The following is a 230,686-nucleotide window of genomic DNA, read 5'->3' as shown; positions in this document are numbered from 1 at the left end:
AAATTTTATTTTACAGTCTGGTTTTCCAGCTGGGGAATGGTACGCTGTTTTACTTCACACCAAAGCTCGTCCAGCTCTTCTGGCGATAAAGTGTTCAGTCGCTGTCCTCTTTCCTGTGCCAATTCTTCTGCTGCAGTAAAGCGAGCAATGAACTTGTTACAAGAAATTGTAAGCGCCTGCTCCGGTTCCATATTTAGGTGCCGGGCCGCATTCACTACTGAAAACAAAAGATCACCGACCTCCTGCTCGCAGTCTTGCACATTACCCTTCCGGATCGCCTCCTTCAGTTCCGCGGTTTCTTCCTCGACCTTTTGCAGCGTCTGCCAAACATCAGCAAAGTCATACCCCGATTTTGCCGCTTTTTGCTGCACCTTGGCACTGCGCATCAGTGCCGGCAATGCAGGAGAAACGCTCTCTAGCACCTGCGCCTGTGTGGTTTGGTGCTTCGTGCGCTTTTTGATGGCATCCCAGTTCGTGAGAACCTCTGCGGTATCCTGGACATGGACATCCCCAAACACATGGGGATGGCGAATAATTAGCTTTTTACAAATGCCGTCGGCAACCTGATCAAAACGAAACCTGCCTGCTTCTTCTTCCAAATCTGCATGGAAGACAACCTGAAGCAGCACATCTCCCAGTTCTTCCTGTAAAAGCTCCGCATTCTCAGTGTCGATCGCCTCAACCACCTCGTACGTTTCTTCTATCAAGCAAGCCCTGATGCTGTGATGTGTCTGCTCCCGGTCCCAGGGGCATCCCCCGGGCGAACGGAGAATTCTGACAATTTGCAGCAAGTCTTCAATCGTATAAGTTTCTTTTCTTTGAAAATCCAACCTCACAGGTCCTTTCCTGGAATATAGCCGGCGAAAACTAGTACTATATTACCCTATCCATCCATGTTTTTCAAGTATTTTTGCAATTTTTTGCCCGTTTGGCAGCATCAAAATATCATCTCTGCAAATTGCTCGCAAACACAGCAGGGAAAGTGAATAAACCAGCACTGCCACGCCTACTCCTCCGAGCGTGGAAACATTCTCAGAAAGCACGTGCGAAAGTAGCCCTCGAGTTGACCATGCAGCGCCACAACACAAGACAGATGCAACCAAAGGCTTACCAAAAATAGAAAAGAAATTTGGCAAGATTCGGGTCTCTCGGCACAGGCAAATCAGTGCGGCAACCGTAAGGAAGAAATAGCAGGCCAGCGTGCCGGCACCGGCACCCAGCACATTAATTTGGGGAATTCCCACCAAATAATAATTGAGCGCTACCTTGATGGTAAGTCCAACGGCAAGCAGCTTAACGGGTAAATCAACACGACCCACGGCTTGCAGCATGCTGTTTACTGGTGTACTAAAGGACGCAAAAATTGCACCTACTCCCATTATGACTAATACATGAGACGTAATAGGCAGTGACGGCCGTGCACCAAACACCAAGCGTGCCACAGGCCCCGCCATAACAGCAAGCCCCATGCCCGCAGGAATGCTGAATAAAGCCGTGACTCGCAGAACCGCTTCCATACTTTTCTTTAGGTGCTTTTTTTCGCCGCGCGTATAAGCTGCGGTTACATTTGGCAGTGCGCTGATTCCAAACGCCTGCGTAATGGCGGGAACAAGCATAAACAGTGTGAGTGCCATCGAGAAGCAGCCGAACAAAAAGTTAGGGACGGTGTCTGTTTCAATGTTGATTTGTGGTATCATTCCCTGATACATGGAAAGTAATACCTGTGGATTTTCCTCCATTACGTTATGAATTCTTGTCTGCAAAAACGTGGTGTCTACCATGGCGGCTACATTAACTGCCATTGCGCCAACTCCGATTGGAATGGCGGTTCGCACTAAGCGGGAAACGGTTTTACGCATACTGCGCGGAGGTGGCGAGTTCATTAGATTTTCTTCGGTGATGCCGTCACCTAACAGCTTATGGCGGCAAAACAAAAAGATAAAGCTTAAAAGAGAACCAACCGTAACACCAAGAATTGCTCCGGCAGCCGCATAAGGGAGCACTGCACTGCGGGCATAATCACGAGAGGCCGCAGTTACACCAAATACGGTACCTAACGCTTCATACTCCTTCATACCCCGGTGCAATACCCAGCAGGCGGCAGAAAGCCCAACTGTGAGCTTGCTCAACGCCTCAATAATTTCTGAAATTGCAGTGGGGTACATATTCCGTAGACCTTCATAGTATCCCCGATAAATCGCTGTTAAACAACTAAATAAAATTGCCGGAGCCAGCGTGTACAGTGCCGGCAAAGCATTTTCGTTGCCGATAATACTCGCGTAAGACGCCGCACCAAAAACCATAAGTAAAAAGCCAACCGTACCGGTTCCAATAAAAATGGGCGCCGAGGCGCGGTGAATGCGCCGTATATCGCGGTAAGCACCGCGGGTGCTACTTTCTGATACCAAGCGAGAAATGGCGATTGGGAAGCCTGCCGTAGCCAAGCTGTAAATTGGGCCATAAAAATTATAAGCGGTATTAAAATACCCCAGACCATCCTCTGTAATAATCCATGTGAGCGGTACCTTAAATAAGGCGCCGATTAGCTTTACAATTAAAATGCTCGCGGTTAAAATCAAAGCGCCGTGTAAAAAGCTTTGACTCTTCCTGCGGGAAGCTTTCCCCATATCAGCACATCCATTCCCTAAAATCTGTCCTTTCGAAAAATATATTAAGGCGTGGGAACAGTTATGCCGCTGAAAATGTACTGGGATGGAAAGCAGTCGGTCAATTCATGAGAACACCCAGCGATTCCATTCATTTTTAAAGATTATGTCCGATATAGTATAAAAAGAAATATTTATTATAAGGAAGGTAATGGAATCATGGGTATGACTGTTTGCTACACACAAGTAAACCCTTCCCTGCTGAATACACTTCGGGAGATTAAAGAACCCGAAGAAATGCTGGAAGCATTGGAGTCTTTGGAAGAAGAAGTGGAATGCTGCTATCTAGACAAAATGTGGGATGGCCTCCACTGCTTTTTAACCGGCACTTCCGCCAGTACCCCGAAGGAAAACGACCCTCTCAGTGAAGCGGTGCTGGGCAAAGAGATTTTCTTTGAGGACGAGGAAGCAGACTACATGGCATACATGATGCCGGAGGACGTAAAAAAGGCAGCGAAGGCACTTGATGCGGTTGATCTTGAGCAGAGAAAAGCTACTTTTTCCCCTAAGGAATATCACGAAAAAGAAATATACCCTGATATTTGGCTGAAAGAAGACCACGACAGTCTGCTGGAAGAATTAGTTGAAAACTTCAAAGGGCTAACGGAATTTTACCGTGCGACTGCCAAAAACGGCAAAGGGATTATTGTCAGCATCTATTAGTCAAAAACCTGCCCTATTGCTATTTTTTGATAGGTATAGGTTACTGGCAGCTTAATCATTTCTTAAGAGCAAACTTTAAATTCGCATCTTTTACACATCATCACTATTGTAGATGCTTAGTGATACAAAAAAAGCAGACTTAACTTCCCTCGAAAGGGAGTAAGTCTGCTTTTATTACATTCATTATGCAGCGGAATTACAGTTGTGCGGAGGCCTCCTGAATTTGCTCTTCGAGCGCTTTCATTTGGTCTTTAAGCTCATCAATCGCTACCATTGCTTCTGCTACCAAATCCGCAGGATCGCTGTCTGCTTTTTTGGCATCGTATACGGCCTTACCCAAAGCCTCATACTTTTTGTTGATTTCGTTATTCAGCTCGGCCGCACTGATTTTCAGTTTGGATACATCCACAAGCTGCCCAGCTTTTTTCCCGACCGCATTCGCAGCCGTTTTTGCATTAATGACAACATCTTCAAAAAGGCCCATCGTAGACACGCTCCTTCGATTTTTTGTTTGATTCGATTATACCATCTATTTGGCTAACAATGCAAGAATCTGTCCGTAAACAAATTATAAATAATTCGAGTACAAACTGTGATGAAAACACCGTATATTTCCATTATTCCACGGTACTTTGATAAATACTCCCGCCAATAAATTCACGTAAAATAGAATTTTCAGGCACTAAGCTTTCATCCATTGGCACAAACCGCTCCAATTGAGTAAGCAGGTAGCTAATGTAATGGTAATTGGGGTGTTCGGGCGAGATTTCACGCAATAGCGGAATTGCCTTGCGGCGCAGAATGCACGGCTCGTACATGTGAATGGAGTTAATCGTAATATTGCTAACGCTCTTAAACGGTCGAATGTAATTATTTTCACCATCCAGCACATTCTGCCACATAGAAAGCGTGCGCTCCGGTCCAGCACCGCGAAAGCTATAGTCGCGCACCACACGGCGTATAAAGCGTAGATCGTTATGGGTAAGCACAGCTCCCGCGCTGTCTTTAATATCCTGCTTTACACTGATATACAGCTTGAGTAAACTATCTTTGGGCAAATGAGCACTGATGCGTGGGTTTAGAGCATGAATTCCCTCAAAGATGGCAACACCATTCTCCGGCAAATCGACCGGCTTTGTTTGCCCGGTTGGCTGGTGAACGGAAAAATCGAATACCGGCACATCACATTTGCCAGATTCAATCAGGTTCATCATACAGCTTTCCAGAACCGGTACATCGAGTGCATCTACCGACTCATAGTCATGGTCCCCATTTTCCAAAAGAGGTGCCTGGCTTTCTCCACGGTAAAAATCATCCAGTGATATAGTCGCACAGCGAATCCCACGGCTCTGAAGCATCTCTTTTATTACTTCCATTGTGGTAGTCTTACCGCTGCTGGACGGCCCTGCCAGCAAAATAATCTTATTGCGCTCCGGGTTTTCCGTAATGGTATTTACAATGGAGCCCAGATAACGGCGGTAGGCCGATTCTATTTGTTCAATCATGCCGACCGGGTCAGTTTTGGCCGCCTCGTTAATCTGTTCAAGGTGATCGACATATTTTACGTAGCTATTTGCGAAATAGTTCATACAGCTCTTTCACCTGCTCCTTTCTTGCAATCATTTCCTCATGTCTGCTTACATATTCATACGGGAATTTAAAATTAAAAATACGCTTTAGTGTATCGGAGTACGGGTCCTTTACTTTGCTAACCGCACCGGCTCCACAAGCGAGAATGGTATGGGTTTCATCCATAATATACACGTTATAATCGCTGTAACAACCGGGCTTTGCCCAGCCTGTATTCTCTAAATTACCTACCATGCGGCTTTGCCGATACAGGTAATATGGTTCATATCCGGTTGCAAACAGGTTTTGCGCGGTATCGTCAAGCATTTGAGCGGCGGCCGCGGCATCGGGGTCAAACCCTTCCCGCTCCGACTGATTCAGCCGCGAGGAACGCTTCAACGCAAGCGTATGCACAGTAACACTCTCTGGGTTCAGGCGCATCACCTGCTCCAGCGTGCTTCGGTAGCCCTCCACCGTATCACCCGGCAGGCCAACAATTAAATCCATATTAATATTGTCAAAGCCCATTTTACGAGACAGCTCAAACGCAGAGAGCGTCTCCGCGGTATTATGTCGGCGGCCGATTCTCTCTAATATCTCGTCGTTCATCGTCTGGGGGTTAATACTGATGCGAGTAACACCAAATTCTTTGAGCACCTGCATTCTCTCTGGTGTAACCGTATCCGGCCGACCGGCCTCTACCGTAAATTCACGGCAGGATGAAACCGGGAAATGTGTGCAGAGAGTAGACAATAGTACCCGGAGCTGCTCCGGTGACAGGGTGGTTGGCGTGCCACCGCCAATGTAAACGGACTCCAGCTTCAGGCCAAGCTCACTTGCCACTTTAGCCGTATGTTCCAGCTCCTTACACAACAGCGAAACGTATTCGGGCATTAGGCGAATTGCTTTATCTACCGATTGAGACACAAACGAGCAGTATGCGCACCGTGTAGGGCAAAACGGAATGGAAATGTAAAGACTGTAAGATTCGGGCGTCGAACGGGAAAGAATTTTTTGCTCATTGTCCATTGTTACTACACTGAGCCTTGTTTTGTCCGGCGTTACCAAAAAGCCAGATTTAAAATGCTGTATTGCATCTTCTCTTCCCATTTGCTCGCATAAACGGCGAAGAAGCTTAATTGGCCTTACCCCGGTTAGAATGCCCCACTGCGGGCGGTAGCCGCAGCGCTCGGCAAACAGCTCAAACAGCATGACTGCCATTAGGCGTTCCGCTTCTTTGTCCATTTGTAAAATGGATTCTGGGAATGACTTGCTGTCTTGCAGCAAACGACCGCCCATGTGCAGGCGAACGGTAATTACAATTTGTCCGTTTTGCTGCTGTATGCCCGTGTATACAGCCGTCTCAGACTCCGGCAGGGACTCACTGGCCTCATATACCGTTTTAATTTCATCATAAGGCAGAAACACCCGACACAGGTTTTCCATTTCGTAATGGTATGGGTGTCCGTCAACCAATAGAACCATTAATAAAATTCCTCTTCATTCATAAATGGATTGTAACGTCTTTCTCTCTCTAAAGTAGTGGCAGGGCCATGGCCAGGGAACACATAGAAATCCCCTTCTAAGTTCGAGAGCTTTTTTAAAGACTCCATCATATCGCGGCTATTGCCGGTGGGAAGATCGGTTCTACCCATGGAGCCGCTAAACAGTGTATCGCCGCTGAAAATCGCATCATTCACAATAAAGCAGCAGCTACCTACGGTATGCCCCGGTGTATATAACACACGAATTTTTAGGCTACCCAGCTCGATGATATCTTGGTTTTCCAACAGTTGGTCTGGCTCAAAATTCTCGTGCTGTATGGAGGGTAGCATGTTGCCCTGGCTAATTGCAGGGTTGCTGGTACAGGGAGCGTCTGGGCGGGAAATACACACCTTACACCCAGTTAACTCCTTTACGCGCGGTACACCATCAATATGGTCGAAGTGACCGTGTGTTAATAAGCAAAGCGCGACCTTATCAGCGGGAAGTGCACGAATAACTTCGTCAAGCTTCGCCGATGTAAAGCCAGGGTCAATCACCGCGGAAAGCCCGGTTTCTTCATCGGTGAGTATATAGCAGTTTTCTTCCAGTAAACCGCCGGTTATTGTTTTAATATTCATTCACTGATTCTCCTTCGTTAGTCGAAAAGCTTCATAAGATAAATTACAACATATATGCCAATTTCTTCCCCTGCAACAAGCAAGGGAAGAAACCATAATAAAACTATAAAAAGTGATTTGCTGTTACGAACGGCGAACAGACAAAATGCCTTCAATACTGCTGATTTTAGAAATTACACCTGCAAGGTGGTCGATTCCATTTACGGTAATGGTCGCAGAAATAATGGTCTTACCATCCTTTGTTTCACGTGAGTTCAAAGAGTGAATGAACAAGCGCAGGGTAAACATTTGCTGGGTAAGGTCTGCAAGCAAACCGGGGCGAACCTCTGCAACAATTTCGAGAGTCGATTTAAATTCTTCCTTAACCTCGCCGCCCTCCCAATGGGCAGCGACCCAACGCTCCGGCTCCGGCGATTCTGCAATATTCCTTGGTACGTTGGGGCAGGAACGCTTGTGAACCGACACGCCAAAACCGCGAGTGATAAAGCCAATAATTTCATCGCCTGGCAACGGGTTACAACAGCGCGAGAACTTAATGAGGCAGTTTTCCATGCCGTCAATCAGTACGCCGCCTGCCGCCCGTTTTACCGGACTCTGGGGCTGCTTGCGTTCTAAAGACTGAACCGGTTTTTTGGTTTTCAGGTACTCCTCACGCAGGCGGGGCATGCTCTTCCATAGCTGAATTCCGCCGTAGCCAATCGCCGCATACACATCATCCATGGTATTGCAGCTTACCTTGCGACCGATACCAAGCAGGTAGTTCTTCAGCTCGTCATCCGTAAATGCAATGCCATTGCGTTTAAACTCGCGTTCAACCTCTGCTTTGCCTTCTTGAATGTTTTCGTCTCGGCGCTCTCGTTTGAACCACTGGCGAATCTTATTGCGCGCCTCACTCGTTTTTACAATCTTTAGCCAGTCACGGCTTGGGCCGTGATTAACCTCTTTTGTTGTGAGAATTTCAATAATCTCACCATTTTTTACTTTATAATCAATGGGAACAATGCGTTTGTCTACCTTTGCGCCTATCATACGGTTACCAACCGCACTGTGAATCGCATAGGCAAAATCAATTACCGTTGCACCCAACGGCAGGTTGATTACCTCACCCTTTGGTGTAAATACAAACACTTCTTCTGGCACAAGGTCAGACTTAATATTTCGAACAATATCGGTCGCATCGCTGTCTTTCTGGTTTTCCAGCATCTGGCGTATCCACGCCAAACGATTTTCAAGGGAATCGCCCTTGCCCGCAAGGCCAAGCTTATATTTCCAGTGCGCTGCGATACCGTATTCCGCCGTGTGGTGCATCTCCCAGGTACGAATCTGCACTTCAAACGGGATTCCCTCCGTGCCAATTACGGTAGTATGAAGAGACTGATACATATTGGGCTTTGGTGTGGAAATATAATCTTTAAAACGGTTTGGAAGCGGACGGAACATATCGTGAATAATACCAAGCACGTTATAACAGTCGTTCACGGTATCAACAATCACGCGCACGGCATAAATATCATAAATTTCATCCATGTTGCGTCCCTGCATAAATACCTTGCGGTAAATGCCGTGAATGCTCTTCACACGCCCTTGCAGGTACACATTGGGAATCATACGCGAGATGCGGTCATACACCAAGGTTTTTGTATTCTCAATAAAATGGTCGCGGTCTTTCTTACGCAGCTCCAGTGCATTCTCAATCTCTTGGCATGCAATGGGGTCAAGGTAGCGCAGCGAAAGGTCTTCAAGCTCTTCCTTAATGGCACGAATACCAAGGCGGTGCGCGATGGGGGCATAAACCTCCATGTTCTCGAGTGCCTTGTCTCGCTGCTTTTGCGGGGTCATGTACTCCAGTGTACGCATATTATGCAGGCGGTCCGCCAGCTTTATGATAATGACGCGAATATCTTCCGACATGGCAATGAGCATTTTGCGAATGTTCTCTGCCTGCTGTTCCTCTCGTGAGGAATACGGAATGCGCCCCAGCTTGGTAACACCGTCGATTAAATTTGCAATATTGACTCCAAACTGCTTTTTAATTTGATCAAGCTCTATGGAGGTATCTTCTACAACGTCATGCAAAAGCCCTGCTGCTATGGATTCCGAATCCATACCCAGCTCAACCAGTATACACGCGACCGATACAGGATGAATGATGTAAGGCTGGCCGGAAAGGCGCTTCTGCCCCGTATGGGAGCTCTCCGCAAGCCGGTATGCCCGTCCAATCAGATCCAGATCAAAATCGTGACCGCTCGTTTCCATCAATTGCAATAGATCATCATAGGTTTTTGAAGTTGTATCAGTCATGTGTAACACCATCTTCTTTGATTTGGTTAATATCACATAATATTGGAGACTCGAGCAAATTGACTTTATTCTCCGCTTCGCACAGCTCAATTTTTAGGTGCTCACCGCTTTGCTCCAGCATTAGAAGGCCACGCTCCGCGAAAACCTCCAGCGCAGTGAGCAGGCGTGCATAGCCCATTTTGCCGCCGTCGAGCCTATAAAGCAACATCGCCGCTCCACCAGACCAACCGCCACGCTCACGCAGAAAACGGTACAGCAGTGCAAAATCTGTGTAATTTGGCAAAAGCTCTTGTGCGTCTTCGAGCGTAAGGTCGTCTCCTCTTTTATATTTTTCAAATGTTAGCTTGCCCCGAATCAGGGCATCTGTATCCAATGCGGTTAGCTTCATGTCTCGAATAAACACAGAAAGCTGCATTTCACCGCGGTATTCCTTAGCATCCAGGGTAACGGCTAAATCCAATTCATCACCCGGCTCATAGGGAAACAGCTTTGCAGGAGTATGGAACAGCATACAGTTTTGTACTGTGCCATCCCTCGAAAATGTAAGGCGCAGGTGTTTTCCTTCCCCAACCGCAGTAATTTTTTCAAGCTTCATCGAATAAAGCCCAAATAACGGCGGAGGATTATCGGTTCCAAATGGTTCAAGCGCCTGTAAAAGCCCCGGCAATTCCGGGGTAAGGGTAGCAGGCCGCAGCTTGCAATCAATGCGCAAGGTTGGGATTGCCGCCGGAACCGTTGCCGCATAGCGATTCACGGCAACACGGAACGCCTCAATATTTTCAGCAGGCAGGCTGATACCTGCCGCCATGGGATGCCCGCCGAACTTTGTAAACAGCTCAGAACAGGAGCAGAGCGCCTCAAACAGCGAGAAGCCGTCTACGCTGCGGCCTGAGCCTTTCGCCTGCTCTCCAGAATACGAAATCACCATACAGGGCTTACCAAAATGGTCGACCAAACGCGCCGCCACAATGCCGATTACACCGTGGTGCCATTCCCGCCCGGCAACCACCAAAACATGGTCATATAAGCGTTCTGGGTGCTCTCTTAAATCTTCAAGAGCACTTTGGAACAATTCTGATTCTATTTGCCGACGACAGTCGTTATCATCGCAAATTTCTTCCGCCAATTCGCGTGCTTCATCGGGGTCTTCGCTGACCAAAAGGCGAACTGCTCTACCAGGTGAACCAATACGGCCAGTTGCATTAATGCGCGGCACAATGGAAAAGGCAACGTTACCCGCAGACAATTCCCGCCCAAGCATACCCGCATGTTCCAGCAGCTCACGAACGCCAAGACGATCGGAGCGCGACAGCAACTGCAAGCCCTTTCGCACCAAGACTCGATTTTCACCTGTAAGCGGCACCACATCTCCAATGGTGCCAACCGCAACTAAATCCGCATAGTTTTCGAGCAGACCTTCTAAGTCGCAATCGTCACCCTCCAGTGCCATAATCAACTTAAAAGCCACACCAACGCCTGCAAAATGCTTGTAGGGAGAGGTGTCGTCCGGCCGGTGAGGGTCTACCACTGCAACCGCATCTGGCAGTGCCTCCTGCACACGGTGGTGGTCGGTCACAATCAGCTCCATGCCAAGCTCTTTTACATATTGGGCCTCTTTTAAAGAAGCAATGCCGTTATCTACGGTAATGATTAAATTTACCTGTCGGTTGTGCAAAAATTCCACGGCGGTTTTGTTCAGGCCATAGCCCTCTCCCTCCCGCTCGGGAATATAATAAATCACATTGCCTCCACAGGATTCCAAATACGAGTATAAAATGGCTGTGGCAGTCACTCCATCCGCATCGTAATCCCCATAGATTGCAATTTTCTCAAAGTCATCCAGCGCACGGCGAATCCGTTCTGCTGCAACATACATATCTGCTGTTAAAAACGGGTCGGAAAGCTCCGACCTTTCACCCAATAATTCTTCTATCTGATCCCGCTGGTGCGCGCCCCGTATCTCTAGCAGCATTGCCAAAAAAAACGGGAGACCGTATTCCTCTGCAATTTGCGCCGCACGCTCTTTGTTCAGAGGAGACACCAGCCATTTTTTTAACCTCAATGTGTTCACCTGCCTCATGAAAATCAATTGTACCATTTTGCGCCAGAATATTCAATCATTTGACAAAAATACCACGAGCAGTTTGCAAAGAGCTCCCCCTGTAAAAAACGTACCGACTGCACACCAGAAACAACGCACCTGTAAAATCAGTTTTTGATTCGAAATACCCGATAGACACAAGAAAGGAAACACCGAATCAATTGGCTCGGTGTTTCCTTTCTTCGTGCTATTTATTAGCGTTATTACTTATGTTTCAATGCTGCGAAATCTTCTTCGTAATTCTTCGCTATCTCCATTCTGGATAAAAGGCAATACCTGCTTTATGGTCTCAAAGGGTAAATCCCACCAACTTGTTTCTATCAGTTTGTTTATAGTGGCTTCATCAAACCGCTTTCTGATTTCCTTTGCGGGAACACCCCCAACAATGGAATAAGGAGGAACATCCTTGGTTACCACAGCCCGCGTTCCTATGATTGCGCCATCCCCAATATGAACACCGGATAAAACAACGGCTTCATATCCAATCCAAACATCATTACCAACCACAATATCGCCTTTGTTGTCCCATGCGGAAGCAATGTCCTTTTGTTGTAAGCCCCATTCTTCAAAGAACAGAGGGAATGGATAAGTTGAAAGTGATTTTAACGTATGGTTAGCACTGGTAAAAATGAATTTTGCTCCACAAGCAATGGAACAAAACTTACCAATTAGTAAGCGGTCACGATTGATTGGGTAATGGTACAACACATTATTGGTTTCAAAATCCCTTGGATCGAATGCAAAGTCATGATAGATGGTATAGTCACCAACCGAGATATTTGGATTTGTAATCACGCTTTTTAAATAAACTGTATTCGTATCATTGGTACGCGGATACACTTTTCCATCTGGAATAGTCATAAAAAATCTCCTAACAATTTTGAATTAATAAACTATTCCAGCCACTACAATGCACCTTTTCACACAATCACCTGCTTTTGGATTGTTAAAGTTATAATTCATTATTTTTTACTTCTTTGATTAACTCTCGTACATCACCGTCAAGCACTGGGAATTCCAGATTTAGCTCTTTTAAAGTCTTTACAATGGTACTTAAAACAAAATAATCACGAAACCAGCGGCGATTGGCGGGCACTACATACCAAGGGGCTTCTTTGGTGCTGCAATGGGAGAGCACATCGGAATAGCAGTGCTGGTATTCGTCCCAAAATTTTCTCTCTTTTAAATCGGCGGCAGAAAACTTCCAGTTCTTTTCTGGATTTTCGAGTCTCTCTTCCAGCTTTTTCTGCTGAAAATCCTTTGAGATATGCAGAAAGAACTTGAGTAAAATCGTATCGTTATTCACGAGGTAGCGTTCAAAATCACGAATTTCATCAAACCGACGCTCCACGGTTTCATCGTTTATGCTTCTGTGCACGCGAGTGACCAGTACATCCTCATAATACGAGCGGTTAAAGACCACTATATCTCCCCGCTTTGGCGTTTTCTGGTGGACTCGCCATAAATAGTCGTGGTTCAGCTCCAGTGGAGTGGGCTGTTTAAAGTTTTCTACGTAAAAGCCATTGGGGTTAATGCCGGAGAGTGCTCTGCGCACCGTGCCGTCTTTCCCGCTGCAATCCATCCCCTGAAGCACAATTAACAGCGCATGCTTTTTCGAAGCATAGAATTTTTCTTGCAGCTCCTGAAATTCCTCATGAAGTTCTTTGCTTTTTTCCTCAATATCTTCCTTAGAAAGCCCTGCCGTATCGTCCGGGCTAAAGTCCTTCACACTGACCGACCCCTTGCTAGAGCTTATTGTAAATTTACCAAACAACCATACCCCTCCTCCATAACAACGTAAAAAGCCGCCTGAAATTAATTCCATTATATTCTTCTGCTCCCGGTATCTCAATATGCAGAGAAATAATGTAAGAAACAAAAGACAAATATGGTATTATGTAAAAATGATACTTTATGATAATACAGGAGGGCTAACTCGTGGAAACTATTCTATTTTCAGAATCACCAATTGCTAACTTTGCCGCCGAAGTGGCATTTGAAAATGATTGCAGTTACTTTTATTTATACGAAATGCAGGCGGAGGAAGAAAAGCTGAAAACCATTGCTGCCTGCTGGATTAAGAACCACGTAGTGGTAGAAGATGGTTACTCGCCCAAAGAGGACATGGTGAATGGCATACAGCCGAAAATGGCCACCTCGCTATGCCGTTACCCGCAGGATTTGTCTCTTTTTCAGGAGGACGAGCTGGAGATTGTGTGGGGCGAGGAGGGCTGCCTTGCAGGCCTGTATCAAGGCGATGAGCTCATTTGTGTAATACCCTATTGGGCGGAAGCGAATTTTGCAGGCTACTCAAAATACTCCAACAACGAAAAAATGGGGTTGTATCCCTTGCCCTTGGGGGATGGCAACGCCATGTTTCTCCGGCTTGAAAACGCCGCCCGATTCTGGAATCAGGATTTTTCCTCTGTATGGGAAAGTTACCAACAAGAATATTTGGATGAGCTTACGCAGAAATACGGTAAGTGTGTAAAATATTACGCGATTGATGGCGGAGAATTTCCACCACGCGGCTTAGCTGTATTTGAAAAAGGCGATCACCTGCTTGCCTTTACCATCGGAATGGGGTTATTCACCCAACCAGCCGTCGAGCTATTCCAGAAGGATTTTCACTTGCATGATCATATTGAGCTAGCCTTTGGCTGGAGAGCAGACCTGCCACTGGAGCCAACTCAAATCTATTCGCAAATTTCCTCCATTGCGACAATTCCATGGGCATATAAAACCTTTTTGGATCATCACCATACCATAAACCTGTGCATAGCAGATTCGTACCAGAACGCTGTTTTTATTTCTGACCGACAGGCAAAAGTACAAAACAGCAGCTTTTTGCAGCAAAAGCAGATTAATTTACTGTGGTTGATGCCGATTTCAGATACCCTGTGCCAAAAGCTGACGGCAGAGGAACCAGACTATTCCGGTGTAGAGCAGCAGCTTGAAAACAATGGGGTCCTGTTGGAACACATGTAAAACCATAAAACACTAAACTGTTTTCCACCTTTCCCATCGGAGGAAAAAATAGCGATAAAATAAGCATGAGTTTTTTCAAATTTTCATTCCGGATAATAAATAACCATTTGAAGAGTACATAGGGTATTCCCTGCATTTTGGTAGCTATGCGGCTGGTCTGCGTGAAAGCGAATGGAATTGCCCTCCGTCACTAAGAATGTTTTTCCCTGTAATTCAACCGTTAGTTGACCATGGGATACGGTTAAAAATTCTTGTGTTCCTTGTAAATGAGGTTCCGTTGATAAATACCCGTTTGCATCTAACTCAACAGAATAGATTTCAAAGCGCCGTGCGCTATGAAATGGAAAGATAGCGTAAATTCTCACCTTTCCATCATCTTCGATTAGTGGGGTTAACTGATTGCGATCAATCAGCTCCACATTCGCTTCCTGATAATGAATGAACTGGGAAAACGAAATTTTGAGTCCGTTCGATATTTTCCACAAGGTAGAAACAGTGGGGTTCACCTCACCGCGCTCGATTTGCCCCAGCATACTTTTGCTCACACCAGACAACTTCGCCAGTTGATCTAGGCTCAATTTTTTTTGCTCACGAACTCTTTTTAAGTTTTCAGAGATAAGAGCGTTTAAATGTTCCAAAGAGCTTTCCTCCTTTTTGTTGACACTATACTGCACATAATGTATTATTATATTGTACAATTCAACATCTTATACGTTATGTGCAGTATACCACATTTATTTGGAGGGAGAAAGCAGCTAAGATGAGCAATATTACCGCGTTTTTATCGTATATCCTTATTTTAAATCTATCGCCAGGTGCGAATACAATCCTCTCTATGACAAATGCAAGTCAATACAAATTTAAGAGAAGCGTTACCTTTAATTTGGGGATAGGTGTAGGCGTATTCTTCGTTATGCTTCTGTGCAGCATCTTTAGCCTAACACTCTTAGAGATTGCTCCCTCCATTGTACCAGTAATGAAATGGCTGGGAGCAGGGTACATTTTATGGCTATCATGGAAAACACTGAAAAATGAACCCATGCAAGAAGCGACTGAAAAAAAGGAAGAAAATCTATTCATGAATGGAATGCTGCTGCAATTTATAAATCCCAATACCTTTTTATATGGACTCTCTACTTTTTCCATGTTCATAACACCGTATTACCAATCAAAGCTCATCCTGCTTTTTTTCTGCCTCCTCCTTTCATTATTCGCTACTATTGCAACCGGATGCTGGACCGTGTTCGGCTTTACTTTTCAAAAAGTGATTCTCTCTCACGGAAAAATTATGCGTATCATAATGGCGGCTCTTCTCGTTTATTGTGCATATGCCGTTCTATTTAGCTAACGAATACGTAGACTAATGTCATAAACAAACTCAAGATTGCGAAAAGTGCTTGCTCATGCTACTATGAGAAAAATCACTACATATTGGGAGGTTTTAGAATGGAGCAATTTCAGAATGTTACGATTATAAAAAAGGCTAATATTTATTTTGATGGTAAGGTCACCAGCCGTACCGTGCTGTTTGAAGACGGTACACGAAAAACGCTTGGCATTATGCTGCCCGGGCAATATGAGTTTGGCACAGGCGCCAGTGAGCTGATGGAAATACTCGCAGGCACGGTAAAGGTACTGCTGCCGGGTAAAACAGAGTGGCAAAGCATCGGGGCGGGAGAAAGCTTTGCTGTTCCTGCCAACAGCAAATTCCAAATTGAGATGCAGGAGCCAGTGGATTACTGCTGCTCTTATGGAGCAGAATAATCTAGGTTGATTAAAAATACTGGAGGATTATCTCATGGGTCTTTTTTCTTCCCGTTGGCAGGAGGTCTTTTTTAGCACCAGTACAGAATCCTTTTTCCGGGGACAAAACATACTAAGAGAACACGGCATCCCGTTTCGTACCAAAACGGAAAACCGCGCTTTTCGAGATTCCAGAAATAATCTAAGCGGAAGCAGCTTTATGCTAACAAGAGTACAGTTCCGGCCAGAAAGCAGCGACGAACACCGAATCTTTGTTGCAGAGGAGAACACTGCCGCCGCTCGATTCCTCCTGCAAAACGATGAGTCAAACTCTACTAACATATAAAAAGCACCGGCTTAGCCGGTGCTTTTTATATGCAGGTGTAGCCAACAAATGATTTTACCAGCAACACTTTTTATTATAACAAGTAACAAGGGAGCGGAATCGCGATGGATTCCGCTCCCACTTTATAAAACAACTATTTCGATTGCAGCTATAAATTACGAAACTTTTACAACACCAAACGTAGTGTTTTCGCCGTTAACATCCCATTCCGCAGTGTAGCCGTCCATTTCGCCCAGGCGAATTTCATCAGCAAGCACTTCACGGCTGATTTGCTCACGGTTCTTCCACAGAAGGTCTGCAAGCATATCGTTACCATTCTGGAATACCATAATTCGGTCTGTTACCTCAAAGCCGGCATCCTTACGCATGGACTGCAGCTTGCTAATCATTTCGCGCACAAAGCCCTCTTCCACCAGTTCAGGAGTTAGGGTTGTATCGAGAACAATCGTAACACCCTTATCAGACATCGACTCAAAGCCCTCTTTCTGCACGGTTTCAATCAGCACTTCTTCCGCAGTGAGAGAAGTTTCTCCCGTTGAAATGGTAAGTGAAATAGAACCGTTTTGATCGAGCTCTTTCTTTGCCGCAGAACCATTGAGTGCTGCAAGTGCCTCGCGAACTTCATTAATTTGCTTACCGAACTTTTTGCCGAGCAGCTTGAGCTGGGGCTTAAAGCGGTAATCGGAGAAGTCAGACGCATCCGACACAAAATGAACCGATTTGATGTTCAGCTCTTCACGAATAATCTCGCGGAAGTCTTCCCCCAAATCACGCTCCGCATGAATAAAGAGAGTGGCCAGAGGTTGGCGGATTTTCATACCGGCTTCATTTCTGGCGGCACGACCTAACGTAACAATCTGCATTGCCTGCTTCATGTCCTCTTCCATCTTTGTGTCTACCATGGCTTTATTGCACTCTGGGAAGTTGCACAGGTGTACACTTTCGGGTGCTTTGGGGTCAATGCTGCACACAAGGTTGCGGTAGATCTGCTCTGTCATAAACGGAATCATGGGAGCAGCTGCCTTTGCCACGGTTACCAAAGCGGTATACAGCGTCATATAAGCACTGATTTTATCCTGAGTCATTTCTTCGACCCAGAAGCGCTCACGGCTGCAGCGCACATACCAGTTGCTCATGTCGTCTACAAATTCCTGAAGCGCACGGGCAGCCTCGGGAATGCGGTAGTTCTCTAAATGATTGTCAACATCGCCCACCATGGTATTCAGGCGAGAGAACAGCCATTTATCCAGTAATGTGAGCTTCTCTGTTTCGAGCTTATACTGAGTAGCGTCGAACTCATCAATATTAGCGTATAGCACGAAGAACGCATACGTGTTCCACAGGGTAGAGAGGAACTTGCGCTGACCCTCCACCACGGCCTTGCTATAAAAACGGTTCGGCAGCCACGGCGCAGAATTGCTGTAAAAATACCAGCGGATGGCATCGGCTCCGTACGTTTCGAGCGCTTCGAACGGGTCAACCGCATTGCCCTTAGATTTCGACATCTTTTGTCCGTTTTCATCCTGCACATGCCCCAACACAATGACATTGCGGAACGGAGCTTTATCAAACAGCAACGTAGAAATTGCCATCAGCGAGTAGAACCAACCACGGGTTTGGTCAACTGCCTCAGAAATAAAGTCCGCAGGGAACTGCTCGTGGAACAGCTCTTTATTCTCAAAGGGATAATGGTGCTGTGCAAACGGCATAGAACCGGAATCGAACCAGCAGTCAATTACCTCTGGCACACGGTTCATCTGCTTGCCGCAGTCCGGGCAGGTGATGGTAACCGCATCAATATAGGGGCGGTGCAGTTCAATATCCTCCGGGCAATTGGGAGACATTTTTTTGAGCTCTTCAATGCTGCCAATCGCATGGCGGCAGCCACATTCGCATTCCCAAATATTGAGCGGAGTTCCCCAATAGCGGTTACGGCTGATGCCCCAATCCTGCACATTCTCAAGCCAGTCGCCAAAGCGACCTTTGCCAATTGACGGGGGAATCCAGTTCACGGTGTTATTGTTGCGGATGAGACCTTCGCGAACCGCGGTCATTTTAATAAACCAAGACTCTCTTGCGTAATAAATCAGCGGGGTATCGCAGCGCCAGCAGAACGGGTAGCTATGCTCAAACTTGGGTGCGGAAAGCAGCAAGCCCCTTGCCTTAAGGTCATCCAAAATCATGGGGTCGGCTTCTTTGCAGAATACGCCGGGCCATGCGGTTTCTTTTGTCATTTCGCCTTTGCCGTCCACAAGCTGAACGAAAGGCAAGCCGTATACGCGGCCAACACGGGCATCGTCTTCACCAAATGCGGGAGCAATATGAACCACACCGGTACCGTCAGACAAGGTAACATAACGTTCGCAGGTAACGAACCAGCACTTCTCTTTGGGCTGTACAAACGGGAATAACGGCTCGTATTCCTTATATTCCAAATCGGTGCCGACAAAGCTTTCCAGTACCTCAGCTTCTTCACCCAAAACGGTGTTTACCAGTTCTGCCGCCATATAATAAACGGTGTCGTCTTTCTTTACTTTTACATATTTTTCGTCTGGATTCACGCAAAGTGCAACGTTAGAAGGTAAGGTCCAAGGTGTCGTTGTCCATGCCAGAATATAGGCGTCTTCGTTCTTCACCTTAAACTTTACAACGGCGGAGCGTTCCTTTACGTCCTTATAGCCCTGTGCAACTTCATGGCTCGAAAGAGGTGTTCCGCAGCGCGGGCAGTAGGGAACAATTTTAAAGCCCTTATACAAAAGGTCTTTCTCCCAAATCTGCTTTAACGCCCACCACTCTGACTCAATAAAGTTGTTGTCGTAGGTAACATAGGGATTTTCCATATCTACCCAAAAACCGACGGTACGAGAGAAATCTTCCCACATGCCTTTGTACTTCCAAACGCTTTCTTTGCATTTGTCAATAAAAGGCTCGAGGCCGTAGGCTTCAATTTGGTCTTTTCCGTTGATATGAAGCAGCTTTTCCACTTCCAGCTCAACTGGCAGGCCGTGAGTATCCCAACCAGCTTTACGCGGCACCTGCTTCCCCTTCATGGTTTGGTAGCGGGGCAGCAAATCTTTGATTACGCGGGTAAGCACGTGGCCAATGTGCGGTTTGCCATTTGCGGTAGGCGGGCCATCATAAAACACATAAGGCTCCGCTTTGCGGCGGACTTCCACACTCTTTTCAAACACTTGGTTTTCTTGCCAATACTTCTCTACTTCTTTTTCGCGGTCCACAAAATGCAGGTCTGTGGATACTTTTTGATACATGGTTGTACCTCCTACAATATTACAGTCACATAAACATTACACAATTTAGACTCAAACTAATAAAAGCCTTCGTCCAAAATCAGGACGAAGGCTCACTTCGCTATACCACCCTTTTACATACTGCCCATATGCTATCCCTATAACGGGGGAATCCCGGCACAGCCTACTATAAATTTCAGCCTGCGGCTCCAAAGTGATTTTCGTCTTTTACTACTCTGGCCGGGCTCACACCCTCCCCGGCTCGCTTTGCATTTGGTAAAAAGCTTACTGTCTTCGTCACAGCCTTTTGGTTATTCATATGCTGCTCTAAGGCTACCACCAAACAGGTAATTTGTCAAGAATTCTACGGCAGGCTTTTCGCCTGCTCTAATTGCAGTATTGGCTGAAAAGGCTAAGAATTATTCTGCAGAATCAACCAATTCTTTTGCTTGTCTATTGACAAAAACCGCTCTAGAAACCATACTGTTTATAAAAACACGTTCTCCCCAAACTCTACAATGCGTAGGTTGCTTATCAATGCCGACACCAGTATTCTAAATAGTAGAGACAAAACAGCAAAAGCTATTGATAATACACCGTTCTCTATCAACAAGTAAGGGAGAATAACGATATGACACAGTATGTAACCGGAACCACCATAAAATACTTGCGAGAGAAAAAAGGCTACACCCAGCGACAATTAGCGGAGCTGCTCACGGTAAGCGACAAGGCGGTATCAAAATGGGAGAACCGGCGTGGCCTGCCAGATATTTCTCTTCTGGAACCGTTGGCGAAAGCGCTTAACGTGTCCGTTGCCGAACTTCTTTCCGGTGAACAGATTACAAACAGCAACCGTGCCGGCAATATGCTGCGCACCTGTTTTTATGTTTGCCCAGTATGCGGCAACGTGATTCATTCACTCGGTGAAGGTTCTTTTACCTGCTGTGGAATCACCCTGCCAGTTCAAGAAGCCGAAGAAAGTGACGAACCGCATTTAATACAAATACAGAAAATTGAAAACGAATACTATATCACGCTCAACCACCCAATGGAGAAAGACCATTATATCTCTTTTTTAGCACTCATTTCCCCCGACCAAATTCAAATGAAGAAGCTGTACCCCGAGCAAAGCCCAGATGCCCGCTTTGCAATTACGGGCTCAGCGGTACTCTATGTGTACTGCAATCAGCATGGTCTGTACCGAACTGAGATTTCATACCAAAAGAGAGCCAAATAATAACAGCTTTCGCATTTATAAAATCCAGCATGGCGCGATTGAGCTAGAGAGCCGTAATCCAATGATTATATCAAAACACAAGGAGGAGTTCTTATGGAAAACACTGTTATTCTTTCAATTTGCCTGTTTGATGCCATTCAGAGGATTGACGATATTATTGTACGTGGAAGCATTACCGGTGAACAGATTGACAGCTATACCTTAAATGCGGGAGGCGCTGGCCAATGTGTGGTACTGATTTATGAAAAACACTACTGGCGCGCGAGTAACCGCCTGACCCTCACGGTAACGCTGGATAGTTTTGCAGGCAGAACCCGCATGCACTACGTTGGTGGCGGCGGCGGAGAAGGACTGTTCCGTTTTGACTGGGGCGCGGCAAACAGCTTTGAGGCATCCCTACTGGAAGGGTTGCAAGACGTAATTATATCTTAATTCTCCGGTTGATTACTTTATGTAAACATATTTTGTTTTGCAAAGCCCGATTGAACCCCAATTGTTTTATCGGGCCTTGCAGTATTTCAGTAAAAAAAATCCAGATTTACTCTTGTCATTCAAATTTGAATCTGCTATAATCCACTTGTTAGTTCTTTCTAACTTGTAGAATCTTAAAACTATCGCTTTCTTCCATACGATGATATTGTAAGAGGAAAATTATACCGGGCCCTCCTTTGCAGAGGGATACAAATTGCGCAATCCATAAACTATCGAAATAGATTACTTGCGGTAAGCGATGCCAGTCTTAAGTTAGTTAACACTAACCCAAAACACTGCCTTACCGCAAAGAAGAAAAGAAAAAGGAGACATACAGGAATGGCAACAAGAAGAGGCCCTCGTTTTAAAGAATGCCGCCGATTGGGAGTGAATGTTTGCGGACACCCAAAGGCAATGAACCGTGCAGGCGCACCGGCATTTAACAAAAGAAAGAAAGTTTCAGAATACAGCATTCAGCTTACTGAAAAACAAAAGGTGAAAGCATATTACGGAATTTTGGAAAAGCAAATGCTCCGTTATTACCGCGCTGCGGAAAAATCCGCCGGTAAAACAGGTGATGCTTTGCTGCAAACCCTTGAGCGCCGGCTCGACAACATGGTGTACCGAATTGGTTTTGCCAACTCCATTCGTTTGGCTCGCCAGCAGGTAACGCATGGTCACATTCTGGTAAACGGCAAAAAAATCTCTATCCCCTCTTATTCCATTCAGGTGGGCGATGTGATTACACTGCGTGAAAAATCCAGAAGCAATGAGCTGTTCCGCACCAATTTCCTCGAAGGCAAAGGCTTTGCCGTGCCGTATATCGAGCGTGATTTCAACGTATTTGGGGGCAAGCTAACCCGCATGCCTAACCGCGAAGAAATCCCTGTGGAAGTCGACGATCAATTGGTCGTTGAGTATTATTCGAGGTAACCGCCATGCGCAGCCCGGCCTGTAAATACCAGCAACCCGATTTCTGGGAGTGGACACTTGGAAAGCAGGATGTGTGGAACGACTTATTTGTTCCTCCGGAGCAGCTTCGGCAGCCTGTTTTTGTCAACGCCTGCATTGCGGATGAGCAGCGTGTCCTGCTCGACAGCAATTGGGCTTGCTACCCAGACACAGAGTCTGTTTTGGGTTTTGTGCAGTATATCTTTCTGCCCACCGTGTTTTACTATGTGCTTCACCCGGAAAATGACCGGCTGATGGTTCCGATTCAGTCTACGGCAGAGCTTTTGGAGATGGTCTATTCTGCCGATTCTCCTCACCGCCTCGCCATGAGCGGCTTTGTATTTGAGCTAAGTTCCATATGGCAGCGCACCGGTGAACAGCAGAAAACGGCACTGTTCCATTTTTGCAGCCGTTTTAATCGCTATTGGCAGCGAAAAGGCTTGCAATTAAGCCTAAACATCTTCTGTTGTGCAGAAGATGTTGCTGCCCACTTAAAAGAACTGGTTTGGTGCGAAGAGCTATTCGAGGAGGAATACGGGTATTCCTATACCCAGCTGGATGAACTTTGCTCCCGATTTGAAACAGAGCCGTTTGCAAAGCATTTGCTGCTGAACTGGCTGAACACCCGGGTCGGCAGCCTAACCTAACTTATCTCTTTCTATTGATAAAAAGCTGAAAAACAACGCCCGGCAGAAAAACTGCTGGGCGTTGTTTTATTGCAAATAGTAGCTATTCATTGGATTTACAAAAAAGTTTTTTCTGGAATCTGCTTAACCAATTGAAAACATCCATTGTCAAATATCCAATCAGTTCAAAACGAGATTCTCTCTTTTGTCGCAGCTTACACAAATGTTGATTATCTTTTCCCCACTTACGCAGCAACCAGTGCCAAGCGAGCTTCATGAATTGAAGAAAAAGCAGAAAGATAACCACTAGAATAAGGGTTTTATATTCGAGCCAATGATTTCGAATAAAAAAGAACAAAACCACTGCTGACAGAATAAAACTGGTCACCCTGCCAATCTGATTTACTCTCATGCTAACTCGTCCTCTCTATAATATAGAAAACGTAGTATGCTTCTACTTTGTAGTATAGCACTCGTAGCAGCTCTATTATTCGATTAAAGAAACTGAAATACATATTGTTTATTAAGTAGGTGATAACAGTTTTAGCCCAACTACTCCGCTAATGATCATCAAAACACACAGCACCTGTGGCAAAGTAATGGCCTCGCGAAACCAAACAATACTAAAAATGAGTGTTCCGGCTGTCCCGATTCCCGTCCAAATTGCGTAAGCGGTTCCAATTGGCAATTCTTTCAGCGAGAGCGAAAGAAAATACATACTTGCAATTAAGCCCACAATTGTTACCGCACTCGGAACCATTTTGCTGAAATTTTCAGACATTTTAAGCCCAACAGCCCAAACGATCTCAAAAAAACCTGCCACCAACAAAAATACCCATTGCATTGTTTTACAACATCTCCTCTCAATTTGCAAAGAAAAAGCCTGGGAAAATCAAATAAGATCTCCCAGGCTTTTATCCTTCCGTGAACACAGTATCTTCTGTGCGTTTTATCTTGGTCCAGCCCGGTAACACCGCGGAACCCTATAAAACTTTGTTTTAGTATAGCAAAAAGAATAGAGTATGTCAATTACTCATTGGGCTGATTTTTTTCATATAAAAGCCGCAGGCCCTCCAACAGCAAGTTGCAGCAGTACACAATATCGCGGTGGCAATACGATATAATATCGCGCGACAGCCCTCCGGTAGCAATCACTCGGCATTTTACGCCTAGCTCTTCTTCGATTCTGTCACATAGACCGTCAATCATTGAGGCTTGTCCGTAAATTATGCCGGAGCGCATACAATCTATTGTGTTATTCCCTATAACATTGCTAGGCGCCTCCATACTAATGGCAGGAAGCTGTGCCGTTCGCGTGGTGAGCGCCTCCATGCTAATACCAACTCCGGGTATCACACAGCCGCCCAGCATACTGCCGTTGGAGTCTATGACGGAAACCGTGGTTGCCGTGCCCATATCCCAAATAATGCAAGGGCCTCCGTATAAAGCAATCGCGGCAACACAGCCAGCCACAAGGTCTGCCCCCATGCTTGGAGGGTTCAGGCGAACATCTAATCCCGTAATGGTATTATCATCTACAACAACAGGTTTGATTTTTGTTAGCTTTTGAATGGCCCTCGTAATATAAACGGTAACTGGCGGAACAACCGAACCGATAATCGCACCGGTAATATCCGTCACCTTTACATCGTATATGTCAAGAATATCGCGCAATTCAATCGCATATTGGTCTTCCATTCGGCTGCGGTCGGTCGCCATTCGCGATACAAATCGAAGCTTCTTGCCTTCGTAACCACCGATCGTAATATTAGTATTGCCGATATCCAGCGTTAAGAGCATGAGTTTAATCCTCCCCCGGTTTTTCACGAAGGTTATTATACCCAAATACGACTAAATACGCAATACCTAAAACGGTTCTCCTTCCGCATTCCCACTGTTTTTCTTGTCGAAAAAGCATACTTTGCATTTTAATTGCTAAATTAGAATCAATATGCAAGAAAAGGTGCATAATTTGCACCTTTTCTCAAACATCTTTTATTTGTAAAATGTATTATTATAAAAATAATATACGAACTGCCCAAACAGACGCTATGTACCCAACTAAATCTGCTGTAAGAGCCGCAGGAATGGTATGGCGGGTCTTTTTAATACCCACCGCGCCAAAATAAACGGCAATGGCATAAAAAGTGGTTTCGGTAGAACCATTCATCACGGAGGCCACTCGCCCAACAAAGCTGTCGGGCCCATAATCCCGGAACAGTTGTAACAAAAGTGCATTTGAACCGCTGCCGGAAACTGGGCGCATGAGTGCCAGCGGCATAACCTCCGGAGGTAACCCGAGCGCCAGAGCAGCAGGGCGCAAGGCAGACGAAACCAAGTCCAATGCACCGGAAGCACTGAGCATATTCACCGCCAAAATAAGCCCTACAAGAGAAGGAAGTATATCAAAGCATGACATGGCGCCTTCCTTGGCTCCGCTTACAAATACATCAAACACCGGAACCTTTCGGACAAAGCCGAAAATAAGAATAAAGAAAATAGTGGCCGGCACCACCATGCTTCCAATATCAGCCAAGCCTGTCTTCCCGCCTTTCCAGCAGTTTCGCGGTCAAAATCCCGAGCCCCAAGGCAATAATGGAGGCCAGCCAAACCGCCGGTACAATGTCGAAGGGTTGTGCAGAGCCATACTGCTGCCGCAGGGTCCCCATAAAGGTGGGTACCAGCTGAATAGACGCAGTATTAATCACCACAAACATGACCATATTGTTGTCTGCTTCCGTTTTTCTGCCGTTTACCCGGTTCATCTCTTTCATAGCGGCAATCCCCAGCGGGGTTGCCGCGTTGCCCAAGCCAAGCAGATTTGCGGTTATATTCATACAAATCGCCTTCATTGCAGCGCTATCTTTCGGGTATTTGGGGAACAGCGGCCGCAATATAGGGTAGAACATTCGGCTGAGAACTTTCGTGAGTCCCCCCTCATCTGCAATCTTCATCAGTCCCGTCCAAACACACATCATCCCCAGTAAAACAATTACAAGCTGAACCGCGCTTGCCGCACCCGAAAGCACTGCGTCTGAAAGCTCTGGAAGCCGGCCGGTCAGCAGAGCACACACACAGCTAAACAGAATCATTCCTGCCCATATGTAATTCATCATAATTCTTCACCCGTACATACATATGTAGCGTATTCGCATTCCATACCCCAAATACATTTTCCTTGTTTATGAGAGAAAAAAGGTAAAATATTAAGTGTAAATACACAAATTACTGTAATAAAATTAAAGAATAATTCACTGTTTATTGATTGACTTAAATGCCAAAAAAAGGTATTATTAACACGCAATATTACATTATATTGGGACTGTGAATGTTTTGGTGTTAGTGTAAGAGTTTGTGTGAGAAGTTGAAGTGATGTATTTGTGGAGTGAAAAAAGTTAGGATTAGGAGGAATCAACATGAAATCTACGGGGATTGTTCGGCCAGTAGATATGTTCGGGCGTATCGTTCTGCCAAAAGAACTAAGATCTACTCTAAACATTACGGAAAAGGATTCTTTAGAAATCTTTGTGGAGGATTCTGCAATTATTTTAAAGAAGTATCAGCCTTCCTGTATTTTCTGTGGGAGTATGGATCGTATTTCAAATTTCAAGGACCATAATGTATGTCTTAAGTGTGTGGAGCGTTTGTCAAAAAGACTGGACGAAGAGACTGAATAAGTACATTTAAAGCAAGCCCTAAGCGATGAATCAAAATTTGGACAAATCTTTACAGAAGTACATGAAAACTGACTGTTCATGTTTTTCTTGACTTTCCAAATTTCGCACAGTATAATAGGGCTACAATTGAAAACCCATGAGGGAGTAGTTTGCATACGGTTTGTATGCGGTAAGTCAACATAATGGCTATTTAGTCTGGCTTACCTTAATTAACGAGACTCATGTATAACTTTATTGCTATACATGCTATCTCTCAATTTGTATTAAACCCAAGTATAGCGGTACAGCTATACTTGGGTTTTTTGTTTGTAATCATATTTTTAAACGGAGGAAGTAGAATGGGTATTACAGCCTTAGTTTTTTCACTGGGCGCAGTTGTCTTAGCGGAAATGGGAGACAAAACACAGCTATTGGCAATGGCTTTTGCAGCAAAGTACAAAGCCTCGAAAGTTATGATTGGTGTGTTTCTCGCAACTATTCTAAACCATGCGCTTGCCGTGGCCGTAGGCCATATGTTAACACAATTTGACACGATTCAGGTTTGGATTCAGGGAATCGCCGCTTTATCGTTTATCTTCTTTGGTCTTTGGACCATTCGTGGGGACAAGCTCGAGGGTGAAGAAAACAGAACTAGTAAGTACGGGGCAATTGCCACCGTTGCCATTGCATTCTTTATTGCTGAAATGGGTGATAAAACACAGCTCACTACTGTGGCACTTGCCGCGAAATTCCCCACAAATCCGCTTTGGATTTTGGCCGGAACCACCATTGGAATGCTCATTGCAGACGGCATTGGAATTGTAATTGGCGTTGTATTGTGTAAGAGAATTCCCGAGCGTACCGTTAAGCTGATTTCGGCTGCTGTATTTATCTTCTTTGGTTTCCTTGGTAGCTACCAGGTAATGAGAAGCGATTTGGCTTTGAGCACCGATGTAATCATGCTGGTTATGACACTGCTCTACGCACTTACAGCTGCTTGCACTCTTTACCTTATCAGAAAAGAAAAAAGCGAAGAAGTAGCCGATTCTCTCCCGGCAGCGTGCTGTCAGGTAAACGAGAAAATCTAACCCTTTATCTCTTTTTGTTAAAACCGAAGTATTACTTTATATTTTAAAAATACAGGGCCCGGTAGTTATTATACCGGGCTCTTTTTCATTGCTATTCAGCAATTTATGACGGTATTTCTTGAAAATCGCACATCCGCATAAAAATATCGAATATCCTTAAAAAATGGTATCAATGAATTTTTTAAGGTCAAAAAGAAAGACACAGAGCCAGTTTTAAAAAAGATTTATTAAAAATTGCTTTTAGAGTTATTGATTTTTACTTCTTAAGCTGTTATTCTGAAAGCAGTATTCGAAACAAAGAAGCGCGAATTTTCCACCGGACCGGCAGCATTTGTTTTATTGCAATTTGCAAAAGGAGTGGCTCAATTGAGGGAAATTGCAAAACCAATATGGGATTGGCAAACGCCTCACCGCCAACAGCTTGAGAAACTTGCAGAGGATTCTTACCGAGAATTTAGCCAAAAGCTCCTTCCCGGAACGTCAAACATATTAGGAGTGCGTCTCCCTATTCTGCAATCTCTGGCAAAGCAGATTGCCAAAGGAGATTGGCGTGAATACCTTTCGCGCGCTACGGACGAAACTTTTGAAGAAATTATGCTACAAGGTCTTGTTCTGGGCAATGCCAACGCGGACACCAAAGAGCTGTTTAATCGTACGGTAAATTTTGTGCCCAAAATAGACAATTGGTCGGTTTGCGACAGCTTTTGTGCTAGTTACAAGTTGGCAAAAAAGCAACCAGACGCCATTTGGGAGTTTCTCTCCCCGTACATTCAGTCCGAGCTTGAATTTGAGTGCCGCTTTGGAGTGGTAATGCTGCTTAATTACTACGCCAGCGAAAAAAACACACCTCGCACACTTATTCAATTAAGCCGAACCAAAGCAACCGGTTATTATGCCAAAATGGCGGTTGCGTGGGCAGTCTCAGTTTGCTTTGTGAAAAACCCTGAGGCTACGCTCCCATATTTAAAGCAGCCGGTATGGGATGATTTTACTCATAACAAAGCAATACAAAAGATACTCGAATCCAACCGCGTACCCTCGGAAAGCAAAAGCCTGTTACGTAGTTTGAAGCACTCTGTATAAGTACGCAGTTTTATAACACAGATACAATGATGAGGACAAAGGAGGCCTATTATGGAACCGCAGTTAGATCTGGCAATTGACTGTACCTACGCCGATTCCGACATGCCGATTCAACAGTTATACTTTAATGTATATCGTCAGATTTACATTAAGCACGGAAAAATTAAGCTAACAGTTAACGGAGCAAATTATATTATTTCTGCGGGACATATGTTCTTTTTCAGCAATTTAGATGAATGTTCATTAGAGGTTCTGGAAGCACCGTACCAGCGTTACCTTGTAACAATTCAGCCACTGAAGATTCATCACATTCTGTACGACAGCCCCCTTATGTCTGTTTTTCAGCACCATTCCGACGAGAGCTTCCCTACTTTTGATTTAACCGATTGCCAAGAAGAAGCTGAGAATTTATTCGAAAATATGGCTCGTGAAAGCGCACGTTTCCGCCCTTACCGGGGCGATTACATGGTGTCGTTTTTACAGCAGTCCCTTATTATGGCCTATCGCCGTGCGGAAGGGCAATTTTCTTCGTATGATGGCCGGCATTCTTCCCATATTTATGAGGTTAAAAAGTACTTGGAAGAACATTGCCTGGAAGACATTCAAATTAAGGATTTGGCGGAGCAATTTTATATCAGTGTATACTATTTGTCGCACAGCTTTAAAAACATGACTGGGTACAGCCCTAAACAGTTTTTGCTGATGAATCGGCTCTCTTATGCCAAAGACCTGCTTTGGAACACCAAAAAGCCGATCGCGCAAATTGCGGTGGAATGTGGTTTTGGGAATGCCAATAATTTTATTCGTGCATTTAAAAAGCATACAGGGGCAGCTCCCGGTAAATTCCGTTCCTCTACGACCTCTGGTAATCAATTGTAATACATAGCGTATTATCTAAAGATAAAAAATCCCCGCCGTATGGCGGGGATTTTTCTATGCTTCCATTTATATTATTTACGGTAATAGCCTACCAAGAGAGCACCGGGGCCCGCATGGGTACCTACCACGCTTCCCATAATCAGGGTTTGCCCTTCTCCAAGCTCTTGCTTGAGCAGCTCCAAATCGGACGAATTAAAGCTGTGAGAATATGCAATCGGTTTCGAGGAGTCAAAATCCGGCAGCTCACGTAAATGGCGCACAACAAAATCAAGTGCTTTTTTCATGCCACGCTCTTTTCCAATTACCTCAAGAACGCCGTCCTTTACCATGATAATCGGTTTAATGCCAAGCAGATTACCCAGCGTACCTTTGGTGCTGGAAAGCCGCCCTCCCTTTACCAAATACTTCATTGTATTGAAAACTGCCAGCATTTCCACCTGCTTTGTTAACTCTGTGATATGCTCGGCAATTTCTTTTCCGCTCTTACCTTCATCGCGCAGACGAACCGCTTCATTAACCAGCAGAGCCGCACCGGCTGAAACGGTTAACGAGTCGATTGGGTAAATATCCTCTCGCCCGCTTTCTTCCTTTGCAATAACAGCAGACTGGTATGTTCCGCTGAGCTTTTGCGCAATGTAAATCCCTACAATTTCATCGTTGGGGTATTCTGCGTATACATCCAAAAAGCTTTGGGGGCTTACCTGTGTTGTAGTTGGCATTTCTGCCTCGGTATTCAACATTTCGTAAAACTGTTCTTCTGTGATGTTAAATTTATCAATATACTGACGATCACCAAAATGCACCGTCAATGGAACAATTCGAACTCCGAGGCGCTCGGCCTCCTCCCGCGATAGATCTGCCGTACTATCGATTAATATCTGAACGCTCATGCTGTATTCCGCCTTCCTTTTTTTGTTCAAAAAAACGACTTAAGGTTTTTAGTGATGCCAGAAGAGAATTTAAGCTTTCTTCGGTTAAAGAATTACCAATCATTTGAACCATCTCTTTGTGAAACAAGCGGTGCTGGAGTTCAGCTCGCTCCCCCTTGGGGGTTAAAATAATCCAAACGAGGCGGCGGTCTTGCTCGCTGCTCTGGCGTTCTAAGCACCCTTTTGTAACCAAAACACCAATCGCCGTAGTAAGTGCACCCGTGCTGATTCCAAGCTTTGCTGCAATTTTAGACATCGTGTTTTGCTGCAAAAGCTGCATTTGAGCTACAGCCTCCAATATGTGCAGTTCTTTCATGCTCAGACCGATAGTATCGCCGGCAGAAAGCGCCGCTTCCTCATATTGCAGTATTCGGTTAAAGGTCTCTACAAAGAAGTAATTTAACTCCTCCTGCTGCTCAAAATTCACGAAATAGTGCTCCTTATAAAACTTTTAATATAAAAGTATTTTACCGGAAAATAGAAGCTCCTGTCAAGTAATCAAAAATATTACTTTACTTGTCGTAGTAGTTATGCTATACTCAAATTACTTCAACAGACGTAGTAATAAAAGGAGGAAAAATTTTGATTAGCAGCGACATTATGCGCGGCTACAACGATATAATGATTTTGTTTCTTTTGCTTGAACACGACTCCTATGGGTACGAAATATCAAAAGAGATTCAAACCCGTACTAACGAGGTTTACAGCATGAAAGAAACAACCTTGTATTCGGCGATTAACCGGCTTGAGAAAAACGGTTATATTGCCAGCTACCACGGCTCCGAATCCTTTGGAAAGCCGCGCACCTATTTTACCATTACGAATGCCGGGCGAGCATATTACCGTGAAAAATGCAGCGAGTGGAAGCTCACCAGACAAATTGTGGACTATTTTACCAGTGAGAAAGAGGAGATTAGCAATGAGCATGAATAAGATTCGCAATTATGTAGAGAATTCCTTTGCTTCCCTGCCCCGCACCAAAGAGGTTGCCGAAGTAAAAATGAACATTATTGAAAGCATGGAGGAACGGTACCAAACTTTAATTGCAGAAGGTAAAAACGAGAATGAAGCACTGGGCGCCGTGATTGCAGAATTTGGCAGCATGGATGAAATTCGCCAGGAGCTGGGCATTACGGAAGAACAAAACAGCATTCCTCTTACAGAAGAAAACTACCCTCGCTCAATTCCAGAAGACTTGCTACGAGCCTACACAGCGTTTCGCAGCCAATTTGCCATTGCGGTAACAGCCGGTGTTATTCTCTGTATTCTTGCGGTAGTGATGCAACAAGTATTTGAATCTATTTTTGGGAACGGAGCATTATCAGCGATAGTCTTTTTGCTATTGATTGCTGCCGCGGTAGGGCTTTTTGTTTATTTTGGGATGCAAAAAGCGTACTGGGAAGAACAAATTGCCTATTATCAATCAATCGGTACACCTCCCTCTACGAACACACACATTGCTAAAGCTAAAAAAAACGATACTCTTTCTGAGCGGCTCTGCGGTGCAATTATGCTTCTTGCCACTGCTTTTTTCCTGCTAATTGGTTTCTTGTTTGACATGTGGCACCCGGGCTGGGTGGTGTTCCCCATTGCTGGAATCCTGTGTGGTGTTGTAACGGTTTTAATTGGAGATAAATCTTAATCTCTAAAAAATAAATGTGATTACCCTCTTGACAATCTGGAGTCTATCGAATAATATGATAGCAACAGAAAAAATGCTTTGATAGGGACACGAATGCGGAATACCGCCCTTACAGAGAGCTGCCGGATGGTGCGAGGCAGCGGGCGCCCCACAGGACATCACCCTTGAGCAGACGGCCGAACCCATAAAGGGTAGTAAGCTGAGTCCGGGTTTCCTCCGTTAACGGGAAGCATATTGTTAGATATGCAGTGAGACGCTGCCAGAACGGCAGCAATACAGAGTGGTACCGCGGGAGCTTAACGCCCTCGCCTCTGGGAAACCGGAGGCGGGGGCTTTTTTATTTGCCTTTCCGCCGAAATGAAATGAAATGCAGGAGGAAAAGAACATGCTGTTAACTGGCGCGCAGATTATTATGGAGTGTTTACTCGAACAAGATGCCACCACCATTTTTGGGTACCCGGGTGGGGCGGTACTAAACATTTACGATGCCCTGTACGAGTACCGGGAAAAAATTAACCACATTGAAACCTCTCATGAGCAGGGTGCTGCCCATGCTGCGGATGGATTTGCCCGCGCCAGCGGAAAAACAGGTGTTTGCCTTGCTACCTCTGGCCCCGGCGCAACCAATCTTGTAACCGGCATAGCTACCGCCTATATGGATTCCGTTCCCATGGTTGCCATTACTGGTAATGTAACCATTGACCTTTTGGGGTTAGATAGCTTTCAGGAGGTTGACATTACCGGTATTACCATGCCGATTACAAAACACAACTTCATTGTAAAAGATGTAAGCGATTTGGCCTCTACCCTACGTGAAGCATTCCGAATAGCAGAAAGCGGACGCAAAGGCCCTGTGCTAGTTGATATTCCCAAAGATGTAACAGCGCACAAATACGAATTTACACCTCTGCAGCTCAACCAGACCCATCAAGCCACCACACTGGATGAAAGCCGATTTGAGCAAGTATTGGAGCTGCTTTCCCAATGCGAGCGCCCCTATGTTTATGCCGGCGGCGGCATTATTTCAGCCGAGGCGTCGAACGCTCTGCATGAGTTTGTTGAACTACTGGATGCTCCTGTCTCCTGCTCTTTAATGTGCCAAGGCGGGTTCGACCAAACCAACGAGCGTTACCTTGGAATGCTCGGCATGCACGGAACAGTTCCCTCTGCAATGGCCCTGAAGGAATGTGATGTACTCTTTGCTGTGGGCACCCGTTTTTCAGACCGTGTGATTTGCAATGCGGACTTATTCGCGCGCGGCTGCCGCGTGGTTCACATTGATATTGACTCCGCAGAGTTCAATAAAAACATTAACGCAGACTTTCGCCTGAAAGGCGATGCCCGCAGTATCTTAGAAAAGCTTGTTTGCGAGCTTAAACCCGCTAGCCACCCCGAATGGATGGAGCAGGTAAAGGCGTGGAAACAGGAGTACCCACTGGTTCAAAAATCCAACTGCGAGGGCGGAGTAACGCCACAATACCTGCTTGAAACCCTGGCAGAACTGGGCGGCGAAGACCTTATTCTTTCTACCGAAGTTGGACAGCACCAAATGTGGACAGCACAATACTTTCCTTTCCAGAAGCCTCGCCGTATGATTACCTCTGGAGGGCTTGGAACCATGGGCTTCGGCCTGGGAGCAGCACTTGGTGCGCAAGTGGCAAAGCCTGAGCTGCGAGTGGTAAACGTAGCGGGTGACGGCAGCTTCCACATGAACTGTGCCGAGCTATCAACTGCCGCAAAGTACAACATTCCCATCATTGAGCTCATCATGAACAATAATGTTTTAGGTATGGTTCGCCAATGGCAAAAATTATTTTACGATGGCCGCTTTTCACAAACAACACTGAATAAACCAACCAATTATGAACTGTTGGCAGAAGCCTTTGGTGTAAAAGCTTTTACCATTCGCACTTGCTACGATGTTGAATCAGTTCTAATGCAAGCTCTGGAACACAAAGGGCCGTGCCTCATCAATTGCCTTATCAACAGTGACTTTAATGTTCTTCCCATGGTTCCCGCAGGCTCTGGAGCGGAAGAACTCATTTTGGAAATCGACGAAAAGGAGCAGCAGCAATGAGCGAATCAAATACAACCGAATACATCTTGTCGGTACGTGCAAAAAACACCCCTGGCGTTCTATTGCGTATCTCCGGCCTATTTAGCCGCCGGTGCTATAACATCATTAGCATTGTGGCCGCACAAACAGAGGATGAGCAGTATTCTGAAATGATTATTGTTGTGAAAGGCGACGATCGTATTGTGCGTCAGGTAGACAAACAGCTGAGTAAGCTCGAAGAAATTGAACAGGTCACTGTTTTAAAGCGAGATAGTGCCGTTGTGCGCGAGCACCTGTTGTTGCGCATTCGCCGCACACCGGAAAACAGCGAATTCCTCGTTACGCTAGCAAACGCATTCCACGCATCCATTCTACAGGTATCCCCCACCACAATGATTTTAGAGCTGGTAGGTGACGCCACAGCACTAAACAGCTTGATAGAGCTGTGCAAGCCGTACCAAATTGAGCAAATTCTGCGCACAGGAGCAATGGCCATGAGCACACAAGGGGGAGAAACATGCTAACCTTAGATAAAATATACCATGCCGCATTTGTACTAAAAGATGTAATCCGACAAACCGATCTAATCTATGCACCGAAAATCGGCGACGATTGTGAAGTATACCTGAAAACAGAGAATCTTCAGGTAACCGGCTCTTTTAAGGTTCGCGGCGCTTACTATAAGATGTCTCGACTCAGTGATGAAGAAAAGGCGCAGGGAGTAATTGCCTGCTCGGCGGGAAACCATGCGCAGGGAGTTGCTCTAGCTGCATCCCGAATCGGTATTCCCTCCTGCATTTGCATCCCCAATTCCGCCCCCATTTCCAAAGTAGAGGCAACCCGTTCGTACGGTGCCAAGGTGGAATTGGTAGACGGCGTATACGATGACGCTTACCGCCGTGCGCTCCAGCTTCAGGAGGAAAGCGGAAGTACCTTTATTCACCCGTTTGACGATGAAGATGTGATGGCAGGTCAGGGAACCATTGGGCTTGAGATTTTAAGCCAATTACCGGATGTTGACGCAGTAATTGTACCGGTTGGTGGCGGCGGGCTTATCTCTGGCGTTGCGTATGCCATTAAGTCGCTCAACCCAAACTGCAAGGTATATGGCGTACAATCCAGCGGTGCTCCCTCAATGGTGCAGGCGCTGGCACACCACCAGGTGGAATGCCTGAACGGTGTATGCACCATTGCAGACGGCATTGCCGTAAAGCAACCGGGAGACTTAACGTATTCCATCTGCAACCAGTATGTGGATGAAGTTGTAACCGTAACAGATGACGAAATTTCAACTGCTATTTTAACCCTCATTGAACAGCAAAAGCTGATTGCGGAGGGAGCAGGTGCCGTCGCAGTAGCAGCCGCCCTGTTTCATAAGCTGGATTTAAAAGGGAAAAAAGTGGTGTGTCTTGTTTCAGGCGGCAATATTGATGTTACAATTCTTTCTCGCATTATCAACCGCGGTTTATTAAACGCCGGCCGCTCCTGCGACATGACTCTTGAGTTAATCGACAAACCCGGCCAGCTCAAAGAGGTTTCCGCCATTATTGCTGATCTGGGCGGCAATGTAGTTGCAGTTCGCCACGACCACTCAGGTGAGGGAAGCGACATTAACGGCTGTACTCTGCGCATCGTAATGGAAACACGCAATCACCAGCACATTGCCGAAATTCGCGAGGCTTTAGAAGCTGCTGGTTATAAAATGGTGGAACATTAATCATTGAAATGAATAGACAAAAAATGGCGGCTCCCCACTCCTTACGGTGCGGGAACCGCCTTTTTTCTTGCAGCCAAATAAAAAAGGCTGCCTAAAGTAACAACAGAACACATCAGTCTTTTTTGTATTTCATTCTGGTAGCCATTCCGCCACGAATATGGCGCTGGGCTTTGTTGATCTCCAGTACATTCTTTACTTCTTTGTACAGCTGCGGATCAACATATTTCAGACGTTCCGCTACATCTTTATGTACAGTGGATTTGCTGACACCGAATTTTTTCGCGGCTTTGCGAACGGTCGCGTTGTTTTCTATGATGTATTCTCCCAGCTCTACGGCTCGCTCTTCTACTATGCCTTTCACAGCTCTGCCTCCCAAACTAATCTGATTGGTTATAGATATGCGGCCGTGAAACAGAATATGAAAACAACCTGCGAAGAAAGCAGTTTCTTTCGCTCATACTCTCATTAAATCTTCTGAACAATTGTATTTTGCTCGCATGTATGTTATAACTAACAAAGAAGATCCCACCGCAATCTATAAAACGAAAAAATGCACCTGCATTCTTCAGTATGCATATATGGAGGTTTCATTATATGAAAGTAAGTCATATCATTATGAAGGTTGGCAACTTACAAAAAGCGGTGGAAAAATACCGTGAAATGGGATTCACTGTGGAATATGGCTCGGCAAAAAATCCTTACAATGCGATTATTTATTTTTCTGACGGCCCTTATCTCGAGCTTTTAGCCTCTACCGGTATGCCATCTTTTGTAAAACGCATGATGCGTTTGTTTGGCAAATCCGAGCTGGCAGAGCGCATGGACACATGGGATTCTCATACAGAGGGGCCTTGCGGACTTGCATTGGAAACTTACGAAAAAAATTTTAACCGGGAGAAGAAATTATTAAATCAGGCAAACGAACCATACGTGGAAATGCCCTCCCGCAGAAACGATACCAAAGGGCGAAAGCTTCGTTTCACCTGCCTGTTCCCAAACAATTTGCAAATACCATTTTTAATGACGTATTTTAACATTGACCCCAAGCCCCAAAATTTTGTTCACCCGAATGGAGCAAAAAGAATTCGCAGCGTTGCATTTGGCACAAGTAAAGAATACATGCCGCTTATTTGCGCGTTGTGTGAAGACCCGACCTTAGTTTTGTTTGAGGGAAATCAAATTCATAGCATTGTACTCGAATACAATACGGGAGAAACACACATACTGCCCCAAAACTAAAAGCACCGGAGTAGACTTGTATCGTCCACTCCGGTGCTTTTTTCTGTTATGTGTTCATTTTATCTAATCTATTTTGATTTCCAAATAGTGTCCTGATAAGTTACAACCTTAACCGTTTTTAATTTCTAAATATGCTTTCACCAGTCTGACGCACTGATCCCAAGAAAGCTGGCTGCTATTAAAGCTTAAATCGTAATTGTCCGCGTCTTTCCAATGCTTGCGGGTAAAATATTCATAGTACTCTGCACGGCGCTTATCAATTTTCTGAATAAGGCGGCGAAGCTCCGCATCCGAAAGATTGGGGTGGAATGCTCTTGCCCGCTCCACACAGGACTCCATCGGTGCATGAACATATAACTTTAATACATGGTCCATATCTCGCAGAATATAATCCGCGCAGCGACCAATTATCACACAAGACTGCTCAGCCGCAAGCTCACGAATCACCTTAGACTGTAATTGGAACAGATTATTGTTCGATACAAAATCTTCGCTGTCTGGCGGAATCAGCTCACCGGAATACGATTTGCGAAAAGCCTTCCACAGCATGGTGCCTTTTATAGTTTCATCCGCTTCTGCAAACAGCGTTTCATTAATTCCGCTTTCGTCTGAAGCCAATCGAAGTAGCTCTCTGTCGTAAAACGGAACGCCCAGCTCTTCCGCCAGTAATTTACCGATGGTTCTGCCACCGCTGCCATACTCACGTGCAATTGTAATGACAAACTTATTCATCGTATCACTCTCCTGCCTGATTCCAAGGTATATTATCTATTTCCAGTATAAGGGATTCTAAGGCCTTGGTCAACACTAAAGCAAATGATAATTCTGTTTACAGTCTTTTCATTATTGTTACTTTTCTTGCAAAAATTTTCCTCCCATGGTAAATTATACTTATATTTATGTCAAATAAAATGTAAATTATATATTTTTAAAGGGAGCGTGTTTTTATGAAGAAATACAAACTGCTGACCTTGGTCATCGGTTTCGTATTGGCTGCAACGTTTTTTTCCGCACCTCGTGTATTTGCTGCATCCAGTGATTTTAAAATTTCTAACGGGGTGCTTACAAAGTACAGCGGAAACGATACAACCGTAAAGATTCCCAACACAGTGAAAGAAATTGGGGATAACGCGTTTTCGGGGAATAATCGTATTACTTATGTTACCATTCCAGATTCCGTACATACGATTGGCGATAAAGCTTTTTACGACTGCGGCCGTCTTGCCACAGTCAATATCCCCAGCAGTGTTGAATCCATTGGCACACGTGCTTTTGCGGAAAGCCCAAAGCTTCGCTATGTTTCACTGCCCAAAAAGCTGACGGAAATTAGCAGTGGGCTCTTTAGCGGTTGTACCTCACTCAACGATATTTCTATTCCTTCAAATGTAACCTCGATTAGTGATGCCGCATTCTATAATTCCGGTATTACAAGTATATCCATTCCACCGGATGTAAAGACTATTGAAGAGAACGCATTCAGCTATTGCTCCAAGCTAACCAGTGTAAGCTTTCGCAATGGTCTGACTAGCATTGGTAAAGAAGCGTTCAGCTATTGCAAATCTTTAACCTCTGTTTCTCTTCCCCGTTCCATCTCTGAAATGGACGATTCTGTATTCACCTACTGCACCGCGTTAACTAGCGTTAGTTTGCCGGATGGCATGGAGAACCTGCCCGAGAAAACTTTCTTTAACTGCACTGCATTAACCAATGTAAGCATGCCGCGCTCCTTGTATTCGATTGGAGAGCGTGCGTTTTACAACTGCCGTGCTTTAACGAACATTTCTCTTCCCTCTTTGCTGGAAGAAATTAAATCTGAGGCTTTCTCGTATTGTGTCAATTTGCAAACCGTAAAGCTGCCCCAGTACCTTTCTACCTTAGAGGATGGTGCATTCTCGTACTGCTCGCGTTTGCAGACTGTCAATATTCCCAAGGAGCTTGTTACGATAGAGGACGATGTATTTGCGTATGACCAAATGCTTAGCTCTGTTACCATTGAAGATGGATTAAAGGGAATTGGTGACGGTGTGTTCTATGACTGCAACAGACTATATACTCTAGTTGTTCCAGACAGTGTACTGGAAATCGGCCGTAACGCTTTCTCGGATAATACCACACTGCGTGGTTCCTCCGATTCTTACGTGCGTGCTTTTGCCAACAGCAAGGGCTACAAATTTAAGCTTACTTCCGACTATTCCTCCGATATTCCTGCTGGAGCAAGCACAAACCCAACTCCCACACCAAACCCGGATTCGGGCACAAATACCGACTTATCTTACAATGGTGTGCAATACGCTGGTTCTGTTATGATTGACACCAACGCTTACACAATGGCACCAGGCAATATTTACGATATTGGCGTGTCTTTGGCCGGTAACGCGTATACCAAAACAATTAATGTTTATTCCAGCCGCACCGGTATTGCCACTGTGCAAAGGCTGGCGAACGGCAATTACCGCGTAACGGGAAAAACCCCCGGCACCTGCTACGTTGTTGTAGATGTTATGAGTGGAACAACTGTACTAAACCATGTTTCTATCCGTTTTGATGTAGTAAACAATGTGGTACAGCATGGGCAAGCCGCCCGTAACCGCAGCTACTTTAACTAGTAATTTTCTGTATTACAGCAAATGGGGCGCAGCACCTGCGGAGTTTCCGTATAGGGCTGTGCCTCATTTGCTATTATGTTCTGAAAGCTTCCGGCAAATCCGGAAGCTTTTTGCATACTTTGCATAGACTTTTTAAAATCACTTTACTTTTTGGATGGAACCGAGTAGAATAAAAAACATTATTTCAACCGCTTTCTAATACTACCATACTAAAGCGAGAGGTTTATCAAAGGAAGGACTGTTTATTATGAAAAAACTACTGGCTCTTTTCCTCGCCCTTACGGTATCTGTCGGCATAACCGCCTGCGGCCAAGGAAATCAGTCCGCTTCTTCTGCGGAAAACAAAGACGAATCCTGGAGTAAAATCCAAAAAGCCGGGACACTGGTACTTGGTTTGGATGATGCTTTCCCGCCTATGGGCTATAAAGATACAAAAACAGGTGAGATAATTGGCTTTGATATTGACCTTGCAAAAGAAGTTAGCAAGCGTCTTGGCGTAACACTCAAGCTTCAGCCAATTGATTGGAACAACAAGCAGGCAGAGCTAGACAACGGAAATGTAGACTGCCTGTGGAACGGCTTTAGCAAAACCCCGGAGCGTGCAAAAGCTATGGCGCTTAGTATTCCTTATATGAGCAATAACCAGATTATTCTAGTTAAAACGAATTCCACTTATCACTCTCTAAAAGATTTAAGCAACAAAGTGGTTGGGGTACAGAGTGACTCTTCAGCAGAAACAGCACTAAATGCCGTTGAGAATAAAGAATTCAAGGGGTCTCTAAAGGACATTGTTAAAATTGATGATTATGCCAAAGCCATTCTAGAAATTCAGAACGGAACCATCGACGCAATCTCGATTGATGAAATTGTTGCTCGTTTCTACCTGAACAATCAGCCGGACGCATTCCGTATTCTGGACAATGGCGGAACACCAATCTCGCTCGCTGCCGAAGATTATGTAATTGGTATGCGTAAAAATGACATGGCTTTGAAAGAAAAAGTAGATGAATCACTCAAAGAAATGGCCAAGGATGGAACGATGAAAAAAATCTCTGAAAAATGGTTCGGAGAAGATGTTACTACAGTAGATATAAAATAAACCAAGTGTATGTAAACTGGTCCCGGAGGTCTTCGTTATGAATTATCAGGTGCTGTTAACAGAAATGTTTCAGGCAACTCTGATGTCGTTGCAAATTTTCGCTTTCACCTTAATCGTCTCGCTTCCTTTGGGACTTTTGGTGGCACTGGGCAGAATGTCGAAACTTAAAATCGTCAATCTGCCTGTGCGCTTCTACATATTGATTATGCGTGGAACCCCCCTCATGCTTCAATTACTGTTCATGTTCTACGCATTAAAACCCCTGCTCGGTATTCAACTCGATCGTGTTTTGGCGGCGGAGGTAGCTTTTGCACTAAATTATGCTGCTTACTTCGCTGAGATTTACCGTGGCGGGCTGGAGGCCATCCCCAAAGGGCAAAGTGAGGCCGCAAAGGTTTTGGGTTACACCAAGCCGCAGGCTTTTATGCACATCATCTTGCCGCAGGTAATCAAACGAATCACCCCACCAATGGGCAACGAGTTTATTACCCTCGTAAAAGATACATCCTTGGCGCAGGTAATTGGTGTTGTGGAGCTGTTAAAAGTCACTTCGCAGTGGGTATCCAGCGCTGTGGATATGACTCCTCTGGTCATTGCCGGCGTGTTCTATTTGGTTATGAACGGTGTTGTTACCCGTGCATTTACCATGCTAGAAAACCGGCTAAGCTATTACCAGTAAAGGAGGAATTTCCATGAGTCAAACCATTTTATCCGCAGAAAACATTCGTAAGAGCTTTAATGGCGAGGAAATTCTCAAAGGGATTTCACTGGAAGTTAAAGAAGGTGAAGTACTCGCTATCATCGGCCCCTCCGGCTCGGGGAAAAGCACCCTGCTGCGCTGCATTTCACAGCTTGAAACAATCGATTCCGGAAAAATTTCCGTCAGTGGAGATATGTTGGTGCAAAATGGAGCGGATGGAAAAGCGGTTTACGCAACTCCTGAACAGTGCCGTAACATTGGTTTAAAGCTAGGTCTTGTGTTCCAGAATTTTAATTTATTCCCGCATTACAGTGTACTGCGTAACATAACAGACGCCCCGGTTCGCGTACTAAAAAAAAGCCGGGAAGATGCAAAAGCAACCGCAATGGAGCTTCTTAAAAAAATGGGGCTTTCCGAAAAAGCGGACGCCTACCCACACCAGCTTTCCGGAGGGCAGCAACAGCGCGTTTCTATTGCCCGGGCAATGGCGATGAATCCGGAAATCTTGTTTTTTGATGAACCTACCTCTGCTCTTGACCCCGAGCTGACGGGCGAGATTCTTCGTGTCATGCGCCAGCTTGCCGCAGAACACATGACAATGGTTGTAGTTACGCACGAAATGCAGTTCGCACACGACGTAGCTGACCACGTTATTTTTATGGATGGCGGCATCGTGCTGGAAAATGGCACGCCAGATGAGATTTTTACTCATACGCAAAATGAACGTACCCGCGCTTTTTTGTCTCGTTTTACAGAGTAATATTTCTCAACCTTTAAATGCTTACAAGTGCAACTCACAAATGATACAATCTTCTAACCCAAAGAGAACACCCCCGCCATTAGGCGGGGGTGTTCTCTTTATAAAAAGCTAAGATTTCTTATTTGCTGAGCAGACCTCGACTTACAATTCCATAGATGTTTTAAAAAAGCACAGCATACTCCACGAAAAGATAGGGTCATTCGCTTTATTGTTGCTTTCATGCCTATCAATGACCCGCCCAGCTTAAGCTATTAATCTTACGGTTATCTCCGCTGGGTCTTCGAATTTTATAATACGGTTCTCTGCAAGTACGTTTGAACTGGCACATCACTTTGTCTTGAATGACTTCATATGCTGCTTTATTTTCTTAATTGCCCAATCGTAGTGGCTGGAAGTTGTAGAAACGCAGTAAGACCCCAATGCAGATGTCCCCGTCCATGCAAATTGATTCTTTTCAAATAATTCTTCATTTGAAAATGTTTCAATCAACTCCAGTACTTTTCTATGGCTTTGCAGTAGCATGCTTTTGGAATCCTCATAAGAAGTCGATTGGTGCTTCTCCCAAAACGCAACATTCATTTGCCCGTAGGTCTTCCAGTTATATGGTGAGGGTAAAAATGGCTTTGTTTCTCCATTTTGATTCGCTTCAACCCAATTGAGCAAAAGTTGGTGCCACTCGTACAAGTGAATAAGCACATCACGCAGGTTTTTATCTCGAGCCCAATGTGCTTCTTTCTTATTAAAAGAGTCATCGTACTGAAATGTTGCGATCTGTTCCTCCATTGTCATAGAATCTATTAAATTCCACATCTTCTCGAATTGAGCTGTAGCATCTGCAATTAAATCTGATTTCGTGGTAGCTCTTGCCATAAGATATTCTCCTTTCCTTTTAGCTATGTATCAATTGTAACACAGTAAACATGACAACAGATTGTCATGTTTACTTATATATTAAATCATATCATAATGTACCCAATCAAAAAACCCTGAGTATTTTTTTGTAAACAAATACAGCTTAACCGTATTATTCGTAAACATATCAAACACAAAAATTGCTTGTATGTAACAATACAGTTAAGCTGTTTCTCACAATTACTATTGTAAAATCATTCCGCGTCGTCTGCGTTTTCCCAGTTGTGCCATACGTTTTGCACATTTGAACCCAGATAGTCGAAAGAAATAAAATATGATGATATAACATGAACTTATTAAAAATTTCTAAAAATGTATTTCACAATTAAATAATTTTATTTTCCATTGTTGAAAATAGTATATCATAATTAAGATTGGAAAATCAAGATTTGAGCAATGACATACGTTTTAAATTATAATAAATTTATTGCAATAAAAATTGCAGAAAAAATTGTGGCTTAAGCATATGCCTAAACCACCATTTCATTTATTCATCTTCGTTTCACTCCAGAGATATAAGCATTCATAATACTGTTTTGGGGTAATGTAACAAACACAACATCAGCTACATTGATATGTACATCCACAGCACAATTTAAAACTCGTCTATTTCCCTGTAAGTTAACTTCATATTTATTCTCACTAACAATATCAGTAACCGTTCCAGTTAAAGTACAGTCATATCCCGCTTTTGATATTCCATCTTTTACTAAATATTGAATCGTTTTCAGGAGCGTGTTTTGAATTAGATTCATAGAGTACAACTCCTTTGAATAGCCAAAATATTAAGCCCTGAAAGTGATTGATTGAATTGATTCATTGCATCAGTTACCGCTTGTTTCTGCGCTCTCTGGATTTGAGCTAATATTTTTTCATCTGCACTGCCTTGAACGACGATATTTCCCATCTGGATGTTGACAGGGACATTACTGCTATAGCTACTGGAGTTATAAGCAGCGTTTTCTTTCGCTGTTAGAACACGCTCACCCCTATGTAAAAGTGCCTTGTATCCATCGAAAGGAACATAAGATAAACCATTAGCATGAGAACCGTCTACATCATCATTTTTAGAATTACCGCTCTTCATTTTGCTTTGGCTTTTCTTCCAAAAAGATAATTTATCTGTCAACCATTTCACTTTTTCAGTCACCCATGACGATATATTTTCCCAAACCGATTTCAACCCATCCCAAACCCAATTGATAAGACTAGAACCGATATTTGTAAACGTATCCCCCAAACCATTGAACCACTCTGCCAGTGAATTAATGCTGTCATCGAACCATTGTACAATACTACTCCAAATGTTTTTAATTCCATTCCAGATATTGGTTGCAATATCTGCGCCCACATTCAGCATTTTCCCCATCAGCCCATTAAAGGTTTCAACAACAGCAGAAATGATTAATGGAATTGAACCGATGACTATTGATATAATCTGTGGCAAGTTTCCGATAATTGCAGTAAATAATTGTATTCCTGCCTCTATAAGGAGTGGTATATTATTGATTAGCGCATCGGTAATGTTTGAAACAATCAATGGTATTGCTGCAACGATTGCAACAATAATTTCTGGCAATGCTTCAATTAGAGCCACAAACAAACTAATTCCAGTTTGGATAATAAGAGGGATATTTTCAAGAATTGTATTCATCAAATTGTTTATAATATCTGGCACGGCATCTATTAATACTGGAATTGCGGCAATAACTCCATTAGTTAATCCCTGAACCAATTGCATAGCGGCATTAATTAACGCTGGTATGTTATCTATAAGTCCTTGCGCCAATGTTGTGACTGCTTCTACAGCAGAGGCAATTAATAATGGTAATGCTTGTGATATACTATCCACAATTTTAGTAATAAGCTGTGGCAAAGTATTTGCCAGCCCAGTAAACAAATTTTGAATCATGGAAATAGCTATTCCTGCAATTTGCGGCAATATATCAGATGCAATACCGGGTAACATTCCTGCAATTTTAGGCCCCAATGCACCGACCAATTTTGCAATACCGCTAAAAGCAACTTCTATTCGGGGTAAAAGATTTTCAGCAAAAGTGCCGATACTGTCAATCAAATTTGTTAGTAAAGAATCAAAATTTTGATTTTCATCCGCTAGTCCAACAAGTAAGTTTGACCAAGCAGCTTTCATGCCTGAAGCACTGCCTTGAAGAGTAGTGCTTGCTTCTTTTGCAGTTGTTCCTGTTACACCAAGTTCTGTTTGTACAACATGAATCGCCTCATATACATCATTTAAATTGCTGATATCATATTTCTGACCAGATAATTTTTCCGCATCAGAGAGTAACCGCTGCATTTCTTCTTTTGTGCCGCCATAGCCAAGTTTAAGATTATCAAGCATGGTATAGTTCTGCTTTGCAAAACCTTGATAAGCATTTTGGATCGATTCCATGCTAGAACCCATCTTATTAGCATTGTCAGACATATCTGTAATAGCCATATCGGCTACTTGAGCCGCCTTAGCTGTGTCCCCGTTGAGGCTTTGCAATAAACTTGCAGAAAAACTTGTAACAGTTTCCATATATGTATTTGCAGACATTCCCGCCGTTTTATAAGCATTCGCTGCATATTCGTTAACTATATTTGAGCTATTTTTAAATAGAGTTTCTACACCACCTATAAGCTGCTCGTAATCTCCATATGCAGTTATAGCTTGTTTGCCCAAAGCGACCACACCAGCACCAGCGGCAGCCATACCAGCGACAAGGGAAGTTTTGAGAAAATTACCTACACTAGATAACCTTGATTTCATTCCTTCTGCTTGTACATCAGCATTTTTCATACTGTTGTTATATTCCGAAGAATCTAAAGTCAGTTTATAGGAATACTCTGCTAAATTAACAACTGACATATTTCACCCCCTTTTTATTCCGATTCTTGCAAAGCAAGCAAGCCCTGTAAATCTGGCTTTGTTTGCTTCACTATATTTCCATTTGTATAATCTTCTTGATATTGCCATTTCAAATAGGCTTCTCGCCATTCTGGATTTTGCATGAGCTGACGGAGCCGAATTTGTTTGATATATCCCAAAAAGGCACTATAAGGCATACGCATAATGTCATGGTAACTATTGTGTGTTTCCATAGATACAAGCACAATATTTTCCATGATTTCAACATCTTCACTGGCTCTTACAACCTGTGAAATTGAGGAATCCCCAACACTTTTTAATTTGATGTCGGGGATTCTGAAGAAGGGTTATTCGCCCTCTCATTCGCTTGCTGCATAGTGGAAGTTAGAATAGCTTGTAACATTACAAAGTTATCAATTTTCTGTTCCCTGAGCGTTTCTCTGGTAACATTTTTATCCGGGTCAAGGCTTAGAATTTTTACAACAATGTCTTTCATTAACTCGGTTGCTGCTCTAACATCTGATTTAACGGTATTCTGTACTGTTTGATAAGCATCATATAGTGTCAGGAAAAATTCTGTACTAAAGTTACCATCAATATGATATTCTTCCCCGGTAACAGTCTTAATTGTAAAATCTTCTTCTTTGAGAAGCGATAAGTCAATAATTCTCATTTATTTATCAGTCCTCCAGATCTTCTACTGATACTTCGTAGTAAACGTGCTTTCCTGTGCTGGGTTTTAATTGAGCTATAATAGTAAAGGCATAATCAAAAGTTACAGGCTTTTCTAAGTTAAAGTCAAAGTTCAACTCTCCATTAAAAGCGCAGGTAAACATATTCACAACAATTTTCTTCTTTGCTGCTTCATCGGTACTTACAAAGCGCAAATAAACATTAGGTGATTTGTCTTCATGCGCATAAGAAAAAATAGTTTTGCCTGTAGTTTCATCTACAGTATAGGTTGATCCGGTTAGGAAGTTTGAGATGTTCTCGAGATTCCAGCTAAAAATACCTGTCTGAAAAGTATTTGTCTTTTCTTTAATAAATTCACCCACTAAACCCGCATTTGCAGATTTAAGCGGCTCCTTTTCGATTTCAGATTTCAAAACAGAATTGGCTTCAATGTATCCTAAATAGGTCAGTTTTGCTTCTTCCGCTTCTGTAAGGTTAAAAACATCCGCAATCTCTTTTACTGGAATTGCGTACAGATCACCAGAACCCATTACAACTTCTTGATTGCCATTTTTAATATAATTCATAGAGTGAAATTCCCCCTAATTTAAATTTTGACAAGAAAATAGACGAGTAGATGATACTCGCCTGATTCTTCATTTTTAATAATTCCCCCACCATTAACAAGGTGGGTATGTCTGATAATTGTTTCAGAATCTTTAATTTTGGTTGGTTTATTAAAGTTATCCAATATTTCTATTAGCCTATCTTTAATAGGGAATAGCTTTAATTTATCTTTACTTACAATCCGAATATCAAGCTGATAATCTCGAATAGATGAACCGCCGTTCAACTCTTTAAAATTATAAATAATATAGGTTTCAGCTTTTGATTTCGGTGGTTTTTCAAAGAGAAAGATATTTTCGCCAACTAAGCTATTTATTTCGGTATCGAGAACAAGATGCTCCCGAATTACATTCATATCCATACTCATAATGAATCACGCTGCCTTAGTGCATTCGCTATTTTTTGCTTTACTGATTCCATATTTTGATCTACTGCGGCTGTAAGATGAGGCTTTTTCCAGTCCACAAAAGGAGCATACTCCACATTCGTTCCAACTGTACCAATAATATTATCACCGTCAATAACAGCATCAGAAGTATAGGAGCGTTTCAATGTTCCTGTATCAACTGGGCATAGCTGCTTTGTATCAGCCTCAATCATAAACATAGATTCCTGCATGCCTTGCAATCCTGCTTTCATGACACGGTTAATTTCATCTTCAAATGGAGAACTCATATATTTTCCCCCTGCGTTACATTACGCTCTTTGACAAAACAATCTAAATAATCATCCCATTCAATTACTTTGGCAATGTCAAAATCTTTGTCTTTGTATCGAACCAAACCGCCAATTCCAATATCACTATCCAAATCACAGAAAACCCGATATGTGCAATCAATATAATAACCATAGTCTTTAAATATCTGCTCTCGGCTCGCTGGTTGTACATCACAAGGAATAGACTTCACTTCGACTATTTCACCTTCCACCCATGAGCCATGATACATATAACCATCAGTTTCTTTTAAAAGCGTGATCTGCTTATCATAAAACCAGTTCATATTAAAACACCTTCAGCCGTGGTAGAGGAAGCATAGCTTTTACATCATCGGTCAATCCGTCTGCATTCATATTGGTAATAGATGTATTAATGTACGTTTCAGAGCGTGAACCCTGTGTTTGAGATGCTTTCATTTGCTTGCCATTTGAAATATCATTTTTATATTTATCATTGTTAAAATAGGAAATAGCCAAGCTGATCCAAGCAGAAACATAATGCTCATCCAACGTTTCCCAACCTGTATAAGTCATAATTGCAATCTCTGCCCGGTCAATGGCATAGTTTAAGAGTGTATCTAAGTTACTGTCTGCAAGCCCTAGAATGGCTTTTACAGATGATAGAATATTTTCTTTTATTGGTACTCACCCCACTTAAATAAAGCAAAAGAGGACGGTTTTACTCGCCCTCACAACGCTTGTATTATTTAATTATGCTTTTGTTTTGACTACAACAGCAGCAGCTTTGCTTACTTTATGGGAAAACACCTTTCTTCCCTGAACGGCTGAAGCACCTACATACTTGCCAGAACCGGCAAGGGACTGAACGGTTACAGGCACGTTCCATTCATCAATGCGGTGACAATACTGAGGATGACCGGCAATGAATTCTGTTTCATCAGAAAGATTATTACTCTCATAGACGGCAAAACCTGCAATTTTACCAATCGCACCAGTAGCGACTAGTTCTTGGCTCAAATCAGATTGCTTAATAAAATCAGAGGATTTAAGCAGCAGAGCATAAACGCTGGGTGTAACAATCAACCATCTACCATCAGTAGGGACACCTGCATCAGATAGCGCAGTACGAGCATCCACAATGGTTTCATATGCAGTAGTCTTAGTAAGTGCCGTAGTACTTGCCATAGCTGTACCACCCTCTTCCAGTTCTGCAATAGCATCCTTATCAAGAGAATTAGCCAGACTATAACCGGCACTGTCAAGACGCTCTGCAATGACACCATCGGGAACAGAAGCAGCATCAGAGCCATCAACAATTTCATTAACCGCTACATCGTTATTAATGGAAACAGTAAGATATGTAGTGCTACCAGTTTCGGCACTAATGCCATTTGCTTTGTCATACTCTCGTGCAGTGACTTCCGTATCACGAACAGGAATCTTAACTGCACCTGCCTTGGGATCACCTTCATAATTGAGATTAAAAATCACGTTATCCTTGGTTACAAGGGTCTTTCTTAGTTTTGCGTCCACCAGTGCGGAATAACGTTCTTGTAGTGTATGTGCCATAAATATCAAACTCCTTTAAATTTTAGTTTTTAGTCCCGGATTTTTGCTATAAAATGCTCTCTCTACCCCACTAAGCTGTTCCGGGTCATCAGCCGGGGGAATGTGTGTATTGCTCTTTAGCTTGGCTTCAATTCCAGCAGAAAGTTTGTCATTAAAAACCTTCTCGAATGCAGCCAGATTGTTTGTAGTCGTTTCCTCATCTGTACCAACAAGGAAATCAATCATCTCAACAGGCAACCCTTTTTCAGTAGCCAGTTTTAATGCCTTATTGGTCAAATCCTTTCGAGTGGCTTCGGCTTTCATCTGCTCAAACTGAGCCTGAAGCTCTGCTAATTTTGCATCTTTTGGATCTGCATCTGGATAACGCTTTTTGATTTCCTCGTCCATCAATTTAGAAAGATTATTGGCTTTCCATGTATCCAACCCCTTAGAATGATACTTATCAAGTACAGGCTGAATAAACTTTTTGCCATCATCAGTATCCAGATATAAACCAACTCTATCAGCTGTCATTAAACCGCCAATATAGTTTTTATACTCATCGGTATCCTTAAACTTTTCTAGTTCTGCAATAATTTCTTTAAAATCCATTTCAAACTCCTATTCTTTTGCCCTTGGTATACTCAAAAAGTCTATCAAGTGCAGATAAATTCTTATATAAAAACAGCCCTTACTAATGTCTGTATTTCGGACACTTAATAAGGACTGATTTATAGCTTTGCTTACATTCATTCGCACATCGTTTGCAGATATCGTTATATTGAATTCTGTTAAACTCATTGCGGAAGAATTCTGTTTCTATCAAATTTTTCTGTGTCAGTCTTGCCATTTTACAATCACTCTCTGAAACTATCCATTTAAGTATTATTCTAGTGTCATTTTCAATGATTTTTTTCAATTTAAGGCAATAAAAAAACAAGGTAATATAAACACTTACCTTGAAAATCAAAATGCCTTACAGCTTAAATTTCACTTATAATTGATACTGTCTTTGTACTACTTTATTTCATGTGTGGATTTCCACTTATCATAAGTAGAATAGTTAATCACTTTCTTTTGTCCTGTAACAGGGTCAATAATGTTCTCACGTTTCTTGGTAGGTTTCCAGCCATCAACAACAGGAATTAGACAACAACGGCAATTCGGATGAAGTGGAGGGATAGGATGATCTTCATCAATTTCCCATGTTTTACCATCTAATTTTCTATCTTCATTGGCGGTATCATTATCTAATGTAGCATCCCACATAACCCGCTTAACAACACCGCTGGAACGATATACTTCAGCCTGTGCAGAAGATACGGCTTTAGCTGTTTCCGTATTGATAACCCGCTTTGCCTGATATGCAGTTGAACCAAAATCAGATTTAATTTTACGAGCAAGCTTCTCAACTGATTGCCCTTGTATTAAAGCCCGCTCTACATCTCTTTTTACTCGAACTGCTAAATCATCAACATTATCCCAAATACGAGAACTAAATGTTTTACCCTCTATGGGAGCCATTACAGCGGCTTTTACAAATTCAGGTTTAAGTAAAGAAAATGATTTGAATGCTTGAGTACCTTTGTCCAATACAAAGGCTGTCTTAACGTATGTATCGTTAAATATATTGGTCAAAATATTAGTCGTTTTATCAACTGTCTTTTCACCCAAACCTTGCATTTGTTCCGTTAATTGCCGCTCCAATTGGAGAAGAACATTATACCGAACTTGAGAAGATATATTGAGTTTACCATCAACAGTATACCGGGCATATATCTTTGCAATCTGCTCTTGTACTTCATCTAAATTGTGTCTGTATGCTCTTAAAAGCTCAATTGTTTGCTTAACTGCGTATTGCTCGGAATCTTGTTTAATACCTAGAATCTCATTCTGAAGCTGCTTATTCATTATGTGCAGCCTCCCTAAACAGCATGGATTTTATTAAGGTCGATTTTTTCTAGTTCGGCACGTTCCTTTTTAATTTTGGCTATTTCATTCGCTGGATTTTCAGCAATACCTAACAAGGAAATTGCTGTCTCCTGACTGATTTTATCACCGACATTAGTAATCACTCTGGACATCATTTCAATGTCTTGAGGAATATTTGGATTGAAATTAATTACAATGTCTCGCCATTCATACACCTTGTTTTTTAGTACCAGATATTCAAACAAGAATTGTAGGCGATCATAAACTGTATCGCATACTGCATCAAAAACAGTTTTGCAACGCTGCTCCAAAAATACCAGTCTTGATCTTAAAGCTGTGCCACTAATATTTGATTGTAATCGCTCTTGGCTGTCCACATGATTGCAAACAGAATACATACTATTCTTAATCTCTTTGAGCATCGAATCTATGTAGGATGAATCAATATTTTTAATTAGCCAACTTACTTTTGCATCTCCACCGGGAATATTGAGGATACCTTTAATTTTGAGCATATCGGCTGTTTCCTCATCTACCGTTGCGCCTGTTACAGTAAGATACGCATTACGGTAGTCAGAAATGATATTGATTTGATCTGAAGCAATCAGGTTATACGCATCATTCAAACCTTTGATCTTATTATAGATAGTCTGTTCCGCTCCAATACTACAAATTGAAACAGGAACCCCGCTAAAGATATGCTTCTTTGTAGATTGCAATGTATTGTCTTTATAAATCTCTATTTTGTCACGATAATAAACATCGTAATATTCAGAATCGTCATACTTTAGTTTGTAAAAATGAATGAATATCTGAGGAATATTATCAGTATCCGTATAGCAAATGCTATTGGTTGGGTTTAGTATCCTGCTACAAAACTCACCGCTATGATTAATATAATACAGCTCATAAGCTATACCAAATATCTCCAGCTGACGGCATAGTTCCTGATTATGAGTGGTCTGCCAATGGTACAAGCTATAATCAATATCATTCACAATATTCTCATTACCAGACTTAGAAATATAAGAAATCGGATTGCCCAAAGTATAAGATAATTCTTCTTCAACAAACTTTTGAATATAGTTGATTACCGTTTTATTGTTCGCTCGATTTTCCTCATAGCGATAGGTATTAAGGATATCGTGCTTTCCATTATAGTAGTCCAGCATTTTCTGATACATATATGCTGTTGCATGATAATCTGCAACTAACCTTTTAATTTTATCTGTCAAATTCTATTTTCACCTTCTTTATAGTCCTAAAAATGAAAAAGGCAGCACAGTTAATTTACTGGCTGTCTCTATTTGCGCTATTTGCTCTATGGCATCGGCTAAACAGTCGGGATAGTCATCATGCAGAGTAAATTTTGTTCCGCAAAAGTCTTGTAACTGCTGAATAGCTTCAGTATCTTCTTCATTAAAGATAACTCTACCCATATTCACATCACCCACAATAGCACTAATGCGATTATCTTTGTTTTTGGTTCTGCTCTTATTAATAATGGTAATCTGTCTATGTTTTAAATCATCATCTTTGTTGATAAGCTCCCTTATTCGGATAGCATCGGCTCCAGAATACACATTCTTTTCAATGCTCAAAGCTGCTATATCAGGATACTCTTTTAAAAGTCGAATGGTCAAATCTATGTAATCATCCATTTCAAAATCATGAATAAGTGATTTTCTTGCATACTTAATTCCGCTATCAACTTCAGATAGAATGCAGAAAGCATAATAATCTCTCTTACTTCCAATTCGAGCTGTTCCTGCTGGGTCAATAGAAAGAATGGTCTTCTTAAAATCTTGAGATTCTATTTCATGCGCTGGTTTCGTGAGAATTGTTTTAAACAACCGTACACCAACATTATCAATATTACCCTGCATCTCCTGTTCAAAGGAAACTGGATTTTCGTAATAAAGAAGTGCCATATCTAAGTATGACCAGTAATCTTGCCATAGTAAAGGAAACTGCATTTCTGATTGATTTTGAAAATAGAATTCCTTTGCATCATCAAGACGGAATTCATTTGACTTATCCAAAAGCAATGATTTGAATTCGCTCCATAATCCAGTACTAAAATACTCTTCCAGATTATCAAGCAACACCGCTTTCGCTTGTCTGGTCTTCCATGTGGGGGAATTACGAAGACGGTCATAGAAATCCCCCTTGCATTGGAGTGTGCCAAGTGCAATGATTGTACTGTTATCTTTTTGCATGGCATAGTTGATATCATCAGAGAAGCGTTTCCATTTGCGTTCACGCTGTTCATCAGATACAATTTCATCCGCTTTTTGATAGTCATCCAGTAAAGCAAGCTCAATTCTCTTATTGTTATATGCTTTACCTCTTAGACTGGAGGAAGCACTTACACTTTGAATCATGGTTTTATTGGTAAGCTCAATTTTCTCAGAGTTACAAACACACTTCCTTGGGTCAAACAGCTTTCCAAATGCAGATTCTATGTAAGCATTACCTTCTATAGCCATACGAATATTGCGAATGAAGGCTTCAGCTGTATCGCCTATAGCACTAGCAATAACGGTAAATGTCTTAAATTTATATACGGCACACCAGATTGCAACAGCCAAGGTAATGACAGTACTTTTGCCTAACCCCCTTGGCAGAATATATGCTTGTTTATCATGGGATTTATTGAGAATCATCTCCTGAACCTCATCCCACATGGTATAGTGGATATCTGCTAATGCTGCTTTATCCTCTCCGGTATAGATATCTTGAAGAAAGTACATGCAAAAGAATTCAAGGCTACGTTTTCCCAGCGCATAAGCCAATCCATGATAGCCAAACAGATTATTTTTGTTTTCAAGTAAAAGCTGCTTTGCTTGATCTTCATCATAATAACAAATGAGATATTTTGAGAGCAATTGAGCATTTTCAATTGTGTTTATAATATTTATATTTTGGTTGGATTTAATTTGTTATCGCCTTCTTTATTCATTAAGCTATAAAAAAACAAAGTACTCGAAAAGCACCTTGTAATTTTACTTGTTATTTACTTTAAAGATATAATTTCTAAAATCTGTTCTTTAGTTAAGTGAGAAGAGTAGCGTTCAAATTGTCTCCACACACCTAACATTTCTCTATACTGGTCAAGTTTATTCGAATGACTATTCATTTCACAATCATTCAGTTCTTCATATCTTTTTTTATCTTTGATAAAAAATTTAGCATACGAATAATGCTTTCCTTCCTCATTCCCATCAAAGCCTTGAAACTTAACGTCATATTCATTTATCCCTGATTTATCTTTAAGATTTTCATAAGAAAAGAATAGACTCCTAAACATTTGAAGAACATCAATAACCTCGTTACATACTTCTTTTGGAACAATACGCATCATTTCAATTAACTCATCGTATTCCAATTCGTATCCATTTAAAAGGACTTCCTGCGCCAGTTGGCATTCTTTTTCTTCATCTGGGTATAGTTTTTCCAAAATACGATACTGATTATAAAGAATTAGTCTATCCTTCTCCGATAAATCCATAATATACCCCTCCCAAATTATTTTAATAATCATAATTATACAATTAATTTCAACAATTCACAACAGATATATATGGGTTTTAATTTTATGAGAAATTTCTGTAGCTTATCAAACCACATATTTTCCCCACACAAAAATAGAATGCCACCCCTAAAATAAGAATAGGAAGTGGCAAATTAATTTTATTATTTATCGTTTGGTTTTTGATTCAAATATATTGATGTATCTATATAATGTTGTTCTGCCAACATCAAGGAGCTTTGCAAACTCTACAGCAGTAATGCCTCCTGCCTTCCACTGGTCATAGTACTTAGTAAAGTTCTTGGGTAATGTTGCTTCAGGTCTACCAATATCTTTACCGCTTTTAGTTCCATACTTCTTAGCCTTTTGCATTCCTTCTCGGATTCTATCATTAATAGTTTCTCGTTCCATCTCTGCGACTGCTCCTAAGATTGTAACAAGGAACTTATAGCCACTACCATCAGTAGAGATACCCTCTTTAACAAAATGGATAGTAGCCCCTTTATCCTTAATAGAATCAGTAAGCTGCCTTAAATCATCCACATTGCGACCAAGGCGGGATATGCTTTCACAGTAAATAATATCCCCATCAACAAGCAGGGAAAGAAGTTCTTTGAGAGCTGGCCTATCTACATCCTTGCCAGATTTTTTATCAATAAATCTCTTATCAATATTGTATTTATCTAAGGCAATTTCTTGCCTTCTTTCATCTTGCTTTTGTGTAGAAACACGCTCATAAGAATATATCATGTGTTCCACTTCCTTTCTACACCTTTATGATATTCTGTTTCAAAAAGGTTGTCAAGCAAGTGGAACACATTTACATTATGCTAACCCGCACAAAATATGACTTTCTACTTCTTACAAATAGAAAATTTTATGTATCGGATAGCTATAGTTTGTTGGAACACTCATTCCTTCTCCCCATCCTCACTATTAGCCACTGCATCGAAAGCAGCTAATACATCAACATCATTGTTATCTTCTCTCTTATCGTCAATATCCAGAATGGCTTTAGGAGTACCCAATACTCTATTGATTAAATAAATACAAGCATCCTTACGTTCTCTCGTACCACCAGTAAGAGCAATCCGATATAACTCTTCAATTACTGGCTCGATTTGAGCAACAATTTTTTGTTCAGACTGGGTTCGGATGTCGTTCAAGCATCTGGCTATCTCTGCCTGTACTTCTTTTTTATCCAAATAATTATAGACCATCGTTCGAGAAACACCCAAAAGCTTTGCAATATCGCTTTTACTTGTCTTTCCCTCTACCATTAATTCAACTACTTTTCGTTCTTTGTCACTTAACAATATCATCACTTCCTTAATTTACAAGTTTACATAACTTTTTGTTATGATGAAAAAAAGACACTCTCATTAAAAGAGTGTCAATAAATAATATTGACCAAAGCACTAAATGTATTAAAATCTAAGCTCTATTAACAACACTTTAATCTGGCCATCTTCATATTTTTAGCAGTAAACCACTCCTCGCTGCCCCAAATGTGGTTCTCAATCCTTAACAGCTAATAAGAAGGGCTTTGGTGTTGGTAAAGCTCTCGCAGGAGCTGTCGTAACAGGTCGGTAGGTCTGTTAGCGGGTTTTATTGGAAGTGGTAATATAGAGGTTTCTTGTATTAATTGTGGGCATACGTGGAAACCGGGGAAGAATTAGATATGTATTGCATCTGGATATTTAGTTAGGTTCAATTTTTTTGCAAGTTTATGGGAAAGAATTTGACAACATATCCTAATACGGTGTAGAATTATATCATAGACTTGGAATCGGGCTTTTTGGCTTAATTATTTCCCAAAATAGATGGCGGTTACTTCCTTTCAATCTAGAAGCAGAAGGGAAGTTAAAATCTTTTTTTATTTCCCTTCGTCGAAGTGTGATTTACACACAGACAGGAGGGGGTGCTATGTACATTACGTTTTCTGACCTATGTCAGTTTATGGGTGTAATTACTGGTGCTATTGTTGCTACAATTGCAGCGACTACACTAATGATAAACATAAACAAAAAGAAATAACCGCCTCCTAATCCCCATTAGTACGGTTATTTCTTTAATAATAATGTGGGAGCAACCGTCTTTCCGATTCCTCGTCTGTACTTATATATTACTACGGTATCGTATTATTGTAAATAGTTTTTTCGAATTATTGGTCATTTGCAATAAATACAAACTAATATCTATGTATTTACATGACACTTTTCCCATGCATCAACCTTGGATTATCCAATAAAATTCTTTGTAACATTAAATATTGGATAATATCCAAAGGACAAAACATATCAGTATGAATCTAACAATATTGTTTCGCCCATAATTTTTCTCATTTATATATTTTAATGGTCTAACTAATACCTTATAAAGAATCTGCCCTGTCACTTCGTGTGGCGAGGCAGACATTTTTTTATGTCCATCTTATCATTTATTCATCCAAGGATAGTTCATTCCGAGAGCAGGATGACTAAGTTTACTCATATTTTCTATTGCGATTCGCTGGGCAACATCGGTCTTGTTAACATAGCCCAATAGCTTTTGGGTATCAATTTTTTTTATCTTTTCTGCCAATTCAGAGGAAATTCGTAGGGCACTATCTGTACTTTTATTCTTTTCATCCTCAGCTTGATTCTTTTTTTTAAGCTTACAAATAATAGTATCAATCGTATCTACATTAACACCCATAGACTGATACTCTTGCTTCCGATTCTGCAAAAACTTAATTAAATATTGTCTTTCAATCCAGGTCAAACTGCAATCCGAATCACTATCGTTTTTCTTGGATTTTTCCACATTTCCTAAAAGCTCATCAAACTTTTTAGCAAACTCTTTTGTATCTTCAAAAATAAAACAAGGCTTTCCATCATCATAACTTTTTGTAATATTGAGCAATTCAAAACCAGCATTCACCAACTTGACAGCCACATTCCTATTTTTAACAGCTCTAGTTTTAACTTTATCCATTTTTAATTTCCTCACATTTTTCTTTATTATCAAAATAAAATCTTAAATTATCGCCATACCAATTAGCATTAATAACACCAGTTTCACCATGCCTATTTTTAGCAATATGTAATTCATCCTTTCTATTTCTGTGAATCAGAATCACAGCGTCAGCAGCTTGTTCTATGGCTCCGCTATCTCTCAAATCAGATAGCGAAGGACATTTGCTATCATCTGATCCAATAGTTCCTCTACGAAGCTGGGATAAGCATACAACCGGAATATTAAAGTATTTTGCAATACTCTTTAAAGCGTAAGAAATCTTATCGACTTCAATTCGCCTATCCTCATTCCTCGCTGGTTGGATCAATCCAAGATAATCTATAAACAAGATATCTGGCTTGTTATATTCAACTGCGATAGTAATATCATTAATTGTTAATGCCGTCTGATCCACTAAATACAATGGTAAATCCTTTAGCTTATCAACTGCTAAATTAATCACTCCCAATTCCATCTCACTAATACTACAATCCCTCAAAGCAGTATGCTTGATACCAGTTTGAGAAGATAGCAGCCTAGTTACAAGTTGCTTATTTGTCATCTCAAGCGATACAAATAAAACTCTATTATCATCTTTAGCGGCATTACAAGCCAACTGCAAAGCCAAACTTGATTTACCCATACCCGGCCGAGCACCAATTATATATAGATTACCGCCTTGCAGCCCACCAAGCATAGTATCAATCTGATGAATACCAGTAGAGATTCCTTTGGGGCTTCCGGTGGATTTATCTTCCATCATACTCTGCACAGTATCTGATAATACATGAGCAATCGGATTTATGTTAACCTCATTTTCCAATAGTACCATTCTCCTGATTCTTCATTTTCCCCTCATAATGAGCTTTGCTTTCTGCATCGCCCTTCGCTTTAATTGCTCGAATCTCGTCATTAGCAATGAATACAAATCCACGCTTTTTATCCTTACCATAAAAACTTCCACATAGATTTCCAGCATATCCAGCTTCAAAAATATCGTTTACAATGCGATAGTTACGAGTGATAACAGTATTTTCCTTCTCTGCACCATAAAAGGAATTCGCATCAAAGTTATCCCATCTATCGCCATCCATACTTCGATCATCAAAGTTAAAACAAGTAGTACTTGAATCAGATACACATCTAACTACCGATGTAGTAAACACCTCATTTTGATTTGTATTAACACCAAATTTTCCAATAACCTCATTCAAATTATTTGCATATTTAAAAACATAAATCGGTCTATGTAGATTGTCAGTCTCATCTTTAATGATCTTGTTAAGCAGTCCCATACACTTGTTCTTACTGATTTCCTCCAACACGGTAAGGCTCTTAACTTCCATTGTTTTACTAGTTTTTTGGTTTGTCATTAATTTATTACTCCTTTTTATTCCTTCTATTTAATTAAAATACATTGTTTTGCCTTCGCCACTTAAATACCAAACTTCTCGCTGCTGCGGTGAAAGATTATCCCATTCGCACATTCCTTTTGCACAATAGACTGCGTTTTTAAAATTAACGGCAAACGGTTTGCCTGAAAACTTTTTGAACTCTTTTAGATACCAAATAAACCACTTTACAAACTTCATTTTTTATTGCTCCATTCCATTTTTAAAAATCTTTATCCTCAATCACAAGAACATTCCCGTGTTGTTTTACAAAAATATATCTATTTGATATTTCTCCTGTTAACACAGATTCACTTATCAAATAGGTTTTGTTCCCATTATAAAAAAAGACTGGGACACACATTGTATCACCAGTTTTTGTATCTTCTAATTCAAACCACCGTTTCTTGTTCCATTGGTGCTTCACATCAGGATATCATTCTAAACATTTTGTTTTGCTGCTGGGTACATATCCATAAATATTCTATTTTTATCTCATTATCACTCCTTGTAAGTATTTAAAAATTGCATAAAAAAGACACACACCAAGGGGATGGCAATATACCGTATCCCCCTACTGTGCATCCTTTTAAAAAGAAAAAAGGAAATCAAATCATGGCGAAACATGATTGATAATAAAGAATATAATTAACAGGCTGGCTAAAACCTGCAATTATCCAACTAAGGGAGCGTTTTTGACTGGAACGCTCATAAACCAGCATGAAAAGTTTTCTTGATCGACAACCAATCATTACAAACAAAAAGGAGAATTTATATATTAACAAGAGCTGCTTAGGACTCTCGGTAATATCAGAATTGGTTTAGTAGTTTTCTTGCTTCAAAAAATCATCAAGTGCTGATAAATGATCTGTGTACAAGTTTTTCTTACCCTTTCGGAACTGTGACATCACACTTGCAGGTAATGCTATTTTTTTACATATAAAAGCTTGTCTTACCCCTTTTTCAAGTAAAAAGCGATCCAGTCTAAGCCTTACATTTTCTTGGGACACTATACATTTTCCTTTCTAAATTGATTTATATTGTAATTTTTATTTGACTTTTACATTTAAATTTGATATAATAATTTATTTAACTATATCCATATAGGGCGTTGAGTGAGTGTTTATCAAGCTTAAAAGATGGCTTTATTAAAGGACTTTTTAGCTTTAAAGTTATTAAATTTGGAAAACAGCGTGGAAAAAGGCAACATCTAATGAAAGATATTGCCTTGATAAAATATATTAACTTGCTTGATCTTTCGCTTGATAATTACAGTTTGGAAGTTTGAAAACCATTATTTCTTCATATCGTTTTCCAAAAAACTCAATATCTCCATCAGTACTTTTAATCAAATAATACTGGTTTTCATCTCGATTGTATTCAAAGCATTCTTTAATTAAAGCAGGTTTTGCTTTATACAACAAAGACAAAAGCGTCATTCTATTTGTTATAGACTTTCTTTTACTTGAAGTTGGAAGGTAGCAGCGATTAAAAATATTGATAATTGTATCTTGGTTAATTCTAAGTTTTCTTATTTCAGTAACAGATTTCTCAAATTCATCTTGATAATCCTTCTCTTTATCTTTCCGCTGCTTTTTACTCAAACCTTTTGCATAGATGGATTTTTTTAAAATATTTACTTCCTCACACAATAATAAAAGTTTATCTATTTGTTTACGATCCACTTTTTTGTGATCTTCCTGACGTAGTAAACTAGAAAGAGGAATTGATTTTTGTTGTGGTTTTGCTTTGGGTATTTCATCTACAATCTGACAAACAAAATCCATTGGAGTATTAAAAGGTCTGAACTGACATTTTCCATCTTGAGAATTGTATTTGAAGAAAACTGGCTTGACAAGTTTTTCAATTTCCGTTGTTACAATCTTTTGGATTTCATCAGCAATTACTTTTTTCTTCTCGTTATCCTTGCATTCTTTTTTTTCGGAAATCAATTTTTCAAGCTTAGTAATTCCTACTTGCGGAGTATGTGTTATACTCACTTTTTCTACGTTTAAAATATCTGCACCGTAATCAAAGCTAACAATTTCTCTAATTTTATCCCCCATAGTGCTATCCCCAAATTCAAAAAACTTCTTGGCCTTATCAAGTTCCAACTGGCTTAAGCTGGAGAGCAAGCTAATCTTGTTATAAATGTTTTGAAGCAGTTTAGCTTTACTTTCGAAATCATACCATTCTTGTTCTGCATCATTACAATAAGCTATATTCCAATAGCAACTATTTAGTAATTGACTTAGATTAATAATTCTTCCAATGAAATTATCAGCTATAGCATTATCAATATCAGCGTGACTTTGTGGGCAATTTGTGTAATGTACCTTAGATGTTTTGATTTTATTGATAGGGGTCTTGAATCGCTGGCATTGTTCTCCTGCTTTTAGAAGAGTAGAATTATTCGTTAAAAGAATTGTGTCACTATCCAAATCTGCGCCCTGAAGCCTATCAAAAATATCATTATCATAGCTATTGATCACAACAATATTATTTGTAAGATTAAACCACTTCAAATTATTGTGGAATTTATTCTGTGCAACCAGCACATTTCCGCTACATAGATGGGGATTCCGAAAGCCGACTAATTTTTCACCATCTGCATACCCACTGCAATAAATTTCTTTATCATGATGAACTGTATCTGCTATAAGCTCCCCCACCGCAGATAAAAGCATCTCATACGGATTCCCAAATAAAACACAATAATCAGCATTTGGAATTAATATCTTGCCTGTTTTCAACTGCTCTTTATAGTGATCAACCGTATGTCTGCGAAAATCACGATACAATGAAGTGTCTTTTGTATCAGAGCAGACACACATTAAATTATATACAAATTCTCTTGATGCTGAAGGATCGCCCAACTGTATATGATGCTTAAATACTCTATAATCGTTATTGAGCTTGTCTATGTAATCAATTTCCCATTGCAAAAGCTCTCTGACATCAGATCTTGTGAGAGGCATGGAGTTTATCATTTGGTAACTTAATTGACAAGCTCCATCATAAAAACTTGCCTTTTCACTCTTACAAACACCGAATGTAGAGCCAGCATTTAACACCCAAAAATCTAAGCATTCCTTTTTATCCTTGAATAACGCAGAAACAAACTTAAATAATTTTAAGCTGCTTGGAGTAGCAACCATTTTAATATCAGATAATTTTCTAATCTCACCAGACAAATCAATGGTATCTGTTTTCCCTGTTCGTCTTGTATAGTCCTTAAAATAGTCTTGCAGCCTTGTATTAAAAGCACAAGACTTAAAATAACGATTTCTTAAAAGCATCATGCCTTTTCCTTTGGTGGATTTATAAGCATTAAAGATGCTCTCATCAAGTAAAGCCTGTCCATCAAAAATACTATTAGCACGTTCAAAATTCTCAATCTCGTCTACGACCAGTTCTCCATCTTTTAGGCTCGCTATACTAGCAGAAGTCAAAAATGAATGTTCAATATCATCTATAAATAATATCTCTTTGGGGCTAATAGTGATGGTATCTTCTAGTCCACTTAATGTAAGTGATTCATATGCTTTAAGACTTGGCAAGTCATCAAGCTGTTGCCCCTGCTCTATTTTTAAGCCCATTCTGCTCCAACTCAACATATGCTCCAGCATAGTAACATCAATGAATAACATTTGCCCATTCCGACTTTTGCTGCTTGAACGCTTATAGAAGACATATTTTGTATCCCCTATGGAAAATCCTGAATGATATAGGATTTCTCTCAATTGCTTTTCATTGAAAATCGTTTTGCCAAAAGAAATCTTATATGTAATTAGCTTTTCAGATTTTCTGCCTTGTTTTGGCTGATATTTATAATTAGGCTTTTTAATCACTGCTTTTAGTGGGAAATCAAATTTAACATCAATAATAGCATCGGTAAATTGAATTTCCTTAGTTTTATCTTTATTTTTGAAGCATTGAATAGCCTTAGGATACTTACTATCAAGTTCCATCATATCTAAACTAAATGGTAAGCTACCACGATATTTTTTAGTATTAGAGATATCTTTATCAAACTCAAAAGTGAATCTGTAATCGTATGGTTTTTTGATTTTATCTGCATCATTAAGAATGCATTTTGCGATATTCGAAGCCTGTAAACTCATAATATGTACGTTATTTTTTGTTAATGCCAATATATAATTCCTCCATTTTATTATTCATTTTTTTGCTTTTGAAAAATATTACTTATATAACCCCTTATCTATAAGGGAATCCCCCATAAACCCAGTAATAGAGCCCTTTGTTTTGAAAAATATTACTTTTGTATTCAAATGATCATTCTTCACTGCGGCTGCAAGCCGTAGGGAAAAGCGCCCTCCTCAGAGGGTGCAACCCCTTCACACTGTGCTAACTTATATGCTCAAGGTCAAGGACACAGAGTAGGCTTGCCAGCCCGCTGCTGCGGCAGCTCCTTGTCTCGAATCCCCGCAAGGACAGCGGGTATCCGACAATGAAATTTTAACTCTCCTGCCATTTTTACGGATATTCTCCTATATTAGAGAAACTCCATGTTTATGGCAGGTGTTTAACAACATAATTAGTTTTTAACCCCAATTCTCTTATAAGATACTTATTAAGGAATAGGGAACAAAATCATATTTGGAATCTGATAAAATCCTTATCTAGTGATTTGGTTTTACTGAATACAGATTTTAGGTACAATTCTCTTATAAGCTTTCTATAAGACATTTGTACCCAAACTTATGAAATTTTGTAATAGCCTTGTTTTTCTGTGCTACTTTGTTGGAACAGATTGCGTACAGTTGAATTAGTTTTTCGAATCCTCTTTAAAATATTGTTATCTATCCCAATTTCTCTTAGCATCTCGGCAACTTTAAATTCTCTGCCTTGTGACTGCTTCCCAAACCATTCAATAATTTTTTGTGGATTCGTTTTCTTATTTCCTTTGGCTGGCTTTCGATGAACAGTTTTCATTTTCTGCACAGCCAGTGGAACACCTAAAAACTCAATTTCAACTCCATGTTTTGAATACCGTTCTGCAATCAATTCATTTAGCCCAGCATATGTATTGCAATTCCAATAAGCCCAAATTTTAACGGGTTTGTCATTATTGTATTGCCGAATTGCTGTTCGGAATATGTTTTGTTCAAAGTCGGCAAGAATTGAATTTATCATAATTTGGTTCATATCAGGATTTTCAAAAATTCCGCTTTCTATTTTTGTAATGTCCCTTATATATGCTCTTGACTGGTATTCATCCATAGATTTTAGATTCTCTAAAATATCGGGATTAAGATACATATATGTTGTAAAATAAGCAAAATCAGAATAGCGATTCAACCCAACTTGAGCCATCTTAGGAATCTCCATATATGTATTGCTCCCTTTTAAACCCCCGAAATGACCGACCTGAACACCGTTGCTTTTAAAACTATCCTCAATATTCTGGTATGTGGCTACAAGTAGTCCACCTAGTCCATCTCTATTTTGTTGTTTTAGTGTTTCACATATAGCAGAAATCAAGGGACTAGAATTATTATTGTAGACCAGGCTGGAACGTGAGGTATTGACATTAACATGATAGATACTCATATCTAATGGAATGTTATAACTGGTGCAATCGACCATATTTACATAGTCACATTGATAGTCTAAATCTATGTCGGAGGTTGCATCAAGCACAAATAATTTAGCTTTGTCCTGACCAAGATAAAAATACCCTCTATTCTCTTGGTACAACTGGAAATAGGTTTCATACTCTTCACAGCTTGGCAGCTTCCGGGTGATAAAAAATCCACCATCAACCATTAACTTTTTAAAATCCTTTAAATCCGTGAGTGCGTTGGGATAATCCTTGGATGCGATATAGTTTTTATTTTGCTCGATTAACTCAAAAAATCTATCATCATTTGATGTTAAATTATCTGTATTATGGTCTTGCCAATAAAATTTATCGTCATTGTCTTGTATCTTCTCTTTTTGCCGAAGTATATTAACTGTCTTATCTCGAAATTTTCCGTATTCTTCAAGAATCCAATCCTTTTCCGCTAGTTCTCGGGGAATACCTTGGCGCAATGCAGTATCAACATCATTTAGCTTTTTAATTGTAATTTTTTGCAAGCTATAAAAATATGGTTTTTCGTCAAATATAACGATTTCCCTTTTTAGTTCCTTCTTGTTGCTTTCTCTTCCAACTTCAAAGGTAAATAAAAGTTCACGCTGCTCGTCACTCATTGAAAAATATCTCTGTGTACTCAATAAAACGATTGGCTTATATCGAGATGCTATGAGTTGTTTCATTACCGGTGTTTCAGTTTCTGCGCTAGAAATATAACTACAATACTTTTCATGTTTTTCGTTATTGGCTGCACTACCCCATAAAGAATTAAGATGTTTAGGTGAATCTTGAAACCCCTTGAGCCTTTCCAGCTGGTCAGTGATAACGACGGCTCCAACACTGTCTTGGCAACGGTAATCATATGTATCAAACGATACAAAATAACTGATCAAGGCTTGCACCACAGTACTTTTGCCTAGTCCACATCTGGCAGGAATTACTGTTATTTTGGATGTATCTACATCATTAACCACAAGGTTGAACATATCTTTTGCAAAGTCAAGCTGCTGTTCGCTGGGATTTTCAATAAAGTCTTGGTAGCGTTCTAAAAAACCTTCTTCTGGTGTCGTATAAAAGCTGTGCAGTTGTTCTAGTTTTGGTTCTATAATTTTTCAAATCCTTTCTTTCGTTCATTCTGTGAACATTAGAGCTTTGTTTTAACTTTTTGCTGCCAATCAGAGTGTCAGCTCTGTCAAAATTCCAATCATTACGATTTTTGTATGCGTTTTCAATTGCAATGAAGTATTTACGAGCGATACGACCCATAGCATTATTCTGAACCATAGCTAATTCTTTCGCTGTGGAGAGGGTGAGCAGATAGTCTTTTGAACGCTTATCCCCACCACATTTACTTTAATTACCCGATTATGGGTAATCAAACTTATAGTCAATATTTTCTTCAAAACTGGAGCTATCAATTTTTTCTCTAATCCATGTAGCAAAATGTTTTCTTACACCCAACTGCCTATGCAAATCTCTGGCATTAACAGAATTATTACCGTTATCTTCTAAAATAGGAAGTAACTCTTGATACTTCAAAATAATTTCTGCATTGGTCATGTGGGTTTCGTAAATGTTTAGCTCGTCTGAATTGAAAAGGGGACAAACATTCTTTGTTACCTTGTTAAGGGGTAACTGAAACAGATACCCCTTATATGTATAATCAGGAAATTACTTATTCGACATCATGTCGAACGGTTTCGGTTCGGTGCTGAAAATTCAGCGCATGAGTGAGAATGTAGTAGTATGTATCTCAACAGCGGATTTTCGCTTGTGAGATTATGTAAGTATAGAGATGGTGGGTAGTGAAACATGACCTACCACTTAACTGACTACTTGATATACAGCTTCCTTATAGGTTGCATCAACCGATATTTCAGCACCCATAAGCTTTTTCTTTACTTTTTCGTTGTCACTCTCCATAACATCTACTATTTTGGAATATGTACGCTCTCCTACTTTAGCTAGAGTAGAGAGTTCTTTACGGGTGTCGATTTTATCCAAACGAGATTTCTTGACAGATAGTCCTTGTTTTGCTGCTTGATTTCTTAGTTTAGATTCTAAAGATTTAGTTTGCATGATTGCTTTTCCTCTTTCCTTTTGAGATTTTTCGATGTTTTTGTTGGTAAGAGCAAGCAGGGGCTTACCCTGCTGCCCTTCATCATTTTACTTCTGAATGTTACCAAGTTATACCCAACTTCTTAAGCTGTCTCTCAAAGCCTTTAGCAAATTCTGTAGTATCATAAGTAATCAATTTACCACAATCTGGGCAAACCGCTTCATGTGTATTCTTGTCAAAAAACTTTACGCTTTTAAATGTATGGGACTTCTTGCAATTCGGACATGGGATTTCTACAGTTGGATTTTGCTTACATAATATTTGAATGGATTTTCTCATATCTTTCTTTTCCTCATTTCATTAACAGGGAATTGGAGACGGTAGTTTGCCGGGCTACCGTCCTAACCCAATTTGCAAACTTACTCTTGCTTTTCCTTATAATAGGAAGGATGGACTTTGGTAATCAGTCCGCACTCACGACAACAATACTCTATACCTCTATACCCTCACTGGGGAATTGTGGGTAAGACAAGGATTGGTAGGAGCCTGTATTCATTGTTTCCATGAAACCTTTGATTTCAACATGTTCTTGTGTAATTCACTTTTACAAAATGGGCATATATTTCATGTGTTAGTTTAATCCTTTCGACATATCTTCAAGATTATTAATTGTATTTTTAAGCGAAGTAATCTCTTTGTTAATGGCATCCAAATCTTCAAACCGCATTACTACATGCAAAGTTTCATCTGGAATAGAAAACCCTTTGCCTTGCAGTTCAATTAGAACGCTGTGGAATCGCCCGCCGCTACCACTGTCCGAATAAAATTCGTCCCGCACTTTTTCTAAACTTTGCATTCTAGATATGATTTGCTGTTGCAATTTACCAAGCCCATATTTAGAAGTTACCATTATAAATTTCCTCTTTCTTATTACATCACAGCCATAACCATTGACATGAGCAATAAGTCATGTTAAAATAATAATATCTTGTCACTATCATGGGTAATAGTTACAACTATTTAGTTATGGCTTGGGTTTATATTCGTCCAAGTTTTGAATTTTCAAGGTGCTTTTTTCATAAATTGAATAGCAATGCTGAACTGTCTGAATCTGTACATTCAGGCGGTCTTTTTGCGTTTAGGTGCATTTTATTAAAGGGTACCAAGGTGCTTACCCGATATTATGTAACCATATTCAATTTGTGGGGTAATTGGGCAATATGCACTTCTCTTTTCAGTGGTACGATATTGGATTGCTTGTGTGGATTTTCTGATCGCACTCCAATTATAACCTGTTTTCTAGAAAAGTCAAGAGAAATTCAATAAATTGATATTTTTTTCTTTTAAAATTGAATTTATTTAGTCCGTTTTCTTTTTTTCTTTATTATTGACTTTTGTCTGTGCTTGATATATTGTATTCAATAAGGATGTGATTTTTTTGCCAAATGTTTCAATTACTCAAGAGTTGGGGTTAGCTTTAAAAGAATTAAGAAAAAACAATAATATAAAATCGAAAGATATTGCTCAATATATAGGTAAAAGCAGTACTTATATATCCAAATTAGAAAGTGGTAATATTAAAACTGTCAATTTAGATACGATAAAGAAAATTTTTCAGGCTATTTTTAAAAATGAAATAGACTTTTCAAGTGGCTTTGAAGAGTTTATTGGGAAATGTACAATTGAGCTTACACCGGAAGAACTTCAGCGACAAGAATGGTTAACTAATTTTGATACTGTAATCCGAGAAATTCCGATTCCAGATGATTTAGTGGATTTATGCAACAAATATCTAACAGAGAGCAATGTCTCTATTACAGAAGTAGTTGCTCGAATTAACTTAAATGAAGATTTGTCAAATTATGATTTTGATGTATCTCTATATGAAAAGAATGTTTGGCATTTTGATCATGGGGAAGAATTTATTGTGCTAGAACTTGCAATAGATACTATTGAGCACATTTTAAATAAGTCTAAAGAAACTTGTAATTATGTAACTTTAGAATCATTTCTATATAACCTTTTAAAATACCAATATGATGACACAATTACAGCACGAGAAGCTACACGTGCGATTCTGTATAAAAATCAGTTTTTAACGATAAGGGAAAAAAATAGATTACTAGCCAATAACGATGTTTCTAGAGAAGAGATTGAAGAACACTTATCTGATTTTGATAAAGCCAATCAAAAATACGTTAAGCAGCTTGAATACTACATTAGACGATTTTCTGATTTTAATATCAAATATGCTAATGAAATTTTGAGGGCATTAATAAAAAATTTCGACTCTGATCCGTCATTTGCTTTTGGCTATTTAGGGATTAATCTATCAGAATTAAAGGATTTAAAAATTGAAAACAAGCGAGAGCTGCTAAAGGAAATTAAGAGCACTATAGAAAAATATAAAGACAAGACCCCTAACCAAGATACTTTGACTTTATTTTAAACTATTACTAAAGGCTGACGAGCAATAGGCTTGCCAGCCTTTTTGATTTCTTTCTTATCTTACCATTCCAATTACTCGACCTCTGCTATGCCTTACACAATTGGAAATTTCATCAACATACCGATTAATAAGCCTCTGTTCCCCAGGTGTAAAGCTAAGAATTTCAAAGCTGGCTGATTCTGTTTTCCCGTCAACGACTCCAATAATTGTCAAGCTATAGCACCATTTGTTATTCGTGCAGTTAGCTTGAATGCTCATTCCAAAAATTGCATCACTGTCAATAAGGATAGCCTTACCTGTTGTAGTAAATGGGATTTTAAAGATATCGCTTGTCCACCACCGCAACATCTTAAACAAGCTAGAGCCAGTTTTAAACAGTTGGAGAACATCTAACCCGATTACATAAGTTTCACTATCATCAGTTGGACGCAAGTAATAGCAGCCATTTTGCATGATAGCAGATTCAGATATTCGAATGCTGATTACCACGTTTTTAAAGTTAATTTGCATTGGCTAAAGCTCCTTATAATTTATTTTATCTTTTACGCCCCTACATACATAGAGCACAACACTTTTTTACTTTCCAAACCAAATAAACCAATTGATTGAATGCCCTCTAAACTTTCATCATCTGTAAGGTAGCACAAGGTTCTGGCTTCTTGTTTGAACATGTCCTGTCCATTTAGGTACTTGTTCATATATTCATAGATAAGAGTCTTGTCCGACTCGTCACTGAGCTTATGTACGTTCAATACACAGACATAACCTATCGTTTCCTTATGGCTTAAACTCCGGTCAACATAATACTCATCTGTAAATGTCGTATGAGTCATTTTCCTAATCTTGTGCTTTAAATGAAAAGGAACTCGTTCTTCTTGACATCTAATTTCCAAACGAAAACTTTTCACCAGTTCAGCATCTAAGCACTCCACAATAAACGATGCTGATTGCGAATCAGACTCAATCAATTTGAAGCTTGTCTGGTTCACAGGGATACCCAAGCTCCTGTCGCTCATCGTAACATTGAAATAAAGGTAGCCATTAGTATAGTAACCGTAATCTACATTCTCACAAATCAGACCATCCTTGATGTCTGCCCAGTTTTGAGGGGTGTCTGTGTCACCGAAGAATGACGCTTTTTTGATGATATGTACGTTGATGTAAGTGTACTTATTTGCCAGAGATGCGAATTGTTCTGCGTTTATAATACCTGTTGTCATTTTATAACACTTCCTTAAAGTTTAAGTTATAATAGTTATATTTGGCTTAGTTTTCCATGTGAAAATTGTATATCACAATATACATAAAGTCAATTGTATGTATACACCAATATACATTGTATTCTTTATCAGTTTTGTATATTGTAATATACAAAATAATTTGATATAATAATTATATTAAATTAAAGAAAAGAGGGTTTTAATGCCTATAACTTTTAATAAACTGTTTGAATTTCTTGATCTTAAAGGAAAAAATAAAAACTGGTTACGACAAAATGGTATTTTACCGAATACTGTCGATAGATTGATAAAAAACAAACCTGTTTCTACCGAAATAATCGAACGAGTTTGTAAATTATTGGATTGTCAACCGGGTGACTTAATGGAATTTATAGATGATGAAGACCACACAAAAAATTAAATACTAGAAAAAACAACTTCCAAGTATAGCTTTCAGGAGTTCTTTATGAACTTTTTGATATTCTAACGGAACAAAACGTTCCTTTAGAAACATAAAGATTTTTCAAAGGTTGAATTTCAACTTTTAGAAATTACTACTTCGTATTATTTTACGCATACAAATATCTACTGGATAATTCTATTGAAGTGTTGTATATTATAGACATAGGCAGTAGAGGTGATATTTACAAATGAGGGAGGTTTTATATATGTCGGAAATTTCCCAGAGAGTGGCAGAAATGCTTGATATGTTACCAGAACAAGACCAAAACTTGGCTTTTCAATTAGTCCGTAGAATGGTTCTCGCATGGGATAATGATTTTACGAAACTTACGCCAGCAGAACGGCAGCGCTTAGAAATTGCTGAACAAGATAATGCGAATCAAGATACCGTCAAGCATAGCAATATTGACTGGGATAATGACAGTGATATTTAACTGAATTCAAAACCAGAACCTTTTCTGATACTTTTAGAGAAAACATACAATTGGACAGAGTCTTCAAATAAAATAAGCGAAGAAGCAATTAGTTAACTTTGCAAGGAGAATGTAATTGATAGAAAAAAGAGAATTAGAACGCAAGAAGTTAAAATACTTTTTTGTGTGTCCTGAAACTCCAGAATATGCAGATGCTATGCAAAAAGTATTAGCTGGAATTTATGTTGATCATTTAATTGAAAAACTTAAGAGTAGTCCAGAATATACATAAGCAATAATAGATATGTTTAGCAGGAAACCAACACAAATAAAAACGACTACCAATCCTTTAAAAAGAGGAATAGGCAGTCGTTTTTATTTGTGTTACAGATTCATCAAAGGGCTTGTCTTAATAGATTCTGTTACAATTTCAGCATCTTGCAATCCCTCAAGATAACGCTGAGTTATTCGAATATTTTCATGCCCCATAAGTCGGCTGAGTTGATAAACGTCAATACCATTTCTCAATTGCATCTGTGCAAATGTATGTCTACATGTATGAGGACTCGCCCTAACATTATCTGATACCTCTGCAATTTTAGCAGCAATAGAAACTACTCGTTCTACTGCCTCAGTCGTTAATGGTCTTCCTGTCCTTGAAAGAAAGTAATTATCATATTTGATATTTTTGTATTCAAAGTAGCCCTTCTTAGTGCGCTCATACTTTAACAATATTTTTGATAAATAAGGACTCTTACCTACTTGCCTCTCTTTCTTTCCTTTACCATAGATAACAATATAATTATCTTTAATATTAGATTCTGGGAGCGTACACAGCTCATAATTTCTAATACCAGTATCAAAGAGCATTGCAATAATAGCTCTATTTCTAACGCTTAAATAGTCCCTCTCACAATAGACACTCAACATTCTTTTAACTTCATCATCCGAAAATGATTTTATAATCGTTTTCGGCTCTTTCATCCAACTTACCTTCAAGATTGGATTAACTTGTATATATTCTTCTTCAATCAGATATTTGAAAAAGGCTCTGTATATTTTGATTAATCCATTTAAATAAGTTTCCTTACATCCTTTCTTCTGCTGATACCGAAAAAAAGCCTTTAAATGTTTCGAATCTATATTTTCGGCACATTCAACGTTTTGCTCTTGCTTTAAATAATTGATGAGATATTCCAATCCATTACGATAGCTTTTTACCGTTTTCCAAGTAAATTTTCTTAGTTCACATTCATACAAAAATTCCTTTAAAGCATCTTCTAAAGACATACAAAGCCCTCCTAGCATGCGTGAAATACACACTAGAAGGGCTTAATAACGCCATACCTTTTGTTTCATATCATTCAAATAACGATATTGAATGATATGTCATCGTACGGTTTTATATATCATCACTCATTACAGATTCCATCATTCTCGCTGTTGTAAAACCACCTGCAAACCCGCATGAACGCTGGACTTTCAGACTAAAATCATTCCGCGTCGTCTGCGTTTTCCCAGTTGTGCCATACGTTTTGCACGTCGTCGTTATCCTCTAGGTTATCGAGCAAACGCTGCATTTTTGTAATGGAATCGGGGTCAGTAAGAGCCGTGTAAGTAGTAGGAACCATTTCCACCTCGGCGGAAACAAATTCATAGCCTTTCCCCTCTAAATCAGAGAGTACGGCACTAAAATCAGCCGGCTCGGTGTAGATTTCAAATACATCGTCATCTGCCTGAAAATCAGATGCACCAGCCTCTAAGCAATCGGTCATTACGGTATCTTCGTTCAAACCCTCGCGCTCAATAATCAGCACGCCTTTTTGTGAAAACATAAAAGAAACACAACCGCTGGTACCAAGGTTGCCGCCGAATTTATCAAAATAATGGCGTACATCTGCCGCGGTACGGTTACGGTTATCCGTTAAGGCCTCTACAATTACCGCCACACCGTTGGGGCCGTAGCCCTCGTATACAATGCTCTCGTATTTATCACCGTCACCATCGCCCGCCGCTTTTTTAATAATGCGCTCAATGTTATCGTTCGGCACATTTGCAGCTTTCGCTTTTGCAATGCAATCCTTTAGCTTCGCATTGGCTTTGGGGTCCGGCCCTCCGCCCTCTTTTACCGCTACCGCGAGCTCACGCCCGATTTTAGTAAAGATTTTGGCTTTGGCACCATCTATTTTTTCTTTCTTTCTTTTAATGGTACTCCATTTTGAATGGCCTGACATACTAATAAGCCTCCTGTTAATAATCGCTTTGATCTATTTATCATATCAAACAAGCTTAACATTCCACTTTATTACTCGGAATCAATAAGCTGAATGATTCCATATTCCATCAGGCGTTAGAAGCTTTTCTTCCGCTTACGCCGTGGATATTATATCACGTTTTATTGGTCATAGCAAGCGCTGCCGCCCGCGCTTTGTCCGCAATTTCAGCGGGTATTTCATCGATTCCGGTTAAATCGGTATGGGGCCATTCTACAACATGCTCCAGCTTTGTATTCATAACGGTAAAAGCAAGTTCTAACTGGCGAGCCATCATCTGAGCACCCTCCGCATTTTGTGAACCATACGCAGTAAGAAGTGCTGCTGTTTTGGGTTTGTGAATGGATGGGCGAATGCCCATTGCAAAACGCGCCTCAAAATACCGCTGCCAGCGGTCCATAACCGCCTTGCATGGTGCCGGGAAGCTCAAATGATATACCGGAGCTGCAACTATAAAATAATCTGCTTCACGAAGCTCACGGTCAAACTCGTCCAAATCAGAAAAGATGCACGCTTCCCGCGTCTGACAGTAGCCACAGGCAGTACAGGGGTGATAATTCCCCTTGTAGGCGTCAAAAGTAGTAATGCGAACGGAATTGGTATCTACCTTTTGCAAAAAAGCTTCCAACAGCTTTGCTGTTGCACCATTAGGACGCGGAGAACCAAATAACACGAGCATATTTTTCTTTTCCATAAAGCGGACAACGCCTTTCTTCACATAATAAATCGATTGTAGCATGCCCACTTTTCTTACGCAAGGCAAAAGTTTGTTAGGAATATGGATTCGCTGTATAACCACCGGTATGGTGCAAAAGCTAGAACAAGCTTTAAGACTTGTACGGAACTATGAAATGTGTTATACTAGACTAACAAAATAAGAAAAAGGAAGTGTTTTTATGTTTGAGCAAGTAAAACTTTCTTATGATTTTAGTGCGTTGCAGCCTACCATAGACGAGTTGACAATGGTAACCCACTATACAAAGCACCACGCAACGTATACGAAGAACCTGAACACTGCTATGGAGCGGTTACCAGAGCTTTCTGGAGAATCCATTGAACAGCTTTTATCTCATTTAGAAAATATTAAGGACCCTGCTTTACGCACAGCCATTCGCAACAATGGTGGCGGTTATTATAATCACAACCTGTATTTTGACACCCTTTCCCCGAATGGACCTCGTACTCCCACAGGTAAGCTGGCTGCGGCCATTGACCGCACATTTGGTAGCTTTGAGGTAATGAAAGAAAAGCTGGCAGCAGCAGCCGTGGGGCAATTTGGCTCCGGCTGGGCATGGCTTTCTGCGAATTCAGAAGGCGATGTTATGATTTCTTCCAGCCCGAACCAAGACAACCCAATGATGGAGACCCGCGGTGAATGGAGGCCAATTCTTGGTATTGACGTATGGGAGCACGCTTACTATTTAACGTATAAAAACCTGCGTGCCGATTATGTAGACGCGCTCTTCCGAGTGGTAGACTGGGGTAAAGTGGAAGAGTATTACCACAAAATGATTGATTAATTACTATTAAAACAATACCTATAATAATAAAAGAAAGGCAGAGGATAAACCCTCTGCCTTTCTTTTTGTTACAAAAAACCGGAAACCCCTAAAACTTTTAGGATTTCCGGATAAACTGCGCCTTACATACAGGGCAGGTTACTTCAATTTTACCGCGTCCTTTCGGAACACGAAGCCTAGTTGTGCATTTTGGGCATTTAAAGTAGCGGTAAACTTTATGGTCCTGCACATACTTTTGCTTAGAATGGAACCATGCAGTTACCTTATTCCAATATTTTAAAAATAACTGGTTTTCGGCATAGCGGCGAGGAAGATTGCGAGAAAGTATGCGGAACATACTCCACCCAAAAATCAAATAGGCCACCAGCGTCAGCGGATAGAAATTAATTAACCGAGAAAGCATAATGAGCAGCATATACAAAATGAGGCTTCCAACCATCAATTGGTCGCCGCCGTAGCGCCCATACATCGCTCTCCGAAATCTCTCCAACACGCTCGATCACCCCTTTTCTATAGTACAATATATTCTGCTCTGATACAATAATATCGACCGGCTATTTCTTTGTCAAGAAGTATCCATCAGTATTTACATTCTGTACTTATTTTACCTCTATTGTTTCCACTTTTGTCATATTTTTAGGGCAATTCAAAGCGACGCTCTCCACACTCTCTGTTCTTATTCTAAAAACACAATATGTATAAAAGCTATTTTATGAGCGCAAGATGACAATTAAGTGGAAAATCGTTACAGAAAATTCACGGTATGTTTACGAAATTTGCAGAAAACTGTTTTGACGTTGCTTCTATTTTAGAGTATAATTGTCTCACTTTCCAGCATACGATTATGCAGTTAAATATTGCAAATCGGTATGCCTAATTGTAGAGTAAGCCGGCAGTCTCTACATAATGTGTGCTTTTTCTTGCCGGTTATCATAAAGGAGGGAACGATTCTGTTTGACAAGCTTCAACTTACCCGGTTAAAGCCATTATTTATGTTTTTTATTGGGTATACCGTTTGTTTTTATCTATTCGCTCTAACGCTAGGTTATACTTTTCCCTTTGTGGCAGGTTTTTTATTAGCGCTTTTGGTGCAGCCGCTGGTGCGCTTTCTAAAAGAGAAGCTACACTTAAAACCTGGGGCCGCATCAATTCTCGTCACTTTGCTGTCTTTTTTTGTCCTGTTTGGTTTAATGGCTCTCTTGGGCTACTGGCTTGTAACAGAAATCACCACGCTTGTAGTAAAGCTTTCATCCATTGATACGACCAAAATTATTAAGCCGCTCAATGATTTAACGGGGGTTCTAGGTTTTTATGTAGATAAAATCGATACCGATTTCATCCGCCAAAACCAAGAGCAGCTTATTAAGTTTTTACAGACGGGCGCAGGAATCCTCACTTCTGTATTGAATACAGTTCTAATGATTTTAACCTCGTTGCCCGGCATACTAACCATGTTTATCGTCATGATTTTCTCCACCTATTTTTTTGCTAAGGATATGCCTGTCATTAAGCGACAAGTGGCATCCTTTTTGTCGCAAAGTACTGTAATCAACATTCGTTCGGCATCGCGCCATAGTCTCACTATGAGCGGTAAGCTGATCGCATCTTTTACTCTAATCTATTTCATTACATTTGTGCAGACACTTTTGGTCTTCTATTTGCTTGGCGTTCCCTACCCACTTGTTCTTAGCTTAATTGCCGGCATTGCAGACGTTCTGCCTATACTCGGCCCCGGAACGGTATATATCCCTCTAGCCGTAATCAGCTTAGTACAAGGTGATTACTTTACCTCAATTGCCTTGATTGTTGCTTGGCTCCTTATTTCTACCATTCGTCAGGTCATTCAGCCCAAAATTGTCTCCGCCTCTATCGATGTGCACCCCCTCGCCATGCTGGCGGCACTTTACTTTGCTTTGATAGCAGGCCGAATAAGCATCTTAATTTATATCACTCTGTTCTTTGTACTGTACCAGGTTCTGTGCAAAACAGGCGTGTTGCCTCGTTTTTTTATGTCGGAATCGGAACTGGACAAGCAAGAAAAAACGCCTATCCCTCCTGTTCAGAAAGATAACACCAGCAGCACACCCCCGGCAGATTTCTAATTGCTTACAGAATTGTAATACAAATTATGCCACGCACTTCTTGACAGTTCAGAAGTGCGTGTGTTATAGTCTAGCTGTACTAATCGAATTAATACACATTAATACACTGAGAGGTGAATCGGATGTTTCCGCTGGATTATAAAAGCAGGCTGCCAATTTACGAGCAGCTAAACAAATCCATCTCAAAAATGGCCGCTTTGGGTGCCTTGGAGCCGAACGAACAGCTACCGTCCGTTCGCACGTTGGCCCAAGACCTTGGGATTAATCCAAACACCGTGCAAAAAGCGTATCAAATGCTCGAGCAAAATGGCATTATTTACTCTGTTCCGGGGAAAGGTTCCTATATCTCACCAGATCTTTCTATCTTGTCGCGGCAAAAGGCAAGATCTTTGGAAAAGCTAGCAGAAGTGATTCACGAAGCTGCTGAGAATGGAGTAACAAAACCAGAAATGATAGAACAGGTTGAAAACTACTTTAATGGGAGGGGTTCTGAACAATGATAGAAGTAAAATCGCTAGTCAAAAAATTTGGCAGTAAAGCTGCCTTAGATGGAATTTCTTTTACCATAGACGCCGGCTCCGTGTTTGGATTGGTTGGCAGCAACGGTGCAGGCAAATCTACCTTACTTCGCAGCCTTGCAGGTATTTACCAGCCAGAAAGCGGCGAAATTCTGGTAGACGGCTTGCAGCCGTTTGAAAACAGTACGGTGAAAAGCAAATTATTCTTTATTTCTGATTACCCATACTTTTTCCCGCAGGCAAATATGAAAGAAATGGCAGACTTCTATTCCAAAACGTACGCCTCTTGGGATTCAAAACGATATGAAGAGCTGTGTGCGCTTTTTCCGCTTGACCAAAACGCACGCATTATTAATATGAGTAAAGGCATGCAGCGGCAGGTAGCATTGATTAATGCACTATCGGTACGGCCGGATTACCTCCTACTCGATGAAATATTTGACGGTTTAGACCCGGTCATGCGTCAGCTGCTCAAAAAGCTTGTTTCAAGCGAGGTTTCTGAGCGTGGCATGAGCGTGGTAATCGCCAGCCATAACCTTCGTGAGCTAGAAGATTTGTGTGACCACGTTGGTCTGATGCACAAAGGCGGAGTTGTGTTCGAGCAAGAGCTTGACGCTCTTAAACTGGGCATTCACCGTGTGCAGGCAATCTTTAAGCCAATGCCTTTACAAGAAGCATTACAAGATTTTGATATTATTAAGCAAGACATACGCGGCTCACTTGTAAACTTTGTGATTCGCGGAAAAAGAGAAGAAATTCTTGAAAAGTTAAATGCTTTGAACCCTGTGTTTATTGAAATGCTTCCCCTTACACTTGAGGAAGTATTTATTAGTGAAATGGAGGTGGCCGGTTATGACATTGAAAACATCCTCAAATAATCTGCGCAGCGAATTAACTCACACCTTTTTTTGGGAGCTGCGCCATCGCTTTGGGCTGATTGCCTTACTTTGCGGTCTTCACTTTGTAACAATGCCGCTGGTTGAAATTCTTGCCATGAATAACGCCCAGCGTACAAATATGGATAGCGGATACATCATAGATATGGGCAGTCGCTTTTTGAATGTGCTTCGAGTGGTACTGCCGCTTTGCACCGTATCTCTTTCTTTATTGGCGGCTCTGCTAATTAGCGTGCTTTCTTATCAATACATGCACCAAAAACGCAGTGTCGATTTATACCATTCGCTGCCTGTATCACGCACAGCAATGTTGGGAGCGCGTATTTTATGCGGTATAGTAGTAATACTCCTCCCTTTGCTGCTTAATTTTGCACTCACCGTTTTGGTTGGTGCTGTATACAAGATTGCAATTGCTGAATATATTGGGTTCCTCGCCAGCTCTCTGGGCTGGGTATTCTTAATGTCTTGTGCTTCATTTTTCTTCTGCACCTTTATGGCGGTTTGCAGTGGAACTACCTTCGACATGGTAATCTCCATTGTTGTTGTAAATGTTACCTATCCTTTAATGATTATTCTTGGCCGCCTTACTGCCTCTATGATTATTCCCGGCCTGAATAACGATATTGATTTTCAATCGGTCACTTATTCTGCGCTTTCTCCCTTTGTGGCCGCTTACCTGCCGCTGGTTTACGGCAGCATCAGCGAAGTGGGCTTCTCATCTCTTGCATTTCTGGCTTGGTGGAGCATAATCACCGTAGTTATGATTATTGCTTCACTGTTCCTGTACCGCAATCGTAAAAGTGAATGTGCAGAAAGCAATTACGCATTCCCCATTCCCAAAACTCTTATTCGCTTTGTAGCAACTACTGCTGCAGGTTTGGCAGGCGCATTGATATTCCACGCAACCTTTAACTCCTTCCCCAGCTTCTTTATTGGGTTGCTTGTTGCTTCTATTATTGCCCATATTATTGCTGAGGCAGTGTATGGTCGAGGCTTTAAAGGACTTAAAAAGAGCTTTGCTTATTACGCAGTTTTCTTAGTCGGTTTTGCAGCCTTCTACGGGATTTGCGCCACCGGTGCATTTGGGTTCGATACCAAGCTCCCCAAAGCAGAAAATATTGACCATGTACAGGTGGAACTGAATTACAGTAACGGCCGCTACAATTCAGATGGCTTCAGCGTTATGGATGAAAAGGGCCACAAGCAAATTGCCTGGATACCCCAGATGATAAAGGAGCCTAATAATGTAACCAAGATATTGGCTCTTCACAGCCTGATCATTGAGCAAACTCGTGATAATGGTTACCCCTATCGCCTAATGGATTCCACGTCTTCGGATGTACGGATTACCTACCACATGAAAGATGGTACAGAGCTCAAACGCAGTTTCTCAACCGATATGATTTCAAATCATAATAACCGATACGATGAAACTATGAAGCAGGTAACGAGTCTAAAAGAATATAAGCTAAGCGGTAATGCATTCTTTTACTTGACACCTGAGATGGTGGAATCCATTCAAATTATGGATAAAGAAAACGGAGAACACGTGTTGGTGCCTGACAAGGTTAAGCTGCAGGAACTGATTGATGCAATTCAGCTCGATATTGAACAAAATGTGGAATTCGATTACAAAGATAGTGAAGAACAGCTATGGCTGGAGTTCCGTTCTCGAGCGTTTATACCGCAGCCTGGCAGCGAACTGCAAAAGAAGATTAGTGGATATACGGGAAAGATACAGCTTTCATTACCCGGATTTAGCATTAATAAAAATACTCCACATGTAAAAGCAGTTGTAGATAAATACGGTTGGGCAAAAGGACCTGTTTCTAATTCTACTTCTCCCAACACATCGAATGTAACACAACAATACAGAGGAAATCGTGATGTAGTCGATTCAAACATCACTCTTGCTGTCGCAAATTAATCATTCTTTCTAGAAGAAAAGCGTTGGCCGTACAAAGAAATTTGCACACTAACGCCCTCTTCCTCCATCATAAATAGAGGCCTGCCGAAATTCGGCAGGCCTCTTATGTTTTAATTCAGTTTTTATGTGCAAACCGCAGGAACCACCTGACTTTTTGAGCTTTTATAATCGACAGGAAACATGTTATAAACGACTTCCTCTTTTGAAACCATGGAAATCGGAATCCTGGGCACTAAACTATGCAATACTTCAATAAACCCGGTAGATGCAAACCCTGCCATGCCGGTTACCACATGAACGGCACCAATTTGGCGAATAAAACCTGCTGCAACCAGGGGACTGTCATCTTGAAATATAATCGTCATTTCGGCGCCCGCTTCCCGCGCCGTTTGATACAGGTATTCCAGTTCCTCGCTGCACGCACCATAACCAGCGGACTGCGGTTGAACACATAAAACCTGCATAGGAAGCGCCTGTTCTTCGGCAAGTTTTTTTCCCACTCGTATTAACCGATCACAATCGCGTTGGCCGGTAACACACACAAGAACAGCCGCCTTCGTTTTTTTCACCGCTTCCCCTCCCTTCTTATAATTAGATTTGGAATGCATCTTAAGTATACGATATTTTTAAAGAATATCAATAGATAAACTGTGAACGAAATGTAAAAATCGTTGTATAATGTCCACTAAACTAGCTGTTTTTTAATTGTATCATTCGTTGGATAAGCACAAACAAGCCTATAAAACGGGCGCGTAGTGGAGGACAACTGTCCTTCACTACGCGCCACTTAACTGATTGTGACTTTGTGTTGAATACACTTTCACTCTATGGTTAAAAAGCACCATTAAAAGCACGAATAGTGCACATTCTCAGTACCCAAAATCATTATTTACAATAATAACTTTTATGCGCCCTGCTACCCGCTGCCTTGTTATTAAAACGAAATCGTTACAGATTCTTTCTTGATGCTTGCAATCCACGCAACGATTCAGCTTTGTACAGGGTGTGTGTTTCTTCAGCCGCAAAGCATCTAGAGGTGCCGCAATCTGCCGTGTTCTTTCAATAGCATCTTCCACTGTTTTCGTTAGTTTGTTTCTCCCCACTACAACAATCACCTGAGCCGGCCCATACAGCATAGGAGCAACACGACTGCCGTTGCCATCAATATTAAATAGCTTACCATCTTCAGAAACGGCATTGGTTCCGGTAATAAATGTATCTGCGGCAAAGTTTTGCAGGTAGATGCTTCGTTTCTCTTCGGGTGTTAGCCCTGATTTGTGTTTATCGTAAAAAACATAATTTCCCGAACGTAGAAAATCGAATACACCGGTTTGTTCTAACGTAAGCGAATCACCGCAGCCCACACTGCTCCCCTGCGGAATTAACTTTTGAAGCAGCAAGACTAAATCATCTATATTCTCTATATAAAAGCCCACCATATTATTCTTTTCTAGATTTTGAATCGTTCTTTGAATCTGCAAATCCATATCGTTGTCCCCTCCCAAAGCATTCGATTCTTTTTTATATCATAGCATGTTAGTACAAAAGAGAAAAGACTGACCATAAAAGGCCAGCCTTCCGATTTCAACGTAAGATTCTTTATTTGCGTGATGCTATCAGCTGTTGTTCAAGCTCTGAAAGCGTTTGTACCGGAGCGGAACATGTTCCATTTTCGCAAAGATAATATTGTACTCCCTGCTGTGGTAGCGGGTACTCCTCTGTAAATGGAGCGACGGAAGCGAGTAGCTCTCTATTTTTGTTATGCTTAAAAAGAACAGTCAGATTCGGCAGAAAGTGCTGGTTTAGATAATTACATATCTCATTAAAATCCAATTCCGACTCCGCCGTACAAATCAACTCTTGGGAGGGGTAAAGCACTCGGCTAAGCGCAATTAGGGACATCCCGTACCCCGCAGGGTATTCCTTTACCCAGCCAGAAAGAAACTGTAGCTGGCGTTCACTCGCCTGCCGCCAGTACTCCTCACCGGTAAGCGCAGCAAGGCGCACAAATACTTCAGCTGCCACGGAATTTCCGGATGGAATTGCACCATCATACACTTCTTTCGGTCTGCTGATGAGCTGCTCGCTGTCTTTGGCATATAAGAACAGTCCGCCTTGCTTTTCATCAGCAAATAGCTCCAAAATCTTCCCCGCTATTTGTTTGGCACGATCAAGGTAATTTAATTCATAAGTCGCCTGGTACAGCTCAAGCAGAGAGAAGGCATAGAAAGCGTAGTCATCGAGCTGACCATCATGTGCCGCATCTCCATCCCGCCAACGAACGAGGAGTCTGCCGCGCTCATCTACCAGATTTTCTTCCAGAAAGCGCTGTGCTTTTTGTGCCGCAGTGAGGTACTCCGATTCATTAAGCAGTGAGCCTGCTTTGGCAAGTGCGGCAATCATAAGAGCATTCCAAGAGGTTAGCACCTTATCATCACGATGCAGCTGTGTGCGCTTTAATCGGTAATCGTATAGCTTAGAGCACATCTGTGCGATTTTTACATTCTCTTGCTCGTAGTTGGATTCCTCGAGTAAATTAAGGATGTTATTCCCCTCAAAATTACCAGTAGCAGTTACTCCGAAGCAGTCACAAAATTCTTCTGCGTCCTTTTCGCCGAGAACCTCCCGTATTTCATGTGGAGTGAACACATAATATTTCCCCTCCACCTTATCACTGTCGGCATCCTGCCCGCAGTAAAAACCGTCCTGTTCATCTCGCAGCTCACGAAGAACATAATCAAGTGTGCGCATTGCAACTTTGCAGTAAAGGGGTCTTTTCGTCACAGCAAACGCCTCTAAATAAGTGTACGACAAAAGGGCATTATCGTAGAGCATCTTTTCGAAATGAGGTACCAGCCATCGTACATCAGTGGAATAGCGCGAAAAACCTCCGCCTACATGGTCGAACAGTCCACCGCGATACATTTGGGTGAGTGTATGCTCCGCCATATGAAGAGCATCCTGATTCTCTTCCAGAACCGAATAGCGAATTAAAAAAAGCAGATTATGCGGAGTAGGAAATTTAGGTGCACCGCCAAAACCGCCCCAACGCGAATCGTAGGAGTTTTTAAATTGGTCAATTGCATCATGCAAAAGATTCTGTTCCGGCATTATAGCATCCGGTAGAGTCGCTGCCTGCTCATTTAAATATTTTGTAATTTCTTCCCCGGTGTGCAGCAACTGCTCCCGGTTCTTATCCCATTGTTCGCCGATAAACGTAAGCAATTCTAAAAGCCCGGTAGCGCGCATGGTAGAGTGCTTCGGCAGATACGTTCCCGCCCAGAACGGCTTTTGCTCCGGTGTCATTAAAATCGTCATAGGCCAACCGCCAGAACCCGTGATTGCTTGGCAAACTGCCATATATACGGCGTCAATATCCGGCCGCTCCTCACGGTCTACCTTTATACAAACAAAGCTCTGGTTTAGCACCTCGGCAATCTCGTCATCTTCAAAGGATTCGTGCGCCATCACATGGCACCAATGGCAGGTAGAGTAGCCAATGCTTAAAAAAATGGGCTTGTCCTCATGCTTTGCCTTTTCAAACGCTTCTTTACTCCACGCATACCAATCGACTGGATTGTTTGCATGCTGCAACAGATAAGGGCTTTTTTCATGAATTAAATGGTTGCTTTTATTTTTAGTTTCCAACGTTTTTTACCTCATTTGTTCTATATCATTCTCTTTATTATACCTAAAAAAGGAAAAGATACCACCCTTTGCGGGTAGTATCTTTATGATTCTTATCACAAATCATCAACACCATATACTTGAAGAATTAGATAAGAATATAAAGTTTAATTGGGTTGATTAGAGCCAGAAATAACAAAGCCAAGCCCAATAACACCAATACCAACCACAAAAGTCTCTAATCCTGCTGAAGATAATCTAAGCAGAATTGCAAAAAGAAGTATTCCAATTCCTAATCCGATCTTTTTCATATTTATCCCCTTTCAAACAAAATTAAAACTAGTTAATAAGTTTATTATAAAACTTAAATGAAAATTTAAAAGACTTAATGTTTTATCTCTACAGCAACGAAGGTATCAATCCTAACATTTGATTTCTTTAATAGGGTATTTATCAAAATAGCACATCATATTCATACCTCTTTTTGCATTTATTTCGTTAACCGTATATAATCATGTTGGAAAAATCAAAGGATAAAACAGATTATGTTACAATACATTCCGGCTCCAAAAGGAGTAATAGAATAATTCGGAAAGACGGATACAACAGCGATGTTAAGCATATCGTATCCCTGTTGTAACAAGATTAAACCATATGTGGTTGATAAGGACGGTTCAAAAGAATGAAACGAATTTTCTTTGTTGAAGATGATTTGAGCTTAATAAACGGTCTATCTTTTGCTATGAAAAAACAGGGCTATGAAATAGAGCTTGCTCGCACAATTATTGAAGCGCATAGTCTTTGGATAAAAGGAACCTATGATTTGGTGATTCTTGATGTGTCTCTACCTGACGGTTCCGGATATGATATTTGCAGAAAAATCCGTGAAACCTCAAAGGTACCAATTATATTTCTTACTGCAGCCGATGAAGAAACTGATATTACCATGGGGCTAGACATTGGCGGTGATGATTATATTACAAAACCATTCAAATTGGCCGTGTTTTTATCAAGGATAAACGCTCTGCTCCGCAGAAGTGAAAATTTCAATCAAGCAAATACCCAATTAACTTCGAATGGTATAAAAGTGCTGTTATTAAAAGGGGAAGTTTATAAAAGCGAAGAATTGCTCGACCTGACAGCAAGTGAATATAAACTGTTGTGTTTGTTCATGGAAAATCCAGGTATTGTGCTTTCTCCAGAACGGATTTTAAGCAAGCTGTGGGACTGTGATGAAAACTATATAGACACTAATACGCTAACCGTTTATATTCGTAGACTTCGCACAAAGATTGAGGACAACCCAGGAGATCCCCAAAAGATATTGACAGTTCGGCGCATGGGGTATAAATGGAATACGATTGATTGAGGATGGCTATGAAAATACTGGTAAACAGGAAAATCAAATCTCTTTTTGGGTGGGTGTTACTGCTGATAGTAGGATTCACCCTACTTTCAATGGCTTTTATAATATTTGAGATTAAAAATGCAGCACTCTGTATTTTGGCTTGCTCTTTACTCATGAGTATTATGATATTAATCGTTATTTACAGATATTTTATAGAACAAAACGAAATTATGGAAACTGCCGTTTCACAAATTAAAGAATATATTCTGGGAAATAAAAATGCACGCCTTGCGTGTAATGATGAGGGGGAGCTATACAGACTCTTCCATGAAGTAAATGCACTGGTTGCCATTTTAAATGCGCACGCCGATAATGAGGGAAAATCGAAAAAATTTTTAAAAGATATCATATCCGATATTTCTCACCAATTAAAAACGCCATTGGCGGCTCTCAATGTCTATGTTGGCATTATTCAGGAAGAATCAAAGGACTTGCCTACAATTCAAGAATTTACTTCCTTATCTGAACAGGAGCTTGACCGAATTGAAATATTGGTACAAAACCTTTTGAAAATTACAAAACTAGACGCCGGAACGATCACATTAGAAAAAGCCAACGAAAATGTGCCGGATATGATGAGCAGTATTGAAAAGCATTTTTCCTACCGCGCAAAAAAGGAAGAAAAAGAATTGCTGCTGTTTGGTAATGACACGGTTACTCTACTTTGTGATCGCAACTGGTTTATGGAAGCAATCAGCAATATTGTAAAAAATGCTTTTGACCACACAAAAAAGGGAAACACCATTCGTATTGAGTGGAAGCAGTTTGCATCTGTTGTTCAAATCATTATAACGGATAACGGCAGTGGAATTCACACGGAAGACCTATATCATATATTCAAAAGGTTTTATCGAAGCCATTTTTCAAAAGACACACAAGGAGTTGGACTGGGTTTATCACTTGCAAAAACGATAATTGAAGCACACAACGGCACGATAGAAGTCAGTAGCGATCTAGGTTTCGGCTCTACCTTTACCATAAACTTTCTAATTCCTACAAAATAGTAGGCTTCGTGTCATCCGTTCGTAGGATTGGTGTGATATGCTATCACCATCAAACAGAAGAGGTGTTTCTTTTATGGACTTATTAGAAGTGAATGGTATTTCAAAAACGTATGGCAGTGGTGAAACAGCCGTACATGCCTTAAAGAACGTGAATTACTCTGTTCCGAAAGGAGAATTTGTCGCAATTGTTGGTGAATCCGGTTCTGGTAAAAGCACGCTTCTGAATATGTTGGGCGCGTTGGACACGCCTACTTCCGGCAAAGTATTTATTGACGGCAAGGATACTTTTTCTATGAAAGAAAGAGAGCTCACCATTTTTCGCAGACGGAACATCGGTTTTATTTTTCAGGCATTTAATTTGATTCCAGAGCTGACGGTTGAGCAGAATATCATTTTCCCAGTTCTGTTGGATTATCAGAAGCCGAATCAAAAGTATTTGGAGGAGCTTCTCTCCGTACTCAATTTAAAAGAACGCCGCAACCATCTTCCGAGTCAGCTATCCGGTGGTCAGCAGCAAAGAGTTGCCATTGGACGTGCACTGATCACACGTCCGTCCCTAATACTTGCAGATGAGCCAACGGGAAATCTAGATACGCAAAATAGCAGTGAGGTTATTGCACTGTTGCGGGAGGCGTCAAAAAAATACGAACAGACAATCATCATGATTACACATAACCGAAGTATCGCGCAGACAGCCGACCGTGTATTACAGGTATCGGACGGTGTTGTCTCCGATTTAGGGAGGTGTAGTGAATGAAAAGCTATCTTAGCCTGATTCCTATTTCTACAAAAATACATAGAAAGCAAAATCGAATGACGCTTTTATGTATTATTATTTCTGTTCTGCTTGTGACTGCAATTTTCAGTGTATCCGACATGCTACTCCGCACAGAGAACTCGTTTGTGCTGGAGAGGCACGGAAGCTGGCATATTAAACTAGATAATATCTCCCAGGAGAATGCAAAAGAAATTAGCCAGCATTCGGATGTTAAGGCAATAGGCACCACAGCGGTATTTAATTCGGACGCAGACAAACCATATTATATTGGTAAGCGGAAAGCCACCTTGTATGGAACCGATAAAACCTATATAACCCAGCTTTCAAACGCTCTTGAAGAGGGAACTTTTCCGCAAGCAGATAATGAAATTATGCTCAGTGAAAATGCGAAGCTCGCCTTAAATGTGCAGCTTGGCGACCGTGTGACTTTACACACTCCCGCCGGAGATACTGATTTTAAAATTTCCGGCTTTGGGTCTGATGATAAAAAATATTATCAGGGACAAACCTTTTTGGTTGCCGTGTATATGACTCAAAATTCCTTTAATTCGCTTATGACGAAAAACGATATATCAGCCCCCCTCTCTTACTATGTTCAATTTCAGAACGCTGCGAAAGCTGCACAGGCGATACCTGAACTTAAAAAGACGTACGACTTACCGAAGGACTGCATTTCTGAAAACACTGCACTTATGGGGATTTCAGGCCAAAGCAATAACCAAGCAATGGGAAATATTTATGCAACTGCGGGATTTTTATTTGTGCTGGTATTGTTGGCCGGAGTATTGATGATTTCCGGAAGCCTGAACAGCAATGTAACACAACGGACTAAGTTTTTTGGTATGCTGCGTTGTATCGGCGCAAGCCGCCGGCAAATAATTCGTTTTGTTCGTTTGGAAGCACTTAACTGGTGTAAAATTGCCATACCTATTGGCATCATTGCAGGCACAGCAGTTAGTTGGGGAATTTGTGCTTGGCTGCATTATGGCATTGGTGGTGAGTTCATTACCACCCCGGTATTTGCTTTTAGCCCGATTGGCCTAGTTAGCGGTGTTCTCGTTGGGCTTATCACTGTACTACTGGCAGCACAGTCTCCTGCAAAACGCGCTGCGAAAGTTTCTCCCGTAGCGGCAGTTTCGGGCAATGTTGAAACGACGCTCTCTGTACAGAACAAAATGAAACAACGTGTTGGTAAAATTGAGTGGATGCTTGGTGTCCATCATGCAACCGCATCCAAAAAAAACTGGGCATTAATGACTGCTTCATTTGCACTTAGTATTATTTTGTTCCTTTGCTTTTCAATCGGGCTGGATTTAGCCCGTGGGTTGTTGCCTACCTTGCGGTCATGGCAGCCAGATATTACTCTTAACGGTTATTCTAATGCATTGGTAATTGAAAAAAATCTGACCGATGAAATTAGCAATATTTCAGGTGTGAAACAAGTTTTTAGCAGTTCTTACAAGAATAGAATTCCTGCTTCTTCTTCACGACAGGGAATCGACCATATCAATCTTCTCTCCTACGACGACTATCTGCTCAATAGCGCAAAAGACAGTGTGGTGCAAGGAGATTTGTCTGCAATTCAAGGTGACAGCAACAAGGTTATAACCGTCTATGATAAAGATAACCCTTTGAAAATGGGAGATAGCATCCAAATTGCTGGTCAAGAGGTTAAAATAACAAGTACCATAACGGATAGTATGTATCCCAGTGAGCTGCTTGTAATATGTTCACAGGAAACCTTTGAACGGCTGACAGGAGAGCACAAGTATACGACACTTGGCATACACCTTAACGAGAATGCCAACGATAAAACGTTACAGCAGATTAGCAACCTCACTGCAAGTGATGTGATTTATACGGATTTACGGGAAAGCAACAAGGAAAGTAATACAACCTATTTAGCGTTTCAGTGCGTCGTATACGGATTTTTAGTAATCATTAGCATGATTACAATGTTCTATATTATTAACAGTATTTCAATGAGTGTTTCAGCAAGATCAAAACAATATGGAGCAATGCGTGCTGTTGGAATGGATGGCAGGCAGCTTACCAGAATGATTGCCGCAGAAGCCTTTACCTATGCCATTTCTGGCCTTGCAGTTGGTTGTGGGATTGGACTCCCATTCAGTCGTTTCCTTTATATTAGCCTGATAACACGATATTTTGGAACTGTATGGCATTTGCCGGTAACAATGCTCTGCCTTATCATATTGTTTGTTTTTGTATCTGCTGTTGCTGCGATTTATGCCCCGGCAAAACGAATTCGTGATATGGCAGTAATTGAAACAATCAATGAATTATAATGGCTAATAATTTAAATCACGCAAATCTCCTGCACAACGGTATAAAAAATTCTGTGTAAAACTGACACACTCCCAAAGAAGCAGGGGCTTTGAAATTCAAAGCCCCCGCTTCTTTATTTTGTAGCTGAATGGAATTTAAACCGAACACGGCGGTATTAGCATTGGTATTATATTTTATAACTTCAAAGCTACCTGATTTCGTCTGCTTTATTTAAATATAAGCGATGTTATGGTCAAAATTTATACAGCGTTTTTAACAATCTTCTGGCAAAAGCGGTAGAAGATTAGGTAGGCCACCGCCATTGGCAAGCTCGTTGCAAGTAGATACTGCATATACGTCATTGGGATAACAAACGTAAGAAGTGACGGAATCAAAACTACCGCGAGCAAAAAGAACTGCCATACCATCGTTGCCTTTTGCCGCCCAAGTGCAATAGCAGAGTTTGTAAGAGGCGTCACCACAAAGCGCACCATAAACAACGGAATCAAATATCTGAGATATTCCGCCATGGGTGTCCATTCCTCTCCTAAAAATCGGGAAATGATGGGTTCCCCCCAAAGCAGCAAAATCCCGAACGGGATGATAGAAACGATAATCAGCCATTTCGTCACAGTAGAAAATGTTTTACTAAGCTTTTGGCCGTCGTGCTTGTCTACGGAAGCTCCCCGCAAGAACACCTGTGAAACTGCACTGGAAACCAGCGTTAACGGTTGCGCTAGAAGTCGGTTGATTAGGCTGTAATACCCGTTCATCACTACGCCGTAATTCATCTGGGTAAACACACCCATCATATTTATGGCAAGGTTGTTAGCGATGGCGCTCGGGAGCATGTATTTGGGGTACACCACATTTTTACGCGCTACTTTCTTTAAAAAGGAGATACGGAACATCGAGCGGTGAACGCGGCCTTTTAATGTCATCAGCATGCGTAAGTTACCGAAGAAAAACGACAAGAACTGCCCGACAATTAACCCCCAATAGCCAGCACCTAACAGGGCTAGTCCAATTTGAGCGACAACCATCACCGAAACGCGGATGATGTTGGAGATCGAAATCACCTTGTATTTTTCAAACCGAACATTGTAATAGTTGAGTGCGGTGGTAAGGCCGCAGATGAAAGTCGTAAGAGGAACCATCCATAATGTATTTTCCGCGCCGCCCGTGAGCCGCAGTGCAGCGCCGAGAGAGGGAATAAAGGGCCATATTGCAAGACCTATCAGCGCCGAAAACAAAACCGCCAGCGCCGCGCTGAGCACAAAAGCGCCGCCCGCCTCCTCGTCGCTGTCTACCACCACAACGGCGTAATCGTAGCGGAAACAGGCGATTTGCTGCGTGATGCTTGTAATCGAAACATAGATGCCGTAAACTCCTTGCAGTTCTGGCCCGTAGAGCCGGCCCAAAAGCGGCAGGAACAGAAATGGAATCAATTGAGCCGCAGCCGTACCACTGCTTAGCACCGCCACATCTTTTAAAAAATGATTATTCCGTAGCAAATTTATCTTAGCTTCTATAAATGACAAACTATAACCTCCAAATATTGATTTGAAGAATTTCATTTAAAAGGAATTTGGTGATACTAATTGATTAAATTTAGATAAAAATAAAAATAGAATCAATATTAATGTACCAGGGGAACGAAAAAATTCCGCATATGGCTTTATATTATTTTTAAAATGAGCTTTTACAATTTCCCATTTGATTCTTTTAAAAACACTTCTTATATTTTTGCTTATGAGGCATATGGATAATAATAATACAAAAACAATGCCATATAAAATAAGTAGAGTTAGGCGCAGTCTATCTTCAGGCATTAACGGAGAGATATAATCAAAAACATAAAACTTAAATATATTATTGAAGACATGCATTAAAATTGGATATATTATGGAGCCCGTTAGAATATAAACGCCTCCTAAAGCCATACCGGCAGCAAACACGGCAAGTATTTGAGTGCTATGGCACAATGCAAACAAAATGCTGCTTGAAACAAGTGCAAATCCAAGGCCATTATGAGTTTGCGTTTGCAGCAGAATTCGACGGAACATAATTTCTTCACACATTGCATAAAAAGCTATAAAAAAGCTGGCTTTAATAAATCCGATACTGCCTTCTGCCACAGTGACTTTATCTGCATGGCAGATATTCCAAGGAGTGATGCTAAATATAGAAAGTATTTCCATAATAAAAAGCATTAAAAAGAATACTAAAAGCATAATCAATATCTTTTCGTATATAGAGAATAGTGGGTGCCATTGAATGGTTTGTGTTTGCTTATTCCTCTCTAATTGCTTGCGAAAACATAAATAGAATATTATTACACTGGCTATATAGCCTCCCGCTCTCGTTAAATTGCCGGCTGTTGTGTCCTCAAATGGAGAAATTGCGTGAGCACCACTACTAAAATAAGTAAGTATCGTAATTCCAAGAAAAGTAATACCGGTATATTGCAAAAACTGGTCTTCCTGTTTTGATTCCATTATGTTTCCTCCTATTTACTTTAGATTAAAAACATTAAAAAATTCATAAAAGCAACAAAATATACCACTAGGGCTCCTGTAGAAATAAAATAGGCCTTATATTTACTTTTATCGGATTTCATTTGCACCCAAAGCTTTTTCACATTTGCTTTTATGAAAAGGGCTCGCAGGCTAATTTTCTGTCGAGCAGCATAAAGAAGAAAGCACATAATACTTAACACAGCAAATAAAGCCCAAAGAAGATAAAAACGGGGGGATGGGATTCCTTCGTAAAAGGGAAACAGGTAGGTCATCACCACCATAAAGCCGTTATGCGCCATATGCAGAAGAATTGACCACAAAATGCGGCCGGTTTTGGCGCAGAGAATTCCGACGCAAAATCCTAGTAAGAGAGCATAAAGCACTTGGAGACTGACACCATGCGCGAGTGCAAACATAACTGAAGAAGTAACTACAGCAAACATCGTCCCATATTTTTGCGCATACTGAAAACCGATTCTACGGCATAGAATTTCTTCATTCACAGGGCCCAGAATGCAGGGACCAATGATTGATATAATTAAATTAAACATAGGTTCCGGGTTAAATTCATCGGGTGAAAAACTCTTCAAATAAGGAAGACTCAATAAAACAATCCCGTATTCAAAGAAGAAAAGAGATAACATTAAAAGGATGCTATCAATTATTGGCAGCTTAGAAGTTGTTCGCTCTCCAAGAATAATCTGTTTCGGGGTCGTCCGGAAAAGACGGCTGCCTATTGTAAGAACAAATAGCAGTGAGAAAAATGGTAATAAAATGTGCGTCATGTTATCAAAAATCGAGATTTTAAGAATCTTTTGTAAAATACCAATAATTATTTTAGCGATAAAATAAGATGTGAGAAAAAGGATAATAAAGCGATTTGCAAAGGTAACAATTCCATCCAAGTTTTCTTTGTTCTCTCGGGATTCCATATTGATTTGATTTTGAATCATAGCAAACCTTCCCTCCCTTTCTATAACTATATTTATTATAGCACTATTATTATAACAAACTATATCATAATCTGCTTTTCCCTGTTCTTTTGATAAACTATAATCAACAATTCATTTAGATGATTTGAAAAAAGTCTACTTTTAAGTCTCAAAAATTTCATCTTGATTTTCTCAATTATATTTTACTTGATTATACATAAAAAAAGATACCGCCTTTACAGGCAGTATCTTTATCTTTTTATTGTGTATTTAAATCTTTTAGAAATTATTAGTCATCTAAATTTTCATTATTTGCGGTCTCTAAACTTTTCTTATTTTTAAATAAATAAGGATGTAAAAAGCATAGAAGACCACTAATGGATGCCGCAGGAAAAATGACCTTGGTAATTAACTCGAAGGATAAAACCAAATCGGGATTTCCGGTAATAAGTCCAATAATAATACCGATTGCCTGACCAAAGACACACAATAGTCCACCGATAAAAAATATTAAAAAACCAATAAAAATGACTGTTTCATATATTTTCTTCATTCAAAACACCTTCCATCACAATATGATAATCGGAACAGCTTGTTTTCACTGATCAATTTAATATGGTATGGGCAGTATGCCAAGAGCAACAAAGCAGGCGAGCAGAGTAATAGGTACAACGAACCAAACAATCAGTGGTACAAATATTTTTGGCGGGTTTGCCCCTGTAAGACTGCAAGCAACAAACAATGCTCCTGAAGCTGGTGGAGAAGCACCTTCGGTGGATGCGACAATCAGCAGGCCAATTGCGGCAGCCAGCGGATCAATTCCCGCGTACACCAAAATAGCATGAGAAATCACTCCAACAGAAGTCAGGGTAGCAGTCGAAGAAAGAGGGCCTGCAACAACGGCTACCAAAACAAATATGACAAGAACCGTTAGCACCTTTGAAAGATTAAGAACATCGAGAATTTGAGCGATATCATCGGACAATCCCAAATTGGAAATGATATTGCTGGCGGCAAATACAAATAGAAGTAGTCCGCCAATGCTGGTGAATTCCGGAATCAATTCCTGAATGAAATTTTGTCTTGATTTTAAATTAATTCTGATGTTTTTCCAATCTAATAAGAGAATGGTAAGAGTCATTAAGATGGGAATCCAAACAAGAATGCTGATGCTACCTATTGCATTATCCCAATTTTTTGACTTTGCTGAAACCCAATTGGCAAACGGCCCCATTGTAAGCAATACAGGAATAATGGCACCTAAGAAAATGAAAGCGTTTTTCCCGTATTCATGAAACACCGCAGAGATAGGCTTAAGCTCTTCTTTAAGTACAGGTGGCTGAAGATTTTGTTTGTGAATTTGATAATAAATATATATAATTCTCCATATAACCTGATAAATGCCTGTAACAAATAATGCAACGTAGATTTGCCCTTCCGATACCAATTGCGCCACGGTAGGAAAAGCAAGCACTATAAACATGGAAGAGCTGGGAGGGAAACCTGCCCCTAACCCGCCGTTTGCAGCGATAAGGGTTGCCGCACTTTCCTTTGACCAACCGGTTTTTATCAACCATTGCGCAGTAAAAGCTCCGGATGTGGCGGCGTTGGGCGTATTGCCGCCAGACAAACACCCTAACACCGTAGACAGCGCAGTGTTAACATAGGCTGGGCCGCCTTTTAGTCTGCCAAACATGCGATTTAAAATATGTAGCATTCCTTCTAGAACAGTAGATTTACGCAGTAAAAAGGACATAAACACGAATGCCAAAGAAGCAAAAAGGACTTCATAGTTTAATGCGTATTTTAATCCTTTATATAATAGAATAGGAGCTTTTGCTCCCCCGAACAAAGCGACTGCTATCATGCCTACAAACATAGCCTCGCCGATATTTCGCTTTAAATTAACGCTCCATATGATAATGATTGCTATGAATACAATCATAGCCGCAAGACCAGGACCCATATGAATTCTCCTTTTCTGTGTAGATTGATATCTATCAGCATTTGAAAATTAATACGTCGCTTTTATAAGTAGTAATATTAAAAGCAAATATTGAAGTGGATGAACCGGCTGTACCAAGCATTTAAAAATACGCTTGATAACACCGATTTTTCAATTCACTTTGCTATCTAATGCAATGGCAGCCTCCAATAGCTATTATTTTACTCGGGTATTTCGCTTAATAAAATAACAATTGGTTTTATTATCGGTACTCAGGCTCGTAAATATAGTCCGGAGCACAGTAAACAATATCTCCGTCTTTGATTGTCAGCTCCGGCTTAAGCATACGGTTTGCTTCAAACTTGCTTCCTTTCCAATCGCGATAGATCTGATGAAATTCCTTCCAGTCAAAGACGGCCACATCTGCTCGTGCGCCTTCGGACAAGCAACCGATTTCACCGGTCATATTCATCAACCGGGCTGGTGTACTTGTTGCCATTTTCACCACCTGCTGCATTGGAATCCCCATGCAAATATAGCGAGACATCAGGTTTGGCAAGGAAAAAATAGTACGCCGATACATACTGCCAAGCACCAAATCTGTACTGCAAATATCTGCGATAAAGCCCTGCGCCATCGCGGCTTTCATCACATCATAATCACCATGTTTGCGGCCTTCGGCAGTGTCGAACCAGATGCCGCGTTCTCGCGCTTTTCGAACGCATTCATACAGTTTTCCATTTTCATCGATGATGGTATTTTTAGCACCCTGATACACATGCTCAAAAATATCGCCGGGGCGCAGGGTTTCCAGCACTTCGCAGGTAGGAACCGGAAGATCGGTGCAGTGTACTTCCACCGGGCAGTTTATTTTTTCTGCGATGGCAACCGTGGCCCTAAGCGGTGCAATGCCCAACCCCATAGCCAGTTCTTCGCTCTGCCTGATTTTAAGACCAAGAATATTGTCTTTGTTTTCTTCGTAGATTCGGGCAATCTTTTCCGCGTTAAAATATTTGGGGTCGATGCACTCATGGTAACTGGTGGTTACAAGCCCGGCTGAGCACATTTGCAGAAAGCATTTGATGGTCACTTTACTTCTCTCAATCACGGAAGAGCGGAACATCCGGTAGTTGGAGACTCCTGCCGTCGCATCCACAGCGCTTGTTACACCAGTTGGCAAATAAGCAATGTCCGGGTAGATTCCGATATCAGTACCCTCTGCAAACATATGTGCATGCGCATCGATTAACCCGGGGAAAACATAGCGACCGTCGGCGTCAATCGTATGTTTTGCCGGTTCTCCTTCTTCGTATTTTGTTATTTTCCCGTTATAGATGGCTACCGGCTGAATGTTATCTACCTGATTAAGGGGGTCGATTACATGGCCATTTATGATAAGTAAATCTAGCATTTTCTCTCCTTCTCGCTGCATGTTCTCGTTGTACAGGAATACGGAGTTAATCAGCATTCCTGCACAACAGCCTTTTTAAATACTTAGTCTGCTTTCATCTGGCCTCTCATGTATGCTAATAGAATAGCAATTATGGAAGCCACCGCAGAAACCATACTTGCCGGCTCTGCAATGCTTTTCGACAGCGCGGTAGACAGCGCCCCATTTAACGTAATGACAGCAAAACCCTGAGCAAAAACCATAAGTGTGATTGCCAGAAAGAAAATAATAGTAGATATAACACAAAGGGTATCTAAAATCTTCTCTGCTTTTTTCATAATCATTCTCCTTTCACAGACTATTGAATAACAGGCAGCACTCCAACTGCTACCAGAGTAGCCACCCCAATCAACGGAATAACATAGTCTGTAATCAGAGGAATAAAAATAACCTTTGGATCATCTACCTCAGCCAATCCGCACGATATAAAAATCGGAGACGAGCTTGGAGGAGAGGCGCCTTCCGTGGAAATGCAGATCATAAACGCAACAACTGCGGCAATCGGGCTCACCCCAGCACCTACCAGAACAGAAAACGCGACCGAACCAACGGCAGCTGTTGTTGCAACTGCACTCAGAGGGCCCGCCACAAGTACAATCATGATGCAGGTTAGAATAATCATGACCAGATTTGGCAGGGTTAGTGCTTCCAGAAGAACCTTGAGGTCTTGATCAAAGCCAACCATAGTAAGCACCTTGCTGGCCGCAAGGGCAAACAGAAGAACGCCGCCCACAGTTGCAAAGGTTGGCTGGCAACCCTTGAGCAGCCCAACCCACTCCGAGCCAGTTTGGGGCAGATTTTTTCTACCTACGATTAAACAAATTACACTTACAACTACGGGAACCCAGAGAACGATATTAATGGAAGCTACGCCCGCTTTGGCAAAGGATTCTGCAGCAGTAAGAAATTTTGCGATAGGACCCATGGTCAAAAACAGAGGAATTGCGATACCCACCAACATTAACAAAGAGGTCCAGTTATCACTGAGCGACTGTCCGAATGGTTTAATCTGATCCTCTGGAACTGCCTGTACGTTGTATTTTCTGGCATACAGCCACACCCGAATAAGACGATACACAAATGTCCATGCACCGCCGCACAATACGGCAATATAAGCCTGCCCGACCGTCATTGCTGCTGCAACAGGAGCTAGACCCAGCAGCAAAAACATTGCGGTACAAGATGGCATGGACTGCCCAACACCGGCATTACCCGCATTCATTGTAGCCGACACTTCTTTGGGCCAGCCGCTTTCCTTCATCCAAGGGACTGTAATTGCGCCAACCGTTGCACAGTTCGCAATCGCATTACCGGATACAAGGCCGAATAAAAAGCTGGCGCATACGGAGACATATGCTGCTCCACCTTTTATACGGCCAATCATAGAATTCAAAAGCTCAACCAGTCGTGCGATCATTCCTGTTTTTGTCATAATGACTGACATTAGTAAAAACAGCATTGTTGCGAGAAATGAGCTCTCTTTCGAGGCTGAAAGCAAAGCCGTACCCAAAGTGCCCGGTAAGGCAGTAATTCCATTAAACAACGCAACAATGAGAAACCCAATCCCCATACATTCCGCTATATTTCTTTTCAGTAAAAGCATCCAAAGAACGATTGCCGCAATATAAATAACAAATGACCAGATTCCAATTCCAATTCCCAAAAACATAGATTTCCCCACCCTCACAAAAACTTAACCGAAGAATTTCCCTTGGATAATCTCCACATTCTTTTTCACCAGAGTGTCTTCTACCCACTGGCGCTTTGCCGTTCCGTTTTTTGCAGCGGCTACCTTACTGGCATCCATTTCTGCGTATTTTTTGGCTTCTTCCAGAATCTGAGCCGCATCAGTTCTAGGAATGATGATGACACCGTCACGGTCACCCAAAACAATATCACCGGGATTGACGGAAATGTTTCCAATGGAAATCGGCACGTTTACCTCGCCGGGACCTTCCTTGTACGGGCCGCCCGGTGTGGAACCGGTAGCATATAAAAACATCTCCATTTGAGACAGCTCTTCGATGTCGCGAATCGGGCTGTCCAGCACAATTCCCTGCACCTTGCGGGTGCACTGGGCATAGACCGCCATGATCTCCCCCATCAGGGAGTGGGTACGATCTCCCTCGTTCGATACGATAATTACATCGTTGGGGCCAGCCATATCAAGAGCTTTATGCAGCATCAGATTATCGCCGGGACGAGCCTTTACTGTTAAAGCTGCGCCAACCATAATTGGTTTGCTTGGGCTACTAATCAGACGAATCTGAGAATTGAGTGCACAGGAACGCCCCATTGTGTCTGCTACATTGGCCGCAGGCAGAGTACGAAAGCCCTCCATCACTTCGGCATCCGGTAAATCACGTTCTAAAAAAATTCTGTTACCTACACTCATGTTCTTTTCTCCTTTCACATTATCAAACTTTATTCTTCAGCCGGAATCAATTCTCTCAGTTCAGGAACAACTGCTTTTAAAGGTCGTTTGCAGAAGAAATCATCAATGTTCTGCGCACAAACCAGAGAAGCACGGCTGGAGGCTTCTTTTGTGGCTGCGCCGATATGCGGAGCCGTCAGTACATTGTCCATTTGCAGTAACCGATTGCCCTTTTGGAAGGGTTCCTCCCAAAGAACGTCTAGCGCGGCTCCTGCAATTTGTTTTTCTTCCATCGCCTGAATTAAGGCAGGTTCGTCTACAATCGAGCCGCGGGCGGTATTGATCAGGAAAGCTGTCTCCTTCATCATGGCAAACTCCCGCTGCCCAATGCTGTGAATGGTTTCTTTTGTTGCAGGCACATGAACAGATACGTAGTCGCTCGCACGAAAAATCTCGTCTCGGTCCTGTGTCATCTCAATGTAATCCGGCAGTTCGCCACGGTGGAACGGATCAAAGGCAATCACCCTCATATCGAATCCCATGGCGGCTTTTTGTGCTACCAGCTTGCCGATGTTTCCCAAACCAACCAAACCCAGCGTTTTTCCGTTTAGTTCCGTTTTGGGAAGCTTGAACTTTGCGAAGCTGTAATCGTCCTGATACAGCTTCTGAACCAACTTAAAATTGCGAGAACAGTGAAGCATATAGAAGATTGTCAGCTCGGCCACCGAAATGCTGTTTACACCAGGTGCGTTCATCACCAGAATGTTATTCCGGCGCGCCGCCTCCAGATCAACTCCGTCGTACCCTGCCCCGTGCCGGGCGATAACACGCAGGTTGGGTGCCGCATCTAAAATTCTGGCGCTTATTTTTGCGGTTCGAACGATCATGGCGTCACAGTTTCCTATGTCGGAGAGAATATCTTCTTCGCTGGGACCTTTCCCATCAATAATCTCGTAACCATGCTCGAGTAAGTAATCGTATCCCTCTTTTAAAATAGGCTGTGGCAATAATACCTTATAGGCCATAATGTAAGCCTCCTTTCTTTTTCACTAAATATTAACGCAATTCCCATGCCAAATTATTTGTTTTGTATGTAAAAAATAGAAAAAACGCGTTAAAAGGCGGATGATATCTAGTTTTTTTAATTTATTATACAAAAGCGACGCCTGTACGTTTAATTGATTATTATAATAAAGCATGATATAGTTTCAGTATGAATTTCAAAATTGAAATTCATACTGAAACGGAGGACTCGCTTATGAAAGAAATTCGGGATGTTATGATTTTTTCCGCATCAGATGTTTTTACCTCTGTCGCACGGCAAATTATTCAGAAGCGCCGCCTGACCGGTAGGGTGGGAATCATTGAAGGGACGGGAAAGAATACGATACGCAATGCCAAAGAGGCCGTTTCCTCCGGCGCAAGGGTACTAATAGCCAGAGGGCGCAATGTTCGTCTTCTAGAAGAAAACGTGCCCTGCCCTGTGGTGGATGTTCCTTACCTTTATGAAGAAATCTACGACTCGGTACATATGGGCAGCTTCGCACCGGAAGAAATTGCTCTGATTGGTTTTGATAACGCTTATGATACGATGCTGCGCTTCCAACGGATTTCTGGCATGAATGTACAGGTAATCAACCCAGAATCTACAGACACCATTGAACAAGATGTGATTGGAGCGCTTAGCCCCTGCATCCGGCTTTTGATTGGTGGATTTTCCGTAAAGCTGGTAGCGGATGCCCATCAACTACAACATGTGATGCTGCGGGTTCATTCCAGCAATGTGGAGATTGCCATCGACCGCGCGCTGAATATTTTAACTTCGATGGAAGCAAAGGACGAGTATCTCCAAACAATTTTGGCCACTGTAAACGGAACGCCAGACGCAGTGCTGAACTATTCCCGCTCGGGGGAGCTCCTCTTTTTAAACGATAATGCCAAAGCGCTGTTTCACAATCGGCCTCCAAAAGAAATCCTTCCTCTTCTCTTCCCTGAGCAGGAAATTGAGCAGGTTTTAAGCCAGAAAGAACCCACGCAAAAATCAATTGTAAATTTATTTGACCGAGTGTTTCTGGTAAACTGTAAGCCAGTTATTGTAAATGCACAACTAAAGAGCATGGTTATCATTGTCGGCAGCGGAAACAGAATTCAGTCCGCAGAAAAACAAATCCGTATGAAGTTAAATGAAAAGCATCCCACCGCCAAATATACGTTTAACGATATCATTGGCAAGAGTGTCACCATTCAAGAAACGATTCGGCTTGGGAAGAAATATGCTCGAAGTAACAGCGCAATCCTAATTTCTGGTGAAACGGGAACCGGTAAGGAGGTTTTTGCGCAAAGTATCCATACCTACAGCGACCGTGCCACTGAGCCCTTTGTTGCCATAAACTGCGCCGCACTGCCGGAATCTATTTTGGAAAGTGAATTGTTCGGTTATGTAAAAGGTGCTTTTACGGGAGCCAACAAAGAAGGTAAAATGGGATTGTTTGAGTTGGCCCATGGAGGTACTGTTTTTTTGGACGAAATAGGTGAAATGAACATTGATGTTCAGGCAAAGCTTCTCCGTGTGCTGCAGGAAAAAGAGATAAGCCGGTTGGGAGACCATAAGATTATTCCGATTGATGTGCGGGTCATCAGCGCAACCAATAAAAATTTGGAGGAGTTGGTACGGAAACAAAAATTCCGTGAGGATTTGCTTTACCGACTGAATGTTCTTGAGTTATACTTACCCCCGCTAAGAAGCCGAAAAGAAGATATTTCCAGCCTGATTGAGCATTATACGAGTAAAAACTGCCCTGAGATATCTTTCAGCGCAGATGCGATTTGTCTGCTTCAGCAGGGAGATTATCCGGGGAATATCCGGCAGTTCTTCAATCTCCTTGAGCGCGCAATTACTCTCTCTGAAAGCACCTGTATTTTACCGGAGCACTTGGAAGGGATTATACCCCGGCAAACAGCAAGCCCCCTTCCTTTGGTTGCTTCCACCCCCGCCTCAACCCAGATAGATCTAGATCTGTATGAACGAGAAAAAATTAAAGAGATATTGCAAAGAAGCAGCGGAAACCGTGCACAAGCGGCGGCAGAATTAAAAATAAGCACTACAACTTTGTGGAGAAAGCTAAAAAAGCACCATCTCATACCTTAAATTCGCTGCGTACAACGGAAATTTATCATATACTAAGCGGGGTAATCAGCATCATGTAACTCGCATGATGCTGATTACCCCGCTTATCTTTTTGCGCAGAAACTGCCACCATTTAAAAATATACTGCGACATGCTTTGCACCTGTGGTATAATACATTTACCATCATTAAGCAGGAAGAGGTATATATATGGATATGATTGCAGAGCTAGCAAGGGAATTTCACCTTACGCAAGCGCATGTTGACAATATTGTAGCACTCATTGATGACGGCAATACCATACCGTTTATTGCACGGTACCGAAAAGAGATGACCGGCTCCTGTGATGACCAGGTTTTGCGTGAGCTGTCTGACCGTCTGCTATACCTAAGAAATTTGGAAAAACGCAAAGAAGAAATTTTAGAGAGTATTACCTCGCAAGGCAAACTGACGGACGAGCTCTTCCTCGCTGTTCAAAATTCCAAAACCCTTTCTGAGGCAGAGGATTTATACCGCCCTTTCCGCCCCAAGCGCCGCACCCGCGCCACCATTGCGCAGGAAAAAGGCTTGCGCCCATTAGCCGACCTCCTTATAGAGCAAGCTCTGCGCGGTAAAACGCCGGAAGAATTGGCTGTTCCTTTCATACATGAAGAGAAAGGTGTAACAAGTTGGGAAGATGCCGTACAGGGTGCACAGGATATTCTGGCGGAAGATTTCTCAGATGATGCTGAAATGCGAAAAAAGCTGCGACAAATCATCCGTAGAGAGGGTATTTTGGCTTCGCGCACTGCTCAAGAAAACCCAGTATACGAAATGTACGCCGAATATTCCGAGCCGGTGAGCAAAATACCAAGCCATCGTATTTTGGCGATAGACCGCGGTGAAAAAGAAGAGTGCCTGAAGGTAAAGCTTGAGCTGAACGACGCAAACGCTTTAGCCGCTTTATTCGAACGCTTTGTAAAGCCCGGCGGCTCTACCTCCGCTTGTGTAAAGGAAGCCGTTGAGGACTCTTGGAAGCGCCTGATTTTTCCTTCCTTGGAACGTGAAATCCGCAATGAGCTTACACAAAGAGCTGCCAAGCAGGCGATTTCTATGTTTGCACTCAATTTAAAGCCCCTGCTCCTGCAGCCACCTGTAAAGGACAAAGTAATTCTAGGGTTTGACCCGGCTTATCGCACCGGCTGTAAAATTGCGGTGGTAGATGCAACGGGCAAGGTGCTCGACACAACCGTGGTCTACCCCACCGCTCCCCACAAAAAAACAGAAGAAGCCAAACGGGAGTTAAAACGCTTGATTCAAAAGCATGGGGTTACCGTTATCTCGATTGGGAACGGAACTGCCTCAAAGGAATCGGAAATATTTGTCGCTGAGCTGCTGCGTGAAATAGATGAGCCGGTCAGCTATATGGTTGTTAGTGAAGCGGGAGCCTCGGTATATTCGGCGTCGAAGCTGGCTGCGGCAGAATTCCCGGAGTACGATGTTTCTCTGCGAAGTGCAGTTTCGATTGCCCGCAGATTGCAAGACCCTCTAGCAGAGCTGGTAAAGATTGACCCAAAAGCCATTGGAATTGGGCAATACCAGCATGATATGCCACCCGCTGAGCTAGACAGTGCCCTAGAGGGTGTGGTAGAAAACTGTGTAAACAGCGTAGGTGTGGATTTGAACACAGCGTCCGTTTCTCTTTTGACTCATATCTCTGGTCTGAATGAAACCGTAGCGAAAAATGTAGTTGCTTTTCGAGACGAAAACGGTCCTTTTCAAAACCGTACCCAACTTAAAAAAGTGGCACGTCTTGGGCCGAAAGCCTACGAGCAGTGCGCTGGATTTTTAAGAATCCCGCGTGGAAAGAATATTTTAGACAATACCTCCGTTCACCCAGAATCCTATGATGCAGTATCGAAGCTGCTTGCACTGCTAGGATTAAAGCCCTCCGACCTAACAATGGAGGGAGTAGAAAGTATTGTACAGCAGGTTGAAACAATAGGTTGGAGGCAAGCCGCCGAAGCCTGCGAAGTCGGTATTCCTACCCTTACCGATATTCTTTCGGAGCTGCAAAAACCGGGACGAGATATTCGCGACGAGCTACCCCCGCCACTGCTACGCACTGACATTTTAAGCCTTTCTGACCTAAAAGCAGGAATGGAGCTCACCGGAACCGTGCGCAACGTCATCGATTTTGGTGCTTTTGTGGATATTGGTGTTCACCAAGATGGATTGGTACACATTTCTCAGATGTCGGATCATTTCATCAAGCATCCCTCAGACGTAGTGAAGGTTGGCGATATTGTTACTGTAACTGTTCTCAGTGTAGAAGAAGCGAAAAAGCGTATCTCTCTTACGATGAAAAAACAAGCTGTAAAATAAAGAAGAGAAGCACCGGAATTGCGGTGCTTCTTTTCTTTTATTGATTTAAAACTTGCTTTTTAATCCGTTTTCTCCCAATTGCTTTCAAAGCTAGCATACTCACTGATAAAATCCAGATACACTTTAGAGCCAATAGAGCAGGTATACCGAACCTTGCAGGAAGCACTTTCGTGAATCATGCGGCTCATACTGCCATCCTGCGGAGCACGCAGTGCATGAGAGCTGCTCTTTAAAAGCTGTATTTTCAGAGTTAACTTCCCTTGCCGCAGCAAAATATCATTTTCGCCTACATACAGCAGTCTTGCACCGCAGTACGTAGAAATTCGGTACTCTTTTCCCTCGTAATACAAAAATCCAATACAGCCGGTAAAGCTTAGCGGACCCCATGGAATGTCTGCAACAGAAAACATAATGCTGTTTGTTTCAAAGGCACAATGCGTCCACAAGTAACGGCTGGGAAAGGAGTGCCCACGGTCCCCCTCCAAATAGCCAGAACCATTCTTAAAAATATATTCTTTCTTGTTTATGGTAAGCGAACCATTTACATGGTGGAACAAGCTAAAAACGCTGTGGCGGCATTCCATGCCCGGCAAGCAGCAAAACGGCCCCATAATGTCGTAGGCAGGCGGGGTTATCGGGCTAAACCACAGCACCCCAAACATTGAGCATTCCGGTGTTTGAATATCTATCCCAATCCCCTGCTCTGAAAACAAACTCTTCCCCAATCGAGCAGGTAGCTGCATTCTTTTCCCCTCGCAGGTCTGGTCAGGAAAATCAATATTAAACGTATCTTCATTTGTAATTACTTGTAGAGAAGCAGAGCGATTGCCATCCCGGTCTGTGTGAAAGGCTGGGATAAGTGCAACCGTCTCTTTCTCATTTTGCTGTTTGAAATACCATCCCTCAAAATAGCCATTGGAGTGACTCTTTTGCAAGTTCAGCATGTGGGTATCTCCTCTAAATCGGTCTGTGCCGGGCCATCGAGCAATCCGCCCTTTGCGTCGAAGCGCGAGCCGTGGCATGGGCAATCCCAGCTTTTTTCATCGGGATTCCATTCCAACTGGCAGCCAAGGTGCGGGCATTTTACTGAAACGGCGGTCATTTCTTCGCCATCTGTTTTATATACTCCTGCCTTTTTACCATCTGCAATTACCACTCCGCCATGACCATTTGGGAGCATATGCGCTTCTGCTGTGTCTGGGTTCGGCAGAGAAAACGTCTGCTTGGTAATTCCCTTTACCGCCTGTCCCATTCCGGTTAAAAAGTTTTTAGCGGATGCAGTAAGCGTAAAACGAAGTGGTGAAAAAACCGGAGCAAAGGGATTCTCTACCCCTGCGATTTGGTCTGCCAATAGAATGGCAGATACCATACTGCTTGTCATTCCCCATTTACCAAAACCGGTTGCCACATACCAGTTTGGAGTATTAGACGAAAATTGACCAATATACGGTACACTGTCGAGCGTCATGCAGTCCTGTGCAGACCACTGGGTAAGCTCTTTGCTTTGCGGGTAAAACCTTGCGGCAGCATCCCGAAGAATCGCATATTGCCCACCTACTGAATTCTCACCGGTTCGGTGGTCACCGCCGCCAAGTAAAAGGGCTTCCCCGCTATTCCGAAAGGATAGCCCCCGCTCGCTAATGCCAAGATACATTCCGTCAAGCTTTGCTGCATTTTGCAACGCTAACACATAGCTGCGCTCCTGATACATACGCATGAAGTAATAGCCGGGCACGTTAACAAACGGGAAGTGTGACGCAAACACAATCTTCTCTGCCGTTACCGTTCCCCTACAGGTTTCCACTCTATTTTCTTCTACGGTTAATACCTTGGTGTTTTCATACACTGTTACAGACTCCGCCATTGCCCTTAAAAACTTGAGCGGATGAAATTGAGCCTGCCCTTCGAACTTCATGGCTGCTGTCACCTCAAACGGCAAGGTGGTTTGCTGCGTGATTTGGGCATGAATGCCTGCCTTGCAGGCACATTCTGCTTCCAGCTCTAGCACGGAGCGATCTTCCTTTTCCACGGTATACAGGTATGCGGGGCGCTCCTCGAACTCACAGTCAATTTGGCGCTCTGTAATTAACTTTTTATACCGCGCGATTGCCTGCTGATTTGCCGAGGCATATTGCTTCGCCTGTTCTTCATTAAAATTTTGAATCAGCTTTGTGTAAACGAGATGATGCTGTGACGTGATTTTTGCAGTGGTGTTTTGCGTTTGCCCGCTCCCGATTCGGTTTGCTTCCAGCACAACGGATTCTATCCCTTTTTCTTTGAGTAAGCTAGCGATTAATATGCCAGCTAAACCGCCGCCAATAATGGCAACCGGTACAGTTAGGTCACCCGTAAGAGCGGGGCGCTCTTGAAAATGCGTCGTTTCTCTCCATAACGATTCCATAATTTCACCTCATTTCATAGATTGCGCAAAATTATGGAAATTAATCATCTTTACTAGCCATTCAGGGAAAGGAGATAAGTTCCGTTTATGAGCAAGTTATATTCCAAGAAAAATCACCTGCCGCTAAGGGCAGGTGATCTTATTTACTAAGCCTTTTTTACAGGGCGAACATACTTAAAGAAATGCTCCGGATCATAATACAGGTAAATCATTCGACCGGGAGACATATCCATACTATAACCGGTTCCCTCATAATCGAAATTTGCCATTGTCTTTTCCATCAATTCTTCAACACTACGGTTTTCCTGCTCATAATCGAATGGCCCATGCTCAAAAACAACATATTCCGCTTCGGGGATATCCACCATCAGCATTTGCGCAGGCACTTCGCCATCATAATCGATGGGAAGACGTACCCCATAGCACTCGGTGCGAGGAATGCCCCAATCACACAGCCTGCCTTTGGGGTCAATCATATACGCCATGATTTGACCACTGCTCCCGTTCGATTTGTTCCCAACGTCTTCATCCAGTTTTTCTTTAATGCTATCGAGCAAGCCGCAAATGGTGTCGCAATCCTGCCCTGGAACCTGGCTTTGCTTTTGCCAAAAATCCCAATACCCATTGCTTTCGTAGTTTTTTACGTGCAAAAATTTATGAGCCGGAATGGTAATAAAGTAAATTTTAATCTCTTCGGAAGATTTCATCATACCGATTTCTCCTAGTCCAAAAAAGTAGCGGTCAAATGGTTGTATTTTTGTACGGAGAGTGACGGGCATCGGTTTTTTACGGTATTCACTGGGTGATATGCCATACGTTCGCTTAAAAGCTCTGGTAAACGCTTCATGAGATGAAAATCCATAATCAAATGCAATATCCAAAATGCTTTTATCGCTATCTCGAATCTCTTTGAGTGCGAAAGCTAATTTTCGGTTCCGCAGGTAATCCCGAAACTGCATACCCGATATTTCCTTAAATTTTCTCGTTGTATGGAATTCGGAATACCCTAGCTTGCGAGAAAGATATTGCAGTGTTATTTCTTCACTGTTGCGATTTTGAATGCACTGGTCGATTTCATCTACAATCTCTTGAATTTGCTTGTGCCACTCATACATTCCGTATTAACACCTCACCATTTCTGCCGCTCTACCGTTATTATAAAGCAGCCAAACTTGTACCGCTTGATTTTACTTGCGCAAATACGATATTCAAACAATTTGTTCTTAAAAAGGGATAAAAGAATCGAGAGGACAAAAAGTCAGGGTTATCCCATTCCCATTTGCCCCAATCACTGCCTTTGTTATACCCTAGAGGTAACAAAGAAGTCAAGATAAAAAATTCTTTTGAAAAAGGCTTGACTTCGAGTACACTCAAAGAGGTATAGTAGAAGTACGAAAAAGAAAACGGAGGTTGTAAACATGCAATTTGATTATTACGTTCCCACCAAGATTTTATTTGGTAAGGGCCAGCTTGCAAACCTGCACTCCCAAAAATTACCGGGACAAAAAGCACTCATTGTAATTTCCTCCGGTAAATCTACCCGAGAGAACGGCTACCTTGCAAGAGTAGAAGAAGAACTGAACCTTGCCGGAATCTCACATTTTGTATTCGATAAGATTCTACCCAATCCCATTAAAACCCATGTAATGGAGGGTGCAGCACTGGCACGCAAAGAAGGCTGCGATTTTGTAATTGGCCTTGGCGGCGGCAGCAGTATCGATGCCGCAAAAGCAATTGCGGTTATGGCAACAAACGAGGGGGACTACTGGGACTATGTGACCGGCGGCTCCGGCCAGAGAAAACCCGTACCGAACGACCCTCTTCCGATTGTTGCAATTACCACCACCGCTGGAACCGGAACAGAGGCAGACCCGTGGACGGTTACCACCAAGGAAGAAACCAATGAAAAAATCGGATTTGGTTACGAAAAAACGTTCCCGGTTCTTTCTATTGTAGACCCAGACCTCATGCTGACCGTTCCCCCTCACCTTACCGCTTACCAAGGGTTTGATGCACTATTTCACAGCACCGAGGGCTACATAGCCAAAACAGCAGACCCCATTAGTGACCTATACGCACTCAAAGCCATTGAGCTGATTGGAAAAAGCCTCGCAAAAGCGGTTTCTAACGGAAAAGACGAGGACGCTCGTGCTGATGTTGCTCTGGCTAATACGCTTTCTGGTATGGTGGAATCGCTTTCCTCCTGTACGTCCGAGCATAGCTTAGAGCACGCTCTCAGCGCCTTCCACCATGAGCTTCCTCACGGGGCAGGCTTGATTATGATTAGCAAGGCGTATTACACGCATTTTGCCAATATTCATGCCTGCGACGATCGCATGATTGCCATGGCGAAAGCTCTTGGCAAAACCGACGCCACTTGCGCCATGGATTTTGTGGAGACTCTTTGCGCCCTGCAATCTGCCTGCGGCGTTGCAGAGCTGAAAATGAGCGACTACGGAATCGACGGGAATGATTTGGAGAAATACGCCGATAACGCCAGACAAACCATGGGCGGCTTATTCCTGGTAGACCCGGCTCGCATAAGCAAAGAAGACTGCATTCGCATTTATCACGAATCCTTTCGATAGTTCACTCTAAAACAAAGAAAGGGAGTTTCGATTGAATCGAGACTCCCTTTTGGTATGCAAAAATTAAAAGTAAGAAATAGATTCAACATTTTGTCTTAATAAATCGTTTTCTACCGGGACACTTCTCTGCATCTACCCGCCACATACAGATTTTACAGTACAAACAGGCACCAACTGGTCTGCCATTTGCGGCATCATTGGCCCAATTGGGATTAACCAAAGACCCTCTTCCAATATCCACCATATCTACACCGGTTGTTTGCAAAATTTTCTCCGCTTGTTCTGGTGTTGCAATCTCTCCCACAACAAAAACAGGAATAGAAATATTTTTGCGTATCTCCTGTGCGGCATAGATACGGTCTGAAAAGGGAAAATCATCTGGTCGAAATGGCTCGGAACGCTGCTCAAATCCATAAGAAACATCCAGAAAATCCACACCATTCTCAGCTAACTCTTGCGCATGAGCAATGCTTTGAGCAAGAGTTGGCTCAAAAGCGCCAAGTCGTACCCCAATAATAAACGAATCTGGTACACGTCGGCGAATCTCCCGAATTATCTCCAGCGCAAACAAAGACGGCTGCTGCCCATAAGAATCGGTTCGTTGGTTAACAAGCTTATTATAAAACTGAGAAATCAAATAATTGTGGCACGCATGGATTTCCACTCCGTCGTACCCGGCTTTTACTGCTCGCTCGGCCGCTAAAATGAAGGAATGTTGAATGCGGTGCAATTCTTCTAAACTTAAAGCACGAGCGTGCTTCTCCTGCCCTCTAACCGAACAGGTAATTTCACTTGGACAAACCGTATCCTCCATAAATCCAAATACACCGGCATGATGAAGCTGTACAACAATCGGAACGGAATTCTCGTGAACAGCTTGAGTAATTCGGCGAAGGCCTTCCACCTGTTCATCGTTCCAAATTCCAAGTTGAGTATCTGCAAGGCGGCCGTCCGATTCTACACAAGTTCCCTCTTGAATAATTAGGCCTGTACCACCCTGAGCGAATTCCCGATAATGCTCTACCTGTCTGTCAGTTACCATTCCGCTTTCATTTGACCAGTGCTGTACTACCATGGCCGGTATAGCAATTCGGTTTTGAATCGTAAGATTCCGAATTACATGAGACTCAAAAAGCCGTTCTAGTTTCATACTTTGAACTCCTTATGTTAGCTAAAAAACACAACGATTATAATAAAAACATGCAAATTACAGCCGTTCTTTACTATATAAGTCCTTTGGTTTACACTGCTTCTCAATCGTAATCGCCTGCTCCGGGCAAGCCTTGATGCAGTCCCCACAGCGAATACACTCCAGTGCATTCGGCGTTTGAAATGCGGCAATATCCATTTTGCACGCTTTTGCGCATTTTCCGCACCGAGTGCACTTGTCTTCATTCACAGAATAGCGATAAAAACTGATGGGATTAAATAAAGAGTAAAACGCACCCAATGGGCACAAATAGCGGCAGAACGGCCGAAAAATCAGAATTGAGGCTATCACCACAGCAATTAGAATCAGCATCTTCCAGCCAAACAAATAACCAATGGCACTTCGCAATGAAGCATTGGTTATAAGCAGAGGAATGCCGCCCTCCAGTGTTCCTGCCGGGCAAATATATTTGCAAAAATAGGGAGTGGAAATGCCAAACGCATTGACAGTAAGAATGGGAAGAAGTATCACAAACAAAAGTAAAATGCCATATTTGAGCCATTTTAGTACTGCATTTACCTTTTGCGGTACTTTTTTCTTTGGGGTGGGAATCCGGTGCAGCAATTCTTGGAACCAACCAAACGGGCACAACCAACCGCACACAAAACGCCCCAAAAGAATGCCCACAAAGACCAAAAAGCCCAAAATATACATAGAAATGCCGTAGCGTGTGCTCCCCTCCACCGACTGCATGGCACCAATGGGGCAGGAGCCAAGTGCACCCGGACAAGAATAACAATTCAGCCCGGGCACACACGCATTCTTCAGCTTTCCTTTATAGATTTTCCCTTGTAAAAACCCCTGTATATTTGAGTTGGTTGTAAAGGTAAAAAGCGCCTGTACCCACGTTCTCTTATCCAATTCCAATGCACTCCAAACATATTTGAACCGCTTTGGCAAGAACAGTTCGATTTTCTCCGTTCCATAGGCCAACTGCCATCATCACAACCGCTCCGGCGGCAATTCCCCAACGTAAAAAACGAGGATTCTTCCCTACACGCTCCAATGTCTTCCACCTCTTTCATTATTAAACCGCTCACACTTAAATTTAAGGTGCTGTAAGCTCACTACTTTCTAAATTCTCGGGCTCTGAAGCCGAGAGTGCACTCTCGGGCGCCAGCAGGGTACTCAGGCGAGCCTCCAGTTCTTCCTGGTATTTTTCTACACTGCGCTTACCAACAACCGCTTCTCCAACAATTTGGCCGTTGCTATCAATAAACAGCGTTGTGGGGACTCCAGACACATGGCTATCTATATATTCCAATAAAGCCTGCTCCGGCAGCCAATTTTCGTAGGTAGCCCCTGCTTTGGTAACAATCTGCTTTGCCGTTTCTTTGTTTTCGTCACCTGAAATATCGGTAACCACACCCACCACCCGGGTTCCCTCCGGCATGCTTTTATTTAACTTTTCTAAATCCGGCATTTCCTCTATGCAAGGGCCACAGAAGGTTCCCCAAAAATTCACCATGGTCAGTCGGTATTTCGTAAACGATTCACTGCTCACTGCATTGCCATTTAAATCGGTTGTTGAAAAGCTCGGGAAAGTACCGGTGTCTGCTGCTTCTCGGTACATGAGTGCAACGCTCTGGCGTATGGTAGGTAGCATTTTCAGCACACGCTCGTATTCTTTTTTTGTATTCTCATCCATACCGCTTTCATTCGGCTGGGATGCTGCGTAAACATAGATTACACCGCCCTTACGCCCAACCTCTTCCGTATTGGCAAATCCGGTTATTTTATCTGCACTAAAACCCTTTTTCACCCAAGCATCCCATGAATTCTCATTGTAGTACTGAAGTACAAACAGCGGTATTGCAGCTTTATCTGGCTGAAAAACTAAGGATGTACCCTCTTTAGGAAGAAACTCCCCCATTTTTTTGCTAAGGTCTAACTGGGTGTACGAAATGGTGCGACTGGTAAGCTCTTGCTGTGGCAAATTAATACTAATGCCCATAGTTGAATCCGTATACGTTGTGTAAGAATCTGCTTTTTGAGGAGGCTTAGCAGAATCACAGGCAGCGAGCACAAAAAGGAAAGCCGCGGCTGCCACAATGAAAAACATCCCTCTTTTTACCATTTTTATTTCCCCTTCTCTAAGCTAAATGAATATTACAGTTACTCCATTTGCGCTAAACAGCGATCCACACGCACTTTTTAATCTAAACACCAAGTAAATGATTCCTCAATTGAAAGGTGATAGCCCTATATTACCATGATTTTTCCGGTAAGAAAATACCTGTGAGTAAGGCTCACGATATTTTTATTTTAAAATAAAAATATTAAAATGAAAAACACCGCCTGAAAGCAGACGGTGTTTTTCCTTATATTTTATGAATCGGAAAGCACATTTCCGTTACCCATTCATCCGGGTTTTGGGATTCAGAGGGACTTACATGATAAATGCTAAACATGGGGCCTGCAAAATCATATCCATTATCCCTTATCCAATTGGCTACCTCTTGGTTCACCTCACGAATTTCTTCGTACCCTCCCTGAAATGTTGCGGAAGCAATTTGCATTGCAGGTACGGTTTTAAATACAACCTGTTCTGTGTCCTGGTAGCTTCCCTTTACCGTAATTTGAATTTCCACATCCGGGTCGGCATCCATATGCTCTTTGTCATGGAATATGGCAAGAGCGTTTCTTTCGTTGGTATACTGCACCTTTTTCGTTGCCAATTCTCCCATTAGCAGCTCCCATAGGATACCCTCTTTGTCATAAGCGGGGATCACCTTGCGCACGCTCGCTACATATCGTTCGGGTAATTGTTTGCATACTACCGTGTATTCCATTAAATTTACATCCTTTCCAAGTCGTTTGATTGCTGAATCCAGCAGCAGTAACTGCCTGCTAACCTTCTTCTCCTCTTCCAGAATTTCGGCCTTTTTTATGAGAAGATACTGCACAAACGCTGCTGAATCTTGATTTGTTTTCAATATTTCAGCAATAACCGAAAGCCCGAAGCCCATCTCTTTTAAAGCTTGAATTCGGTTGGCTATTAAAAGCTGTGCTTCATTATAATACCGGTAGCCTGTGGAGGAGTCGATGCTTTGCGGCATGAGCAAACCAATCTCATCGTAATGCCGCAGCATGCGGATACTGATTCTGGACAGCCTTGAAAAATCGCCTATTTTCAGCATGTTTGTTTCCTCACATATATGTGTTTTTTTGAGCTCATGTTTAGTATAAAGCATCTCATAGTGTGAGAGTCAACAGTTATTTTAAATATTTTATTTAATCATTCGGATTTTAACTCTTGTACCGTAATGGTATAATAAGCAAAAGAAATACCAGCCGTTTCACACAAAAGAATTTGATGGGGTGATACTATGCAAAAGAAAACACAGGGCAACATGAACTTTGAAAAGGCATCTGACATTCAGGGCTTTGATATTAAACTAAATAAAGAAAAGGTTTCTCGCATTGACCGTTTGGTAGACAACTACGAACAGAAGATTGCATCTCGTCTGGATGAGGAATACGAAACAAACACAAAACGTTCTGACCGCATTGCCGACAAAGTAGCTGCTTTTGGTGGAAGCTGGACGTTTATTATTCTGTTCGGCCTTTTTCTGGTATTATGGATGCTTATTAACATCTTACCATTTTTGCCGTATCACTTTGACCCCAAGCCATTTATTTTATTAAACCTTATTTTATCATTCGTCGCTGCATTTCAAGCTCCCCTTATTATGATGAGCCAGAATCGCCAAGCCGCACGCGATAAGCATGAGTCCATTATAGATTTTGCAATTAACTATAAAGCGGAAAAAGAAATTGACGATATGCAGCGGCATTTGCACCATATGGAAGGGGAACTAAAAGAAATCAAAGAACTACTGCTCCATATGCAACAGCAAAATGAGCCAGAGTCAAAAGAATAACAGGTTACTTATTTTTGATTTGTATTGGAATATAAGCAAAAAGAGGCTCGGATGCAAGTACATCCGAGCCTCTTTTACGTTCTATTATACCAAACCCAAAATTCGAACCGTACCCGCTACAAACATACATAAAATAATTCCGGTAACGGTTGGGATTGCAAAGGACGCAAGTGTCCATTTCAAACTCTGTGTTTCATTACGAACTGTTAGGCACGTTGTGCCGCAAGGCCAGTGCATTAAGCAGAATAGCATGGAGCAAACTGCAGTCAGCCAAGTCCAGCCGTTGGCCACCAACAAATTACGCAATTCAGAAAGATTCTCAAGCTCGGTTAGTGTACCGGTTGCCATATAGCTCATGATAAGAATTGGCACTACAATCTCATTTGCCGGGAAGCCCAATATAAACGCCATTAGAATATATCCGTCTAGGCCCATCAGTCTGGCAAATGGGTCGAGAAACGCGGCACAATGAGCCAGAATACTCATGTCACCAACGGTAATATTCGCTAAAATCCATATTACCAGCCCTGCTGGTGCTGCTACCATAATGGCACGCCCAAGAACAAAGAGTGTACGGTCAAAGATAGAACGCACAATTACCTTACCGATTTGCGGGCGGCGGTAAGGAGGCAGTTCCAAATTAAAGGAGGACGGCAAGCCCTTTAATATGGTTTTAGAAAGAAGGCGTGAAATCATGAGTGTCATAAATACGCCCAGAACAATCACAGCCGTGAGAATTAAGGTAGATACAACAGACTCAAATGCCCCGCCGATTGCACCGGCAAAGAACATGGTGATAATTGCAATAAGTGTTGGGAACCGTCCGTTGCAAGGAACAAAATTATTGGTAAGAATTGCAATAAGGCGTTCCCGTGGAGAATCGATAATACGGCAGCCAATCACACCACAAGCATTACAGCCGAACCCCATGCACATGGTAAGCGCCTGTTTGCCGTGTGCACAAGCCTTACAGAAAAAATGGTCTAAATTAAACGCAATGCGTGGTAAATAGCCCGAATCTTCTAACAAGGTAAACAGTGGGAAAAAGATTGCCATAGGCGGCAGCATAACGGAAATTACCCAAGCCAACGTTCGAAAAACACCATCAACGACTATTCCACGCAGCCAATCGGGAGCAGACAACCATACGAAAAAGTCTACCAGTGGCTGTTCAAAAGAAAATAGTGCTCGGGAAAGAAGAGCCGACGGAACGTTAGCCCCGCTGATCGTAATCCAAAAGATACCGAACAGCATTGCCAGCATAATAGGAATTCCGGTCAGTTTTGAGGTTAAAATACGGTCTATTTTCCGGTCTCGCTCCGCATATTTTTCTTCCTCGAACCGCACGGTGTCACGGCTGATTTCCTCACAGGTTCGAACAATGCGAATGACTACTTCATCCCGGAATTCTTCCTGCGGTATTCCGGCGTTCGCCAGCTCCTCTTTCGCCTGTGTTACTTTCTCTAAAATTTCTTCCCTCTCCAGTAGATTAAAGCCTAGGTAATTTTTCATAGAAGAGAGCAGGCTATCATCGTTATCCAAAAGCTGCAAAGCCACCCACCGGCTGTTAACTGCACCTTGTAAAGCATTTTCCACCACAGGCTCAAGAAGAGAAATGGCCTGTTCCATCTCATCGCTATAACGGATTCGTAACGGTGTTTGAATTTCTTTTGATTGCGTGAGTGTCTCAATTGTATCCATCAATTCATTAAAGCCTTTGCCGGACCTTGCACTCATACCCACCACTGGAATTCCCAGACGGTCGGAAAGTCCCATTAAATCTATCTTTATTTTTTTCTTTTTTGCCTCATCCAATAAATTGACACAAAGTACAACATGGTTGGTAATCTCCATTGTTTGCAGCACCAGATTCAGGTTGCGCTCCAAACAAGTGGCATCCGCCACAACAACTACTGCATCCGCACCACCAAAGCAGATAAAATCTCTCGCTACTTCTTCCTCCGCGGAGTTGGCAATCAGCGAGTACGTTCCGGGAATATCTACCATAATGTAATTGGATCCATGGTGGCGATATTTCCCCTGCGCATTGGCAACTGTTTTTCCCGGCCAGTTGCCGGTATGCTGATTCATACCGGTTAAACCGTTGAAAACGGTGCTTTTCCCCACATTTGGATTTCCTGCGAGCGCAATCACCTTATCCTGTTCGGTCTCTTTTTCAATATGTAGACCGCAGTGGCTTAGTACGCCCGCCCCCGTAGATGCGTTCGTTAATCCCATTCGTAATCCTCCCAACAAAAAATTTGGCGGAACGGGAAGCGGCATCACCGCTTTTCATAGGTTGTGCAAAGGCACAGCGCCTCCCGTATTCCGCTTTGCTTAAGATACTGATACGACAATTTTCTCCGATACATCAGAGCGCAGTGCAATAACAGCACCACGGATAAGATAGGCTACTGGATTGCCGGAAGGACTTTTGTACAGAGGCTCAATTTCAGTTCCGTTGATTACGCCAAGGTCTAGCATCCGCCGTCTTGTGATTCCGTCAGAGGTAAGCAATGCAACATTGGCCTTGCTGCCTACCGGCAGTCGGTCAAGTGTAATCTGATTGCAATTCATGAATCCATTTCCTCCTAAAATAGGCTAAAAGAATACTTATGCAGCTCTATTCAATTGCTTTTAGAGCATATCTTCTGCAGCAGCCTGTCGGAAATCCGTTAGCATACTGCGTACTTTGGCCGAGTCAGTGTAGGGCAAAATAGTTTCCCTGCGCTAATATATGATGCCTAAATCAATTGTGTTACGAATATAATGTACTATTGCAAAGAAAAAAGCAGTGCTGTACTCCCCTGCCCCCGGTAGGGGAGTACCCCTATATTTTTGAAAAGAACCATCTCATTCTTAATAATAAGAAAATACGATTAAGGGTTTGATTCTATGAACAATAGCAGCAATTCTGATTTTCGAACCGTAAGAGGATACCAGCTTGCCAGCCAGCAAGATGGCCAATTACTGACCCCTGCGCTGGAAGATTACCTTGAAATGGCATACCGCCTTTATTTAGAACACCATTATTTGCGTGTAGGGCAGCTTTCTGAATTGTTGAATGTAAAACCATCCTCTGCTTCGAAAATGATTTCAAAGCTAGCCGCGCTTGGTTACCTGAAATACGACCGTTATGAGGTCATATTGCTCACGGAGCAAGGGCAAACAATGGGAGAATACCTTTTGGAGAGGCACCGTACCATTGAAACTTTTTTAACCGTACTTGGCAGTTCAAATGCTTTGGAAGAAACCGAACTTATTGAGCATACTTTAAGCCCCTCAACCGTTTTAGATATTGACCTTCTCAATCGTTTTTTTCAGGAAAACCCTAAAGTACAAAAGCAATTTACAGATTATCAAAAGGCCTATCGTACAGATCCTAACGAACACCAATAAAAGTAACCGCAAGAAAAATCCACCGTGTACGGTGGATTTTTTTAAGAGTGCTATCAAGCCAAAGAGCCTTAATGTATGGATCAATCTTGCACTCGTCAATTCATCATTTTATTACATTATGAGAAGCAGGCATGTAGACCAGTGACTCCTGAATTTACTCTAGCATAATATATTATAATGTTCGTTAGAAAGGAGAAGATCGGTTGGCAAATTCAGAACTGCATCTTGAACTAACTTCATCTGCTCCCATAGATGTAGGAGCAAATGTGATTTTTGATAGATTTCTTTACTCTTTCGGAGATATTGTTTATAATAGCGCAACTGGTGAAATCACCTTTTTAGAAACAGGAAGATACCTTGTAAACTGGTGGATATCAACACAATCCACTGCCTCAGTAGAAGGTACTTCTTTTGCTATAGTCTCTTCAAGGGGAGGCTTGCCATTAAAAGGAAATTCTCCATTAAAAACAGGAGAAGTTTATGGAGTTGGTATTGTTTATGTTCCCATTGCACCAACCACCATATCTTTAATTAATTCCAGTACTGAAAGGATATATTTGTCAACACAGACTTCATTGCAAGGTACATTGGTAATTACATCTGATAATCCAAGCGGAATTGGACCCACAGGTCGAACTGGAGATACTGGACCAACCGGACCGACTGGCGCAGATGGTGCTACCGGACTAACCGGACCGACTGGCGCAGACGGTGCTACCGGACCAACTGGACCGACTGGCGCACGGGCCGACTGGCGCAGATGGCGCTACCGGACCTACCGGACCGACTGGTGCGGACGGCGCTACCGGACCTACCGGGCTGACTGGCGCAGATGGTGCTACTGGGCCAGCCGGGCCGACTGGCGCAGATGGTGCTACCGGACCTACCGGACCGACTGGTGCGGACGGCGCTACCGGACCTACCGGGCCGTCTGGCGCAGATGGCGCTACTGGACCAACCGGACCGACTGGCGCGGACGGTGCTACTGGACCAACCGGACCGACTGGTGCTGACGGTGCTACCGGACCTACCGGACCGACTGGCGCAGATGGAACTACCGGACCAACCGGGCCGTCTGGCGCAGATGGCGCTACCGGACCTACCGGGCCGTCTGGCGCAGATGGCGCTACTGGACCAACTGGACCAACCGGGCCGACTGGTGCAGATGGCGCTACTGGGCCAACTGGGCCGACTGGCGCAGATGGTGCTACCGGACTAACCGGGCCGACTGGTGCAGATGGCGCTACTGGGCCAACTGGGCCGACTGGCGCGGATGGACTTACCGGACCAACCGGGCCGACTGGTGCTGACGGCGCTACCGGACCAACCGGGCCTACTGGACCAACTGGTGCAGACGGTGCAACCGGATTAACCGGACCAACTGGTGCAGACGGTGCTACTGGACTAACCGGGCCAACTGGCGCAGATGGTGCTACCGGACCTACCGGACCGACTGGCGCAGACGGTGCTACCGGACCAACTGGGCCGACTGGTGCAGATGGTGCTACCGGACTAACCGGGCCGACTGGCGCAGATGGTGCTACCGGACTAACCGGGCCGACTGGTGCAGATGGTGCTACCGGACTAACCGGGCCGACTGGCGCGGATGGACTTATCGGACCAACCGGGCCGACTGGCGCAGATGGTGCTACCGGACCTACCGGGCCGACTGGACCTATTGCCCTCGGTAATACTATTCTGCCTTTTACAAGTAGAAGTGTAGTAGAAGCAAAATCAAATCAAAATGGTGGACCAGGGATTGCCGCTATCATTGGAACCGCAGATCTATCTTATACGAATACAGATTTCGTTCCCCCTACACTGGTACTAACCCCAAATGAAGCCGTAGTGCTAAGCATGGCAGTACCAATACCACGTGATGGCTATATTAGTGCACTGTCTGCATTCTATACTTGTTATATAAATAGTACGGTTGGAGATGGAGCAGAATTAACTGTAGAGGCGTTAATATCAGACCCTCCCAGCAATACTTTCACATCCACTGGGATTCGTGTAACATTTCCACTTACAAGCACATTGGTTATTGGCGACAATATGACAATGACCACGGTTGCGAACCCTCCATTATTTGTAAATGAATCCACTCTTCTTTTCTTAGTAATATATTTGACGACAAGTGCTGCTACAGGTGAAGCTTCTATGAGCTCTTATATTAATGCAACAGTCGCAATCACTTGATTTATTGGTAGAATGTATAAAAATGAAAAACCTTCTGCAAATTAGCAGAAGGTTTTTTACTAGCCTATTTTCATAAAGTAAAAATTCATAATGCCATGATAACCCATGCCATAAGCCGGGTAATTATGGCGCTGCAAGAGACAAATCGGCCCCAAGAACCTCGTCTCGCCATGGGATGGAAGGTATGGCACCTTTGCGGGAAACTGCCAGAGAGGACGCAATCGATGCGACTCGCAGGCATTCCTGAGGCGAATCTCCCCTTGCAATTCCGGCAAAGAAATAACCGGTGAAGGTATCCCCGGCGGCGGTAGTATCCACTACGGGTACGTTGTAAATACCGTGGGTAAACTGCTGCTGACCAGCCTGATAAACCACACCGTCTTTTCCAAGAGTCAAAACAGTATGAACCTGCGGATACCGCTTTTGAACCTTCCGCAAGATAGCATCGGGGTCCTGCTCCCCAGTAATCTGGGCGCCCTCTACCTCATTCATCAGCAACCAATGAATCTTAGAAAGGTCACATCGTTTCACTGCATCGTCATAAGGAGAGGGATTCAAAGCGATTTTCATCTTCCACTGTGCCGCGCGTTCTATCAGGTAATCAAGCAGATTAATTTCATTTTGCAGTATAAGTAGGTCGCCCTCCCCGAAATGAGAGAGTACTTCATTGATATATGCTTTGTCGTTCTTTCGGTTGGCCCCGCCGAACAGAACAATGCTGTTCTGCCCTTTGGCGCTCACCTGAATAATCGCGTTCCCGCTGCGCTCCTCCACGGTGCGGAGCAGCGAGATGTCCACATGGTTCTCTTCGCAGGTTTTCCGAAGCATTCCGCCGTCTTCCCCCAGCATACCCGCGTGAAAAACGGGAGCACCGCCGCGAGCCAGAGCAACCGACTGGTTTAGGCCCTTTCCGCCGGGGTAAACGTTCAGCTGTGCAGAAGAGATCGTTTCACCGGGGGCCACAATGTGATCCACAGAATAGACAAAATCAATATTGAGCGAACCGAAGTTCAGTATTTTCATTCGGTTTCCTCCTTATTTGTGTCGCACGCAACTTACATATGCTCATGTTTAAAATGGATGAATGACTTCCTTTCGCATGATCAAAAACAGTGGCTCATACATCCACAAGCAATTCCATGAGCGGTGCATGCTGCTGCGCGCCATAAACATCTCTGTCGAAGCAGGTGCCAGACGAAATCCGGCGGGCAAATGTAATTTTAAACCCAAGCGCTGGGTCAAAAAACACAATATTAGATATCAAATTTTCAGGAATGTGATAGAGCTGCGCCACCAGCGCGCTGGTGATGATGCCGCTTTCTTTGATCTTCCGGTAGATTTCCGCATCTTCAAACAGACAATCCAACGTAATCTCGAAAGGCCCGCTGTTTTTGGAGCGCAGCACCTTCGCGCATTCATACAATCGTTTCTTCATCGTGCGCCGCCTCCTGTCCATTCTTCTACTGGGAACAATTCTTCCCCGTCCCGCACATCCATCAGGTGGTACAGAGAAAACTCATACACCCGGCCAAAGGGAATGTCGCTGGGGGCAAACGGAAATGCCAGATTTCCCGCCGTTGATTTGCGCCCCTCGTACCCGTAATGCAGAAAAGTAGAGCGCACCGAGGAGCATACGGTATCGGCCAGCTCCTGCGTTTTGGCTATCACCTCAAATACGACACCCACCTCGTGGGGAAGATCTTGGCAGGGCTCCATTTCGCCCATCACGCCATTGATGCCATAGTTGATAAAGTTGATTTGATATTCCGCTTCGTCCAAATCCCCGTAATAGTCGCGTACCTGTGCTTTTACTTTATCTTCCACTTCTCCCAACTGGCCGATTAGGAGCGGGTCGCGGATACCGGCCACAACGAAGGTACGGAACGCCACCGGTATGGCTCCCTCCAGCTTAATGCGATAAGGCGAAGTGCTTTCAATCTGGCTGCCGGTAACAAAAACGCTTCGTCCATCCTCCAGCTCAGTAAAGGTGCAATGCTCCAGATTCAGCACGATTCCGGGGCCGTGCAAAAGGAAAGGATGATCTTTTTCATAAAAGGTATGCGCCGCAACGGACGTCTTGGTGCAGACCCGGTCTTTGGAAAGCGGAGTGACAATAAAGCCGTCCTCACGAATAATGCCGAGCATGCAGTCCTTGGTAGTGCCGGGCTGCGCGCACAGAGCCGCGCATTCCAGAATTTTGCCCGCGTGGTAGCCATAGGCCAAATCGAACCCATGGAATACAGCCACGGCGGCAAACGGTGAGGGATCATAGGCACGGCCACAGACGATGATGTCCGCACCCTGTTCCAACGCCCGCACGATAGGCTCATGGCCCATCTGAGCCACAATCCCCGTTGTTTGCTCGATACGCTCCTGGGTGAGATCACCCACGGTAAGGCCGAGCGGGTCAACTTTCCCCTCGCTCAGGCGCTGCGAGACGATCTCTTTGTCAATATCGGCCCAAATAACAGCGAGCTTCCGGTGCAGAAGATGATGCTCTTTGAGAATTTCCTCTATGATTGACAGCGTCCATTCCACATGGACGCGTCCGCCCGCTCCCCCGGCCGAACCAATTACCACCGGGATGTTCGCCTTTGCACCGTTTGTAATCATAATTTCCAAATCTTTTTTACAGGCGCGGCGGCTTACGATTGCCACTCCCGCCCCGAGCTTGTGGGGGCCAGCGTCTGTACTGCCCGCATCTACCACAATCGCATCTGGATTCATTGCCATTCCATTTAGAAACGAGCTTTCTGGGAATCCATAGCCGAGAATTCCGCAAGGGGAAAGTAGTTTTAGCTCTCTCATGTTTATTCCTCCTTCACGGTGAAATCTCCAAAGGCGGTGCGGCCAATGCTCAGCGAACCGCAGCCAAACATGCCGTATTGGTAAGCTTCATCTTTGGCGGAAAGCATTTCTTTCCCGTTAACCAAGAGGGTAACCGTATCCCCTACGGCTTTCAGAGAAAGCACATAGGTTTGATTCTGCTCCCACTTGAACGTGGCGCTACTGAGCTCGCGGTAGCCGAAATCGTTTTTATAGAGCTTTACTGTTCCATCCGGTGCAAGTCCGCCGGCGTAACCGCGCATTGCGCCCTGCGCACGGATAGTAAGCAGGTGCGTGTCACCGTTGAGCGGCGTAACCGGAGCCGCAACCGTATAATCCTTTGCGTAATAATTGCCCGCATAGGCAAAGGCAGGCTCGCAGCGCATCAAAAGCAGCTGGCCGCCATCAAGATCCCACGCGCCGTGGTCGAACGAGAATGGCGTTACACAGCCAAACTCTGTTTTCTGCTTCGCAAGGGCAATGCAATACTCGCTCTTTCCGGTAATCGAGAAATCATCCAGATACAGCATACCGAGTGTTTTGGATTTTGCTGGAGAGTACCCCTCAATCACAATTCCCACTTCGTCCACCATATCGCCGTCGGTATCCGGAATCCGGAAAGAAATATCCAGCCATTTGCCCTGCTCTAACTTAATATAGCCCTGCAGGTGGTCTTTTTTGTTGCTGGTAGTGCGCACATAGGGTGCGATTCCGATGGTCTCCCAACCGTTCCACTGGTCGAGATACAGCTTCATGGAAACGGTCTGGCCGGGGTAGGCGGTCGGCGTGAAAACGGGGCTGTACCGTTCGTCTGAAAAATCATCGCGGCGGTAGAACGGCTTATAAAACAGCTTGCACTGGTGCCCCCGCTCCATGCGGTCTACCAGAACCTTTAAAGAGCCGGTGCCGCTCGCCGCCTGTTCGGTAGAATGCCAGGTACGGCAGAAGAATGGATCCGATACACGCATGTTATGCGTGGAGCCGGGCAGTTCAAAATCAAAATGCACCTCGCCCTGGTGATAAGAGTCACAGATTTCAGCAGGAACCTGTTCCCCTGCAATACGGTAGCCCAATGCGACAATCTCTTTGCAATAGGTGGGAACATCTAAAATGTTGAGGTAACCAGAAATACCGGAAAGCACAAGGCCGTCGTTCATCGGGCCACGGTAACGCTCCGGCAGACCCTCAATACCGCAGGCCACACCAAGAACGGTGCCGACGTTTCCTGCGTTGCAGTCGGTATCCCACCCGCACATGGTGGCGATTTCAACCGTACGCGCAAAGTCGCCCTCCCCATATGCCATTGCGAGGATGCACACGCCGGCGTTTGGAATAATATGGCACACTCCGCCGTACTTGTCGTAGCCCCAGTCATCCACCAGCATTTGGTGGCAGGCTCTCCAATCTTTCGGATGCTCTTCGTGGAAGCGCAGCACCGCATCGGATACCTTTCGGTACAAGGAGTCTTCCGGAATTTCAGCCAATCCCGCGTTCATAATCTCGTGGATGTCGCCGGTTTCAAAAGCCTTTGCAATTGCGGCGCAGAAGAAACGCGCGCCGTACACTCCCTCACCGTCGTGAGAAACACTGGCGGCAGCAGCGCCATATTCTGCCGCGCGGTGCGGCTCGCAGGGATTCACCAGCCCCCATGTATCAATGAATATCTGCCCGCCAATCTGTTCGGCAATCGTTTTGCCGTTCTGCTGAATCGAGCCGGAGCGCGGAGCGGGAATACCCGCCTTCAGGTTCAGGTACGCGGTGTGCTCGGTGCTGCGGCCATAACCGCCCCACCAGAACATTCCAACGCCCTCACGCGCATAATTGAGCCAAGCCCTTGCCACATCCTGCGGCTCTAAAGGTCTCTCAATCGCATCATCGTTCAGCGCTCTTAAAAAATAGACCGGGCCGTTCACATCATCATCGGCCGCAAAATTTTTAAAGTCTTTTACATAGTCTGTAATGTCTCCGTATGTATTTCGGATGCGATCGTAGGTCCAAATAGTCGGTTCCACAGGGGCACCGAGCCGAATACCGATGTTCATCCCTAAAAATCCGGAATAAACCTTTTGAAGATAATCCTTGATCATTTTTGTAGCCTCCCAATCGTTTTACCTTAGGATAGTAATGCCACTTTAAAAAGCTGCTAATTTCTTTTTGCGCCTTTCGGCGGGGAAGAAATCGCCGTTTTCACGTAGAGTCCCTATGAAAGAGATCTCGCTTTTAAGCAACCGGTTACTCTGTATTATACCCATTCTTTTCTGGGTTTTCAAGGGGCGTTATCCCTAAAAATACAATTATTCTATGGTTAATGTTCTTAAAAATCACATTACTAAAGGCGATAAGAAAGAAACCGCTTGCTTTTTGTTTCTCAATTTGTTTATAATAGGACAAAAGAACATCAGGCGGCAACTGTTTTGTCTGCCTGATTTGCCGTTTGGAGGGAAAAGTATGCAAAAGTACAGTATTGCAGATATTGCGGCGATTTGCGGAGTTTCGAAAGCGACCGTTTCCCGTGTAATCAATAATAAAGCCACCGGCGTGGGTGAAGAAACCAAAAAGCGGGTGCTTACCACCATAAAGGAACTGAATTACCGCCCCAACACCCTGGCTCGCAGCGTGGCTACATCCTGCTCCGGCGTAATTGGAGTCGTGGTTCCGGATATTTTGAATCATTTCTTCCCAGCCCAGGTGCGAGGAATTAGTGATGTACTGGATAAGAACGGGTATTCAATGTATCTTGGCAATTCGGATTTTGACCCAGAAAAGGAAAAGCACCACCTGTTATCGATGGTGGATCGACGGGTGGATGGCATTATCCTCTGCTCTGGTGTGTCGAACGACACATTTTTGGCGCAGTTTTCAAAATATAATATCCCCCTTGTACTAATGGGGCGCAATTTCGATCACCACGTATGTGATGCCAGCATCGCCAGCGACAGTGAATACGGTGCCACGCAGGCCATGCGCCAGCTGCTATCCACAGGGAATCGTCGCATTTTATATATGGACGGAAATGCAGGCGTATCCGGTGCTGTTCAACGGCATCGCGCCTATGAGCAAGCGCTGAAAGAAGCGGGAATACCGATTGATAACCGGCTGGTACAATTCGGTGAATTCTCCGCACAGTACGGCAGAGATACCGTAACACGGCTTATACAGGAAGGGCTTGATTTTACCGCCATTTTCTCGGGTAGTGATATGATCGCCATTGGTGCGCTGAAAGCGCTGAAGGAAGCCGGCCGACATGTGCCCAGCGAAGTGGAAGTCATTGGTTTTGACGGGATTGAAATCTCTGAAACCTACGACCCCGCCCTTTCTACCGTAATAAAACCGCGGCGGGAAGCGGCAGAGCAGGCGGCCACAATGCTGGTTTCGATTATTAACGGAACCATTGGAAGCATGCGTCACATGACCATTCAGCCCACTTTAGTTCTTCGAGAAACCACCAAGAAGTAACCGGTTCCTAATAAATCCAATTGATGCAGCGAATGCAATATCAATTTATAGCTACACTTTTGTGTTATGATGTAAATTGTATATTATATTCGCTGCATTTTTGTATGATAAAACGATTGCTTGTGTGAAATAAACCTTGTATAATGAAATTCATTAGATTAACCGGTTTCCTAAACTGCTCTTACATATCATTATTCACTTTTGCGCCAACACATAAATACTAGTCTTCGATAAAAAAGTAAAGCACAATCATCTCTCCCTTACCGGAACCACGGAAAGATTGCAATGATAGTTTACTGTTTTGTATGAAGAATAGCATTACAGCTGCGATTTATGGTTAAAGGAGGCTCCCTTATGAACGACCGACAGCTGGCTCGCCGTGACCAATGGAAAGCAAACTGGAAACAAATGCGTGCCGACAAGATTCTGTATGTGCTGATCGCGCCCACCATCCTGTATTTTATAATTTTTCGGGTGTGGCCGATCTGGAACATGCGTATGGCTTTCTTCAATTACAGAGCCCGAGGCCCGTGGGAATGGGCAGGACTCAAATACTTTCATATGGTGTTCAGTACGTCTGCGTTTACTGATATTCTAAAAAACACACTGATCATCAGCTTTATGAAATACATACTGCTTTTCCCTTTCTTTGTTTTGTTTGCCATCCTACTTAATGAAATTCGAAGTCGCCGAGCACGCAATATGATTCAGGCTGTGTCTTATCTGCCACACCTTTTGTCGTGGGTTGTCATCGCAGGCATCTGGATTTCGTTCCTCAATCCTTCCACCGGCGCAGTCAATCAGGTGTTTGGGTGGTTTGGTGCAGGCCCCTACGATTTCATGACCAGCAAAGGTGCGATTCGATGGGTGCTCTTCTTCTCGGAAGCATGGCGCAGTCTCGGCTGGGATTCAATCATCTTCTTTACCGCGATTATCAATATCAGCCCCGACTTGTTTGAGGCCGCGGATATTGACGGAGCTAACCGCTCACAGACCATTCGAGCAATCATCCTGCCAGCTTTAATCATCCCCATGACCACTGTGTTTATTTTAAACCTAGGCTTCTTTATGACGGCAGGCTTTGACCAAGTGTTTAACTTTACGAATCCGGCAGTCAACAGTGTAGTTGATATTCTGGATACCTATATTTATCGACTTGGTCTCGATAACGGACAATACTCACTGGCCTGTGCAGTCAGTCTAATTAAAGGCGGTGTAGGTATTATTCTGGTACTGCTCACCCATGTCACATCGAAACGCTTGACCGGGCAGGGCGTATGGTAACACCGGAGCGTGCATTCTGTTGGAGGTGTTTGTATTGAAACAAGCAAAGCTGCGTAAAAAATTTCACATTGGTCAGCTGATTTTAATCCTCATTATGGGTTTGTTTATCCTGACCATTTTAATTCCGTTGCTGCATATCGTTGCTAAATCCTTGTCCTCTCCCTCCCTTTCCCCCACGATGAAGGGGCTTGACATTATTCCGCAAGGGTTCAGCCTGATTAACTACCAGATTATTTTAAGCAACCCGGTATTGGTACCCTCTCTCATGACTTCCGTATTCATCACCGTGGTGGGTACTGTGCTGAATATGATTCTTACCATATCGGCGGCCTACGTGCTAACCCGGCCGAACCTCGTGGGCAAACGAATTTTCATGATTTTCTTTATTATTATGATGTTGTTTGACCCCGGTTTGGTGCCAGAATATTTCGTAGTAAAGGATCTAGGGCTGATCGGCAGCCGCTGGTCTGTCATTCTGGCTCTGGCCGTCAACGTTTATTATCTAATCATCATGATGCGTTACTTCGAAGAAATCCCCATTTCTATTTACGAAGCCGCTAAGATTGACGGTGCGGGCCATATTCGAATCTTATTTTCCATTGCAACTCCCTTGTGTCGGTCCGGTATTGCAACGCTGACCATGTTCTATGCCGTGCTTCGCTGGAACGAGTACCTTCGCTCCGGCGTCTATATCAGCAAGCTCAAAGACAGTGTACTGCAGGTGGTTCTGCGAAAGTTCCTGGTGGAGGGCGACACCACCACGCTGATTGGCGCGCAGAATCTCCTCAACTACAATGAGCTGGCCAAGATTGATTATATGGCATTGTCTTATGCGGTCATTGTGATCGCAATCATTCCAATCCTCGTGCTATTCCCACTGGTTCTAAAGTACTATACGAAAGATGTGATGGCAGGGGGGGTGAAAGGCTAATCATTTCGATTATCCCTATGACTACTGCCGGGAATCAGAAACAATCATTAGGAGGAGAATCATGAAAAAGAGAATTGCGCTTTTATTGGCCATGACGTTGGCAGCTACAGCCTTTACGGGCTGCGGCAATTCCACAAATACACAATCAGGCACCGCCTCCGAACCGCAGTCAACCCCTGTAAGCAACGACGTTTGGCCCGCCATCGGCAGCAAAGACGCTCCTGTTACGGTAAAGGTCTTGGTTAAGGATGTATTGCCAACGGAAGAAGACGTCATTGCTATGTGCGATGTGGTCGAGAAAACAATGGCTGACCACGGTCAATACATTGATCTTCAGTTCGTTGAGCCTCCAGCTGGCTCTTACGCCACCGCTTTGCCGCTTGCCATGCGCACCGGCGATGTTGACGCAGACATTGTATATTTTCAGGGCGGCGGCGATCTTCCTATTGCACAGGAGGGGCTGCTAGAGGATTTAACACCGTATATTAAAAGCTCTACTTATGTAAAAGACCTCATGCTGCCCGTCAACGAAGCACGCTTAAAAAACTATCCGTATCTTCTTTGGCTGGCACCGGCGCGTACCTATGTACCGGTAATGAAAAAAGAATTGACTACAAAGCTTAGCAGCTATGATGCGCTCGTTAAAGACCCAACAATCGAAAATTATCATGCTCTGTTTACAGAGATGAAGGCAAAAGGCCTTGTGAAATACGCGATTACCGCCGATGACTCCAACAACGCAGGTGAAGGCAATATGCGTCGCCTCAACGCCTTCTTTAACCAGGCGTTTGGCGTGAAATCCACGCTTGTAAAAGAGAATGGCCGCTGGGCTTTCTCCAGAGCAACCGAAGCCGAAAAGAAAAAACTAGAATTCTATGCCTCCCTGTACAAGGAAGGTCTGCTGGATTCGGAATACCTGACGAACACCTGGGATGTGCTTGAGCAAAAATTCTATGAAGGCAAGGCCGGCATTATCTCTGGTACAGTTGGCGATGTCATTCAGATTTATAACAATAAGATGTCTTCGACCACCGGCAGCGACCTTGTGGTTCTCCCCCCTGCAAAGGGTGTTGCACAGGGCTTCCAAGCGGTTGATGTTACAAAGGAAGAACGCGGCTTTGCTATGAATGCAGAAAGCAAGAACAAGAATGCCGCCTGGGCCTTTTTGGAGTTCATGGCTAGCCCCGAGGGCCGTATCATTGACAAGTGCGGCATCGAAGGCAAGCACTATAAAGTTGAAAATGAGAAGATTGTCTTTACCGACAAATACCCCGAGTGGTGGTCCCGCATTTGGGTCACAACAAACAAGTTCGAGCCCAACCCGCCCCTGGCGCGGCCGGTTTATACCGATGCGGCACAAAGCTCTCTAGACCTGGCAAACCAGTATTATGTAGAGGATGTTAACGTACTGATTCCAGAAGAGCTGGCACCGCAGTGGGATGCTATGAAATCTTTGTATGATGAGTATTCTGCCGATATTATTCGCGGAACGAAGCCAATTTCTGCTTTTGATGAATTTGTGACGAAATGGAATAAGGCCGGAGGCGACAAATTTGCGGAGTACCTGAAAACAAAGCTAGGATAAATGAATACTGAAAGTGATGGAGGATTTATGATAACAAGATCTGAACTGGCCGGCAACCCGGCTAAAGCGTTTGACAAAGCATATGGGGCTCTTTCGGGCCTTGCAATTGGCGATTCGTTGGGAGATGCCGCGCGCAAACCAGAAAACCGTGCAAATTATGGCATCACCACCGACTTTAACAAGGGTGCTTCCTGGAGCACAGACGATACGGAGTTTGCACTTCTTACCGCAAAAACCCTCATCGGCTGCGGCGGAAATTTAACCAGTGAAATCGTAGTTGATGCCTGGCTTGAGGACGTGGCTGTACAGGATGAATTTAAGCGTGGCGGCGCCAGTGAGATTGAGGCAGCCAATAATTTGCGCAAAGGAATTCGCCCACCGCTTTCCGGTAAATACAACGCATTTCACATGAGTGACGGATCTGCCATGCGGATTGGCCCGGTAGGCATCATTTGCGCCGGCGACCCGGAACGGGCTTGCGCCATGGCGGAAATCGACGCTTCGGTCAGCCATTACCGCGACGGAATCTGGGGCGCACAGGCTGTGGCAGTAGCGGTTTCTCTTGCTATGGTAGACGCAACCATGGACGAAATTTTCAGCGCAGTGATGAAAGTCATTCCCGAGGAATCTTGGTTCTTCCGCGCCATGAACCGCGCTTTCGAGATTGTTGACGGTGCCAACGGCTCTATTATGGATGCATGGATGCCGCTGCACGACGAGCTTTACACCAGCAGCTGGGCCACAACGGCAGAAGCGCTTCCCTCCGCCTTTGCGTGCCTGCGGATGCGCAACGAAACCTTTCGCGAAGGTGTAGTGCTGGCGGCCAACTTTGCCCGCGATGCGGACACGATTGGCGCCGTTGCTGGAGCGATTCTCGGCGCAAAATACGGCGCTTCTTCCATCCCGGCTCATTGGGTGGAGAAAACGCGGTACCCTACTGGAACCTGCCTGCAATTTACCAATGGCCTGGATATTAAAGAAATGGCCGGCGAGCTCACCAAGCTCATTCGTTAAGGTACATTCCTCTCGGGTTCCCTGAACATATGAACCGCACTCTCACCCTCAAACCATTAGGCTTTTCAATGCAAAAAGGCAGCAAAGAGAGTGTTTTACACCCTTTCGAAGGGTCTAAGAAGAAAGCGGTGTCATTTTAAAGTGAATTTAAAAAGTTAGACAAATATTTGAGGCAGCCGAAAGGGCTTGCTGTCTGCGAATCGCAGGCAGCAAGCCCTTTCTTTTTTAATAATCCAGAGAATCGAGATTTCCGCTTTGAATTGCTCCATTATAAAACATAGCTATTTTTTAAGGCAGAGTGCTCACGGTCGCTCTAAAAATACTTTAATTATTTAAAATAGATACACTCATGCACTATGCTTTCGTTTGCAGCTTTACCATGTGGCTGTAAATACCTTTTTGACTTAGAAGCTGCTGTGGATTGCCCTGTTCAGCAACCGTACCATCCGAGAGAACCACGATTTTATCTGCACCGGCAACAGTACGCATTCGGTGTGCGATTACCAGCACGGTCTTTTTCTTTACAAGCTCTGAAATAGCCGACTGAATCAGCGTTTCGTTCTCTACATCCAAAGAAGCAGTTGCTTCATCGAGAAGAACAATGGGCGCATTCTTTAGCAATGCGCGCGCAATAGAGATTCTTTGTCGCTCACCACCGGAGAGAGTTGCTCCGTTTTCCCCAATCATTGTATGGTAACCATTTGGCATTTGAGAAACGAAAACATCGCAGCAGGCAGCCTTGGCGGCTGCGATTACTTCTTCGTCAGTCGCATTATGCCTGCCAATTCGAATATTCTCCATCACCGTATTGTTAAAGAGAGTTACATCCTGAAAAACAATGGAAAACATAGATAGGAGCGTTTCGGGGTCTACCTTTGAAATATCTTCGCCACCAAGAGTTATGCTACCTTCAGATACATCCCAAAAACGGGCAGCAAGGCGTGAAACTGTTGTTTTGCCGCCACCGGATGGCCCAACCAATGCGGTAACCTCTCCCTGCTTCGCAGTAAAGGACACACCCTTGAGCACATCCTCTTCCTCGTTGTAAGCAAAGGCAACCTTATCAAAGGTAATATCGCACCCATTGGGATGGAAATCCGTTGAACCTGTTTGCACCGGGTGATCCAGTATCTCGTTCATGCGAGCGACATGAGTACGGGTAGATAGAACAGCCGCGAAATTCTGCAATGCTGCCTGAAATGGATCATACAAGCGCGATGCTACTAACAGGAATAAAAAGAAAGTAAGAACATCGAGCGAGCCATCAACCAACAGGATGGAACCTGTAAGAGCGACAGTTGCAATCCCTATTTTTAAGATAAGCTGAGCACTTACTACAAATAGAGCTGTTCCCAGTTCCGAGATGATTGCTCTCTTTTCCACCGCTTTCATTTTCTTCTCTAGCCCTTTTAAATAATCTTGTTCCGCATTATTGGATTTCAGGTCACGAACAGTTTCCAAGCATTCCTGAATGCCGTCTGCACATGCCATTTTGGCATCCATCTGCTTTTGATTAAGTGCATCCTGCACACGAATGGAAAACGCGACTATCAAAAATGAAACCGGTAGAACCCAAAGTGATGCTAAAGCCATCCGCCAGTCAAATGCAAACAAACTGAGGGCGATAACAACGGTAGACGCAATGGAGCCGAAAAGTACCGGAATATAATGGGAGAATGACGTCTCTAAAAATGTGCAGTCTGCCATAATGGTACTGGTTAAATCGGCTAAATCCTTTTTCCCGAAGAAAGAGAGTGGTATTTTCCGCAGTTTTTCTGCGAGGGAAATACGGCGTACTCCACTTTCAATATAGGTGGCAAGGTATGTGGTGTTATATTGAAAATACGAGGTGATAAAAATCAGGGCTAAGCACAGCAAAACACCGATTACATAATAAGTAGTGCTTGGGGTTACTCCGGTAAGCAAATCGCGTACCAATGTATACATCAGCCCAACCGGGAACATAAGTGCAAGATCCCGAACAAAGCAGGCTAGGCTTCCCATAGCCAGGTCTTTTGCTCCTTTTTCAGACAGAGCAAAGGCTCTTTGCATTTTTTTTAGCATGTTACAGCCTCCTTTGCAACCTTCCATTTTGCGGAGGTTTGGTAATTGTCCCACATTTCTGTGTATAATCCGCCTTCTGCTAAAAGCATCTGGTGTGTGCCGCTTTGCAGAATCTTCCCATCCTTTAATACAAAAATCTCATCTGCATTCACAACTGTGGTAAGACGATGAGCAATCATAATAACCGTCTTTTCTTTGGAAAGCTCAGAAAACGCTGCCTGTACACGGCTTTCGTTATCTGGGTCGGCAAATGCGGTCGCTTCATCCAAAATAACAATCGGCGAGTCTTTGAGCATTACACGCGCAATGGCAATTCGCTGCTGCTCACCACCGGAGAGAAACACGCCCTTTGTACCAACAATGGTATCCAGTCCATTTGGCAACTTCTCAATAATATCCATACATTGTGCCGCTTTCAGCGCATTAAGAACTTCTTCCTTGCTGGCGTTGGGCTTTGCAAGGCGTACATTATCTAAAATAGAAGCCTTTAAAATCCGGCTGTCCTGAAATACAAACGAAACGGTTTGCATCAGCTCTGCCTTTGAGATGCTGCCAATGTCTACACCACCAATTAGAATACTACCTGCATCCACATCAAAATAGCGAGCAATGAGTGCCGCGAGAGTTGATTTTCCACCGCCCGATGGGCCAACAAGTGCAACAGTCCTCCCTTTTTCTATTTTCATAGAAATGCCGTCAACCGCTTGATTTTTGCCATCGTAGCTAAAACGAACGTTTTTCAGTTCAACCGAGGTATCCTTTGGGTGAATCGGTTTCTCTGCTTCTTTGAGCGGCACGATATTCAGTACACTATCTATCCGCTCCAGTGCATCGTTAACTACCATTCCATTTTCACTTAAAAACATTATCTTTGTTAATGTAATGGAGATAACCGGTGTAATAATAATATAAAAAATGAGGTTAATCAAAAACGCACTCGTTACCCCACCTTGAGTGAAGTATAGGCCTGCACCGATTAAGAATACAAACACACCGTTAATGGCTGTGGTATACGCCATCATGGTCATGCGCAGCTCTTCAGTATACATGACTACCCATTTTTTATAGTTGTCTATGGCATCTTTAAAACGCTTAAAAGAGAACACTGTTTGTCCAAAGGTTTTTACCACTGGAACTCCGCGCACATATTCCACCGCTTCGTTCGACATATCTTCCAAAGAATTTTGGTACTCTTTCATTCTTTGCTGCATTTTAGCACCGGTCATCCGCATCATAATCAAAAATGCAATGAGCACCGGTAAAATGCTTAATAACCCAAGGCGCCAGTCAAAAAAGAATAAAAGCCCAAGCAGTCCAACCGGTGTTGCCATCGCGCCCGCTTTATCTGGTAGCTGGTGCGCAAGGTAGGTCTCCGTAGCCGCAGTTGATTCATTGATAATCTTTCTCATTTTACCACTTCCAAAGTCATCCATAAAACCGAGTGGAAGCGTTACAATATGGTTCATAAGCTTTATGCGTATGTTGGTTGCTATTCGAAATGCCGCTAAGTGTGAGCTCATTAAAGCCGCAAAATAAACAAAAAGAGACAGTGTGGCGAACATTACCGCCATCCACCCGTAATACGCAAGGTTCTGTGCAGCTGAAAAATTCGGTGCAACCTCCAGTACTTCTTTAATAATCAACCAAATGTAGATAAATGGAACCAGCGCTACCAGCGCACTAATCGCAGATAAAATCCAAGACAAGATGGTTAAATACCGGAATTTACCGGCATAGCCAAGTAACCTTGAAAGATTGGATTGTTTTTGCAAGTTGTTTTCCTCCTTAAATAAGCAGTTTACAAGAGCTTTTTAAACCGGACTTTTTCATAAGTGTTATAACGTTTAACCAAACGAAATTCAGGCCGTACTCTTCTAACTACAAAAGTTGCTGTTGATTCTTATTTACTATTTGAATCCAAATAGTTCTTTTGTAGTTAGGAGAAGCTAACTAGCCTGCATGATTTTACAGTATCGGTTACCTATTGCTCTCCGTGCCTTTTATTGTAGCGAATTCTAGGCCAACAAGTCTACTCTAAAACGTTGCATTATGCTCCAATTGGTCAAGAATATCTTTGAAAACAATACCTTGATTTTATAAGCGGATATGATATGATAAAGCTAATTCAGCTGAAGGGAGTTAAATTATGCTAAATAACAGATATAAAATTCGGAGTATTTTTTGGATCTTATTAATCGTAACTTCCTTTCTTTTTGGGGTTGGCTTAGCTGCGTTCGAACCGAGTGATGAAGTAAAAAAGCTCTCTATTATCGTATTCTTGTGCTTTGTCGCTATATCTTCCACTATAATTAACCTTTTGTGGTACCGGGCGTTTAACCAAAAGCTCGCTTCTCTGCAACCAATACTTTTAGAACAGCATGACGCAGATCGTTATATTGCTGAAATAAACGATTTAATGGACGAGCAAAAATCACTGCAAATTCGCAGCATTTTACAATTAAGCCTAAGTGCTGCTTATTGTGAAAAGAAAGATTTTCGCAAAGCAAAAGAAATGCTGTCATTGATAAACCCCAAAAAGTTAAATGCAGTCAATCGTACGCTTTACTGGGCAGATTATACTTATATACACTTTTATCTGAAAGAAAACAACAAGGCAATTCATATTATGAATGAACAGAATGCAGCATTTAATAAAATAAGTAAGCTTCCCAAATGGGGCGCACTCTTTTTGATTTTAACCATATTTAAAGAGCTTGCAGAAGGGAATCTGACAAAGGCACAATCCCTTTTGGAGCAGGAACGACCCAAATGGGAAACGGAACACAATACAGATGATTTTGAGTACCTAGAGAAACTATGCCAAGAAAAGTAAGGTGTAATTATATAACAATAAAAAAAAGCAGGATGTTTAAAAAAATAAACATCCTGCTTTCTCCATTCCCCTGTATTATGGAGAACCTCTCCATAATAATTAAATCAGCATAATAATAATATCACATATGTCACAAAATGTCTATTCGTGCATTTAAAAATATATATTATTAATGTCCACAAAAATCGACATATTACATGTTGACATAACCTTGAAAAAACTCTATTCTTAAGGCGTAATTACTAGTTTTAAATTGTTGGGGGCACCCAAGCTCTGAGTCTCGTTGTATTTATTCGGATATTACCGTTAGCCTGAAAACAGAATAATTCTCCGTATTGGCAGCCGAAAGTTGGTTCTGTATGGAGGGCTAATTATGACCAGATTACTCCGATTACAAAGGAACTGGTCATTTTTATAATTATAGAAGAAAGGAGGGAAAAGTCATGGACTATTTAAGTCGAACATCCATCACGTCTACCTCATAGAAAGGAGAATCATCATGAAGTCAGCTACTCACCCAATCGTAGTCTGTAAAAAAATTCATGATACCGTTTTTACCAAGGATGAAGAAAAAATTCGTGAGACAAAAACAGTACAATATTTTATACCATCTTTCCATTTTAAATCTATTTTAAAATATCTAGAGATATTACTTCTAATTTTAATAGTTGCTGCGATTATTGCAGGAAAAAAAGAAGAAGTTGCTCCAATAATGAATTTCATACTGGAACAACTTCCCTAAGCAAAACAGTGCTCATCCAATACACATTACGCTACTAATGTGTATAAACAATTTTATTATTAACATAAAATTCACAAATTGTCAATAAGATTCTTAAAAACATTAAGAAAGGTTACGAAGTTTCGTAACCTTTTCTTTTTATTTAAATAAATAAACGGATATTATTCCTGCTAATATTGCACCTAATGTGTTGCTGATTAAATCCATATCCGTATCCGCTAAACCATGCTGATGCATTAATGGCTTTGGACTTTTTAATACCGTATCTATAATAAATTCTAATATTTCAAATAATGTTCCCAGCGAAATACCAATTGCGGCAATTAGCAAAGCAGTGTACCCTTTACCTCCTTGAATGGACCCCCATATATTTTGCAATATGGAGTAAGAAAGCAACGAAAATGTAAAAGCACCAAAGCAATGGAGATAGCGGTCAAATATTTTACTCCTATGGTACAAATTAAGGCTTTGCCCTAGTACTGTATGCCCAATTAAAGTAATCATAAAAAATAACAGAATAAAGGGATAAATCGGATACTGAAGCCTTTGATTTAAAACTATAAGTAATACAGGTATTCCAACTAGTATAACATTTTGTATTATTAGAGCATACTTTTTGTTTTTTGCAGCATCATAAATTGTAAATAACTCAGCTAAAACAAAAAGAACGTTACATATAAGTAAAAATGTTTCTGTCATTTTTTACTCCCTATTTTATATTTATAAATATTGTTCCTCTTATTAAAAAAAAATATCCTATTAATCCATAATTAAGGCGATCAGTGTCTCTTCTCATGCTCTCACTTATAACAATTAAGATAGGAGCTTATCTATGAAGCTACAAAAAGGTTTTATTTTTCTTGGCATGCTAGGTGTTGTATCTTTTTTACTGCATGATATCTTGGGGTGGATTTTGATAAAAGGCTATAACCCTATTACTTCTTACATTAGTGTTTTAACCGCGGATGGAACTCCTTACTCTCCCTTTCTTCGTACTCTAATTCAACTATACCAACTCTGTTTTCTTGTTTTCTCCGCTACTCTTAGTTATAAAGCCTTTAAAAAATACAGTACGTACACAAAAATCGGGTTCGTTTTGTTGTTCATCGTCGCTGCCATCTCTATTTTTACGTTCGGCGTCTTTCCTATGACAATGGAATCTTCCACCAATGCACAGAATATTTTCCACCTACTTTTGATTTTATTGATTATTATTCTAACAAACCTATCCCTTTTCCTTTTGGCATTTGGGTATTGGAAAAAAGAAAAAATACTTTTAATTGGCAAAATCACACTCACCTTTGCTGTTGTTTTTCTTCTTTCTAATTTGCTCCACTTAGTAGCGATTGCAATGCACTGGAATGTACTAGGGCTTATTCAAAGAGTGAGTGCCTATTCCTTTTTAACCTTTACCTTTTTGCTTTCTTATTTTTATGTTAAAAAGGGAGGTCGTTAAATAAATTATAACTAGGCTAAGCTCATGTTTGAATTTAAAATAAAAAACAGAGACACACGAATTAATATTAACTCGTGTGTCTCTGTTTATTGAATGAGTTCCACCTTGCTTAAAAAATTATTTCAATTATTTTCACATGTAAAGTCACTCAGTGGAAAAAACCGAAACTAGTTCGACATGTTCTGCAGTTTATAAAAACTTATCCGTCGCATTTTGTTTTAACCAGTATTCTAACCTATCATCATACGGAAAAATTCTAATATATTTGTATTTCCTTGACTTGATTTTTATAAAGTCAAATTTAGATTTTACAAAAGTTCTATCCGATATGTAAATAAATGGATAATAAGTAATTCCTCCTATACTATTAAAATGACCCCATTGCTTGATATTTGAAAATTCAATTTCAAATGCCTTTATATTCCAATGATAGTTAACTAATTTATTGTCTTTTAATTCTACGAACTGAAAATAAGCAATAAATAACGGTAGCTCAATTACTAAAAAAATTATTAAAATCAACAATTGGGGTATCTGGTTAAGATTTGTACTACTTTTTACAACCAAGTACGAAATGCCATCTGCTATTAAAAGCAAAATTGGAAAACCACAACAAAGTATCATAACGTTTTTATATTTTAAATATTTCAAAACTCTTCCTCCAAATAATCGTAGGCTTAATTAATGATCAACTGCTTATTTTCTAAAATCGTACTGAAGATTCTCACACCGTTTTAAATCATAATTATAAAATACGTCTGGAAGAAGGCAGATCAATTCTGCCTTCTTCCAGACTTCATGTTATATTAAGCTTTGATATGACAACTTTGAGTATTTCTTAATTTCTTCGATTAGATTGCCGCGATTTTCTATTGTAATAAAATTTTTACGTTCTTTTAGTTTTATTTTATTTATATCAGACCGTTCTTTACTAGTAATCGGTCTCTTAGAAATATAAATAAAATCAACATACATACATCTCCCTCTTGAATGGGCAGTACCTATTTCACAAACTTCCAACCATGAAAAAGTACGTAATTTAATAAATCCAGAATATAAGATTATTTTTTCATAATCAAATTCTATTCTTAGACATGCAATTGGAATTAAAAAATACATAGGGTATTCATAAAATGCTAAAAATACTATTGAATCATTAAAATTCCATTTAAATTTAATAAGAAAACAAATAGCTACTGCTGAATAAAATAAAAATATGATGCATACTCCGACAGTGAATGTCGAACTTCTTTGATATTTCACCATTTAATCTCCGTCTTTCACCTTATAAATTGCTGGTTATAACCGAAAGGAGCCAGAGGCTTTGGCTCCTTATCTATACAATAATTCCGAGTAGATTTATATTTTGCAATTTATAAAAACTTCTCGGATGCATTTTGTTTGAGCCAGTTTACTAATCTATCATCATACGGAAAAATTCTAATATATTTGTATTTCCTTGGCAAAACTTTCGTAAAGTCAAATTTAGATTTTACAAAAGTTCTATCCGATATGTAAATAAATGAATAAGAAGTAACTACATATTGTCCTCCTATACTATTAAAATGAAGTATATAAACCTATATTTTTATATCACTTTTTATAATATTTTGCAAGCTAATTTAAATAAAATATTATATATTTATTTTAAATATATAAATGCTTCAAAGCTACCGATAAGAATATAAAGAAATACCAACGGCTACGCCGTTGGTATTTCTTTAACAGGTAAAATCCACTATTATTGTTTTCTAAGTTTTAATTTCTTTACATTCATTTAGCAAAGAACTATCTTTAGTATACAGATTACGTTCTCTTCATCACCTTTTCAAAACGGAAAAAGTACTCACTGCTTTCAAAATTGGCTGCGGGCACATGTGGGTCAAGATGATGAGGGTTATAAAATTCTACAATTTGAAAACCACACTTATTAATATAAAAGTGTATGTTCCTTTTTTCAAAGTATGGTGTATGCGTTTCCCAAATTTCCGTTTCTGGGTGCAGCTCTTCAATTGCTCTCCATGCGGCAAGACCAATCCCCTTGCTATGCTCACGACCATGCTCATTTGCTCTAATAAACAATAAGTCCAAAGAATTGCGGCGAGTTTTCGGGTCTATCACAAGTACCGTTCCGCCCACAATAGTACCATCCAACAAAATATGGTAGGTTTCCGCCCCCTTGGCATCCATAGATTCCTCTATATCCTTTTGGGGAATCACCTCTTGTGTAGCCTCACCGAATTCCTCTACAACGGCAACCGTGAAAGCATCCTGCAGATCTTTTATAAATTTTTCACGGTCACTCTCACCAATGGGTTGTAGCGTGATTTTCTTGTTTATTATTTTTCCCATCTACTTTTCACCTCAAAAATATCTTTGCCCATACATTATAAATAAGGTATGTGAATTTAGTATTAATGAGACACAGTTTTAAAGCAAGAGCAAACGATCCCCCTTTAGTTCGTCTCCGTTCCATTTTATCTGTGCGAAAAAGCCGCCTGCATGTTCATTTACACGATTGAGCCATTCCACCTCATTGGCTGCTTTTGCCTTTAAAATTGGGTTGGTTGTATATGTTCCAAAAAGGGATTGATTTACAACCCACCATTTTGTAGCAATACCGGCACGCTTTAAATCCTCCTCTAAACGCAAAGCCTCATAAATAGGAGTGGCTTCCGGCAAAGTTACTATAATAACCTCAGTTTCTTTCGATTTCAAGCGTGGCAGCAAATTTTTTACCGATTCAGGGATTTCCCCCTTGGTCCGTTGGATTTCATGATGATAGCTCTGTGTGGATTCTAGCAATAACAACGTATGACCTGTGGGTGCGGTATCAACAACAACTACCTGCTCTTTGGCCTTTTCAACCACCTCTGCAAAAGCGCGGAATACGGCAATCTCCTGCGTGCAGGGGGAGCGCAAATCCTCCTCTACATAGGCTATATCCTCTTTACTCATGCCTGTGCTTCGGGCTTTCGAAAGCACCTCTGCCTGGTACTTTTTCAGCTCGGCAGATTCATCAATATGGCTCATCGTAATGCCGCTTGAATCATCCAGAACAAATTTAAGGTGAGCGGCTGGGTCCGTGGTGGTTAGGTGAACCCTCTTTCCCCTCTTTGCAAGCCCCATCGCAATGGCGGCGGCAACTGTGGTTTTACCTACGCCCCCCTTACCCATTGTAAAAATAACTCGCCTGTCTTCTGCCGCCAGCTCATCTATTATGGTAGAAAGGGATGGAATCTGCGCTGTGTGCAGCGTTTCTTCGGAACAGGTAACATGGTCTGTATGAAGTAAGGCGCGTACATTTTCAATTCCGGATACCTGATAGGCACGCAATGGCACACGATAAGTGGAAAGGGAACGCAAACCTTCGGGCGTTGCAGCCAGAGCCGCCTGCTGTTTTTGAAACAAGCGATGAGAAACTTCGTCATCCGGTTCCGTGAGCACCCCGTTCATCACCAGAATTTGATTATGAACCCCCAGGGCCGAAAGTTCGCCGGATGCCCGCTCCGCTTCTTTCATTGGCGCCGTTTCTGGCCGTGAGACAAGAATGAGGGTCGTTAAATTCGCGTCCGCCAGCGTTTCCACCGCTTGCTTATAGATTGCTTTTTTGCTGTCTAACCCGGAAAGCTGACCAAGACAGGAGGCCCCGTGTGTACTTTCGCTTATAAAATCACTCCATGCAGATGGCAGCTGAAGCATCCGCAGTGTATGACCGGTAGGGGCCGTGTCGAAAATAATGTAGTCGTATTCCTGCTGTACTTTTTCATCTGTAATAAAACCGGAAAATTCATTAAACGCCGCAATCTCAACCGTACATGAGCCAGAAAGCTGCTCTTCCATAGTGGAAATGACTGTATCAGGCAGTTTATCCCGATAGGGTGCTATCACACTTTCGCGGTATTCTGCGGCGGCCTGTATGGGGTCTAGATTCGCAACAACGAGATTTGGCACTTCAAGAATGGGTGTTCCCTTGTTTGAAAGCTCCAAAGAAAAAACATCTTGCAGGTTGGAAGCCGGGTCGGTACTAATCAGCAGTACTCGCTTCCCACTGTCAGCAAGTGACACTGCCGTGGCGCATGCGAGGCTGGTTTTTCCTACACCACCCTTGCCGGTAAAAAACAGGTACTTGGTCAGCATGGTTTTCAAAGGCTGAAAAAGCTCCATCAGCACCCTCCTTTGCAATGGCAGGAACCAGACTTCTTCTTTGTTATCTTTACTTTTGTAGTCTCGTTCGGTTTCCCCAATATGACATCCGGCAGCTCTAAAAGCTTTGTAAATTCTTCATTGGTTGGGTAACGGCCGGTAATTACAATATTACCGTCAACAACAATAGCCGGTAACCCTTCCGCTCCCTTGGCATTAATATACGCATTTATGGTCTGGTCGGTAACGAATTCCATGGGCGCACTGTTCAGATTATACCGCTCTACCGGTATACCGTGCTTATTGAGTGTATTTAGCACAGTGGAGATTCGCAGCAATTCCGGGTCAACTCCAACACCGCACAAACCGGTAGAACAGCACATCGCAGGCTCAAAAATCTTCATTTTGTTCATATCCAATCATCTCCTATTCTCAATAACAAAAATCTGTCCATATAACCTGGCAGGCTACTCTTGCACTTGTCACTTACAATGATCACAGCATTCTTTATTTTGCTTGCAAATGCAATTCTCTTTATCCGAAGTAATATGGCAAAAGAATTGTTTGGTTTGCTGAATCACATCCATATTCAGTGTGTAGTACGTCCATTTTCCTTCTTCTCTGCCTTTGACGATTCCACATTCGCATAAAAGCTTCATGTGATGAGACAAGGTAGATTGAGACATTTCAAACTTCTTTAAAATTTCACAGGCACATAGTTCTCCGCATGAGAGCATATCTACAATCATTGCTCGTTTGGGGTCACCGAGTGCCTTAAAAACCTTTATATTTTCCGAATAATAATCCATTCCAACACCTCAAATCGAATTTGTTCGATATGTTATAGTATATGCACCAAATCGAAAAATGTCAATATGTAAATCGCTCGAGCACAATTTTATTTTTTATAAGAACTTCGATTTCACCATAAAATCTTTATTATAAAATCTTCTGAAAACCATACTAAGAACAGCAGAAACATCGACACTTCCTCTCTTTCCAACCCTCAGTAATTATGTTACAATGAAAAAAATTTAACTTGCGTTTTCAATGGACGCATCAAGCATGTTGATTCTCTGTTCACCCGTGTTTTTTCATTCTTCTGTATGGCAAGCGAAAGGTGGGTCATCCATGCACGACAAGCTGATTCTTCAGGTAAACCGAGAGATTACTGAGACTCTAACTTCTCTTCGGTTGGCCGTCCTCCCAAACCGAAAGATTACTCTGGATCAATTTAAAAATCCTGTTTGGATTGAGGGATTGGCCACTCTATTCCCCATTCAGGAACGTCTTCTCTGCACGAAGGTACTGGACCTATGCGCTCCAATACTGAATCAGCTATGTCCAGATACACCGGAGGAAGGTTGGCTTCGTTTTTCTTACCAGTATATTTGCAGCCTGATGTTCCCAGAAAACGGGTTTGCTCCAAAAGCAGGCCAATATGCCCAGGGTGCTCAAATCTACCTTACCATACTTCACATTCTTCTAAATTATGAGCGCGCTGCCCTTTCTTTTGACCCAATGCTGGATTTTCAGTTTCTTTCGGAAGAGGAGTACAGTCATTGCAACAGCGCAAAAGAATACCGCCGCCTCATGAATGCTTGGCAAGAGGAATTTCTTTACGAGTTGATGCGCCTTGGGGCAGAGGTAACTCCCTACCAAACTTTAAGCCATATTGCCGGTGTACACTACATTGCCATGATTGCCGCTCGCGGCCTTAGGGAAGCGGGAGTAGAGGTAGATTTGGCTCTCATCTCGGGATCGGCTGCAACACACGATTTTGGTAAGTTCGGATGCCGCCCCGGCGAGCGAGTTCCCTATTTGCACTACTACTACACCGACCAATGGCTCCTTGCCCGAAAAATGGACGGGATTAGTCATATTGCCTCCAACCACTCGACATGGGATTTGGAGCTTGAGTCTCTTTCCGTAGAATCTCTACTGTTAATCTACGCAGATTTTCGCTCCAAGCAAATTCGGGATGCAAACGGTAATGAAGTTACGATTCTTTACCCGCTCAATGAGTCGTTCCAGGTCATATTGTCGAAGCTTGATAATGTGGACCCCAAAAAGCGCAGGCGGTATGAATTTGTGTATGAGAAGCTCCATGACTTTGAGGATTATATGCGCAGCCTTGGCGTAGATGTTGATTTGACAGGGAATCGGCAGTCCCCAGCACCCCGCAAGGATCCCGCACTCATGAACCCGGAAGAAACACTAAACAGCCTAATCCTTTTGTCCGTAGAGCACAACCTGCAATTAATGCATATGCTCTCCAACGAGCAAAAATTTGGTAATATCATCGAAGAGGCTCGCTCTGCCAAAAGCTGGCGACATTTACGCGCGTACCTCAATGTTTTTGAAGAATATTTCACCTATCTCTCTGTGCGGCAAAAGACACAGGCGTTGTCTTTTTTATACGAGTTACTCATCCACCGTGAGGGCGATATACGACGCCAGGCGGGAAGCCTGATGGGTCAAATCATCGCACGCTTTCATTTGGTTTACCGTAAAGAGATTCCCGCAGACGCGGAGAACGACCCGGCGGAGGAAGTTCCATTTACCTTGTGGGCGCATTATTTGGATAAGATTATTTTTCCAGACCATAAAACCACCCCACAGGAACGTTCTCACATTAGCTATGCGCTGAAGCTGGTGGTTGGGGCAATGCTGAATTATGCTCGCCCCGGAGATGTTCCTCGCTTTTTAGGTGCTTTGCTCAATTACTATGAGTATTCGGAGGAAATCACCTCCGATACCGCCTTTACTCTGCTCGATGCCATCCGGAATCTCCCTGCCCATTATTATGGAGAGGAAATGCGAGGCAAATTGATTGACTTTGCCGCTTGCTTTGCTGCTTGCGGAGAGTTGCGGCTGGTTATTGTTGCCCTTGAGTTCCTGCGGGAGGTGCAGCGTTCTCTTCCCCGCAGTCACCCGCAGATGACCCGCATAGTTGAGCTTACACGAAATTTGCACTCTAAAGATTTGACAACCATCTTTCTTCAGTGCAAAATCTTACGCCGAGCAGGAGAAGATGTTACCAACCTTGAGCATACTTTGTACCACATGGATATTACCAGCGAAGTCTTTTTGGACAACCTGAAAATCGCCACTCCGTGGGTTGTTAAAGTGGCTGGTGTAGAGCTATTGCGAGACCAGGTGGAACACGGCCTAAAAACACATGTGCTGCATATTGCAACCCATTTCTCCAATCTAATAAAAGTATCGGAACGAGTGGTAGTTCGGCATACTGCTGGTTCGGCTCTGGTGCGAACTCTGCCAATCCTGCGACGCGATCAGCGCAACGAGGTTGTTGTGGAGCTTGGCAAGGGTTTGGAAATGGGGCAGTATGAAATTTCCAAATATATCCCTGAGTATTTGGGCAAGACTGCCTTGTACCTACACCCGAACGAACTAAACGAGCAAGTGCTATGGCTAAAGGGATTGCTCGGTTCCTCCAGCAATTCCGCTGTTTCTGGTGCGCTAAACACCATCGGAGTGTTGCTTCAGCACTACCCCGCGTACCGGGAACGATTTCCTGAGTCAGAATCTGCCTACGAAGCCCGGCGGCAAGAGCTACTTGGCCTGCTGCTTCAAGGGCTGGCTCATTACCGGGAAGAGGTTCATCAGGAAGCCCTACTGGTTGTTGGTAAGCTGCTGTTCGAATCTACCGTGCTGAACATGGAAGAAAAAGGGCGGCTCTTTTCGCTGTGTTACCGCAAACTGCTCTTCCTGATGCAGGAGGTGCCGGGTCACAGCAGTCTAACCTTCTTCTATCGAGCCGCCGCACTCGCCCATATTAACCGCTTTATTGCCGTGCGAAGATTGGATCACGGCCCCTTCACCTTTGATAAACCCCGCAAAATTGCATTTTTTCCCGGCACCTTCGACCCCTTTACCCTTTCTCACAAGGGCATTGTTCATGCCATTCGGGACATGGGGTTTGAAGTATACTTGGCGGTCGATGAGTTCTCGTGGTCGAAAAAAGCCCAGCCCCATTTAATCCGCCGGCAGATTGTCAACTTGTCGGTAGCCGGAGATTTTCACGTTCACCTATTTCCGGATGATATTCCAGTTAACATTGCCAATCCTGCCAATCTACAGCAGCTGGTGGAGCTGTTCCCCAAGCAGCAGGTTTATGTGGTTGTGGGGAGCGACGTGGTGCTCAACGCATCGTCCTATCGGGCACAGCCAGTTCCCTATTCCATCCATCAGATGAACCACGTCATCTTCCGCCGCGCAGGAGAGGCTGAGCTGCCCCGCGATCTGCCGATCAACGGAAAGGTGATTCAGCTGCAGCTACCGTCTCACTTGGAGGACATCAGCTCAACCCGCATCCGGGAGAACGTGGATTTGAATCGGGATATTTCCACCTTCACCGACCCGGTCATCCAAGATTTCATTTATCAAAATGGCCTTTATCTTCGAGATACCCCTGACAAACCCCTCCTTTATGCTGGGGATTTAGAATTCCAATGGATTGACACTCCATCCCCCGCACTGTTGTGCAGTCTAACTGCCGATTACCCAAACGGAGAAGAGGTATGCGCGGCGATTCTTCGACGGCAGGATCGCATCTTGCTGCTGCGCCGCACCGGTCATGAGCGTCACCTCGGCTTTATCAGCTATCGCCTGCTCACAACCTCACAGCTCTTCTCTGCGCTGGAGGATCACGAACTGGCGAACCGAATTCGTCTTCGTTCCGCTGGTAACGTGCTTTTTATTACCACTTTAAGCGCCGACACGTCAGAAAAGCACAAGGATTATGGTCAACTTCTACTCAGTGAATTGTTCGCCCATGCACTGGAGCAAGAATACGTTTATGCTGTTTTTCGTCCCCATGATAACCGCATCCCACCGCAGCTCGAAGACACGCTAGCTCGGCAAGGCTTTGTGTCTCGAGAGGGTGAAGCACCGATTCGCGAGGTAGATATGCACGCCCCTACGGTGCTCATTCAAAATCTGGAGACCACAATACAAGAGCCGCTTTGCCGCAATTCACAGGTTCTGTCATCCATTCGTCGCAACCATGAGCGGCTTCAGTACTCCCTAACCGGGTTGTACCCAGGTTCTTTGGTTCTAACACTGTCTGCCGATATCATTCACCACCGGCTGCTGGAGAAAATTACTGCCTATAATAATGTGCCCTCCACGCCGATTGTACCGCGCACACTTGGCGAAAATATGTGTGTTCCTTTTGGCAAGCTGCTTCGGGGGAAAAGCGTTCCAAACACCGTAACAAAAACCATTCATACAGACAGGGTGTTTTCGCCCGACCTTACCGAGACAACGATCGAAGCTTTCCCCTACTACGCCTCGATACCCTGCCAGATTCGCACCATTAAATCCTTTAATCGCCCGGTGATTTTGGTCGACGACTTGATGCACCCCGGCCTGCGCATGGGAGTGCTCGACCCCATTCTGCGCGAGGAGGAGGTTCCTATTCGCATGGTGCTGGTGGGTGTACTGTCGGGTTATGGGAAAGATTTAATGCATTCGTGGGAAAGACCAATTGACAGTGTTTACTTTTTGCCAAGGCTGCGGCAGTGGTTTGTGGAATCTACCTTTTATCCTTTCATCGGCGGGAATACCGTGCGTCGTTCCAGCTTCCCTGTTCCCGGCCTGCTGCCAGGCATTAATCACATTTTACCCTATGCCTCCCCTTCTCACTTGTCTGAATGCGGTCGCGAAGCGGTGTTTTGTTTGTCTCGTACTTGCCTAGAGGCGGCACACGATGTCATCTCTACCCTAGAACAGGAATACCGTATTCTTTATGGCCGAAATTTGACACTGTCCCGATTAGCAGAGGCCGTTATTTTACCCTTGTGCCCCGACAAAGGTACCTGTTTGAGCTACGATCCCAATTTATCCGCATCGGTTTATCTAAAAAATGATTTAGAACAGCTTTTGCGTGAATATCTATAAATTACGGTATGCCGGGGTTACCCTCTGCTTTCCGTTTTATAAACTTAAACTTTTTTGGAAGGTGATGCTATGTATTACTACAGTTATAAGGGCGCTAACCTCGTATCTCTTACCCCTCAAGACGGCTTTCGCTCACCCATTGCTCCGGTGACAGAAGGGATGCTCTTTGCTCCGGTCTCTGGGGATGCGGTTTTGGGTAGAGGCTCTTTTCGTGTAGGCCACCCGGGGCAGTTATTAGACCCGCACGGGCTGGAGGTGCTGGACGCCTCCCGTATGACTGAAGTAGAGGTGGATGCACCCACCCAAGCCGCTATTGCTGAGGGTCGCCTCACCGCCATTAATACCGGCCGCATCGGTTGGGAAGACCTGCTCAATGCCGCTCCAAAAACTGGTAAGCGGCGGGTCAATATCGTGGCGATTGGGGATGTTGGCTCTACATTACTCACCGGATTAAAACTAATGGGCGGGGATGTCATTTCCTCCATCGGTATCTGCGATGTATCGGATCAAATTACTTCTCGCTGGGAGTTTGAGATGGGTCAGGTCGCAATTCCTTGGGATTACGACGCCCTGCCGGAAGTAGAAATTGTCTCCCCCGACCGCATTTTTGACTGTGATGTATTTGTTTTTGTTGCCTCCAAAGGGATTCCTCCGGTTGGCTCTCAGGTGAAAGATGTGCGTATGGCTCAATTTGAGGCAAATGCCGCCATCGTAAAGCACTATGCCAAAATGGCTCGTGACGCTCAGTTCCAGGGCTTGTGGTGCGCCGTGTCCGACCCAGTGGATCCCTTAGCAAAAACGGCATATCTGGAAAGCAACCGCGATGAATCTGGCGTTTGGGATGGCAAGGGCCTGCGCCCCGAACAGATTCAGGGCTTTGGCCTTGGTGTGATGAACGCCCGGGCTGCCTATTATGCAAAACGGGACACGAGATTGTCCTCTTTTCTGTCGGAAGGGCGTTCCTTCGGCCCTCACGGCACAGGACTTTTCATAGCCAATTCCATCGATCACTATGATGAAGCGCTGTCTCAAGAGCTGACACACCTTACGGTGACAGCCAATTTAAAAATGCGTGAGCTGGGATTTAAGCCCTATGTGGCCCCCGCTTTATCCTCTGGTGCATTGTCTCTACTGCTTGCCTTGCGGGGGGAGTGGCACTGCGGCTCTGTTTTTCTGGACGGTATTTATATGGGTGTGAAGAATCGTTTTACCCCAGCTGGTATTGAAACCGAATTGCTGCCCCACATTCCAGAAGAACTGTTTGGCCATATTCGTGAAGCGGCAGAGCACTTGAAAGAGATTTTATAACTGTTTATAAAGAAGGTATTGGAATGTCCTTGATAGTAATCTATCCCCATCCGGACGTTCAAGGAGCAGACATACGTCTGGACGAAATTTTACGTTTCGCTCTGGAGGGGCGGCAGACCCGCACATTACGCCGCGCAGAGGAGCTAACCGACCTGACTGGCGAGCGTCTCCTGTTTGCCTTACCGCTAGGAGATACCGGCACAAACATAGAGTATAGCAGGCTGTTGGCCCGCCTGCGCCGAGAACCCGAGCTGCTTAAGGGCTGCACGGCAGGATTAATCGTAGACGGAACTTCCCCTTTGTATACCAAATCGGCCGCGGCGGAGCTAACGTTGGCAGCGAACCTAGCAGGCTGTGCATTTTTGGGCCGCCCGCTAGTGGAGGGCACCGGTTCGCTGGTGAACTTTAAGGTACAGGCGAAACAGCTCCATACCGATTTACCGGGAGCCTATCAAGCAGCCGCCCGAGAGCTTGCCGACAGAATAGAGAAAGAGTGCTTCCCCAAGCCGGAGAAGCCAGAGTTATTGGTACTACACGCCTCAAACCACCATACTTCCAACACAATGGCACTCTGGAGTGAGGTGAAAGCTCGCCTTGGCGATGCGTTTATTGTGACCGAAATTGGGTTGCGTAACGGTACTTTGTCTGACTGCTCAGGCTGCCCCTATACCATGTGCCTTCACTTTGGTGAGCGGGGAGAATGCTTTTACGGCGGTGTAATGCAGGATGAGGTGTACCCTGCCGTTCGCCGTTGTGCGGGAGTGGTAATGCTATGTCCCAATTATAATGATGCAATGTCTGCTAATATGACCGCCTTTATTAACCGCCTTACCGCCTTGTTTCGCCAAACACGTTTTTACGACAAGGCGCTTTTCTCCATAGTGGTATCCGGTTATTCTGGAGGAGATATTGTTGCTCGGCAGTTGATTGCCGGAATGAATATGAATAAATCTTTCTATCTCCCCAGCCGGTTTTCCATGCTGGAGACGGCCAATGACCCCGGTGAGGCATTATCCCTACCGGGAATTGGAGAGAGACTCGATGATTTTGCCTCCCGAATCCGCTGCACTCTGCTAAATTAAAGCATTTAAACAGGGAAACTCTGCTTCATACAGAGCTTCCCTGTTTCTTGTTGAAGATAACTTCTTGGAAGTTGCGGCTTAATATCTCAACTTCACCTCAAATTTCGCCTGTTGCATTCTGTATAGCCTCGAAAAAATCACTGAGGCAGTGAGAAGGGACCATTCTTCTAAAAGCAAGAATTCCCATTAGCTTTGCGAACAGAGATTAGAATTTGAATAACAAAGTCATTATAGGAATGCGGCTCATCCAAAAATACACTTAAATTTCGTAAAAAAAAACAAGCCCATATTGATGAGCTTGTTTTTTTAGAGTTTTAGATGAATTTAAACAACTGTAAAAATGCGATAACACCCAGTAAAACCATAATAATGCTACTTACAAGCGTCAGTGTAAACCAAACAGGTTTTAGTTGATATTCTTTAGGCAAGCTTTTTTTCTCAGTCCAAAGAAGTAAGAGACCGACTAGACCGATTCCAAAAACACTGCCAATTACAGTTGCAACCTGAAGAATGAAAGTATAAGTAATATTGGTCCATGCCAATAAAATACCACCAAAAATACAAAAAACTGCAACCCATAAGCGAGTTTTAAATTTATTTTCTGGTTTATGAATGGCAGGGAATGCTGGAGAAAAGCATGCACGGAATGTTGCGGGGTAAACCTGAGTGCTGAGTGCTACGAGCCCACCAAAGAATGCGCAGAAAATAGCGGCCTTATACAACAACACCAGACCAGGAGAAATTACAGAGAAGAAGTGAGCTTGATTTTGAATAATCTGGTCATTGGAAGGAACAACCTGCATTCCATTGGTTCCAAGTACAACGTTACCAAGAATCATGAAAATCGAACCTACTAGCCAGACAGCGGTGAAAGATGTAACGTTATCAATCTTAACGGCTTTTAACCACCCCTTGGCATTCGAAACTGTAGCTTCATCTTCCGGCAGCGGAATTGTTTCTTTGCCAGATAAGTTTTTCAGAGATGCCTGAATGTCTGAAATATTTTGATTCCCATACATGCCCCAGTTCTTTTCGCTCATTGTACCCATGTAACCGAGATAATCCTGGATTCCACCGCCAAGGATGCCAACTGCGCTGACGATTTCCAGCAGAATGGGTCCGGAAAGAATTTCAGGTCTTTTTGTCTGCACCCATTCAGGATACCCGGCCGGAATGGTTGGAACAAACCCCTGTAACATTGCGATCCAGTCTGGATTAGAGACAAAGACTGCAAGCAATGCGAAAATGACAAGTATTAGAACAATTGCAGTAGATACTTTCTCCATCTTTTCATAACTGAAAAAGACAAATAAGAATCCAACCAAGGCCCAAATTGTTCCGCATAGCACGGTATAGTTTGTGTCTATTCCAAAGGTCCAGCAGGTCCATTGCCCCAACACCTTAATAAAACCGCAGATGGAGGATGGGATGGCAATGGCAGCTACAATGCCCAAGAAAATAGCGACCCAGTTTTTTGAGCCTGGAAGAATCTGCCCCCATCGGGTAGCTGGATGTTCTCCGGTTAATGTTGCAAACTTGGAGCCAACGAAAACTACGCTCCCCTTCATAATTGCACACAATAAAAAAGTCCAGAGAAGAGAAAAGCCAAATAGTGAACCTTCACGGCTGGCGAAGAAAATCTCTCCATTGCCAATTGATGCAGATGCCACAATAATTCCTGGGCCAAGATAACGTAAAAGATCTTTGAATTTGCCGGCTTTTAATTTGGGATCGGGTTCAGGCATTGTCATTGCAACAGATTTCGTTTTTGTATCTGTCATTAAAAGCACTCCTTTTCATTTTTTTCGTACTGTAACAAAGGCAAATGAAAGTTGAGAAATCGCTAGCCTGCAAATTCGTTCTACCACTAAATAAGATACCCCCCTGAAAAATGAGCTTGCATGGTGAACGCATACTCGTTATACCAGCGCAACAACGTTCATAGCTTCTACCGCTATGGCAAATATTTGCCGGGATCCCGCAAGTTGTATTTCAAGGAACCAAAGGAACATGACACTTTACGTACGACAATAAGAAGCAATCGAGCGTTTTTAGGAAGCACTACCTACTGCAAGCATGAACTGCGCAGCAGGACTCTTGTAAATTGGAAGTCGCTTTCTTCTCCTCTACAATCCTCATTAACTCTAGACGCATCGCTTCAACAGGTGCCTTTTCCCCGCTCCAAAGTTCAATTTGTGCAACACCCTGATACAAAGACATCCCTAATCCGTTTAGTACACAGCAGCCTTTTTCTTCCGCATCCAACAAAAACTGAGTTTTTGCTGGATTGTAGCATGCGTCAAAGTAGAACTGTCCGGGTTGTATGTATTCTTTTTGCAAAGGGCTGCGGCCAATGCTCTCCCCCATTCCTACCCCGCTTGCATTGATTACTACATTGCAATCGGCTAGCTTTGAGAAATCCCCGTGGTGCACAAATTCAGCCACCGGAGCAAAATTTTCATTGATGTCTTCAACCAGAGCTTTTGCGCAGGGTTCAAAAACATCTGTAATATAAATCTTTTTGGCACCATAATAGGCCAAAACCGAACACATGGCACGCCCTGCTCCTCCGCCGCCAAAGCAGAAAAACACGCTTTGATCAACCTTGATTCCTGCTTCCTGCGTTAAAGAAGTATAAAATCCGATTCCGTCGGTGTTATAGCCAATTAACTTACCATCAAGGGTTTTTACTACGGTGTTGCACGCTCCCATTTTCTGACATAGTGGGTCCAACTCATCGAGATAGCGCAGTACCCGAACCTTGTTGGGTTTTGTAACAGCAAAACCCGCAGTATTCATATACCGCAGTCCATTGACAATATCTCCTAAATGCTCTTTATCCGCTTCGGTATAGAAATAAATCATATTGAGGCCTGCCGCCTGATACCCTACGTTCTGCATTTGAGCTGCAAAGGACTGTGAAAGCGGCGTACCAATGAGGGTAATTATTTTTGTATTAACATCAATTATCATCCTGTAACCTCTTTTTCTTATAAAGAAGGAATTATGTAACCATTACACTCCTTAATCTTAAGGTAATTTCCGAATTGGAAATGTACACATAAAGGTACTTATATCCCCAAAAACGAAGCTGTAATTTTTCAATCTAGGTTATTTGCCGCAAAGTACGCTTTTGCCTTATCAATACAGTTTCTAGCATGACCAGCCGCTCCAAATTGCTTAATATATTCTAAATTAGGCAACTCAATGGAAAGAGGTAGGTTTGGCAGTGCCTGTATCATTCCACAAATATCCATGATTCCATCCCCCGGGTAAAGTCGGGCTTCCCGAGCGATGTGAAATAAAAAAGGATCATTAATATTGCCTGCAACACATTCTCCATCCAAACAGGTGGGACCGTCACATAAATGGATAAAACGAAAATATTTGGGATTCGTACGAGCCAATTCTGCGGCTGTTACTCCTGCACGCCCGGCGTGAAGAATATCCACTAGAAGGAATAAGTTATCACGTTGTAACTCATCAACGAGAGTGATGCCCTCCTGCAAATTGCGAACTCCAGCCCATGGTAAAAATTCAATGTTATAATTCAATCCATAGCGAGCCGCCATATCTGCAATTAGCCCTGCCTGCTCCATATAAAATTTACGATCTCGAACCCAAACGCTACCCAGTACATCAGTAGCTCCCAACTTGGCAGCCGCTTCAAATGCGGGCTCATACTCATTGATGTCAATATCTGGCCGAATACGAGCCAGCTCTATATCCAACAGAGAGATATCGTATTCTGCCAGTGCTTCCTTTACTGCCTGAAAAAGCCGAATGTCTTTATGTAGTAAATATTCCGGTTCACCGGGCAAATGCATGGGAATGGTTCGCAGACTGACATAGTCATACCCTGCTTCTTTGGCGATTCTTATTTGTTCTACAGGATGAATTCCTGGAATCGTTAAGCAGGCCAATGAATAGGTTCTCATTCTAAATTCCCTCATTCTAAATAATTTAAAATAGGCTGCCACAACAAATGAATTGCGACAGCCCCCCTAATGTCATTACTTATGAGATTTTGCGTGGGAAGGGCTAACATATTTGCCGTTTTCCTTTTTAACCAATCTGCCGTTATCAACCAACTCGTTGGGAGAATAGATATCGTTAATGTTCCAGCAGCCGGGAGTTGGAACAACGATATTTTCCATGGGAACATCCAGCAAATAAGGCTCGTCGGCTTCCAAAGCCTCTTTCAGTGCGGCAGAGAAATCGTCGGCAGATACTACTTTCCTAGACTTTATGCCATATCCCTGCGCAATGACTGACCATTGAGGAGTATAACGTTCTCCGTTGGGAGTATGAAACACGGTACCAAAACGGGTATTATAGTTTGCCGCCTCAAGACCGGCGATAGTCCCAAATGCGGCATTGTTCATAACTACCCAAACCACATTAATACCATACTCTTTGGCTGCAGCCAGCACGGAGGGATTGGTGCCAAAGCCACCATCACCAATTAGAGTGATTACCTTTTTATCAGGAGCAGCCAGCTTAACACCCAACAAAGCAGCGGAACCAAAGCCCATAGTAGCCAGGCCGGAGCAGTGGTGTATCGAGCCGGGAACCTCAATATCGTACTGCTGTGCCATGCCGTTCTTATTCCAACCTACATCGGTTACGATGATGGCATCGCTAGGCAGAAGTTTTTTCACATCACGCAAAATACGCTGAGGTGCCATTGGAAAACGGTTGTCGTCACAAATTGGCTGGTTTTCCTGTTTGAAATGGGCTTTTTCTTTTGCAATCGTTGCCCGTAATTCTGGATGACTGCGGCCCTCCGGGCACAGCAGCTTTACTTCCGCCAGAATTTGCTTCAAGGCAGGCTTCAAATCCGCAATAGCTCCAATATCCACAGGATAATTGCGGCCAATTTCACTGGGGTCTATATCAATTTGCAAGAAATGAGTTCGCTCAGAATCAAAAGTGACTCCTTCATACCAACTGGAACTGTCTGCTTCGGCCAAACGAGTGCCCAGAGCCAAAATAACGTCTGCCTCGGTGGTCATTTTATGGGTTAGTTCAAAACCCCAGAAGCCAGTCTGACCCAACATTAAGGGATGGGTATCGGGAACACAGCCCTGCCCCATTAAAGTACGGGAAATCGGAATATCCAAAAACTCTGCCAATGCTGCCAATTCATCGGAAGCGCCGGAGGAAAGAATACCACCACCCGCATGGAGAACAGGTTGCTTTGCGGCCACCAATTTACTAGCGATTTCTTTGGCAACATCAGGATCAAGAGCAGGTCGAACCGTGATTCGACTATCGCGATAAGTACGGGCAAAATATTCCGTATCAATTTCTCTTGAGAAAATATCCATAGGAACAGAGATTAGTACGGGTCCCGGACGTCCGCTTTCCGCCAAACGAAAAGCTTTATCTAAAATCTCTGGCATCATCTCGGGAGTATCCACTCGCCAGGCGCGCTTAACAAAAGGTTTGTACATATCATATTGACTGCCGTCACAGTGCATATTCACTTCCTGATGAGGGTGTTTTCCATAATAGTAGCTGGGCACGTCTCCGGCGATTACTACCATGGGGATGGAATCTAGAGCAGCATTGAGCACACCAGTGGTGGCATTCGACAAACCTGGGCCTAGGTGGCACATCACTACGCTTGCCTTTTTGGTAATGCGAGCGTAGCCATCCGCAGCAGTAGATGCAATCTGCTCATGACGAACAGAAATAAATTTTAATTTTTTGGAGTCCTTCAGTGCATCCAGCATGGCAATAACGGTATGCCCGCACAAGCCAAACACATATTTTACATCTCTACGCTCAAGATAATCCACAATCTGGTAAGATAAAAGCTTTTTCATATAGTAAGTACATCCTTTCCAACATTTAGTAGCAATTATAAAATTAAGTCATGTGAATTTGGATATGAGAACTAATTCGGTGGCTTAATTCTAATCAAAATTAGATAAAAAGTCCAATTAATGATTTCAATGGCCAGCAAAATAATTTTAATAAGGTTGCAATGGTGACATTTAAAGCTGCGCATGGTATTCTGAATATAAGTCAAATCGGGGAGGGTGTTTTATGACGATACAACAGCTAAAGTGCTTTTCCGTCATGGCGGAGGTTCTTCACTACACTAAGGCCGCCAACCAGCTTTATGTTTCACAGCCAAGTTTGAGCTATTCCATTTCTGAGTTGGAGAAGGAATTGGGCTTTCCTCTGTTTGAGCGCAGGGACAATAAGACGTTTCTCACCCATTTCGGGGAATCCATATTGCCATATGTGAGGGTAGCTCTGGATAAGCTGGAGGCAATACAAATTAAAGCCTATGAATTGGCCGATCCTTTCACAGGCTCGATTAATTTAGGAAACATATACAGCATCAGCTTTGACTTTATCCCCCAGCTTTTGGAGCGCTTTTATACCAATAAGGAAAATGGTAACATTACCGTTAGCTGCGTCCAGGGTGTAAATCGCCTGCTCATCGATAAATTAATGGAGGGGTCTCTTGACCTGATTATTTCCGGCGAGAGTCGGGAGCAAGACTTGATTAGTACGCAGATTTTCACTCAAGAGCTAAATCTGATCGTACCTCAAAACCATCCATTGGCCAAAAGGGAGAGCGTTTTTATCAAAGATTTAAAAGACGAAGGCTTAATCTCTTTGGGTCCGAACAGCAATATTACCGGGCATATTTCTGCTTGCTTCCGCGCACGCGGTCTGGAGCCTAAGTTTGTACTCAGTGTAGCGGAATGTTCCGCTATGGGGGCGTTTATTAGCTCTGAAATGGCGGTGGCCATCGCCCCTGTGGTTCCCTCCTTCCACAGCAACAATGTTTGTATTATCCCCTTTGCCCAACCAGACAACGAGCTGCTGGGCCGGAAAATTTATCTGCAATGGGTGAAGGAACGGTATTTGCCCCCCACGGCTCGAAGACTGAGAGATTTTATCGTTGAGGAATTTGCAGAAAACAAATAGAACACCATTTGTGGCTCGCCTGAGCTGGTACACGAACAGATCTATATAACGGCTATAAAAACTGTAGATAAATCCCCCTTAGCATCGCAATTTTAGCAATGTTAAGGGGGATTTGTAGTAGATTATAGAAAAATTTTTGTTCTAACTAAAATAACGGTATTTTACATGAAGATTATTGAGAGATATACTGAAGCTGTGGATTTGGAATAATCGGATTTGTGAATAACATTCTGGAAAGGAGCATGTTATATTACTATGTCTAATCAAACAAACAAACAAATTACCATTTTGCAAACTAGCTTTGCAAAACGAGAGGATACGGTAGCATATCTGCAACAAAAACTACCGGGCATCCGGGTGACGTATATTACCGATGATACCGTTCTGGCTGATGTACGTGACGCGGGCATTCCCACCAAGGCGGTCATCGAGCGCACAATACTTTATACGATGGCGGCGGAAAAGGCTGGAGCAGACCTGATCTTGTTCTCCTGTTCCACCATGGGAGATGTGGCAGAGCTATGTCAAAAGTTTTCTTCTGTCCCTGTGGTGAGAATCGACGAGCCGATGGCCCGTGAGGCCGTCTCTCTTGGCAGCAAAATCGCCCTTATCTCCACTTTAATGACTACTCAAGCTCCTAGCCGCCGGCTGATAGAGAGACTCGGCCAAGAAGAGGGCAAAGAAATGCAGATTCACTCTGTTGTTCAGCAGGAAGCGTGGGAAGCACTGTCCTCCGGCGACGCAAAGCGTCACAATGAAATTCTGCTGGAGGAAATCCGCAAGCTTGACAGCATGGGATACGATGCGATTGTTATGGCTCAGGTAAGCATGCGGGCTCTTCTGCCCGACCTGAAGGATGTAAAAACTCCGCTGCTATGCAGTTTTTATTCCGGGCTGAACATGGTAGTGGAACGGATTAAGGGGTTGTAAATATGGAAATGAAGACAAGAGATATCCCCACTCTGGAAGCTATGTGCAGCCAGCTTCGACAAGATGTAATTGCCATGGTGAGCAAGGCGGGTTCGGGGCATCCCGGTGGCTCCCTTTCAGCGGCGGAATACGTAACTGCCCTCTATTTTGACTCATTGGAAAATATAGACCCGAAAAACCCCCGTAAATATGACCGCGACCGTTTTGTTCTCTCTAAGGGACACTGCTGCCCCATTTTATATTCTGCTCTAGCACGAAAAGGGTACTTCGACGTGTCGAATCTAACCAAACTGCGGGAATATGGTTCTATTTTACAGGGTCACCCAGACATGAATAAGACCCCCGGCGTAGACATCTCCTCTGGTTCTCTCGGCAACGGACTCGCGGTCGGAGTGGGAATGGCTTTATCCGCCAGAATGAAGAAGCTGAACTACAGAGTCTATGTCATGATGGGAGACGGTGAACTGCAGGAAGGCATGGTTTGGGAGGCAGCTATGTGCGCCGCCCACCATAAAGTAAAAAACATCATTGCTATTGTTGACTGTAATAACCTGCAAATAAACGGCACCATTGACGAGATTATGAGTGTAGAGCCTTTGCCCGACAAATGGCGTGCTTTTGGCTGGAAAGTCATTCAAGTGGCGGACGGCAACGATATGGAACAGGTGCTGGCTTCTCTTGATCAGGCGAAACAGACGGAAGGTCCAGTGGTGATTCTGGCAAAGACAGTAAAGGGCAAGGGTGTCTCTTTTATGGAGAACGTGGCGGCATGGCATGGTCAGGCCCCCAACGCAAAGCAAGAAGAACAAGCTCTTGCTGAATTGAAAATGGGAGGCGGGCAGTAATGGGAATCGCAACAAGATTTGCTTTTGGCAAGGAGCTGACAGAGCTTGCAGCAACAAAAGACTTCGTAGTGTGTAACGCAGATACCAAGGCCTGCGCCTTGGAGAATTTTGGGAAGCTTTACCCAGAGCGGGAATTTTCCATTGGTATTGCGGAGCAAAATCTGATGGGCACAGCGGCGGGCTTTGCCAGCTGCGGAAACAAGGTCTTTGCCTCTACCTTTGCTGTTTTCACCAGTATGCGTGCCTGCGAACAGGTGAGGCAATTTATTTGCTACCCCAAGCTGAATGTAACTGTAGTTGGTACCCATGTCGGTCTTCAGGTTGGAGGCGACGGAGCCACACATGCTGCGATTGAAGATGTTGCTATTTTTCGGGCTATGCCCAATATGACAATTGTGCAACCCTCCGACGAGGTATCTGCTAGGGCAGTCGCTAAAGCAGCCATTGACTTTGACGGACCACTGTACATTCGACTTCACCGCAATCCGGCAGATGACATTCACGACCCGGCCAACTATGAATTTAAACTAGGCAAGGCAGACACCATTGTGGACGACGGCAATAATGCTGCTATTTTTGCCTCTGGCATTCTACTTTCTAAGGCGATAGAAGCATCCAAACGCCTACATGCGGAGGGCATCGGTGTTAAGGTAATTGAAATTCATACAATTAAACCTTTGGATGAAGAAGCAATTATCAAGGCCGCCAAAGAGACTGGTGCCGTGGTCACAGTAGAGGATCACAATATCATAGGTGGATTGGGATCTGCAGTTGCAGAGGTATTGAGCGAAAAAATCCCCACCCCCTTGAAGCGTATTGGTGTGCAGGATCGATTTGCTTCCTCGGGAGATGCTGAGTTACTCTATGCTGAGCACAAAATGTCGGTACCAGATATTGTTTCTGCGGTAAAAGAAGTGATGAGCAAAAAGAAATCCCACTAATTCTATTGGCTAATGACTTTATCAGTGCGCATCTGAAACGCAATGTTGCATGAATGGAAACTTGACTGTACGTATTTGCATGCTTTTCATCTGCACCTAAAACGTGTAAGCGTTGGTGAAAGAGCCGATTAATAAAATCGGCTCTTTTGACTTGCCCCAAGATAATCTTATTTAAAATTACAACTCTTGTACATAGTCAGATCGTTATTTTCCCTTTTCTCGGAGGGGTCTTACGCAAAAGCGCACATATTCAAATGAAGTTAAGAACGTATTGACAAATTAATAAAATGAAAGTAAAATTTATTGTATCGATTTAAAGCGGTAAATTGCATGACGTATGGAAGAAACCTACGTTACAGCTTGAGGACAGTAAGAGGTGGAATAGATGAGTACAGTTACTGTAAAGAACGTAACAATCGGAGAGGGAATCCCCAAAATATGTGTTCCCATTGTAGCCAACACGAAAAAAGAAATCATTGAGGACGCATTGGACATCATAAACAGTCGAGTAGATATGGTTGAGTGGCGCGTAGACTGGTTTGAAGGTGCGTTGAATATCGAAGAAGTGAAGGATGTTCTAAAGAAGCTGTCTTCTATTTTAAATCAAATTCCCTTGCTGTTTACTCTGCGCACCATGAGAGAGGGCGGCAAAATTGACCTGAATCCAGAAGCATATGTAGAAATCAATCAGGCTGTCGTGGCGACGGGCTACGTGGATTTGATTGATGTAGAGGTATTGGCTTGGGAGACAATTGCAGAAAAAATGATAGATAGCGCGCATGCGGCAGGTGTGAAAGTAATTGGGTCAAGCCATCAGTTTGACAGTACACCTTCCCAGGAAGAAATGGTTAATCGGATGAGAAAAATACAGGATCTAGGAGCCGATATCTGTAAAATCGCGGTTATGCCCCAAGACGAAATAGATGTCATCAAATTATTGGAAGCTACGGCAATTATGCGACAGAAATATGCAAAGAAGCCAATCATTACAATGTCTATGGCTAAAATGGGAGTAGTCAGCCGCATTACCGGTGAAATCTTCGGATCTTCGCTGACTTTCGGAACTGTGAAAAAAGCATCTGCACCCGGACAAATTGATACCGAAACGCTCCATCATCTCTTGCAGGATATCCATCAAGTCATTTAAAAAGTGTTAACACCAATTATGAAAACGTGTTATTTAATCACTTAGGATTAAAAAGGCCGACACTTCAGAGTGTCGGCCTTTTCTTTTATAGAAAGCTATGATGCCAAAAGCCAAAGAAAAGCGCTTTGGTTGTGAAGCAAAACTTAGAAAATGTTAAGTTTAGCACAGAGATAATTTTACGACTTACAGCTTTAATAAGCTTTTTGAATTAAAAATTAACTTATTAGGCTTGTATCTCTCGAATGAGATTTACCATTTCAATTGCACCAACCGCACAGTCAAACCCTTTATTACCGGCCTTGGTGCCGGCTCGCTCAATCGCTTGCTCTATGTTTTCTGTTGTCAACACACCGAACATTACTGGTATATCACTATTTAGAGATACATGAGCAATCCCCTTGGAGACCTCACTACACACATAGTCGTAGTGAGTTGTGCTGCCACGAATGACTGCACCAAGGCAAATGATCGCATCATATTTTCCGCTTTTCGCCATTTTAGAAGCAATGAGAGGAATTTCAAAGGCACCCGGTACCCAAGCAATCTCAATGCTGTCCTCACTGACCTCATGACGTTTTAGACCGTCAAGAGCGCCGCCAAGCAGCTTGCTTGTAATAAATTCATTAAACCGTGCGGCAACAATACCAATCCGAATGTCCTTAGATACAAGTTTACCTTCAAATATTTTCATAAATGTAATCTCCCTTTTAATTTAATAATGTAAGATATGGCCCATTTTGTTCTGCTTAGTTTCAAGGTAGAATCGGTCGTCATCGGTAGCGTCCATTTCAATGGGAATGCGCTCAATGATTTCCAACCCAAACCCGGAAAGCTGATAGACCTTATCCGGATTATTGGTTAGCAATCGTAGGGTCTTGGCTCCAAGGTCATGCAATATCTGCGCGCCGATGAAATACTCCCGCATATCTGCTGGAAAGCCAAGTGCAAGATTCGCCTCCAAAGTATCCATGCCCTGATCCTGAAGCGCATAGGCACGCAGCTTATTTATTAGGCCAATTCCACGCCCTTCCTGACGCATGTAAAGCAGAATACCCCTCCCCTCCTTTTCAATTTGGCTCATGGCAACTGCGAACTGCTGGCCGCAGTCACAGCGCGTAGAACCAAACGCATCCCCGGTAAGGCACTCAGAATGAACACGGCACAGCAGATTTTCGCCATCCCCAATCTCACCTTTGACCAGCGCGACATGATGTTCACCATTGAGCTTGCTGACGTATCCGTAGGCCATGAACTCACCATACTTTGTTGGCATAGTGGTACAGGTCACCTGCTCCACGAGCTTATCATTTCGTTTGCGGTATTCCTGCAGGGCCTTGATTGTAACCATTTTAAGACCCCATTTCTGCGCCAACTCCATTAGTTCCGGCGTGCGCATCATGGTTCCGTCATCCCTCATAATTTCACAGCAAAGACCGCATTCTTTCAAACCCGCCAACCGCATCAAATCTACGGTTGCCTCGGTATGTCCATTTCTCTCCAAAACGCCGTTCCTTTTTGCAAGCAGTGGAAACATATGGCCAGGGCGGCGAAAATCCTCTGGCTTGGCATCGTCCGAAATACATTTCATAGCGGTGATGCTGCGCTCTGCTGCTGAAATTCCAGTAGTGGTATCGATATGGTCAACGGATACGGTAAACGCTGTTTCGTGGTTATCTTTGTTATCACTGACCATTTGGGGAAATTGCAGCTTTTTACAAAGCTCTGCGCTCATGGGCATACATATTAGACCCTTGCCATGCACCGCCATAAAATTCACATTTTCAGTGGTGGCAAACTCAGCTGCGCAAATAAAGTCTCCCTCGTCTTCTCTGTCCTCATCGTCTGTAACTAGAATGATTTTTCCAAGACGAAGGTCTGATAACGCCTCTTCAATGGTGCTGTATTCAAACATATTTTTACCTCCTAAAAACCGTATTCAGCAAGAAACCCAGCTGTTATATTGCTGTTTTGCGGTACTCTTTCTATAAGTCGTTCCACATATTTGCCAATGCAGTCATTCTCTAAATTAACCGAATCACCCACACGGCAGCTGGATAGTGTCGTTCTTGATACCGTGTGCGGTATGATGGAAACGCGAAAGCTGTTCTTTGATACCTTTGCCACAGTCAGGCTGATTCCGTCAATGGCAATCGAACCTTTTTCAATAATGTATCGAAGAACTGACGAAGGCGTTTTAATGGTGTACCAAACTGCATTATCATCTCTGCAAATATCGGAAACTGTACCTGTGCCGTCGATATGCCCGGAAACAATGTGACCACCGAATCTGCCGTTTGCGGGCATAGCTCGTTCCAGATTGACAGGGCTTCCTGTTCGCAGGTTCCCAAGGGAAGAACGGTTCAGTGTTTCATGCATTACATCAGCGGTAAAGCCGCTAGGAGAAATAGATATAACTGTAAGGCAGACGCCGTTTACTGCAACGCTGTCGCCAAGGTGAATGTCGTCCATAATCTCCGATGCCTGAACTGACAGAACAGAAGAGCTTGTTCCTTTTTGAATGCTCTGTATTTTACCCACCTCTTCTATGATTCCTGTGAACACCGAATCACCTCACTTTCTAATAAAATATCTTCACCTAACTGTGTGATGACCGGTGCGCTAAGTAAAAAAGCTCCGCTGGGAGAATCAATACCTAAGCCCTCTACTGGAGTTTTTCCGCTACCGCCAAACAGTTTGGGTGCGATATATGCCTGTACCTTATTCACAATGCCGCTTTGCAGTGCTGACCAATTCAGTGTGCCGCCGCATTCCAGCAAAAGGCTGTCAATCTGTTTTTCACCTAATCTTAGCATCAAGCTGTTCAAGTCAATTTGATTCGACCTTTGCGGTACTACCATAACCGCACAACCTGCGGCCAGATATGGCTGATGGCGATTCGTATCGGTTACAGCCGTAACGATGAGGGTCGGAGCAATGTCGGTGGTAGTGACAAGCTTTGCTTGCAACGGTGTTCTTAAATTCGTATCGCAGATGATACGCAGGGGATTTCTGCCATTCTCCAACCGACAGGTCAGCATTGGATCATCTGCAATAACCGTGCCTACGCCTACCATAATGGCAGAATAGCGGTGTCGATCCTCATGTACTCGGCGGCGTGCCTTTTCGCCGGTGATCCATTGGGATTGGCCGGTGCGCGTGGCGATTTTTCCGTCCATGGTCATTGCATATTTCATGACTACATAGGGCGTTTTATTTTGGATGTAATGGAAGAAGCTTATGTTGAGTTTGTCGCATTCATCCTTTGCCATATCCTCTGTTACCTCAATTCCGTGGGAGCGTAAAAGAGCGATTCCTTTCCCTGCGACCATTGGATTGGGATCAAACGAACCGACCACTACACGACTGATGCCGCTTTCAATAATTGCCTCCGTACAGGGCGGTGTTCTACCATAATGACAGCAGGGCTCTAACGTAACATAAAGCGTTGCGCCGACAGCCGATGTGTAGCAATCAGACAGTGCGTTTCGTTCTGCGTGGAATTCGCCATATTTTTGGTGATAGCTCTGCCCAATAATTCTTCCATTCTTAACAATTACTGCCCCTACCATGGGATTAGGGTTTACCCAACCGTAGCCTTGCTTTGCGAGCTGAATAGCAAGGCGCATATATTCTATATCATTCATACAGCACCTCCATAAAACGAAAGAATGCCTTGAACAAAAAGTTCAGGGCATTCTTTCTACCACAAGCGTGAAACTATGCTGCTGCAAATAAAAAGCTCTGGAATATAAAATATATTCCAGAGCAAAAATCGCATACACACAGAAAACTGCGGCTGTTATCTTCTTTCATCCAGACTGTACTGTCGGCTTCGGAATCTCACCGAATCATGCCTTGCGGCTCGTGGGCTTTACCACCGGTAGGGAATTGCACCCTGCCCTGAAGATATTATTCAATTATGTTTATTTTATCACTTAATATGTTCTTGTCAACCAGAAAGTATTTATTTAAGTGTAGATCAAATACGTGCGTAGGGTCTATAGGTCGCACACTGTTATTTTTAGTATCAATTTCCAACGCACAATTAATAGACAGTTTAACATAGTTATGATATATTTTTATTGATAACTGTATTGTGAAAGGAGGAAACAAATGATGTTAGGTTTCTTTTTTAATTATTCAAACTTTTTTAAGAACCGTGCTTTTCATAGCTTCATTTATTTCCTCACGCTGACCGCATTCGCTATGGCATTGCTAAACCCGATTATTGCGCTTTTTCCTGCAATACTCACTATGGTTATCTCTTTTGTATTTGTAATTTCCAAGCATAAAACCGGCTACATTGTCGTGGCTCTTTCAGTGTGCAAGAACGAATAAATACTCCTTCTTCTGAAACTTCACATATAAATCATGTGTGTTTGATGAAGGGGTTTTTGCGCCCAAAAATAAACGCTCTTGTTTGGGCGCTTGATTTAATGTGCAAATTATCAGATACTCCTTCATCATAACGCAATTAGTGTTATGGATAAGGAGTATTTTTTATGAATAAAAACAAAGGCTCTCAAAGAGGGCTTGATACTTTATACGCCGATTTTATTCGAAAGATAAACGATTACCAATGGAACAGTCAGTCAGAATACGAATTGTCCGAATTGCTTCGGGAATGTGTTTTGCATGAAAAAAGAATGCCTGAAGCATACAGCATTTTAAAAGAGATTATTAAGAGGAATACAGGGCTATTACTGTTTGACACACAACTAATGGCCGCATATTCAATGCAGCAAGGACGCATTGCAGAACTTCCTACAGGTGAGGGAAAAAACCTTTCGGCTGTAGTAACTGCTACCACCCTCGCTTTACAGAAGAACCACATACACATATTGGTATTTAATGATTATCTGGCACACCGCAATTATAGTAATAACCTGCCTATATACAAAGCTTGCGGTATATCCTGTGGTTATATCGTGGAAACATCAGACTTTGCGCACCGAAAAATAGCTTATTCATGTGATGTAGTATATGTTTAGCCGTTCCAGCTTTACTCATCCGAAAAGATGCAAGAGCTGGCCGATGACATTATGCTTGACGGTCAGATTAGTCCTCTTGATTCTTTAACTCAGACATATCGTAACCGGTTATTTATGACAGCATATTATAGAAATATTAAGTCTATAGTTTCAGCTTATTTAGCTTTATAGGAGAATCGTCATGGAAAATAATGATATTTCACAAAATAAATGTTTTCGACCTACGATGAAAATATATTCAAATGAATGTATATGTAAACTAAAAAATGATTGTTGTTGTAATTCCTGTTGCGCATTCGTAGGACCCACAGGCCCAACGGGACCAACCGGCCCAACTGGGCCAACAGGAGCAACGGGCGCTACCGGCCCGATTGGACTAACAGGAGCAACGGGCGCTACCGGCCCAACTGGACCAACAGGAGCAACGGGCGCTACTGGTCCGATTGGACTAACAGGAGCAACGGGCGCTACCGGTCCAACTGGACCAACAGGAGCAACGGGCGCTACCGGACCAACTGGACCAACTGGTGATACCGGTCCGATTGGACCAACAGGCCCAACGGGCGCTACCGGTCCCATTGGACCAACAGGAGCAACGGGCGCTACCGGTCCCATTGGACCAACAGGCCCAACGGGCGCTACCGGTCCGATTGGACCAACAGGAGCAACGGGTGATACCGGTCCCATTGGACCAACAGGTCCAACTGGCGCTACCGGTCCCATTGGACCAACAGGCCCAACGGGCGCTACCGGTCCCATTGGACCAACAGGCCCAACTGGTGATACCGGTCCCATTGGACCAACAGGCCCAACGGGCGCTACCGGTCCGATTGGACCAACAGGAGCAACGGGTGATACCGGTCCCATTGGACCAACAGGCCCAACGGGGGCAACAGGTCCAACTGGACCAACAGGCCCAACGGGCGCTACCGGTCCAACAGGAGGAGTTTTATTAAATTTTGCAGATTTCTTCGCGTTAATGCCCCCTGATAATGCAGCAACCGTAGCTCCTGGTACTGATGTGAGTTTCCCACAAGATGGACCAATTAGTGGAACAAATATCACTCGCATAGGCCCCAGCTCGTTTAACTTAGCAACAATTGGCACTTATCAAGTTTTGTTCCAAGTGAGTGTGACTGAAGCAGGCCAACTGATTCTAACTCTTAATGGAGCAGACTTAGCTTATACAGTAGAAGGGCGTGCAACAGGTACTTCGCAAATAGTGGGAATGGCTCTTGTCACAACGACAGTTATTAATTCAATTATCACTGTTCGAAATCCTGCAGGTAATCCAACAGCACTAACTATTACTCCCCTCGCTGGAGGAACAAGACCTGTTTCGGCACACCTAGTTATCACTCAACTTGAATAAAACAATCTTAACGGCCCGCAAGGTTCAAAACTTTGCGGGCTATTTACAGTTAAACAAGCTTTGCATTTTTATAAAATACATATGGTGGAACAAATAGTACCGCCATGATTCCTCAATCATTTCAAAAGAAGAGTTTTTATCCGTTTGACAGCTACTCTTTTGAAATTGATCCTATCTATCCCAAAACTTATGCAGCAACGAAAAATATTCTTCACGGCAATTTATAATTGTAACGTGTCCACCAGTTTGAAAATGATATTCGTTAGCGTTAGGGCAAAGCTCCAGCATCTGTTTGCGCTGCATTGAGTTCGCCAAATGATCCGTATCGCTGTCCACAATCAAAATATCTTTCGGCCTATTTATATACGGCTCAGAAGTAAATATATGGTTAAAAAGGAAATCTTCCATACAGTCAGCCATAATATAAAAATCTTGCTTGGTGATTCTTTTAAAATCCTCTTTGCAAAGTGCGACTAACTTATCTGTATCAGTTTTTCCGGATTTGAATTGCAGTTTTGAAAAAAACGTTCTGCCCAGCCCGTATGTCAATGCAGAAACGGGAAGTACTTTAAGTATTTTACGCATTTTGCGATAAATCTTGACCTCCGACGCATTCGTGGTGTAAGCATCATTTGGGTTCATGGAAGTCAAGCTATGGGAAAACACAATTTTATCAGCAATACTGGGGTACTCTTTTATAAGATTTTGAAGGTATACCCCACCATTGGAATTGCCGATCACATTGCACTTTGTTACTTGTTCCGTATCCAAAACAGCTTTGAGGCCTGTGGCTGTATCGGCAAACGAATGCATAGGCGGAACCGAAAGTGCTATTGTTGTAAATTCTTCTCGAAACTCCTCCGCAAGCGGAAGCCCTAACAAGTGCCCCGAAATATTTGAAAGTATCGCAAGCAGAAAACGCTCTCCATTTCCGCTAATTGTGTATCTCCACCGGTTTTCATCTAGTGTAAGAACCTTTTCCACTGCGGTAAAATTATTAAATTCATATTTTTTTATGACAGAATAATTCATTGTGTTCCCTCGCTTTCATGGTACAGTTGCCACATTAGTTTTTCAACTTCTAAAAATTCGTTATCAATAATTAATTCATCAATCTGCCCGGAACTAGCAAGTATGTTTAAACCGTGCAACATTATATAAATGCGATTACTTAACTGCATAACATGATTGGTGTTTTTGTAAACCTTTTTTAGTATTGTGTTTATTGCACTTGTTGTGTTCAAATAGGCTTCTTTCATTTTTTCTTTTCTGACTTCTGCGGGAAAACTGAAAAAGTACGGGTAGAAGATACAATTTAGCGTATTTTCAAAATTCATCATGTCGTTTTTTTCAAGCTGGTGATAAGAGCGAAACGCTTCCACTAAACTTTTAATGTCTTTCACTTCGGAAAATATCCCCCATACATCCCGAGTTTCATTCTCAACAATGTCCAAAAAGATCTCTTCCACAGAATGATAGTGGTAATAAAGACCACCGACCGACAATTTAAGAGCTTCGCTTATATCTGCCATAGTAACGGCTGAGTAACCCTTTTCAATTATAATCACCTTTGTTGCCCGCTGAATATCCAGCTTTCGCTTGTTTCCTTTTTTCATTGTAATCTCCTTAAACATAAACCGAGTACACCCTCTGTTTTTTTTATACTAACACATGTTTCCCAACTGGTCAATTAAATATATCGCTTTGCACACGAAAAACGGTTACCCAAGCTTTAAATTAAAATTTGCTTAAAAGAATAATTTCAATAAAAAATAATAATCCCGTGACAGACGAACAACTCTGTCACGGGATTATTTTTGAAAGGAGAGCTAACAGTGCAATTTATAAAGATGGCAAATCAGATTTTTAATTACCGGCTCTCCCCCAATGGTTTTAAAGTATTTTGCCTGTTGACTAGCAGAAAAAACATTTTTAACGCGGTAGTTCTTAGCTATCAGACGATTGCTGATTGTTGTGGAATAGATTCTAAAACCGCCAGAAGGGCCGTAGACGAGCTGATTACTAAAGAAATGGTAGTAAAAGAGCATCGTTACAATATTCGAGGATACGGTAGTGACAACTAATATTGTTTGCAGAGGTTTAAAAGATGAACAATAGTAGAGGGCCACCAGGTGTTTTATTTACATTATTTATACTTTTGGAGGAGGTTGAGTGAGTTTATATTCATGGCTAATTACTTGGCTTGATAAATATGAGAAAAAGACGATAAAAAGAAGTACCTACGTAAACTATGAAGGGCATATAAATAATCATCTTATTGTCTTTCAAGATATTGAAATTGCTGACGTAACAACACCGTTTCTGCAAAACTTTTTTAATGATAAATTCGATTCAGGACTTTCTGCAAAAACGATTCGCAATATGGCGATCATCTTAAAACAGGCAATGCAACAAGCGGTTGCCGATGGACTAATTCAACAAAATTGCTCCTTGTATGTAAGTTTACCTAAAGTCGTACAAAAAGAAATTCAAGTTCTTACCCACGAACAAAAAAAGAATATAATCAGAGCGTCTTATTATTATCGTTACGGCGTTTTTGTTAGACTTACTTTGTGCACTGGTTTAAGGATTGGGGAGCTGTTAGGGCTTAAATGGGAGGATATTGACTTTCAGAAAAGTGAACTAAAAATACGAAGAATTCTTCAGAGATGCAAGAATTATTCAAATTTAAAAACATCCACCTCTATATTATTTGATGAGCCGAAGACTAAAAAATCCAAACGGACAATCCCCCTCCCTCCTAACGCAATTGAAGATTTAAGAAAATGGAAGGAACGTCAACAGAATGAAACAGGAACCACCGAATATGTCGTCACAGACCGGCAAGGCAAATATATTGAGCAAACCACATTTAAAAAGTATTACAATCGCATGTTAGATAAATGCTTGATCACTGGCATTACCTTTCATGCCTTGCGTCATACTTTTGCCACACATGCACTGGAAAAAGGGATGGATAAAAAGGTACTGTCAGAAATATTAGGTCACGCTTCTGTTTCTTTCACTCTAGATACTTATGCCCATGTATTGAATACATTTAAGAGAGAAAACATGTAGCTTATGAATGACATCTATGACTCAGATAGTCAGCCACAAAAACTAGTCTTGTCCTTCAAACCTTTTAAAGATCAGTACATTGTATCCATTCCGGATCATAACGCCTATACTTTTATAACCAGTAGCATTCAGGAGGGAATTGAATATGTGGAAGAAAAAAGAGAGGAAATTAGAATTTGCAAGCCCCTTAACTTACCTAAAATACTTGAAGATAAATCAGCTTCAGATATTTTAGTATTTTTAAAATAATCTTCAACTCGGACAAAATGTCCGAGTTACGATCTTGACAAGATAAATCCCATATTAATTGGGATTTATCTTGTCAGAAGGAAGGTCAACTGTGCAAGTGTTTGAAATAATATTCTATGATAAAGAGGACGAAACTGTTTGAGCTTTTATACTGTTCTTGCCAACTTATTGACATAAGGCCTTTTCATCTTGCCACTATCTTGATTTTTTATTTGATATGATGTGATTACGACAAGGAATGTCAATGGTCTTAAGTGTGAAAGATATTATGAGGTGACTACCATGGACTGAATGAAAATTATTCTTCGGGGATTAGTAATCCTTTTATCTGCTCTTTGCACAATCCAATGGTAGGTAAATATGCGTCTTTAAAGATAATGTATATTTTTAATTTTTAAGCAATCAGGAGATGGGAAAATGGGAATGGGATTGGTATTAGCAATAGCTGGTCTAATCGGTCTTGGCTTATTGGCATATTTATTTTATGTCTTATTTAGAGGTGAAGAGTTATGAGCTACATTATATGGCAGGATGTTTGCTTTATCGTTCTCCTGGTGAGCCTGTCTATTCCACTAGGTATTTTTATATATAAAGTTATGACCGGTCAAAAGGTATTTCTGACTCGTGTGCTTGAACCTGTGGAAAAAGGAATTTATAAACTGATGGGCGTAGAGGGTAATGAAGAAATGAGCGCAAAAAGGTATGCGCTTTCTGCCCTTTTATTTAGTGCGGTCGGTCTTGTTTTCCTTTGGCTTTTACAAATTCTGCAAGGCTTTCTACCATTTAACCCGGAAAGAATGGAAGGTACAAGCTGGCATCTGGCTTTTAATACAGCGGCGAGCTTTGTTTCCAATACGAATTGGCAAGCATATTCGGGGGAATCTACGCTGTCTTATCTGACTCAGTTTTTAGGGCTTACTGTACAGAATTTTGTATCGGCGGCAACGGGCATCGCCGTTCTCTTTGCACTGATCAGGGGCTTTATCCTTAAACAGAAAAAGTCTCTCGGCAGCTTTTGGGTAGACTTGACGAAAACAACGCTTTATGTGCTACTTCCACTGTCTTTCATTGTTGCTATTTTATTGGTTTCACAAGGTGTTGTGCAAACATTCAGCCAATACAAAGATGTTGCTATGCTGGAAAGTGGTGCTGTACAAACCATTCCATTAGGCCCTGCGGCAAGCCAGATTGCAATCAAACAGCTTGGAACAAACGGCGGCGGATTTTTCGGAATGAACTCCGCCTTTCCGCTGGAGAATCCCACGCCGTTTACTAACTTGATACAGGTCTTGTCTATTCTGCTGATTCCTGCTGCACTTTGTGTTGCCTTTGGAAAAGCGGTGAAGGACAGCAACCAAGGGCGATCCATTTACATTGCGATGATGGTCTTTTTTGTTGCCGCGCTTGTTGTTACAACCACCAGTGAGCAGTTTGCAGCGCCAATATTTGAAGGCGTTGTAGCCTCCGGCAGTATGGAAGGTAAAGAAATCATACACGGCATCGGTGCGTCCTCTCTGTGGGCAACAGCTACTACGGCGGCGTCAAATGGTTCTGTGAATGCCATGCACGACAGCCTTACTCCGCTTGGCGGCATGATTCCTATGTTCCTGATGCAGCTCGGTGAAATTGTTTTTGGTGGTGTGGGAAGCGGACTTTACGGAATGCTGGCTTTTGTCCTGCTCACAGTATTTATTGCGGGGCTGATGGTCGGTAGAACACCGGAATATTTAGGGAAAAAGGTCGAGCCGTTTGATATGAAAATGGTTTGCCTGATCATTCTCGCCCCTCCGCTTTTAACGCTACTCGGTACTGCTGCCGCCGTTGTTATGCCGGATACAGCGTCATGGCTGACCAATTCTGGCGCTCACGGTTTTTCAGAAATACTATATGCTTTTTCCTCTATGGCAAACAACAACGGCAGCGCCTTTGGCGGCTTCACTGCAAACACTGTGTATATGAATGTTTTAGGCGGGGTTATTATGCTGCTGGTTCGATTTATTCCAGTTGTAGCTACTATTTTTCTGGCTGAAAATATGGCGCAGAAGAAAACTGTTGCGGTCAGCGAGGGAACACTGTCTACCAGCAATACCATGTTTGTCGGGCTTTTAATCGGGGTTATCCTGATAATCGGAGCACTGAGCTTTTTGCCTGCGCTGGCTCTTGGACCGATTGCCGACTACTTTACATCCCGATAGAAAGAGGCGATTAAAATGGAAATAAAAAGTAAGCATAAAGGTATATTCGCTGATGCTCTAAGGCAATCCTTTGTAAAACTTTCCCCCCGCATACAGGTGAAAAATCCTGTGATGCTGGTGGTCTATATAGGCGCTATTTTGACAACTGTTCTGTATGTGCTTTCGTTTGCGGGGCTAAAAGATGAAAGTGCGGAATACACCCTCGCCATAGCGCTGATTCTGTGGTTTACAGTACTGTTTGCCAATTTTGCGGAGGCCATTGCCGAAGGACGTGGACGCGCGCAGGCCGACAGCCTGCGCAGCGCGAGAAAAGACGTAAAGGCAAAAAAGCTGAATTCCGCATCTAACACGGAAGACTATACCGAAGTACTGTCCAACTCACTCAAAAAGGGCGACATTGTATACGTCAAGGCTGGCGACCAAATCCCTATGGACGGCGAAGTGATTGATGGCGCTGCATCTGTAGATGAAAGCGCCATCACGGGAGAGTCCGCACCTGTTATTCGTGAATCAGGCGGCGACCGAAGCGCCGTTACCGGAGGAACAACTTTAGTATCCGACTGGCTAATTATTGAAGTAACGGCGGAAGCGGGAGAAAGCTTCCTTGATAAAATGATTGCCATGGTGGAAGGAGCGACCAGAAAAAAGACCCCCAATGAGATTGCGTTGCAAATTTTGCTGGTGACACTTACCATCATTTTTCTTGTAGTTACAGCGACATTGCTTCCTTTCTCAGACTTTGCAAGCGGCCAGGCAAGGTCAGGCTCCGCTATTTCGATTACCAACTTGATTGCCCTTTTTGTATGCCTTGCACCCACGACGATTGGCGCACTCCTTTCCTCTATTGGTATCGCAGGCATGAGCCGCCTAAATCAGGCAAATGTGCTGGCAATGAGCGGGCGTGCCATTGAAGCCGCCGGGGATGTGGATGTGCTCTTGCTGGATAAGACCGGAACCATTACATTGGGAAACCGACAGGCCAGCGAATTCTTACCGATAAATGGTGTAACCGAGCAGGAGCTTGCCGATGCCGCTCAGCTTTCTTCTTTTGCCGACGAAACCGCCGAAGGAAGAAGTATCGTTGTTTTAGCAAAGGAGAAATTTGGAATACGAGGCCGGGAACTTTCAAAACTGAATGCCACATTTGTACCGTTTACCGCAAAAACAAGAATGAGCGGTATTGATTATCAGAATAATGAGGTTCGTAAAGGGGCCGCAGATGCTATAAAAGCGTATGTGCTAGAAAAAGGCGGTGAGTACTCGGGCGAATGCGGCCAACTTGTGAAGCGTGTTGCCAGAGAGGGTGGAACCCCTCTTGTGGTAGCGAAAAACAATCAGGTGCTGGGTGTTATCTATTTGAAGGACATTGTAAAAAAAGGCGTGAAGGAGCGTTTTGAAGACCTGCGAAAGATGGGCATAAAGACCATTATGATTACAGGCGACAACCCCATGACGGCAGCGGCTATTGCGGCAGAGGCGGGTGTGGACGATTTTCTGGCCGAGGCTACGCCGGAGGCAAAGCTGACGCTTATCCGTGATTATCAGGCAAAAGGTCACTTAGTTGCCATGACGGGTGATGGCACCAATGACGCCCCTGCACTTGCACAGGCTGATGTAGCCGTAGCCATGAACTCTGGTACGCAGGCAGCAAAGGAAGCGGGCAATATGGTAGATTTGGATTCCAGCCCCACAAAGCTCATTGACATCGTGCGGATCGGCAAGCAGCTCCTGATGACAAGAGGCTCGTTGACTACTTTCAGCGTGGCAAACGATGTGGCGAAATACTTTGCCATCATCCCCGTTCTTTTCTTTGGGATTTACCCTCAGCTTGCCGCCCTCAATTTTATGGCACTGACCAGCGCCACAAGCGCCATGCTCTCTGCAATTATTTATAACGCATTGATTATCATTGCACTCATCCCGCTGGCGCTGAAAGGCGTGAAATACCGCGAACTACCTGCCGGAAAGCTGTTAAAACGAAATATCCTGATTTACGGCTTGGGTGGAATAGCCGCACCCTTTGCCGCCATTAAGCTGATTGATATGATTTTGACCGCTTGCGGCCTTGTGTGAGGTGGAAAAATATGAAATTATTAAAACCTGCATTGATATGCTTTGGCGTGATGACGCTGCTTTGCGGTGTACTCTATACCATGGCAGTAACGGGTATTGCACAGTTGGTATTTCCGAATCAGGCAAACGGCAGTGTAATAACCGTTACTTTGAGAGACGGGACACAAAAAAACTATGGCTCCGAACTGATTGCACAGGAATTCACAAAACCGGAGTATCTGATTGGCAGACCCGGAGGCGTGAGCAACCTTTCCCCTGTGAGTAAAGAACAAAAAAAGCTTGTGCAGGAGCGCACCGACTGGTGGCATTCCTTTGACCCGAATAATAAAGCTGATATCCCGATGGATTTGGTAACAGCCTCCGGCAGCGGTGTAGATCCAAACATCTCACCGGCAGCGGCGGAGTATCAAGTGGCAAGAATCGCTACAGCCAGAAATATGACAGAGGATGAAGTAAGAAATATAATTAAGGCCTGTACAAGTGGACGTTTTCTTGGATTTATCGGGGAATCGGCTGTCAATGTTCTTAAGGTTAATTTAGCACTGGATGGTTTGATTTAATTAATAGTATTCGGATATTCACAGAAAGCGGTGCTGCTCGTAATGCATAAGAGCAGCACCAACATGATTTGTGGAGGTGAAAACTGTGGAATGGCTAGATAAATTGGATGCAAAGCAAAAATCATCTGTGCTATGCGGCAGGATTAGAAAGCTGGTAAAACGACAGGACTATCAGCAAAGCGAATTGTTTATCAAAAAAGCTATAGGTAATGATATTCATGCCCCCGAACCCACACAATCTACTTGGCTTGCTTTTGGAAGCACAGGGCAATCATTTAACAGCTATGAAGCATTTTAGGGCTGCATGGGCGCTTGACCCCACTTACTTTCCCGTAAGGCAAAATATGAATTGCTTCGGCGGCTGCTCTCCAAAAGGGAAATGAGCATTTAACGACTCAGACTCTCCACAGGAAAAGAAAGAAAAAAATAAATATATTGTTGAACTAAGATTCGCATGGTATCGGAAATGCGGCCAAAAGAGATTGAATAAAGAGAGTACATATATTACTCAGAGATTATCATTGATATAATCAATGATTGTGATATGATATTAAGTTATAAAGGTGGTGACCAGTCAATGAATCCATTCAATCAGCGACCCGATCCCGATGATATTTTAGATGAGATTCAGGATAACAATGATAAAGGATTGGGTAGGTTAAAAATATTTTTTGGATATGCCGCAGGTGTCGGAAAAACCTATGCCATGCTAGATGATGCACAGGAGCGGTATAAGAGTGGCGTGGATGTTATGGTTGGCTACATTGAGCCTCATACACGCCCGGAAACCATACAGCTTCTGCAGGGTCTGCCAGTGTTGCCGCCTAAAATGATCTTATATAGGAACCTTGAGCTAAAAGAATTTGATTTAGACGAAGCATTAAGGCGCAAGCCGGAGCTGATTTTGGTCGATGAGCTGGCCCACACAAATGCGGAAGGCAGGCGAAATAGAAAAAGGTATCAGGATATAGAGGAATTGTTAAGTGCTGGAATTGATGTATATACGACTGTCAATGTTCAGCACATGGAAAGCCTCAATGATGTGATTGAGAACATCACAAAAATCAAGGTGCAGGAAACAGTGCCGGATTATATCTTTGATCGGGCAGATAAAATCAAACTGGTAGATATTGAGCCGGACGAACTACTGCGACGCTTTGAGTCAGGGAAAATATACCGCCCTGAACGTGCGGAAACGGCTATGCACAATTTCTTTACACATGAGAATCTGCGGCTGTTGCGTGAAATTGCTTTGCGTTGTACAGCAGATAAAATTAGCTATGAGAATCAGAATGAGCGGCGTCTATCAGAAAAGAGAGCAAACACCAAACTGCTGGTATGTATTGGCCCCTCCCCGTCATCTGCAAGGTGCATTCGATGGACGGCGCGGGCCGCTGAAGCCTTTCACGCACATTGGATTGCTTTATATGTCGAAAGTATTGAAAGTGACCACCTTACCAAAGAGCAGAAGAAGACAATCCGAGCCAATATGGATTTGGCCGAAAAACTTGGCGCGGAGAATGTTACCCTCACCGGGCACGATATTGCCATCACTGTATCCGAATATGCTAAGCTCTCCGGCATAACTAATATTGTAGTTGGCAAGAGCAGAAATAAAAAAACAATTAAAAATCTGTTTGAGTTAGATTTTGAGGATAAGTTGATTTCTCTATTACCAAGCATAGAGGTTCATATTATACCTGGTAGCGACACCCGCCGAAGCTATAAAAAGCCCCGCAAGATAAAGCAAAATAAAAACTTTAACTTGTCTTGGGCAGATACCGCGAAAACAATTCCTCTTTTGGCCGCTACTACCTTGCTTTCATTTGGGCTGCGGGAGCTTGACATCGGAGACCAGAATATCATTATGGTCTATATCCTTTCTGTTCTGCTCATTTCACGTGTTACGGAAGGATATTTGTACGGCATCGTCGCTTCTGTAATTAGTGTATTAACCTTTAATTTCTTATTTACAGAGCCTTATTTTACTTTTAACGCCATACAGGCCGGGTACCCCATTACTTTCCTAATTATGCTGTTGGTAGCTGTGATTACAAGCACCTTGACTGTACGCATTAAAACAGAAGCCAAGCTTGCGGTGCAAAGGGAACACCGCACTGAGGTTCTGTACGAAATCAATAAAAAGCTACTTGCCACAAGGGGCCTCGAAAATATTATTACACTTACAAACAATTATATTGTCAACCTGTTTAACCGTTCCGTCGTCTTTTTCATTACAGACCCCGGAGAGGAAGAAGATGGCAGCGTAATGCAGGCGCAGGAGGATGTAGATGGCTCGTTTCTAAATTCTGCTGATGAAAAAGCGGTCGCACATTGGGTATTTCTCAACCAGAAGCAGGCTGGAGCGGGAACCAATACGCTGATGGGGTCGGGAGCGTTTTATATGCCCGTAATCTCCCAGGGAAAAGTTCTCGCGGTTTGGGGGATCTCTTGTGTCAAAGGTAATCTTGATCATAATACCCGCCTGTTTTTACGCATGATTGCTTCACAGGTCGCAATGGCTTTGGAGCGTCAGCACTTGTCTAATGAGCAACGCGATATTATGCTGGAGTCGGAAAAGGAAAAAATGAGGAGCACTCTATTAAGGGCAATCTCTCACGATCTGCGTACACCCCTTTCCGGCATTTTAGGAGCCAGCTCTGCGATACGTGAAAATGGTAAAAGTCTTGATGAAGGCACTCGGGACAAATTAGTAGCCAACATTCAGGAGGAATCTCAGTGGCTGATACGCATGGTGGAAAACCTGCTTTCCGTTACACGAATCAATGAAAACGCCTCGAATCTGACGAAAAGCCCGGAAGCAGCAGAAGAAGTCGTGGGAGAAGCCGTTAGTCGAATCAAGCAAAGATTTCCCCAACGGGAAATCACCGTTCATGTGCCCGATGAATTTTTGGAGGTCCCTATGGACGGAACCTTAATTGTGCAGGTTCTTATTAATCTTCTTGAAAATGCTATTAAGTATTCCACCAGCGATTCTCCCATCGAAATCCGTTTAGAGAAAAATAGAGATTCGGCCCAGTTTGAGGTGCTGGATCGGGGAAAAGGAATTTCCGAAGAGGACTTCCCTTACCTTCTTACAAGCTACAAACCTACTCTCAATAAAAGTCCTGATTCTTCAAGAGGAATGGGAATTGGCCTGTCAATTTGCAAGACGATCGTAAAAGCACACAATGGCAAATTAGAAGCGGAAAACAGAAAAGAAGGCGGGGCGATCTTTCGGTTCACTCTACCGCTGGAAAGAAGTGAGTAAGGATGGAGATAAAGCCGTTAATTTTGGTTATCGAAGACGATACAGCCATCTGTAATTTTATCTCGGCTGTTCTAACATCGAATGACTATCAGGTTGTTCAGGCAAAAACAGCAAAAGAAGGACTTGCCATGTTTACATCCCATGCCCCAGATGTGGTCCTTCTGGATTTAGGGCTGCCGGATATTGACGGCGTGGAGGTATTAAAACAAATACGTGAGTGGTCAAAAACACCTATCGTGGTGGTTTCTGCGCGCGGTCATGAGCGTGAAAAGGTTGTGGCTCTTGATTTTGGGGCGGACGATTATATTGTAAAGCCTTTTGGGACTTCTGAATTACTTGCCCGAATACGTACTGCAATCCGGCATAGTCCCAGAGCCATAGGTGGAGAAGCCCTTGGTGAAGATAATATGACTATTGGTGATCTTGAAATTGATTACGGCAAGAGGATGGTATTTCTTGCCGGAGAGAAAATTCATCTGACTCCTGTTGAATACAGAATCTTGGTTCTGCTTTCAAAAAATGCAGGAAAGGTTCTCACACATGATTATATCATGAAAGAAATATGGGGATTGTATGGAAACGACAGCCACACGCTGCGCGTTAACATGGCAAATATCCGAAGAAAGATAGAAGCAAATCCGGGAACGCCAAAGTATATTCTTACAGAAATGGGTGTCGGGTACCGAATGATTGAAGATTCACGCTAAAGATTGTCAAATCAATTCAAGATTCAGCTGGCCGCGGATAATACCCGGCCAGCTTTACTGCTTTTGACATATTTTACTACAAAATCGGCTCGGTAATTGATATTTCACTCATGAGATACATTGATTAGCAAGGTAAAGTCTTTTACTTGGCCAATACCAGAATACAGCTCTAATTTATAAAGGTCATGTCACTCTTGGAGTATCACGCGAAGATTTTAGAATAATATCAAATTCAAATGAATCCAGGCCCCCCTTTCCCCCACCCAAGGGAAACAAAAACGCTGTTTGGGTACTGCCACAGCTTGTATGCACTGTTAAATTTATGGAAATAACTAATAACGGAGGATTAAGGCAGCCTGTTTATAAAGGCTTACGTGATGATAAAGAGCCAATAGATCGTTAGGATAATCCAAAGTAGTTTTCCATATAAAATAAATAAGTCGGACAAAAAATGAACTGCACCCCATTTGTTAGACAGTATGATATACTGAAAACAAATGGGGTGCAGTTCAAAATGTCCGACTTCTTAGTCTATCTTCTATATTACGGAAATACAGTGTGATGCTCATGCAGACGGCGCGCAACACTGTCTGCGAGAATAAAGCTGATTTAATATTTCTTTCTCATAATAAACATAATGGGAAGCTTGACCTATTTCATAAAGCATTAACGCATGTTCCATTGCTTTCAAAATTTTATCCCTATGTAATCTGATAGTAATCAAATTTATATTTGTCGCTGTGCAAAAACATTTGGAAAACTGGAATATGTTTTTTTTGAGCAATAGAAATAACCCGTTCTTTAGCTGCGCTTTTGGAAGTCGCATTGTAGGAGCCTCGCTTAATAATTGGAAAACACGCCATTCTTTTTCATAACTCCAATCTTGACTTTTACATAATAGCCCTAACATAAGTTTTTCCAAAAAATCCGGCGGCAACTTTTTTGTCTTTATCATTTGCATCATTGCTTTTCCGCTAAACATTACCTTTGAAAGTAAAGGACGATTTTCTGTATAAATGACTGGAAACAGCATTAACTGTGTTGGCAACAAATCAGGGTATCTTCGTTCAATTAGTGTTGCAGTAAAATCATACTCCAAGCAAAATCCATAATGCTTATTTGCATAATGCGACCACATTAAAGAAGAATCCATTCGCTCGCTTAGGCAGGTAATACGAAATTGCTCGTCAATCAATTTTCGGCTTTTTACCATTGCTTCATTTGAAAGCTGATTGAATTTTTCTTTTATGTCATTAAGTTCTTTAATAGAAAAATCGTTCGCATCTCCTGATAGCTGGTAAGTATATCGCAAAAAATCAAATATTCCAAATACATTTCCGTCTCTGCTACTCATAAAGCTATCTGGTTCTGTTTCAATTTTGAGTTTCATATCACGGGGTGCAACTTTTAAAATAAAATCAACGTTTTTAGGATCACAATTTTTAGTTATAATTTCGCAAAAGGTGGGATTGTTATATAGAAGATCCACTATGACTTGTTTATCATGTATTGTCAAAGAATTTGCAACCAATTTCTTGAGCATATTAGGACTTTCATCAGATAAAGAGTGTAATAATTCTGCATACACGCTTGCTAAAGGATCTTCATCGGGGATCAATCCAGTAATAAGTTTTGTAAGAGATCCCAAATTTTCCGAAGTAATGGAGTCAGTGCTAAATTCATCTGTTGAATTGCCAAAAAGGAGTTTAATGGCCTTACGATTCTGTGGGGTCAATTGCTTCTTTTTTTTTAATTCTTGAAACAACAAATCCCTTATTAACTCCGACTGAGAAAAGCCCAAAAAACAATCAAAAGGATCATTGAACTTACTTGGATTTTGGAAAAACAAGATATTATTTTCAAAATTATCAATATTGTAATCTATCGTTGTTGAAGTACGACCAGCTTCATCACAAACATAGCAATATTTATATAAGGGGATGTTGGCATGCTCTATTTTTTCTGCTCTTAATTGAGTGCCCTCTTTGTTAAGATTGCAAGTAAAAAGTTTATGAATATAACTTTTTACCCAAGAATTATCACTATTAGGCATTTACCATTCCTCCTTTAATTCAAATACAAATGCAATATTTTATGTTCAGTATTCTGGCGACTGCCTCTTCTGTATTATCTACTTTTATAATTGCCCAGTATTGCTATCAGTTGCATAGCATTCGTTGTCCATGGCGATACTTCGCATAGGGAGTGATAATATGCAATCTGATAAAACATGTCCCATTCTGGAACAGTACTTGGCTTATCTCATTACAATTAAAGGACGTAGCCAAAATACAATTCTTGAGTATAGAATGGATTTGCTTCAATTCTTCCGTTATCTTGCAGCCCAACGAGGCATTACGGACGCCAGTTTTAAGTTCGCTGATGTGGATTTCATCCGTTCCATTCAACTGACCGATATGTACGGCTTCATCGCGTATCATCATGAAACGCTTCATAATTCGCCGGGCACACGATGCAGAAAGATCGTTTCAATCCGACAATTCTGGAAGTATCTCAAATTCAAGGCGCATATTGTAGATAATAATATTGCCGAAGAATTGGAAACGCCAAAGCTGCCCAAGCGTATCGTTCGCTGTATGACCTTAGAGGAATCAGTGCGACTCCTGATTGAAGCCAGCTCCACCTCAACACGAGATAACTGTATCATAACAATCTTCCTGAATTGTGCTTTGCGTTTATCTGAGTTAGCAGCCCTCAATGTTGAGCAGGTTGATAGCAATGTATTGACTGTAATTGGTAAGGGCAATAAAGAACGGAAAATATATATGACACCAGCAGTCAAGCAGGCCTTATCCAAATGGCTCCCGGTTCGCCAGTGCATGAATGTAGATACCAACGCGTTGTTCATTTCTCGGAATCATCAACGCCTCACTACGCGGTCCATTCAGAATGTTGTAAAGAAGCATATCATAGCTTCGGGCATCCCCCCAGAAGGCTTGTCCACGCATAAGCTCCGTCACACGGCAGCAACCCTCATGTACAAGTATGGGCATGTGGATATTCGATCCCTACAACAGATTCTCGGGCACGAAAGCATAGCAACTACGGAAATCTACACCCATGTCGATGACAACCAGCTTCATGCTGCCGTCAACGCCAACCCCTTAGCCATGATGTTCAACTGAACATCATGGCTATTAAACATAATACAACGCTCGGCAGACTGGAATTATTAATTGCGAAAAAAGGGGCGGTGGGGACAGAAAATTTTGCAGACTGCCCCATGCGCGGTTGCTTTTTGTGCAAAATCCCGTTAAGATAATGAAACCATGCAATCTGTGAGAGGAATTTGAGGGAACAAACATGAGTATATTGACAGTCAGTCATGTCAGTCACGGCTTCGGGGCCAGACAGATTTTAAAAGACGCGTCCTTCCGCTTGCTCAAAGGCGAGCATATCGGCCTTGTGGGCGCAAACGGCGAGGGAAAGACCACCTTTTTAGACATCATCACCGGCAAGCGGATGCCAGACGAGGGAACAGTGGAGTGGTGTAACCACATCACAACAGGGTATCTGGATCAGTTCAGCGTACTGGAGAAAGGAAAGACCATCCGCGATATTCTACGCTCCGCCTTTGCACCCCTGTACAAGCTGGAGCAGGAGCTGCTGGCAAATTATGACCGGATGGGCGAGTGCGAGGGTGATACGCTGGAGAAGCTGATGGAGGATGTGGGCGAAATTCAGGAGATTCTGGAGCAGTCCGGTTTCTACGTGATAGATTCCCGCATTGAGGAGTATGCCAACGGTCTGGGGCTGGGGGACATCGGACTGGAACGGGATGTCAGCGAGTTGTCCGGCGGTCAGCGGGCAAAAGTGCTTTTGACGAAGCTTCTGCTGGAAAACCCAATGATCCTGATTCTGGACGAGCCGACTAACTTTCTGGATGAGAACCACATCGCGTGGCTAAAACGGTTCCTGCAGAACTACGAGAACGCCTTCATTCTGGTATCCCACGATACTCCGTTCCTCAACGATGTGGTCAACGTGATCTATCATGTGGAGAACACTGTGCTGACCCGCTACTCCGGCGACTATGAGCAGTTTCGGGCACTCTATGACATCAAACGCCATCAGCTGGGACAGGCGTATGTGAAGCAGCAGAAGGAGATTGCCCAGCTGGAGGACTTTGTGGCCCGCAATAAGGCCCGTGCCGCCACCGCCACGCTGGCGCGGAGCCGTCAGAAGCGACTGGACAAGATGGATGTCATTGAACTGGGGATGGACAAGCCCAAGCCTGTCTTCTCTTTCACACCTGCCCGTACCCCTAGCCGCGAGGTCATCGTAGCCAAGCAACTGGTGCTGGGTTACAGCGAGCCGCTGACCCGTCCCGTGGATGTGACGGTGGAGCGCAACCAGAAAATCGCCATCCGCGGTGTCAACGGTCTGGGAAAATCTACGCTGCTGAAAACTCTGCTAGGCCTGATTCCGCCGGTGTCCGGTACGGTGGAGTTGGGTCAGTTTGCCGAGGTGGGATACTTCGAGCAGGAGGAGCGGGGCAACGACAACACGGCGCTGGTGGAGATCTGGCAGGAATTCCCCAAAATGAGCAACGGTGAGGTGCGGGGCGCGCTGGCGCGCTGCGGCCTGACCACCGAGCATATTACCACACAGATGCGGGTGCTCTCTGGTGGCGAGAACGCGAAGGTTCGGCTGTGCAAGCTGATGCTGCGCCCCATGAATCTGCTAGTGCTGGACGAACCCACCAACCATCTGGATGTGGACGCGAAGGACGCTCTGCGGGACGCCATCCGTGATTACAAGGGTACCATGCTGCTGGTGAGCCACGAACCGGAGTTTTACAGCGATCTGGTCACACAGGTGTGGAACGTGGAGGAGTGGACAACGAAGCTGATTTGATTTCGAATAAACATAATGGGTAGTTGGCTGCTATTCTATGTTATAAGGTTCATCTTAAAAATAACTAGCAGCTCTAACGTATACTTAAATGATTAGGACATACGAATAATGTTAAATTGAATAATGAACTGTTATTATGCGAAAAGTTCTGGAATGTTATATCTTACTTCTGTTGCTTCATGCCTAACACTCTTATTCTGGCATGACAATAAATCTGTTTTGATTCTATACTCGCCATCTTTTATGGTTATAAAATCTCTTTGATGGTTCTTGATGTATGTAGATGCCTCTCTTGAAAACCCATTTCGTTGCAATAGTATAGTTAGTGGATTTGTTGTTCCATACTCCACATATTCATACCAATCATTATTAAGCAAAGATAAATTATGGAACCTTTTATATTCAAGCGAAAAACGCAGAAAATAATTAGAAATTCGGAATAAAATTACATCTTCAATGGCATTAAGTGTAGATGATATTACTGCATTCTTGTGCTCTTTTGTATCATTATAAGCAATGATCTGACCATCAATTTCAACTCCACTAGCTGGATTTTTTTGTTTATAATCAATTGCTGCGTTCATAATAAAGCTCAATCCGTTACCAGACATCCACTGTAATAGAATCACTGTGTACCATTTTAGTTTTCCGAGTTGCTGTGTTTGCTGTGTGCGATAACCTAATGTGGATTTTTCATAAATCTCCCACTTGAAAACTCCACATAGCGTTTCGAGAAACTGGATAATAGCACTATAGTCAAACTTACCGTTAGTGCCAGAGTCAGGATATTTTAGCCCTTTTGCTATTGCTGTTGTTAGATTATCTATTTGATCAACCGATATATTAATGTCATCCCCTGTTTGGGGTTTAGAACTAAAAGCGGTCTTAATCTGAGATATCATGCCCTCATCGAGATAAGATGAAAATTCGTTGAGTACATAACTCTTATCATTGGAAGATAAAATATCTTGTAGTAGTATTATGGCAAACCGTCTCATAAGAGCATAATTATCGGCGGACTGATTATTTGGATATCGTAGTAATTCTATATTCCCTGCAATCAGACTTTCAACGATTTTTTGCTTTTGTACTTTTGTAAGTTCTGAAGCCAATGATAATTTTTGGTCTGGGACTTCCTTTTGCAATAATTCCTCAAATTTATTGTTACTTGTTCTTTCATCAACTTTAACTAAGATGACATTACCATATAGGTTAAATTCGATGCGCCCAACGCGACCAATAAGATTCCTGAAATCAACTGGAGACATATCGGAACGACCATTTTTATAGCTTGTTATAAACAGATTGTCTGCCGGAAGGTTTACCCCTTCCACCAAGGTGCTTGTACAAAAAATTGTTTTGATATCTCCTGCTTTGTAGAGTTCTTCAATCCGCATTCTAATATCTGACGGAAGATAACCTATGTGATATGCTACACCCTTTTCCAATGTTTCTGCGAGAAAATAATCTGCGTGTATTCCATTTTTGATGTCCTTGATTAACTCTTTTAGTTCTGGACTTATTTGTGTAGCAGAGGAATATTTTTTTGCGTAGTCTAATGCGTACGAAACCGCCTTTGCTGTAGAGCTGCAATATACAATATTTTGAGAGTTATTGTCCATCAATGAAATAAGCTCGCTGAGATCTACTGTTCTGCTAAAGCTACATACGTCGGCAAAGCTGCTATTATAATCATTATAAGAGCGAATTGAGTTCGTGGTAAGATCAACAAGATGTTTTGTCTGGCTAACAGGGGCGTAATCACAGGCAATTTCGGATAATTGACCTTTATCCACTAATGGGATAAGGTTTAGATATACTCCCGGGTTCGGAATATTGGGCGACGAAAAAATGATATGCGTCCCCGCGCTTCGTTCTGCAACCAAATCGATTACTTTATAGTAGAATGGGCTTCTGCTATCTCTGCTCGAAATTTTATGGGCCTCATCAATAAAAAGGTAGTCAAGTTTAAAATTCTTGTATTCTGTCAATAGATAGAGTAATCTCTCAGGTGTCATAACAAGAATAAAGTTGTGCTTCTGTTTGAGAACAATAGCGCCTGCCGAATTAATCATCCTATAATCCTTTTCGGCAAGCATGTCCTTCAAGTCATCAATCACTTTGCTTGATACTTCGTTTATTAGTGCTTTGGTAGGAACGAGTATAGCGAAATTATTCTTTTTTCCATCAAGAATTTGCTTTTTAATAAACATCCGCATAATAAATGATTTACCCATTGAAGTAGGGCCTGAATAGCTAAAGAATTGCTTATCCAGTTCGTCATACACTACTTTTTGCGATTTAAAAAAATGAAGTTCAGGATCAGCCGGAATACTCATTAATTTGCGGACATACTCGTTATATGACCGATCTAAAAGATCAGTACCCGTAAACATTGAGATATACTGTCCAAGACCACGGTAATTTCCGGCATTTGTTAATACAGAGCCTATATAAAACTTTATAGTTTCGTTTTCTGGATAAAGGGCATTCAAAAGGGCAACTATTTCCTGCGCCCAGATTTTATGTTTCTCTGATCTTTTGGAATGGACTGACTTTGAAAGAAGATCAGCAAAACGCAAAGCATGACTGATCTGTATCTGCCTTTTTGCGACCTTACTGTTTCCAAAAAGCATAAGAGAGTAGTTGTACAAAATATTATCGTACAATTCATTCAAGTAAGTATTTTTCTCTATGTCCCGATATAAAACATCTCCGAATCTTTTCGCCATTACTCTATTCCCCTTTTAGCTTTTTGATGATAGCGGCACGATCTGTTAAGGCATCATCAAAGGGCAGGACATAGAAATAGAATGAAAATGCTCCCAACGCTTTTCCTAAAATCTTTGAAGCTATATGAGCCACATTGTCTTGTATATCTTTTTTCATCTGATCCTGCACGGCCTGACGATATTTGGAATTTGAAAATTGATTAGCATCCAAACCGAGAGTATAGCCAAGAAAAACGCCAAATGCTTTATCTATCGGATAGCTTAAATCCCTCTTGCTCGGTACAATTTGCGCTTTTATGTAATTCGCTGTTGCATCATCAAAAGCTTCTTTGAAAATATTTGTCTCGATTAACCGGAGTTCATTATCAGGAGACGAATTTGCCTTTTCAAGAGAATCAAAAGCATCATTAATAGCGGTTTTCAAACTTCCTATTATTTTTGATTCACCAAGTATAAGTTGACAAAAAGGATTGCCATCTTCGTCATTACAGTTTAACAAATGGATTCCGTCGCTTCCATAAACATACTGGTTTTCAGAAGTTTTAAGTTCTATCTTGCTTAAAAGCTTTGGGGCATTTAGTTTTTGTTCTAGGAACAAATACAACAGTATCTCACCCAGTTCACCACCAGCACCGCTATCTTTTGAATTTTTAGCTGTTCTTAATAGTTCTTGGGCCTTTAGTCCAATTGCTTCTTCTTCATCATTGAGCTTAAATTTTTCAATTTCTGCTCTGGAAAATACATATCGGCCAATATTTTTCTGCAAGAATTGATGAAGGCCGATATGACTAAATGCATTATTCTGAACATCAAGACTAAATATACGGAAGCAGTTTGGATTGGCAAGTTTCAGATCCTCTGAATGCACCTCATAAAAGACAGAATCAAATCCTGCCCCTTTACTTGTAATATTCAAACCTCTAGGCTTGACCATTTTAACTTCCTCCAATCGTACGCAAAACAAAATTGCTCTGAGCTATTCGTATTTTTCTAAATGGATTTCTCATTTTGCCATCGATATATGAATGCTTAACTCTATAATAAAACGCTATATTAGTTTTACATTGTGGTACAAAACCTGCTGTTGAGCGAGCTTCCCCTAATTGCTATAACTAGAAGTAACTAATCATCATTAATTACCCAAGAGCCTGCTGAAGCATTTTTATTAATCTGCACTCCTCATTACTCTCATTTGTCATAAGTCTTAGTATAGGAATCCCAGCCTGTTTAAGAATTTTATTTTTCATTATATCCCTCTCGTGCTGTCTGGTACCTGGTTTATGGAATGCATAACCATCAACTTCTACAGTTAAAATAGGCTTTTTATCCATATTATCATAAATCAGAAAATCTACATGAGTATTGGGATTGGTAACGTAGACAATCTCATCCTTGGATAGCTCAGATACCTTTTTTAACAGCAGCCGCAAAGGATAGTGATAATAGACTTTCAACTTTGCAAACTCATTCTTACTCAATACACGCCGAATAATAGAATCTAGTAATTCTTCAGAAGGGTATTCAAATATTCTTTTTTTATTGGCAAAATTTAATTCTCTTCTTTGCGAATACTGCTTATACAGCAGGTCAAAAACAGAACAAATCTTACTGTCTATTACCTCATAATTATGGTATTGCATATATTTTACAAGATCACCAATATTTGTATTTTCGTTTCCTTCATTACCAGACACAACCACTCGCAGGCGTTTTTCTGCCCGAGATATCGCCACATTGAGCATATCAGGTTTGTCCACAAATTTTGATATCTGATTATCAACAGTCGTAATAATAATATTTTCTTTTTCCCTTCCCTGATATTTATGTACCGTCTCCACCTCAATTCCGGTGTCCCCCAACTGTTCAGATACAGCATTGGTCTGCTCTCTATAAGGTGAGATAACACCAATATCATTTCCCGAAATATCGGCCCCTAGATTGGGTAGTACCTCGTTTAATATTACGTCAATTTGCCTCTGGTTATATCGGCCCCTAGCATGATTTCCCTCAACCGTACGATATGTTTTCAAGACATCCGATTCTCCGTTGTCTTTTGTCATTATAATCAGTTGTCCATTATAAAATTTACGGTTGCAGAAATCAATAATTCTAGGGTGACAACGATAGTGTTCGCGCAATAACGTTTTGGGGATATTAGGAAATAAGCTACCAATTGAAGATAGCAAGCTATTGGAGGAATATTCGTACTCCTGCGGCAATTGAAACTCACGGAAAATGGCTTGGGTTACTTTAGCAACCTTATCCGGCACTATATTAGGAAGCTGCTTTAAATCCCCCACAACTACCAGATTTTTGGCGCAGGAAAGTGCAAGAGCACCCTTAACAACGTCCACCTGAGATGCTTCATCAATAATTAGGTAGTCATAAGTAACGTTTTCTAGGCTTTTAATCAGTGATTCCGTTGTGCTGAGAATCAGCGGGTACTGATCAAGAAAATCGCTAGCATTTTTCCAAAACACCTCGTCTGTGAAGACAGGCCGTGATTTGCGCCCTTTGTATTTTTCGAAGAGCGTGGCTTTCAGTAGTTCCATAGAGCAGTGGGTATGCTCTTGCATTTTCTCGGGAAAATGGAATTCCAGCAGTATTTCTTCCTGAAATTTAATTTCATTTTCTAGCTCCTGAATTCTCAAATCATAGTATTGCTTTTGGAACTCGGTAATTATATCATTCAGCGGGGATTTGTAAAATGCTAAGTCAAATTGACCGTAACGCAGTCTGCTCATAAAACTGAACCAAAATGGCGCCCGACGTCTTTTTGGGGAAAACATCTCGCATTTCAACCATAAATCTAACAGATTATTTGATTGCAAAACGGAGAATCCTTTTTTTCGTGATAGTGGTAGATGGTTTTCTATGTTGTGGTAATACTCATAAAAATAGGCAGCTTCCAGTTTGATATCTGAAAGTTGCTGTTTAGCAAAAGCTACTTTGTTTTGGACCTTGAGTTTATCATCCAAATCTTTAGCCAATTCGGATAGCTTTCTTTGTGTCTGAGACAGAGATTCATTCTCCACTTTCCAGCTTGTCATATCAGGATAGACGCCGGATTGTTCACTAATAAAATTGTTCTTGTTATCTTTGTTACCAAGAAAGGCACCAATAAAGGAGAGATTATACTTTTCCAGCTTTTCCTGCACATTTTGTGTTGGAGAATTATTATTAGAGACGACAGCTACGGTTTTCCCGCGTAGCAGCGCATTGGCAATGATATTGAGGATTGTCTGGGTTTTACCGGTTCCAGGGGGGCCCTCAATGAGGCTGATTTGATTTTGAAATGCTTTTTCTACTGCTTCTTTCTGGCTGAGGTTAAATCCGAATGGAAAAATAATAGGAGTGTCATCGCACAACGCATTCAACACATCAGCTGGTGAAAGATATTTAGCCAAAGCAGAATGCTCTCCAACAAACTTCAATTCGTCATACTGTAGTTTTAGTATACTGTCTTGATTTGAATTTTTTAATCCCACAATATCTGCAACTCGAGAAAAATACTTAAGGCACTCTGCGGCATTTCCTTTATCCAGAAAAGAATATTCAATTGTAACTTCAGATTTTTTGTGCAGGCTTAAATAAGGATTGCCTTTAGAGGCGATACGGATATAAAATCCAAAATCATAACTACAAGCATCTGAGAGAATTTGCTTACCATTTCTTGAAATGCGGATTTTCTCTGGTGACAAAACCTGCGGATTTTCATAATACTCAACCAGATCAGCACTTGGCGTATATACAACACTATTATTGTGGAATTGAATTCGATATCGGCTGTCAACTCGTTGACAAAACTTAATATCCCTAGTACAGTCTTTTCCCTTAAATAGAATCAGGTATTTCGTCTCATCCATTTTGAAACTCCTTGTTGCCGTATCAATTACAAGGCAAGTAATGGGAACAGCAAAAATAAGATATAGTAAATCAGATTTGTTAGAATACTTACATATTTATACTACTTCACATAATTTTCATTATGTCATATACCCTTTTTTTAATTATATCTCTAAAATCGTCAATATTCAACCAAATTTTACCAATTGTACTATATAAAAATAGCCGAACTATGATAGTTCGGCTAAAAAATATATTCAGAATGCTATTTCTTTCTCCAATATAAAATGTGAAATTTAGAAAATGGCATAATGTAACCCTCTTAACAACAATTATAACTATAAGAAATCTTGCAAATCTTACACTAATCAAAACGTAAATGAAGTACGTTCCGAACACTAAAATGTCATTAACACGGATTGGTTTTCTGTGTTATCTCACGGTAGCATGGTTACTATATTCTTCTCAAGAGTCTCAGACGTACAGTTCACCAGCTGCGTCTAGGCTCCTGTTTTTTTCTATTCAGTAATAAAATGAGATCGTGGATGTAGTGAATCCACTTAATACTGAATGCCAAAATCGGTATAGGATGTAACAATACTCTTTGATAGACTGTGCAGCCACGACCTTAATAGTTAGAGGCTGTTAAGCGAGCGCGCCTGCCCTGCATAGCAGAAGAGAGCAAATACGTATCTGGTGAGAGTAGCCAGTTATAGAACTAACCAGACTCGATTATTCACGACACTTTTCTATATATAATGGGGGTTCAATTCCAGTTGCTGGCGCCCTTTCCATATAAATTTATCATAAAACAGAAACAAGCCCATATTTCTATGGGCTTGTTTCTGTATGTTTGGTTGCGGAGGCCAGATTTGAACTGACGACCTTCGGGTTATGAGCCCGACGAGCTACCGGACTGCTCCACTCCGCGATATTTTTGCGTCTCTTCAAGAGCGCTTAACTATAATAACATCGTTAACCTAAGAAGTCAAGCCTTTTTGAAAAAAATGTTAATTTAATTAAAAAAGAGTTTTTTGATTTGCTTGTCCCCTCAATTAGTATGTGATATACTTTTCTCAAATTTAGTTGCATATGCAGTTAGGGAGTGCTCTGTAATGGTATCGATTCGAGAATATCAAGACAAAGATATTCCTATGTTAACAAAAATATGGAATACAATTGTAGAAGAAGGAAATTCATTTCCTCAAACAGATTATCTCACACTGGAGCAAGCGGTTGATTTTTTTGCGGAACAGAGCTTTACCGCAGTGGCAGAAGAAAACGGTGTGATTATGGGATTATATATCCTCCACCCAAACAACGTGGGGCGCTGTAATCACCAAGCCAATGCTGGGTATATGATACTGCCGGCGTACAGAGGGAACGGAATAGGAAAACTTTTAGTTCAGCATTCCTTAGAAAAGAGCAAAGCTCTTGGTTTTCAACTTCTCCAATTCAATGCCGTAGTAAAAAGCAATATTCACGCTATTCGATTATATCGTGAATTAGGCTTTGTTGAAATCGGTACGGTCCCACTTGGTTTTCGGATGAAAGACCATACCTACCAAGATATTATTTTATTTTACCATACTCTGTAACGCTTTTGCCAGCAACAAAGCCGTATGAGCATGGCCTCTTTCCTATTCCCTTCACTAAATTAGATGTGGAGAGAGAGTTTTTTATTGCAAAATTACAGTAATATAGGTGTAAATAATGCAATTTGATAAAAAAAATCAGAAAAAATCATTTTATTTCTTTAAAATAGATTGACTAAAAAATAACAACGTGATAAAATTCAATTATTCGGTATATGTTTGTATCTATGAGGGCTTCATGTTTTCAATATAAGTATACCAACTATACGATTTACTCTAGTTGTTACATTTTCTTATATACAATATCTTAGATGTTGTTTTTAACCTGCTTATGACACACTTTTCCCATATATATTAAGTAATGAACCCCCGAAAGGGCCCGTCTATATTAGATGGGCCCTTTCGGGGGTTTAGGATATTTTACTGTTTACTATCACATCGCAGGGATGGCATAAGCCAATTAATTGGGGGGAGGGTACATCATGCAATTATTAAGCCGTTTTAATTCCTTCTTGAGTAAAATACGCATCAATTGATTCCAAATCATAATATTGTCCATTATGTATGAAACCGAGGTGCAAAAATCCGGGGTTGTATTCCGCTCCATCTTTTTGCGCCGGTACAATGCATAACTCAATTAAATCGTTATGACTGACCTGTGTCAGCTTTCTGTCCAGCTCTTCTTTTGTTACCAGTATTCTCATTGGTGTTATACATCCTTTCTATTTATCACTCATTTTCTGTCTTTTATTATATCTTATTGGTATGGTGAATCTTGTCAAATTATACGTTTATTTCCTGAATCCCTTAAAAATGGAGGTTTTATGAATATTCCGCCGTTTAATTGTAATTCTTTCGGTTACAATGCCTAATATGCCAAAATATGCCACGAAACACTAGCGAAATATCTCAACAAATCAGTATTTTTGATTTTTACTATTCTTTTTATGACCTAATTTTAACTGTATAAAATTCGAGTTTTTTTGCATAATTGTCGAATCTTCGGAATCAAATGAAAAGATGTCGAAAAAGTTTTAGCCACCTTGTTGACAAATAAAATAGCCCATGATATAATACTCAAGCAATCAAATGGTTGCGAAAAAACATGCGAGAGTGGCGGAATTGGCAGACGCGCTAGATTCAGGTTCTAGTGAGCGCAAGCTCATAGGAGTTCAAGTCTCCTCCCTCGCACCAAAACAGAGCAGAAACAATTGTTTCTGCTCTGTTTTTTTGTTTCTACTCTATTTTTATTTAAAATGTACCAATCTTGCCTTAAAAGGGTTCTATTCTATCTGTGTACAAAACTGTATTTCTCTTCCTTTTTTCTGTTATAATAGTGATAAAAGAAAAACATCTCACTTTTCGGTATTATAAATGTAGAATGGAGGTAAAACGATGTCTGAAATATATTTGGCGGGCGGTTGCTTTTGGGGAGGCGAAAAATATCTTTCCTCCATACCCGGGGTAATCTCAACGCAAGTTGGGTATGCGAATGGCGTAACGCAGTCTCCCACCTATGAAGAAGTTTGCAACCAAAACACGGGGCATGCAGAAACGGTAAAGGTTATTTATGACCCTCAAAAGCTTTCATTGGAATTTTTATTGGAGCTGTATTACGATTCTGTGAATCCATTTTCGCTGAACCGACAAGGAGGCGATGTCGGCAGCCAATATCGAACAGGAATTTACTATACCAATGAAAACGATTTGCCTGTTATCACAAAATCGCTTCAACGACTGCAACAGAAACACGAGAGAAAAATCGCGATTGAAGTAAAGCCTCTTTCCAACTATTTTGCGGCGGAAGAGTACCACCAGAAATACCTTGATAAAAACCCCGGCGGCTACTGCCATATTGCTCCTGAAAAGTTTGAAAAAGCCAGCCGTGCTATCATAAACCCCGCGGAATATCAACTGCCGAATGAAGATACACTTCGCAGCAAACTAACCGACTTGCAATACAAAGTAACTCAGGAGCAAGCAACGGAGCTGCCCTTTCAAAATGAATTTGACCACGTATTCCAGCCCGGCATTTATGTGGATATTACAACCGGCGAGCCACTCTTCTCTTCCAGAGATAAATTTGATTCCGGGTGCGGCTGGCCAAGCTTTGCTAAACCGATAGACCCGAATGTTGTGCAGGAAAAGACCGATCTATCTCATGGCATGATTCGCTCCGAAGTAAAAAGTCGAGTTGGATCTGCACATTTGGGTCATGTGTTCCCAGACGGCCCCAAAGAACTTGGCGGCCAGCGCTACTGCATAAATAGCGCGGCACTCCGGTTCATCCCAAAAGAGGATATGGAAAAAGAAGGATATGGGCATTTGCTTCCGCTCCTTTCAGAATAAACCTCTTTCCTATTCCAATTAAAAGGACACCCTGAAAAAGCAGTAGCTGAATCAGAGTGTCCTTTTTATATTTTTTATTTAATTCTCTATCCTAAAGAACAAAATCATTTTTTATATAAGCGGTGTAAGGGTGATCCATGTGATACCCCAGTTTTTCTGCCAGAGCAACCGATCGCAAATCGTGCGCATCCCAGCTTGGGTATAGACCACGTTTGAGGCATTCCAAAATTAAGCCAGCTCCACAGGCAGTGGCCAGTCCCTTTCTTCGATACTCCGGGTTTGTGTCGATTTCGATCTCAATTCCGCCCGAATACACACAGTAGGAGGAAGCGCCGCTCACCGCTGTGCCTTTATAGGTAACTACAACGCCTACGCCTTTTTGGCGGTAATCTTCGTAACTGGGGAACTGGGAACACAAATCTTTCGACCAATCATCCCGAAGAAGAGAATGGTATTGCTCCTCGCCAATGATTTCTAGGGGATAGTCCTTTTCTAACGAATCTATGTAGCCATGTAATCGTTCTGGGGAAAACACATCGGGCTCTTTTTGAATGGCATACCGCAATGCTTTGGTTGCCCCATTCCCCCACACCGATTGCAGCATCTGCTCCCATTCGCCATTTTGCGGAACCATGATTGGCGACGCCGCTTTTGCAGCCAAGGCGGCATTCGGAACTCCGGCAAAGAAGCAAAAATCCCCCATCACAATTTGGGCCGCAGAGGGGTTTTGCTCGTCATCTGTGAGAAAATAACCCATGCAGCCATCCAGACAGGAACGAATCATCGCTTTCTCCCAGCCTGCAAAAATGGATGCGACCTGATTTAATTGCGCCATTGTATCCCCTCTTCCCTTAAATTGAAATAAAGCTTTGATTAAATGAGCCTAAATTTAAAATATAGTATAACATAGATTGGCAAGTACAACCAGAACCGTAAAAAAAACGACCTCCGGTTTGAACCGGAGGCCGTTTTTTTATTCTTCATCCGCCAATCCAGTCTCCGCCGTTTACGTGCAAGGTTTGACCCGTCATATAGCGGGAGTCATCGCAAGCAAGGTAAACATAGGCAGGGGCAATCTCAAAGGGCTGACCTGCTCGCTTCATAGGAGTGTCTACACCAAAGGACTGAATAGCCTCCGGCGGCTGAGAACCGGCGGCTGGCTGAAGCGGAGTCCAAAACGGGCCTGGAGCAACCGCATTCACTCGTATTCCCTTATTCACTAAATTGAGTGCCAGTGAACGCGTGAACGACACAACCGCTCCCTTGGTAGAGGAGTAATCAATTAAATTTTCATCCCCACGGTAAGCAACAACCGATGCCGTATTGATAATACTATCTCCCTCATGCAAATATGGTAGAGCATATCTCGTCATAAAAAAGTAGGAATACACATTGGTGGCGAAAGTGTTGTGCAGCTGTTCTGTTGTAATATCTTCAAAGTTTTTCTGTACAAATTGAACGGCGCAGTTATTTACCAATACATGAAGCCCTCCGTATTGCCGAACTGTAAGCTCCACTACCTGTTGGCAGGTATCTTCACTGCGAAGATCACCCTCCAGTAACAGACATTGCCCGCTATATTGCTCTTCAATAACCCGCTTTGTATCCTGCGCATCTTTTTGCTCGTTTAAATATGCAATGGCAATATTCGCACCTTCCTTGGCAAAAGCAACTGCTACTGCTCTGCCAATTCCACTGTCTCCTCCCGTAATGAGCGCGGTTTTGCCCTTTAATTTCCCACCCGCTCGATACTCGGGATTCTCAAAAATCGGCAGTGGTCTCATCAAGTATTCCATGCCGGGCTGCACCGTCTGTTGTTGAGATGGAAATGCGACCGGCTCCTCTTTGCAAACTTGTTTGCTCCCATAGTATGGATAAATTGGATACATAAAGCAGAACTCCCTTTCCCCTCAAGCTATTTCTATCACTATATATACTACCGAAAGACAAAATTTAAGCCTGTTTGTATTAAGGCAGAAAATAAGAGATAAAAAAGTGGCACCCCTGCAAACGCAGGAGTGCCATATAAAAGGGAAATCGATGAAAGCAAATTAAAGGGTTACACCATCTTTAAAGATGGGTAGATCGCGCTTGTCTAAACTTTCAGACTTTGCATGCTTTCTGCCGGAAGCAACATCAACAATAAAGTCAAAGAACTCTCCGGCAACCTCAGTCATGCTGCGGCCTTCCAGAAGCTGACCGGCATTAAAATCAATCCATCCAGATTTTTTCTGGCTAAGTGCCGTGTTGCTCGAAACCTTAATGGTAGGAACAGGGCAAGCAAACGGTGTGCCGCGGCCAGTGGTAAATAGCACAATATGAGCTCCGGAAATTGCCAGCGCTGTGGAGGCGACAAGGTCATTTCCGGGTCCTTGCAGCAGGTTAAGGCCCTTATGGGCAACCGGCTGGCCATAGCCTAGAACATCTACCACCTTTGCCGTACCACCCTTTTGGATGCACCCAAGGGATTTATCCTCCAGTGTGGTAATTCCACCGGCCTTGTTACCGGGGGACGGATTGGAGTCGATTTCCTCCCCGTAACGCATAAAGTACTTTTTAAAATCGTTGATTAAATCAACCGTTTTATCAAACGTTGCACGGTCTTTTCCGCGATTCATGAGAATCGTTTCTGCACCGAACATTTCGGGAACTTCCGTTAAAATGCTGGTTCCACCCTGTGCCACCAACAAATCGGAGAAAGCACCAACAAGTGGATTTGCGGTAATGCCGGAGAATCCATCGGAACCGCCGCATTTTAGGCCAATTACAAGGTCAGACACACTGCATTCTTCCCTATGGAACTGAGAAGCATAACGACACAACTCTTCCATAAGCTGTACGCCAACCTCTATTTCATCTTCAAACTCTTGGCAAACCATGAACTTCACACGCTCTGGGTCATAGTCTCCAATCATTTTCTGCATTTGTTCCATGGTATTGTTTTCACAGCCAAGGCCAACCACCAAAACAGCACCCGCATTGGGATGATGTATCATTCCCGTCAACGCTTTTTGCGTATTGGTATGGTCGTCCGACAGTTGAGAACAGCCATAGGGATGTGTATAGCAGAAGATGCCGTCCAGCTCCGGGGTTAAATACTGCTGAGACTGCAATTCAATCTGTTTTACAATGGAGTTCACGCAGCCAACGGTCGGAATAATCCAAACTTCGTTGCGAACACCCACTTTTCCGTCTTTTCTGCGGTAACCCTCAAAAGTTTTGGGTGCAATCGCTTCCAATTCATGAAAATCGGGAGTATAAGTGTAATCCAGCAGCTCGCCAAGGGTTGTTTTCACGTTGTGGGTATGCACCCACTCACCGCTCTGAATCTTGCGTGCCGCGGTACCAATGGGAAAGCCGTATTTGACAATCGGCTCTCCCTCATTCATTTCTTTGCGTGCTATTTTATGGCCGGGAGGTACATCGTTTACCACCTTCAGCTCTTGACCGTCAACATCGAGCACTGTTCCTGCAGGGATAGGCTGCAAGGCAACAATGACGGTATCTTTTGGGTTAATTTGATAAAACTGCTTCATAAAAGGCTCCTCCGTTTATTTTCCCAGCAGCTTTTTCACAGCGGCTGTCATGCCGTTCGCACGAATGTCTTCCAAGTTGGCAGTTACCTGCTCTTTAAAATCACCGTACTTTGTCAAATCCTCGCCCCAAAACTCTTCATGAGAAGCAACCGCTTTCACATACTCTGCCACCGACAGCTTGCAATGCTTTGCGAAGAAATCCATAACCGGCTCGTCATCCTTAAAACGGTAAGGCTCGCCGTCACGCAGGCAAACCATCACGCCGTCTTCCAGCTTTTCAATGGTATAGAAAGCGAGCAGTGCGGCAAAGGAGAACGTAAGGAACTTCGGTGCTTTTCCATTGGCTGCAAACTGATCTTTAAAGGTAGGCAGAATACGAGACTTCCATTTAGAAACCGAGTTTAGTGCAATGGAAAGAATTTCGTGGTCTACAAACGGGTTATCAAAACGCTCGAGTACAGAGTTTGCAAATGCCTCTGCCTGTTCGCGGGGAAGCTTTACGGTAGGCACAATCTCATCGAATACCGTGCGCTCCATCAGCTCGCGGCACAAAGAATCCTGCATGGCATCACGAACAATGTTTTTACCGGTAAGGTAAGCTGCCAAAACGCAAGAAGTATGCGCACCATTGAGAATACGTACCTTTCTCTCACGGTACGGCTTCTGGTTATCGGTAAAGATGACCTCCATACCGTCTTTTTCAAGGTGGTCAATCGGCAGCTCGCCGGAGATATCTTTGTCGCTCTCAATAACCCACAGAGCAAACGGCTCGCCGGCATCAAGAAGGTCATCCTGGTAACCAAGCTCTTTTTCGCAAATAGCTTCGGCTTCCCCTCTGGGGTAACCGCTTACAATACGGTCAACCAAGGTGCTGCAGAATACGCAGCTTTCGGCGACCCAGCTCTTAAATTCATCGCCAAGCTGCCACAAATCGATCAGGCGGTTTACGCAGTCGCGCAGTTTTCCGCCGTTATTTTCAATTAGCTCCACCGGCAACATAATGAGACCCTTATCTTTTGCACCGTTAAACGCAGTAAAGCGCTCATGCAGGAACTTGGTCAGCTTGCCAGGGTAGGTATTGGGAGGAGTTAACTCAAAACGGTCTGTCTCATCATAAACAATACCGGCTTCCGTTGTGTTTGATACGACAAAACGCAGACTGGGGAGCTTTGCCAATTCGGCGTATTCCTCATATTCACCATAAGCATCTACCACACGATTGATGCAGGTGACCACACGGTTTTCGACGGAAGGCTCGCCATTTTTGCGGCCACGCAGAGAAACCGTATAAAGATTATTCTGCTTGTGAAAACGCTCCAGAGTGCCGAAAGAAATCGGCTTTACCACGGCAACGTCACCGTTAAACGCGCCCTTTTCGTTGGCCACATCAATAAAATAGTCCACAAAGGCTCTCAAAAAATTTCCTTCGCCGAATTGTACGACCTTTATTTCGCGGGGTGAGCGCGAATGAAGCTCCTGAATCTGTTTCATATCAAAGATGACTCCTTTTCACAATGTAAGTGCTTACATTTTTTATTTTAACATTTGAGACTCAAATGTCAATAGGTTTTTGAAAAGCTTTTGGATTAATTGGTTATACGCTAAAAAAGCTAATTTTACTCGAAAAATTTCTTGATTTTTTAGCTAGAAAAGGATATACTCAATTGTAAGCCCTTACAAAAGAAGGTGATACCAGCTCTTATGAACATTTATGATATTGCTCAGCGCAGTGGTGTTTCCATTGCGACTGTTTCACGCGTAATGAACGGCAGCCCCAATGTGAGTGCCGCTACACGGGAAAAAGTAATGGCCGTAATTCAGGAGGAAGAATATATACCAAACGCATTTGCGCGCGGTCTCAATTTAAACTCCATGAAGATCATTGGAATATTGTGCACCGATATTGCGGATACATTCTATGCAAAGGCGGTTTCTTTAGTAGAAAGCCTTCTGCGCCAAAATGGGTTTGACGCACTGTTATGCTGTACCGGGAACGACCTGGAAGATAAGAAAAAGTACCTGGAGCTGCTGTTGGCCAAGCGAGTGGATGCGGTCATCCTCATTGGCTCTGCGTTTAAAGAAAATGTGGATAACAGCCATATTGAAATGGCAGCAAAGCAGGTTCCCGTTATTATTATTAACGGGTTAGTAGAGCTACCCGGTACCTACTGCGTTACGTGTGACGAGCAGACTGCCGTTGCACAAAATGTAACTCTGTTAAACCGCCAAGGGTACAGCGAAATACTTTATCTTTACGATATTTTAACCTACAGCGGCTGCTCCAAGCTGAGCGGCTACCGAGATGGTTTAAAGCAATGCGGAATTCCTGTAAATGAAAGCCTGATTGTTCAGGTGCCAAAATCGATTGAACAAGTAAAGCGCCGCGTTCTTACTTTGTTTGACTCCGGTATCTCTTTTCGCGCCGTGATGGCGTCGGAAGACCTTTTGGCAATTGGCGCAATCAAAGCACTGCAAAAACTGAATCTTACGATGCCGGTCATCGGCTTTAATAATTCCATTTTGTCGGAATCCTGCTCTCCCTCCCTTACGAGTGTAGATAATATGCTCGACACACTCTGCCCCGCAGCCATTTCTATGCTGACCGGAATTTTAGAGGGCAAAAGCGTACCGCAGAAAATGGTGATTTCTGCTACCCTGGTTCAGCGAGATACCTTTCAGGCAACCCCACAATAAAAAGTGGGGGTTCACCGAACTTTCGGTCCATATCTGGAGTGAAAACAGCAATCCCCCACAGGTCCATACTTTCACAAAAGATTCGTATACCATGCTGATGAAACAAAAAACTGGAGGCTTAAAACATGAAAAAATTTATGGATGAAGATTTCCTGTTAAGCAATGAAACGGCAAGAACGTTGTTCCATGACTACGCGAGCAAAATGCCGGTGATCGACTACCATTGCCATATCATCCCGCAGGAAATTGCCGAAGACCGCAAGTTTGAAAACATTACGCAGGTTTGGCTGGGCGGCGACCATTACAAATGGCGCTTGATTCGCTCCTGTGGTGTAAATGAAGACCTGATTACCGGCAAGAACAGCAGCGACCGCGAGAAGTTCCAGCAATTTGCAGAGAGTTTGCCCAAAGCAATTGGCAACCCTCTCTACCACTGGACCCACTTGGAACTGCGCCGTTACTTTGGGTACGACGGTGTTTTAAATGCCGACACCGCTGAAGAGGTTTGGAACCTGTGCAACAAAAAGCTGCAGGAAGACAACATGAGCGTTCGCGGCCTGATTAAGCAATCTAACGTGCGAGCCATTGCAACCACAGATGACCCCATCGATTCTTTGGAATGGCACCAGAAAATAAAGGATGACCCAACCTTTGACGTTAAGGTTGTTCCTGCTTGGAGACCGGACAAAGCTATGAATATTAATAAGCCCGGTTTTACCGAGTATATGCAGCAGCTTGCGCAGGTAAGCGGCGTCTCCATTCAAACAATTCAAGATGTTCGCGCTGCACTGGAAAAACGCATGGAGTTTTTCGACAGCATGGGCTGCCGTGCCTCTGACCATGGCGTTGACTATATTATGTACAATCCTGCTACGGATGATGAGCTTAACGCTATATTGAAAAAGGGATTGAGCGGCGAGGCTCTTACACAGCAAGAAATCGATCAATATAAGTATGCCATTCTTCTGTTCGTTGGCCGCAAGTATGCAAAGCTTGGCTGGGTGATGGAGTTGCATTACGGCGCACTGCGCAGTGTAAACGACCGTATGCTCGACCGCATTGGCGTTGACAGCGGTTTCGACTGCATTGCAACCTATTGCTGTGCAGACACGGCAGCAAAATTCCTCAACGATCTGGACAAAACCGGCGAGCTTCCCAAAACCATCATTTACCCCCTCAATCCTACAGATAACGCAATGGTTGGCGCACTGATTGGGTGCTTCCAGGGAACCGAAGCAGCAGGCAAGCTGCAGCAGGGTTCCGCTTGGTGGTTTAACGACACCAAAACTGGCATGATTGAGCAGATGACCAGCCTTGCGAACCTGGGTGTTCTCGGTACCTTTGCCGGAATGCTGACAGACTCCAGAAGCTTTTTGTCTTACACTCGCCACGAATACTTCCGCCGCATTCTATGCAACCTGATTGGCACATGGGTAGAAAACGGCGAGTACCCGGATGATATTCCTTACCTTGGCAAACTGGTACAGGATATTTCATTCAACAACACCAATCGTTACTTTGAATTCAACGTTTAACCTTTTTCATATTCCTTCTGTTAGAAGAGCCGCCGCAATCATTTGCGACGGCTCTTCTTTAAGCTAACAAAACCCCATCCGGTTAAAAAAGCGGGATGGGGTTTTCTAGGATAAAACAGCTTATTCTATTGGGCTCGTTTGATATGGCATCGGGTTGTTTCGCCTCTGTGAGAATCGCTCGAGGGCGGTTTGAATCTCTTGCTCACTGAGCGAAAATGGAACTTTCACATTTTCCTCTAATCCATCCATAGCCACTCCGTCAAAAGCATACAACTTCTTTTGTAGTCTCCATAAAAGCTCCAGTTCTTTTTCATCGAAGTCAGCAAAGAGGTCTGCCATTAAGTCTACCGAGATTTTGCCTGCGCAGCTTAGCAGTGTTTGCATACCTAGCTCGGTTACACGCACATTCACTGCACGTTTGTCTTTTTTGCTAGGGCCAATTGCTACAGATCCCTTTTTCTCAAGGCTAGAAACCAATTGCGTAATATTTTGCTTGGTACTGCCCAACTTATTTGCGATGTTTACAATTGTTGTTTCCTCTTCCGGTAAATGGAGTATCGCCAAAACCGTCATATATTGCCGAGACGTAAAAGGGGTACAGTATCTGTCCCCGGCTGTTTGTAATTTGTTTGAAACAGAAATAAGGCTTGAGTATACTTGCTGCGTTAAATGCAGCAGTCGCATTTCTTTCTCATAATCCACTGCCATAACCGCCTTAGAAATTTAATATCACTATTTAGATGAATGCTTTTTTGGCATCGCAATAATAAGTAGGATTACTTAAGACTAATCAAAAGACTATCAAAAGCACTATTATTACGTTAAAATTTATTTACATTAAGCTACTTCTCTCTTATTTTATTGCTGAAAAAATGCAATTGTTTTTTGAAAGGATTCATACTGCCCCTTGGCATTCCCCTCAATGGTACCGCCGGAGGTAAATACTCCGCCATTCATTGGCATTTCTAAGGTAATGCTGATAGGAACCACAAAAGGAACAGGTATCGGGTGACCCATATCTTTATAAGGCAAAATCTGTACTGAATGCGAGTACTTGTTTTCTTTGAACACTTGCAGTATTTCTTTGCAGGCATCGTAGCTGTTCCAAATATTATCCTTTTCCCCGTAAATTAGTAGAAAATCCGCTTCCGAATTCTCGATTTTTATTCTGGCTTCTTCTCGATTTTCTGCTTTCTCAATGCTTTTTTGATAGGTGCTGGCAAAGCCAAAGGGAACCCCCTCCTTCACCGCTTTTTTCTGCTCTTCAAAGAATATTGCATTATCTACTGGAATAAAAGGAATCGATTTTCCCTGATAGGACCAACTGGAAGCATTCTTGCCGCTCGCGAGACCATCAAGTGCCTGAAAGCAATACACATGCGGTTCGACTGCGGCAACTTTTTTAATTTGAGGATAACGGGAAGCCAGCAAAAGTGCTAGTTCACCGCCTTTTGAGGTACCGTGCAGATAGATTTCTTTCACTTTTGTGATTTCATTATTCTCTAACCACCGGAAAATGGTTTCAAAGTATTCGAGCGGAACCTCTTCTAATTTTTCTGGCAGCCCCTCTGCCCCAAAATACGGTACGGTTAGCACATTGAATCCTCTGGAGGCAATCGGAGCCGCCATTAAAGAAAGGGCATCCAATTGACCATCCGACCCACCTAACATTAGAATTGTTTTCTCGGCAGGTATTTGCGGGTAAAAAAGCACACCGTTAAAATCCTCGTGGATCAGCTTTATGATGAGGTCGTTGCTTTTAAAATTCCGTGTAAGCGTTACTTCACGCTTTTCCGAAGAAGATTCTACGATTAACTTGATAAGGATTGGGTTTTCAACGCCAATTCCCTGCACAATATTTTTCCCTACGGATTTTGATTGTTTTACGGAATAGATCAGCCCCATACTGTCCGCAGTGTGATAGCTACCCTCCACTGGAACCGCTTGGTAAAAATCCACTATACCGGATTCATCCACTTGAAAAACTGCGTAAGATGAAAATTCCTCGCCGCTGCACCACGGCAGCTCCATGGTAAGGCTTGCCTTTAACAAACGATTCGCTGGTAACTCCGAAACGGCAATATGTATTTTTTCATCCACAAAGGCCTCTTGCTTATCAATCGTGATTCTCATCTTTTACTCTCCTAAACAAATATTATTATGAGTATCCTCGCAATTAGTCAGTATATTGTCTTTATTGCGTCTAGTATAACCCTCTCTATTCAATTAGTCAATATATTTATTTAATAATCAAAAAAAGAGCTTGCTGTCTATATTTCCAGACAGCAAGCTCTCACTTTTCACTTATTAAGTTCATCTAATTATTTTTAGAGAAGAAAATGCCTTTTACATCTTGATTTAGAACCGATGAGGTAACGCAGAGAATCAGTTCCTCTATTGCGGCTAGTGAAGCAAACACACAAAGAACCGCTCCGGCGTTAACCCCGAAAAAGGGATAGCCAAATGGCAGGCAAAACAATAGCAGCCCCGCTGTTTTATTGGCATAGGTATGCAGAAAGGCAAATTGTTTATGCCGAACATAGTTAACCGCAAGGGAACAAAGCTTAATCAGCGCTATTCCTGCAATCCACCAAAAAAGCCAAATCGGCAGTTTCATCGCAGGAACAAGGCGAAATAGAAGCACCGCAGTTAACAAAAAATCTGCCGCACTGTCTAGCTTAGCTCCCGCTGGGCTGGCACAGCCAAACCTTCTTGCAAGAAAGCCGTCGAGCATATCGGTAACACCGCAAATGCTATATAGCATAAAGAACCCAATCGAAAAAGGTTCCACATATACTAGTGGAACACAAAGAGCTATCCGTAGTATTGTCAGTGCGTTCGGCAAATTCTTCATATTATTCCGCTGAGGGCTGTTCCCTCCAGCCCTTGCAAACGTCTACCCAGCCAAGAGCACGGGAGCATTTCTGCAATTCTTCACAGGTAAGCTCAATAGCAGAATTTGAGGTTCCGCAAGCCGGGAACACCGTAGTAAAACGGCGCAGGGATTCATCCAGATACACCTTTGCTCCATCGGGATTATCAAACGGGCAGATGCCCCCTACTCGGTAGCCGGTGAGTTCCTCTGTTTCTTCCGGTACAAGCATTCTGGCTTTCATACCAAAATGACTCTTGAATGCAGAATTATCTACCTTACCATCCCCTGCGGCAACAATTAAGATGCAGCCGTTTTCATCCTTTAACGAAATGCTCTTGGCAATTCTGGCAGGCTCTACTCCCAGCGCCTGTGCGGCTAACTCTACCGTAGCGCTGGAAACCTCGAACTCCTGAACCTTATCGTCTTTTCCAAACTGCTTTAAATAGTTCCGAACCTTTTCCGTATTCATGTTTGGTTACGCCTCCGTTTTAGCGCATTAAGCGCGCTGAGCCCTCATTTCCAAATAATCTTCATACGTTGTCATGCGGTCAACCACACCATTCTCGGGCAAAATTTCAATAATGCGGTTTGCAACGGTCTGCACAAACTGATGGTCGTGAGAGGCAAATAAAATAACGCTCTTAAACTCAATCATACCATTATTGACTGCGGTGATAGACTCCAAATCAAGGTGATTGGTGGGCTGATCCAGCAGAAGTACGTTCGAGCCAAACATCATCATGCGGGAAAGCATGCAGCGCACCTTTTCACCACCGGAAAGTACATTTACCTGCTTGAGTACATCTTCACCAGAGAAGAGCATTTTACCCAAGAAACCACGCAGGTAAGTTTCCGTTGTATCCTTTGAATACTGCTCCAGCCATTTTAAAATGCTCAAATCACAGTCGTTAAAGAATTCTGTGTTATCTTGGGGGAAATACGACTGAGAGGTACTAACGCCCCATTTGAAGGTTCCTTCATCCGGCTCAAGTTCTTCCATCAAGATTTTAAACAGAGTGGTAACGGCAATTTTATTTTCCGCAAGGAACGCAATCTTATCACCCTTGTTTACGCGGAACGATACATTGTCGAGTACCTTAACACCGTCAATGGTTTTACTCAGGTTTTCTACCGTCAAAATTTCCTTGCCAGGCTCACGATCCATCGTAAAGCCAACGTAAGGGTAACGACGGGAGGAAGCCGGCATTTCTTCTACCGTGATTTTATCCAACAGCTTTTTACGCGACGTAGCCTGCTTGGATTTTGATTTATTTGCAGAGAAGCGCTGAATAAACGCTTGCAGCTCTTTAATTTTATCTTCATTCTTGCGGTTCTGGTCACGCATCACGCGCTGAATCAGCTGGCTTGACTCATACCAGAAGTCGTAGTTACCTACATACATACGAATCTTTGTAAAGTCGATATCTACAATATGGGTACAAATATCATTGAGGAAGTGACGGTCATGTGATACCACAATAACGGTACCCATGTAATCCATCAAAAAGTCTTCTAACCAATGAATCGAGTCAACATCCAAACCGTTGGTAGGCTCGTCCAGCAGAATAATATCGGGCTGGCCGAATAGTGCCTGCGCCAGTAAGATTTTTACCTTTTCTGTTTCTGAAACAGAGCTCATCTCTGCATACAGCAAATCTACCGAAATCCCCAAGCCCTGCAAGAGTTTGGCGGCCTCAGTTTCTGCGTCCCAGCCATTCATTTCAGCAAATTCAGCTTCCAAATCCGCTGCCAAATTACCGTCTTCTTCTGAGAAATCCTCTTTTGCGTATAAGGCATCCTTTTGCTTTGAAACCTCATACAGTCGCGGGTTGCCTTGCAAAACCGTATCAAACACCGTAAAAGCATCAAACGCGTAGTGATCCTGCTTGAGCACCGACATGCGCAGCTTCTTGTCAATTACAACTTCGCCCTTCGTCGGTTCCAGCTCTCCAGACAGGATTTTTAAAAAGGTCGATTTTCCCGCGCCGTTTGCGCCAATCACACCGTAGCAATTGCCCGGGGTAAAGAGCAGGTTAACGCCGGAAAATAAATTCTGTCCGTTAAAGCCCAATCCCAATTCGGATACTGTTATCATGTTCTCGTTTCCTCCGTTATTCTATACCGGCGCGCATATGCCGCCCATTCTATACAAATACCGTATTATTCTATCATAAATTGCCACGAATTCAAAATTTTATTTCCATCTTCGTTACAGCCAACGAACGGGCATTGTTTTTTATACCCGTACTTGTGCAAAACGGCGGGCTTTCGTACAATTTTGTAAGTAGAAAGCCACACCATTTTATTGAATGAGAAATAGTATCTTCTAGTTTTGCTTTCGCTATTTGTATATTTCGAATATTGAAATACTAGCAAGTAAATACGGAGGATTATTTTTCGAATTTATAATGTGCATGTGCAGAAGAGCTTTCAACCCTATTTAAAAGATTTTTCAAAGCAAATGTGGTTTCATCGCTGATGAGATGCTCCATTTTACAAGCGTCTGCGCTAGCTGTTTGCTCATTGACACCACAAAAGTAAATCAACAATTGTCTTAGTAATTGAAACTTTGCCGAAATAATCTGCCCCTGCTTTTCTCCTTCCTGCGTAAGGCAGATTTCACCGTGCAATGGCTTTACAACAAGTCCTTCTTCTTGTAGCGCGGTAACGGCATGATGCACACTGGGCCTTGTAACGCTCAAATAATCGGCAAGATCAATGGAACGGACGAACTTCGTTTTTTCTGACAATCGATAAATCGCTTTTAAATATTCCTCCTTGGAAGGGCTCATTTTTTTACCCATCACTGATTCTCCTTTTATGAATTAAAACAAATGTGTATACATACCATACACTTAAATATGCTCATTTGTCTTTTTTTCGGTTCGTTTCATCCGTATTCCGTTGTTCTTCCCTATAAGCAAAAGATTGGATTGGCGGCAGCATTGGACAACCATAAAGGTAAAGAGGAAATGAAATACAGGAGAGATAAGAGTTGTAAACGGCACAGATTGTTTTTTCCTCCGCTTCCATTTCCTTACGCTTTTGCTTTCTCGTATCTTGAGAAGCAGATTTTATATGAATTTTGTGTGATTTATTCTTTTTAATGTTAGCACCTCCTAACTAAAAGCGATTTAAAAAGTGTATGGATACCATACACTTACGCAAATCTTTTATTCATCAAAACTTTCTTCAAAAAACTTGATTCGATTAATGAAAGAGGATAAAAAACTGGTTAAAAATTTTATTTCTTGGTCAGAAGCATGATTTAGTTCTTCTTCTACCATACTATTCAAAACGGCATGGTACTGCAGATGGTTGTTATGTGCCTTTCTCCCCTTTTCCGTCAGATTCAAGGAATATCTAGATAAATTAAGCTCGTCAACCTCTTTCGTTACCAGAGCCTTTCTCTCCAATTTTTTCAGGATTTCAGAAACAGCTCCCTTTGTCACTCCCAATATATCCGCCAAGCCCCCCACATGAATACCGGGATGCTCTGCGATTGCCATTATTACATGTATTTCAGAGTGGAAAATCGGCACATCCGTTCCGTAAAATCGAGTCTTTTTATCCAGATCAACTAAGGCTAATGCTAAATAGAGAGATTGGTTCGCAATTTGAAGTTTGTCATTTTTCATTTCATTCATATCCATAGTATATGGTTGCTATACACTTTTGTCAAGCCCCCTAAAAACATCTGCATATTTTAGGATTTTATAAATCACTGGCAAAAGCGGAATTACTAAAAAACGTACGGGCTAGTTATAAGACAAAGGAATTTGGCGCTCCGGCTTTTACCCCTTGAAAAAAAGTGAATAGCATGATATATTGAATAAAAGATAACGCGATGAAAAAGGAAAGTACCCAGTTTTTCTCCGACCAGAGAGAGTATGCCATGGGCTGAAAGCATGCTTGCGGGTGAGTATTGGAGAAGTTCCCTTTGGAGCGGCGCTGCTGAACTTATGAAGTAGGCGGCGACGGCAGGCACCGTTAAAGGCTATATAAAGTGTTTGATGTTTCAAAAATCAGGGTGGTACCGCGGAGGAGTTTTGCCTTCGTCCCTTTTTCATAAGGGGGCGAGGGCTTTTTTTATTTTCTTTACGTTATCGTTCTCATTCTAAATTGACACCGAAAGGAAGAATATTTCATGAAGCAGCAGCTAGATGCCATCCGCGACAGTGCGGTAAAAGAACTGGCTCAGGCAAAGGGGCAGCAGGTTCTGGAAACGCTTCGGGTAAAATACCTAGGCAAAAAGGGCGAGCTGACCACAATATTAAAGCAAATGGGCGGCCTAAGTGCAGAAGAGCGCCCTGTTGTTGGCCAATTGGCCAATCAGGTTCGTGCAATGATTGAGGAGGAGATCACGAAACGCGCCGCCGATTTGAAAGAGCAAGTTTTACAAGCTCGTCTGGAGCAGGAGAAACTAGACGTAACCCTGCCCGGCAATCACCATGAGCTAGGCGCAAAGCATCCTCTTTCGATTGTTCTCGATGAAATCAAAGAGATTTTTGTCGGCATGGGATTCGAAATTGTAGACGGCCCCGAAGTCGAGTACGATTACTACAACTTTGAGGCATTGAACATGCCAAAAGACCATCCTGCTCGTGATACACAGGATACATTCTATATTAACGACAATATTGTTCTACGCACGCAAACCTCTCCCGTTCAGGTTCGTGTAATGGAAAAGAAAGAGCCGCCTATCCGCATTATTTCTCCCGGCCGTGTGTATCGCTCTGACGCAGTAGACGCGACCCACTCCCCTCTCTTCAATCAAATTGAGGGTCTTGTTGTGGATAAGGGCATCACCTTTGCCAATTTAAAGGATACGCTCGAAACTTTCGTGAAGCGTTTGTATGGGGAAGACTCTGTCGTTCGCTTCCGTCCCCACCACTTCCCGTTTACGGAACCATCCGCCGAGGTAGATGTGCAGTGCTTTAACTGCCATGGCGAGGGCTGCCGCCTGTGCAAAGGCGAGGGCTGGATTGAAATTCTGGGCTGCGGCATGGTACACCCCAAGGTGCTCTCCAACTGCGGAATAGACCCCGAGGTATACAGCGGCTTTGCGCTCGGTATGGGCCTTGAGCGTGTAGTAATGCGCCGTTACAGCATAGACGACCTGCGTTTGTTCTTTGAGAACGACATTCGATTCTTAAAGCAGTTTTAGGAGGTGAGCCAACATGAATCTTTCAATGAAATGGTTAAATGAATTTGTACCGATGGACCCCATGCCGATGCGTGATTTCGCAGAAGCTGTTACAATCTCCGGCTCTAAAGTGGAAGAATACCACACAGAAGGTGCCGATATTGATAAAGTAGTTGTAGGCCGTGTGCTTTCTATTACTCCCCACCCCGATTCGGATCATCTATTGATTTGCTCGGTAGATGTCGGTCAGGCAGAGCCACTTCAAATTGTAACAGGTGCACAGAACCTGAAAGAAAACGACCTCGTACCCGCAGCACTGCACGGCTCTACTCTGCCGAATGGTGTTAAGATTAAAAAAGGCAAGCTGCGTGGTGTTGAAAGCTTTGGTATGCTTTGCTCACTCGGTGAGCTAGGTCTTACTAAAAGCGATTTCCCCTATGCAATTGAAGACGGCATCTTCGTTTTGCAGGAGGACTGCAAGCCCGGCGACTCCATTCAGGAAGCAATTGGCTTTAACGATACGAAGGTAGAGTTTGAAATCACCTCTAACCGCCCTGACTGCTTCTCCGTGATTGGCTTGGCTCGTGAAGTCGCCGCTACCTTCCAAAAGCCGCTTACCCTGCATACCCCAATTGTTAAGGGTGGTAACGGCAGTGGTAAAGAGCTATTAAACGTTGCGATTGAAGCGAATGACCTTTGCTCGGTTTACAGTGCACGTATCGTAAAAAATGTTCGGGTAAAGCCCTCTCCTCGCTGGCTGCGTGAGCGCCTGCGCGTGATGGGCGTTAGACCCATCAATAATATTGTAGATATTACAAACTATGTAATGCTCGAGTACGGCCAGCCCATGCACGCCTTTGATTTGCGTTTTGTAGAGCAAGGCAAAATCTGTGTGCGCCGTGCACAAGACGGCGAGGGCATCACCACGCTGGACGGAGTAGAGCGCAAACTAAATGAAAACAATTTAGTAATTGCCGATGCAGCAAAGCCCATAGCGGTTGCCGGTGTAATGGGCGGCGAGTTCAGCGGTATTGTGGATGATACGACAACAATCGTGTTTGAATCTGCTTGCTTTGATGCGGTCTCCGTTCGCTTAACCGCAAAAGCGCTAGGAATGCGAACCGATTCCTCCTCCCGTTTTGAAAAAGGGCTTGACCCCAACAACTGCCTGCCCGCACTGAACCGCGCCTGCGAGCTTGTGGAACTGCTCGACGCCGGCGACGTAATGGACGATGTGCTGATGGACGGCAATATTAACGTTCAACCTTTGCATATTCCGCTCGAAGCAGAGTGGATTAACCGCTTCATCGGCTGTGAGCTGACGAAAGAGCAAATGGTAGAGATTCTAAACCGCATTGGCTGCTCTGTGGAAGGCGAAACCGTGGTAGTTCCTACCTTCCGCCCCGATTTACAGCACAAAGCAGACATCGCGGAGGAAATTGCTCGTTTTTATGGGTATAATAATATACCGAGCCAAACTCTTCCCGGTGGTGCACAAGGCAAATACAGCGCCCGCCAGCACTTTGATGCTGCTGTAAGCAACACAATGCTGGCTTTGGGCCTGAGCGAAATTACCACGTATTCGTTTATTAGCCCCAAATATTACGATAAAATTCGGATGCCTGCGGACTCGCCTTTGCGCCGCTCCGTCGTAATTTCGAACCCACTTGGGGAAGACACAAGCATAATGCGCACGGTAGCACTGCCCTCCATGATGGAGATCCTTGCAAAGAACTATAACAACCGCAATGCCGCAGTTGCGTTCTTTGAGCCCGCCAGAGAATATTTACCCACTGAACCGGATAAGCTTCCCATTGAGCGCCGTGTTTTGGTTGGCGGCATGTATGGGAGCGGCACAGATTTCTTTACGCTCAAGGGTATCGTCGAAGATTTACTAGAGAGCGTGAACGTTACTGAGTGGGACATTGCCGCCACCTCAAACGAACCTAGCTACCACCCCGGCCGCTGTGCCGTTCTTACCATTGACGGAGAGCAATTGGGTGTTTTGGGTGAAATTCATCCGCAAGTGCAAGAAAACTACGGTATTGGTGAGCGTGTGTACAGCTTTACGCTCGATATGGATGTGATGTACGCACACGCAAAATTGGAGAAGCTGTACACTCCCCTGCCCAAGTTCCCGGCAGTTACCCGTGATCTAGCACTCATCTGCAACGATGACATTCCGGTTAATGACCTGCAAAAGGCAATCATTCGCGGTGCAGGCAAGCTGCTCGAGAACGTTCGCCTGTTCGATGTGTATAAGGGCGAGCAAATTGAAGCCGGTAAAAAGAGTGTGGCATTTAGTTTGGTACTGCGCTCCGGTGACAGCACGTTAAACGAAGAAGCCACCGGTTCTGTTATGAAAAAAGTGTTTGCAGAGCTTGAGAAAATCGGTGTAAACCTGCGTTCTTAAGTTAAGCTATCGTAATACTTTATTCCCATTTTTGTAACGAATTCCTCTTGTTTTCCACCGTGAAATATTGTATGATTACGATACTGGAGGTGTATCCATGTTCGATAAAACAATGACTTTTTCCTTTCCCGGCGACCGTGAGGAGGATATTAAAAACATCCTGACTACCGTCTACGATTCCTTAAAAGAGAAAGGATATAACCCAATCAACCAAATCGTAGGGTACATTCTCTCTGAGGATCCTACGTATATCACGGCGCATAATAATGCCCGCAGCCTGATTCGCCGCATTGACCGTGACGAACTGCTGCAAGTGCTGCTAAAATCCTATTTAGGGGAATAATCAGCAGCTACGCATTAATTTTGCGGTACAAATGATGGATATGATTTTGGGAAAGCCAGCGCTTTGCGCTGGCTTTCCATATTTTATTTTCTGTGCGAAACATTTCCTTTGTAAGGGGCTTTGCTTTTATTCAAATGAACGGCTAGAATAACTTTTATTTATAAAGCTTTTAACCCTATCTCTCTTCAGCTATAAAATGGTACTTATAAATCGCTAGACTCCCCAACGTATATTAAACAAAACAAAAAGACGAACACTGTTACAGTGTTCGTCTTTTCTTTTGCATGATTAAGATTGTATGCTGCTTGCGTATTCGATTACAGTAAACCCATCAAATTAAACGAAAGAATTAAACCAGAGAATACAATCGAAACCGTAGAGCAGAGCTTGATTAAAATATTGAGGGACGGGCCAGAGGTATCTTTAAAAGGATCACCAACCGTATCGCCTACCACAGCGGCTTTATGGCAATCGGAGCCTTTTCCACCATGGTGACCAGCCTCAATGTACTTTTTGGCATTATCCCATGCGCCACCAGCGTTCGACATAAATACTGCCATCGCAAAACCGGTAACCGAAACGCCGCCCAAAAGTCCTACAACGCCTTCCGCGCCTAAAATAAGGCCGGTAAGTATTGGTACTATAATTGCCAACATCGCGGGGGCAATCATCTGGCGCAATGCGCCTTTTGTGCAAAGGCTAACGCAGGCCTCATAGTCGGGTTCTGTTGTTCCTTCCATAATGCCGGCTATTTCTTTAAACTGGCGGCGAACTTCCATAACAATAGACTCTGCGGCAACCTGCACTGCACTCATGGTAAAAGCAGAGAATACAAAGGCAAGCATTGCGCCAATAAACAAACCAACCAACACAGTGGGGTTGGTTAAAGAGAGATCCATTGTAAAACCTTTTTCGTTTACAATATTTACATAGGAGACCAATAGTGCCAAAGCAGTTAAAGAGGCAGAGCCAATCGCAAAGCCCTTACCCGTTGCAGCCGTTGTATTGCCAAGGGAATCGAGTGCATCGGTACGCTCGCGTACCTGCTCAGGCAAACCGGCCATCTCAGCAATACCGCCAGCATTATCTGCAACCGGTCCGTAAGCATCCGTTGCAAGTGTAATGCCCAATGTGGAAAGCATTCCCACAGCAGCAATACCAATACCGTACAGACCCAAGTTGTAGCTAGTTCCACCACCAGAAGCAAAGAAACTAATGATTACCGCTGCAACAACAATGAGAATGGAAGCTGCAGTGGAACGCATTCCCAAAGACAAGCCGCCAATGATTACAGTAGCGGAGCCAGTCTCAGACGAAGCGGCAAGATCTTGAGTCGGCTTATAGGTATCTGACGTATAGTATTCTGTAAAATAACCAATTGCGCAACCACCAATCAAGCCGCACAGGATAGCAACATACACGCCCCAATTACCAACCGTGTAATACGTTAGGGGTGCTGCTACAATGGCAGACAATACCGCTGCCAAATAGGTTCCGGTACGCAGGGAAGTAAGAAGTGATTTTTGGGTTGCATCTTCCTTTGTTTTCACGAAGAAGGAGCCGATAATGGAACAAGCAATACCGCATACTGCCAGCAGCATCGGCAAAAGCATTCCGCTAAACCCATAACCAGCAGCGGCAGCCAGAGCAAAGGTTGCTAAAATAGAACCAACATAAGATTCATAAAGGTCTGCACCCATTCCGGCAACATCGCCTACATTGTCCCCTACATTATCTGCAATGGTAGCGGGGTTACGGGGGTCATCCTCCGGAATGCCTGCTTCTACCTTACCAACCAAATCGGCACCAACGTCAGCCGCTTTGGTATAGATTCCACCACCAACACGAGCAAACAACGCCATAAAAGAAGCGCCCATGCCGTTCATAACCATAATATTACCCAGTTGGGTGGCATCGGTAATGCCAAAACCATAGTGCAACACATGGAACCAGATTGAAATATCGAGGATTCCTAAACCTACCACAGTAAAGCCCATTACTGAGCCGGAAGAAAACGCAACACGCAAGCCCTTATTTAAGCTTTCAGAGGCCGCCTGAGCCGTACGAGCATTCGCGTTGGTAGCGATTTTCATACCGATAAGGCCTGCGAGCATGGACCAAATACCACCCGATAAAAAAGCAAACGGAGTGAATTTGGAGAGCATTTGTCCATCTGTAAAAAATGCCATCCCTAACAGAATTATAAATACAATCACAAACACTTTTGCAACCGCAGAGTATTGCTGCTTTAAATAGGCATTTGCACCTGCACGGATAGATGCCGCTATCTTTTTCATTTCAGCGGTACCTTCTGAATATTTCATTACTTTCTTTTCTTGCAAAAATGCAAAAAAAATGGCCAGGATAAACCCGACAAAACCAACCCAAAACAAATTTTGCAATGGGGTTCCCTCCTTTTTCTTCTCAAGTCCTAAACAATTGATAAAAACATATTATTTTCTATTTCTCTTTTCTGAAAAATCGGGTCGTTATTTTTCCTCCTTTCAAAGTGGATGCTGATAGCCATTTTCAAAACAAAAAAGGGTAAAAGCTTCAAACGAAGCCTCCACCCTAAGCTACAAATCTTGAAAACAGTTATCAAATTCATATGAAAACTGCCCAACCGGAAAAGAGATATTTAATTGTGCTAATTCTACAACTTCTATTTCATTTTGTCAACAGTTTTAAACAATCTTTCGCAAGATTTATCGACATCATTTTGAAACAAACGTAAATTTCGGCCTTAAATAATAAATAAAAAAAAGCCCGCACAAGTCAGTAGAAATTCACTGATGGCAAGCTTTTTACTCTTAATATTGATTAGGCTTTCTCTGCATGCCGCCTGCGAGACGGCTGTCCGCTCCTCCAAGGTTTTTTGGGGGATTTGGATTTATTATAATTCTCATGCCGTTTATTTTCTTTTCTGAAATTACTTTCTTTCGGTTGCTTATGAGGATTTTGAATATCCGGCAAGAGTGCCTTTCCATCTAACGCACAGGGCGTAATGTTGGCTTTGGTATTTCTCATAATCATATGCAGCTTGCCACGTTCTCTGGGGTAAATGAGCGTATACGCAACGCCGCTCTGATTTGCACGACCGGTGCGCCCAATGCGGTGCACATAGCTGTCAGAGTCACCAGGAATGTCATAGTTGATAACAACGTCGATTCCGCCAACATCAATACCACGGGCGGCAACATCGGTTGCTACAAGTGTTTTCACTCTACCATTGCGGTAGCGCTGCATTACTTGGTCGCGCTGTCTTTGGCGCAAGTCACCATGAATTGCCTCTGCTGGGTGTCCGGCATCGGTTAACTGATTCGCAAGTGTGTCTGCCATCACTTTTGTAGAAACAAAGATGAGTGAAAGCTCGTATTGCTTCTTCTCCATTAACTGCATCAAGCTAGAGAACTTTGCATTTCCTCGTACCTCACAGAAATACTGCTCCACTTTTTCTACTTTATTTACATTCTGCTGAATGCAAATATGCTGTGTATCTTTTTGGTACTGCTCTGCAATTTTTTTAATCTCGTCGGACAAAGTTGCTGAAAACAATACCGTTTGCCGCTCCTGCGGAACACACTCCAAAATAGAGTGAATATCTTCACGAAAGCCCATGTCCAGCATTTGATCCGCTTCATCAAGCACGATGCTGTTTACACGGTTTAATCGGGTGGTTCTTCTGCGCATATGGTCCATTAAGCGACCAGGGGTAGCAACCACAATTTGCGGGCAGCGCTTCAGCGCCATAATCTGCCTTTGAATGGGTTCTCCTCCATACAAAGCCAGAATGCGAATCCCCTTTTTAAAGATAGACATTTGTTTTAACACACTGCAGGTTTGCAGTGCCAGTTCGCGTGTTGGGCAGAGAATCACCGTTTGAATTTGGCGGTTTTCGGGGTCCGCATTTTCTAAAACCGGCAGACCAAACGCCGCTGTTTTTCCGGTTCCGGTCGGTGCCTGCACCAATAAATCCTGTTTCTCTAGCATGGGAGCTATTGCCGCTGCCTGTACAGGAGAAGGGTTTTGAAACCCCATTTTTGTAATACCTTGCATTAGTTCCGGTGTAAAACCAAATTGATCAAAGTTAGTAATAATCATAATCTCCATTTCTTCAATACGTTTATTGATTGTAAACAAAAGAAAAGCCGCCATATCCAAGTTGGAAATGGTGACCTCTCTCATTCGATGGTCTTAAGCTAATTTCACGTTTACAGCACGCAGCTTTTTGCTGTTTTTCGGGTCCTGCTCTGTGTCGAAAGTTACCTTATCGCCTTCATTCAGGCTCTTATAGCCTTCAGACTGAATGGCAGAAAAGTGAACGAATACATCTTCACCGCCGTCATCATTTGAGATAAAACCAAATCCTTTTTCGGAATTAAACCATTTTACTGTACCAGAATTCATATGAGTGGTACCTCCATTTTTCTATTTGCACCTACCACTGCACAAAAAAACACACATTTCTATAACTCATTAAACGAATCAATGACTTACAAAAACATGTGAGACAATGTAACATTTTTAGAATACCTATTAAATGTAACACACATTGTCTCTTTCGTCAACTTTTATTTTAAAAGAACTATTATTTTAATTGTAACATTTCCGTTTATTTCTTTTTTAAAAAAGCATTCAGTAAATAAAAGCTTTGTATTAAAGTAATAACTTTGAATTAAATAGGATGCGTCATTCAGGCTTTAATCGCCCACCGCAATTTTGCAGAGCGAGCACGACTGTTCCGATTGCACTCTTCTAAGGTAGGCCGTATTATCTCTGTAGAAATTTCGCTGTACGCCCCTTCGCGATGCAACGCTTTGAACGACTTTTTAACGAGCCTGTCCTCCCCCGAATGGAAGGATAAAATGGCGACTCGTCCCCCCTTAGCCAATACATTCGGCAGCTTTTCTAAAAACTCATATAACACTTCAAACTCACTGTTTACATCAATCCGCAGAGCCTGGAAGGTTCTTTGGCTCGATTTACGAATGACCTCTGTGCGCTGATCCTTCGGAACAAACTTTAGAGCTTCTTCAATTACAAGGCGAAGCTGAGTGGTTGTTTCAATGGGAACACCTTTTCGTAATTTAGTCACAATCGTATTTGCGATTTGGGCCGCATATGGTTCATCTGCATTCTCTATGAGCATTCCTTCCAATTCATCCCGTGTTAACTCTTTTAATCGCTCAGCACCAGAGATTCCTTTTTCAGGATTCAGGCGCAAATCTAGCGGGCCTTCCCTTTTAAAGGTAAACCCCCTCTCGGGATTATCAATTTGCATGGACGAAAGCCCCAAATCGGCTAACACAAAATCGAAGGGGCCCTCCTCAGCAGCTACTTGATCAATGTTTGCAAAATTAAGCTGCTTAATGGTTAAGATTTCTGGCCCGTAGCCTAGCTTTTGCAAGCGCTCCCGGGTCTTTACTAATTCAATGGGGTCTGCGTCAAGGGCAATCAAACGGCCTTTTGACTGCAAGCATTTCAGCATTTCTAAGGTATGGCCACCATACCCTAAGGTAGCGTCTAAACCGGTTTGTCCGGGCTTTATTTGCAGAAAATCCAATATCTCTTTCACACAAATAGAAATGTGCATTCCGGCAGGTGTATTGCCCTTTTGAATTATCTTCTCAATCGTATCGGCATATTTTTCCGGCTCTAGCTCTTTGTATTTCTCTTTAAAATTCCTTGGATGCGTCCCTTTGTACCGCGGGCGCCGTTGGTGCTTCTGCTCTGGATTCTCCATATAAAACGTTCCTTTCTTTCCTCTTTATGTTAATCAATCGTTTAATCCTTTTTATAATTCTATTATACTGTCTATCCATGTGCGGTACAACATTTGAATCTAATTTGTTAGGTAAATCTATGTGTCGATGCGTAATATCTCTATAAAAATCTTTGTTCTATATTGTGGTTAATTATGGTATAATAATTCAATTATTAACGATTGGAATCGGGAGATTTTGGAATGAAAAGGAAGGCCTTCACATTATTTTTTGCTTTCGCAATTGCACTGTCATCAACCACATATGCTCAAACAACACCCAGTGAGTTAACTCTTGTAAAAGACAATTTGCAATATCGAACACTATGGGGGTTCTCAGGCGGATTTTCAAAGGTTAGCCAATACGCGGATAAAAGTAAGAAATATGAACTCTTTGGACTCATCGATACAGCAGGGAACGAAGTGATTTCGCCAAAATACCATCAGATGTCAAACGTTTCTGATGGTTATGTACGGGTTGGAATGGATACCGACAACAACAGCGATACGGGCACACTTGACCTTGGGCGAGGAATTGATAAATGGGGATTTCTCAATACAAAGGGAGAAACCGTTATTCCACTTATCTATGATAAAGCGGAAGGTTTCTCACAAGGCCTAGCCTTAGTAGGCACGAAATATCAATATGTTCAAAAGCCAATTGCAGGATTGCCCAGCTCAACGCAAATCGGCTATAAAACCGGTTTCATTAATAAAGAAGGTAAGGTAACTGTTCCGCTCATTTATGACGAAGCAAAGGGCTTTTCAGAGGGGCTGGCCGTAGTAGCGAAAAACAACAAATACGGATTTGTTGACAAAAACGGTAAAGTCGTTGTTCCTCTAATTTATGATTATGCCGACAGCTTTTCGGAGGGATTCGCAGCCGTTTGTAAAAATGACAAACATGGTTTTATCAACGCTCAGGGGAAAGTTGTGATACCCATGAGATACGATTATGTTCAAAGCTTCCATGAGGGTTTGGCCGTTATTGAACAAGGCGATAAAAAAGGAATCATTAACAAGCAGGGAAACGTTATTTTACAGCCCACCTACGATAATATTAGCGAATTTTCTGGGGGACTCGCCTTTGTTGCGCAGTCAAATAAAGAAAAAGTTGTTTATAAATACGGTTTTATTAATACCACTGGAAAAGTCGTGATTCCTCTCAATTATTTTAGCGTGTCTCCTTTTTCAGATGGCCTATCCATTGTAAAAACCACAAATGAGCTAAATAAAAATTACAGCGTAATTGATAAGAGCGGAAAAACCATACTTCATTATTCAAACAATACCCTTCAGGATTTTCAAAATGGTTTTGCAATCATCGGAAAGAACACTTATCAATCTTATAACCTTTCCGATACATTCGGGATGATTGATAAAAAAGGAAACGAACTGCTCCCCATAAAATATTCCAGTATTCACTATAATGATGGGTACATCATTGCAAAAGAGCAAAATGGTACCAGTACAATTTGGAAGATAAAATAGAACTGTTCAAATAAAATGCACCCCGACAAACAGTTTTTTATTCTATTTATCATGGTGTACAATTTTAAATTCGTCTTTTGTATTTACGTTATTTCCATCCATCATTTATTCGCAAGTAATAAAATTGTAGGGCTTCACCTTATCATTTTTATTTAACTTAATAAAAAATCTTACCATATTGGAGGAACTTATGGCTAAATGTGCCCATTGTAAAAAGCAAGGTCTATTTTTAAATTTAAATTCGATGAAATTGTGCGACAAATGCCAAAAAGAATATGAATTAGTGATTGTACCGCACATAGAACGCTGGCAAAAAAACATAGAAACTATAAAACAAAATGGCAACTTGGCAGAAAATTTTTCTTATGCCGTGGATGCCCTTGAATCATTATCTGCAATAAAAGAATTTGGCTCGACAGAAATTGATATTATTAATGCCATAGATAACACGCAACGAATCAAGGAAGTATATGATTGGTTAGACGATATTACCGATTTAATACAGGGGATGATAGATCAAGTAGAAAAATCGATTTTCCATAATTTGAGGAAACTAGAAACAGCGACAGAAGACGATTTAGTCCAGGCGTTTATTGAGTCAGTAAGGCGAGCAGGTGCCACTCCAAGCGATCTACCGTATGACATCTCGAAAAGCATTCACAGTATTTTAAATGATCTTGTCGAGGAGGAGCATGTTGTAAAAAATAAGATAGGGGATGAATACAGGTACTCCATATCGTGCGATTAAAATTGAATCCACCTATTGACGTACAATAGTAACATAAAGATTTGGTATATTAAAAGAGATAAACTAAGGCATTATCGGTGATTTATTGACTCTCTATCTCCTGAATATAATCTTAATGTTCATAAAAAGCCTCATCATTTCCCATCTAAATTGTTCTATCAATTACATAATAACGCTAATCATACCTTGCAGCTTATGTTCGCCATGAGTAAACAACCAGTTTTTATAAAAATCACGGAGTTTTTGCTCCGTGATTTTTTGTAATGCTTCATATTCTCATGTAAGACATATCACTCAGTTTTCTTATTACATGTTTGCCATTCGTATTCTCTTGCATAAATGTAACACCTCCCGACATACCAAATAAGTCATATTTATTCAGCTTTTCAACTTCAAATCCAAGCCAAATGGCATTAAATACACTCAATGTATCTCCATGCGATACTATAATAACGTTTTCGTTTTCACCATTCAAAATTTCATTAAATAGAGGTTGTAACCTGTTCCACACATCTCTACGAGACTCAGCATCACGAAACATTTTGTCGTCAACAGTAGACTCTTGGCACTCCATATTTTCACGCAACCATTGTACCGACTTTCCAACTGCCGAACCCAAGTTACGCTCCCTTAAAGCATCACGAATCACCAATTCAGCGTTTAAATGTGTTGCTACAATTTCGGCAGTACGTCTTGCACGAAGTAAATCTGAAGAATACATTATAAACTTTTCTTCGCCTAATTCAGAAGAGAGATTTTTACCGATATTTTCTGCTTGTTCTTTTCCTAGCTCTGATAAATCCCAGTCAGTCCAAGAACCAACCATACCATTGGTATGATGGACGGATTGAGTGTGTTGAATTGTTATTATTCTTTTCATAACAGTCTCCAATTAGCAATAAATTACACTTAAAAAACCGGTCATGATATTTTACCTGTATCATGACCGGTTTATCAATGATGTGTATCTGATTGTTCTCTCAACATGAGGGTGTGCATCTATGAAAAACGGGAGTAGTAAACCCAATTATCAAGCACCCCTTCTTCTACCCACTGGCGATTTCGGATTGACATTTTAAGTCAAATATTTATAAGGTTGTCCGACTTCTTTTCTAATTCATATTTATCAAAGCAACTATTATAGATGTTAAACTATAATAGAAAACAATTTACAACCGATAAACAGAAATATAAAATCCCACAAGAGTTGAAAGCTCGTTAAGTTTATCTAACTTTGCTTTATCATGTTGTGATGTCTTTCGAGTATATGGTGTCATTGTAAAAAGGTTTTGAATTTCTGAATTATTATGCAATTTCAACGTGTAGCAAATTGATTTTCGTTCGATTAAAGTCATTCCCTCTGGATGGATAGGCGGTGTATTTAGATACGTTTCGTCATAAACAGCAGCTTTTAATCCAATCAAGTGGTCTTCTGTTGGAGAAACTTCTATAAAAAAACCACAAGGGGACATCAATCTCTTAACTTCATCTATAGAATACGGCGCAAATATAGACACAATGCCATCGCAAGAGCCGTCAGCAAGTGGCACTTTAAAAGCATTTGCAACAGCAAAGAGAGCACTTTCGTCGCGACAACGCTTTGCAGCATGAATGACAGCGTTTTTTGAAATATCAATACCAAATAGGGTTAAGGCTCTTTTCGTATCAAGCAATCCTTGTGTATAATATCCCTCACCACAGCCACAATCTAGAATAACTGCTTTTTTTTGCAAGGGAAAATAGTTTTTTATGATTTCACAAAGCATATTTTTTAAAGGCTCATAATGTCCTCCGTCTAAAAAAGCTTTACGAGCTTCCACCATAGCTTTGTCATCACCAAATGTGTGAGAAGAGCGTTTTTGTGCCATTAGAAGATTGACATAACCAGATTTCGCAATGTCGTAACTATGCCCATTTTCGCATTGAAGCGTGTTTTGGCTTTGATTAAGGTTTGTTAAGCATTTGGGACAAGAAAAGTTCAAGGTTCCACCTCATATTATTTTATTAAGTAGATTGTTATTATTTTTTTCACGTTTGTTTTATACAAAACTTTAAAATCTGCTTCATGGGTAAATTATTTCTATATTCAAAAACAAGAAAAACCCGCTGAATCCTAAGACTCATGCGGATTTTCCTTTGGTGCTGGTGACCGGACTTGAACCGGTACGGTGTTGCCACCGAGGGATTTTAAGTCCCTTGCGTCTGCCGATTTCGCCACACCAGCAAATAACGATTACATTGCATAAACTGCGATTCATACACTCAAAAAGCAATTACGAACCGGAGCATCTATGCAATCTTCCACCGTAAAAATATACATTAAAAACGGCGTGAAGATATTATAGCACAACCGGCTCGTAAAATCAATTGCAAATTTACTGCTATATGGGAGAATTTGCACAAAATATTAGTGTTTAAAAACAGCGACTACCGTTTGAAGCATAATCTTAAAATCTTGCCATACAGAGATACGATTGAGATATTCTAGGTTATAACGCATCTTTTCCGGCAGAATGTCATTAATATAAATTTCTTCCGGATCGCCACCAGAATTAAGCAGTTCATCCTCATCCTTAAAATGGATACTCGCCGTTGCAGTTACGCCCGGACGCACCAAAAGGGTTGCCAAGTACTCGGGCTTGTAGGCATCTACATACTTACGCACCTCCGGTCTTGGCCCCACGAGGCTCATGGTACCATCCAGAACATTTAGAACCTGCGAGAACTCATCCAAACGGCACTTTCGAATCAACTTGCCCACTCGCGTGATTCGTGAATCTCCTTCTGTGGTAAGCGCCAGACCTTTTTTATCTGCATCCTGTACCATAGAGCGAAACTTATAAATACGAAAATCTTGCCCGTTAAGGCCTACCCGTACTTGTCTAAAAAAAACCGGACCTTTGGAATCGATTTTAATCGCCACTGCCAACAACAAAAAAAACGGCGATAAAACCAATAAAATCAATGCTGCAACCACAATGTCAAACACTCGCTTAAAAAACAAGGAGATCTTTTGCCGGTTCAACAGCTCAATATAAGGTTTGATTTCTTCCTGTTGCATCCACTGGGGTAACTCCTGATATTGCACACTTTTCACCATTTTCCTTAAAAACTTTGCGTGGAAGCTTCTACCTATCATTATGGCAGAATTTTCTCTTTTTAAACTGTACCCAAAGAAATAACATTTGTCAAATCCTTTTTCTTTTTGTCGACGTTTACGAAACAATTTACGAAACTACTACGGGATGATATAATTGTTATAGAAAGAAAGTAAAATTATATTTCCTGTATTATAACGATAGAAACGGGGTTTTCCGATGTGTTATCTTGGCATTGATTTGGGCGGCACAAACATTGCGACTGGTGTTATTGACCGTAACGGCAAGCTTTTATCCAAACAGTCTATGCCCACCGGTGCTCCTTGCTCACCACAGGAGCTATGCGACAGAATTGCTTTGGCCGCGCAAATCGCTTGCGCAGAGGCAGAACAGACCGTACAAGCAGTGGGAATTGGCTGTCCTGGTTCGGTAAATCGTAACTCCGGCGTAGTAGAGCTTACACCTAACTTACCGTTTCGTCATTTTCCCATTCGGGAGGAATTGGAACGCCGCCTGCACCTCCCCATTGGCGTGGATAACGATGCCAATGCTGCTGCCTGGGGCGAGTTTAAGGCCGGAGCACTTAAGGGGGCACACAATGCAGTTGCCATTACCCTTGGAACGGGTGTTGGGAGTGGCTTAATATTAAACGGTAAAATCTATGCCGGACAAAACGGCGCCGCTGGCGAAATGGGCCATATGGTGATTGAACGTGACGGTCGCGCCTGCAACTGCGGCAGACGAGGCTGTTGGGAAAAGTATGCTTCCGCTACGGGGTTAATACTAACAACACGTGAGCTTATGGAACAGGATACCGCCCATGAAAGCGCGCTTTGGCAGATGGTTAACGGAGATTTAAACCAAATTTCAGGCAGAAGCGCATTCGATGCCATGCGTAAGGGTGACGTGCTTGGCGCAAAGGTGGTAGAGGTTTATATCAGAGACTTGAGCTGCGGGCTAATTAATATCATTAACAGCTTGCAGCCAGATACTATTTGTATTGGCGGGGGAATTAGCCATGAGGGGGAAGCTCTGCTTGCACCTACAAAGGCAATCGTAGAAAAAGAGCAGTATGTAACCAACTCTCCAATCCAGACAAAGCTGGTTACCGCCAAGCTGGGAAACGATGCAGGCATCATCGGTGCGGCACTCTCCGGTGCGGAGCTTTGTGGACAATAACTATTTTACGAAATACATAAAACTATAACATTGCAGAACAAAGAATGCGTCCTGAACTCGACACATGCCGAGCACAGACGCATTCTTCTTCTCTTTTATACGGATTCTTCGAATACAATTAAAAGATACTATGAAACCGTTCAGAATTATATTAGAGAGTGTGAATTAGCTCGCCGCAAATTGGCTGTTATACAAATTCGCATAAAAGCCTTTATTTGCAAGCAGTTCCTCATGTGTTCCCTGCTCAATTATTTTGCCAGCATTCATAACCAAAATCAAATCCGCTCCCTGTATGGTAGAAAGGCGATGAGCAACTACAAAGCTGGTACGCCCCTCCATCATACGCTGAAAAGCCTTTTGCACTAACAGTTCTGTGCGGGTATCAATACTGCTGGTTGCTTCGTCGAGTATTAGCATAGGCGGGTCAACGAGCATCACCCGGGCAATACAAAGTAATTGCCGTTGCCCTTGCGATAGGTTTCCCCCATCCTCTGAAATCATCGTATCATAGCCATTGGGCAAACGGGTAATAAAAGAATGCGCCAATGCCGCTTTTGCAGCTGTTTCCACTTCCTCCAACGTTGCATTCGGCTTGCCATAAGCGATGTTATCACGAATCGTACCAGAGAAAAGCCACGTATCCTGCAATACCATACCGAATAAAGAGCGAAGGCTGCTGCGCGAAATCTGGCGGATGTCGGAATCGTTCACCCGAATGCTGCCACTGTCTACATCATAAAAACGCATAATCAGATTAATAATCGTGGTTTTGCCGCAACCGGTAGGACCTACAATAGCAATTCTCTGCCCTGCGTGCGCATTTATATCAATTTCTTGCAAAAGCTTGGTATTTGGGCGGTATGAAAAACTAACATCATCAAACGTTACCGTATAGTCGCTTCCCTTTACCTGCTGGGTATTTTCAGACTCTGCCGGCTCTTCCTCTTCATCGAGCACCTCAAATAAACGGCGAGCAGAAGCAAATGCCGTTTGAATTTGAGTTAGCACAGCGGTCACCTCATTAAATGGCTTTGTGTATTGGTTGCCATATGCTAAAAAGCTAGTAATCTGCCCTACACTTAAATGAGTAGGAACACCAGTGATGGCACATATTGCTCCAATTACCGCAACCGAGGTATATACAATACCATTTACAAAACGTGTAGATGGATTAGAAAGTGAAGAATTAAATTGTGCTTTTTCTCCTGCTTCGTACAACCTGTCATTAATTTCGTCAAATGTATTTTCTGCACGATTTTCATAATGAAATGCCCGAACGGTTTTGATGCCGCCCACCATTTCTTCAATTAGTCCGCTAAGCTCTCCCTGGCAAGCTTGCTGGTCAAAAAAGCGCTTTCTAGATATTTTCGCAATAAAAGCAGCCACAAACAATGAAAGTGGAGTTATGCAAACCACTACGAGTGTAATTACTGGGCTAATGGTGAGCATGAACAGCAGTGTGCCTACTATTGTTACTACACCTGTAAACAGCTGTGTAATGCCTTGCAGCAAGCCATCTGACACTTGATCCACATCATTCACAACACGGCTGACCAAATCTCCATGCGCGTGGCCATCAATATACTTTAAAGGTAAGCGGTTTACCTTTTCATATGCCTTTACGCGTAAATCACGTACCGTGCGGTAGGTCGCTTGATTGGTGCAATAGGTCATAATCCATTGGAATACCGCGCTTGTAACAACGGTAATAGCAAGCAAAAGAAGGATTTGCCGCATTCTCTCAAAATCTACCTTACCCGGTTCAACCACTTGGTCAACTGCATGACCAATGAGAATAGGAGCATATAATGAAAGAGATATATAAATAATAGCGCAGAGTAATGCACCTGCGAGATACCCCAAATAAGGCTTCATATACCCGGCTACACGACCAATTATAGTGCGGTTCATTTTGCCACCTCCTCACGGTTCATCTGCGACAGGCAGATCTCCTGATAAACCGGGCAGCCTTGAACTAGCTCTTCATGAGTACCAATTCCAGCCACAGCTCCATCATCGAGTACCATAATTCGGTCTGCATGGCGAATTGAGCTCACTCTCTGAGACACAATTAATACGGTCATTTCGGCAGTATCATTTTTTAGAGCACGACGCAAGGCCGCATCTGTTGCAAAATCCAATGCACTTGAGCTATCATCAAGAATTAACACTTGTGGATTCTTAGCTAGGGTTCGGGCAATTGCTAAACGCTGACGTTGACCACCCGAGTAATTTTTACCGCCTTGACTAACAGGCGATGACAATCCCTTTGGCAAAGCCCTTACAAATTCTTCTGCTTGCGCAGTTTTGAGAGCCAACCACAATTCATCATCTGTTGCGTTCGCATTTCCCCATTTCAGGTTTGTTCCGATCGTTCCAGTAAACAGTTCAGATTGCTGAAGTACAATACCAACTCGATTTCGTAATATTTGAAACGGATATTCGCGTACATCTACACCGTCAAGAAGAACTTGACCCTCCGTAACATCATAAAAACGAGGTATTAAATTAACGAAAGTTGACTTGCCAGAACCCGTACCACCTATAATACCTATGGTTTCTCCGGGAGCAATTGCGATATTACAGTCCTTAATTGCATATTCTCCAGATTGATGATAAGAAAAACTTACATTGCAAAACTCTACCTTTGGTGCACCGGGTATGGTCTTAACTTCTTCTGAACGAGTGGTTTCTCTTACTGCGGTTTCCGTTTGAAGCACTTCGTTTACTCTGGATGCGGAAGCTGATGCTTTGGTAAAAATAACGACTAAATTTGCAACAACTACTAGAGCCAAAAAAGTTTGGTTCATGTAGTTAATCAAGGCCACAATCTGACCCTGAGAAACGACTCCATTATCCACCCGATAGCCACCAAACCATACAATCGCTAAAATAGAAAAGTTCACTATAGAGAATGTAATTGGGTTTAACAAAGCGGATAGTTTACCAACACGAATGGCAACGGCAGCCTGCTCCTCAGCAGCATCAGTAAAACGCTCTGTCTCTTGTTTTTGCCTTGAAAAAGCGCGGATAACCCGTACGCCAGACAAGCTTTCGCGCGATAAACGAGAAATCACATCCAATTTCTTTTGTATGGACTTAAAGAATGGGATGGAACGACTCATAACCAAATACAGAGCAAGACCTATGAGTGGAGTTGCTACAACGAAAATAATTGCTAACGGTACATCTATAGTCATTGCCATAATTACCGCACCTATGGCGAGGAACGGCGCACGCACTACCAGCCGAATTAGCATTGCCACTGCAAGCTGAAGCTGATTAACATCGTTCGTTAAACGGGTGATTAAAGATGGTGTGCCAAAACGGTCAATTTCCGCATATGAGAGCGTATTAATATGGCGAAATAATTCTCCACGTAAAACGGTTCCGAAGCCTTGAGAAGCCTCTGCAGCCATCTTCTGGCAGACAAGAGTTGAACACAGCCCTACTACACCGAGCAGCAGCATAACACCGCCCATCTTCCAAACATACGGTACATCTGCCCTCAGAACACCTTGATCGATAATTCTCGCTGTAACTATTGGTATAATTAGCTCAAAAATAGCTTCTATCAATTTAAAGATAGGACCAAGAATTACCTGTTTTCGATATGATTTTAAGTATTTAGTAAGTTCACGCAAAAATGATCAGGCCCTTCATTTCGTAATGTTAGTTTTACAATTTAAAGATTTGTAAAACAATGCTTATAAAATGATATCTCCACAGTTTCTCTCTAATTAATTCTATTATTTAAATACTAGCTTAATAAATTACTATCTGGCATTTAGTACCACTAAGCTGATGATTCAATGCTCTCTCAGCCGCCAAAAGCTTCGCTTTTGCGCGCGGTGTGAGGTTATTCAATCATTAATCCTTCGGTTCGCTTTCGTAAAACTGCGGACAAACTATTGTTACCTCTAAG

General features: G+C 42.7%; 208 protein-coding genes, 3 tRNA genes, 3 pseudogenes, 2 riboswitches and 2 other annotated features. Of the genes and pseudogenes, 85 read left to right on the top strand and 129 right to left on the bottom strand.

Going from position 1 to position 230,686, the window contains the following annotated elements; genetic code table 11:
- Positions 1–5: 5 nt before the first annotated feature.
- The gene (gene mazG, locus E7L17_RS07765; protein WP_316322690.1) at positions 6–830 is read right to left on the bottom strand and encodes a nucleoside triphosphate pyrophosphohydrolase; all 825 of its coding nucleotides are present in this window, start codon (positions 828–830) and stop codon (positions 6–8) included.
- A gap of 48 nt (positions 831–878) precedes the next feature.
- Complete coding sequence (locus E7L17_RS07760; protein ID WP_316322689.1) at positions 879–2,627, bottom strand: polysaccharide biosynthesis protein; 1,749 nt, start codon at positions 2,625–2,627, stop codon at positions 879–881.
- A gap of 198 nt (positions 2,628–2,825) precedes the next feature.
- Between E7L17_RS07760 and E7L17_RS07755 the strand changes: the two genes are divergently transcribed.
- Positions 2,826–3,329 (top strand): YfbM family protein, encoded by a 504-nt coding sequence (locus E7L17_RS07755; RefSeq protein ID WP_316322688.1) that lies wholly within the window; start codon positions 2,826–2,828, stop codon positions 3,327–3,329.
- Between the two features lie 196 nt (positions 3,330–3,525).
- On the opposite strand, the gene E7L17_RS07750 is transcribed toward E7L17_RS07755, so the two are convergent.
- The 8 genes from E7L17_RS07750 to E7L17_RS07715 form a co-directional block, all read right to left on the bottom strand.
- Positions 3,526–3,813, bottom strand: a complete 288-nt coding sequence (locus E7L17_RS07750; protein WP_316322687.1) for a hypothetical protein — start codon at positions 3,811–3,813, stop codon at positions 3,526–3,528.
- A 133-nt stretch (positions 3,814–3,946) separates the two neighbouring features.
- Entirely contained in the window at positions 3,947–4,918 is a 972-nt protein-coding gene (locus E7L17_RS07745; protein ID WP_316322686.1) for a nucleoside kinase, read from the bottom strand.
- Positions 4,899–6,383, bottom strand: a complete 1,485-nt coding sequence (hemZ, locus tag E7L17_RS07740) for a coproporphyrinogen dehydrogenase HemZ (protein ID WP_316322685.1) — start codon at positions 6,381–6,383, stop codon at positions 4,899–4,901. The genes E7L17_RS07745 and hemZ overlap by 20 nt, the downstream gene beginning before the upstream one ends.
- A complete protein-coding gene (locus E7L17_RS07735; protein WP_316322684.1) occupies positions 6,383–7,021 on the bottom strand; it encodes an MBL fold metallo-hydrolase in 639 nt (212 codons plus the stop codon). The genes hemZ and E7L17_RS07735 overlap by 1 nt, the downstream gene beginning before the upstream one ends.
- 123 nt (positions 7,022–7,144) lie before the next feature.
- A complete protein-coding gene (locus tag E7L17_RS07730) occupies positions 7,145–9,322 on the bottom strand; it encodes a bifunctional (p)ppGpp synthetase/guanosine-3',5'-bis(diphosphate) 3'-pyrophosphohydrolase (RefSeq protein ID WP_316322683.1) in 2,178 nt (725 codons plus the stop codon).
- Entirely contained in the window at positions 9,315–11,393 is a 2,079-nt protein-coding gene (recJ, locus tag E7L17_RS07725; protein ID WP_316322682.1) for a single-stranded-DNA-specific exonuclease RecJ, read from the bottom strand. Before recJ ends, E7L17_RS07730 begins: the two co-directional genes overlap by 8 nt.
- A gap of 237 nt (positions 11,394–11,630) precedes the next feature.
- Complete coding sequence (locus E7L17_RS07720; protein ID WP_316322681.1) at positions 11,631–12,284, bottom strand: CatB-related O-acetyltransferase; 654 nt, start codon at positions 12,282–12,284, stop codon at positions 11,631–11,633.
- 91 nt (positions 12,285–12,375) lie between these two features.
- On the bottom strand, positions 12,376–13,197 hold the full coding sequence (locus E7L17_RS07715) for a PPK2 family polyphosphate kinase (RefSeq protein WP_316322680.1): 822 nt from the start codon (positions 13,195–13,197) through the stop codon (positions 12,376–12,378).
- A gap of 164 nt (positions 13,198–13,361) precedes the next feature.
- Here E7L17_RS07715 and E7L17_RS07710 point away from each other — a divergent pair, with 164 nt between their 5' ends.
- Complete coding sequence (locus E7L17_RS07710; RefSeq protein WP_316322679.1) at positions 13,362–14,411, top strand: hypothetical protein; 1,050 nt, start codon at positions 13,362–13,364, stop codon at positions 14,409–14,411.
- 83 nt (positions 14,412–14,494) lie between these two features.
- On the opposite strand, the gene E7L17_RS07705 is transcribed toward E7L17_RS07710, so the two are convergent.
- Positions 14,495–15,049 carry an XRE family transcriptional regulator gene (locus E7L17_RS07705; protein ID WP_316322678.1) on the bottom strand — a complete coding sequence of 185 codons (555 nt, stop codon included), beginning with the start codon at positions 15,047–15,049 and terminating at the stop codon, positions 14,495–14,497.
- A gap of 122 nt (positions 15,050–15,171) precedes the next feature.
- Here E7L17_RS07705 and E7L17_RS07700 point away from each other — a divergent pair, with 122 nt between their 5' ends.
- The 3 genes from E7L17_RS07700 to E7L17_RS07690 all read left to right on the top strand — a co-directional run bounded on the left by E7L17_RS07700 (position 15,172) and on the right by E7L17_RS07690 (position 16,500).
- Positions 15,172–15,759 carry a LysE family transporter gene (locus E7L17_RS07700; RefSeq protein WP_316322677.1) on the top strand — a complete coding sequence of 196 codons (588 nt, stop codon included), beginning with the start codon at positions 15,172–15,174 and terminating at the stop codon, positions 15,757–15,759.
- Between the two features lie 98 nt (positions 15,760–15,857).
- The gene (locus tag E7L17_RS07695) at positions 15,858–16,175 is read left to right on the top strand and encodes a pyrimidine/purine nucleoside phosphorylase (protein ID WP_316322676.1); all 318 of its coding nucleotides are present in this window, start codon (positions 15,858–15,860) and stop codon (positions 16,173–16,175) included.
- A gap of 34 nt (positions 16,176–16,209) precedes the next feature.
- Positions 16,210–16,500, top strand: coding sequence for a hypothetical protein (locus E7L17_RS07690; protein WP_316322675.1), 291 nt, complete (start codon positions 16,210–16,212; stop codon positions 16,498–16,500).
- 155 nt (positions 16,501–16,655) lie between these two features.
- Here E7L17_RS07690 and ileS read toward each other — a convergent pair whose 3' ends face one another.
- The gene (ileS, locus tag E7L17_RS07685) at positions 16,656–19,769 is read right to left on the bottom strand and encodes an isoleucine--tRNA ligase (RefSeq protein ID WP_316322674.1); all 3,114 of its coding nucleotides are present in this window, start codon (positions 19,767–19,769) and stop codon (positions 16,656–16,658) included.
- 610 nt (positions 19,770–20,379) lie between these two features.
- On the opposite strand from ileS, the gene E7L17_RS07680 reads away from it, so the two are divergent.
- The 4 genes from E7L17_RS07680 to E7L17_RS07665 all read left to right on the top strand — a co-directional run bounded on the left by E7L17_RS07680 (position 20,380) and on the right by E7L17_RS07665 (position 23,054).
- The gene (locus tag E7L17_RS07680; protein ID WP_316322673.1) at positions 20,380–20,985 is read left to right on the top strand and encodes a helix-turn-helix domain-containing protein; all 606 of its coding nucleotides are present in this window, start codon (positions 20,380–20,382) and stop codon (positions 20,983–20,985) included.
- A gap of 93 nt (positions 20,986–21,078) precedes the next feature.
- A complete protein-coding gene (locus E7L17_RS07675; protein WP_316322672.1) occupies positions 21,079–21,417 on the top strand; it encodes a DUF6054 family protein in 339 nt (112 codons plus the stop codon).
- A 378-nt stretch (positions 21,418–21,795) separates the two neighbouring features.
- Positions 21,796–22,389 (top strand): 30S ribosomal protein S4, encoded by a 594-nt coding sequence (rpsD, locus tag E7L17_RS07670; protein WP_316322671.1) that lies wholly within the window; start codon positions 21,796–21,798, stop codon positions 22,387–22,389.
- A gap of 5 nt (positions 22,390–22,394) precedes the next feature.
- Complete coding sequence (locus tag E7L17_RS07665; protein WP_316322670.1) at positions 22,395–23,054, top strand: hypothetical protein; 660 nt, start codon at positions 22,395–22,397, stop codon at positions 23,052–23,054.
- A gap of 502 nt (positions 23,055–23,556) precedes the next feature.
- On the opposite strand, the gene E7L17_RS07660 is transcribed toward E7L17_RS07665, so the two are convergent.
- The 4 genes from E7L17_RS07660 to E7L17_RS07645 form a co-directional block, all read right to left on the bottom strand.
- Positions 23,557–23,877: a multidrug efflux SMR transporter gene (locus E7L17_RS07660; protein ID WP_316322669.1), complete on the bottom strand. Its 321-nt coding sequence runs from the start codon at positions 23,875–23,877 to the stop codon at positions 23,557–23,559.
- Between the two features lie 57 nt (positions 23,878–23,934).
- Positions 23,935–24,031: riboswitch (guanidine-I (ykkC/yxkD leader) on the bottom strand.
- A gap of 31 nt (positions 24,032–24,062) precedes the next feature.
- On the bottom strand, positions 24,063–24,833 hold the full coding sequence (locus tag E7L17_RS07655; RefSeq protein WP_316322668.1) for a type III pantothenate kinase: 771 nt from the start codon (positions 24,831–24,833) through the stop codon (positions 24,063–24,065).
- A gap of 214 nt (positions 24,834–25,047) precedes the next feature.
- The gene (locus E7L17_RS07650; RefSeq protein ID WP_316322667.1) at positions 25,048–25,569 is read right to left on the bottom strand and encodes a spore maturation protein; all 522 of its coding nucleotides are present in this window, start codon (positions 25,567–25,569) and stop codon (positions 25,048–25,050) included.
- Entirely contained in the window at positions 25,562–26,149 is a 588-nt protein-coding gene (locus tag E7L17_RS07645) for a nucleoside recognition domain-containing protein (protein WP_316322666.1), read from the bottom strand. The genes E7L17_RS07650 and E7L17_RS07645 overlap by 8 nt, the downstream gene beginning before the upstream one ends.
- Before the next feature lie 300 nt (positions 26,150–26,449).
- On the opposite strand from E7L17_RS07645, the gene E7L17_RS07640 reads away from it, so the two are divergent.
- The 4 genes from E7L17_RS07640 to E7L17_RS07625 all read left to right on the top strand — a co-directional run bounded on the left by E7L17_RS07640 (position 26,450) and on the right by E7L17_RS07625 (position 29,739).
- Positions 26,450–26,710 (top strand): AbrB/MazE/SpoVT family DNA-binding domain-containing protein, encoded by a 261-nt coding sequence (locus E7L17_RS07640; RefSeq protein ID WP_316322665.1) that lies wholly within the window; start codon positions 26,450–26,452, stop codon positions 26,708–26,710.
- 338 nt (positions 26,711–27,048) lie between these two features.
- The gene (locus E7L17_RS07635) at positions 27,049–27,777 is read left to right on the top strand and encodes a TMEM165/GDT1 family protein (RefSeq protein WP_316322664.1); all 729 of its coding nucleotides are present in this window, start codon (positions 27,049–27,051) and stop codon (positions 27,775–27,777) included.
- 366 nt (positions 27,778–28,143) lie between these two features.
- A complete protein-coding gene (locus E7L17_RS07630; RefSeq protein WP_316322663.1) occupies positions 28,144–28,860 on the top strand; it encodes a DNA alkylation repair protein in 717 nt (238 codons plus the stop codon).
- 51 nt (positions 28,861–28,911) lie between these two features.
- Positions 28,912–29,739 (top strand): AraC family transcriptional regulator, encoded by an 828-nt coding sequence (locus tag E7L17_RS07625; RefSeq protein WP_316322662.1) that lies wholly within the window; start codon positions 28,912–28,914, stop codon positions 29,737–29,739.
- A gap of 71 nt (positions 29,740–29,810) precedes the next feature.
- On the opposite strand, the gene E7L17_RS07620 is transcribed toward E7L17_RS07625, so the two are convergent.
- Entirely contained in the window at positions 29,811–30,629 is an 819-nt protein-coding gene (locus E7L17_RS07620; protein ID WP_316322661.1) for a DegV family protein, read from the bottom strand.
- The gene (locus E7L17_RS07615; RefSeq protein ID WP_316322660.1) at positions 30,604–31,095 is read right to left on the bottom strand and encodes a MarR family winged helix-turn-helix transcriptional regulator; all 492 of its coding nucleotides are present in this window, start codon (positions 31,093–31,095) and stop codon (positions 30,604–30,606) included. Before E7L17_RS07615 ends, E7L17_RS07620 begins: the two co-directional genes overlap by 26 nt.
- Before the next feature lie 155 nt (positions 31,096–31,250).
- Here E7L17_RS07615 and E7L17_RS07610 point away from each other — a divergent pair, with 155 nt between their 5' ends.
- From E7L17_RS07610 to ilvA, 5 genes are all read left to right on the top strand, one after another.
- Positions 31,251–31,601, top strand: coding sequence for a PadR family transcriptional regulator (locus E7L17_RS07610; protein WP_316322659.1), 351 nt, complete (start codon positions 31,251–31,253; stop codon positions 31,599–31,601).
- Positions 31,588–32,310 carry a permease prefix domain 1-containing protein gene (locus tag E7L17_RS07605; RefSeq protein WP_316322658.1) on the top strand — a complete coding sequence of 241 codons (723 nt, stop codon included), beginning with the start codon at positions 31,588–31,590 and terminating at the stop codon, positions 32,308–32,310. Before E7L17_RS07610 ends, E7L17_RS07605 begins: the two co-directional genes overlap by 14 nt.
- A gap of 385 nt (positions 32,311–32,695) precedes the next feature.
- On the top strand, positions 32,696–34,387 hold the full coding sequence (ilvB, locus tag E7L17_RS07600; protein WP_316322657.1) for a biosynthetic-type acetolactate synthase large subunit: 1,692 nt from the start codon (positions 32,696–32,698) through the stop codon (positions 34,385–34,387).
- Entirely contained in the window at positions 34,384–34,890 is a 507-nt protein-coding gene (ilvN, locus tag E7L17_RS07595) for an acetolactate synthase small subunit (protein ID WP_316322656.1), read from the top strand. Before ilvB ends, ilvN begins: the two co-directional genes overlap by 4 nt.
- Positions 34,884–36,083, top strand: a complete 1,200-nt coding sequence (ilvA, locus tag E7L17_RS07590; RefSeq protein ID WP_316322655.1) for a threonine ammonia-lyase — start codon at positions 34,884–34,886, stop codon at positions 36,081–36,083. The genes ilvN and ilvA overlap by 7 nt, the downstream gene beginning before the upstream one ends.
- 112 nt (positions 36,084–36,195) lie before the next feature.
- Here ilvA and spoIIID read toward each other — a convergent pair whose 3' ends face one another.
- Positions 36,196–36,444, bottom strand: a complete 249-nt coding sequence (gene spoIIID, locus E7L17_RS07585) for a sporulation transcriptional regulator SpoIIID (protein WP_009066041.1) — start codon at positions 36,442–36,444, stop codon at positions 36,196–36,198.
- A 233-nt stretch (positions 36,445–36,677) separates the two neighbouring features.
- Between spoIIID and E7L17_RS07580 the strand changes: the two genes are divergently transcribed.
- Positions 36,678–37,322 (top strand): VOC family protein, encoded by a 645-nt coding sequence (locus E7L17_RS07580; protein WP_316322654.1) that lies wholly within the window; start codon positions 36,678–36,680, stop codon positions 37,320–37,322.
- A gap of 108 nt (positions 37,323–37,430) precedes the next feature.
- Here E7L17_RS07580 and E7L17_RS07575 read toward each other — a convergent pair whose 3' ends face one another.
- Positions 37,431–38,054 carry a cytidylate kinase-like family protein gene (locus E7L17_RS07575; RefSeq protein ID WP_316322653.1) on the bottom strand — a complete coding sequence of 208 codons (624 nt, stop codon included), beginning with the start codon at positions 38,052–38,054 and terminating at the stop codon, positions 37,431–37,433.
- Positions 38,055–38,269: 215 nt separating this feature from the next.
- Between E7L17_RS07575 and E7L17_RS07570 the strand changes: the two genes are divergently transcribed.
- The 4 genes from E7L17_RS07570 to E7L17_RS07555 all read left to right on the top strand — a co-directional run bounded on the left by E7L17_RS07570 (position 38,270) and on the right by E7L17_RS07555 (position 42,487).
- On the top strand, positions 38,270–39,928 hold the full coding sequence (locus tag E7L17_RS07570; protein ID WP_316322652.1) for a leucine-rich repeat domain-containing protein: 1,659 nt from the start codon (positions 38,270–38,272) through the stop codon (positions 39,926–39,928).
- A 247-nt stretch (positions 39,929–40,175) separates the two neighbouring features.
- Positions 40,176–41,027, top strand: a complete 852-nt coding sequence (locus E7L17_RS07565; protein WP_316322651.1) for an amino acid ABC transporter substrate-binding protein — start codon at positions 40,176–40,178, stop codon at positions 41,025–41,027.
- A gap of 37 nt (positions 41,028–41,064) precedes the next feature.
- Entirely contained in the window at positions 41,065–41,706 is a 642-nt protein-coding gene (locus E7L17_RS07560) for an amino acid ABC transporter permease (protein ID WP_316322650.1), read from the top strand.
- A gap of 13 nt (positions 41,707–41,719) precedes the next feature.
- On the top strand, positions 41,720–42,487 hold the full coding sequence (locus E7L17_RS07555) for an amino acid ABC transporter ATP-binding protein (RefSeq protein WP_316322649.1): 768 nt from the start codon (positions 41,720–41,722) through the stop codon (positions 42,485–42,487).
- 327 nt (positions 42,488–42,814) lie between these two features.
- Here the strand turns inward: E7L17_RS07555 and E7L17_RS07550 are convergent, their stop codons facing one another.
- The 29 genes and pseudogenes from E7L17_RS07550 to E7L17_RS07410 form a co-directional block, all read right to left on the bottom strand.
- Positions 42,815–43,357, bottom strand: a complete 543-nt coding sequence (locus tag E7L17_RS07550) for a ClbS/DfsB family four-helix bundle protein (RefSeq protein ID WP_316322648.1) — start codon at positions 43,355–43,357, stop codon at positions 42,815–42,817.
- Positions 43,358–43,890: 533 nt separating this feature from the next.
- Positions 43,891–44,154, bottom strand: coding sequence for a hypothetical protein (locus E7L17_RS07545; RefSeq protein WP_316322647.1), 264 nt, complete (start codon positions 44,152–44,154; stop codon positions 43,891–43,893).
- The gene (locus tag E7L17_RS07540; RefSeq protein WP_316322646.1) at positions 44,151–46,271 is read right to left on the bottom strand and encodes a hypothetical protein; all 2,121 of its coding nucleotides are present in this window, start codon (positions 46,269–46,271) and stop codon (positions 44,151–44,153) included. Before E7L17_RS07540 ends, E7L17_RS07545 begins: the two co-directional genes overlap by 4 nt.
- A gap of 14 nt (positions 46,272–46,285) precedes the next feature.
- Complete coding sequence (locus E7L17_RS07535; RefSeq protein ID WP_316322645.1) at positions 46,286–46,528, bottom strand: hypothetical protein; 243 nt, start codon at positions 46,526–46,528, stop codon at positions 46,286–46,288.
- A 59-nt stretch (positions 46,529–46,587) separates the two neighbouring features.
- A complete protein-coding gene (locus tag E7L17_RS07530) occupies positions 46,588–46,944 on the bottom strand; it encodes a hypothetical protein (RefSeq protein ID WP_316322644.1) in 357 nt (118 codons plus the stop codon).
- Positions 46,945–46,951: 7 nt separating this feature from the next.
- Positions 46,952–47,530, bottom strand: coding sequence for a hypothetical protein (locus E7L17_RS07525; protein ID WP_316322643.1), 579 nt, complete (start codon positions 47,528–47,530; stop codon positions 46,952–46,954).
- A gap of 20 nt (positions 47,531–47,550) precedes the next feature.
- Positions 47,551–47,925, bottom strand: a complete 375-nt coding sequence (locus E7L17_RS07520) for a hypothetical protein (RefSeq protein WP_316322642.1) — start codon at positions 47,923–47,925, stop codon at positions 47,551–47,553.
- 8 nt (positions 47,926–47,933) lie between these two features.
- Positions 47,934–48,245, bottom strand: coding sequence for an HK97 gp10 family phage protein (locus E7L17_RS07515; RefSeq protein ID WP_316322641.1), 312 nt, complete (start codon positions 48,243–48,245; stop codon positions 47,934–47,936).
- Positions 48,242–48,571, bottom strand: coding sequence for a hypothetical protein (locus E7L17_RS07510; protein ID WP_316322640.1), 330 nt, complete (start codon positions 48,569–48,571; stop codon positions 48,242–48,244). Before E7L17_RS07510 ends, E7L17_RS07515 begins: the two co-directional genes overlap by 4 nt.
- 1 nt (position 48,572) lies before the next feature.
- Positions 48,573–48,914 carry a phage head-tail connector protein gene (locus E7L17_RS07505; RefSeq protein ID WP_316322767.1) on the bottom strand — a complete coding sequence of 114 codons (342 nt, stop codon included), beginning with the start codon at positions 48,912–48,914 and terminating at the stop codon, positions 48,573–48,575.
- A gap of 84 nt (positions 48,915–48,998) precedes the next feature.
- Positions 48,999–49,817: a P22 phage major capsid protein family protein gene (locus tag E7L17_RS07500; RefSeq protein ID WP_316322639.1), complete on the bottom strand. Its 819-nt coding sequence runs from the start codon at positions 49,815–49,817 to the stop codon at positions 48,999–49,001.
- Positions 49,818–49,832: 15 nt separating this feature from the next.
- Entirely contained in the window at positions 49,833–50,408 is a 576-nt protein-coding gene (locus tag E7L17_RS07495; RefSeq protein ID WP_316322638.1) for a DUF4355 domain-containing protein, read from the bottom strand.
- Between the two features lie 405 nt (positions 50,409–50,813).
- Positions 50,814–51,707 carry a minor capsid protein gene (locus E7L17_RS07490; protein WP_316322637.1) on the bottom strand — a complete coding sequence of 298 codons (894 nt, stop codon included), beginning with the start codon at positions 51,705–51,707 and terminating at the stop codon, positions 50,814–50,816.
- A 14-nt stretch (positions 51,708–51,721) separates the two neighbouring features.
- Positions 51,722–52,963 (bottom strand): phage portal protein, encoded by a 1,242-nt coding sequence (locus E7L17_RS07485; RefSeq protein WP_316322636.1) that lies wholly within the window; start codon positions 52,961–52,963, stop codon positions 51,722–51,724.
- Positions 52,964–52,981: 18 nt separating this feature from the next.
- Positions 52,982–54,616, bottom strand: coding sequence for a hypothetical protein (locus tag E7L17_RS07480; protein WP_316322635.1), 1,635 nt, complete (start codon positions 54,614–54,616; stop codon positions 52,982–52,984).
- A 128-nt stretch (positions 54,617–54,744) separates the two neighbouring features.
- Positions 54,745–55,239, bottom strand: coding sequence for a YfbU family protein (locus E7L17_RS07475; RefSeq protein ID WP_316322634.1), 495 nt, complete (start codon positions 55,237–55,239; stop codon positions 54,745–54,747).
- A 189-nt stretch (positions 55,240–55,428) separates the two neighbouring features.
- The gene (locus tag E7L17_RS07470) at positions 55,429–56,010 is read right to left on the bottom strand and encodes a recombinase family protein (protein WP_316322633.1); all 582 of its coding nucleotides are present in this window, start codon (positions 56,008–56,010) and stop codon (positions 55,429–55,431) included.
- A 161-nt stretch (positions 56,011–56,171) separates the two neighbouring features.
- Complete coding sequence (locus E7L17_RS07465) at positions 56,172–56,576, bottom strand: helix-turn-helix domain-containing protein (protein ID WP_316322632.1); 405 nt, start codon at positions 56,574–56,576, stop codon at positions 56,172–56,174.
- Between the two features lie 1,120 nt (positions 56,577–57,696).
- A complete protein-coding gene (locus tag E7L17_RS07460; RefSeq protein WP_316322631.1) occupies positions 57,697–58,236 on the bottom strand; it encodes a DUF5659 domain-containing protein in 540 nt (179 codons plus the stop codon).
- Complete coding sequence (locus tag E7L17_RS07455) at positions 58,229–59,080, bottom strand: DnaB-like helicase C-terminal domain-containing protein (RefSeq protein WP_316322630.1); 852 nt, start codon at positions 59,078–59,080, stop codon at positions 58,229–58,231. The genes E7L17_RS07460 and E7L17_RS07455 overlap by 8 nt, the downstream gene beginning before the upstream one ends.
- Positions 59,070–59,630, bottom strand: coding sequence for a hypothetical protein (locus tag E7L17_RS07450; RefSeq protein WP_316322629.1), 561 nt, complete (start codon positions 59,628–59,630; stop codon positions 59,070–59,072). Before E7L17_RS07450 ends, E7L17_RS07455 begins: the two co-directional genes overlap by 11 nt.
- A 30-nt stretch (positions 59,631–59,660) precedes the next feature.
- Positions 59,661–59,849 (bottom strand): hypothetical protein, encoded by a 189-nt coding sequence (locus E7L17_RS07445; protein ID WP_316322628.1) that lies wholly within the window; start codon positions 59,847–59,849, stop codon positions 59,661–59,663.
- Between the two features lie 620 nt (positions 59,850–60,469).
- A complete protein-coding gene (locus E7L17_RS07440) occupies positions 60,470–60,658 on the bottom strand; it encodes a hypothetical protein (RefSeq protein ID WP_316322627.1) in 189 nt (62 codons plus the stop codon).
- A gap of 231 nt (positions 60,659–60,889) precedes the next feature.
- The gene (locus E7L17_RS07435) at positions 60,890–63,802 is read right to left on the bottom strand and encodes a hypothetical protein (protein ID WP_316322626.1); all 2,913 of its coding nucleotides are present in this window, start codon (positions 63,800–63,802) and stop codon (positions 60,890–60,892) included.
- Positions 63,803–64,370: 568 nt separating this feature from the next.
- Positions 64,371–66,221 carry a hypothetical protein gene (locus tag E7L17_RS07430; protein ID WP_316322625.1) on the bottom strand — a complete coding sequence of 617 codons (1,851 nt, stop codon included), beginning with the start codon at positions 66,219–66,221 and terminating at the stop codon, positions 64,371–64,373.
- A 49-nt stretch (positions 66,222–66,270) separates the two neighbouring features.
- Positions 66,271–66,807: pseudogene (locus tag E7L17_RS07425) on the bottom strand (antA/AntB antirepressor family protein).
- A 264-nt stretch (positions 66,808–67,071) separates the two neighbouring features.
- Positions 67,072–67,326: a hypothetical protein gene (locus E7L17_RS07420; protein WP_316322624.1), complete on the bottom strand. Its 255-nt coding sequence runs from the start codon at positions 67,324–67,326 to the stop codon at positions 67,072–67,074.
- A gap of 100 nt (positions 67,327–67,426) precedes the next feature.
- Positions 67,427–67,645, bottom strand: a complete 219-nt coding sequence (locus E7L17_RS07415) for a hypothetical protein (RefSeq protein WP_316322623.1) — start codon at positions 67,643–67,645, stop codon at positions 67,427–67,429.
- Between the two features lie 292 nt (positions 67,646–67,937).
- A complete protein-coding gene (locus tag E7L17_RS07410; protein ID WP_316322622.1) occupies positions 67,938–68,216 on the bottom strand; it encodes a hypothetical protein in 279 nt (92 codons plus the stop codon).
- 528 nt (positions 68,217–68,744) lie between these two features.
- Between E7L17_RS07410 and E7L17_RS07405 the strand changes: the two genes are divergently transcribed.
- Positions 68,745–69,755 (top strand): helix-turn-helix domain-containing protein, encoded by a 1,011-nt coding sequence (locus tag E7L17_RS07405; RefSeq protein ID WP_316322621.1) that lies wholly within the window; start codon positions 68,745–68,747, stop codon positions 69,753–69,755.
- Positions 69,756–69,809: 54 nt separating this feature from the next.
- Here E7L17_RS07405 and E7L17_RS07400 read toward each other — a convergent pair whose 3' ends face one another.
- Positions 69,810–70,265: a hypothetical protein gene (locus E7L17_RS07400; protein WP_316322620.1), complete on the bottom strand. Its 456-nt coding sequence runs from the start codon at positions 70,263–70,265 to the stop codon at positions 69,810–69,812.
- Between the two features lie 32 nt (positions 70,266–70,297).
- Complete coding sequence (locus E7L17_RS07395) at positions 70,298–70,975, bottom strand: hypothetical protein (RefSeq protein ID WP_316322619.1); 678 nt, start codon at positions 70,973–70,975, stop codon at positions 70,298–70,300.
- 202 nt (positions 70,976–71,177) lie between these two features.
- Between E7L17_RS07395 and E7L17_RS07390 the strand changes: the two genes are divergently transcribed.
- The 3 genes from E7L17_RS07390 to E7L17_RS07380 all read left to right on the top strand — a co-directional run bounded on the left by E7L17_RS07390 (position 71,178) and on the right by E7L17_RS07380 (position 72,142).
- Entirely contained in the window at positions 71,178–71,396 is a 219-nt protein-coding gene (locus tag E7L17_RS07390; protein ID WP_316322618.1) for a helix-turn-helix transcriptional regulator, read from the top strand.
- Positions 71,397–71,643: 247 nt separating this feature from the next.
- The gene (locus tag E7L17_RS07385; RefSeq protein ID WP_316322617.1) at positions 71,644–71,871 is read left to right on the top strand and encodes a hypothetical protein; all 228 of its coding nucleotides are present in this window, start codon (positions 71,644–71,646) and stop codon (positions 71,869–71,871) included.
- A 115-nt stretch (positions 71,872–71,986) separates the two neighbouring features.
- The gene (locus tag E7L17_RS07380) at positions 71,987–72,142 is read left to right on the top strand and encodes a hypothetical protein (protein ID WP_316322616.1); all 156 of its coding nucleotides are present in this window, start codon (positions 71,987–71,989) and stop codon (positions 72,140–72,142) included.
- A 92-nt stretch (positions 72,143–72,234) separates the two neighbouring features.
- Here E7L17_RS07380 and E7L17_RS07375 read toward each other — a convergent pair whose 3' ends face one another.
- The 3 genes from E7L17_RS07375 to E7L17_RS07365 all read right to left on the bottom strand — a co-directional run bounded on the left by E7L17_RS07375 (position 72,235) and on the right by E7L17_RS07365 (position 74,817).
- Positions 72,235–73,140, bottom strand: coding sequence for a tyrosine-type recombinase/integrase (locus tag E7L17_RS07375; protein WP_316322615.1), 906 nt, complete (start codon positions 73,138–73,140; stop codon positions 72,235–72,237).
- Positions 73,141–73,343: 203 nt separating this feature from the next.
- Positions 73,344–74,084, bottom strand: a complete 741-nt coding sequence (locus E7L17_RS07370; RefSeq protein ID WP_316322614.1) for a YebC/PmpR family DNA-binding transcriptional regulator — start codon at positions 74,082–74,084, stop codon at positions 73,344–73,346.
- A gap of 154 nt (positions 74,085–74,238) precedes the next feature.
- A complete protein-coding gene (locus E7L17_RS07365) occupies positions 74,239–74,817 on the bottom strand; it encodes a flavodoxin family protein (RefSeq protein ID WP_316322613.1) in 579 nt (192 codons plus the stop codon).
- 202 nt (positions 74,818–75,019) lie between these two features.
- On the opposite strand from E7L17_RS07365, the gene E7L17_RS07360 reads away from it, so the two are divergent.
- Positions 75,020–75,643, top strand: coding sequence for a superoxide dismutase (locus tag E7L17_RS07360; RefSeq protein ID WP_316322612.1), 624 nt, complete (start codon positions 75,020–75,022; stop codon positions 75,641–75,643).
- Between the two features lie 97 nt (positions 75,644–75,740).
- On the opposite strand, the gene E7L17_RS07355 is transcribed toward E7L17_RS07360, so the two are convergent.
- Entirely contained in the window at positions 75,741–76,136 is a 396-nt protein-coding gene (locus tag E7L17_RS07355; RefSeq protein WP_316322611.1) for a hypothetical protein, read from the bottom strand.
- A gap of 427 nt (positions 76,137–76,563) precedes the next feature.
- On the opposite strand from E7L17_RS07355, the gene E7L17_RS07350 reads away from it, so the two are divergent.
- The 4 genes from E7L17_RS07350 to E7L17_RS07335 all read left to right on the top strand — a co-directional run bounded on the left by E7L17_RS07350 (position 76,564) and on the right by E7L17_RS07335 (position 81,086).
- Positions 76,564–77,745: an AI-2E family transporter gene (locus tag E7L17_RS07350; protein WP_316322610.1), complete on the top strand. Its 1,182-nt coding sequence runs from the start codon at positions 76,564–76,566 to the stop codon at positions 77,743–77,745.
- A 122-nt stretch (positions 77,746–77,867) separates the two neighbouring features.
- Positions 77,868–78,245: a GntR family transcriptional regulator gene (locus E7L17_RS07345; protein WP_316322609.1), complete on the top strand. Its 378-nt coding sequence runs from the start codon at positions 77,868–77,870 to the stop codon at positions 78,243–78,245.
- Complete coding sequence (locus tag E7L17_RS07340) at positions 78,242–79,141, top strand: ABC transporter ATP-binding protein (RefSeq protein WP_316322608.1); 900 nt, start codon at positions 78,242–78,244, stop codon at positions 79,139–79,141. The genes E7L17_RS07345 and E7L17_RS07340 overlap by 4 nt, the downstream gene beginning before the upstream one ends.
- Entirely contained in the window at positions 79,116–81,086 is a 1,971-nt protein-coding gene (locus E7L17_RS07335) for an ABC transporter permease (protein ID WP_316322607.1), read from the top strand. Before E7L17_RS07340 ends, E7L17_RS07335 begins: the two co-directional genes overlap by 26 nt.
- Before the next feature lie 122 nt (positions 81,087–81,208).
- Here E7L17_RS07335 and E7L17_RS07330 read toward each other — a convergent pair whose 3' ends face one another.
- The 4 genes from E7L17_RS07330 to E7L17_RS07315 all read right to left on the bottom strand — a co-directional run bounded on the left by E7L17_RS07330 (position 81,209) and on the right by E7L17_RS07315 (position 85,024).
- Positions 81,209–81,655, bottom strand: coding sequence for a hypothetical protein (locus E7L17_RS07330; protein WP_316322606.1), 447 nt, complete (start codon positions 81,653–81,655; stop codon positions 81,209–81,211).
- 300 nt (positions 81,656–81,955) lie between these two features.
- Positions 81,956–82,573, bottom strand: a complete 618-nt coding sequence (locus E7L17_RS07325; RefSeq protein WP_316322605.1) for a lactate utilization protein — start codon at positions 82,571–82,573, stop codon at positions 81,956–81,958.
- 112 nt (positions 82,574–82,685) lie between these two features.
- Positions 82,686–84,734, bottom strand: a complete 2,049-nt coding sequence (locus E7L17_RS07320; protein ID WP_316322604.1) for a thioredoxin domain-containing protein — start codon at positions 84,732–84,734, stop codon at positions 82,686–82,688.
- A 146-nt stretch (positions 84,735–84,880) separates the two neighbouring features.
- The gene (locus tag E7L17_RS07315) at positions 84,881–85,024 is read right to left on the bottom strand and encodes a hypothetical protein (RefSeq protein ID WP_316322603.1); all 144 of its coding nucleotides are present in this window, start codon (positions 85,022–85,024) and stop codon (positions 84,881–84,883) included.
- Between the two features lie 371 nt (positions 85,025–85,395).
- On the opposite strand from E7L17_RS07315, the gene E7L17_RS07310 reads away from it, so the two are divergent.
- From E7L17_RS07310 to E7L17_RS07295, 4 genes are all read left to right on the top strand, one after another.
- Positions 85,396–86,082, top strand: coding sequence for a response regulator transcription factor (locus tag E7L17_RS07310; RefSeq protein WP_316322602.1), 687 nt, complete (start codon positions 85,396–85,398; stop codon positions 86,080–86,082).
- 8 nt (positions 86,083–86,090) lie between these two features.
- Positions 86,091–87,125, top strand: a complete 1,035-nt coding sequence (locus E7L17_RS07305) for a HAMP domain-containing sensor histidine kinase (protein WP_316322601.1) — start codon at positions 86,091–86,093, stop codon at positions 87,123–87,125.
- Between the two features lie 73 nt (positions 87,126–87,198).
- Entirely contained in the window at positions 87,199–87,882 is a 684-nt protein-coding gene (locus E7L17_RS07300; protein ID WP_316322600.1) for an ABC transporter ATP-binding protein, read from the top strand.
- A complete protein-coding gene (locus E7L17_RS07295) occupies positions 87,879–90,209 on the top strand; it encodes an FtsX-like permease family protein (protein WP_316322599.1) in 2,331 nt (776 codons plus the stop codon). The genes E7L17_RS07300 and E7L17_RS07295 overlap by 4 nt, the downstream gene beginning before the upstream one ends.
- 240 nt (positions 90,210–90,449) lie before the next feature.
- On the opposite strand, the gene E7L17_RS07290 is transcribed toward E7L17_RS07295, so the two are convergent.
- The 10 genes from E7L17_RS07290 to E7L17_RS07245 all read right to left on the bottom strand — a co-directional run bounded on the left by E7L17_RS07290 (position 90,450) and on the right by E7L17_RS07245 (position 100,434).
- Entirely contained in the window at positions 90,450–91,730 is a 1,281-nt protein-coding gene (locus E7L17_RS07290) for a lipopolysaccharide biosynthesis protein (RefSeq protein WP_316322598.1), read from the bottom strand.
- 36 nt (positions 91,731–91,766) lie between these two features.
- The gene (locus tag E7L17_RS07285; RefSeq protein ID WP_316322597.1) at positions 91,767–92,687 is read right to left on the bottom strand and encodes a CPBP family intramembrane glutamic endopeptidase; all 921 of its coding nucleotides are present in this window, start codon (positions 92,685–92,687) and stop codon (positions 91,767–91,769) included.
- A 20-nt stretch (positions 92,688–92,707) separates the two neighbouring features.
- The gene (locus tag E7L17_RS07280) at positions 92,708–93,661 is read right to left on the bottom strand and encodes a type II CAAX endopeptidase family protein (RefSeq protein WP_316322596.1); all 954 of its coding nucleotides are present in this window, start codon (positions 93,659–93,661) and stop codon (positions 92,708–92,710) included.
- Between the two features lie 268 nt (positions 93,662–93,929).
- The gene (locus tag E7L17_RS07275; protein WP_316322595.1) at positions 93,930–94,193 is read right to left on the bottom strand and encodes a hypothetical protein; all 264 of its coding nucleotides are present in this window, start codon (positions 94,191–94,193) and stop codon (positions 93,930–93,932) included.
- A 57-nt stretch (positions 94,194–94,250) separates the two neighbouring features.
- On the bottom strand, positions 94,251–95,606 hold the full coding sequence (locus tag E7L17_RS07270; RefSeq protein ID WP_316322594.1) for a TRAP transporter large permease subunit: 1,356 nt from the start codon (positions 95,604–95,606) through the stop codon (positions 94,251–94,253).
- A 241-nt stretch (positions 95,607–95,847) separates the two neighbouring features.
- Positions 95,848–96,996, bottom strand: a complete 1,149-nt coding sequence (locus E7L17_RS07265) for an amidohydrolase family protein (RefSeq protein WP_316322593.1) — start codon at positions 96,994–96,996, stop codon at positions 95,848–95,850.
- Positions 96,997–97,079: 83 nt separating this feature from the next.
- Positions 97,080–97,313, bottom strand: coding sequence for a hypothetical protein (locus tag E7L17_RS07260; protein ID WP_316322592.1), 234 nt, complete (start codon positions 97,311–97,313; stop codon positions 97,080–97,082).
- A 20-nt stretch (positions 97,314–97,333) separates the two neighbouring features.
- Positions 97,334–98,704, bottom strand: coding sequence for a TRAP transporter large permease subunit (locus E7L17_RS07255; RefSeq protein WP_316322591.1), 1,371 nt, complete (start codon positions 98,702–98,704; stop codon positions 97,334–97,336).
- Between the two features lie 24 nt (positions 98,705–98,728).
- Complete coding sequence (locus tag E7L17_RS07250; RefSeq protein ID WP_316322590.1) at positions 98,729–99,430, bottom strand: RraA family protein; 702 nt, start codon at positions 99,428–99,430, stop codon at positions 98,729–98,731.
- Positions 99,431–99,459: 29 nt separating this feature from the next.
- Positions 99,460–100,434, bottom strand: a complete 975-nt coding sequence (locus tag E7L17_RS07245) for a hydroxyacid dehydrogenase (RefSeq protein WP_316322589.1) — start codon at positions 100,432–100,434, stop codon at positions 99,460–99,462.
- A 233-nt stretch (positions 100,435–100,667) separates the two neighbouring features.
- Between E7L17_RS07245 and E7L17_RS07240 the strand changes: the two genes are divergently transcribed.
- Positions 100,668–102,557: a sigma 54-interacting transcriptional regulator gene (locus E7L17_RS07240; RefSeq protein ID WP_316322588.1), complete on the top strand. Its 1,890-nt coding sequence runs from the start codon at positions 100,668–100,670 to the stop codon at positions 102,555–102,557.
- Between the two features lie 188 nt (positions 102,558–102,745).
- On the top strand, positions 102,746–104,899 hold the full coding sequence (locus E7L17_RS07235) for a Tex family protein (protein WP_316322587.1): 2,154 nt from the start codon (positions 102,746–102,748) through the stop codon (positions 104,897–104,899).
- Between the two features lie 59 nt (positions 104,900–104,958).
- Here the strand turns inward: E7L17_RS07235 and E7L17_RS07230 are convergent, their stop codons facing one another.
- From E7L17_RS07230 to E7L17_RS07220, 3 genes are all read right to left on the bottom strand, one after another.
- Positions 104,959–105,843 carry a hypothetical protein gene (locus tag E7L17_RS07230; RefSeq protein WP_316322586.1) on the bottom strand — a complete coding sequence of 295 codons (885 nt, stop codon included), beginning with the start codon at positions 105,841–105,843 and terminating at the stop codon, positions 104,959–104,961.
- The gene (locus tag E7L17_RS07225) at positions 105,837–107,300 is read right to left on the bottom strand and encodes an FAD-dependent oxidoreductase (protein WP_316322585.1); all 1,464 of its coding nucleotides are present in this window, start codon (positions 107,298–107,300) and stop codon (positions 105,837–105,839) included. Before E7L17_RS07225 ends, E7L17_RS07230 begins: the two co-directional genes overlap by 7 nt.
- 146 nt (positions 107,301–107,446) lie before the next feature.
- Positions 107,447–108,415 carry a helix-turn-helix transcriptional regulator gene (locus E7L17_RS07220; protein ID WP_316322584.1) on the bottom strand — a complete coding sequence of 323 codons (969 nt, stop codon included), beginning with the start codon at positions 108,413–108,415 and terminating at the stop codon, positions 107,447–107,449.
- Between the two features lie 303 nt (positions 108,416–108,718).
- On the opposite strand from E7L17_RS07220, the gene E7L17_RS07215 reads away from it, so the two are divergent.
- Positions 108,719–109,888, top strand: a complete 1,170-nt coding sequence (locus tag E7L17_RS07215; RefSeq protein WP_316322583.1) for an iron-containing alcohol dehydrogenase — start codon at positions 108,719–108,721, stop codon at positions 109,886–109,888.
- Between the two features lie 82 nt (positions 109,889–109,970).
- Here the strand turns inward: E7L17_RS07215 and E7L17_RS07210 are convergent, their stop codons facing one another.
- From E7L17_RS07210 to E7L17_RS07190, 5 genes are all read right to left on the bottom strand, one after another.
- The gene (locus tag E7L17_RS07210; protein ID WP_316322582.1) at positions 109,971–111,038 is read right to left on the bottom strand and encodes an NADH:flavin oxidoreductase; all 1,068 of its coding nucleotides are present in this window, start codon (positions 111,036–111,038) and stop codon (positions 109,971–109,973) included.
- 57 nt (positions 111,039–111,095) lie between these two features.
- Positions 111,096–111,959, bottom strand: coding sequence for a 4Fe-4S binding protein (locus tag E7L17_RS07205; RefSeq protein ID WP_316322581.1), 864 nt, complete (start codon positions 111,957–111,959; stop codon positions 111,096–111,098).
- Positions 111,952–112,104, bottom strand: a complete 153-nt coding sequence (locus E7L17_RS07200) for a CD1871A family CXXC motif-containing protein (RefSeq protein WP_316322580.1) — start codon at positions 112,102–112,104, stop codon at positions 111,952–111,954. Before E7L17_RS07200 ends, E7L17_RS07205 begins: the two co-directional genes overlap by 8 nt.
- Positions 112,105–112,146: 42 nt before the next feature.
- The gene (locus tag E7L17_RS07195) at positions 112,147–113,175 is read right to left on the bottom strand and encodes a TlpA disulfide reductase family protein (protein ID WP_316322579.1); all 1,029 of its coding nucleotides are present in this window, start codon (positions 113,173–113,175) and stop codon (positions 112,147–112,149) included.
- Between the two features lie 244 nt (positions 113,176–113,419).
- Positions 113,420–114,238 carry a MerR family transcriptional regulator gene (locus tag E7L17_RS07190; RefSeq protein ID WP_316322578.1) on the bottom strand — a complete coding sequence of 273 codons (819 nt, stop codon included), beginning with the start codon at positions 114,236–114,238 and terminating at the stop codon, positions 113,420–113,422.
- Positions 114,239–114,427: 189 nt separating this feature from the next.
- Between E7L17_RS07190 and E7L17_RS07185 the strand changes: the two genes are divergently transcribed.
- Complete coding sequence (locus E7L17_RS07185) at positions 114,428–114,982, top strand: DUF1003 domain-containing protein (protein WP_316322577.1); 555 nt, start codon at positions 114,428–114,430, stop codon at positions 114,980–114,982.
- 84 nt (positions 114,983–115,066) lie between these two features.
- Here the strand turns inward: E7L17_RS07185 and feoB are convergent, their stop codons facing one another.
- Both feoB and E7L17_RS07175 read right to left on the bottom strand, forming a co-directional pair.
- On the bottom strand, positions 115,067–117,220 hold the full coding sequence (gene feoB / locus E7L17_RS07180) for a ferrous iron transport protein B (RefSeq protein ID WP_316322576.1): 2,154 nt from the start codon (positions 117,218–117,220) through the stop codon (positions 115,067–115,069).
- Positions 117,221–117,319: 99 nt separating this feature from the next.
- On the bottom strand, positions 117,320–117,559 hold the full coding sequence (locus tag E7L17_RS07175; RefSeq protein WP_316322575.1) for a FeoA family protein: 240 nt from the start codon (positions 117,557–117,559) through the stop codon (positions 117,320–117,322).
- A gap of 318 nt (positions 117,560–117,877) precedes the next feature.
- Between E7L17_RS07175 and E7L17_RS07170 the strand changes: the two genes are divergently transcribed.
- Together E7L17_RS07170 and E7L17_RS07165 are read left to right on the top strand one after the other, a co-directional pair.
- Entirely contained in the window at positions 117,878–118,381 is a 504-nt protein-coding gene (locus E7L17_RS07170; RefSeq protein ID WP_316322574.1) for a metal-dependent transcriptional regulator, read from the top strand.
- A gap of 587 nt (positions 118,382–118,968) precedes the next feature.
- Positions 118,969–120,059: pseudogene (locus tag E7L17_RS07165) on the top strand (collagen-like protein); the annotation flags it as partial.
- Between the two features lie 644 nt (positions 120,060–120,703).
- On the opposite strand, the gene E7L17_RS07160 reads toward E7L17_RS07165, so the two are convergent.
- The 4 genes from E7L17_RS07160 to E7L17_RS07145 all read right to left on the bottom strand — a co-directional run bounded on the left by E7L17_RS07160 (position 120,704) and on the right by E7L17_RS07145 (position 125,493).
- A complete protein-coding gene (locus E7L17_RS07160; RefSeq protein WP_316322573.1) occupies positions 120,704–121,603 on the bottom strand; it encodes a ribokinase in 900 nt (299 codons plus the stop codon).
- A gap of 94 nt (positions 121,604–121,697) precedes the next feature.
- Positions 121,698–122,015, bottom strand: a complete 318-nt coding sequence (locus tag E7L17_RS07155; protein WP_316322572.1) for a DUF4387 domain-containing protein — start codon at positions 122,013–122,015, stop codon at positions 121,698–121,700.
- On the bottom strand, positions 122,012–123,388 hold the full coding sequence (locus E7L17_RS07150) for an acyclic terpene utilization AtuA family protein (RefSeq protein WP_316322571.1): 1,377 nt from the start codon (positions 123,386–123,388) through the stop codon (positions 122,012–122,014). Before E7L17_RS07150 ends, E7L17_RS07155 begins: the two co-directional genes overlap by 4 nt.
- A gap of 2 nt (positions 123,389–123,390) precedes the next feature.
- Positions 123,391–125,493, bottom strand: a complete 2,103-nt coding sequence (locus E7L17_RS07145) for an ADP-ribosylglycohydrolase family protein (RefSeq protein ID WP_316322570.1) — start codon at positions 125,491–125,493, stop codon at positions 123,391–123,393.
- Between the two features lie 361 nt (positions 125,494–125,854).
- Here E7L17_RS07145 and E7L17_RS07140 point away from each other — a divergent pair, with 361 nt between their 5' ends.
- From E7L17_RS07140 to E7L17_RS07120, 5 genes are all read left to right on the top strand, one after another.
- Entirely contained in the window at positions 125,855–126,862 is a 1,008-nt protein-coding gene (locus E7L17_RS07140; protein ID WP_316322569.1) for a LacI family DNA-binding transcriptional regulator, read from the top strand.
- 354 nt (positions 126,863–127,216) lie between these two features.
- Entirely contained in the window at positions 127,217–128,146 is a 930-nt protein-coding gene (locus tag E7L17_RS07135; RefSeq protein ID WP_316322568.1) for an ABC transporter permease, read from the top strand.
- A 34-nt stretch (positions 128,147–128,180) separates the two neighbouring features.
- On the top strand, positions 128,181–129,077 hold the full coding sequence (locus E7L17_RS07130) for a carbohydrate ABC transporter permease (protein ID WP_316322567.1): 897 nt from the start codon (positions 128,181–128,183) through the stop codon (positions 129,075–129,077).
- A gap of 61 nt (positions 129,078–129,138) precedes the next feature.
- Complete coding sequence (locus E7L17_RS07125) at positions 129,139–130,662, top strand: extracellular solute-binding protein (RefSeq protein WP_316322566.1); 1,524 nt, start codon at positions 129,139–129,141, stop codon at positions 130,660–130,662.
- A gap of 27 nt (positions 130,663–130,689) precedes the next feature.
- A complete protein-coding gene (locus tag E7L17_RS07120) occupies positions 130,690–131,676 on the top strand; it encodes an ADP-ribosylglycohydrolase family protein (protein WP_316322565.1) in 987 nt (328 codons plus the stop codon).
- A 354-nt stretch (positions 131,677–132,030) separates the two neighbouring features.
- On the opposite strand, the gene E7L17_RS07115 is transcribed toward E7L17_RS07120, so the two are convergent.
- Both E7L17_RS07115 and E7L17_RS07110 read right to left on the bottom strand, forming a co-directional pair.
- Positions 132,031–133,740: an ABC transporter ATP-binding protein gene (locus E7L17_RS07115; RefSeq protein WP_316322564.1), complete on the bottom strand. Its 1,710-nt coding sequence runs from the start codon at positions 133,738–133,740 to the stop codon at positions 132,031–132,033.
- Entirely contained in the window at positions 133,734–135,512 is a 1,779-nt protein-coding gene (locus E7L17_RS07110) for an ABC transporter ATP-binding protein (RefSeq protein ID WP_316322563.1), read from the bottom strand. Before E7L17_RS07110 ends, E7L17_RS07115 begins: the two co-directional genes overlap by 7 nt.
- Before the next feature lie 374 nt (positions 135,513–135,886).
- Here E7L17_RS07110 and E7L17_RS07105 point away from each other — a divergent pair, with 374 nt between their 5' ends.
- Together E7L17_RS07105 and E7L17_RS07100 are read left to right on the top strand one after the other, a co-directional pair.
- Positions 135,887–136,573, top strand: a complete 687-nt coding sequence (locus tag E7L17_RS07105) for a hypothetical protein (protein WP_316322562.1) — start codon at positions 135,887–135,889, stop codon at positions 136,571–136,573.
- A 499-nt stretch (positions 136,574–137,072) separates the two neighbouring features.
- Complete coding sequence (locus E7L17_RS07100) at positions 137,073–137,315, top strand: hypothetical protein (RefSeq protein WP_316322561.1); 243 nt, start codon at positions 137,073–137,075, stop codon at positions 137,313–137,315.
- Between the two features lie 138 nt (positions 137,316–137,453).
- Here the strand turns inward: E7L17_RS07100 and E7L17_RS07095 are convergent, their stop codons facing one another.
- The gene (locus E7L17_RS07095) at positions 137,454–138,014 is read right to left on the bottom strand and encodes a hypothetical protein (protein ID WP_316322560.1); all 561 of its coding nucleotides are present in this window, start codon (positions 138,012–138,014) and stop codon (positions 137,454–137,456) included.
- A gap of 133 nt (positions 138,015–138,147) precedes the next feature.
- Between E7L17_RS07095 and E7L17_RS07090 the strand changes: the two genes are divergently transcribed.
- Positions 138,148–138,771, top strand: coding sequence for a DUF998 domain-containing protein (locus E7L17_RS07090; protein WP_316322559.1), 624 nt, complete (start codon positions 138,148–138,150; stop codon positions 138,769–138,771).
- Between the two features lie 189 nt (positions 138,772–138,960).
- Here E7L17_RS07090 and E7L17_RS07085 read toward each other — a convergent pair whose 3' ends face one another.
- From E7L17_RS07085 to E7L17_RS07060, 6 genes are all read right to left on the bottom strand, one after another.
- Positions 138,961–139,422 (bottom strand): hypothetical protein, encoded by a 462-nt coding sequence (locus E7L17_RS07085; protein ID WP_316322558.1) that lies wholly within the window; start codon positions 139,420–139,422, stop codon positions 138,961–138,963.
- A gap of 150 nt (positions 139,423–139,572) precedes the next feature.
- On the bottom strand, positions 139,573–140,037 hold the full coding sequence (locus E7L17_RS07080) for a hypothetical protein (protein ID WP_316322557.1): 465 nt from the start codon (positions 140,035–140,037) through the stop codon (positions 139,573–139,575).
- A 540-nt stretch (positions 140,038–140,577) separates the two neighbouring features.
- A complete protein-coding gene (locus E7L17_RS07075) occupies positions 140,578–141,123 on the bottom strand; it encodes a GNAT family N-acetyltransferase (protein WP_316322556.1) in 546 nt (181 codons plus the stop codon).
- Between the two features lie 78 nt (positions 141,124–141,201).
- Positions 141,202–142,938 carry an arsenical pump-driving ATPase gene (gene arsA / locus E7L17_RS07070; RefSeq protein WP_316322555.1) on the bottom strand — a complete coding sequence of 579 codons (1,737 nt, stop codon included), beginning with the start codon at positions 142,936–142,938 and terminating at the stop codon, positions 141,202–141,204.
- Complete coding sequence (arsD, locus tag E7L17_RS07065; protein ID WP_316322554.1) at positions 142,938–143,330, bottom strand: arsenite efflux transporter metallochaperone ArsD; 393 nt, start codon at positions 143,328–143,330, stop codon at positions 142,938–142,940. The genes arsA and arsD overlap by 1 nt, the downstream gene beginning before the upstream one ends.
- Before the next feature lie 69 nt (positions 143,331–143,399).
- Positions 143,400–143,726 carry a metalloregulator ArsR/SmtB family transcription factor gene (locus tag E7L17_RS07060; RefSeq protein WP_316322553.1) on the bottom strand — a complete coding sequence of 109 codons (327 nt, stop codon included), beginning with the start codon at positions 143,724–143,726 and terminating at the stop codon, positions 143,400–143,402.
- Positions 143,727–144,048: 322 nt separating this feature from the next.
- Between E7L17_RS07060 and E7L17_RS07055 the strand changes: the two genes are divergently transcribed.
- The 3 genes from E7L17_RS07055 to E7L17_RS07045 all read left to right on the top strand — a co-directional run bounded on the left by E7L17_RS07055 (position 144,049) and on the right by E7L17_RS07045 (position 151,232).
- Positions 144,049–148,842, top strand: a complete 4,794-nt coding sequence (locus tag E7L17_RS07055) for a cytidyltransferase-related domain protein (RefSeq protein WP_316322552.1) — start codon at positions 144,049–144,051, stop codon at positions 148,840–148,842.
- Positions 148,843–148,911: 69 nt separating this feature from the next.
- Positions 148,912–150,150, top strand: a complete 1,239-nt coding sequence (locus E7L17_RS07050) for a lactate dehydrogenase (RefSeq protein ID WP_316322551.1) — start codon at positions 148,912–148,914, stop codon at positions 150,148–150,150.
- 23 nt (positions 150,151–150,173) lie between these two features.
- The gene (locus E7L17_RS07045; RefSeq protein WP_316322550.1) at positions 150,174–151,232 is read left to right on the top strand and encodes a flavodoxin family protein; all 1,059 of its coding nucleotides are present in this window, start codon (positions 150,174–150,176) and stop codon (positions 151,230–151,232) included.
- Positions 151,233–151,546: 314 nt separating this feature from the next.
- On the opposite strand, the gene E7L17_RS07040 is transcribed toward E7L17_RS07045, so the two are convergent.
- The 4 genes from E7L17_RS07040 to E7L17_RS07025 form a co-directional block, all read right to left on the bottom strand.
- Positions 151,547–153,013, bottom strand: coding sequence for an Nramp family divalent metal transporter (locus E7L17_RS07040; RefSeq protein ID WP_316322549.1), 1,467 nt, complete (start codon positions 153,011–153,013; stop codon positions 151,547–151,549).
- A 280-nt stretch (positions 153,014–153,293) separates the two neighbouring features.
- Positions 153,294–154,205 carry a shikimate dehydrogenase gene (locus E7L17_RS07035; RefSeq protein ID WP_316322548.1) on the bottom strand — a complete coding sequence of 304 codons (912 nt, stop codon included), beginning with the start codon at positions 154,203–154,205 and terminating at the stop codon, positions 153,294–153,296.
- A 128-nt stretch (positions 154,206–154,333) separates the two neighbouring features.
- Complete coding sequence (locus E7L17_RS07030) at positions 154,334–155,170, bottom strand: sugar phosphate isomerase/epimerase family protein (protein ID WP_316322547.1); 837 nt, start codon at positions 155,168–155,170, stop codon at positions 154,334–154,336.
- Positions 155,171–155,245: 75 nt separating this feature from the next.
- Positions 155,246–157,063 carry a thiamine pyrophosphate-binding protein gene (locus tag E7L17_RS07025; protein ID WP_316322546.1) on the bottom strand — a complete coding sequence of 606 codons (1,818 nt, stop codon included), beginning with the start codon at positions 157,061–157,063 and terminating at the stop codon, positions 155,246–155,248.
- 223 nt (positions 157,064–157,286) lie between these two features.
- On the opposite strand from E7L17_RS07025, the gene E7L17_RS07020 reads away from it, so the two are divergent.
- The 5 genes from E7L17_RS07020 to aroD all read left to right on the top strand — a co-directional run bounded on the left by E7L17_RS07020 (position 157,287) and on the right by aroD (position 162,046).
- Entirely contained in the window at positions 157,287–158,183 is an 897-nt protein-coding gene (locus E7L17_RS07020) for a LysR family transcriptional regulator (RefSeq protein ID WP_316322545.1), read from the top strand.
- A 255-nt stretch (positions 158,184–158,438) separates the two neighbouring features.
- Complete coding sequence (locus tag E7L17_RS07015) at positions 158,439–159,113, top strand: aspartate/glutamate racemase family protein (protein WP_316322544.1); 675 nt, start codon at positions 158,439–158,441, stop codon at positions 159,111–159,113.
- A gap of 8 nt (positions 159,114–159,121) precedes the next feature.
- Positions 159,122–159,958 (top strand): transketolase, encoded by an 837-nt coding sequence (locus tag E7L17_RS07010; RefSeq protein WP_316322766.1) that lies wholly within the window; start codon positions 159,122–159,124, stop codon positions 159,956–159,958.
- On the top strand, positions 159,958–160,899 hold the full coding sequence (locus E7L17_RS07005; RefSeq protein ID WP_316322543.1) for a transketolase family protein: 942 nt from the start codon (positions 159,958–159,960) through the stop codon (positions 160,897–160,899). The genes E7L17_RS07010 and E7L17_RS07005 overlap by 1 nt, the downstream gene beginning before the upstream one ends.
- A gap of 385 nt (positions 160,900–161,284) precedes the next feature.
- Complete coding sequence (gene aroD / locus E7L17_RS07000; protein WP_316322542.1) at positions 161,285–162,046, top strand: type I 3-dehydroquinate dehydratase; 762 nt, start codon at positions 161,285–161,287, stop codon at positions 162,044–162,046.
- Positions 162,047–162,269: 223 nt separating this feature from the next.
- Here aroD and ribE read toward each other — a convergent pair whose 3' ends face one another.
- The 4 genes from ribE to ribD are packed head-to-tail and all read right to left on the bottom strand — an operon-like array spanning position 162,270 to position 165,690.
- A complete protein-coding gene (gene ribE / locus E7L17_RS06995; RefSeq protein WP_316322541.1) occupies positions 162,270–162,737 on the bottom strand; it encodes a 6,7-dimethyl-8-ribityllumazine synthase in 468 nt (155 codons plus the stop codon).
- Between the two features lie 21 nt (positions 162,738–162,758).
- Positions 162,759–163,958, bottom strand: a complete 1,200-nt coding sequence (locus E7L17_RS06990; RefSeq protein ID WP_316322540.1) for a bifunctional 3,4-dihydroxy-2-butanone-4-phosphate synthase/GTP cyclohydrolase II — start codon at positions 163,956–163,958, stop codon at positions 162,759–162,761.
- An 11-nt stretch (positions 163,959–163,969) separates the two neighbouring features.
- Positions 163,970–164,608: a riboflavin synthase gene (locus tag E7L17_RS06985; RefSeq protein WP_316322539.1), complete on the bottom strand. Its 639-nt coding sequence runs from the start codon at positions 164,606–164,608 to the stop codon at positions 163,970–163,972.
- Positions 164,590–165,690, bottom strand: a complete 1,101-nt coding sequence (ribD, locus tag E7L17_RS06980; RefSeq protein WP_316322538.1) for a bifunctional diaminohydroxyphosphoribosylaminopyrimidine deaminase/5-amino-6-(5-phosphoribosylamino)uracil reductase RibD — start codon at positions 165,688–165,690, stop codon at positions 164,590–164,592. Before ribD ends, E7L17_RS06985 begins: the two co-directional genes overlap by 19 nt.
- A gap of 153 nt (positions 165,691–165,843) precedes the next feature.
- Positions 165,844–165,958: riboswitch (FMN riboswitch) on the bottom strand.
- Between the two features lie 201 nt (positions 165,959–166,159).
- Here ribD and E7L17_RS06975 point away from each other — a divergent pair.
- The 3 genes from E7L17_RS06975 to E7L17_RS06965 all read left to right on the top strand — a co-directional run bounded on the left by E7L17_RS06975 (position 166,160) and on the right by E7L17_RS06965 (position 168,409).
- Positions 166,160–166,384 carry a hypothetical protein gene (locus E7L17_RS06975; protein WP_316322537.1) on the top strand — a complete coding sequence of 75 codons (225 nt, stop codon included), beginning with the start codon at positions 166,160–166,162 and terminating at the stop codon, positions 166,382–166,384.
- A gap of 164 nt (positions 166,385–166,548) precedes the next feature.
- Positions 166,549–167,037 (top strand): hypothetical protein, encoded by a 489-nt coding sequence (locus E7L17_RS06970; protein ID WP_316322536.1) that lies wholly within the window; start codon positions 166,549–166,551, stop codon positions 167,035–167,037.
- Between the two features lie 181 nt (positions 167,038–167,218).
- On the top strand, positions 167,219–168,409 hold the full coding sequence (locus E7L17_RS06965; protein WP_316322535.1) for a hypothetical protein: 1,191 nt from the start codon (positions 167,219–167,221) through the stop codon (positions 168,407–168,409).
- A gap of 171 nt (positions 168,410–168,580) precedes the next feature.
- Here E7L17_RS06965 and E7L17_RS06960 read toward each other — a convergent pair whose 3' ends face one another.
- Together E7L17_RS06960 and E7L17_RS06955 are read right to left on the bottom strand one after the other, a co-directional pair.
- Entirely contained in the window at positions 168,581–169,441 is an 861-nt protein-coding gene (locus E7L17_RS06960) for an alpha/beta hydrolase (protein ID WP_316322534.1), read from the bottom strand.
- Entirely contained in the window at positions 169,438–170,025 is a 588-nt protein-coding gene (locus E7L17_RS06955; protein ID WP_316322533.1) for a TetR/AcrR family transcriptional regulator, read from the bottom strand. The genes E7L17_RS06960 and E7L17_RS06955 overlap by 4 nt, the downstream gene beginning before the upstream one ends.
- A gap of 219 nt (positions 170,026–170,244) precedes the next feature.
- Between E7L17_RS06955 and E7L17_RS06950 the strand changes: the two genes are divergently transcribed.
- The 11 genes and pseudogenes from E7L17_RS06950 to E7L17_RS06900 form a co-directional block, all read left to right on the top strand.
- A complete protein-coding gene (locus E7L17_RS06950; RefSeq protein WP_316322532.1) occupies positions 170,245–170,493 on the top strand; it encodes a helix-turn-helix domain-containing protein in 249 nt (82 codons plus the stop codon).
- Positions 170,494–170,581: 88 nt separating this feature from the next.
- Positions 170,582–171,487, top strand: coding sequence for a tyrosine-type recombinase/integrase (locus E7L17_RS06945; RefSeq protein ID WP_316322531.1), 906 nt, complete (start codon positions 170,582–170,584; stop codon positions 171,485–171,487).
- Positions 171,488–171,490: 3 nt separating this feature from the next.
- Positions 171,491–171,736, top strand: a complete 246-nt coding sequence (locus E7L17_RS06940; protein WP_316322530.1) for a hypothetical protein — start codon at positions 171,491–171,493, stop codon at positions 171,734–171,736.
- Between the two features lie 417 nt (positions 171,737–172,153).
- Entirely contained in the window at positions 172,154–172,249 is a 96-nt protein-coding gene (locus tag E7L17_RS06935; protein WP_316322529.1) for a potassium-transporting ATPase subunit F, read from the top strand.
- The gene (kdpA, locus tag E7L17_RS06930; RefSeq protein ID WP_316322528.1) at positions 172,246–173,931 is read left to right on the top strand and encodes a potassium-transporting ATPase subunit KdpA; all 1,686 of its coding nucleotides are present in this window, start codon (positions 172,246–172,248) and stop codon (positions 173,929–173,931) included. Before E7L17_RS06935 ends, kdpA begins: the two co-directional genes overlap by 4 nt.
- Before the next feature lie 15 nt (positions 173,932–173,946).
- Positions 173,947–176,004: a potassium-transporting ATPase subunit KdpB gene (gene kdpB / locus E7L17_RS06925; RefSeq protein ID WP_316322527.1), complete on the top strand. Its 2,058-nt coding sequence runs from the start codon at positions 173,947–173,949 to the stop codon at positions 176,002–176,004.
- An 11-nt stretch (positions 176,005–176,015) separates the two neighbouring features.
- Positions 176,016–176,564 carry a K(+)-transporting ATPase subunit C gene (gene kdpC / locus E7L17_RS06920; protein WP_316322526.1) on the top strand — a complete coding sequence of 183 codons (549 nt, stop codon included), beginning with the start codon at positions 176,016–176,018 and terminating at the stop codon, positions 176,562–176,564.
- Between the two features lie 85 nt (positions 176,565–176,649).
- On the top strand, positions 176,650–176,862 hold the full coding sequence (locus tag E7L17_RS06915) for a hypothetical protein (protein WP_316322525.1): 213 nt from the start codon (positions 176,650–176,652) through the stop codon (positions 176,860–176,862).
- A gap of 279 nt (positions 176,863–177,141) precedes the next feature.
- Entirely contained in the window at positions 177,142–179,835 is a 2,694-nt protein-coding gene (locus E7L17_RS06910; protein WP_316322524.1) for a sensor histidine kinase KdpD, read from the top strand.
- 2 nt (positions 179,836–179,837) lie between these two features.
- The gene (locus tag E7L17_RS06905) at positions 179,838–180,542 is read left to right on the top strand and encodes a response regulator transcription factor (RefSeq protein WP_316322523.1); all 705 of its coding nucleotides are present in this window, start codon (positions 179,838–179,840) and stop codon (positions 180,540–180,542) included.
- Between the two features lie 148 nt (positions 180,543–180,690).
- Positions 180,691–180,945, top strand: a pseudogene (locus tag E7L17_RS06900) (DNA ligase); the annotation flags it as partial.
- Positions 180,946–181,107: 162 nt separating this feature from the next.
- On the opposite strand, the gene E7L17_RS06895 reads toward E7L17_RS06900, so the two are convergent.
- Positions 181,108–182,595 (bottom strand): DUF2971 domain-containing protein, encoded by a 1,488-nt coding sequence (locus tag E7L17_RS06895; protein WP_316322522.1) that lies wholly within the window; start codon positions 182,593–182,595, stop codon positions 181,108–181,110.
- 160 nt (positions 182,596–182,755) lie between these two features.
- Here E7L17_RS06895 and E7L17_RS06890 point away from each other — a divergent pair, with 160 nt between their 5' ends.
- Together E7L17_RS06890 and E7L17_RS06885 are read left to right on the top strand one after the other, a co-directional pair.
- Positions 182,756–183,688, top strand: coding sequence for a tyrosine recombinase XerC (locus E7L17_RS06890; protein ID WP_316322521.1), 933 nt, complete (start codon positions 182,756–182,758; stop codon positions 183,686–183,688).
- Positions 183,689–183,866: 178 nt separating this feature from the next.
- On the top strand, positions 183,867–185,420 hold the full coding sequence (locus tag E7L17_RS06885) for an ABC-F family ATP-binding cassette domain-containing protein (RefSeq protein ID WP_316322520.1): 1,554 nt from the start codon (positions 183,867–183,869) through the stop codon (positions 185,418–185,420).
- A gap of 134 nt (positions 185,421–185,554) precedes the next feature.
- On the opposite strand, the gene E7L17_RS06880 is transcribed toward E7L17_RS06885, so the two are convergent.
- The 4 genes from E7L17_RS06880 to E7L17_RS06865 all read right to left on the bottom strand — a co-directional run bounded on the left by E7L17_RS06880 (position 185,555) and on the right by E7L17_RS06865 (position 192,929).
- Positions 185,555–188,152 (bottom strand): DEAD/DEAH box helicase, encoded by a 2,598-nt coding sequence (locus E7L17_RS06880; protein ID WP_316322519.1) that lies wholly within the window; start codon positions 188,150–188,152, stop codon positions 185,555–185,557.
- A gap of 4 nt (positions 188,153–188,156) precedes the next feature.
- A complete protein-coding gene (locus E7L17_RS06875) occupies positions 188,157–189,086 on the bottom strand; it encodes a DUF1837 domain-containing protein (protein WP_316322518.1) in 930 nt (309 codons plus the stop codon).
- A gap of 202 nt (positions 189,087–189,288) precedes the next feature.
- Positions 189,289–192,018: an AAA domain-containing protein gene (locus tag E7L17_RS06870; RefSeq protein ID WP_316322517.1), complete on the bottom strand. Its 2,730-nt coding sequence runs from the start codon at positions 192,016–192,018 to the stop codon at positions 189,289–189,291.
- Between the two features lie 834 nt (positions 192,019–192,852).
- A tRNA-Met gene (locus E7L17_RS06865) sits at positions 192,853–192,929 on the bottom strand.
- Positions 192,930–193,113: 184 nt separating this feature from the next.
- Between E7L17_RS06865 and E7L17_RS06860 the strand changes: the two genes are divergently transcribed.
- A complete protein-coding gene (locus E7L17_RS06860) occupies positions 193,114–193,596 on the top strand; it encodes a GNAT family N-acetyltransferase (protein WP_316322516.1) in 483 nt (160 codons plus the stop codon).
- 488 nt (positions 193,597–194,084) lie between these two features.
- On the opposite strand, the gene E7L17_RS06855 is transcribed toward E7L17_RS06860, so the two are convergent.
- Positions 194,085–194,297, bottom strand: coding sequence for a hypothetical protein (locus E7L17_RS06855; RefSeq protein ID WP_085832923.1), 213 nt, complete (start codon positions 194,295–194,297; stop codon positions 194,085–194,087).
- A 403-nt stretch (positions 194,298–194,700) separates the two neighbouring features.
- On the opposite strand from E7L17_RS06855, the gene E7L17_RS06850 reads away from it, so the two are divergent.
- Positions 194,701–194,787 (top strand) — tRNA-Leu (locus tag E7L17_RS06850).
- A 201-nt stretch (positions 194,788–194,988) separates the two neighbouring features.
- On the top strand, positions 194,989–195,942 hold the full coding sequence (gene msrB, locus E7L17_RS06845; protein WP_316322515.1) for a peptide-methionine (R)-S-oxide reductase MsrB: 954 nt from the start codon (positions 194,989–194,991) through the stop codon (positions 195,940–195,942).
- 91 nt (positions 195,943–196,033) lie between these two features.
- Here the strand turns inward: msrB and E7L17_RS06840 are convergent, their stop codons facing one another.
- From E7L17_RS06840 to E7L17_RS06825, 4 genes are all read right to left on the bottom strand, one after another.
- Positions 196,034–196,777, bottom strand: a complete 744-nt coding sequence (locus E7L17_RS06840; protein ID WP_316322514.1) for a GNAT family N-acetyltransferase — start codon at positions 196,775–196,777, stop codon at positions 196,034–196,036.
- Between the two features lie 145 nt (positions 196,778–196,922).
- Entirely contained in the window at positions 196,923–197,831 is a 909-nt protein-coding gene (locus E7L17_RS06835) for an SDR family oxidoreductase (RefSeq protein WP_316322513.1), read from the bottom strand.
- Between the two features lie 162 nt (positions 197,832–197,993).
- The gene (locus E7L17_RS06830; RefSeq protein ID WP_316322512.1) at positions 197,994–199,478 is read right to left on the bottom strand and encodes an altronate dehydratase family protein; all 1,485 of its coding nucleotides are present in this window, start codon (positions 199,476–199,478) and stop codon (positions 197,994–197,996) included.
- Between the two features lie 15 nt (positions 199,479–199,493).
- Complete coding sequence (locus tag E7L17_RS06825) at positions 199,494–200,969, bottom strand: tagaturonate reductase (RefSeq protein ID WP_316322511.1); 1,476 nt, start codon at positions 200,967–200,969, stop codon at positions 199,494–199,496.
- Positions 200,970–201,179: 210 nt separating this feature from the next.
- On the opposite strand from E7L17_RS06825, the gene E7L17_RS06820 reads away from it, so the two are divergent.
- Together E7L17_RS06820 and uxaC are read left to right on the top strand one after the other, a co-directional pair.
- Positions 201,180–202,172 (top strand): LacI family DNA-binding transcriptional regulator, encoded by a 993-nt coding sequence (locus tag E7L17_RS06820; protein WP_316322510.1) that lies wholly within the window; start codon positions 201,180–201,182, stop codon positions 202,170–202,172.
- Between the two features lie 125 nt (positions 202,173–202,297).
- Positions 202,298–203,707, top strand: coding sequence for a glucuronate isomerase (gene uxaC, locus E7L17_RS06815; protein WP_316322509.1), 1,410 nt, complete (start codon positions 202,298–202,300; stop codon positions 203,705–203,707).
- 120 nt (positions 203,708–203,827) lie between these two features.
- On the opposite strand, the gene E7L17_RS06810 is transcribed toward uxaC, so the two are convergent.
- From E7L17_RS06810 to E7L17_RS06780, 7 genes are all read right to left on the bottom strand, one after another.
- Entirely contained in the window at positions 203,828–204,409 is a 582-nt protein-coding gene (locus E7L17_RS06810; RefSeq protein WP_316322508.1) for a MarR family winged helix-turn-helix transcriptional regulator, read from the bottom strand.
- 156 nt (positions 204,410–204,565) lie between these two features.
- A complete protein-coding gene (locus E7L17_RS06805; protein WP_316322507.1) occupies positions 204,566–205,840 on the bottom strand; it encodes an acyl-CoA thioesterase/bile acid-CoA:amino acid N-acyltransferase family protein in 1,275 nt (424 codons plus the stop codon).
- A gap of 184 nt (positions 205,841–206,024) precedes the next feature.
- The gene (locus tag E7L17_RS06800; RefSeq protein ID WP_316322506.1) at positions 206,025–206,561 is read right to left on the bottom strand and encodes a CDP-alcohol phosphatidyltransferase family protein; all 537 of its coding nucleotides are present in this window, start codon (positions 206,559–206,561) and stop codon (positions 206,025–206,027) included.
- 1 nt (position 206,562) lies between these two features.
- Positions 206,563–207,051, bottom strand: coding sequence for a YbaK/EbsC family protein (locus E7L17_RS06795; RefSeq protein ID WP_316322505.1), 489 nt, complete (start codon positions 207,049–207,051; stop codon positions 206,563–206,565).
- A gap of 27 nt (positions 207,052–207,078) precedes the next feature.
- Positions 207,079–208,677 (bottom strand): ABC-F family ATP-binding cassette domain-containing protein, encoded by a 1,599-nt coding sequence (locus E7L17_RS06790; RefSeq protein ID WP_316322504.1) that lies wholly within the window; start codon positions 208,675–208,677, stop codon positions 207,079–207,081.
- A 295-nt stretch (positions 208,678–208,972) separates the two neighbouring features.
- Complete coding sequence (locus tag E7L17_RS06785; protein WP_316322503.1) at positions 208,973–209,386, bottom strand: metal-dependent transcriptional regulator; 414 nt, start codon at positions 209,384–209,386, stop codon at positions 208,973–208,975.
- A gap of 369 nt (positions 209,387–209,755) precedes the next feature.
- Positions 209,756–210,235, bottom strand: coding sequence for a MarR family winged helix-turn-helix transcriptional regulator (locus E7L17_RS06780; RefSeq protein ID WP_410470653.1), 480 nt, complete (start codon positions 210,233–210,235; stop codon positions 209,756–209,758).
- Positions 210,236–210,420: 185 nt separating this feature from the next.
- Positions 210,421–210,648, top strand: a binding site (T-box leader).
- 81 nt (positions 210,649–210,729) lie between these two features.
- On the opposite strand from E7L17_RS06780, the gene pheS reads away from it, so the two are divergent.
- The 3 genes from pheS (at position 210,730) to E7L17_RS06765 (ending at position 214,484) form a co-directional block, all read left to right on the top strand.
- Positions 210,730–211,749 carry a phenylalanine--tRNA ligase subunit alpha gene (gene pheS, locus E7L17_RS06775; protein WP_316322502.1) on the top strand — a complete coding sequence of 340 codons (1,020 nt, stop codon included), beginning with the start codon at positions 210,730–210,732 and terminating at the stop codon, positions 211,747–211,749.
- Between the two features lie 13 nt (positions 211,750–211,762).
- A complete protein-coding gene (gene pheT, locus E7L17_RS06770) occupies positions 211,763–214,141 on the top strand; it encodes a phenylalanine--tRNA ligase subunit beta (protein ID WP_316322501.1) in 2,379 nt (792 codons plus the stop codon).
- Positions 214,142–214,238: 97 nt separating this feature from the next.
- Positions 214,239–214,484: an IreB family regulatory phosphoprotein gene (locus E7L17_RS06765; protein WP_085832906.1), complete on the top strand. Its 246-nt coding sequence runs from the start codon at positions 214,239–214,241 to the stop codon at positions 214,482–214,484.
- 317 nt (positions 214,485–214,801) lie between these two features.
- Here the strand turns inward: E7L17_RS06765 and E7L17_RS06760 are convergent, their stop codons facing one another.
- From E7L17_RS06760 to rsmH, 4 genes are all read right to left on the bottom strand, one after another.
- A complete protein-coding gene (locus E7L17_RS06760; protein ID WP_316322500.1) occupies positions 214,802–216,886 on the bottom strand; it encodes a sodium-translocating pyrophosphatase in 2,085 nt (694 codons plus the stop codon).
- 158 nt (positions 216,887–217,044) lie between these two features.
- Positions 217,045–217,109, bottom strand: a sequence feature (sodium ion sensor (DUF1646 type); this cis-regulatory element may regulate processes involved in with the transportation of sodium ions).
- A gap of 195 nt (positions 217,110–217,304) precedes the next feature.
- Positions 217,305–218,624: a DEAD/DEAH box helicase gene (locus E7L17_RS06755; RefSeq protein ID WP_316322499.1), complete on the bottom strand. Its 1,320-nt coding sequence runs from the start codon at positions 218,622–218,624 to the stop codon at positions 217,305–217,307.
- Positions 218,625–218,678: 54 nt separating this feature from the next.
- Positions 218,679–218,891 carry a cold-shock protein gene (locus tag E7L17_RS06750; protein ID WP_316322498.1) on the bottom strand — a complete coding sequence of 71 codons (213 nt, stop codon included), beginning with the start codon at positions 218,889–218,891 and terminating at the stop codon, positions 218,679–218,681.
- Positions 218,892–219,177: 286 nt separating this feature from the next.
- Positions 219,178–220,227, bottom strand: a complete 1,050-nt coding sequence (rsmH, locus tag E7L17_RS06745; RefSeq protein WP_316322497.1) for a 16S rRNA (cytosine(1402)-N(4))-methyltransferase RsmH — start codon at positions 220,225–220,227, stop codon at positions 219,178–219,180.
- Positions 220,228–220,449: 222 nt separating this feature from the next.
- On the opposite strand from rsmH, the gene E7L17_RS06740 reads away from it, so the two are divergent.
- Entirely contained in the window at positions 220,450–221,736 is a 1,287-nt protein-coding gene (locus E7L17_RS06740) for a WG repeat-containing protein (RefSeq protein ID WP_316322496.1), read from the top strand.
- A 190-nt stretch (positions 221,737–221,926) separates the two neighbouring features.
- The gene (locus E7L17_RS06735; protein ID WP_316322495.1) at positions 221,927–222,484 is read left to right on the top strand and encodes a hypothetical protein; all 558 of its coding nucleotides are present in this window, start codon (positions 221,927–221,929) and stop codon (positions 222,482–222,484) included.
- A gap of 268 nt (positions 222,485–222,752) precedes the next feature.
- Here the strand turns inward: E7L17_RS06735 and E7L17_RS06730 are convergent, their stop codons facing one another.
- From E7L17_RS06730 to E7L17_RS06715, 4 genes are all read right to left on the bottom strand, one after another.
- A complete protein-coding gene (locus tag E7L17_RS06730) occupies positions 222,753–223,364 on the bottom strand; it encodes a histidine phosphatase family protein (RefSeq protein ID WP_316322494.1) in 612 nt (203 codons plus the stop codon).
- A 289-nt stretch (positions 223,365–223,653) separates the two neighbouring features.
- Complete coding sequence (locus E7L17_RS06725; protein WP_316322493.1) at positions 223,654–224,466, bottom strand: putative RNA methyltransferase; 813 nt, start codon at positions 224,464–224,466, stop codon at positions 223,654–223,656.
- A 155-nt stretch (positions 224,467–224,621) separates the two neighbouring features.
- Positions 224,622–224,708, bottom strand: a tRNA-Leu gene (locus E7L17_RS06720).
- Positions 224,709–224,891: 183 nt separating this feature from the next.
- Complete coding sequence (locus E7L17_RS06715; RefSeq protein WP_316322492.1) at positions 224,892–225,545, bottom strand: sugar transferase; 654 nt, start codon at positions 225,543–225,545, stop codon at positions 224,892–224,894.
- A 256-nt stretch (positions 225,546–225,801) separates the two neighbouring features.
- Between E7L17_RS06715 and E7L17_RS06710 the strand changes: the two genes are divergently transcribed.
- Positions 225,802–226,761 (top strand): ROK family glucokinase, encoded by a 960-nt coding sequence (locus E7L17_RS06710; protein ID WP_316322491.1) that lies wholly within the window; start codon positions 225,802–225,804, stop codon positions 226,759–226,761.
- A gap of 165 nt (positions 226,762–226,926) precedes the next feature.
- Here the strand turns inward: E7L17_RS06710 and E7L17_RS06705 are convergent, their stop codons facing one another.
- Both E7L17_RS06705 and E7L17_RS06700 read right to left on the bottom strand, forming a co-directional pair.
- Positions 226,927–228,672 carry an ABC transporter ATP-binding protein gene (locus tag E7L17_RS06705; RefSeq protein WP_316322490.1) on the bottom strand — a complete coding sequence of 582 codons (1,746 nt, stop codon included), beginning with the start codon at positions 228,670–228,672 and terminating at the stop codon, positions 226,927–226,929.
- Positions 228,669–230,405, bottom strand: a complete 1,737-nt coding sequence (locus tag E7L17_RS06700; protein WP_316322489.1) for an ABC transporter ATP-binding protein — start codon at positions 230,403–230,405, stop codon at positions 228,669–228,671. The genes E7L17_RS06705 and E7L17_RS06700 overlap by 4 nt, the downstream gene beginning before the upstream one ends.
- Between the last annotated feature and the right edge of the window lie 281 nt (positions 230,406–230,686).

Origin of the sequence: Clostridium sp. (assembly GCF_032576335.1) — a bacterium.
Lineage (GTDB): Bacteria > Bacillota > Clostridia > Oscillospirales > Acutalibacteraceae > Faecalispora.
This window is presented reverse-complemented; position numbering and strand designations above follow the sequence as displayed.

Bases quoted from the DNA above. Each gene is read 5' to 3' on its own strand.
- E7L17_RS07760 (WP_316322689.1), bottom strand. From the start codon at position 2,627: ATGGGGAAAGCTTCCCGCAGGAAGAGTCAAAGCTTTTTACACGGCGCT.
- E7L17_RS07755 (WP_316322688.1), top strand. From the start codon at position 2,826: ATGGGTATGACTGTTTGCTACACACAAGTAAACCCTTCCCTGCTGAAT.
- E7L17_RS07750 (WP_316322687.1), bottom strand. From the start codon at position 3,813: ATGGGCCTTTTTGAAGATGTTGTCATTAATGCAAAAACGGCTGCGAAT.
- E7L17_RS07745 (WP_316322686.1), bottom strand. From the start codon at position 4,918: ATGAACTATTTCGCAAATAGCTACGTAAAATATGTCGATCACCTTGAA.
- hemZ (WP_316322685.1), bottom strand. From the start codon at position 6,383: ATGGTTCTATTGGTTGACGGACACCCATACCATTACGAAATGGAAAAC.
- E7L17_RS07735 (WP_316322684.1), bottom strand. From the start codon at position 7,021: ATGAATATTAAAACAATAACCGGCGGTTTACTGGAAGAAAACTGCTAT.
- E7L17_RS07730 (WP_316322683.1), bottom strand. From the start codon at position 9,322: ATGACTGATACAACTTCAAAAACCTATGATGATCTATTGCAATTGATG.
- E7L17_RS07720 (WP_316322681.1), bottom strand. From the start codon at position 12,284: ATGACTATTCCAGATGGAAAAGTGTATCCGCGTACCAATGATACGAAT.
- E7L17_RS07700 (WP_316322677.1), top strand. From the start codon at position 15,172: ATGAGCAATATTACCGCGTTTTTATCGTATATCCTTATTTTAAATCTA.
- E7L17_RS07695 (WP_316322676.1), top strand. From the start codon at position 15,858: ATGGAGCAATTTCAGAATGTTACGATTATAAAAAAGGCTAATATTTAT.
- E7L17_RS07690 (WP_316322675.1), top strand. From the start codon at position 16,210: ATGGGTCTTTTTTCTTCCCGTTGGCAGGAGGTCTTTTTTAGCACCAGT.
- ileS (WP_316322674.1), bottom strand. From the start codon at position 19,769: ATGTATCAAAAAGTATCCACAGACCTGCATTTTGTGGACCGCGAAAAA.
- E7L17_RS07680 (WP_316322673.1), top strand. From the start codon at position 20,380: ATGACACAGTATGTAACCGGAACCACCATAAAATACTTGCGAGAGAAA.
- E7L17_RS07675 (WP_316322672.1), top strand. From the start codon at position 21,079: ATGGAAAACACTGTTATTCTTTCAATTTGCCTGTTTGATGCCATTCAG.
- rpsD (WP_316322671.1), top strand. From the start codon at position 21,796: ATGGCAACAAGAAGAGGCCCTCGTTTTAAAGAATGCCGCCGATTGGGA.
- E7L17_RS07665 (WP_316322670.1), top strand. From the start codon at position 22,395: ATGCGCAGCCCGGCCTGTAAATACCAGCAACCCGATTTCTGGGAGTGG.
- E7L17_RS07660 (WP_316322669.1), bottom strand. From the start codon at position 23,877: ATGCAATGGGTATTTTTGTTGGTGGCAGGTTTTTTTGAGATCGTTTGG.
- E7L17_RS07655 (WP_316322668.1), bottom strand. From the start codon at position 24,833: ATGCTCTTAACGCTGGATATCGGCAATACTAATATTACGATCGGTGGT.
- E7L17_RS07645 (WP_316322666.1), bottom strand. From the start codon at position 26,149: ATGATGAATTACATATGGGCAGGAATGATTCTGTTTAGCTGTGTGTGT.
- E7L17_RS07640 (WP_316322665.1), top strand. From the start codon at position 26,450: ATGAAATCTACGGGGATTGTTCGGCCAGTAGATATGTTCGGGCGTATC.
- E7L17_RS07635 (WP_316322664.1), top strand. From the start codon at position 27,049: ATGGGTATTACAGCCTTAGTTTTTTCACTGGGCGCAGTTGTCTTAGCG.
- E7L17_RS07625 (WP_316322662.1), top strand. From the start codon at position 28,912: ATGGAACCGCAGTTAGATCTGGCAATTGACTGTACCTACGCCGATTCC.
- E7L17_RS07620 (WP_316322661.1), bottom strand. From the start codon at position 30,629: ATGAGCGTTCAGATATTAATCGATAGTACGGCAGATCTATCGCGGGAG.
- E7L17_RS07605 (WP_316322658.1), top strand. From the start codon at position 31,588: ATGAGCATGAATAAGATTCGCAATTATGTAGAGAATTCCTTTGCTTCC.
- ilvB (WP_316322657.1), top strand. From the start codon at position 32,696: ATGCTGTTAACTGGCGCGCAGATTATTATGGAGTGTTTACTCGAACAA.
- ilvN (WP_316322656.1), top strand. From the start codon at position 34,384: ATGAGCGAATCAAATACAACCGAATACATCTTGTCGGTACGTGCAAAA.
- ilvA (WP_316322655.1), top strand. From the start codon at position 34,884: ATGCTAACCTTAGATAAAATATACCATGCCGCATTTGTACTAAAAGAT.
- E7L17_RS07580 (WP_316322654.1), top strand. From the start codon at position 36,678: ATGAAAGTAAGTCATATCATTATGAAGGTTGGCAACTTACAAAAAGCG.
- E7L17_RS07575 (WP_316322653.1), bottom strand. From the start codon at position 38,054: ATGAATAAGTTTGTCATTACAATTGCACGTGAGTATGGCAGCGGTGGC.
- E7L17_RS07570 (WP_316322652.1), top strand. From the start codon at position 38,270: ATGAAGAAATACAAACTGCTGACCTTGGTCATCGGTTTCGTATTGGCT.
- E7L17_RS07565 (WP_316322651.1), top strand. From the start codon at position 40,176: ATGAAAAAACTACTGGCTCTTTTCCTCGCCCTTACGGTATCTGTCGGC.
- E7L17_RS07560 (WP_316322650.1), top strand. From the start codon at position 41,065: ATGAATTATCAGGTGCTGTTAACAGAAATGTTTCAGGCAACTCTGATG.
- E7L17_RS07555 (WP_316322649.1), top strand. From the start codon at position 41,720: ATGAGTCAAACCATTTTATCCGCAGAAAACATTCGTAAGAGCTTTAAT.
- E7L17_RS07550 (WP_316322648.1), bottom strand. From the start codon at position 43,357: ATGGCAAGAGCTACCACGAAATCAGATTTAATTGCAGATGCTACAGCT.
- E7L17_RS07545 (WP_316322647.1), bottom strand. From the start codon at position 44,154: ATGAATCTAATTCAAAACACGCTCCTGAAAACGATTCAATATTTAGTA.
- E7L17_RS07540 (WP_316322646.1), bottom strand. From the start codon at position 46,271: ATGTCAGTTGTTAATTTAGCAGAGTATTCCTATAAACTGACTTTAGAT.
- E7L17_RS07535 (WP_316322645.1), bottom strand. From the start codon at position 46,528: ATGGAAAATATTGTGCTTGTATCTATGGAAACACACAATAGTTACCAT.
- E7L17_RS07530 (WP_316322644.1), bottom strand. From the start codon at position 46,944: ATGAGAATTATTGACTTATCGCTTCTCAAAGAAGAAGATTTTACAATT.
- E7L17_RS07525 (WP_316322643.1), bottom strand. From the start codon at position 47,530: ATGAATTATATTAAAAATGGCAATCAAGAAGTTGTAATGGGTTCTGGT.
- E7L17_RS07520 (WP_316322642.1), bottom strand. From the start codon at position 47,925: ATGAATGTAATTCGGGAGCATCTTGTTCTCGATACCGAAATAAATAGC.
- E7L17_RS07515 (WP_316322641.1), bottom strand. From the start codon at position 48,245: ATGAGTTCTCCATTTGAAGATGAAATTAACCGTGTCATGAAAGCAGGA.
- E7L17_RS07510 (WP_316322640.1), bottom strand. From the start codon at position 48,571: ATGAACTGGTTTTATGATAAGCAGATCACGCTTTTAAAAGAAACTGAT.
- E7L17_RS07500 (WP_316322639.1), bottom strand. From the start codon at position 49,817: ATGGCACATACACTACAAGAACGTTATTCCGCACTGGTGGACGCAAAA.
- E7L17_RS07495 (WP_316322638.1), bottom strand. From the start codon at position 50,408: ATGGATTTTAAAGAAATTATTGCAGAACTAGAAAAGTTTAAGGATACC.
- E7L17_RS07490 (WP_316322637.1), bottom strand. From the start codon at position 51,707: ATGAATAAGCAGCTTCAGAATGAGATTCTAGGTATTAAACAAGATTCC.
- E7L17_RS07475 (WP_316322634.1), bottom strand. From the start codon at position 55,239: ATGGATTTATCGGAGAAGGATAGACTAATTCTTTATAATCAGTATCGT.
- E7L17_RS07470 (WP_316322633.1), bottom strand. From the start codon at position 56,010: ATGATATATTCTTATGAGCGTGTTTCTACACAAAAGCAAGATGAAAGA.
- E7L17_RS07460 (WP_316322631.1), bottom strand. From the start codon at position 58,236: ATGGATAAAGTTAAAACTAGAGCTGTTAAAAATAGGAATGTGGCTGTC.
- E7L17_RS07450 (WP_316322629.1), bottom strand. From the start codon at position 59,630: ATGACAAACCAAAAAACTAGTAAAACAATGGAAGTTAAGAGCCTTACC.
- E7L17_RS07445 (WP_316322628.1), bottom strand. From the start codon at position 59,849: ATGAAGTTTGTAAAGTGGTTTATTTGGTATCTAAAAGAGTTCAAAAAG.
- E7L17_RS07420 (WP_316322624.1), bottom strand. From the start codon at position 67,326: ATGCAAACTAAATCTTTAGAATCTAAACTAAGAAATCAAGCAGCAAAA.
- E7L17_RS07415 (WP_316322623.1), bottom strand. From the start codon at position 67,645: ATGAGAAAATCCATTCAAATATTATGTAAGCAAAATCCAACTGTAGAA.
- E7L17_RS07410 (WP_316322622.1), bottom strand. From the start codon at position 68,216: ATGGTAACTTCTAAATATGGGCTTGGTAAATTGCAACAGCAAATCATA.
- E7L17_RS07400 (WP_316322620.1), bottom strand. From the start codon at position 70,265: ATGCAAATTAACTTTAAAAACGTGGTAATCAGCATTCGAATATCTGAA.
- E7L17_RS07395 (WP_316322619.1), bottom strand. From the start codon at position 70,975: ATGACAACAGGTATTATAAACGCAGAACAATTCGCATCTCTGGCAAAT.
- E7L17_RS07390 (WP_316322618.1), top strand. From the start codon at position 71,178: ATGCCTATAACTTTTAATAAACTGTTTGAATTTCTTGATCTTAAAGGA.
- E7L17_RS07385 (WP_316322617.1), top strand. From the start codon at position 71,644: ATGTCGGAAATTTCCCAGAGAGTGGCAGAAATGCTTGATATGTTACCA.
- E7L17_RS07375 (WP_316322615.1), bottom strand. From the start codon at position 73,140: ATGTCTTTAGAAGATGCTTTAAAGGAATTTTTGTATGAATGTGAACTA.
- E7L17_RS07370 (WP_316322614.1), bottom strand. From the start codon at position 74,084: ATGTCAGGCCATTCAAAATGGAGTACCATTAAAAGAAAGAAAGAAAAA.
- E7L17_RS07365 (WP_316322613.1), bottom strand. From the start codon at position 74,817: ATGGAAAAGAAAAATATGCTCGTGTTATTTGGTTCTCCGCGTCCTAAT.
- E7L17_RS07360 (WP_316322612.1), top strand. From the start codon at position 75,020: ATGTTTGAGCAAGTAAAACTTTCTTATGATTTTAGTGCGTTGCAGCCT.
- E7L17_RS07345 (WP_316322609.1), top strand. From the start codon at position 77,868: ATGTTTCCGCTGGATTATAAAAGCAGGCTGCCAATTTACGAGCAGCTA.
- E7L17_RS07340 (WP_316322608.1), top strand. From the start codon at position 78,242: ATGATAGAAGTAAAATCGCTAGTCAAAAAATTTGGCAGTAAAGCTGCC.
- E7L17_RS07335 (WP_316322607.1), top strand. From the start codon at position 79,116: ATGACATTGAAAACATCCTCAAATAATCTGCGCAGCGAATTAACTCAC.
- E7L17_RS07325 (WP_316322605.1), bottom strand. From the start codon at position 82,573: ATGGATTTGCAGATTCAAAGAACGATTCAAAATCTAGAAAAGAATAAT.
- E7L17_RS07315 (WP_316322603.1), bottom strand. From the start codon at position 85,024: ATGAAAAAGATCGGATTAGGAATTGGAATACTTCTTTTTGCAATTCTG.
- E7L17_RS07310 (WP_316322602.1), top strand. From the start codon at position 85,396: ATGAAACGAATTTTCTTTGTTGAAGATGATTTGAGCTTAATAAACGGT.
- E7L17_RS07305 (WP_316322601.1), top strand. From the start codon at position 86,091: ATGAAAATACTGGTAAACAGGAAAATCAAATCTCTTTTTGGGTGGGTG.
- E7L17_RS07300 (WP_316322600.1), top strand. From the start codon at position 87,199: ATGGACTTATTAGAAGTGAATGGTATTTCAAAAACGTATGGCAGTGGT.
- E7L17_RS07295 (WP_316322599.1), top strand. From the start codon at position 87,879: ATGAAAAGCTATCTTAGCCTGATTCCTATTTCTACAAAAATACATAGA.
- E7L17_RS07285 (WP_316322597.1), bottom strand. From the start codon at position 92,687: ATGGAATCAAAACAGGAAGACCAGTTTTTGCAATATACCGGTATTACT.
- E7L17_RS07280 (WP_316322596.1), bottom strand. From the start codon at position 93,661: ATGATTCAAAATCAAATCAATATGGAATCCCGAGAGAACAAAGAAAAC.
- E7L17_RS07275 (WP_316322595.1), bottom strand. From the start codon at position 94,193: ATGAAGAAAATATATGAAACAGTCATTTTTATTGGTTTTTTAATATTT.
- E7L17_RS07270 (WP_316322594.1), bottom strand. From the start codon at position 95,606: ATGGGTCCTGGTCTTGCGGCTATGATTGTATTCATAGCAATCATTATC.
- E7L17_RS07265 (WP_316322593.1), bottom strand. From the start codon at position 96,996: ATGCTAGATTTACTTATCATAAATGGCCATGTAATCGACCCCCTTAAT.
- E7L17_RS07260 (WP_316322592.1), bottom strand. From the start codon at position 97,313: ATGAAAAAAGCAGAGAAGATTTTAGATACCCTTTGTGTTATATCTACT.
- E7L17_RS07255 (WP_316322591.1), bottom strand. From the start codon at position 98,704: ATGTTTTTGGGAATTGGAATTGGAATCTGGTCATTTGTTATTTATATT.
- E7L17_RS07250 (WP_316322590.1), bottom strand. From the start codon at position 99,430: ATGAGTGTAGGTAACAGAATTTTTTTAGAACGTGATTTACCGGATGCC.
- E7L17_RS07245 (WP_316322589.1), bottom strand. From the start codon at position 100,434: ATGGCCTATAAGGTATTATTGCCACAGCCTATTTTAAAAGAGGGATAC.
- E7L17_RS07240 (WP_316322588.1), top strand. From the start codon at position 100,668: ATGAAAGAAATTCGGGATGTTATGATTTTTTCCGCATCAGATGTTTTT.
- E7L17_RS07235 (WP_316322587.1), top strand. From the start codon at position 102,746: ATGGATATGATTGCAGAGCTAGCAAGGGAATTTCACCTTACGCAAGCG.
- E7L17_RS07230 (WP_316322586.1), bottom strand. From the start codon at position 105,843: ATGCTGAACTTGCAAAAGAGTCACTCCAATGGCTATTTTGAGGGATGG.
- E7L17_RS07225 (WP_316322585.1), bottom strand. From the start codon at position 107,300: ATGGAATCGTTATGGAGAGAAACGACGCATTTTCAAGAGCGCCCCGCT.
- E7L17_RS07220 (WP_316322584.1), bottom strand. From the start codon at position 108,415: ATGTATGAGTGGCACAAGCAAATTCAAGAGATTGTAGATGAAATCGAC.
- E7L17_RS07215 (WP_316322583.1), top strand. From the start codon at position 108,719: ATGCAATTTGATTATTACGTTCCCACCAAGATTTTATTTGGTAAGGGC.
- E7L17_RS07210 (WP_316322582.1), bottom strand. From the start codon at position 111,038: ATGAAACTAGAACGGCTTTTTGAGTCTCATGTAATTCGGAATCTTACG.
- E7L17_RS07195 (WP_316322579.1), bottom strand. From the start codon at position 113,175: ATGGTAAAAAGAGGGATGTTTTTCATTGTGGCAGCCGCGGCTTTCCTT.
- E7L17_RS07190 (WP_316322578.1), bottom strand. From the start codon at position 114,238: ATGCTGAAAATAGGCGATTTTTCAAGGCTGTCCAGAATCAGTATCCGC.
- E7L17_RS07185 (WP_316322577.1), top strand. From the start codon at position 114,428: ATGCAAAAGAAAACACAGGGCAACATGAACTTTGAAAAGGCATCTGAC.
- feoB (WP_316322576.1), bottom strand. From the start codon at position 117,220: ATGGGATTAACGAACGCATCTACGGGGGCGGGCGTACTAAGCCACTGC.
- E7L17_RS07175 (WP_316322575.1), bottom strand. From the start codon at position 117,559: ATGAATTGCAATCAGATTACACTTGACCGACTGCCGGTAGGCAGCAAG.
- E7L17_RS07170 (WP_316322574.1), top strand. From the start codon at position 117,878: ATGAACAATAGCAGCAATTCTGATTTTCGAACCGTAAGAGGATACCAG.
- E7L17_RS07160 (WP_316322573.1), bottom strand. From the start codon at position 121,603: ATGAAAATACTGAACTTCGGTTCGCTCAATATTGATTTTGTCTATTCT.
- E7L17_RS07155 (WP_316322572.1), bottom strand. From the start codon at position 122,015: ATGAAGAAACGATTGTATGAATGCGCGAAGGTGCTGCGCTCCAAAAAC.
- E7L17_RS07150 (WP_316322571.1), bottom strand. From the start codon at position 123,388: ATGAGAGAGCTAAAACTACTTTCCCCTTGCGGAATTCTCGGCTATGGA.
- E7L17_RS07145 (WP_316322570.1), bottom strand. From the start codon at position 125,493: ATGATCAAGGATTATCTTCAAAAGGTTTATTCCGGATTTTTAGGGATG.
- E7L17_RS07140 (WP_316322569.1), top strand. From the start codon at position 125,855: ATGCAAAAGTACAGTATTGCAGATATTGCGGCGATTTGCGGAGTTTCG.
- E7L17_RS07135 (WP_316322568.1), top strand. From the start codon at position 127,217: ATGAACGACCGACAGCTGGCTCGCCGTGACCAATGGAAAGCAAACTGG.
- E7L17_RS07125 (WP_316322566.1), top strand. From the start codon at position 129,139: ATGAAAAAGAGAATTGCGCTTTTATTGGCCATGACGTTGGCAGCTACA.
- E7L17_RS07120 (WP_316322565.1), top strand. From the start codon at position 130,690: ATGATAACAAGATCTGAACTGGCCGGCAACCCGGCTAAAGCGTTTGAC.
- E7L17_RS07115 (WP_316322564.1), bottom strand. From the start codon at position 133,740: ATGCTAAAAAAAATGCAAAGAGCCTTTGCTCTGTCTGAAAAAGGAGCA.
- E7L17_RS07105 (WP_316322562.1), top strand. From the start codon at position 135,887: ATGCTAAATAACAGATATAAAATTCGGAGTATTTTTTGGATCTTATTA.
- E7L17_RS07100 (WP_316322561.1), top strand. From the start codon at position 137,073: ATGAAGTCAGCTACTCACCCAATCGTAGTCTGTAAAAAAATTCATGAT.
- E7L17_RS07095 (WP_316322560.1), bottom strand. From the start codon at position 138,014: ATGACAGAAACATTTTTACTTATATGTAACGTTCTTTTTGTTTTAGCT.
- E7L17_RS07090 (WP_316322559.1), top strand. From the start codon at position 138,148: ATGAAGCTACAAAAAGGTTTTATTTTTCTTGGCATGCTAGGTGTTGTA.
- E7L17_RS07080 (WP_316322557.1), bottom strand. From the start codon at position 140,037: ATGGTGAAATATCAAAGAAGTTCGACATTCACTGTCGGAGTATGCATC.
- E7L17_RS07075 (WP_316322556.1), bottom strand. From the start codon at position 141,123: ATGGGAAAAATAATAAACAAGAAAATCACGCTACAACCCATTGGTGAG.
- arsA (WP_316322555.1), bottom strand. From the start codon at position 142,938: ATGGAGCTTTTTCAGCCTTTGAAAACCATGCTGACCAAGTACCTGTTT.
- arsD (WP_316322554.1), bottom strand. From the start codon at position 143,330: ATGAACAAAATGAAGATTTTTGAGCCTGCGATGTGCTGTTCTACCGGT.
- E7L17_RS07060 (WP_316322553.1), bottom strand. From the start codon at position 143,726: ATGGATTATTATTCGGAAAATATAAAGGTTTTTAAGGCACTCGGTGAC.
- E7L17_RS07055 (WP_316322552.1), top strand. From the start codon at position 144,049: ATGCACGACAAGCTGATTCTTCAGGTAAACCGAGAGATTACTGAGACT.
- E7L17_RS07050 (WP_316322551.1), top strand. From the start codon at position 148,912: ATGTATTACTACAGTTATAAGGGCGCTAACCTCGTATCTCTTACCCCT.
- E7L17_RS07045 (WP_316322550.1), top strand. From the start codon at position 150,174: ATGTCCTTGATAGTAATCTATCCCCATCCGGACGTTCAAGGAGCAGAC.
- E7L17_RS07040 (WP_316322549.1), bottom strand. From the start codon at position 153,013: ATGACAGATACAAAAACGAAATCTGTTGCAATGACAATGCCTGAACCC.
- E7L17_RS07035 (WP_316322548.1), bottom strand. From the start codon at position 154,205: ATGATAATTGATGTTAATACAAAAATAATTACCCTCATTGGTACGCCG.
- E7L17_RS07030 (WP_316322547.1), bottom strand. From the start codon at position 155,170: ATGAGAACCTATTCATTGGCCTGCTTAACGATTCCAGGAATTCATCCT.
- E7L17_RS07025 (WP_316322546.1), bottom strand. From the start codon at position 157,063: ATGAAAAAGCTTTTATCTTACCAGATTGTGGATTATCTTGAGCGTAGA.
- E7L17_RS07020 (WP_316322545.1), top strand. From the start codon at position 157,287: ATGACGATACAACAGCTAAAGTGCTTTTCCGTCATGGCGGAGGTTCTT.
- E7L17_RS07015 (WP_316322544.1), top strand. From the start codon at position 158,439: ATGTCTAATCAAACAAACAAACAAATTACCATTTTGCAAACTAGCTTT.
- E7L17_RS07010 (WP_316322766.1), top strand. From the start codon at position 159,122: ATGAAGACAAGAGATATCCCCACTCTGGAAGCTATGTGCAGCCAGCTT.
- E7L17_RS07005 (WP_316322543.1), top strand. From the start codon at position 159,958: ATGGGAATCGCAACAAGATTTGCTTTTGGCAAGGAGCTGACAGAGCTT.
- aroD (WP_316322542.1), top strand. From the start codon at position 161,285: ATGAGTACAGTTACTGTAAAGAACGTAACAATCGGAGAGGGAATCCCC.
- ribE (WP_316322541.1), bottom strand. From the start codon at position 162,737: ATGAAAATATTTGAAGGTAAACTTGTATCTAAGGACATTCGGATTGGT.
- E7L17_RS06990 (WP_316322540.1), bottom strand. From the start codon at position 163,958: ATGTTTGAATACAGCACCATTGAAGAGGCGTTATCAGACCTTCGTCTT.
- ribD (WP_316322538.1), bottom strand. From the start codon at position 165,690: ATGAATGATATAGAATATATGCGCCTTGCTATTCAGCTCGCAAAGCAA.
- E7L17_RS06975 (WP_316322537.1), top strand. From the start codon at position 166,160: ATGATGTTAGGTTTCTTTTTTAATTATTCAAACTTTTTTAAGAACCGT.
- E7L17_RS06970 (WP_316322536.1), top strand. From the start codon at position 166,549: ATGAATAAAAACAAAGGCTCTCAAAGAGGGCTTGATACTTTATACGCC.
- E7L17_RS06965 (WP_316322535.1), top strand. From the start codon at position 167,219: ATGGAAAATAATGATATTTCACAAAATAAATGTTTTCGACCTACGATG.
- E7L17_RS06960 (WP_316322534.1), bottom strand. From the start codon at position 169,441: ATGAATTATTCTGTCATAAAAAAATATGAATTTAATAATTTTACCGCA.
- E7L17_RS06955 (WP_316322533.1), bottom strand. From the start codon at position 170,025: ATGAAAAAAGGAAACAAGCGAAAGCTGGATATTCAGCGGGCAACAAAG.
- E7L17_RS06940 (WP_316322530.1), top strand. From the start codon at position 171,491: ATGAATGACATCTATGACTCAGATAGTCAGCCACAAAAACTAGTCTTG.
- E7L17_RS06935 (WP_316322529.1), top strand. From the start codon at position 172,154: ATGGGAATGGGATTGGTATTAGCAATAGCTGGTCTAATCGGTCTTGGC.
- kdpA (WP_316322528.1), top strand. From the start codon at position 172,246: ATGAGCTACATTATATGGCAGGATGTTTGCTTTATCGTTCTCCTGGTG.
- kdpB (WP_316322527.1), top strand. From the start codon at position 173,947: ATGGAAATAAAAAGTAAGCATAAAGGTATATTCGCTGATGCTCTAAGG.
- kdpC (WP_316322526.1), top strand. From the start codon at position 176,016: ATGAAATTATTAAAACCTGCATTGATATGCTTTGGCGTGATGACGCTG.
- E7L17_RS06910 (WP_316322524.1), top strand. From the start codon at position 177,142: ATGAATCCATTCAATCAGCGACCCGATCCCGATGATATTTTAGATGAG.
- E7L17_RS06905 (WP_316322523.1), top strand. From the start codon at position 179,838: ATGGAGATAAAGCCGTTAATTTTGGTTATCGAAGACGATACAGCCATC.
- E7L17_RS06895 (WP_316322522.1), bottom strand. From the start codon at position 182,595: ATGCCTAATAGTGATAATTCTTGGGTAAAAAGTTATATTCATAAACTT.
- E7L17_RS06890 (WP_316322521.1), top strand. From the start codon at position 182,756: ATGCAATCTGATAAAACATGTCCCATTCTGGAACAGTACTTGGCTTAT.
- E7L17_RS06885 (WP_316322520.1), top strand. From the start codon at position 183,867: ATGAGTATATTGACAGTCAGTCATGTCAGTCACGGCTTCGGGGCCAGA.
- E7L17_RS06880 (WP_316322519.1), bottom strand. From the start codon at position 188,152: ATGGCGAAAAGATTCGGAGATGTTTTATATCGGGACATAGAGAAAAAT.
- E7L17_RS06875 (WP_316322518.1), bottom strand. From the start codon at position 189,086: ATGGTCAAGCCTAGAGGTTTGAATATTACAAGTAAAGGGGCAGGATTT.
- E7L17_RS06870 (WP_316322517.1), bottom strand. From the start codon at position 192,018: ATGGATGAGACGAAATACCTGATTCTATTTAAGGGAAAAGACTGTACT.
- E7L17_RS06860 (WP_316322516.1), top strand. From the start codon at position 193,114: ATGGTATCGATTCGAGAATATCAAGACAAAGATATTCCTATGTTAACA.
- E7L17_RS06855 (WP_085832923.1), bottom strand. From the start codon at position 194,297: ATGAGAATACTGGTAACAAAAGAAGAGCTGGACAGAAAGCTGACACAG.
- msrB (WP_316322515.1), top strand. From the start codon at position 194,989: ATGTCTGAAATATATTTGGCGGGCGGTTGCTTTTGGGGAGGCGAAAAA.
- E7L17_RS06840 (WP_316322514.1), bottom strand. From the start codon at position 196,777: ATGGCGCAATTAAATCAGGTCGCATCCATTTTTGCAGGCTGGGAGAAA.
- E7L17_RS06835 (WP_316322513.1), bottom strand. From the start codon at position 197,831: ATGTATCCAATTTATCCATACTATGGGAGCAAACAAGTTTGCAAAGAG.
- E7L17_RS06830 (WP_316322512.1), bottom strand. From the start codon at position 199,478: ATGAAGCAGTTTTATCAAATTAACCCAAAAGATACCGTCATTGTTGCC.
- E7L17_RS06825 (WP_316322511.1), bottom strand. From the start codon at position 200,969: ATGAAACAGATTCAGGAGCTTCATTCGCGCTCACCCCGCGAAATAAAG.
- E7L17_RS06820 (WP_316322510.1), top strand. From the start codon at position 201,180: ATGAACATTTATGATATTGCTCAGCGCAGTGGTGTTTCCATTGCGACT.
- uxaC (WP_316322509.1), top strand. From the start codon at position 202,298: ATGAAAAAATTTATGGATGAAGATTTCCTGTTAAGCAATGAAACGGCA.
- E7L17_RS06805 (WP_316322507.1), bottom strand. From the start codon at position 205,840: ATGAGAATCACGATTGATAAGCAAGAGGCCTTTGTGGATGAAAAAATA.
- E7L17_RS06800 (WP_316322506.1), bottom strand. From the start codon at position 206,561: ATGAAGAATTTGCCGAACGCACTGACAATACTACGGATAGCTCTTTGT.
- E7L17_RS06795 (WP_316322505.1), bottom strand. From the start codon at position 207,051: ATGAATACGGAAAAGGTTCGGAACTATTTAAAGCAGTTTGGAAAAGAC.
- E7L17_RS06790 (WP_316322504.1), bottom strand. From the start codon at position 208,677: ATGATAACAGTATCCGAATTGGGATTGGGCTTTAACGGACAGAATTTA.
- E7L17_RS06785 (WP_316322503.1), bottom strand. From the start codon at position 209,386: ATGGGTAAAAAAATGAGCCCTTCCAAGGAGGAATATTTAAAAGCGATT.
- E7L17_RS06780 (WP_410470653.1), bottom strand. From the start codon at position 210,235: ATGGATATGAATGAAATGAAAAATGACAAACTTCAAATTGCGAACCAA.
- pheS (WP_316322502.1), top strand. From the start codon at position 210,730: ATGAAGCAGCAGCTAGATGCCATCCGCGACAGTGCGGTAAAAGAACTG.
- pheT (WP_316322501.1), top strand. From the start codon at position 211,763: ATGAATCTTTCAATGAAATGGTTAAATGAATTTGTACCGATGGACCCC.
- E7L17_RS06765 (WP_085832906.1), top strand. From the start codon at position 214,239: ATGTTCGATAAAACAATGACTTTTTCCTTTCCCGGCGACCGTGAGGAG.
- E7L17_RS06750 (WP_316322498.1), bottom strand. From the start codon at position 218,891: ATGAATTCTGGTACAGTAAAATGGTTTAATTCCGAAAAAGGATTTGGT.
- rsmH (WP_316322497.1), bottom strand. From the start codon at position 220,227: ATGGAGAATCCAGAGCAGAAGCACCAACGGCGCCCGCGGTACAAAGGG.
- E7L17_RS06740 (WP_316322496.1), top strand. From the start codon at position 220,450: ATGAAAAGGAAGGCCTTCACATTATTTTTTGCTTTCGCAATTGCACTG.
- E7L17_RS06735 (WP_316322495.1), top strand. From the start codon at position 221,927: ATGGCTAAATGTGCCCATTGTAAAAAGCAAGGTCTATTTTTAAATTTA.
- E7L17_RS06730 (WP_316322494.1), bottom strand. From the start codon at position 223,364: ATGAAAAGAATAATAACAATTCAACACACTCAATCCGTCCATCATACC.
- E7L17_RS06715 (WP_316322492.1), bottom strand. From the start codon at position 225,545: ATGCAACAGGAAGAAATCAAACCTTATATTGAGCTGTTGAACCGGCAA.
- E7L17_RS06710 (WP_316322491.1), top strand. From the start codon at position 225,802: ATGTGTTATCTTGGCATTGATTTGGGCGGCACAAACATTGCGACTGGT.
- E7L17_RS06705 (WP_316322490.1), bottom strand. From the start codon at position 228,672: ATGAACCGCACTATAATTGGTCGTGTAGCCGGGTATATGAAGCCTTAT.